The 230,686-nt window shown below is 71.9% G+C and carries 210 protein-coding genes, 1 tRNA gene and 8 pseudogenes (1 of these 219 cut by a window edge); 144 read left to right on the top strand and 75 right to left on the bottom strand.

The genetic code is table 11. From position 1 onward, the window contains the following. Both NYF13_RS11475 and NYF13_RS11480 read left to right on the top strand, forming a co-directional pair. Positions 1-171, top strand: the 3' portion of a protein-coding gene (locus NYF13_RS11475; RefSeq protein WP_315656198.1) for a hypothetical protein. 228 nt of this gene lie to the left of the window's left edge; the window shows 171 of its 399 coding nt (coding positions 229-399); its start codon lies off the left edge, out of view; the stop codon is at positions 169-171. Then, positions 164-964 carry a hypothetical protein gene (locus NYF13_RS11480; RefSeq protein ID WP_315656200.1) on the top strand — a complete coding sequence of 267 codons (801 nt, stop codon included), beginning with the start codon at positions 164-166 and terminating at the stop codon, positions 962-964. The genes NYF13_RS11475 and NYF13_RS11480 overlap by 8 nt, the downstream gene beginning before the upstream one ends. A gap of 2 nt (positions 965-966) precedes the next feature. Here the strand turns inward: NYF13_RS11480 and NYF13_RS11485 are convergent, their stop codons facing one another. Next, on the bottom strand, positions 967-1,728 hold the full coding sequence (locus NYF13_RS11485) for a site-2 protease family protein (protein WP_315657310.1): 762 nt from the start codon (positions 1,726-1,728) through the stop codon (positions 967-969). A gap of 293 nt (positions 1,729-2,021) precedes the next feature. On the opposite strand from NYF13_RS11485, the gene NYF13_RS11490 reads away from it, so the two are divergent. Both NYF13_RS11490 and NYF13_RS11495 read left to right on the top strand, forming a co-directional pair. Continuing rightward, positions 2,022-2,279, top strand: a complete 258-nt coding sequence (locus NYF13_RS11490) for a WhiB family transcriptional regulator (RefSeq protein ID WP_315657311.1) — start codon at positions 2,022-2,024, stop codon at positions 2,277-2,279. Between the two features lie 426 nt (positions 2,280-2,705). Then, positions 2,706-6,050, top strand: coding sequence for a glycosyltransferase family 2 protein (locus tag NYF13_RS11495; RefSeq protein ID WP_315656201.1), 3,345 nt, complete (start codon positions 2,706-2,708; stop codon positions 6,048-6,050). Positions 6,051-6,064: 14 nt separating this feature from the next. Here NYF13_RS11495 and NYF13_RS11500 read toward each other — a convergent pair whose 3' ends face one another. Next, positions 6,065-6,529, bottom strand: a complete 465-nt coding sequence (locus NYF13_RS11500) for a metallopeptidase family protein (RefSeq protein ID WP_315656202.1) — start codon at positions 6,527-6,529, stop codon at positions 6,065-6,067. A 79-nt stretch (positions 6,530-6,608) separates the two neighbouring features. Here NYF13_RS11500 and NYF13_RS11505 point away from each other — a divergent pair, with 79 nt between their 5' ends. The 8 genes from NYF13_RS11505 (at position 6,609) to NYF13_RS11540 (ending at position 14,809) form a co-directional block, all read left to right on the top strand. Continuing rightward, on the top strand, positions 6,609-6,962 hold the full coding sequence (locus NYF13_RS11505; RefSeq protein ID WP_315656203.1) for a DUF3499 domain-containing protein: 354 nt from the start codon (positions 6,609-6,611) through the stop codon (positions 6,960-6,962). A 74-nt stretch (positions 6,963-7,036) separates the two neighbouring features. Continuing rightward, positions 7,037-8,392: a phosphomannomutase/phosphoglucomutase gene (locus NYF13_RS11510; protein ID WP_315656204.1), complete on the top strand. Its 1,356-nt coding sequence runs from the start codon at positions 7,037-7,039 to the stop codon at positions 8,390-8,392. Between the two features lie 53 nt (positions 8,393-8,445). Further along, positions 8,446-8,694, top strand: a complete 249-nt coding sequence (locus tag NYF13_RS11515; RefSeq protein ID WP_315656205.1) for a Trm112 family protein — start codon at positions 8,446-8,448, stop codon at positions 8,692-8,694. Then, positions 8,678-9,781 carry an SIS domain-containing protein gene (locus tag NYF13_RS11520; protein WP_315656206.1) on the top strand — a complete coding sequence of 368 codons (1,104 nt, stop codon included), beginning with the start codon at positions 8,678-8,680 and terminating at the stop codon, positions 9,779-9,781. Before NYF13_RS11515 ends, NYF13_RS11520 begins: the two co-directional genes overlap by 17 nt. An 87-nt stretch (positions 9,782-9,868) precedes the next feature. Next, positions 9,869-11,101, top strand: a complete 1,233-nt coding sequence (gene manA / locus NYF13_RS11525; protein ID WP_315657312.1) for a mannose-6-phosphate isomerase, class I — start codon at positions 9,869-9,871, stop codon at positions 11,099-11,101. Between the two features lie 125 nt (positions 11,102-11,226). Then, on the top strand, positions 11,227-12,141 hold the full coding sequence (locus NYF13_RS11530) for a cation diffusion facilitator family transporter (protein WP_315656207.1): 915 nt from the start codon (positions 11,227-11,229) through the stop codon (positions 12,139-12,141). Between the two features lie 77 nt (positions 12,142-12,218). Further along, on the top strand, positions 12,219-13,775 hold the full coding sequence (locus NYF13_RS11535; RefSeq protein WP_315656209.1) for an amino acid permease: 1,557 nt from the start codon (positions 12,219-12,221) through the stop codon (positions 13,773-13,775). Positions 13,776-14,110: 335 nt separating this feature from the next. After that, a complete protein-coding gene (locus tag NYF13_RS11540; RefSeq protein ID WP_315656211.1) occupies positions 14,111-14,809 on the top strand; it encodes an LPXTG cell wall anchor domain-containing protein in 699 nt (232 codons plus the stop codon). Between the two features lie 79 nt (positions 14,810-14,888). Here NYF13_RS11540 and NYF13_RS11545 read toward each other — a convergent pair whose 3' ends face one another. Then, a complete protein-coding gene (locus NYF13_RS11545; RefSeq protein WP_315656212.1) occupies positions 14,889-17,159 on the bottom strand; it encodes a hypothetical protein in 2,271 nt (756 codons plus the stop codon). Between the two features lie 98 nt (positions 17,160-17,257). Here NYF13_RS11545 and ahcY point away from each other — a divergent pair, with 98 nt between their 5' ends. Further along, positions 17,258-18,730, top strand: a complete 1,473-nt coding sequence (gene ahcY / locus NYF13_RS11550; RefSeq protein WP_315656214.1) for an adenosylhomocysteinase — start codon at positions 17,258-17,260, stop codon at positions 18,728-18,730. Positions 18,731-18,843: 113 nt separating this feature from the next. On the opposite strand, the gene NYF13_RS11555 is transcribed toward ahcY, so the two are convergent. Then, positions 18,844-19,836 (bottom strand): hypothetical protein, encoded by a 993-nt coding sequence (locus NYF13_RS11555; protein ID WP_315656215.1) that lies wholly within the window; start codon positions 19,834-19,836, stop codon positions 18,844-18,846. A 368-nt stretch (positions 19,837-20,204) separates the two neighbouring features. Between NYF13_RS11555 and NYF13_RS11560 the strand changes: the two genes are divergently transcribed. Next, complete coding sequence (locus tag NYF13_RS11560) at positions 20,205-20,594, top strand: hypothetical protein (protein ID WP_315656216.1); 390 nt, start codon at positions 20,205-20,207, stop codon at positions 20,592-20,594. 79 nt (positions 20,595-20,673) lie between these two features. Further along, entirely contained in the window at positions 20,674-21,315 is a 642-nt protein-coding gene (locus NYF13_RS11565) for a dTMP kinase (protein ID WP_315656218.1), read from the top strand. Between the two features lie 204 nt (positions 21,316-21,519). On the opposite strand, the gene NYF13_RS11570 is transcribed toward NYF13_RS11565, so the two are convergent. Beyond that, positions 21,520-22,314, bottom strand: a complete 795-nt coding sequence (locus NYF13_RS11570; RefSeq protein WP_315656219.1) for an IclR family transcriptional regulator — start codon at positions 22,312-22,314, stop codon at positions 21,520-21,522. Between the two features lie 222 nt (positions 22,315-22,536). Between NYF13_RS11570 and mtrA the strand changes: the two genes are divergently transcribed. The 6 genes from mtrA to secA all read left to right on the top strand — a co-directional run bounded on the left by mtrA (position 22,537) and on the right by secA (position 32,491). Next, positions 22,537-23,214: an MtrAB system response regulator MtrA gene (mtrA, locus tag NYF13_RS11575; protein WP_005150760.1), complete on the top strand. Its 678-nt coding sequence runs from the start codon at positions 22,537-22,539 to the stop codon at positions 23,212-23,214. Positions 23,215-23,221: 7 nt separating this feature from the next. Beyond that, on the top strand, positions 23,222-25,009 hold the full coding sequence (gene mtrB / locus NYF13_RS11580) for an MtrAB system histidine kinase MtrB (protein ID WP_315656229.1): 1,788 nt from the start codon (positions 23,222-23,224) through the stop codon (positions 25,007-25,009). Beyond that, complete coding sequence (locus NYF13_RS11585; RefSeq protein ID WP_315656230.1) at positions 25,006-26,754, top strand: LpqB family beta-propeller domain-containing protein; 1,749 nt, start codon at positions 25,006-25,008, stop codon at positions 26,752-26,754. The genes mtrB and NYF13_RS11585 overlap by 4 nt, the downstream gene beginning before the upstream one ends. A 1,015-nt stretch (positions 26,755-27,769) precedes the next feature. After that, positions 27,770-28,072, top strand: a complete 303-nt coding sequence (locus NYF13_RS11590; protein WP_396286976.1) for a ComF family protein — start codon at positions 27,770-27,772, stop codon at positions 28,070-28,072. A 540-nt stretch (positions 28,073-28,612) separates the two neighbouring features. Further along, positions 28,613-29,302, top strand: a complete 690-nt coding sequence (gene hpf / locus NYF13_RS11595) for a ribosome hibernation-promoting factor, HPF/YfiA family (RefSeq protein WP_315656231.1) — start codon at positions 28,613-28,615, stop codon at positions 29,300-29,302. Positions 29,303-29,539: 237 nt separating this feature from the next. Beyond that, positions 29,540-32,491 carry a preprotein translocase subunit SecA gene (gene secA / locus NYF13_RS11600; RefSeq protein ID WP_315656233.1) on the top strand — a complete coding sequence of 984 codons (2,952 nt, stop codon included), beginning with the start codon at positions 29,540-29,542 and terminating at the stop codon, positions 32,489-32,491. A 537-nt stretch (positions 32,492-33,028) separates the two neighbouring features. Here the strand turns inward: secA and NYF13_RS11605 are convergent. Then, a complete protein-coding gene (locus tag NYF13_RS11605; protein WP_315656235.1) occupies positions 33,029-33,526 on the bottom strand; it encodes an Rv3235 family protein in 498 nt (165 codons plus the stop codon). Between the two features lie 210 nt (positions 33,527-33,736). Between NYF13_RS11605 and NYF13_RS11610 the strand changes: the two genes are divergently transcribed. Then, entirely contained in the window at positions 33,737-34,120 is a 384-nt protein-coding gene (locus NYF13_RS11610) for an HAD-IA family hydrolase (protein WP_315656236.1), read from the top strand. Here the strand turns inward: NYF13_RS11610 and NYF13_RS11615 are convergent. Further along, a complete protein-coding gene (locus tag NYF13_RS11615) occupies positions 34,113-34,913 on the bottom strand; it encodes a TrmH family RNA methyltransferase (RefSeq protein WP_396286979.1) in 801 nt (266 codons plus the stop codon). The genes NYF13_RS11610 and NYF13_RS11615 overlap by 8 nt on opposite strands. On the opposite strand from NYF13_RS11615, the gene NYF13_RS11620 reads away from it, so the two are divergent. Together NYF13_RS11620 and NYF13_RS11625 are read left to right on the top strand one after the other, a co-directional pair. Continuing rightward, positions 34,912-36,318, top strand: a complete 1,407-nt coding sequence (locus NYF13_RS11620) for a wax ester/triacylglycerol synthase family O-acyltransferase (RefSeq protein WP_315656238.1) — start codon at positions 34,912-34,914, stop codon at positions 36,316-36,318. The two genes, NYF13_RS11615 and NYF13_RS11620, sit on opposite strands and share 2 nt — an antisense overlap. After that, on the top strand, positions 36,315-36,806 hold the full coding sequence (locus tag NYF13_RS11625; protein ID WP_315656239.1) for a DUF6912 family protein: 492 nt from the start codon (positions 36,315-36,317) through the stop codon (positions 36,804-36,806). Before NYF13_RS11620 ends, NYF13_RS11625 begins: the two co-directional genes overlap by 4 nt. Positions 36,807-36,866: 60 nt before the next feature. Here the strand turns inward: NYF13_RS11625 and NYF13_RS11630 are convergent, their stop codons facing one another. Beyond that, positions 36,867-37,640 (bottom strand): hypothetical protein, encoded by a 774-nt coding sequence (locus tag NYF13_RS11630; RefSeq protein ID WP_315656241.1) that lies wholly within the window; start codon positions 37,638-37,640, stop codon positions 36,867-36,869. Positions 37,641-37,787: 147 nt separating this feature from the next. Continuing rightward, on the bottom strand, positions 37,788-38,801 hold the full coding sequence (rsgA, locus tag NYF13_RS11635) for a ribosome small subunit-dependent GTPase A (protein WP_315656243.1): 1,014 nt from the start codon (positions 38,799-38,801) through the stop codon (positions 37,788-37,790). A 115-nt stretch (positions 38,802-38,916) separates the two neighbouring features. Between rsgA and NYF13_RS11640 the strand changes: the two genes are divergently transcribed. Further along, positions 38,917-39,678 carry an SOS response-associated peptidase gene (locus NYF13_RS11640; RefSeq protein ID WP_315656245.1) on the top strand — a complete coding sequence of 254 codons (762 nt, stop codon included), beginning with the start codon at positions 38,917-38,919 and terminating at the stop codon, positions 39,676-39,678. Next, positions 39,675-40,283, top strand: a complete 609-nt coding sequence (locus NYF13_RS11645; protein ID WP_315656247.1) for an alpha/beta family hydrolase — start codon at positions 39,675-39,677, stop codon at positions 40,281-40,283. Before NYF13_RS11640 ends, NYF13_RS11645 begins: the two co-directional genes overlap by 4 nt. Positions 40,284-40,341: 58 nt before the next feature. On the opposite strand, the gene ybaK is transcribed toward NYF13_RS11645, so the two are convergent. Beyond that, entirely contained in the window at positions 40,342-40,818 is a 477-nt protein-coding gene (gene ybaK / locus NYF13_RS11650) for a Cys-tRNA(Pro) deacylase (RefSeq protein WP_315656249.1), read from the bottom strand. 200 nt (positions 40,819-41,018) lie between these two features. Here ybaK and NYF13_RS11655 point away from each other — a divergent pair, with 200 nt between their 5' ends. Both NYF13_RS11655 and rsrA read left to right on the top strand, forming a co-directional pair. Further along, positions 41,019-41,645 carry a sigma-70 family RNA polymerase sigma factor gene (locus NYF13_RS11655; RefSeq protein ID WP_315656251.1) on the top strand — a complete coding sequence of 209 codons (627 nt, stop codon included), beginning with the start codon at positions 41,019-41,021 and terminating at the stop codon, positions 41,643-41,645. Beyond that, entirely contained in the window at positions 41,642-41,989 is a 348-nt protein-coding gene (gene rsrA, locus NYF13_RS11660) for a mycothiol system anti-sigma-R factor (RefSeq protein ID WP_315656252.1), read from the top strand. Before NYF13_RS11655 ends, rsrA begins: the two co-directional genes overlap by 4 nt. 70 nt (positions 41,990-42,059) lie before the next feature. Here rsrA and NYF13_RS36685 read toward each other — a convergent pair whose 3' ends face one another. Continuing rightward, positions 42,060-42,134 (bottom strand): 50S ribosomal protein bL37, encoded by a 75-nt coding sequence (locus NYF13_RS36685; RefSeq protein WP_098515123.1) that lies wholly within the window; start codon positions 42,132-42,134, stop codon positions 42,060-42,062. Positions 42,135-42,356: 222 nt separating this feature from the next. Between NYF13_RS36685 and NYF13_RS11665 the strand changes: the two genes are divergently transcribed. After that, positions 42,357-43,877 (top strand): histidine kinase N-terminal domain-containing protein, encoded by a 1,521-nt coding sequence (locus NYF13_RS11665; protein WP_315656253.1) that lies wholly within the window; start codon positions 42,357-42,359, stop codon positions 43,875-43,877. A gap of 420 nt (positions 43,878-44,297) precedes the next feature. Here NYF13_RS11665 and NYF13_RS11670 read toward each other — a convergent pair whose 3' ends face one another. Together NYF13_RS11670 and NYF13_RS11675 are read right to left on the bottom strand one after the other, a co-directional pair. Beyond that, a complete protein-coding gene (locus NYF13_RS11670; RefSeq protein WP_091612873.1) occupies positions 44,298-44,552 on the bottom strand; it encodes a WhiB family transcriptional regulator in 255 nt (84 codons plus the stop codon). A 272-nt stretch (positions 44,553-44,824) separates the two neighbouring features. Further along, positions 44,825-45,751, bottom strand: a complete 927-nt coding sequence (locus NYF13_RS11675; protein WP_315656255.1) for a diacylglycerol kinase family protein — start codon at positions 45,749-45,751, stop codon at positions 44,825-44,827. Positions 45,752-46,179: 428 nt separating this feature from the next. Here NYF13_RS11675 and NYF13_RS11680 point away from each other — a divergent pair, with 428 nt between their 5' ends. Then, a complete protein-coding gene (locus tag NYF13_RS11680) occupies positions 46,180-46,662 on the top strand; it encodes a hypothetical protein (RefSeq protein ID WP_315656257.1) in 483 nt (160 codons plus the stop codon). 2 nt (positions 46,663-46,664) lie between these two features. On the opposite strand, the gene NYF13_RS11685 is transcribed toward NYF13_RS11680, so the two are convergent. Both NYF13_RS11685 and NYF13_RS11690 read right to left on the bottom strand, forming a co-directional pair. After that, the gene (locus NYF13_RS11685) at positions 46,665-47,147 is read right to left on the bottom strand and encodes a GNAT family N-acetyltransferase (protein ID WP_315656259.1); all 483 of its coding nucleotides are present in this window, start codon (positions 47,145-47,147) and stop codon (positions 46,665-46,667) included. A 4-nt stretch (positions 47,148-47,151) separates the two neighbouring features. Then, positions 47,152-47,742 (bottom strand): acid phosphatase, encoded by a 591-nt coding sequence (locus tag NYF13_RS11690; protein ID WP_315656261.1) that lies wholly within the window; start codon positions 47,740-47,742, stop codon positions 47,152-47,154. Between the two features lie 87 nt (positions 47,743-47,829). On the opposite strand from NYF13_RS11690, the gene NYF13_RS11695 reads away from it, so the two are divergent. Next, on the top strand, positions 47,830-48,303 hold the full coding sequence (locus NYF13_RS11695) for a hotdog fold domain-containing protein (protein ID WP_315656262.1): 474 nt from the start codon (positions 47,830-47,832) through the stop codon (positions 48,301-48,303). Here the strand turns inward: NYF13_RS11695 and NYF13_RS11700 are convergent. After that, positions 48,300-48,848 carry a TetR/AcrR family transcriptional regulator C-terminal domain-containing protein gene (locus tag NYF13_RS11700; RefSeq protein WP_315656263.1) on the bottom strand — a complete coding sequence of 183 codons (549 nt, stop codon included), beginning with the start codon at positions 48,846-48,848 and terminating at the stop codon, positions 48,300-48,302. The two genes, NYF13_RS11695 and NYF13_RS11700, sit on opposite strands and share 4 nt — an antisense overlap. Positions 48,849-48,938: 90 nt before the next feature. On the opposite strand from NYF13_RS11700, the gene NYF13_RS11705 reads away from it, so the two are divergent. Both NYF13_RS11705 and NYF13_RS11710 read left to right on the top strand, forming a co-directional pair. Further along, positions 48,939-50,093, top strand: a complete 1,155-nt coding sequence (locus tag NYF13_RS11705; RefSeq protein ID WP_315656264.1) for an FAD-dependent monooxygenase — start codon at positions 48,939-48,941, stop codon at positions 50,091-50,093. 151 nt (positions 50,094-50,244) lie between these two features. Beyond that, complete coding sequence (locus tag NYF13_RS11710) at positions 50,245-51,864, top strand: GMC oxidoreductase (protein ID WP_315656265.1); 1,620 nt, start codon at positions 50,245-50,247, stop codon at positions 51,862-51,864. A 2-nt stretch (positions 51,865-51,866) separates the two neighbouring features. On the opposite strand, the gene NYF13_RS11715 is transcribed toward NYF13_RS11710, so the two are convergent. Then, complete coding sequence (locus tag NYF13_RS11715) at positions 51,867-52,475, bottom strand: dTDP-4-dehydrorhamnose 3,5-epimerase (RefSeq protein ID WP_315656267.1); 609 nt, start codon at positions 52,473-52,475, stop codon at positions 51,867-51,869. Between the two features lie 459 nt (positions 52,476-52,934). Here NYF13_RS11715 and NYF13_RS11720 point away from each other — a divergent pair, with 459 nt between their 5' ends. After that, the gene (locus tag NYF13_RS11720; RefSeq protein WP_315656269.1) at positions 52,935-54,116 is read left to right on the top strand and encodes an NADP-dependent malic enzyme; all 1,182 of its coding nucleotides are present in this window, start codon (positions 52,935-52,937) and stop codon (positions 54,114-54,116) included. A 252-nt stretch (positions 54,117-54,368) separates the two neighbouring features. On the opposite strand, the gene NYF13_RS11725 is transcribed toward NYF13_RS11720, so the two are convergent. Next, a complete protein-coding gene (locus tag NYF13_RS11725) occupies positions 54,369-55,793 on the bottom strand; it encodes a bis-aminopropyl spermidine synthase family protein (protein WP_315656270.1) in 1,425 nt (474 codons plus the stop codon). A gap of 94 nt (positions 55,794-55,887) precedes the next feature. On the opposite strand from NYF13_RS11725, the gene NYF13_RS11730 reads away from it, so the two are divergent. Genes NYF13_RS11730 through NYF13_RS11745 form a run of 4 tightly spaced genes read left to right on the top strand, consistent with a single transcriptional unit; the run spans position 55,888 to position 59,271 of the window. Then, entirely contained in the window at positions 55,888-56,976 is a 1,089-nt protein-coding gene (locus NYF13_RS11730; RefSeq protein WP_315656271.1) for an ATP-binding cassette domain-containing protein, read from the top strand. Further along, the gene (locus tag NYF13_RS11735; RefSeq protein ID WP_315657313.1) at positions 56,973-57,668 is read left to right on the top strand and encodes an ABC transporter permease; all 696 of its coding nucleotides are present in this window, start codon (positions 56,973-56,975) and stop codon (positions 57,666-57,668) included. Before NYF13_RS11730 ends, NYF13_RS11735 begins: the two co-directional genes overlap by 4 nt. Next, positions 57,665-58,369 carry an ABC transporter permease gene (locus tag NYF13_RS11740; protein ID WP_315656273.1) on the top strand — a complete coding sequence of 235 codons (705 nt, stop codon included), beginning with the start codon at positions 57,665-57,667 and terminating at the stop codon, positions 58,367-58,369. The genes NYF13_RS11735 and NYF13_RS11740 overlap by 4 nt, the downstream gene beginning before the upstream one ends. Then, positions 58,366-59,271 carry an ABC transporter substrate-binding protein gene (locus tag NYF13_RS11745; RefSeq protein ID WP_396286990.1) on the top strand — a complete coding sequence of 302 codons (906 nt, stop codon included), beginning with the start codon at positions 58,366-58,368 and terminating at the stop codon, positions 59,269-59,271. Before NYF13_RS11740 ends, NYF13_RS11745 begins: the two co-directional genes overlap by 4 nt. A 3-nt stretch (positions 59,272-59,274) precedes the next feature. Here the strand turns inward: NYF13_RS11745 and NYF13_RS11750 are convergent, their stop codons facing one another. Then, positions 59,275-59,919, bottom strand: a complete 645-nt coding sequence (locus NYF13_RS11750) for a TetR/AcrR family transcriptional regulator C-terminal domain-containing protein (RefSeq protein ID WP_315656274.1) — start codon at positions 59,917-59,919, stop codon at positions 59,275-59,277. A 68-nt stretch (positions 59,920-59,987) separates the two neighbouring features. On the opposite strand from NYF13_RS11750, the gene NYF13_RS11755 reads away from it, so the two are divergent. Next, positions 59,988-61,472, top strand: a complete 1,485-nt coding sequence (locus tag NYF13_RS11755; RefSeq protein WP_315656275.1) for an FAD-dependent monooxygenase — start codon at positions 59,988-59,990, stop codon at positions 61,470-61,472. Here the strand turns inward: NYF13_RS11755 and NYF13_RS11760 are convergent. Next, positions 61,445-61,966, bottom strand: coding sequence for an N-acetyltransferase (locus NYF13_RS11760; RefSeq protein WP_315656276.1), 522 nt, complete (start codon positions 61,964-61,966; stop codon positions 61,445-61,447). The genes NYF13_RS11755 and NYF13_RS11760 overlap by 28 nt on opposite strands. Positions 61,967-62,104: 138 nt before the next feature. Beyond that, on the bottom strand, positions 62,105-65,848 hold the full coding sequence (locus NYF13_RS11765) for a multifunctional oxoglutarate decarboxylase/oxoglutarate dehydrogenase thiamine pyrophosphate-binding subunit/dihydrolipoyllysine-residue succinyltransferase subunit (protein WP_315656277.1): 3,744 nt from the start codon (positions 65,846-65,848) through the stop codon (positions 62,105-62,107). A 302-nt stretch (positions 65,849-66,150) separates the two neighbouring features. Between NYF13_RS11765 and NYF13_RS11770 the strand changes: the two genes are divergently transcribed. Then, entirely contained in the window at positions 66,151-66,447 is a 297-nt protein-coding gene (locus NYF13_RS11770) for a hypothetical protein (RefSeq protein ID WP_315656278.1), read from the top strand. A gap of 23 nt (positions 66,448-66,470) precedes the next feature. On the opposite strand, the gene NYF13_RS11775 is transcribed toward NYF13_RS11770, so the two are convergent. Then, complete coding sequence (locus tag NYF13_RS11775) at positions 66,471-70,229, bottom strand: ABC transporter ATP-binding protein (protein ID WP_315656279.1); 3,759 nt, start codon at positions 70,227-70,229, stop codon at positions 66,471-66,473. Positions 70,230-70,942: 713 nt separating this feature from the next. Between NYF13_RS11775 and NYF13_RS11780 the strand changes: the two are divergent. Beyond that, positions 70,943-71,959: pseudogene (locus NYF13_RS11780) on the top strand (acyltransferase family protein); the annotation flags it as partial. A gap of 158 nt (positions 71,960-72,117) precedes the next feature. Here the strand turns inward: NYF13_RS11780 and ald are convergent. After that, positions 72,118-73,233, bottom strand: a complete 1,116-nt coding sequence (ald, locus tag NYF13_RS11785; protein ID WP_315657316.1) for an alanine dehydrogenase — start codon at positions 73,231-73,233, stop codon at positions 72,118-72,120. Positions 73,234-73,512: 279 nt separating this feature from the next. Here ald and NYF13_RS11790 point away from each other — a divergent pair, with 279 nt between their 5' ends. Then, complete coding sequence (locus tag NYF13_RS11790; RefSeq protein ID WP_315656280.1) at positions 73,513-74,454, top strand: zinc-binding dehydrogenase; 942 nt, start codon at positions 73,513-73,515, stop codon at positions 74,452-74,454. Between the two features lie 15 nt (positions 74,455-74,469). On the opposite strand, the gene NYF13_RS11795 is transcribed toward NYF13_RS11790, so the two are convergent. Further along, positions 74,470-75,435 carry a hypothetical protein gene (locus NYF13_RS11795; protein ID WP_315656282.1) on the bottom strand — a complete coding sequence of 322 codons (966 nt, stop codon included), beginning with the start codon at positions 75,433-75,435 and terminating at the stop codon, positions 74,470-74,472. A gap of 68 nt (positions 75,436-75,503) precedes the next feature. Between NYF13_RS11795 and NYF13_RS11800 the strand changes: the two genes are divergently transcribed. Further along, the gene (locus tag NYF13_RS11800; RefSeq protein WP_315656283.1) at positions 75,504-76,052 is read left to right on the top strand and encodes a PadR family transcriptional regulator; all 549 of its coding nucleotides are present in this window, start codon (positions 75,504-75,506) and stop codon (positions 76,050-76,052) included. Between the two features lie 7 nt (positions 76,053-76,059). On the opposite strand, the gene NYF13_RS11805 is transcribed toward NYF13_RS11800, so the two are convergent. Beyond that, a complete protein-coding gene (locus NYF13_RS11805) occupies positions 76,060-77,628 on the bottom strand; it encodes a helix-turn-helix domain-containing protein (RefSeq protein ID WP_315656284.1) in 1,569 nt (522 codons plus the stop codon). A 55-nt stretch (positions 77,629-77,683) separates the two neighbouring features. Here NYF13_RS11805 and NYF13_RS11810 point away from each other — a divergent pair, with 55 nt between their 5' ends. The 4 genes from NYF13_RS11810 (at position 77,684) to NYF13_RS11825 (ending at position 81,561) form a co-directional block, all read left to right on the top strand. Next, entirely contained in the window at positions 77,684-78,439 is a 756-nt protein-coding gene (locus tag NYF13_RS11810; protein WP_315656286.1) for a class I SAM-dependent methyltransferase, read from the top strand. Between the two features lie 152 nt (positions 78,440-78,591). Continuing rightward, positions 78,592-79,899, top strand: coding sequence for a bifunctional o-acetylhomoserine/o-acetylserine sulfhydrylase (locus tag NYF13_RS11815; protein ID WP_315656288.1), 1,308 nt, complete (start codon positions 78,592-78,594; stop codon positions 79,897-79,899). Next, positions 79,896-81,029, top strand: coding sequence for a homoserine O-acetyltransferase (locus tag NYF13_RS11820; protein WP_315656289.1), 1,134 nt, complete (start codon positions 79,896-79,898; stop codon positions 81,027-81,029). The genes NYF13_RS11815 and NYF13_RS11820 overlap by 4 nt, the downstream gene beginning before the upstream one ends. 64 nt (positions 81,030-81,093) lie before the next feature. Next, entirely contained in the window at positions 81,094-81,561 is a 468-nt protein-coding gene (locus tag NYF13_RS11825) for a hypothetical protein (RefSeq protein ID WP_315656290.1), read from the top strand. 12 nt (positions 81,562-81,573) lie between these two features. Here the strand turns inward: NYF13_RS11825 and NYF13_RS11830 are convergent, their stop codons facing one another. Both NYF13_RS11830 and NYF13_RS11835 read right to left on the bottom strand, forming a co-directional pair. Further along, positions 81,574-82,071, bottom strand: a complete 498-nt coding sequence (locus NYF13_RS11830; protein ID WP_315656291.1) for a hypothetical protein — start codon at positions 82,069-82,071, stop codon at positions 81,574-81,576. A gap of 53 nt (positions 82,072-82,124) precedes the next feature. Beyond that, the gene (locus NYF13_RS11835; protein WP_315656292.1) at positions 82,125-82,715 is read right to left on the bottom strand and encodes a TetR/AcrR family transcriptional regulator; all 591 of its coding nucleotides are present in this window, start codon (positions 82,713-82,715) and stop codon (positions 82,125-82,127) included. Between the two features lie 196 nt (positions 82,716-82,911). On the opposite strand from NYF13_RS11835, the gene NYF13_RS11840 reads away from it, so the two are divergent. From NYF13_RS11840 to NYF13_RS11870, 7 genes and pseudogenes are all read left to right on the top strand, one after another. Then, on the top strand, positions 82,912-83,682 hold the full coding sequence (locus tag NYF13_RS11840; RefSeq protein ID WP_315656293.1) for an SGNH/GDSL hydrolase family protein: 771 nt from the start codon (positions 82,912-82,914) through the stop codon (positions 83,680-83,682). 163 nt (positions 83,683-83,845) lie between these two features. Then, positions 83,846-85,459 carry a carboxyl transferase domain-containing protein gene (locus tag NYF13_RS11845; protein WP_315656295.1) on the top strand — a complete coding sequence of 538 codons (1,614 nt, stop codon included), beginning with the start codon at positions 83,846-83,848 and terminating at the stop codon, positions 85,457-85,459. Between the two features lie 5 nt (positions 85,460-85,464). Then, a complete protein-coding gene (locus tag NYF13_RS11850) occupies positions 85,465-87,465 on the top strand; it encodes an acetyl-CoA carboxylase biotin carboxylase subunit (protein ID WP_315656296.1) in 2,001 nt (666 codons plus the stop codon). After that, positions 87,462-88,616: an acyl-CoA dehydrogenase family protein gene (locus NYF13_RS11855; protein WP_315656297.1), complete on the top strand. Its 1,155-nt coding sequence runs from the start codon at positions 87,462-87,464 to the stop codon at positions 88,614-88,616. The genes NYF13_RS11850 and NYF13_RS11855 overlap by 4 nt, the downstream gene beginning before the upstream one ends. A gap of 129 nt (positions 88,617-88,745) precedes the next feature. Further along, positions 88,746-88,994: pseudogene (locus NYF13_RS11860) on the top strand (GNAT family N-acetyltransferase); the annotation flags it as partial. 141 nt (positions 88,995-89,135) lie between these two features. After that, complete coding sequence (locus NYF13_RS11865) at positions 89,136-89,993, top strand: SDR family oxidoreductase (protein WP_315656298.1); 858 nt, start codon at positions 89,136-89,138, stop codon at positions 89,991-89,993. A gap of 117 nt (positions 89,994-90,110) precedes the next feature. After that, positions 90,111-91,178: an alpha/beta fold hydrolase gene (locus NYF13_RS11870; protein WP_315656299.1), complete on the top strand. Its 1,068-nt coding sequence runs from the start codon at positions 90,111-90,113 to the stop codon at positions 91,176-91,178. Between the two features lie 93 nt (positions 91,179-91,271). On the opposite strand, the gene NYF13_RS11875 is transcribed toward NYF13_RS11870, so the two are convergent. Further along, entirely contained in the window at positions 91,272-92,480 is a 1,209-nt protein-coding gene (locus NYF13_RS11875; RefSeq protein WP_315656300.1) for an acyl-CoA dehydrogenase family protein, read from the bottom strand. A gap of 21 nt (positions 92,481-92,501) precedes the next feature. After that, positions 92,502-93,797, bottom strand: a complete 1,296-nt coding sequence (locus NYF13_RS11880) for an acyl-CoA dehydrogenase family protein (protein WP_315657317.1) — start codon at positions 93,795-93,797, stop codon at positions 92,502-92,504. 257 nt (positions 93,798-94,054) lie between these two features. On the opposite strand from NYF13_RS11880, the gene NYF13_RS11885 reads away from it, so the two are divergent. Beyond that, positions 94,055-94,891, top strand: a complete 837-nt coding sequence (locus NYF13_RS11885; protein WP_315656301.1) for a helix-turn-helix transcriptional regulator — start codon at positions 94,055-94,057, stop codon at positions 94,889-94,891. Positions 94,892-94,917: 26 nt separating this feature from the next. Here NYF13_RS11885 and NYF13_RS11890 read toward each other — a convergent pair whose 3' ends face one another. Continuing rightward, on the bottom strand, positions 94,918-96,108 hold the full coding sequence (locus NYF13_RS11890; RefSeq protein ID WP_315656303.1) for a helix-turn-helix domain-containing protein: 1,191 nt from the start codon (positions 96,106-96,108) through the stop codon (positions 94,918-94,920). A gap of 173 nt (positions 96,109-96,281) precedes the next feature. On the opposite strand from NYF13_RS11890, the gene NYF13_RS11895 reads away from it, so the two are divergent. The 7 genes from NYF13_RS11895 to NYF13_RS11925 all read left to right on the top strand — a co-directional run bounded on the left by NYF13_RS11895 (position 96,282) and on the right by NYF13_RS11925 (position 103,145). Then, entirely contained in the window at positions 96,282-97,493 is a 1,212-nt protein-coding gene (locus tag NYF13_RS11895) for an acetyl-CoA C-acetyltransferase (RefSeq protein WP_315656305.1), read from the top strand. A gap of 8 nt (positions 97,494-97,501) precedes the next feature. Further along, complete coding sequence (locus tag NYF13_RS11900; protein ID WP_315656307.1) at positions 97,502-99,712, top strand: 3-hydroxyacyl-CoA dehydrogenase NAD-binding domain-containing protein; 2,211 nt, start codon at positions 97,502-97,504, stop codon at positions 99,710-99,712. Positions 99,713-99,852: 140 nt separating this feature from the next. After that, positions 99,853-100,041 (top strand): hypothetical protein, encoded by a 189-nt coding sequence (locus NYF13_RS11905; protein ID WP_315656309.1) that lies wholly within the window; start codon positions 99,853-99,855, stop codon positions 100,039-100,041. Positions 100,042-100,130: 89 nt separating this feature from the next. Continuing rightward, positions 100,131-100,652: a hypothetical protein gene (locus NYF13_RS11910; protein ID WP_315656311.1), complete on the top strand. Its 522-nt coding sequence runs from the start codon at positions 100,131-100,133 to the stop codon at positions 100,650-100,652. Next, a complete protein-coding gene (locus NYF13_RS11915; protein WP_315656312.1) occupies positions 100,649-100,864 on the top strand; it encodes a hypothetical protein in 216 nt (71 codons plus the stop codon). Before NYF13_RS11910 ends, NYF13_RS11915 begins: the two co-directional genes overlap by 4 nt. A 207-nt stretch (positions 100,865-101,071) precedes the next feature. Further along, positions 101,072-101,578: a DUF3761 domain-containing protein gene (locus NYF13_RS11920; protein WP_315656313.1), complete on the top strand. Its 507-nt coding sequence runs from the start codon at positions 101,072-101,074 to the stop codon at positions 101,576-101,578. 145 nt (positions 101,579-101,723) lie between these two features. Continuing rightward, positions 101,724-103,145 carry an MFS transporter gene (locus NYF13_RS11925; protein WP_396287001.1) on the top strand — a complete coding sequence of 474 codons (1,422 nt, stop codon included), beginning with the start codon at positions 101,724-101,726 and terminating at the stop codon, positions 103,143-103,145. Between the two features lie 21 nt (positions 103,146-103,166). Here NYF13_RS11925 and NYF13_RS11930 read toward each other — a convergent pair whose 3' ends face one another. The 3 genes and pseudogenes from NYF13_RS11930 to NYF13_RS11940 form a co-directional block, all read right to left on the bottom strand. Further along, the gene (locus tag NYF13_RS11930) at positions 103,167-104,720 is read right to left on the bottom strand and encodes an acetolactate synthase large subunit (protein WP_315656315.1); all 1,554 of its coding nucleotides are present in this window, start codon (positions 104,718-104,720) and stop codon (positions 103,167-103,169) included. A 103-nt stretch (positions 104,721-104,823) separates the two neighbouring features. After that, positions 104,824-105,167: pseudogene (locus tag NYF13_RS11935) on the bottom strand (DUF3830 family protein); the annotation flags it as partial. Positions 105,168-105,224: 57 nt separating this feature from the next. Then, positions 105,225-105,488: pseudogene (locus NYF13_RS11940) on the bottom strand (aminotransferase class III-fold pyridoxal phosphate-dependent enzyme); the annotation flags it as partial. Positions 105,489-105,701: 213 nt separating this feature from the next. Here NYF13_RS11940 and NYF13_RS11945 point away from each other — a divergent pair. Continuing rightward, positions 105,702-106,055, top strand: a pseudogene (locus tag NYF13_RS11945) (isocitrate/isopropylmalate family dehydrogenase); the annotation flags it as partial. A gap of 191 nt (positions 106,056-106,246) precedes the next feature. After that, entirely contained in the window at positions 106,247-106,684 is a 438-nt protein-coding gene (locus NYF13_RS11950) for a DUF4262 domain-containing protein (RefSeq protein WP_315656317.1), read from the top strand. Positions 106,685-106,829: 145 nt separating this feature from the next. On the opposite strand, the pseudogene NYF13_RS11955 reads toward NYF13_RS11950, so the two are convergent. Then, positions 106,830-107,384 (bottom strand): annotated as a pseudogene (locus NYF13_RS11955) (Asp/Glu/hydantoin racemase); the annotation flags it as partial. 412 nt (positions 107,385-107,796) lie between these two features. On the opposite strand from NYF13_RS11955, the gene NYF13_RS11960 reads away from it, so the two are divergent. Further along, the gene (locus NYF13_RS11960; RefSeq protein ID WP_315656319.1) at positions 107,797-108,267 is read left to right on the top strand and encodes a MaoC family dehydratase; all 471 of its coding nucleotides are present in this window, start codon (positions 107,797-107,799) and stop codon (positions 108,265-108,267) included. Here the strand turns inward: NYF13_RS11960 and NYF13_RS11965 are convergent. Together NYF13_RS11965 and NYF13_RS11970 are read right to left on the bottom strand one after the other, a co-directional pair. Further along, entirely contained in the window at positions 108,239-109,471 is a 1,233-nt protein-coding gene (locus tag NYF13_RS11965; protein WP_315656321.1) for an MFS transporter, read from the bottom strand. The two genes, NYF13_RS11960 and NYF13_RS11965, sit on opposite strands and share 29 nt — an antisense overlap. Before the next feature lie 354 nt (positions 109,472-109,825). Further along, entirely contained in the window at positions 109,826-111,196 is a 1,371-nt protein-coding gene (locus NYF13_RS11970; RefSeq protein ID WP_315656322.1) for a wax ester/triacylglycerol synthase family O-acyltransferase, read from the bottom strand. 963 nt (positions 111,197-112,159) lie between these two features. Here NYF13_RS11970 and NYF13_RS11975 point away from each other — a divergent pair. Both NYF13_RS11975 and NYF13_RS11980 read left to right on the top strand, forming a co-directional pair. Then, positions 112,160-113,791: a thiamine pyrophosphate-binding protein gene (locus NYF13_RS11975; protein ID WP_315656323.1), complete on the top strand. Its 1,632-nt coding sequence runs from the start codon at positions 112,160-112,162 to the stop codon at positions 113,789-113,791. 440 nt (positions 113,792-114,231) lie between these two features. Then, the gene (locus tag NYF13_RS11980) at positions 114,232-115,017 is read left to right on the top strand and encodes an SDR family oxidoreductase (protein ID WP_315656324.1); all 786 of its coding nucleotides are present in this window, start codon (positions 114,232-114,234) and stop codon (positions 115,015-115,017) included. Between the two features lie 163 nt (positions 115,018-115,180). Here the strand turns inward: NYF13_RS11980 and NYF13_RS11985 are convergent, their stop codons facing one another. Beyond that, positions 115,181-117,166: an NPCBM/NEW2 domain-containing protein gene (locus tag NYF13_RS11985; RefSeq protein ID WP_315656325.1), complete on the bottom strand. Its 1,986-nt coding sequence runs from the start codon at positions 117,164-117,166 to the stop codon at positions 115,181-115,183. Positions 117,167-117,311: 145 nt separating this feature from the next. On the opposite strand from NYF13_RS11985, the gene NYF13_RS11990 reads away from it, so the two are divergent. Together NYF13_RS11990 and NYF13_RS11995 are read left to right on the top strand one after the other, a co-directional pair. Beyond that, a complete protein-coding gene (locus NYF13_RS11990; RefSeq protein ID WP_315656327.1) occupies positions 117,312-118,496 on the top strand; it encodes a CoA transferase in 1,185 nt (394 codons plus the stop codon). Between the two features lie 28 nt (positions 118,497-118,524). Further along, positions 118,525-119,793 carry an aspartate aminotransferase family protein gene (locus tag NYF13_RS11995; RefSeq protein WP_315656329.1) on the top strand — a complete coding sequence of 423 codons (1,269 nt, stop codon included), beginning with the start codon at positions 118,525-118,527 and terminating at the stop codon, positions 119,791-119,793. Positions 119,794-120,863: 1,070 nt separating this feature from the next. On the opposite strand, the gene NYF13_RS12000 is transcribed toward NYF13_RS11995, so the two are convergent. The 5 genes from NYF13_RS12000 to NYF13_RS12020 form a co-directional block, all read right to left on the bottom strand. Then, positions 120,864-121,286, bottom strand: a complete 423-nt coding sequence (locus tag NYF13_RS12000) for a VOC family protein (RefSeq protein ID WP_315656330.1) — start codon at positions 121,284-121,286, stop codon at positions 120,864-120,866. Further along, positions 121,265-121,462, bottom strand: a complete 198-nt coding sequence (locus tag NYF13_RS12005) for a hypothetical protein (protein WP_315656332.1) — start codon at positions 121,460-121,462, stop codon at positions 121,265-121,267. Before NYF13_RS12005 ends, NYF13_RS12000 begins: the two co-directional genes overlap by 22 nt. A gap of 143 nt (positions 121,463-121,605) precedes the next feature. Continuing rightward, the gene (locus tag NYF13_RS12010) at positions 121,606-122,106 is read right to left on the bottom strand and encodes a GNAT family N-acetyltransferase (protein WP_315656333.1); all 501 of its coding nucleotides are present in this window, start codon (positions 122,104-122,106) and stop codon (positions 121,606-121,608) included. A 9-nt stretch (positions 122,107-122,115) separates the two neighbouring features. Further along, the gene (locus tag NYF13_RS12015) at positions 122,116-123,708 is read right to left on the bottom strand and encodes a PH domain-containing protein (protein ID WP_315656334.1); all 1,593 of its coding nucleotides are present in this window, start codon (positions 123,706-123,708) and stop codon (positions 122,116-122,118) included. Next, complete coding sequence (locus NYF13_RS12020) at positions 123,705-124,217, bottom strand: PH domain-containing protein (protein ID WP_315656335.1); 513 nt, start codon at positions 124,215-124,217, stop codon at positions 123,705-123,707. The genes NYF13_RS12015 and NYF13_RS12020 overlap by 4 nt, the downstream gene beginning before the upstream one ends. A gap of 210 nt (positions 124,218-124,427) precedes the next feature. Here NYF13_RS12020 and NYF13_RS12025 point away from each other — a divergent pair, with 210 nt between their 5' ends. From NYF13_RS12025 to NYF13_RS12045, 5 genes are all read left to right on the top strand, one after another. Next, complete coding sequence (locus NYF13_RS12025; protein ID WP_315656336.1) at positions 124,428-125,351, top strand: PAC2 family protein; 924 nt, start codon at positions 124,428-124,430, stop codon at positions 125,349-125,351. Between the two features lie 113 nt (positions 125,352-125,464). Beyond that, a complete protein-coding gene (locus tag NYF13_RS12030; protein WP_315656338.1) occupies positions 125,465-126,436 on the top strand; it encodes a magnesium transporter CorA family protein in 972 nt (323 codons plus the stop codon). Positions 126,437-126,527: 91 nt separating this feature from the next. Continuing rightward, positions 126,528-126,722 carry a hypothetical protein gene (locus NYF13_RS12035; RefSeq protein WP_315657356.1) on the top strand — a complete coding sequence of 65 codons (195 nt, stop codon included), beginning with the start codon at positions 126,528-126,530 and terminating at the stop codon, positions 126,720-126,722. 93 nt (positions 126,723-126,815) lie between these two features. Further along, positions 126,816-127,430 (top strand): DUF47 family protein, encoded by a 615-nt coding sequence (locus tag NYF13_RS12040; protein ID WP_315656340.1) that lies wholly within the window; start codon positions 126,816-126,818, stop codon positions 127,428-127,430. Further along, a complete protein-coding gene (locus tag NYF13_RS12045) occupies positions 127,430-128,425 on the top strand; it encodes an inorganic phosphate transporter (protein WP_315656341.1) in 996 nt (331 codons plus the stop codon). Before NYF13_RS12040 ends, NYF13_RS12045 begins: the two co-directional genes overlap by 1 nt. Before the next feature lie 42 nt (positions 128,426-128,467). Here the strand turns inward: NYF13_RS12045 and NYF13_RS12050 are convergent, their stop codons facing one another. Continuing rightward, positions 128,468-129,034 carry a hypothetical protein gene (locus tag NYF13_RS12050; protein WP_315656342.1) on the bottom strand — a complete coding sequence of 189 codons (567 nt, stop codon included), beginning with the start codon at positions 129,032-129,034 and terminating at the stop codon, positions 128,468-128,470. A 207-nt stretch (positions 129,035-129,241) separates the two neighbouring features. Between NYF13_RS12050 and NYF13_RS12055 the strand changes: the two genes are divergently transcribed. Beyond that, positions 129,242-129,712, top strand: a complete 471-nt coding sequence (locus NYF13_RS12055) for a hypothetical protein (protein ID WP_315656343.1) — start codon at positions 129,242-129,244, stop codon at positions 129,710-129,712. Between the two features lie 181 nt (positions 129,713-129,893). Here the strand turns inward: NYF13_RS12055 and NYF13_RS12060 are convergent, their stop codons facing one another. Continuing rightward, positions 129,894-131,285 carry an AMP-binding protein gene (locus NYF13_RS12060; RefSeq protein WP_315656345.1) on the bottom strand — a complete coding sequence of 464 codons (1,392 nt, stop codon included), beginning with the start codon at positions 131,283-131,285 and terminating at the stop codon, positions 129,894-129,896. A gap of 191 nt (positions 131,286-131,476) precedes the next feature. Here NYF13_RS12060 and NYF13_RS12065 point away from each other — a divergent pair, with 191 nt between their 5' ends. Next, positions 131,477-132,565: a glycoside hydrolase family 3 N-terminal domain-containing protein gene (locus tag NYF13_RS12065; RefSeq protein WP_315656346.1), complete on the top strand. Its 1,089-nt coding sequence runs from the start codon at positions 131,477-131,479 to the stop codon at positions 132,563-132,565. 167 nt (positions 132,566-132,732) lie between these two features. Here the strand turns inward: NYF13_RS12065 and NYF13_RS12070 are convergent, their stop codons facing one another. Further along, positions 132,733-133,065: a hypothetical protein gene (locus NYF13_RS12070; RefSeq protein ID WP_315656348.1), complete on the bottom strand. Its 333-nt coding sequence runs from the start codon at positions 133,063-133,065 to the stop codon at positions 132,733-132,735. A gap of 325 nt (positions 133,066-133,390) precedes the next feature. On the opposite strand from NYF13_RS12070, the gene NYF13_RS12075 reads away from it, so the two are divergent. Continuing rightward, on the top strand, positions 133,391-134,095 hold the full coding sequence (locus NYF13_RS12075) for a hypothetical protein (protein WP_315656349.1): 705 nt from the start codon (positions 133,391-133,393) through the stop codon (positions 134,093-134,095). Positions 134,096-135,770: 1,675 nt separating this feature from the next. On the opposite strand, the gene NYF13_RS12080 is transcribed toward NYF13_RS12075, so the two are convergent. The 3 genes from NYF13_RS12080 to NYF13_RS12090 form a co-directional block, all read right to left on the bottom strand. Further along, on the bottom strand, positions 135,771-136,154 hold the full coding sequence (locus NYF13_RS12080; RefSeq protein ID WP_315656350.1) for a hypothetical protein: 384 nt from the start codon (positions 136,152-136,154) through the stop codon (positions 135,771-135,773). A 732-nt stretch (positions 136,155-136,886) separates the two neighbouring features. After that, on the bottom strand, positions 136,887-139,343 hold the full coding sequence (locus NYF13_RS12085) for an FtsX-like permease family protein (protein WP_315656351.1): 2,457 nt from the start codon (positions 139,341-139,343) through the stop codon (positions 136,887-136,889). Further along, positions 139,343-140,086 (bottom strand): ABC transporter ATP-binding protein, encoded by a 744-nt coding sequence (locus NYF13_RS12090; RefSeq protein WP_315656352.1) that lies wholly within the window; start codon positions 140,084-140,086, stop codon positions 139,343-139,345. The genes NYF13_RS12085 and NYF13_RS12090 overlap by 1 nt, the downstream gene beginning before the upstream one ends. 120 nt (positions 140,087-140,206) lie before the next feature. Between NYF13_RS12090 and NYF13_RS12095 the strand changes: the two genes are divergently transcribed. Further along, positions 140,207-141,358, top strand: coding sequence for a histidine kinase (locus NYF13_RS12095; RefSeq protein WP_315656354.1), 1,152 nt, complete (start codon positions 140,207-140,209; stop codon positions 141,356-141,358). A 6-nt stretch (positions 141,359-141,364) separates the two neighbouring features. Next, on the top strand, positions 141,365-142,024 hold the full coding sequence (locus NYF13_RS12100) for a response regulator transcription factor (RefSeq protein ID WP_315656356.1): 660 nt from the start codon (positions 141,365-141,367) through the stop codon (positions 142,022-142,024). Positions 142,025-142,304: 280 nt separating this feature from the next. Here NYF13_RS12100 and NYF13_RS12105 read toward each other — a convergent pair. Both NYF13_RS12105 and NYF13_RS12110 read right to left on the bottom strand, forming a co-directional pair. Beyond that, a pseudogene (locus tag NYF13_RS12105) lies at positions 142,305-142,472 on the bottom strand (IS701 family transposase); the annotation flags it as partial. Between the two features lie 230 nt (positions 142,473-142,702). Beyond that, a complete protein-coding gene (locus NYF13_RS12110) occupies positions 142,703-144,256 on the bottom strand; it encodes an alpha/beta hydrolase (RefSeq protein ID WP_315656358.1) in 1,554 nt (517 codons plus the stop codon). A gap of 282 nt (positions 144,257-144,538) precedes the next feature. Here NYF13_RS12110 and NYF13_RS12115 point away from each other — a divergent pair, with 282 nt between their 5' ends. Beyond that, on the top strand, positions 144,539-144,916 hold the full coding sequence (locus NYF13_RS12115) for a hypothetical protein (protein WP_315656359.1): 378 nt from the start codon (positions 144,539-144,541) through the stop codon (positions 144,914-144,916). Between the two features lie 48 nt (positions 144,917-144,964). On the opposite strand, the gene NYF13_RS12120 is transcribed toward NYF13_RS12115, so the two are convergent. Further along, positions 144,965-146,905, bottom strand: coding sequence for an Hsp70 family protein (locus NYF13_RS12120; RefSeq protein ID WP_315656360.1), 1,941 nt, complete (start codon positions 146,903-146,905; stop codon positions 144,965-144,967). A gap of 128 nt (positions 146,906-147,033) precedes the next feature. Between NYF13_RS12120 and NYF13_RS12125 the strand changes: the two genes are divergently transcribed. After that, positions 147,034-147,978 carry an ATP-binding protein gene (locus NYF13_RS12125; protein ID WP_315656361.1) on the top strand — a complete coding sequence of 315 codons (945 nt, stop codon included), beginning with the start codon at positions 147,034-147,036 and terminating at the stop codon, positions 147,976-147,978. Here NYF13_RS12125 and NYF13_RS12130 read toward each other — a convergent pair. From NYF13_RS12130 to NYF13_RS12140, 3 genes are all read right to left on the bottom strand, one after another. Next, on the bottom strand, positions 147,956-149,749 hold the full coding sequence (locus NYF13_RS12130; RefSeq protein ID WP_315656362.1) for a hypothetical protein: 1,794 nt from the start codon (positions 149,747-149,749) through the stop codon (positions 147,956-147,958). The two genes, NYF13_RS12125 and NYF13_RS12130, sit on opposite strands and share 23 nt — an antisense overlap. Before the next feature lie 5 nt (positions 149,750-149,754). Then, the gene (locus tag NYF13_RS12135; protein ID WP_315656363.1) at positions 149,755-150,423 is read right to left on the bottom strand and encodes a response regulator transcription factor; all 669 of its coding nucleotides are present in this window, start codon (positions 150,421-150,423) and stop codon (positions 149,755-149,757) included. Between the two features lie 211 nt (positions 150,424-150,634). Then, positions 150,635-151,003, bottom strand: coding sequence for a hypothetical protein (locus tag NYF13_RS12140; protein WP_315656364.1), 369 nt, complete (start codon positions 151,001-151,003; stop codon positions 150,635-150,637). Between the two features lie 373 nt (positions 151,004-151,376). On the opposite strand from NYF13_RS12140, the gene NYF13_RS12145 reads away from it, so the two are divergent. The 3 genes from NYF13_RS12145 to NYF13_RS12155 are packed head-to-tail and all read left to right on the top strand — an operon-like array spanning position 151,377 to position 152,417. After that, positions 151,377-151,877, top strand: a complete 501-nt coding sequence (locus NYF13_RS12145) for a sigma-70 family RNA polymerase sigma factor (protein ID WP_315656365.1) — start codon at positions 151,377-151,379, stop codon at positions 151,875-151,877. Positions 151,878-151,904: 27 nt separating this feature from the next. Continuing rightward, on the top strand, positions 151,905-152,144 hold the full coding sequence (locus NYF13_RS12150) for a hypothetical protein (RefSeq protein WP_315656366.1): 240 nt from the start codon (positions 151,905-151,907) through the stop codon (positions 152,142-152,144). 39 nt (positions 152,145-152,183) lie between these two features. Continuing rightward, positions 152,184-152,417: a hypothetical protein gene (locus NYF13_RS12155; protein WP_396287014.1), complete on the top strand. Its 234-nt coding sequence runs from the start codon at positions 152,184-152,186 to the stop codon at positions 152,415-152,417. 930 nt (positions 152,418-153,347) lie between these two features. Here NYF13_RS12155 and NYF13_RS12160 read toward each other — a convergent pair. Further along, a tRNA-Arg gene (locus NYF13_RS12160) sits at positions 153,348-153,420 on the bottom strand. Positions 153,421-153,554: 134 nt separating this feature from the next. Here NYF13_RS12160 and NYF13_RS12165 point away from each other — a divergent pair. Continuing rightward, on the top strand, positions 153,555-154,676 hold the full coding sequence (locus tag NYF13_RS12165; RefSeq protein WP_315656367.1) for an epoxide hydrolase: 1,122 nt from the start codon (positions 153,555-153,557) through the stop codon (positions 154,674-154,676). Between the two features lie 171 nt (positions 154,677-154,847). Beyond that, on the top strand, positions 154,848-155,768 hold the full coding sequence (locus tag NYF13_RS12170; RefSeq protein ID WP_315656368.1) for a cation diffusion facilitator family transporter: 921 nt from the start codon (positions 154,848-154,850) through the stop codon (positions 155,766-155,768). Between the two features lie 61 nt (positions 155,769-155,829). Here NYF13_RS12170 and NYF13_RS12175 read toward each other — a convergent pair whose 3' ends face one another. Both NYF13_RS12175 and NYF13_RS12180 read right to left on the bottom strand, forming a co-directional pair. After that, positions 155,830-156,537 carry a DUF305 domain-containing protein gene (locus NYF13_RS12175; RefSeq protein ID WP_315657321.1) on the bottom strand — a complete coding sequence of 236 codons (708 nt, stop codon included), beginning with the start codon at positions 156,535-156,537 and terminating at the stop codon, positions 155,830-155,832. Positions 156,538-156,550: 13 nt separating this feature from the next. Further along, a complete protein-coding gene (locus tag NYF13_RS12180) occupies positions 156,551-157,402 on the bottom strand; it encodes a DUF3105 domain-containing protein (RefSeq protein WP_315656370.1) in 852 nt (283 codons plus the stop codon). Between the two features lie 182 nt (positions 157,403-157,584). Here NYF13_RS12180 and argS point away from each other — a divergent pair, with 182 nt between their 5' ends. From argS to NYF13_RS12290, 22 genes are all read left to right on the top strand, one after another. After that, positions 157,585-159,264, top strand: a complete 1,680-nt coding sequence (argS, locus tag NYF13_RS12185; RefSeq protein ID WP_315656372.1) for an arginine--tRNA ligase — start codon at positions 157,585-157,587, stop codon at positions 159,262-159,264. Positions 159,265-159,267: 3 nt separating this feature from the next. After that, positions 159,268-160,695 (top strand): diaminopimelate decarboxylase, encoded by a 1,428-nt coding sequence (gene lysA, locus NYF13_RS12190; protein WP_315656373.1) that lies wholly within the window; start codon positions 159,268-159,270, stop codon positions 160,693-160,695. 48 nt (positions 160,696-160,743) lie between these two features. Further along, positions 160,744-162,054, top strand: coding sequence for a homoserine dehydrogenase (locus NYF13_RS12195; protein ID WP_315657322.1), 1,311 nt, complete (start codon positions 160,744-160,746; stop codon positions 162,052-162,054). A 168-nt stretch (positions 162,055-162,222) separates the two neighbouring features. Continuing rightward, positions 162,223-163,281 carry a threonine synthase gene (thrC, locus tag NYF13_RS12200; RefSeq protein WP_315656374.1) on the top strand — a complete coding sequence of 353 codons (1,059 nt, stop codon included), beginning with the start codon at positions 162,223-162,225 and terminating at the stop codon, positions 163,279-163,281. Beyond that, the gene (thrB, locus tag NYF13_RS12205; RefSeq protein WP_315656376.1) at positions 163,278-164,177 is read left to right on the top strand and encodes a homoserine kinase; all 900 of its coding nucleotides are present in this window, start codon (positions 163,278-163,280) and stop codon (positions 164,175-164,177) included. The genes thrC and thrB overlap by 4 nt, the downstream gene beginning before the upstream one ends. A 416-nt stretch (positions 164,178-164,593) precedes the next feature. After that, the gene (gene rho / locus NYF13_RS12210; RefSeq protein ID WP_315656378.1) at positions 164,594-166,690 is read left to right on the top strand and encodes a transcription termination factor Rho; all 2,097 of its coding nucleotides are present in this window, start codon (positions 164,594-164,596) and stop codon (positions 166,688-166,690) included. Between the two features lie 187 nt (positions 166,691-166,877). Continuing rightward, entirely contained in the window at positions 166,878-167,102 is a 225-nt protein-coding gene (rpmE, locus tag NYF13_RS12215; protein WP_315656380.1) for a 50S ribosomal protein L31, read from the top strand. 87 nt (positions 167,103-167,189) lie between these two features. Beyond that, the gene (gene prfA / locus NYF13_RS12220; RefSeq protein ID WP_315656381.1) at positions 167,190-168,260 is read left to right on the top strand and encodes a peptide chain release factor 1; all 1,071 of its coding nucleotides are present in this window, start codon (positions 167,190-167,192) and stop codon (positions 168,258-168,260) included. Between the two features lie 239 nt (positions 168,261-168,499). Next, entirely contained in the window at positions 168,500-169,366 is an 867-nt protein-coding gene (gene prmC, locus NYF13_RS12225; RefSeq protein ID WP_315656383.1) for a peptide chain release factor N(5)-glutamine methyltransferase, read from the top strand. Positions 169,367-169,595: 229 nt separating this feature from the next. Continuing rightward, positions 169,596-171,596 carry a M6 family metalloprotease domain-containing protein gene (locus NYF13_RS12230; RefSeq protein WP_315656385.1) on the top strand — a complete coding sequence of 667 codons (2,001 nt, stop codon included), beginning with the start codon at positions 169,596-169,598 and terminating at the stop codon, positions 171,594-171,596. A gap of 59 nt (positions 171,597-171,655) precedes the next feature. Next, a complete protein-coding gene (locus NYF13_RS12235) occupies positions 171,656-172,306 on the top strand; it encodes an L-threonylcarbamoyladenylate synthase (RefSeq protein ID WP_315656386.1) in 651 nt (216 codons plus the stop codon). Positions 172,307-172,436: 130 nt separating this feature from the next. Then, positions 172,437-173,594 carry an MraY family glycosyltransferase gene (locus NYF13_RS12240; RefSeq protein WP_315656387.1) on the top strand — a complete coding sequence of 386 codons (1,158 nt, stop codon included), beginning with the start codon at positions 172,437-172,439 and terminating at the stop codon, positions 173,592-173,594. Between the two features lie 72 nt (positions 173,595-173,666). Further along, the gene (locus tag NYF13_RS12245; protein ID WP_315656388.1) at positions 173,667-174,119 is read left to right on the top strand and encodes a hypothetical protein; all 453 of its coding nucleotides are present in this window, start codon (positions 173,667-173,669) and stop codon (positions 174,117-174,119) included. A 384-nt stretch (positions 174,120-174,503) separates the two neighbouring features. Beyond that, on the top strand, positions 174,504-175,289 hold the full coding sequence (gene atpB, locus NYF13_RS12250) for a F0F1 ATP synthase subunit A (RefSeq protein WP_315656390.1): 786 nt from the start codon (positions 174,504-174,506) through the stop codon (positions 175,287-175,289). 57 nt (positions 175,290-175,346) lie between these two features. Next, entirely contained in the window at positions 175,347-175,601 is a 255-nt protein-coding gene (locus tag NYF13_RS12255) for an ATP F0F1 synthase subunit C (protein WP_315656391.1), read from the top strand. Between the two features lie 29 nt (positions 175,602-175,630). Next, positions 175,631-176,188, top strand: a complete 558-nt coding sequence (locus tag NYF13_RS12260; RefSeq protein ID WP_315656392.1) for a F0F1 ATP synthase subunit B — start codon at positions 175,631-175,633, stop codon at positions 176,186-176,188. Between the two features lie 6 nt (positions 176,189-176,194). Continuing rightward, a complete protein-coding gene (locus NYF13_RS12265; RefSeq protein WP_315656394.1) occupies positions 176,195-177,022 on the top strand; it encodes a F0F1 ATP synthase subunit delta in 828 nt (275 codons plus the stop codon). A 68-nt stretch (positions 177,023-177,090) separates the two neighbouring features. After that, positions 177,091-178,731, top strand: coding sequence for a F0F1 ATP synthase subunit alpha (gene atpA / locus NYF13_RS12270; RefSeq protein WP_315656395.1), 1,641 nt, complete (start codon positions 177,091-177,093; stop codon positions 178,729-178,731). An 11-nt stretch (positions 178,732-178,742) separates the two neighbouring features. After that, the gene (locus NYF13_RS12275) at positions 178,743-179,675 is read left to right on the top strand and encodes a F0F1 ATP synthase subunit gamma (RefSeq protein ID WP_315656396.1); all 933 of its coding nucleotides are present in this window, start codon (positions 178,743-178,745) and stop codon (positions 179,673-179,675) included. Beyond that, on the top strand, positions 179,675-181,102 hold the full coding sequence (atpD, locus tag NYF13_RS12280) for a F0F1 ATP synthase subunit beta (protein ID WP_315656398.1): 1,428 nt from the start codon (positions 179,675-179,677) through the stop codon (positions 181,100-181,102). The genes NYF13_RS12275 and atpD overlap by 1 nt, the downstream gene beginning before the upstream one ends. Before the next feature lie 114 nt (positions 181,103-181,216). Further along, entirely contained in the window at positions 181,217-181,582 is a 366-nt protein-coding gene (locus NYF13_RS12285; protein WP_315656400.1) for a F0F1 ATP synthase subunit epsilon, read from the top strand. A gap of 25 nt (positions 181,583-181,607) precedes the next feature. After that, complete coding sequence (locus tag NYF13_RS12290) at positions 181,608-182,042, top strand: DUF2550 domain-containing protein (protein ID WP_315656401.1); 435 nt, start codon at positions 181,608-181,610, stop codon at positions 182,040-182,042. 73 nt (positions 182,043-182,115) lie between these two features. Here NYF13_RS12290 and NYF13_RS12295 read toward each other — a convergent pair whose 3' ends face one another. Then, positions 182,116-182,682 carry a cob(I)yrinic acid a,c-diamide adenosyltransferase gene (locus NYF13_RS12295; protein ID WP_315656402.1) on the bottom strand — a complete coding sequence of 189 codons (567 nt, stop codon included), beginning with the start codon at positions 182,680-182,682 and terminating at the stop codon, positions 182,116-182,118. A gap of 61 nt (positions 182,683-182,743) precedes the next feature. Here NYF13_RS12295 and murA point away from each other — a divergent pair, with 61 nt between their 5' ends. The 3 genes and pseudogenes from murA to NYF13_RS12310 all read left to right on the top strand — a co-directional run bounded on the left by murA (position 182,744) and on the right by NYF13_RS12310 (position 185,311). Then, complete coding sequence (gene murA / locus NYF13_RS12300) at positions 182,744-184,018, top strand: UDP-N-acetylglucosamine 1-carboxyvinyltransferase (RefSeq protein ID WP_315656403.1); 1,275 nt, start codon at positions 182,744-182,746, stop codon at positions 184,016-184,018. 128 nt (positions 184,019-184,146) lie between these two features. Beyond that, positions 184,147-184,584 (top strand): annotated as a pseudogene (locus tag NYF13_RS12305) (nuclear transport factor 2 family protein); the annotation flags it as partial. Next, entirely contained in the window at positions 184,577-185,311 is a 735-nt protein-coding gene (locus NYF13_RS12310; protein WP_315656404.1) for an ergot alkaloid biosynthesis protein, read from the top strand. The pseudogene NYF13_RS12305 and the gene NYF13_RS12310, both read left to right, overlap by 8 nt. A gap of 215 nt (positions 185,312-185,526) precedes the next feature. Here the strand turns inward: NYF13_RS12310 and NYF13_RS12315 are convergent, their stop codons facing one another. Continuing rightward, positions 185,527-186,153 carry a LysE family translocator gene (locus NYF13_RS12315; protein ID WP_315656405.1) on the bottom strand — a complete coding sequence of 209 codons (627 nt, stop codon included), beginning with the start codon at positions 186,151-186,153 and terminating at the stop codon, positions 185,527-185,529. Positions 186,154-186,375: 222 nt separating this feature from the next. On the opposite strand from NYF13_RS12315, the gene NYF13_RS12320 reads away from it, so the two are divergent. Next, complete coding sequence (locus NYF13_RS12320; RefSeq protein ID WP_315656406.1) at positions 186,376-188,397, top strand: protein meaA; 2,022 nt, start codon at positions 186,376-186,378, stop codon at positions 188,395-188,397. Here NYF13_RS12320 and NYF13_RS12325 read toward each other — a convergent pair. After that, the gene (locus NYF13_RS12325) at positions 188,394-188,945 is read right to left on the bottom strand and encodes a cysteine hydrolase family protein (RefSeq protein ID WP_315656407.1); all 552 of its coding nucleotides are present in this window, start codon (positions 188,943-188,945) and stop codon (positions 188,394-188,396) included. The two genes, NYF13_RS12320 and NYF13_RS12325, sit on opposite strands and share 4 nt — an antisense overlap. 70 nt (positions 188,946-189,015) lie before the next feature. Between NYF13_RS12325 and NYF13_RS12330 the strand changes: the two genes are divergently transcribed. Beyond that, the gene (locus NYF13_RS12330; RefSeq protein WP_315657324.1) at positions 189,016-189,963 is read left to right on the top strand and encodes a helix-turn-helix domain-containing protein; all 948 of its coding nucleotides are present in this window, start codon (positions 189,016-189,018) and stop codon (positions 189,961-189,963) included. Positions 189,964-189,986: 23 nt separating this feature from the next. Beyond that, positions 189,987-190,760 carry an enoyl-CoA hydratase-related protein gene (locus NYF13_RS12335; RefSeq protein WP_315656409.1) on the top strand — a complete coding sequence of 258 codons (774 nt, stop codon included), beginning with the start codon at positions 189,987-189,989 and terminating at the stop codon, positions 190,758-190,760. Between the two features lie 75 nt (positions 190,761-190,835). Here NYF13_RS12335 and NYF13_RS12340 read toward each other — a convergent pair whose 3' ends face one another. Then, positions 190,836-191,375 (bottom strand): NUDIX hydrolase, encoded by a 540-nt coding sequence (locus tag NYF13_RS12340; protein ID WP_315656411.1) that lies wholly within the window; start codon positions 191,373-191,375, stop codon positions 190,836-190,838. A gap of 37 nt (positions 191,376-191,412) precedes the next feature. Here NYF13_RS12340 and nucS point away from each other — a divergent pair, with 37 nt between their 5' ends. From nucS to NYF13_RS12380, 8 genes are all read left to right on the top strand, one after another. Continuing rightward, entirely contained in the window at positions 191,413-192,072 is a 660-nt protein-coding gene (gene nucS / locus NYF13_RS12345) for an endonuclease NucS (RefSeq protein WP_315656412.1), read from the top strand. Between the two features lie 228 nt (positions 192,073-192,300). After that, the gene (locus tag NYF13_RS12350) at positions 192,301-193,998 is read left to right on the top strand and encodes a sodium:solute symporter family protein (RefSeq protein WP_315656413.1); all 1,698 of its coding nucleotides are present in this window, start codon (positions 192,301-192,303) and stop codon (positions 193,996-193,998) included. Between the two features lie 9 nt (positions 193,999-194,007). After that, positions 194,008-194,298 (top strand): hypothetical protein, encoded by a 291-nt coding sequence (locus NYF13_RS12355; RefSeq protein WP_315656414.1) that lies wholly within the window; start codon positions 194,008-194,010, stop codon positions 194,296-194,298. Positions 194,299-194,345: 47 nt separating this feature from the next. Further along, entirely contained in the window at positions 194,346-195,341 is a 996-nt protein-coding gene (locus tag NYF13_RS12360; RefSeq protein WP_315656415.1) for a hypothetical protein, read from the top strand. 71 nt (positions 195,342-195,412) lie between these two features. Then, the gene (gene dhaK, locus NYF13_RS12365) at positions 195,413-196,414 is read left to right on the top strand and encodes a dihydroxyacetone kinase subunit DhaK (protein ID WP_315656416.1); all 1,002 of its coding nucleotides are present in this window, start codon (positions 195,413-195,415) and stop codon (positions 196,412-196,414) included. Beyond that, a complete protein-coding gene (gene dhaL / locus NYF13_RS12370) occupies positions 196,414-197,046 on the top strand; it encodes a dihydroxyacetone kinase subunit DhaL (RefSeq protein WP_315656418.1) in 633 nt (210 codons plus the stop codon). Before dhaK ends, dhaL begins: the two co-directional genes overlap by 1 nt. Continuing rightward, positions 197,043-197,720: a dihydroxyacetone kinase phosphoryl donor subunit DhaM gene (gene dhaM / locus NYF13_RS12375; protein WP_315656419.1), complete on the top strand. Its 678-nt coding sequence runs from the start codon at positions 197,043-197,045 to the stop codon at positions 197,718-197,720. Before dhaL ends, dhaM begins: the two co-directional genes overlap by 4 nt. Positions 197,721-197,813: 93 nt before the next feature. Beyond that, a complete protein-coding gene (locus NYF13_RS12380) occupies positions 197,814-199,586 on the top strand; it encodes a 3-hydroxybutyryl-CoA dehydrogenase (protein ID WP_315656420.1) in 1,773 nt (590 codons plus the stop codon). Here NYF13_RS12380 and NYF13_RS12385 read toward each other — a convergent pair. Together NYF13_RS12385 and NYF13_RS12390 are read right to left on the bottom strand one after the other, a co-directional pair. Further along, positions 199,580-200,161, bottom strand: a complete 582-nt coding sequence (locus tag NYF13_RS12385) for a short chain dehydrogenase (RefSeq protein ID WP_315656421.1) — start codon at positions 200,159-200,161, stop codon at positions 199,580-199,582. The genes NYF13_RS12380 and NYF13_RS12385 overlap by 7 nt on opposite strands. 318 nt (positions 200,162-200,479) lie before the next feature. After that, positions 200,480-200,953, bottom strand: coding sequence for an Lrp/AsnC family transcriptional regulator (locus NYF13_RS12390; RefSeq protein WP_315656423.1), 474 nt, complete (start codon positions 200,951-200,953; stop codon positions 200,480-200,482). Positions 200,954-201,012: 59 nt separating this feature from the next. Here NYF13_RS12390 and NYF13_RS12395 point away from each other — a divergent pair, with 59 nt between their 5' ends. After that, positions 201,013-202,125 (top strand): PLP-dependent transferase, encoded by a 1,113-nt coding sequence (locus NYF13_RS12395; RefSeq protein WP_315656425.1) that lies wholly within the window; start codon positions 201,013-201,015, stop codon positions 202,123-202,125. A gap of 27 nt (positions 202,126-202,152) precedes the next feature. On the opposite strand, the gene NYF13_RS12400 is transcribed toward NYF13_RS12395, so the two are convergent. After that, a complete protein-coding gene (locus tag NYF13_RS12400) occupies positions 202,153-202,356 on the bottom strand; it encodes a zinc ribbon domain-containing protein (RefSeq protein ID WP_315656426.1) in 204 nt (67 codons plus the stop codon). A gap of 271 nt (positions 202,357-202,627) precedes the next feature. On the opposite strand from NYF13_RS12400, the gene NYF13_RS12405 reads away from it, so the two are divergent. Both NYF13_RS12405 and NYF13_RS12410 read left to right on the top strand, forming a co-directional pair. Beyond that, positions 202,628-203,752: an alkaline phosphatase family protein gene (locus NYF13_RS12405; protein ID WP_315656427.1), complete on the top strand. Its 1,125-nt coding sequence runs from the start codon at positions 202,628-202,630 to the stop codon at positions 203,750-203,752. 260 nt (positions 203,753-204,012) lie between these two features. Continuing rightward, positions 204,013-204,318 (top strand): hypothetical protein, encoded by a 306-nt coding sequence (locus tag NYF13_RS12410; RefSeq protein WP_315656428.1) that lies wholly within the window; start codon positions 204,013-204,015, stop codon positions 204,316-204,318. Between the two features lie 834 nt (positions 204,319-205,152). Here the strand turns inward: NYF13_RS12410 and NYF13_RS12415 are convergent. Continuing rightward, positions 205,153-205,653, bottom strand: a complete 501-nt coding sequence (locus NYF13_RS12415; RefSeq protein WP_315656429.1) for a GNAT family N-acetyltransferase — start codon at positions 205,651-205,653, stop codon at positions 205,153-205,155. A 39-nt stretch (positions 205,654-205,692) separates the two neighbouring features. Here NYF13_RS12415 and NYF13_RS12420 point away from each other — a divergent pair, with 39 nt between their 5' ends. After that, positions 205,693-206,436 (top strand): alpha/beta hydrolase, encoded by a 744-nt coding sequence (locus NYF13_RS12420; protein WP_315656431.1) that lies wholly within the window; start codon positions 205,693-205,695, stop codon positions 206,434-206,436. A 7-nt stretch (positions 206,437-206,443) separates the two neighbouring features. Here NYF13_RS12420 and NYF13_RS12425 read toward each other — a convergent pair whose 3' ends face one another. Further along, positions 206,444-207,274: a phosphotransferase gene (locus NYF13_RS12425; RefSeq protein WP_315656432.1), complete on the bottom strand. Its 831-nt coding sequence runs from the start codon at positions 207,272-207,274 to the stop codon at positions 206,444-206,446. Positions 207,275-207,410: 136 nt separating this feature from the next. Here NYF13_RS12425 and ctaD point away from each other — a divergent pair, with 136 nt between their 5' ends. The 4 genes from ctaD (at position 207,411) to NYF13_RS12445 (ending at position 211,821) form a co-directional block, all read left to right on the top strand. Next, positions 207,411-209,183: a cytochrome c oxidase subunit I gene (gene ctaD, locus NYF13_RS12430; protein ID WP_315656433.1), complete on the top strand. Its 1,773-nt coding sequence runs from the start codon at positions 207,411-207,413 to the stop codon at positions 209,181-209,183. A 129-nt stretch (positions 209,184-209,312) separates the two neighbouring features. Further along, entirely contained in the window at positions 209,313-210,542 is a 1,230-nt protein-coding gene (serB, locus tag NYF13_RS12435) for a phosphoserine phosphatase SerB (protein ID WP_315656434.1), read from the top strand. After that, entirely contained in the window at positions 210,539-211,303 is a 765-nt protein-coding gene (locus tag NYF13_RS12440) for an aminoacyl-tRNA hydrolase (RefSeq protein WP_315656435.1), read from the top strand. The genes serB and NYF13_RS12440 overlap by 4 nt, the downstream gene beginning before the upstream one ends. Positions 211,304-211,416: 113 nt before the next feature. Beyond that, complete coding sequence (locus tag NYF13_RS12445; RefSeq protein ID WP_315656437.1) at positions 211,417-211,821, top strand: OsmC family protein; 405 nt, start codon at positions 211,417-211,419, stop codon at positions 211,819-211,821. A gap of 104 nt (positions 211,822-211,925) precedes the next feature. On the opposite strand, the gene NYF13_RS12450 is transcribed toward NYF13_RS12445, so the two are convergent. The 5 genes from NYF13_RS12450 to NYF13_RS12470 form a co-directional block, all read right to left on the bottom strand. Then, complete coding sequence (locus tag NYF13_RS12450; protein ID WP_315656438.1) at positions 211,926-212,258, bottom strand: hypothetical protein; 333 nt, start codon at positions 212,256-212,258, stop codon at positions 211,926-211,928. Positions 212,259-212,317: 59 nt separating this feature from the next. Further along, on the bottom strand, positions 212,318-214,369 hold the full coding sequence (locus NYF13_RS12455; RefSeq protein WP_315656440.1) for an ATP-dependent DNA helicase: 2,052 nt from the start codon (positions 214,367-214,369) through the stop codon (positions 212,318-212,320). Between the two features lie 81 nt (positions 214,370-214,450). Beyond that, entirely contained in the window at positions 214,451-215,041 is a 591-nt protein-coding gene (locus tag NYF13_RS12460) for a biotin transporter BioY (protein WP_315656441.1), read from the bottom strand. Between the two features lie 150 nt (positions 215,042-215,191). Next, positions 215,192-215,770 carry an isochorismatase family protein gene (locus NYF13_RS12465; RefSeq protein ID WP_315656443.1) on the bottom strand — a complete coding sequence of 193 codons (579 nt, stop codon included), beginning with the start codon at positions 215,768-215,770 and terminating at the stop codon, positions 215,192-215,194. Positions 215,771-215,780: 10 nt separating this feature from the next. After that, positions 215,781-217,085, bottom strand: a complete 1,305-nt coding sequence (locus tag NYF13_RS12470) for a nicotinate phosphoribosyltransferase (protein ID WP_315656444.1) — start codon at positions 217,083-217,085, stop codon at positions 215,781-215,783. Between the two features lie 74 nt (positions 217,086-217,159). Here NYF13_RS12470 and clpS point away from each other — a divergent pair, with 74 nt between their 5' ends. The 14 genes from clpS (at position 217,160) to NYF13_RS12540 (ending at position 227,771) form a co-directional block, all read left to right on the top strand. Then, positions 217,160-217,459 (top strand): ATP-dependent Clp protease adapter ClpS, encoded by a 300-nt coding sequence (clpS, locus tag NYF13_RS12475; protein WP_315656446.1) that lies wholly within the window; start codon positions 217,160-217,162, stop codon positions 217,457-217,459. After that, the gene (locus NYF13_RS12480; protein ID WP_315656447.1) at positions 217,456-218,013 is read left to right on the top strand and encodes a DUF2017 domain-containing protein; all 558 of its coding nucleotides are present in this window, start codon (positions 217,456-217,458) and stop codon (positions 218,011-218,013) included. The genes clpS and NYF13_RS12480 overlap by 4 nt, the downstream gene beginning before the upstream one ends. Then, positions 218,010-219,005, top strand: a complete 996-nt coding sequence (locus NYF13_RS12485) for a P1 family peptidase (RefSeq protein ID WP_315656448.1) — start codon at positions 218,010-218,012, stop codon at positions 219,003-219,005. Before NYF13_RS12480 ends, NYF13_RS12485 begins: the two co-directional genes overlap by 4 nt. 60 nt (positions 219,006-219,065) lie before the next feature. Then, positions 219,066-219,473, top strand: coding sequence for a M67 family metallopeptidase (locus tag NYF13_RS12490; RefSeq protein WP_315656449.1), 408 nt, complete (start codon positions 219,066-219,068; stop codon positions 219,471-219,473). 66 nt (positions 219,474-219,539) lie between these two features. Further along, on the top strand, positions 219,540-219,818 hold the full coding sequence (locus NYF13_RS12495; RefSeq protein WP_091611350.1) for a MoaD/ThiS family protein: 279 nt from the start codon (positions 219,540-219,542) through the stop codon (positions 219,816-219,818). Positions 219,819-219,821: 3 nt separating this feature from the next. Then, positions 219,822-220,772: a cysteine synthase gene (locus tag NYF13_RS12500; RefSeq protein WP_315656452.1), complete on the top strand. Its 951-nt coding sequence runs from the start codon at positions 219,822-219,824 to the stop codon at positions 220,770-220,772. Continuing rightward, positions 220,769-221,530, top strand: a complete 762-nt coding sequence (locus NYF13_RS12505; RefSeq protein ID WP_315656454.1) for an aspartate/glutamate racemase family protein — start codon at positions 220,769-220,771, stop codon at positions 221,528-221,530. Before NYF13_RS12500 ends, NYF13_RS12505 begins: the two co-directional genes overlap by 4 nt. Before the next feature lie 21 nt (positions 221,531-221,551). Continuing rightward, positions 221,552-222,217 carry a rhomboid family intramembrane serine protease gene (locus NYF13_RS12510; RefSeq protein WP_396287283.1) on the top strand — a complete coding sequence of 222 codons (666 nt, stop codon included), beginning with the start codon at positions 221,552-221,554 and terminating at the stop codon, positions 222,215-222,217. Further along, on the top strand, positions 222,214-223,014 hold the full coding sequence (gene murI / locus NYF13_RS12515) for a glutamate racemase (RefSeq protein WP_315656455.1): 801 nt from the start codon (positions 222,214-222,216) through the stop codon (positions 223,012-223,014). The genes NYF13_RS12510 and murI overlap by 4 nt, the downstream gene beginning before the upstream one ends. A gap of 29 nt (positions 223,015-223,043) precedes the next feature. Continuing rightward, positions 223,044-223,811, top strand: a complete 768-nt coding sequence (locus tag NYF13_RS12520) for an MBL fold metallo-hydrolase (protein ID WP_315656456.1) — start codon at positions 223,044-223,046, stop codon at positions 223,809-223,811. Positions 223,812-223,849: 38 nt separating this feature from the next. Beyond that, positions 223,850-224,626, top strand: coding sequence for a ribonuclease PH (gene rph / locus NYF13_RS12525; RefSeq protein ID WP_315656457.1), 777 nt, complete (start codon positions 223,850-223,852; stop codon positions 224,624-224,626). Next, entirely contained in the window at positions 224,623-225,231 is a 609-nt protein-coding gene (gene rdgB, locus NYF13_RS12530) for an RdgB/HAM1 family non-canonical purine NTP pyrophosphatase (protein ID WP_315656458.1), read from the top strand. Before rph ends, rdgB begins: the two co-directional genes overlap by 4 nt. Positions 225,232-225,319: 88 nt before the next feature. Then, positions 225,320-226,018 carry a response regulator transcription factor gene (locus tag NYF13_RS12535; protein ID WP_315656459.1) on the top strand — a complete coding sequence of 233 codons (699 nt, stop codon included), beginning with the start codon at positions 225,320-225,322 and terminating at the stop codon, positions 226,016-226,018. After that, on the top strand, positions 226,008-227,771 hold the full coding sequence (locus NYF13_RS12540) for a HAMP domain-containing sensor histidine kinase (RefSeq protein WP_315656460.1): 1,764 nt from the start codon (positions 226,008-226,010) through the stop codon (positions 227,769-227,771). Before NYF13_RS12535 ends, NYF13_RS12540 begins: the two co-directional genes overlap by 11 nt. A gap of 168 nt (positions 227,772-227,939) precedes the next feature. Here the strand turns inward: NYF13_RS12540 and bcp are convergent, their stop codons facing one another. The 4 genes from bcp to NYF13_RS12560 all read right to left on the bottom strand — a co-directional run bounded on the left by bcp (position 227,940) and on the right by NYF13_RS12560 (position 230,409). Then, positions 227,940-228,416: a thioredoxin-dependent thiol peroxidase gene (gene bcp / locus NYF13_RS12545; RefSeq protein WP_315656461.1), complete on the bottom strand. Its 477-nt coding sequence runs from the start codon at positions 228,414-228,416 to the stop codon at positions 227,940-227,942. A gap of 40 nt (positions 228,417-228,456) precedes the next feature. Next, positions 228,457-228,990: a hypothetical protein gene (locus tag NYF13_RS12550; RefSeq protein ID WP_315656463.1), complete on the bottom strand. Its 534-nt coding sequence runs from the start codon at positions 228,988-228,990 to the stop codon at positions 228,457-228,459. 208 nt (positions 228,991-229,198) lie between these two features. Further along, on the bottom strand, positions 229,199-229,381 hold the full coding sequence (locus tag NYF13_RS12555) for a hypothetical protein (RefSeq protein ID WP_315656464.1): 183 nt from the start codon (positions 229,379-229,381) through the stop codon (positions 229,199-229,201). A gap of 167 nt (positions 229,382-229,548) precedes the next feature. Further along, positions 229,549-230,409, bottom strand: a complete 861-nt coding sequence (locus NYF13_RS12560) for an LLM class flavin-dependent oxidoreductase (RefSeq protein WP_315656465.1) — start codon at positions 230,407-230,409, stop codon at positions 229,549-229,551. Positions 230,410-230,686: the final 277 nt, after the last annotated feature.

Genomic DNA, 230,686 nt, shown 5'->3' on the forward strand with positions numbered 1-230,686 from the left:
TGGGTGGTCACGGTGCTCGGCGTCGGGCTGTTCGGCCCGGGGGGCGACCTGGTGCTGGTGCAGGACTGGCGCGCGCTGCTGCTGCTCGGTGCCGGCGCGCTGCCGGCGGCGATGGTGCTCGGCGGCGGCCTCGGCCGCGCCACCGCGGACCGGGCGGTGGCCCGTGGCTGACCCGATCTCCGACCGTCAGCTCGTCGCCGTGCTGCGCCCGTTCGTCCGGGCGTCGGCGCCGATGCTGGACGCGCTGCGCGAGTCCGACCCGTTCGGCCTCCAGGCCCGCGCCCGCGCGGCCGGGCACGACGAAGAGTTCGGCGACGCGGGCTTCAAGAAGAAGGTGCTCGACGCGTTGACGTCGGTGAAGGTGCCCGGCACGGCCGCGTGGGCGGGGATGGACATCGACCAGCGCGCGGCCTGGTGGGTCAACCGCGTCGGCCGGTTCACCTCGGTGCTCACCTCGATCCCCGGCCTCGGCGGCGCGCTCGCCGACCGGCTCCCGGTGCAGGACACGCTCGGCGCCGCGTCCCAGGGGCTGGTGCTGTGCGCGATCGCGGGGGAGTACGGCGTGACCGACGTGGGCAGCCGGGTCCGGCTGATCGCCGCGGTGCTCTTCGAGCGCGAGCTCGACCCGGCGCTGGCCGACGGCAAGCACGCCGCGCACGACGAGTCCTCAGAGGACAGTGAGGCGCAGAAGCTCACCGAGGAGCTGTCGGACTCCCAGCGCAAGCACGGCCGCGTGACGGTGAAGGCCGTCGCCGGCACGCTCTGGCGGCTCGGGCGCTCGCTCTGGGGCATCACCGGGGAACTGGAGAAGCGCCCGCGCGGCCGCTTCTACCACCGCGCCCTCGGCCTGCTGCCGGTCGTCGGCGCGGCCGGGGACTACCTCGGCGAGCGCCACGGGCTCAAGCAGGTGTGGAAGCGCGCGCACGCGTGGCTGATGGCCAACTCGCGCTGGGCCGCTCCCTGAGTTCAGTGCTGCCAGAAGAAGAAGGCGTACTCGCCGATCCCGCTGGCCGTCTCACTGCCGCCGAGCACGCCGAAGATCACGTTGGCCACGTGCCTGAGCAGGTTCGACACCGCCCGGAAGCCGAACAGCAGCGCGAACAGCACCAGCGGCGCCCACGGCCGCACCCGCGCGCCGAACGCCCGGGCCTGCGGTGAGAGGTAGGGCTCGATCGCGCCCCAGCCGTCCAGTCCCGGGATCGGCAGGATGTTGATCAGGAACGTCATCACCTGCAGCAGCGCGAGGTAGGACAGCCCGTAGAACAGGCCGTGGGCCATCGGCACCAGCGCGACCACCAGGCAGAGCGCGGCGCCGACGCCGAGGTTGCTCAGCGGGCCGGCCAGCGAGACCCACATCGAGGTGGCCCGCGTGCGCAGCGCGCCCCGGTTGATCCACACCGCGCCGCCCGGCAGCGGGATGCCGCCGATCAGCAGGAAGATCAGCGGCAGCAGGATCGACAGCACCGGGTCGGTGTACTTGCGGACGTCGAGGTCGAGGTAGCCCTTCTCGGCGATGCTGCCGTCGCCGCCGCGGTAGGCGACGATGGCGTGGCCGAACTCGTGCAGGGTCAGCGAGGCGATCCAGCCCGCCGCCACCAGCAGCACCACCCCGGCGATGAACATCGGGTCCTTGCTCCCGAGCAAGGACGAGGAATCGCCGTAGGCGGCCAGGAAGCCGCCGAGGATGGCCACGGCGAGGATGCCGAGGAAGACCGGGCTCGGGCGCACTGCTGATCTCTGCACCCCACCAGTCTTCCGTATGCCCGGTGTGAAGTCTCCGGCGTGTCCCCTTGCGCAGCGGGCGAGAGGTATCCCCCGAACTCGCTACTCCGCTTGACCTGACCGCACTACACAGGTGTAATCACAGAGATGTCATTCGCCGTCGAGAGGGGACGGCGGGTGTCGTTTCACCACCGCCAGCCTGGGGAGTGCGTAGGAGCGAGGAGGCGGACGTGCGGTTGGAAGCGGACAACAAGGAGTGGGGGCACGTCGTGGGTTGGGGAGAGAACCCGGAGCAGCAACTGGGCGATCTCACCGACCTCTTCGATGCCGGGGAACAGGAGCAGGACTGGCAGGAGCGCGCCCTGTGCGCGCAGACCGACCCGGAGGCGTTCTTCCCGGAGAAGGGCGGCTCCACCCGGGAAGCCAAACGGATCTGCCTGGGCTGCGAGGTCAAGGACGAGTGCCTGGAGTACGCCCTCGCGCACGACGAGCGCTTCGGCATCTGGGGTGGTCTGTCCGAGCGGGAACGGCGAAAGCTGAAGAAGCGCATCATCTGAAGGGGAGCCGCGGCGAGGGGTGGAGTGGGGTTCACCGAGGGCGTGAACCGGCTCGCCGCGGCGGGGTCTTCCGGGAGCCGATGGGCAGGCCCGCTCCCCGCACCGCGCGGGCGCCCGGCCTCGTGAGGTCTGAGGGCGGCTCGCGGTCGGAATTCCTTGTTTTCACCGGTTTCCTGGGCTTGGTGTGCCGGGTCGCCGGTGTGAGCCATCGTCAGTGTGACCAAGTCGAGGTTTGATCGGCGGTGTCACGGGGTAAGCCGGTGCGGTCGGCCAGGCTTGGCGGTGGGGTCGGCGGACGAAACCGGGCTCACCTCGTGGGTCCGGTCTGCGTTGTGTCGTGGGTCCTGTGCCGTGGGTTCGGCTCCGGGCGGTGGGGTGAGGCCGTAGGGTGGCCGCACCCGTCCGCCCCCTGCCCAGGAGTGGTTGTTGACCCGCACCGTCGCTCCGTCCGCCGTGCGGACCCAGCCCGTTCTGGCCATTGTGGTCTGTCACAACGGGGAACAATGGCTGCCGCTGGCCCTTTCTTCCTTGCGCCGCAGCACCATCCGGCCGCGGCACGTGCTCGCGGTCGACACCGGTTCGACCGATCGGACCGCCCGGCTGCTGGCCGAGGCGGCCGACCCCCACGGCGTTGCGACGGGGCCCGACTCGCCGCCGGTGCTCTCCGGGGTGATCACACTATCGAGTGAAGTCGGCTTCGCTGCGGCGGTCGCGGCCGCGGTCGCGCACGCCGTCGAACGCTGGGGCGACCCCGGCGCGTGGCTGTGGATCCTGCACGACGACTGCGCGCCCGAGCCCGACTGCCTGGAAGAGCTGCTGCGGGCCGCGGAGGACGCCCCCTCGGCGAAGGTGCTCGGCCCGCTCGGGCTCGACTGGGCCGACCCGCGCCTGGTGGTCGAGGCCGGGCTGTCCACCGACGCGTCCGGGCACCGCCAGCAGATGGCCGCGGCCGACGGCGGGCCGAGCGAGGTGCTCGCCGTGCCCAGCGCGGGATCGTTGGTGCGCCGGGAACTCTGGGCGGACCTCGGCGGCTTCGACGAGGGTTTCCCGCTGCTGCGCGAGGATCTCGACTTCGGCTGGCGCGCCAACGCCGCCGGCGCGCTCGTGCTGTCCGTGCCCGACGCGCGGCTGCGCCACGCCCGCGCCCTCACCACCGGGCAGCGCGCACCCGACGCGGTGCCCTCCTCGCTCGCCGCGCTGAACCGCGCCCACGGTCTGCGGGTGTTCCTGGTCAACTGCTCGCCGTTCTCGTTCTGGCTCGGGCTCGTCCGGCTGCCGATCCTGCTGGTGCTGCGCGCCCTGGTGTTCTTCGTGCTGCGCCGGACCACGGAGGCCGGCGCGGAGCTGTCCGCCCTCGCCTACCTCGGCCGGGGCCGCGGAAACCTGCGGGGGGCGCGGGCGCGACGACGGGAGACCCCGCGCCCCGGCACCGTGCGCGGACTCTTCACCGGACGCCTCACCCGGCTGCGCAACGCCGTGCGCACCGGCGTGGTCGGGCTCGTGCGCAAGGGCTTGGAGAGCGAACTGGCGCTCGGCACGGTCCCCGAGGGCGTGCGGCAGGATTCGGCGTGGATCCCGCCCGAGGCCCTGGCCGCGTCCGCCGGCCGCCCGGTCGGGCCGGACGCGCTGCCCGCCGGCGCGCTGCGCGGGCTGAGCGCCCGTGGGTCCGGGCTTCGGCGGCCGGGCACCGTCGTCGCGGTCGCGGTGCCGGAAGCGCCACCGCGGGCGGAGGCGCCGGACACCGAAGACGGCACCGAGCCGGCGGAAGACGCCGAGCGGCCGTCACCGGTGCCGCGCCCGGCCCCGCCCGCGCCGGAGCCGGAACTGGTCTTCGTGGAGGTGAACCGGAAGCGGGTGCTGGCCGCGACCGTGTTCGCGCCGCCGTTCGTCCTCGCCGTGGTGCTGACCGGGCTCGCGCTGGTGGTCAACGCCGGACGGCTCGGGCTCGACCTGTCCGGGGGCGCGCTGCTGCCGGTCGGCGGACTGGGCGAGATCTGGTCGGCCTACCTCTCGCCGTGGCACGCGATCGCCGGCGGCACGGGCGCGCCGGCGCCGGCCACGCTGCCGGTGCTGGGCACCATCGGCGCCGTCTTCGCACCGATCGGCGGACCCGCCGCGCTGGTCGCGATCCTGCTCATCGGCGACCTCCCGCTGGCCGGGCTGAGCGCGTACGCGGCCACGCGCAAGCTCCCCGTGCGCCGATGGGTGCGCGCGGTCGTCGCGGCGACGTACGCGCTGCTGCCCGCGGCCACCGCGTCCGTCGCACAGGGCCGGCTCGACGTGGTCGTGGTGCACCTGGTGCTGCCGCTGGTGGTCGCCGGGATCGCCCGCCTGCTGACGCGGCCGGGCACGCGGTGGCTGCACGTCTCGGCGCTCTCGGCGTTCGGCGTCGCGCTGCTCGGGGCGTTCTCACCGCTCGCGCACGCACTGGCCCTGGCCGGTCTGCTGATCGGCTTCGTCGTGCTGCCCGCCCCGACCGGGCTCGCGCGGCGGGTGGCGTCGGTCGGCATCGTGGTGATCCTGCCGCTGGTCCTGCTGCTGCCGTGGCCGACGGTGCTGCTGAAGCACCCGGAACTGCTGCTGCACGGGCTCGGCGGACCGGCCGCGCCCGCCTCCGGCACCGACCTGGCCGGGCCCACCCCGGGCGGGCCGGGCGCCTGGCCGATCGGTGTCGCGGTGCTGGCGGCGACGGTCGTCGCGCTGGTCGTCCGCCCGACCCGGCAGGCGGCCGGCGGACTCGCGCTCGCCGTGCTGGGCGTGGTCGGCCTGGTGCTCGTGCGGCAGGTCGCGGTGACTCCGTTGCCGGGCGGCGCGGCTTCGACCGGGTACACCGGCGTGCCGCTGCTGCTGGTCGGCGCCGGTCTGCTGTGGGCGGTGCTCGCCACCTGGCAGCGTGGCGGCTCCTCGGGCGTGCCCGCGCCCTGGCTGCCGAAAGCGGCCGCGATCGCCGGCGTCGTGGTGCTGGCCGCGCTGGCCGCGGGCGCCGTGGCGACCGGACACCAGGGTCCGCTGACCGCGCGGCCGAGGGCCCAGCTCGCGCCCGAGGTGGCGGCCGGGCTCGCCGCCTCCGGCCGCGCGGTGCTGGACCTGAGCCGGCCGGGGCAGCCGCCCCGCCAGACCGGCGGACGGCTGGCCCGGCTCGGCGACGACGAGCTCGCGCCCACGCCCGGCACCCCGGACCGGCTCGCCGGCTGGCGCCGCGACCTCGGCCAGGGTGACGCGAACGCGGTGAAGCGCGTCTTCGCCGCCGCCGCGGCCTCCGGTGTGCAGTACGTGGTGCTCCCGCGCGGTGCGGACCCGCGGGCGTTCGCCGCCACGGCGGCCGGACTGGTGGCCCCCGCCGCCCCGACGTCCGACGGCTGTCCGGTGCTCGAGCTGCTGCCCCGCTCCGGCGGGGTCGAGCTGATCTCCCCGGAGCTGGCCCGGCAGGCGGTCACGGGCGGGGACGCGCCGGGCGTGTCCTCCGGGGTCTCGCCGGTGGACGCCCGGCTGCCGGACGTCCACGTCCGCGTCTCGGACGGGCCGACCGGCCGCCTGCTGGTGCTCGCGGCCGAGCAGGAGCCGGGCTGGCAGGCGACGGTGAACGGCCGGGCGGTGCCGATCGTGCCCGCCTGGGGCCATCAGGTGGCGGTGTCCGTCCCGCCTTCGCCCTCGGAGGTCTCGGTGAGCTTCCCGGGCACGGAGCGGGGGTTGCTGCTGCTGGTGCAGCTGGCGGCGGTGCTGTTCACCGCGTTGACGGCGGTGCCGCCCCGGCGCCGTCGGGAGGGCTGAGGCGCCCGGTACCGCTAGTCGCCTTCGATGACGTCCGGTTCGACGCCCAGGTAGCCCGCGACCTGCTCCACCAGCACGTCGTGCACCAGGTCGGCCAGCTCGCCGGGGTCCTTGGCCCGGGCTTCGAGCGGGCGGCGGTAGAGCACGATCCGGGCCCGGGTCGGCAGTCCGGCCCGGTCGACCCCGGCCGGGACCAGGCGGGACAGGGGCACGGCGCCGTCGTGCAGGACGCCGTCGACCGGTGCGCGGCTGTCCGCGTCGACCTCCGGCACGTCGTCGACCGCCACGTCCAGCGTGGTCAGCTCGTGGCGCCAGCGGGCCTCGATCGGCTCCAGGGCGTCGAGCACCAGTGCGTCGAACCGTTCCGCCCGGCTGGCGGCGGCGGGCAGGGACGCCGGGTAGAGCGTTCCGCGCAGGCCCCGGCCGTGCCGGTCCCTGCGCAGACGCCGCCGCTGTCGGTAGTCACGAGCCGTCGCCACCGGGCAAGTCTAGGCGGTCCGGGACCGCACGCGCGTGTCGCCGGTACCCCCTTGCCACGACGCGCTATCGTTGTCGATCGTGCGGAGCGTACGGAAATGTTCGCGAACGGGTTGCCCCGAACCCGCTGTCGCCACGCTCACGTACGCCTACAGCGATTCGACCGCCGTCGTCGGCCCCCTCGCCACCGCTTCCGAGCCGCACTCCTACGACCTCTGCGAAGCGCACGCGCTGCGGCTGACCGTGCCGAAGGGCTGGGAGGTCGTGCGCCACGAAGGCACCTTCGCCGCCCCCGACCCCTCCAACGACGAGCTGACGGCGCTGGCCGAGGCCGTCCGCGAGGCCGGCCGCTCCGACCGGCCGGCCGCCCCGCCCGAGCCCGAGGGCCCCTCCGGCCGGCGCGGCCATCTCCGCGTGCTCCCCGGGCGCGCCTGAACCAGGCTCGCGCCGGTAGGCTTTCCGCGCGGCGCGTCCGGCGCCGGGATCGAGACTATCGGCGGGGAGACGGCGTGCCAGACCTTTCGGGCATCGTGAAGGCCTACGACATTCGCGGCGTGGTCGGCGAGCAGCTCGACCCAGCCCTGGTGCGCGACTTCGGGGCCGCGTTCGCCGTTCTGATCAAGCCCGAGGCCCCGGCCGTGGTGATCGGCCACGACATGCGCGACTCTTCGCCGGAGCTGTCCGCCGCGTTCGCCGACGGGGTGACCTCGCAGGGCATCGACGTGGTCTCGATCGGCCTGGCCAGCACCGACCAGCTCTACTTCGCCTCCGGCTCGCTCAACCTGCCGGGCGCCATGTTCACCGCGAGCCACAACCCGGCGAAGTACAACGGCATCAAGATGTGCCGCGCCGGTGCCGCCCCGGTCGGCCAGGACACCGGGCTGGCCGAGATCCGCGACACCGTCGAGCAGGGCGTGCCCTCGTTCGAGGGCCAGCGCGGCTCGGTCACCGAGCGGGACGTGCTCGCGGACTACGCCGCCTACCTGCGCAACCTGGTCGACCTGTCCGGTTCGCGGCCGCTGAAGATCGTGGTCGACGCCGGCAACGGCATGGGCGGGCACACCGTGCCGACGGTCTTCGCCGGGCTGCCGATCGAGGTCGTCCCGATGTACTTCGAGCTCGACGGCACCTTCCCCAACCACGAGGCCAACCCGCTCGACCCGGCCAACATCGTCGACCTGCAGGCCAAGGTCCGCGAGGTCGGCGCCGACGCGGGGGTGGCCTTCGACGGCGACGCCGACCGCTGCTTCGTGGTCGACGAGCGCGGCGAGCCGGTCTCGCCCAGCGCGATCACGGCGCTGGTGGCCGTGCGCGAGCTGGCCAAGGACCCGGGCGGCACGGTCATCCACAACCTGATCACCTCGAAGGGCGTGCCGGAGATCGTCGCCGAGCACGGCGGCAAGCCGGTGCGCACGCGCGTCGGCCACTCGTTCATCAAGGCCGAGATGGCGCGGACCGGTGCGATCTTCGGCGGCGAGCACTCCGCGCACTACTACTTCCGCGACTTCTGGCGCGCCGACACCGGCATGCTGGCCGCGCTGCACGTGCTGGCCGCGCTGGGCGAGCAGGACGGCCCGCTGTCCGCGCTCACCCAGGACTTCTCCCGCTACGCCGCGTCCGGCGAGATCAACTCGACGGTCACCGACCAGGTCGCGCGGATGATGGCGGTCAAGGACGCGTACGCGGGCAAGTCCGGCGTCGAGATCGACGAGCTGGACGGGCTGAGCGTGCAACTGCCGGGCGGCGCGTGGTTCAACCTGCGCCCGTCCAACACCGAGCCGCTGCTGCGGCTCAACGTGGAGGCCGCCGACCGCGCCGCGGTCGAGGCGCTGACCGACGACGTGCTGTCCATTGTCCGGGCCTGAACCGGCCGGGGCAACGCCCGTCACCACCCACCCACGCGTGGTATGGAGGAGCTATGGCCATCACGCTTGACGCCCAGCTGCTGGAGATCCTCGCCTGCCCGTCGCCGGACCACGCGCCCCTGCGTCCCGGCACGCCGGCCGACGCGGAGGCCGAAGCGCTGACCTGCACCGAGTGCGGCCGGGTGTACCCGGTCCGCGACGGGATCCCCGTCCTGCTGCTCGACGAAGCGGTGCTCGACGGAGCGGCCGGTCCGGCCGGTGCCACGGGAGACCCGGATGACAGCCATGCCGACAGTGCTTGACGATTCCCTGCTCGACGATCCCCAGCGGCTGGCCGAGGCCGACAGCTCGGGTCTGCTGCGGGCCGCCGCGCTGGCGGGCGCGCAGGTTCGGGCCGCCGCCGAGGCCGCGGCCGAGGCCGGGCTGAGCGACCGGCTCGACCTCGGACGGCCGCGTTCGGTCGTGCTGATCGACCGGCCCGGGGTCAGCCGGACGCTGACCCGCCTGCTGGCGGCGCTGCTGGCGCCCTCGTGCCCGGTTCCGGTCGTGGTGGCCGAGACCGTGCCGTCGTGGATCGGCGCGCTCGACGTGGTCTTCGCGCACACCGACGACGCGGGCGACCGCGAGCTGGCCGCCTCGCTGGAGCGGGCGGCCCGGTTCGGTGCGTCCGTGGTGCTGTCCGCGCCGCCGGACGGCCCGGTCGCCGCGGCGGTCGCGGGCAAGGGCCTGGTGCTCGCCCCGCGGGTGCCGGTGCCGCCCGAGCTGGCGTTCCCGCGCGGGCTCGCCGCGGGCCTGCTGACCGCGAACGCGCTCGGCCTGCTGGTGGCCGACGTCCAGTCGCTGGCCGACCAGCTCGACCTCGAGGCCGGGAAGGACTACCTGGCCCGGGACTCGTTCGAGAACCCGGCCAAGGCGCTGGCCCTGCGGGTCGCCGACCGGGTGCCGCTGCTGTGGGGGCTGGATCCGGTGGCGGTCGCCGTCGGGGAGCACGCGGCGCACGCGTTCGCGGCCCACGCGGCGATGGTGTGCGACGTGGCCGACTACCGGCAGGCGCTCGCCCGGCCGGCCCTGCGCATCCGGGCCCAGTCGGGCCGGGCCGAGCAGGACATCTTCGCCGACCCCGCCGATCCCGCCACCGCACCCGACGCGGCCGCGACCAGGGTGCTGCTACTGGCGGTGCGCAGCGGCCACGCCGCCGAGGCGGCGCGGTTCGAGGCTGCGGAACTGCTGCCCGGGGTGGACGTGCTGGCCCCGGCCGAGGAGTTCGAGTCGGACGAGATCGTCCGCGCGGCCGTGCTGGCGCTGAGGTGTGAGCTGGCCGCGGTTTACCTCGGACTCGCCGCGGGCAGAATCGGTGGCGCCGGGCGGTACGAGCCGGCCACGGCGTAACGGCGGCGCGGAAGTGCGGGTGCGGCGGGGCCGGCACCGCACGACATCGGCTTCGGCCGAGGGGAAGGGTTGGGAGTTGAGGTGACCGTGGAGCTGTTGCGCAACGCCGTGCGGCCGTACGCCTGGGGATCGCGGACCGCGATCCCGGAGCTGCTGGGCCGTCCGGTGCCGGCGCCACACCCCGAGGCCGAGCTGTGGATGGGGGCCCACCCGGGCGACCCGTCGCACGTGATCGGCCCGGACGGCATCGAGCGGAGCCTGCTGGAACTGGTCGACGCCGACCCGATCGGCCAGCTCGGCGAACTCTGCGCCCGGCGCTGGGGCGGCCGGCTGCCGTTCCTGCTGAAGATCCTCGCGGCGGAGGAGCCGCTGTCGATGCAAGCACACCCTTCGGCCGCGCAGGCCGCCGAAGGGCACGCGCGCGAGGAGCGGCTCGGCATCCCGCGTGACGCCCCGAACCGCAACTACCCGGACCCGACGGCGAAGCCGGAGCTGGTCTGCGCGCTCACGGAGTTCCACGCCCTGGCCGGGTTCCGCGACCCGGACCGGACCGTGAAGCTGCTGAAGGCGATCGAGACGCCGGGGCTGGGGAAGTACACCGGACTGCTCGAAGCGCAGCCGGACCCGTCCGGGCTGCGCGCGCTGTTCACCACGTGGATCACGCTGCCGCAGCCCTCGCTGGACGGGCTGCTGCCGGAGGTGCTCGACGCGTGCGTCCGGCACGTCAAGGACCACGGCGAGTTCGCGGTGGAGTGCCGCACGATCCTGGAGCTGGGCGAGGCGCACCCGCGTGACGCGGGCGTGCTGGCCGCGCTGCTGCTGAACCGCCTGACCCTGCGCGCGGGCGAGGCGATCTACCTGCCGGCCGGCAACCTGCACCTCTACCTCAGCGGCACCGCGGTCGAGATCCTGGCCAACTCGGACAACATCCTGCGCTGCGGTCTCACCCCGAAGCACGTGGACGTGCCCGAGCTGCTGCGCGTGGTCGACTTCGCCTGCGGCGAAATGCCGGTGCAGCACGGCGAGTGCGCGGGCCGCCGCATGGCGGTCTACCACACCGACGCCCCGGAGTTCGAGCTCTCGCGCGTGGACTGGCCCGCCGGGGACGCGGAGGCGATCGAGGTCGACTCCGCCGGTCCGCAGATCCTGCTCTGCACCGCCGGGGCGCTGCTGGTGACCGCCGACGACGGGGAGCGGATCGAACTCCGCCGCGGCCAGTCGGTCTGGCTGCCGGCCGCCGACCCGGCGGTCGAGGTGCGGCCTTCGGAGGGGACCCCGGCCCAGCTGTTCCGCGCCACCGCGGGGACCTGCGCGCAGTAGCGGCGCGGGTCCAGGCGGGCCGATCGGGCCCGGCGGGTTCCCCCGTCCGCCGACGCCGCGGTGAGTCGGTCCTCTAGGCTCCGATCGGGCATTTCGGGAGCCGGAGCACGTAGGGGAGCAGACTGGTGTCAGCTGGTGGCGGTACGAAGGCGATCGTCGCGGCGCTCGCGGCCAACGCGGGGATCGCGGTGGCCAAGTTCGCCGGGTTCCTGGTGACCGGTTCCTCGTCGATGCTGGCGGAGTCGGTGCACTCGCTGGCCGACACGTCGAACCAGGGACTGCTGCTGCTCGGGCAGAAGACCTCCCAGCGGCGGGCCACGCGCGAGCACCCGTTCGGCTTCGGGCGGGAGCGGTACTTCTACTCGTTCATCGTCGCGTTGATGCTGTTCACCCTCGGCTCGGCGTTCGCGCTCTACGAGGGCATCCACAAGGTGATCGAGCCGGAGCCGCTGGACGCGCCGATCGTCGCCGTGCTCATCCTCGTGGTGGCGATCGCGCTGGAGGGCTACAGCTTCCTCACCGCGGTCGGTGAGTCGCGCAAGATCAAGGGCGGCGCGAGCTGGTGGCGGTTCATCCGCCAGGCCAAGGAGCCGGAGCTGCCGGTGGTGCTGCTGGAGGACAGCGGGGCGCTGATCGGCCTGGTGTTCGCGCTGCTGGGGGTCGGGCTCTCGGTGCTGACCGGCGACCCGGTGTGGGACGGCATCGGCACCGTGCTGATCGGTGTGCTGCTCGGCATCATCGCGGTCATCCTGATCGTGGAGATGAAGAGCCTGCTGATCGGCGAAGGCGCCACCGACACCGACCTCGCGACCATCGTCGACGAGCTGTCCGCGGGCAAGGTCGAGCGGGTCATCCACATCCGCACCCAGTACCTCGGCCCGGACGAACTGCTGGTGGCGGCCAAGCTGGCGCTGGTGCCCGGCCTCGACACCGCGCAGGTCGCCGAGGCCATCGACGACGCCGAGGCCCGCGTGCGCGCCAAGCTGCCCGTCGCTTCGCTGATCTACCTGGAACCGGACCTCGACCGCGCATTGGCGTAACTCCGTCGCGCCGGGCACCGGGTTTACGCGATAGGGTGACTCCCCCGATTCATGCAGGTAACCGCAGGAGGTCAACGTTGCCCGGGACGGGTTTGTGGCGCACGAAGTCCATCGAGCAGTCGATGGCGGACACCGACGAACCGGATACGAAGCTCCGGAGGAATCTCAGCGCCTGGGACCTGACCGTGTTCGGCGTCGCGGTGGTCATCGGTGCAGGCATCTTCACGCTCACCGCGCGCACCGCGGGGGACTACGCGGGGCCGTCGGTCTCGCTCGCGTTCGTCTTCGCCGCGATCGCCTGCGCGCTCGCCGCGCTCTGCTACGCGGAGTTCGCCTCCACCGTTCCGGTCGCGGGGAGCGCGTACACCTTCTCCTACGCCACGTTCGGCGAGTTCGTCGCGTGGATCATCGGCTGGGACCTGATCCTGGAGCTCGCCGTCGGCGCGGCCGCGGTGGCCAAGGGCTGGTCGGTCTACCTCGAAACGGTGCTCGCCTACTTCTTCGGCCCGGGCGCCAAGACCTCGTTCGACCTGGGCTGGGTGACCGTCGACTGGGGCGCGTTCGTGCTCGTCGCCGTGCTGACCACGCTGCTGGTCATCGGAACGAAGCTGTCCTCGCGGTTCTCCATGGTGATCACCGGGGTCAAGGTCGCCGTGGTGCTGTTCGTGATCGTCCTCGGCCTCTTCTACGTCAAGGCCGCGAACTACACGCCGTTCGTCCCGCCGGGCCAGAGCGCTTCGGCCTCCTCCGAGACCGGCGTCGACCAGTCGCTGTTCTCCCTCGTCGCGGGAGGCGGCAGCAGTTCGTTCGGCGTGTTCGGCCTGCTGGCCGGCGCCTCGCTGGTGTTCTTCGCGTTCATCGGCTTCGACATCGTGGCCACCACTGCCGAGGAGACGCGCGACCCGCAGAAGTCCGTGCCCCGCGGCATCTTCGGCTCACTGGCGATCGTGACGGTCCTGTACGTGGCGGTCTCGCTGGTGGTGGTCGGCATGGTGTCCTACAAGGACCTGGCCACCTCGGCCGGCGACGGCAGCCACAAGACCCTCGCCACGGCGTTCTCCGCCAACGGCGTCGACTGGGCCGCCAACATCATCTCCTTCGGCGCGCTGGCCGGCCTCACCACCGTGGTCATGGTGCTGATGCTCGGCCAGGTCCGGATCATCTTCGCGATGTCGCGCGACGGCCTGATGCCGCGCTCGATGGCCAAGACAGGCAGCACCGGCACGCCCAAGCGGGCGACGCTGGTGGTCGGCGGCCTGGTCGCCCTGGCCGCCACCTTCTTCCCGGCCGACAAGCTGGAGGAGATGGTCAACGTCGGCACGCTGTTCGCGTTCATCCTGGTCTCGGCGGGCGTGATGGTGCTGCGCCGGACGCGCCCGGACCTGCCGCGGGCGTTCCGGGTGCCGTGGATGCCGGTGATCCCGGTGCTGGCCATCCTGGCCTGCCTGTGGCTGATGCTGAACCTGACCGTGCTGACCTGGCTGCGGTTCATCGTCTGGATGGTCGTGGGTGTGGTGATCTACTTCGCCTACAGCCGGCGGCATTCGCTCGTGGGCCGGCGCCAGGCCGAGGGCGAGCCGTCTCCGCCCCGGTCCGCCGGTGCGGCCGAAGGGACCCCGGCGTCGGAAGACTGACCGAACCACCCTCGTCACGGCCCGTCGTCCCTGGGGGACGACGGGCCGTCTCGCATCCCGACCGGCTAGTTCACCGGGGGCCGCCGAGGTTGCCCGCGGTGGCCGATCAGGGACCTAAGCGCAGATGTGTCACAGATGCATAACCGACGGGTCTCGCTTTGGATCGCTTCTCGAACGCTGGGTGACCGTTTGACCCATTTGCGATACCTTCCGGCGTTGTCTCCCTCTGATGGGTTAATCACTCCGGTGTAATTCACGCGGTGAGTGGCAGGGGAATCCACGGAGGGTGCACTGATCTTGCTCGACGTCCCCCGTTCGGTACAGGAGAGTTCTTCATGCGCACCACGACCAGACGCCCGATCCGCGCCGGCCTGACGATCGCCGCCGTGGCCGGGCTCGCCCTGCTCGGCTCGGCCACGTCCGCCCTCGCCTGCACCTCGGGCGACGGCCGCGCGAACCCGACCCCGGGCACCGACGTCACCCGGTGCTCCGACCTGCGCGGCATCAGCGGCAAGACCCTCGACCAGGGTGAGTTCACCTTCACCGGCGGGGCCAAGAGCAAGTCGGTCAGCATCACCGCGGTCAAGGAGGGCGTGACGGTCGAGGCGATCGTCGTCGTCGGCGGCGACGACGGCCACGCGGTGTACGTGCCGGGCAAGAAGGGCCTGGGCCACGACGTGCCCTGGAACGACCTGATCGCGCCGTTCAGCTTCGACCACAGCCAGCCGAAGGTCGACCACTGGTTCGCCTGCGGCACCAAGACGGTGACCGAGCCGACGAAGACGACCGAGCCGGCCAAGCCGTCCCAGACGCCCACCTCGGCCCCGTCCTCCAGCCCGGCCGAGACCACGGCGCCGGCCAGCTCCAGCAGCGTCGCGGCGGTCGTGCCGGCCGGCAACGAGAGCGGCACCGGCGGCGGGCTGGCCAACACCGGTTTCGACAACATGTGGCTGGTCTGGACCGGCGGCCTGCTGCTCGTCGTCGGTGGCGGCCTGCTGGTGCTGCTGAAGCTGCGCCGTCGCGGTACCAACTGATCCGAAGCCCGCGCAACGAAGGGACCCCCGGTCCGAGCGGGGGTCCCTTCTTCGTCGCCGCCCGAGCCGCCCGAGCAGGTCAGCGCGGACGCGGCAGATCGCCGAACAGCGAGCCCTGTTCACCGAACCGGGAAGAGCGCGTGCTGGGCCGGCCGAGACCCGCGGCCATCGCGACGGCGTGATCCCACTCGGCGTCGGCGACGTAGTCGGTGTGCTTGAGCACGCCCGGTGCCCAGCGGTTGCGCCCGTCCGGGCCGCGCAGGGGGTCGGGCAGCCAGTGGTCACCCCCCAGCACGAGCACGCCGGACGGCTCCGCGGTCGCTTCGAGCGGGCCCGAACCGCCGCCGGCCAGATAGCCGTCGCCGATCAGGTGGCGGCCGGAAACCTTGTGCCGCCAGGTGGTCACCCCGCCGCCGAAGATGTCCGTGCCCCGGCACAGCGCGCGCCAGCGGCCGTCGAGGTCGCCGAACAGCCCGGCCAGCGACTCCTGTGGCAGCACCGCGGGGAACGCCCGCTGGTAGCCCCACTGCAGCGGCGAGCCCGCGGTGAGCAGCCCGACGCGTTCGCGCTCGTCCTCGGGCAGCTCCGCCACCAGCCGGGCGGCCGTGAACACGGTGAGCAGGCTGCCGAGGTTCTGCCCGGCCAGCACCACCCGCGTCCCCGGTTCCGCCAGGTGCTCCTTGACCCGTTCGACCAGCTCCGGCACGACCTTCAATGCGTAACACGGCGGCACGGTCGGATGGGCGGCCCGCGGCCAGAACGAGACGAGGTCCGACAGCGCACCCAGATGACGGCTGCGTTGCGGCGTCCGCGCGGCGGAGTAGACGACGCGCACCAGACCTGCGGCGAGGCCGCCGAGCGCGAACACGCCGACGGCCGCGACCGGGGTGAACCAGCCCGGTCGTGTCTGGAAACCGAAGCGCACCACGAGCAGTGCCGCGGCGCCGGCGGACAGGGCCAGCGCCACGATCAGCACCAGGTGGTGCAGGTGCCGCCGCTCCCAGGCCGAGCGCGCCCAGGCCCGCGCCGCGTCGGTCTCCTGCTCGCGGTCGTGCTCCATCAGCCCGACGATCGCCGGGATGCCGCGGCGGCGACGGCGCAGCGGCACCGCGATCGCGTAACCGGCCACCCCCAGCACCACGATCAGCGCGAGCCCGGCGCCCCAGAGCACCGTGATCAGGTCGTAGGTCGGGGGCAGCCGCAGCCCGCCGGTGCCGAGCAGGCGCCGGACGGCGACCGCCAGCCCCGCGCCGAAGCCGCCGCCCAGCAGCCCGGCCAGCGCCAGCACCGGCGCCGCGGCCCAGCCGCCGAGCCACGGGCGCAGCCGGTGCGGCCGGTCCTTCCACAGCGAACGGGCCCGCAGCGCGGCCGGCCCCAGCGCGAGCGCGAACAGCACCGTGAGCACGAGCAGGGCGCCGCCGAGGCCCTCGACGGTGGCATCGGTGCCCGGGAGACCGCCGCGCTCGGGCAGCGGCGCGGCCAGTACCGCGGCGGCGATGGCCAGCGAGGTGGCGAAGGCGATCAGCCCGCGTCGCGTGATCCGCCCGGGGTCCATCCCGACCGCGGCGCCGACGACCACGACGAGCACCAGGGCCAGCCCGCAGATCCACGCGATCGCCCGCCCGGTCCCGGACGGCATCCGGAACGGCCCGCCGAGCAGCAGCAGCGAGACGCACGCGAGCGCCGCGACGGTGTGCGTCGCGGACAGCCCCGGCGCCTCCGGGTCCGCGCGCAGCTGCATCGGCGACGGGTGCTGGTGCTCCTCGGGGGCCCGCACCCGCCAGTTCGCCGACGAGATCCGGTGCAGGACGAAGATCACCACGAGCAGCGGCACCCCGCCGACGGCCAGCCGGGCCGCCGAACCCCGCAGCGCCGAGGGCACCCAGGGCAGGCAGCCGGAGCCCGGGGCCAGGCACTGCGTCGCGAACAGGTCGAGCGCGGTCGCCGCGATCTGGCCGAGCAGCAGCATGGTCAGCAGCACGGACGCCACCCGCAGCAGCCCCCGGCAGAGCCCGCCGAGCCGGCGCGCGCGCCCGTCCGGCGGCAGCATCCAGAACGCGACGTTGGCCAGTGAGAACGGGAAGAGCAGCGCCCAGGTGGCCTTCGCCGCACTACCGGAAGTCATCCGGCTCCACAGGTATCCTTCGAGCGTGCGCGGGATGGACCGGCCCAGGGCGGGCACCACCGGTCCCGGGGCCGGGCGTCGGAGCCGGTCGGCCGGTCGGACCACCCGGCCGATCCCGTCACCCGCCACGTCCACCGTCGAGACCGAGTCGAGCAGCAGTTCGCCGCCGGTGCCCGCCAGTCCGGCCACCCTCAGCTCGACGATGCGGGTGTCGGGTCCGGGCATGGGGGCGGGCACGGTAAGGGTCTCCTCATCCGATCGAGTGGGCGTCGAGCCGACAACGGTACTGTTCAGCTGCCATCAATCCTTGGAGGAACCGCACTATGACCCCCGAAAGCGTTGCCAAGCGGCACGACACCCGGGGCGGCATCGAGTTCGCCGTCGCCGACCTCGAAGCCGCCGAGTTCGGGCGCAAGGAGATCCGCCTGGCCGAGCACGAGATGCCGGGCCTGATGGCGTTCCGCCGGGAGTACGCCGAGGTCTACCCGCTGCGGGGCGCGCGGATCTCCGGATCGTTGCACATGACCGTCCAGACCGCGGTGCTGATCGAGACGCTGGTCGCGCTCGGGGCCGAGGTCCGCTGGGCCTCCTGCAACATCTTCTCCACCCAGGACCACGCGGCCGCCGCCGTGGTCGTCGGCCCGCACGGCACCGCCGAGGAGCCCCAGGGCGTGCCGGTGTTCGCCTGGAAGGGCGAGTCGCTGGAGGAGTACTGGTGGTGCACCGAGAAGATGCTCACCTGGGACGGCGATGGCCCCAACATGATCCTCGACGACGGCGGTGACGCCACCATGCTCGTGCACAAGGGCACGGAGTTCGAGAAGGCCGGCGCCGTGCCGGCCACCGACGAGGCCGACCCCGACGAGTGGAAGGTCTTCCTGGAGGTGCTGCGCGCCTCCACCGCGGCCGACGACGCCAAGTGGACCACGATCGGCCAGGGGATCCGCGGCGTCACCGAGGAGACCACCACCGGCGTGCTGCGGCTCTACCAGCTCGCCGCCGCGGGTGAGCTGCTGTTCCCGGCGATCAACGTCAACGACGCGGTGACCAAGTCGAAGTTCGACAACCGCTACGGCATCCGCCACTCCCTGGTCGACGGCATCAACCGCGGCACCGACGTGCTGATCGGCGGCAAGGTGGCCGTGGTCTGCGGCTACGGCGACGTCGGCAAGGGTGCCGCGGAGTCGCTGCGCGGCCAGGGCGCGCGGGTGATCATCACCGAGATCGACCCGATCTGCGCGCTGCAGGCGGCGATGGACGGCTACCAGGTCAAGCGCCTGGAGAACGTGCTCGGCGAGGCCGACATCGTGATCACCACCACCGGCAACAAGGACGTGGTGATGGTCGAGCACATGGCGCAGATGAAGCACCAGGCGATCCTGGGCAACATCGGCCACTTCGACAACGAGCTGGACATGGCGGGACTGCAGCGCTACCCGGGCATCCGCCGCGTGAACATCAAGCCGCAGGTCGACGAGTGGGTGTTCCCGAACGGCAACACGATCATCGTGCTGTCCGAGGGCCGCCTGCTGAACCTGGGCAACGCGACCGGCCACCCGTCGTTCGTGATGTCGAACAGCTTCTCCAACCAGGTCATCGCCCAGGTCGAGCTCTTCACCAAGCACGAGGAGTACGACAAGGAGGTCTTCCGCCTCCCGAAGAAGCTGGACGAGAAGGTGGCCCGCATCCACCTCGACGCCCTCGGCGGCGAGCTGACCAAGCTGAGCAAGGAGCAGGCGGAGTACATCGACGTGGACGTGGAAGGCCCGTTCAAGTCGGAGCACTACCGGTACTGAGTTCCCGCCGGTTCAGCCGGTGAAGGGCCGCCCCGGACGAGGTCCGGGGCGGCCGGCGGCCTCGACCTCAGCTGCCCGCGCCCCTCATCCGGGCGATTCGCGAACGGGTGGCCTCAGTTCCACTCCACCGCGATCCCGGCCAGACCCGGTCCGGGATCGCGGAAGTAGCCGCTGGTCACGCCGCCGGTGTCGCAGGGCAGTTCCTCGGTCTCGACCGGGATGGCGTCGTCGCGGGCGCGGATCTGGCGGGTGCAGCGGGCGGGCAGGGCGGCCTCCGCGAACTGCATCTGCAGCAGGTAGCTGGGGCACTGGTCGCGCAGCATGCGGTAGTAGCCGGGGCAGACCGCGCCCGAGTCGTCACGCATCTCGAAGCAGAAGACGTGGACGTCGCCCTCGCCGAGCTTGCGGTCGAAGAGCAGTTCGGTCGCCATGATCTCGCCGCCGGGGTGGCGCCGGATGCGGCCGACCCGGCAGCCCTCCGCCGTGAGCATCTGGACGTCCTCGATGCGGCAGCCCGGGTCGCCGCTGTACACGGTCACGTAGCGGTCCGGGCCGTGCCGGCGGGCGCGCACGACCAGGCGCGTCCGGATGCTCACCTGCCGCCGCTGGGCGTCGAGGGTGATCAGGTCGTGCACCGAGAGCAGTTCGAGGTCGGTGTTCGAATGGCTGGCCGAGGGCAGCACGCCCAGCTCGGTGAGCAGCTTGTCGACGATCGAGCCGACGTCGCCCGAGCGCAGGTCGTAGAACGACACCGCGGCCTGGTGCCCGCGCGGGCGGGCCGAGCGCGGCCCGATCAGCACCACGAGCGAGTCGGCGGGGAGCTGCAGCACCGATTCCAGCGCGCGGACGGCCGGCAGCGCCTTGGGCACCTCGGGCTGGCGCAGCCCCCGCTGCCAGTAACTCAGCGTCGACTGTCCTATTTGCACACCGCGGAGGCCGAGGTGGGCCCGCAACCGGGCCAGCGAGAGGCCGCGGTGGCTGATGGCCAGCCGCAGCACCTGGTGGAACTCACCGGTCCGCAACGCCTCGGCCAGCTCGACCGGCAGGTCGTTCGCACCTCGCCGGGCCGGTTCGATGATCAGTGGACCTTCCCTGTCTTGTATCACCGCTTGTCCCTTCACCCGACCAGTGTCCTTGCCGGTCGTGAACACCGCGGAACGTTCACGTTATCAGCGCACGGTAGTCAGTCCGACCCCCGTTTGGGGTGGTTGGCCACGGAAGGGTGGCCGTTCCGCGTTCCATCAGCACCCCGGAACGCCCTGATCACCGGAAGAGCACCTTGCTCTCGGTCACGGCACTGTTCACCGTGGTGACGACCAATGGCCGAGCTGATGACTCGTGGCGAAAGGGGTCCGTTGCGGTGATGTCGACACGGGTTCGATTCGCCGGCGCTGCCCGGGGCAGACCACGGCCTGATGTGGTCCGCGATCATGATCACCCCGGCCACCCCCGGACGTCCACCGGGGGTGGTGTCGTGAGCCGCCGCGTCCTGGTGCTCGTGGTGCTCGCGGGCTTGGCGCTGCTCACGACGGCACCGGGGGCGAGCGCGGCGCCGCCCGCCGGAGCCGGCAACGCCGACCGCGCCGCCGCCGTGGGACCCGTGCTCTCGTCCGGCCTGCTGCAACTTCCGCGCGCGGCGCCCGTCAGCTACCAGCTTTCGGCCTCCGGCGACTCCGACCGGCTGGCCGGCCCTTCGCGGGCCGGCAGCTACATCCTGGTGAACACCGTGCTGCCCCGCGACGGCGACAGCAGCGGTCAGCCACCGAGTCACGACGACGCCTGGGTCCCCCTGGTCATCCTCGTCGGGCTGCTGCTGATGAGCGGCGCCGGCTACCTGCTGCACGCGCGCCGGGAGGCCGCCTAGACGGACCGGCCGGCCCGGCGGTGCCGTCCCTCCCGCCGGGCCGCCGGTCGACCACCCCCGCTCGGTTAGGCTGGGCGGCGTGGGGCGACTGGTCGTGATCGAAGGTCTGGACGGTGCGGGCAAGCGCACCCTGGCGGACGGGCTCACCGCGGCCCTGGGCGAGCACGGGGCGAGCGTCGCGGCTCTCGCTTTCCCGCGGTACGGCCGCAGCATCCACGCCGACCTCGTGCGTGAGGCCCTGCATCGCGGTCACGGAGACCTCGCCGATTCGGTGTACGGCATGGCCATGCTCTACGCGCTGGACCGCAGCGCCGCCGCCGACGAGATCCGCGCGTTGCAGGCGGCGCACGACGTGGTGCTGCTGGACCGCTACGTCGCTTCGAACGCCGCGTACGCCGCCGCGCGGCTGCGGCAGTCCGTGAACGGCGAAGTGGTGCAGTGGGTGTGGGACCTGGAGATCGGCCGTTTCGCGCTGCCGCGCCCGGACGCGCACCTGCTGTTGCGCGTGGCCCCCGAAGTCGCCGCCGAACGAGCGGTCCGCCGCGCCGCCACGGAGACCGACCGCGCCCGCGACGCCTTCGAGTCCGACGATGCCCTCCAGCAACGCTGCTCCGCCGTCTACGACGAGCTGGCCGCCTCCGGCTGGCTTGCGCCCTGGCAGGTCCTCGACGGCGTCGCCGGGGTGGACCTGCCGACGCTGGCGAAGTCGCTGCTCGCCTAGGTACTTGCTCGCCTAGGTGCTCCGGCCTTTGCGCCAAAGGCGTCCCGCAGCCGAGGTCCGAGTCGGTGTTCGGTTCGCCCACAGTGGACAGTCGCAGCGCCGCCACCGGTACGGCGACGGCCGGGACCTCGTGGGCCCCAGTCGTCAGGCCGCGCGAGGACGAGGTTTCCGCATCGGCCCCAGGTACCCCGTGCGCTGGTGCGGTCAGCTCGCGAAGTAGCCCAGTTGGGCGGAAAGTCCTTGCGCCGCTTCGGACATCGGCTGGACGATCTGGCGGATGCGCTGCTGGGAAAGCCGGTAGGACGGCCCCGAAGCGCTCATCGCCGCCACCACCTCGCCGCCGGGGCCGTGGATCGGCACCGCGACCGCGTGCAGGCCGAGCTCGAACTCCTCGAAGCAGGCCGCGTAACCGTCCTCGGCGATCCGCTCCAGCTCGTGTTCCAGCTCCTCGGCGTCCACCGTGGTGCGCGGGGTGTAGGGCTCCAGTTCGTGGCCCAGCAGCCGCTCGCGGTCCCGGTCGGCCATGTGGGCCAGCAGGACCTTGCCGCTGGAGGTCGCGTGCAGCGGGGTCCGCTGGCCGGTCCAGTTCTGCGTGGTGACGGCGGCCGCGCCGCGGGCCTGGCTGATGTTGATGGCCACCCCGTCGTCGGCGATGGCGATGTTCACCGTCTCGCCGAGCTCCTCCGCGAGTGATTGGCAGGTCCGCCGGCCGAGCTTCGCGAGGTCCATCCGGGCGGTGGCCGCACCGGCCAGCCGGACGACGCCGAAGCCGATCGCGTACTTGCCGCGCTCGCCCAGCTGCTCGACCAGGCTGTGCGATTCGAGGACGCTGAGCAGGCGGGAGGCGGTCGACTTGTGCACCCCGAGCTCGCCGGCGATCTCGGTGATCCCCGCCTCGCCGTTGCGGGCCAGCAGCTCCAGCACGCTGATCGCGCGGTCCACCGACTGAACCTGGCTCACCTGGCTTCCCGTTGCGTTGCCCGATTCCTGGTTCCGCATGGCGCAACACTAACCGTTGATCGTCGATCTGTTCGGCTGAGCGGCCTAATCCTTGACGAGGGGCGGTGTCACCACCGAAGACGGCTGCTACGTCATTTCTCGGCCCGGAACCGGCCCGCACGCGTCCGGATGGAGCAACCGGGCCCGTCGATCTTGATCTTTCTGGTGGTCAAACGCGCGGGTCGTGCCCGGAGCCCGGTGGACTAGTGCGAACATGTGCTCATGAAGGCACGTGTCTTGGTGGTCGACGACGACCCCGCGCTCGCGGAGATGCTCACCATCGTGCTCCGCGGTGAGGGGTTCGACACCGCGGTGGTCGCGGACGGTTCGAGGGCCCTGCCGGCGCTGCGGGAGCTCAAGCCGGACCTCGTCCTGCTCGACCTCATGCTGCCGGGGATGAACGGCATCGACGTCTGCAAGGCGATCCGCGCCGAGTCCGGGGTGCCGATCGTCATGCTGACCGCCAAGAGCGACACCGTGGACATCGTGCTGGGCCTCGAGTCCGGCGCCGACGACTACGTGGTCAAGCCGTTCAAGCCGAAGGAGCTGGTCGCCCGGGTCCGCGCCCGGATGCGCCGCACCGAGGCCGAGCCGGCCGAGTCCCTGACCATCGGCGACCTGGCCATCGACGTGCCCGGCCACGAGGTCACCCGCGAGGGCAAGGCCATCCCGCTCACCCCGCTGGAGTTCGACCTGCTGGTGGCGCTGGCCCGCAAGCCGCGCCAGGTGTTCACCCGCGAGGTGCTGCTGGAGCAGGTCTGGGGCTACCGGCACGCGGCCGACACCCGGCTGGTCAACGTGCACGTCCAGCGGCTGCGGTCGAAGGTGGAGAAGGACCCGGAGCACCCCGAGGTGGTGTTGACGGTGCGCGGCGTCGGTTACAAGGCCGGCCCGCCGTGATCGGGCGATGACGGCGGAGACCGCCACCGAACCACCGGAACCGGACGCCCCGCGCGCCCCGGAGGCGGGACGGCTGGGTGCTTCCGCCCGCGCCGCGGTCCGCCTCGTCCGGCGGGTCGTGGCTTCGGCGCGCCGCCGGGCGGTGGCGTTCAACGACCTGTGGCGCCACTCGCTGCAGTTCCGCGTCACGATCTCCACGCTCGCGTTGTCCTCGGCCGTGGTGTTCGTGCTGGGCATGGTGCTGCAGAACCAGATCACCGAGCGGCTGCTGGACACCAAGCGGCACGCGGCGGTCGAGCAGACCCAGGCGCTGGCCGACACGGCCGCGCGGGAGCTGGTCGGCGTCGGCGGCGAGGGGGCCGACGCGCTGCACACGCGGCTGGAGAACGCGCTCAAGAAGATCTCCACCACCTCCGCCTCGCCCGCGGGCTCGACGGCGGGCACGTTCGAGCCGGTGCTGGCCAGCGTCCGGGCGGACCAGGGCGACAAGGACCCGATCTACGTCGGTCCGTTCAACTCCGTGCCGGTGGGGCTGCGCCAGTTCGTGGAGGGCAACCACCTGGCCCGGCTGGAGCACACCGTGGTCACGCCCGGCGGGCGCACCACGTACCTGATCGTCGGCACCCCGCTCAACTCGGTGGCCAGCCCGTTGCAGCTGTACCTGCTGTTCCCGCTGACCAGTGAGCAGAACACCGTCTCCACCGTGCAGAACACCCTGCTGGTCGGCGGGCTGGTGCTGCTGCTCCTGCTGGCCGGCATCACCAACCTGGTGGTCCGGCAGGTGGTGCGGCCGGTCCGCGAAGCCGCGGCGGCGGCCGAGCAGTTCGCCGGCGGCGACCTCGACCAGCGGCTGGCCGCGGTCGGCGAGGACGACCTGGCGAAGCTCGCCGTGTCGTACAACGGCATGGCCGCGAGCATCCAGCGCCAGATCCGCCAGCTCGAGGAGTTCGGCGGCCTGCAGCGCCGCTTCACCTCCGACGTCTCGCACGAACTGCGCACGCCGCTGACCACCGTCCGGATGGCCGCCGACGTGCTGCACGCCTCGCGCGAGCAGTTCCCGGCCGGCCTTGCCCGCTCCACGGAACTGCTGGTGGACGAGCTGGACCGGTTCGAGGCACTGCTCGGCGACCTGCTGGAGATCAGCCGGCTGGACGCCGGGGTGGAGGAGCTTTCGGCCGAGCTGATCGACGTCCGGCCGATCGCCGCCCGCGCGGTGGAGCAGGTCCGCGTGATCGCGGGCACGGCGGGCAGCGCGGTCGAGCTGGTGCTGCCCGAGCAGGACGCCTCGGCCGAGGTCGACGCCCGGCGCGTGGAGCGCATCCTGCGCAACCTGCTGGCCAACGCCGTCGACCACAGCGAAGGGAAACCGGTGGTGCTGACGGTCGGCGTGAACGAGACGGCGGTGGCCATCACCGTCCGGGACCACGGCGTCGGCCTGCGCGGTGGCGAGGCCGACCTGGTGTTCAACCGGTTCTGGCGGGCCGACCCGTCCCGCAACCGGCGCACCGGGGGCACCGGGCTCGGCCTGGCCATCAGCCAGGAGGACGCGCGGCTGCACGGCGGCGAGCTCGAGGCTTGGGGCGAGCCCGGCGAGGGCGCCTGCTTCCGGCTGCTGCTGCCGCGGCGGCAGGACGTGCCGGTCGTGGCCGCCGAGAGCCCGCTCCCGCTGCCGCCGCTGGACCACACGCCGGCAGCGCCCGTGCTGCCCGTGCTGCCTGCCGCACTGGAGGTCCAGCCCGCGCCCGGCGCCATCCTGGCCGACCGCGACGAAGACCGCGAGGAGGTCGGCCGGTGAAGCGCGTCCTGCTCGCCCTGCTGTGCCTGCTGGTGCTGGCCGGCTGCGCGAACGTCCCGCTCGAGTCCCAGCCGGTGGCCGTCTCCGACGACCGCCCGGCGCCGCAGGGCAACGACGTGCCGGAGCCGGAGAAGGGCATCGACGCGCTGACCGTGGTGCGCGATTTCGTGCGTGCCAGCGGCGATCCGAGGTCGAGCAACGCGGCCGCCCGCGCCTACCTCGACGAGCAGCAGCGCGGTGCCTGGCGGCCCGGCCGCGCGATCACCATCATCGACAACATCTTCGGGACCAATTTCGACGTCCAGACCGCCCCGCCGTCCACCGGCGCGTCGCCGGACCCGAACGTGCGCGAGGTGGTGCTGCGCGGTTCCGTGCTCGGCACGATGACCGCGGACAGCGCGTTCATCCCCGGCTCCGGCCCGATCGAGCAGAAGGTCGAGGTCCGCAGGCAGGCGGACGGGCAGTGGCGGATCTCCACCCCGCCGCCGGTCCTGCTGGTGACCGACGACGACTTCGGTGCCAACTACAACCGCGTCCCGGTGTTCTTCTACGCGCCGGACCCGGAGACGTTCGTGCCCGACCTGCGCTACGTCCCGGCCAAGCCCCAGTCGGGACTGCCGGGCCTGGTGATGGACCTGATCCTGGCCGGTCCTTCGGCCGGGCTGGCCGGTGCGGTGAAGAACCTGATCGGCGACCAGGTCACGCTGGAGACGAACGTCCAGAACAACGACGACGGCTCGCTGATGGTCCAGCTCAGCGGGCTCAGCGGGGCCAGCCCGGAGACCCGGACGCTGATCGCGGCGCAGATCGTCCTGTCGATGCAGACGGTCATGTCCACGCGCATCCGCCTGCTCACCGACGGCACGCCGCTGGTGAAGGACCACGAGTACTGGCGAAGCAGCGATGTGCCCGCGTACGGCGCCGCCACTTCGCCCAGCTCGGGCCTGACCGGGCTGATGACGGCCGGGGGCCGCGTGCGTTCGCTGGGGGACGGCACGCCCGTTCCCGGCCCGGCGGGCAACGGCCTGTACAACGTGGTCAGTGCCGCCCAGTCCATCGACGGCGAACGCCTGGCGGTGGTGGACCGCGACGGCGATCAGGTGCGCCTGCGCATCGGCGACCTCGGCCACGAACTGCCGCTGGCCGGTCTCACCGGCGGCGAACTGAGCCGCCCGACCTGGCGCCCGGCCGCCAACGGCGCGGGTCCATCGGGCGAGGTGTGGACGGTGGTGGACCGCTCGACGGTCGCCCGCATGGTCCTCGATCCGAGCGGCCGCTGGCTCCGCCAGAGCGTGAACGCGAACGACGTGCTGGCCCTGGGCCAGATCGACGGCCTCCGCCTCTCCCGCGACGGCGCCCGCGTGGCCGCGATCGTCAACGGCCAGCTGGTCATCGCGGCCGTGGTCCGCAACGGCGACACGGTGACCCTGCGCGAACCGCGGGTCCTCCAGCCCGGGGTGCTCTCGGCCGTGGTGGACGTCGACTGGGGCTCGAGCGCGGACTCCCTGGTGGTCGCCACTTCCTCGGCGTCGCAGCCGGTCCAGCGCGTCTCGGTGGACGGGCGGCGGATGGACGCGTTCAACAGCTCGAACCTGAGCGCCCCGGTCCGCGCCGTCACCTCCGCGCCGAGCCGCCCGATCGTCGTCGCGGACGCGGGCGGTCTGTGGAACGCGACGGAACTGGGTGAGGTCTGGCGGCCCCAGCCGCACTCGATGCCGGACGCGGAGCCGTTCTACCCGGGCTGAGGGGCTGGGCCGGCCGGTGGTCCCGGCGCCGGGGTTCCGGAAACTGTCGGTGCCCGGGTGCACACTGCGAGTCATGGTCTTCGACTTGCTGGTCCCGGCCCGCTGCGCCGGTTGTGGTGTCCGCGGTGCCCCGTGCTGCGCGGTGTGTTCGCGGGTGTGGGGGTCACTCACGGAGGTGGTCCGCACCCCACTGTCGGGTCTTGTCCCGGCGTACTCGCTGGCCCGGCACGAGGGAGCGGCCCGGCGGATCCTGATCGCGTACAAGGAACGAGGGCGAAGGGACCTGGCCCCGCTGCTCGGCCGGGTGCTCGCGAGGGCACTGCGGTCTCTGCTGGTCGGCCTTCGGCCCGATCCTGACCTCGGCCTCGCCGCCGCCCACCACCCTCGGCCTGGAACCCGCGCCGCCCCCGGCCGCAACCTCGGCTTCGACTCCGGTCTCGAGTCCGGCCTGAGCCCGCGTCTCATCCCCGGCTCCGGCCGGGGCCTGACCCCAGGCTTCGCCCCGCGCCCCGGCCCGCCCTCTACCTCGGTCCCGCCAACCCCAGCTTTCGACCCAAGTCCTGGTTCAGGCCCGAACCCGGGCTTCACCCGCAGCTCCGGCCTGGATTCGAGCCCGGGCCTCGATTCGAACTCTGGTCCGGGCCGTAGCGCCTGCTCTGAGCTGGGTGCGAACCTGAGCTTCGCCGCCAGCTCTGGTCCGGGCCCAGACCGGAGCTTCACCCGCAGCTCCGGCTCCGGCCTGGGCTTCACCTCGCACTCCGGTTTGGGCCCGAGCCCAGGCTTTACCTCGCACTCCGGTTTGGGTCCATGCCCGCGCTTCATCTCCGATTCCGGCCTAGGACCAACTCCAGGTTCCGCCCGGCGTCCCGGCCCGCCCTCGTCCTCCACCTCGGTCCCGCTGGCCCCATCGATTCCCCCGTTCCCACCCACTTCCCCGGAACCCCCGCCATCCCCGCTGTGCCTGGTTCCCGCTCCGAGCCGCCGGTCCGCGTCCCGGGTCCGAGGTGGACCCCACATGCACCGGCTCGCCGAAGCCGCCGCTCGGGAGCTGGCCGCGGCGGGCATCGAGGTGTTCGTGGCTCCCGCGCTCGAACTCGAGGGCAGCCGCGACGCCGTGGGGCTGAACCGGGCCGAGCGCGCCGCCAATCTGGCCGGTCGGCTGCGGTTCGTGCCGGACGGGCGGCCGCCGCCGGGGTGCCGGGTGGTGGTGCTCGACGACGTCCTCACCACCGGGGCCACGGCGGCGGCCTGCGTGCTCGCGATGAGGAGTTCGGGCGCCGAGGTTTCGGCCGTGCTCACCCTGTTGGCCGCCGGGTGACCGGGGGTCACCTACACGAGTGATGTCAAGCGGGAACGCGAGGCGGCCCCGGGCCGTTGTCGGGGCATGAGGGTCGGTCGGGAAATCACTCCGGCAGCCGGGCACTCCACCGGGGTGGCGGCTGCGGCGGAGCGAGTTGTCACCCTCGGCTTCCGAGGTCCCGTGCCGTTGCGCCGTCCGCGTGAAATCGAGCGACGCGCGCTCGGCCGTCCGGTGCGGGATTTCGCCCTCGGCGCGGGGGCTTCACTGCGGGCCGTGACGGGTTCTCGCCCGGGGACATCCCCCGGCTCGGGGGCTGTTGTTGGCGGCGTGATGAAGCTAACGTGCACCGCTATCAGTAATTCCCGCAGGCAGGGAGGTATGCAGCCCATGTCCCTGGCGCCGGAGGCCCGCTGAGTCCGCGCTCGCGCATCCGCCACGAGACGTCGTGACCGGTTCGCGAGTTCTGCTCGGCCCGCCGGATCCGGGCTCTGTCCCCGCAGTACCGGCGCCGTGTGAACAACCACAGCTCGCAGTCATTCTCAGCGAGGGAGGTCGTGTATGGACATCGTCGTCAAGGGCCGCAACGTGGAGGTGCCCGAGCACTATCGGGCACTCGTCAGCGAGAAGCTGGCCCGGCTCGAGCGCTACGACAAGAAGGTCATCCGTTACGAGGTCGAGCTCTTCCACGAGCCCAACCGCCGGCAGGCCAAGAGCTGCCAGCGCGTCGAGATCACCGGAAAGGGCCGAGGCCCCGCCGTACGCGCCGAAGCGTGCGCAGCGGACTTCTACGGAGCACTCGACTCCGCCGTCACCAAGCTGGAGAACCGGCTGAGGCGGACCCACGACCGGCGGCGCGTGCACTACGGACGCAGCCGCCCGGAGTCGGTCGCCGAGGCGACCTCCGTGGCGATGGCCGGCGGATCCGACGCCGTCGCCCGTCCTGCCGCCGGTACGGCGGTGCTGGACGCCCCCGGGAGCGAAGGGGCCGAGCCCCTGGCGAACGGCTTCGCGGGCACCGGGGAGATCCCCCAGCAGGCGCGCTGGGAAGACGAGGAACTGGGCTACCAGCCCGGCCGCGTCGTCCGCGAAAAGGAGCACGACGCGGACCCGATGACGGTGGACCAGGCTCTCTACGAGATGGAGCTGGTCGGCCACGACTTCTACCTGTTCAACGACTCCGAGGCCGGCCGGCCGAGTGTCGTCTACCGGCGAAAGGGCTTCGACTACGGCGTGATCCGGCTCGGCTGAGCCCGGTCCGGACCCCGGTCCCGGATGGCCCGCACGCGCTCGCGTGTGGGCCATCCGCACGCCGAAGGTAGGGTGTCACCGGGCCTTTCGATGTCCTTCGACGAGCATGTGCGTGCACGGACGGCGCCGTGTTCCCTACGATGGGTCAGACGACGGCGACGCACTCGGGCGCCGCCGTGCCCAGATTGCCCGGGACCGGCTCGGGTGCGATCGAGATCAGCTAGTGAGGTCGACCGGATGGTGCTGAACCGCCTGCTCCGCGCGGGCGAGGGCAAGATGGTGAAACGGCTGCGCAACATCGCCGATCACATCAACACTCTCGAAGACGACGTGACAGATCTGTCGGACGCCGAGCTGCGGGCCAAGACCGAGGAGTTCCGCGAACGCAACAGCAAGGGCGAGTCGCTCGACGAGCTGCTGCCCGAAGCGTTCGCCGTGGCCCGGGAGGCCGCGAAGCGGGTGCTCGCCCAGCGGCCCTTCGACGTCCAGCTGATGGGTGCCGCCGCGCTGCACCTCGGCCAGGTCGCCGAGATGAAGACCGGTGAGGGCAAGACGCTGACCTGCGTGCTGGCCGCCTACCTGAACGCGATCTCGGGCGAGGGCGTGCACGTCGTCACGACCAACGACTACCTGGCCAAGCGCGACTCCGAGTGGATGGGCCGGATCCACCGCTTCCTGGGCCTCGAGGTCGGCGTGATCCTGGCCGAGCAGACGCCGCAGGAGCGGCACCGGATGTACCAGGCCGACATCACCTACGGCACGAACAACGAGTTCGGCTTCGACTACCTGCGCGACAACATGACCTGGTCGCTGGAGGAGTGCGTGCAGCGCGGGCACAACTTCGCGATCGTGGACGAGGTCGACTCGATCCTGATCGACGAGGCCCGCACGCCGCTGATCATCTCGGGCCCGGCGGACCAGTCCTCGCGGTGGTACATGGAGTTCGCCCGGCTGGCGCCGCTGATGCAGGGCATCGACACCACCACCATGGGCACGCGCGAGCGGACCGAAAAGGCCACCCTGATCAACTCGAAGTACCACTACGAGGTGGACGTCCGCAAGCGCACGGTGGCCGTCACCGAGACCGGCGTGCGGTTCGTCGAGGACCAGCTGGGCATCGAGAACCTGTACGAGGCCGCGAACACGCCGCTGGTCGGCTACCTGAACAACGCGCTCAAGGTGCAGGAGCTCTACCACAAGGACAAGGACTACATCGTCCGCGACGGCGAGGTCATGATCGTCGACGAGTTCACCGGGCGCATCCTGGTGGGCCGCCGGTACAACGAGGGCATGCACCAGGCGATCGAGGCCAAGGAGAAGGTCGAGATCAAGGCCGAGAACCAGACGCTGGCCACGATCACGCTGCAGAACTACTTCCGGCTGTACTCGAAGCTCTCGGGCATGACCGGTACGGCCGAGACCGAGGCCGCGGAGTTCCACCAGACCTACAAGCTGGGTGTGGTGCCGATCCCGACCAACCGGCCGATGGTCCGCGACGACCGCGCCGACCTGATCTACAAGACCGAGCAGGCCAAGTTCGAGGCCGTGGCCGAGGACATCGCCGAGCGCTACGAGAACGGCCAGCCGGTGCTGGTCGGCACCACCAGCGTCGAGAAGTCCGAGCACCTGTCCAAGCTGCTGCTGAAGCTGCAGGTCCCGCACGAGGTGCTGAACGCCAAGCACCACGACCGGGAGGCGCTGATCGTCGCCCGGGCCGGGCAGAAGGGCGCGGTCACGGTGGCCACCAACATGGCCGGCCGTGGTACCGACATCGTGCTGGGCGGCAACCCGGACATCATCGCCGACCAGAAGCTGCGCGAGCGCGGCCTGGACCCGGTGGAGAACTCCGAGGAGTACGAGGCCGAGTGGCCGAAGGTGCTCGAGGAGATCAAGGAAGCCGCCAAGGACGAGGCCGAGGCGGTCCGCGAGGCCGGTGGCCTGTACGTGCTGGGCACCGAGCGGCACGAGTCGCGCCGGATCGACAACCAGCTGCGCGGTCGCGCCGGGCGGCAGGGCGACCCGGGCGAGTCGCGGTTCTACCTCTCGCTCGGCGACGACCTGATGCGCCGGTTCAACGCCGTGATGGTGGAGCGCGTGATGACCACGATGCGGCTGCCGGACGAGGTGCCGATCGAGCACAAGATGGTCTCCAAGGCGATCCGGAGCGCGCAGACCCAGGTCGAGCAGCTCAACATGGAGACGCGCAAGAACGTCCTCAAGTACGACGAGGTGATGAACGAGCAGCGCAAGGTGATCTACGCCGAGCGCCACCGCGTGCTCGAGGGCGAGGACCTGCGCGAGCAGATCGAGCACATGCTGGTCGACGTCGTGAACGCCTACGTCGACGGCGCCACCTCCTCGGGGTACGCCGAGGACTGGGACCACGAGCAGTTGTGGACCGCGCTCAAGACGCTCTACCCGGTCGCGCTGAACTGGGACGAGCTGGTGGAGTCCGAAGGCGACCTGGACGCCGACGGTCTGCGCCAGGCCCTGGTCGAGGACGCGCACAACGCCTACGACCGGCGCGAGTCGGAGATCGACGAGCTGGTCGGCGAAGAGGGCGCGATGCGCCGCCTTGAGCGCCAGGTGATGCTGACCGTGCTCGACCGCAAGTGGCGGGAGCACCTCTACGAGATGGACTACCTCAAGGAGGGCATCGGCATGCGGGCGCTCGCGCAGCGCGACCCGCTGATCGAGTACCAGCGCGAGGGCTTCGACATGTTCCGCGCGATGCTCGACTCGCTGAAGGAGGAGGCCGTCGGCTTCCTGTTCAACCTGCAGGTCGAGCGGGCCGAGCCGGCGCCCGCGCCGGACAGCGCCGCCTCGCTGCCCGGCGGGGTCACCTCGGCCACGGCCGCGGCCGCCGGTTCCTTCGGCAACGGCAGTGGCAACGGTAACGGCAGCGGTAACGGTGACGGTCAGGCCGACGGCCGGCACGCCCGTCCGACCCCGCCCCAGCAGCCGGCCACCGACACCGAGTCGGTGCCGTCCGCTCTGCGGGGCAAGGGAATCGGCGGCGGTGTCCAATCCGGGCTGACGATGTCGGGCCCGGCCGAGGGCGGCGGCGTCGAGTCCCATTCGGACAGTGTCGAGAGCGACGACGACGCGGCGGGCGGCAACACCCGCCGCGAGCGCCGGGCCGCCGAGCGCGCTCAGGCGAAGAAGGGCAAGAAGGGTCCGCGCCGCTGATCCTGGAAAACCGCTGAACCTTGACACCGCGGACCGTCCGAATCGGACGGTCCGCGGTTTCGTATCGGCTGGTGGGCCAGCCGGTGACCGCCGAAACGGGGCGGGAGTTCGCGAAGCGGTTCGCGCCCAAGCAGGACCCGTGCCCGCGGTAAGGCCGGTGGCTTGGGCGTTCGGTCGTCACCCGGCTGGAAGGTCGGAGCGTCCGGCGCGGACTCACGCGCCGGATCCCGTCATCGCGGGTTCCCCGTCCTGGAACCCGATGACCACCCGGCGCAGCCTGGCGGCCCCGCCGGTTTCGACCAGCCGACCGGATTGTCGGGACATCGGTCCTGATCCTCGGAGTCCCGAAGGGCCCGGGTGCGCAGCGAGTGGCCCGGTCGCTTCCGGCCCCCGGCTGCGGCCACCTCGGCCATCGGCTCCGGTGATGGTCGCTCACCGGTGCTGAGCTGGGATTTCGCCCGCTCGGCAACGGCCGAGCGGCCGCGTTCGGTGACGGCGGAACGCTCGCAACCGGACCCGGCCGCGACGGCCGAGCCCTCAGGCGACCAGCCGTCGCGGTGGACCGGCCTGGATCGCCCGCGCCGGTCCGGTCCGGGGGGCCAGCAGGTGGAACCGGGTGCACACCCATCCCGGCCGGGTGCGCTGGAAGCGCGCCGCCAGCGCGAGGACCCGGGGGCCGCTGCGGATGGTGGCGCAGGCTTCGACCGCGGTGTCGGTCGGGTGGCAGACGTGCAGGGGACCGATGCGGTGGCGGGTGCCCAGCAGCCGGGAGTGGGCGATCAAGCGGGCGAACAGGCCCGGGTCGACCAGCTGCTCGATCTGGCCGGCCGGGCGACGGCCGCCGAGGACCTCCAGGATGGTGTTCAGGCGTTGGGTCAGGTGGTGCTCGGACGGCGGGGCCAGCAAGCTCGTGAGCAGCCGGTCCGACGGGGGCAGGTCGCGCACCGGCGGGCCCTCGCGCCGGTTTCGGGCCGGGCGGGGTCTCGGCGTCGGCTCGAACGGCGCGAGAGTGCTGATGCGGTGGTCGATCGTCATGTGTTCCTCCCCGAAACTCGGACGATTCGTCACCGGTAGTGGCTCGTGGAGCCGGAAAACGGGACAAACCTTGCCCGATCCGGGGAAAACCGTCCAAGCGCTCCCGCCGGTCCACCACCCGTGCTAAGGCCGGAGCGAGGTGACCGGATTCGACCCGGAACGGGGTGCGTGAGGCCTGCGTCGACCGGCCCGGGCGCTAAGGTGGGACGGGTGCTCAAAGGCCTGCTGGTCGATTACGCGGGGGTGCTGACCGACCCCGAAGCGCACCTGCTCTACGACTATCTCCGCGAAGCCCGGGCCCGCGGCACGCGCACCGCGCTCGTGTCCAACGCGGCCGGAGCCGGGGCCTCGATGAAGGCCGAGCTCGCCGGCTATTTCGACGCCCTCGTCTTCTCCGGTGAAGTCGGTGTCGCCAAACCGGATCGCGAGATCTACCTCATCGCCGCCGAGCGGATCGGGCTGGCCGCCGCGAGTTGTGTCTTCGTGGACGACGCCGCGCGCAATGTCCGAGGCGCCGCCGAAGCCGGGCTGGTCGGTGTCCACCACGTCACCGTGGCCGCGACCCTCGGCGAGCTCACCGCCCTGTTCAGTTGACGGCGCGCCGCACCAGTTCGAACGACAGCACCGCGGCCGCCGCTGAGACGTTCAGCGATTCGACGTCCCCGGGCATCGGGATGGACAGCCACTCGGTCACCAGCTCGGCGACCTCTTGACCGACGCCCGCGGTCTCGGCGCCCAGGACGAAGGCCGCGCGCTGGGGCAGCTCGGCGTTGTACACCGTCGTCTTCGCGGATGCGCCCAGCGCGTACACGCTGTACCCCGCTTCGGTCAGCAGCTCGGCCGCCTCGCGCGCGCTGCCGCAACGCAGCACCGGCGCGCGGAACGCGACACCCGCGGAAGCCTTGACCACCAGCGGGTCCAGCGCGGCGACCCCCCGGCGCGGCACGACCACGCCCTCCAGCCCGGCGGCGGTGGCCGTGCGCAGGATCATCCCGACGTTCGCCGGGGTGGTGATGCCGTCCAGCAGCAGCACCCGGGCCGGCGGACGGCGGTCCGCCAGGGCCGCGGCCAGCGAGCGCATCCGCGGGGCGACCACGTCGGCCAGCACCCCCTGGTCCTGCTTGCCGTTGCCGGCCAGCACCTTCACCCGGTGCGCGCTGGCCCGCTGGACCGGCACGCCGGCCGCCTTCGCCGCCCGCTGGATCTCCGTGGCCCCCGGCCCGCGCGCGGTGTCGGCGAGGATCACCTTGTCGACTTCGAGACCGGTGTCCGCCAGCGCCTCCAGCACCGGCTTGCGCCCGTACACGGTCAGGAACCGGTCTTTCGGCGAAACCGCCTCGTCATCACCCACGCGGGCCAGTCTCGCACTGTGTAAGGATCGGCCCATGCCCGACCGCCTGTCCGCGCTGGACGCCTCCTTCCTGTACGTCGAGGACCACGCGACCCCGATGCACGTCGGCAGCGTGGCGATCTTCGACCGGCCGCGCACCGGGTTCGACCACGGGCAGGTGCTGGACCTGATCGGCGCGCGGCTGGCCTTCCTGCCGCGGTACCGCCAGCGGGTGCTGACCGTGCCCGGTCACCTCGCCCGCCCGGTCTGGGTGGACGACACCGACTTCGACCTGAACTACCACGTCCGGCGCTCCGCGCTGCCCCAGCCGGGCACCGACGACCAGTTGTTCGACCTGGTCGCGCGCCTGGTGTCACGGCGGCTGGCGCCCGAGCGGCCGCTGTGGGAGGCGTACTTCGTCGAAGGGCTCTCCGGTGACCGCGTGGCCCTGGTGACCAAGACCCACCAGTCCGTTGTGGACGGCATCGGCACGATCGACCTCGGCCAGCTCATCCTGGACCCCCGCCCGGCGCCGCCCGAGCCGTTCGAGGACACCTGGACGCCGCGGCGCGAGCCGAGCCGGGCGCAACTGGTGCTCGACGCCGTCACCGAGACCGTGCAACGCCCGACCGAGCTGGTGGAGAACGTGCGCTCGGCCGCGGACGACGCCTTCGCGACCGTGGGCAAGGTGACCGAGGCCCTCGGCGGCGTCGCGGCGACGCTGCGCACAGTGGTCAGCCCGGCGCCGTCCGGGCCGCTGAACGTGCGGGTGTCGGGCAGCCGGCTGTTCTCCGTGGTGCGCACGCGGCTGGAGGACTTCCGCGAGGTTCGCGCCGAGCACGGCGGCACGGTGAACGACGTGGTGCTGGCCGCCATCACCGGAGCGCTGCGCGGCTGGCTGCTCTCGCGGGGCTCCCACCTGACGCCGACGGCCACCGTCCGCGCGCTGGTGCCGATGGCCGTCCGCGACGAGGAGACGGCCGAGTTCTCCACCCCGGCCCTGGTCGGGAACCAGGTGGCCGCGTTCCTGGTCGACCTGCCGGTGGGCGAGCCCAACGCCGTGCTGCGGCTGCAGCACATCGGGCACGCGATGACCGAGCACCTGGAATCGGGGCGCTCGGTGGCCGCGCGCGGGCTGCTGAAGGTCGGCGGGTTCGCCCCGGCCACGCTGCACTCGCTCGGCGCGCGGGCGGCCGGATCCCTCTCGGGGCGCATCTTCAACGTGATGGTCACCAATTCGCCGGGGCCGCAGGTGCCGATGTACGCGGGGGAGGCGAGACTGGTGGAGATGTTCCCCGTGATGCCGCTGATGCGCACCCAGGCGCTGGCGATCGGGGTCACCTCCTACCACGGCGGTGTCTACTTCGGACTCAACGGTGACCGCAAGGCCGTGTTCGACGTCGGGCTGCTGGGCGGCATGATCGAAGAAGCGCTGGAAGAACTGAAGGGTGCGCACTGGTGAGGGTTTATCTCCCCGCGACGATCGCGATGCTCCGCGAGCTCGAAGCGAACGGCGAGTTCCGCGCCCGCAGCGGCACGGCGTTCGCGTTGACGCCCGCCCTGCGCGAGGCCTACGTCAGCGGCTCCGACGAGGAGCTCGAGTACGCCGCCCTGCTGGACGCGGCGCGAGCCTCGATCCGCCTGATCGCGGCCGAGGAGAAGGCGGAGCCGCGACGCGTGGTGGTGTCGGCCGACGTCGACAACGTGACGCTGCGCTCGGACCTGGACGCGCCCGTGGTCCGGCTCGACGGGCCGGTGCCGCTTTCGCAGATCGCCGCCATCCACGTGGACGCGCCGGAGGCCGCCGAGTCCGTCGCCGCGGCCGCCGACGTGATCGACGCCGCCGACCTGGGCGACGAGGACGCCGAGTTCGCCCTCGGCGACGCCGAGGACCACGAGCTGGCCTGGTACGCGCCGCAAGAGCTGCCGTTCTTCCTCGAGCTGCTTTGAGCCGGCCCGAGTTTTCTTCGACGACGCCAGGGCGGCGCCGGGAGGGGTGACGCGGGCCGGTCACCCGGCGGTGAACGCCCCCACCTGGTCGGCCGCGGGCGCCTGGACGGCCACCGGCGTGCCCCAGGCGCTGTACCGCGCGGTGATCCGGGCGCCGGGGGAGTCCTTGAGGATCGGCCTCAGGTCCAGCACCAGCTGCAGTGGCCGGTGCGCGGAGTCGAGCCACAGTTCGAGCGGGACTTTCGTGCCGGGCGCGATCGCGCCCGGCGGCAGCCCGGCGGGCCGTTGAGAACCGAGTTTCGCCAGGTCGACGTCCACGCGGTAGTGCTCGGCCCCGGTGCCGTCGAGCTCGGTCCGCTCGGCGGTGGCGAGCGTGCCCGCCGTCCGGACCTGGTCGAGGGTGTGCGCCGGGTCGTTCTGCTCGGCCAGCTGGGCGAGACTGCCGCCGAGCACCTGGGAGAACGGGTCGCTGCCGTCGGGGGAGACCCGCACCCACGGCTTCCCTCCGGTGACCTGGTCGCGGGCGCTGTCCGGGACCTTGGCGTACAGCTGCCCGGCGACCAGCCGCAGCTCCATCGGTTCGCCGACGTAGTCGGTGGTCATCTCCAGCGAGGTCCCGCCCGCGGCGAACTTCGCCTGCCCCTGCCCGTGCGACACGAGAGTCCCCGCCGCGACGTCGGTGCTGAACTTCGCGGACCCGCCGGCCACGGTGGCGGCGGATGCGGCGTCGGCGAGCGCGCGGGCGTCGGGCAGCAGCGGGTCCGAGCTGCCGGAGCACGCGCCGGTGAGGGCCGCGACGAGCACGGCACCGAGGGCCAAGGCCGTCCTGCGCATCCGGAAACCCCGTCCTGACCGGCGGAAGAAGCCCCTACGAAAGCACAGCGGCCCGCCGCTACCCGTTCGGGGGAATCACTGCTACCGGGAGTGGTCCAGCGACCCCGCCGCCGGACCGGGCGCAGCCAGGTCGCACCGGGTCGAGCCTCACGCTTCGAGCGTGCCCGCGCGGGAGGTCAGCAGCCGCCGCAACGAGGCCAGCCGGTCGGCGCCCGCCCGGCCCTCCTGCACGACGTCGTCCAGAGCGCAGTCCGGGTCCTCCGGCGGGCCGAGGTGGCCGCAGTGGGCCGGGCACTCCTCGGCCGCCTCCGCGAACTCCTCGAACGCCATCACGATGTCGTCCCCGGTCACGTGGGCCAGGCCGAACGAGCGGATGCCCGGGGTGTCGACCACCCAGCCGCCGCCGGGCAGGGGCAGCGGCAGCGCGACGGCGGCGACGGAGGTGTGCCGGCCCTTGCCGACCGCGCTCACGTCACCGGTGGCCAGCAGGGCGTTCGGGACCAGGCGGTTGACCAGGGTGGACTTGCCGACCCCGGAATGGCCGACCAGGGCCGTCACCCGGCCTTCGAGGCGTTCGATCAGACCTTCCGGCTCCTCGTCGTGCCGGGTGACGATGGCGGGCACGTCGAGGCCCGCGTACCCGGACAGCAGCTCGTCCGGGCGGGCCAGATCGGCCTTGGTCAGGCACAGCACGGGCTCCACCCCGCCCGCGTAGCAGGCGACCAGGCAGCGGTCGATGAATCCCGGGCGCGGCGGCGGGTCGGCCAGCGCGGTCACGATGAGCAGCTGTGCGGCGTTCGCGACCACCACCCGCTCGTACGGGTCGGTGTCGTCGGCCGTGCGGCGCAGGACGCTCGTGCGCTCGTCGACGCGGATGATGCGGGCCAGCGTGTCCGGTTTGCCGGAGACGTCGCCGACCACGCCCACCATGTCGCCGACCACCACGGAGACGCGGCCCATCTCGCGGGCGCGCATGGCCGTCACGAGCCGATCCGGATCCGCGTCGATCGCGCAGGTCCAGCGGCCCCGGTCCTTGCCGACCACCATGGCGGTGACCGCGTCGGCGTGCTCGGGGCGGCGCTTGCTGCGCGGTCTGGTGCCCTTGCCGGGACGGACCCGCACGTCGGATTCGTCCAGCCTGCTCCAGTCGCCTCGCGCCAAACCGCCCACGTCCTTCCGCCTCATCCGGCCTGGTCGAATGATCCCATGCCGCTCGCGCCGGCCCCGGTTCGCGTGCGACGATGGATTACTGGGACCGGGTGCGGAGGAGGTTGGCATGTGCGGCCGTTACGCCGCCACGAAGGACCCGGCGGTGCTGATCGAGGAGTTCGCCGCGGTCGACCTGACCGGGGACCGGGCGCGGGCGGACCACAACGTCGCCCCGACCAAGAACGTGGTCACCGTGGTGCAGCGCCACCCCCGGGACGCCGAGGGCCAGGTGCTCGAGGACGAGCCGGCCGAGCGCTCGTTGCGGATCATGCGGTGGGGCCTGGTGCCGTTCTGGGCGAAGGACCCCTCGGCCGGTTCGCGGATGATCAACACCCGCTCCGAGACCGCGCGGGAGAAGCCCGCGTTCAAGCGAGCGCTGGCGTCCCGGCGCTGCCTGGTGCCGGCCGACGGCTGGTTCGAGTGGCGGCGCACGGGCCAGGAGAAGGAGCCGTTCTACATGACCGACCCCGCGGGCGCGTCGATCGCGTTCGGCGGGATCTGGGAGAGCTGGCGGCCGAAGGACGACGCCGCGGCCGAACCGCTGATCACCTTCTCGATCATCACCACCGACGCCGCCGGGCAGCTCACCGACGTGCACCACCGGATGCCGCTGATCGTGCCGTCCGGGCACTGGGCGGACTGGCTCGACCCGGACCGCGAGGACGTCGACGGGCTGATGGTGCCGACACCTCCGTCCATTGTGGAGTCCCTGGAGCTGAGGCCGGTCTCGAGCCTGGTCAACAACGTCCGCAACAACGGGCCCGAGCTGCTGGAGCGGGCCGAGGCCGGGGCCCAGCCGCTGGACGACGGACTGTTCGAGTTGTCGTGACCACTGTGGACATCGGCACCGAGCACGGCCCGGCGCGGGCCGAGCTGCACTGCGCCAAGGACGGGGCCGCGGTGCTGGTGCTCGGCCACGGTGCCGGCGGGGGCATCGACGCGAAGGACCTGGTCGTGGTGGCGCGTGCGGCGAAGGACGCGGGCGTGCACGTCGCGCTCGTGGAGCAGCCCTACCGCGTCGCGGGCCGCCGCGCCCCCGCGCCGGCTAAGCAACTGGACACGGCGTGGCTCACGGTGGCCGACGAGCTGTCCGCCCGGTTCGACGGGCTGCCGCTGGTGTTCGGCGGCCGCTCCTCGGGGGCGCGGGTGGCCTGCCGGACGGCGTCCGCGGGCCAGGCCGTGGCGGTGCTGTGCCTGGCCTTCCCGGAGCACCCGCCGGGCCGGCCGGAGAAGACCCGCCAGCCGGAGCTGGACGCGGTGGAGGTGCCGGCCCTGGTCATCCAGGGCGAGCGGGACCCGTTCGGGCGACCCGAGCCCGGCCCCCACCACGAGGTGCAGCTCGTCCCCGGTGACCACAACCTCACCGCCGACCTGGACGCGGTGGCCCGCGCGGCGGCCGAATGGCTGGAACGGGTGCTGCGCCCGCACCTCTGACCGCGAACCCGCCAGCGGTGGCACCGGCTTTCGGCGCCGCGGGGGAACCCCGGCCGGGTCAGGCCGCGATCCCGGCCAGCACCGCGCCGGTCAGGCGGACCAGGTCGGCCGGGGCGAGTTCGACCTCCAGGCCGCGGCGCCCGGCCGAGCAGTACACGGTCGGGAAGGCCGAGGCGGACTCGTCGATCACCACCGGGAGCCGGCTGCGGTGCCCCAGCGGGGAGATCCCGCCCAGCACGTAGCCGGTCGCCCGCTGGGCGGCGGTCGGATCGGCCATCCTGGCCTTCTTGCCCCCGGCGGCGGCGGCCAGCGCCTTCAGGTCGAGCTGGCCGGTGACCGGCACCACGCCCACCGCCAGCTTCCCGTCGACTTCGGCCACCAGGGTCTTGAACACCCGGGCGGGCTCCAGGCCCAGCGCCTCGACCGCCTCCAGGCCGAACGAATCGGCCCGCGGGTCGTGCTCGTACGCGTGCAGCACGTGCGCCACTTCCTGCTTCGTGAGCAGCGCCGTGGCCGGAGTTCCCTTGCCCGCCATGGGCGTCGAGTCTAGGAGGACCCGGGAATGCGCCGCCGCCGAGCTCTGTTGTAGCCGAGGTGAACAGCACGCTCGCCACCACTCGCCCCGCCCGGCGCCGGCCCGGGAACCCGGGGGGTTCAGGCTTTTGGGAACCCCGCGTAAACTCGACGTCGCCGTATGCGCACCCGCGCATCGACGCTGATCGGGAAGGGAACGGTTTGCCGAGCACCCCCAACTCCGCGCCGGAGACGGCGACCGACGAGCTGGAGCTGGCCGAACGCTTCGAGCGGGACGCCATGCCCCTGCTCGACCAGCTGTACTCCGCCGCGATGCGGATGACCCGCAACCCGGCCGACGCCGAGGACCTGGTCCAGGAGACCTACTTGAAGGCCTACGCCGCGTTCGCGTCGTTCAAGGCCGGCACCAACCTGAAGGCGTGGATGTACCGCATCCTCACCAACACCTACATCAACGGCTACCGCAAGCGGCAGCGGCAGCCGCTGCAGCAGCCCACCGAGGAGATCTCCGACTGGCAGATCGCCAAGGCGGAGGGCCACACCTCGGTCGGTCTGCGTTCGGCCGAAGTCGAAGCCATGGACAACCTCCCCGACGTCGACGTCAAGGCCGCGCTGCAGAAGCTGCCCGAGGAGTTCCGGCTGGCCGTGTACCTGGCCGACGTCGAGGGCTTCGCGTACAAGGAGATCGCCGAGATCATGGACACGCCGATCGGCACCGTGATGTCCCGCCTGCACCGCGGCCGCGCCCAGCTGCGCGACCTGCTCGCCGACGTGGCGCGTGAGCGCGGCTTCATCCGCGGTGGCCGCGAGGAGGTGGGTAAGCGATGAGCACGGGTGACAGCTCGAAGGACGCCGGCCACGCCAAAGACACCAAGGACAAGGTCCGGTGCGAAGAGGCGCTTTCCGAGATCTTCCTGCTCCTGGACAAGGAGTGCAGCCCCGCTCGGGACGCCGAGCTCCGGCGCCACATCGACGACTGCCCGCCGTGTCTCGAGGAGTACGGGATCGACGAGCAGCTCAAGCACCTGCTGGCCCGCAAGTGCGGCGGTGACCTGGCCCCGGCCGAGCTGAAGAGCCGGCTGCGCGCTTCGATCCGCCAGACCGTGGCCACCCGCGGCGGGGTGACCGTGGAGCGTACCGAGGTCACCATCGAGCAGCGGATCGGCGAGTAAGCCCTCCCCGGCACGACGACGGCCCCCGCACCAGTGGTGCGGGGGCCGTGTCGCGTCCGTACGCCGTGAATCAGGCGTTGGGCTTCTTGCCGTGGTTCGCGCCGTTCTTCTTGCGGTCGCGACGCTTGCGGGCGCGCTTCGACATGCTTCACTCCTCGTGCTTGCGCTGGATGGCCCGGGTGCGGGGTGCGGGCACACCTGCCGGGCTCGGGTCAACCGCTCCAGTGTGTCATGCGTGCCCGGGCTCACCCTCGGCACCCGTGCTGATCGGCCGGGGCTCTGGTTGGATGACCGGGGAGGAGGTGGTCGGACATGGCTGGTGAGGCCACGCTGGGGACCGGGCCCGAGAGGACGGTCCGGTAACGCCGTGTCGACCCTTTCCGACCTGCTCGCCGAGAACACCGGACTGACCGGTGAGGCCGCCGACCACCTGCAGACCGTCGTCGCGGAGTGGCAGCTGCTGGCCGATCTCTCGTTCGCCGACTTCCTGCTCTGGGTGCCGGTGGCCAAGGACCTGCAGCCCGAGGGCGGCGACTTCGTCTGCGTCGCGCACGCACGACCGACCACGGCGCCGACCGCGCACCCCGAGGACGTCGTCGGCACCCGGTTCACCGTCGCGGAGCACCCCCAGCTGGCCAAGGCCGTGCGCGAAGTGCGGATCTGCCGCGAGGAGGACCCGCACTGGTACCGCGACCTGCCGATGCGCCGCGAGGCCGTGCCGGTGAGCTTCCGGGGCGAGGTGGTCGGCGTGATGAGCCGCGAGACGAACCTCGCCGCGCCGCGGGTGCCGAGCCCGCTGGAGATCGCGTACCTGGGCAGCGCGGGCGACCTGTGCCGGATGATCGTGGACGGCACCTTCCCGCCGAACAACGGCAACCAGACCGACACCCACACCAGCCCGCGGGTGGGTGACGGGCTGATCCGGCTCGACCCGACCGGCACCGTGGTGTTCGCCAGCCCCAACGGCCTGTCCGCCTACCACCGGATGGGCCACGAGTCCGATCTGGTGGGCCAGCGGCTGGCGCCGTTGACGCGCTCGCTGATCCGCGACCCGTTCGACGCCACCGAGGTCTCCCACCGCATCATCGAAGCCCTCGACGGCAAGCCCTCGCCCCGCACGGAGGCCGACTCCCGCCGCGGCGCCGTGGTGCTGTTCCGCGCCCTGCCGCTGCGCCCGGCTGGCCAGGCGGGCGGGGCGCTGGTGCTGGTGCGCGACGTCACCGAGGTCAAGCGCCGCGACCGCGCGCTGCTGTCGAAGGACGCGACCATTCGCGAGATCCACCACCGGGTGAAGAACAACCTCCAGACCGTCGCGGCCCTGCTTCGCTTGCAGTCGCGCCGCACCTCCAGTGAGGAGGCGCGGCTGGCCCTCGGTGAATCCGTGCGCCGGGTTTCGTCGATCGCGATGGTGCACGAGGCACTGTCCATCTCCGTGGACGAGCGGGTGGACCTGGACAAGCTGCTCGACAACGTGCTGCCGATGGTCGGCGAGGTGGCCACGGCGGAGTCGCAGGTCGGGCTGACCCGGAAGGGCTCGTTCGGCATCGTGATCGCGGAGATCGCGACCCCGCTGGTGATGGTGCTGGCGGAGCTGGTGCAGAACGCCATCGAGCACGCCTTCCCGCAGGGCCGCCCGGGCCGGGTGGAGCTGGTGGTGGAGCGCTCGGCCCGCCGGCTCGACGTGGTGATCCGCGACAACGGCCGCGGCCTGCCCGCGGGCTTCTCCCTGGAACGCAGCGACGGGCTCGGCCTGCAGATCGTGCGGACCCTGGTCGAGTCGGAACTGCGGGGGTCCCTCTCGTTGCGCAAGGTCAGCACGGACGAGGCCGGGGCCCGGGCGACCGGCACCGAGGCGGCGCTGCGCATCCCGCTTTCCCGGCGGCTCTGAGTCCCCCGAGGCGCTGCTCGGCTCAGGCGCTGGGTGACTGAGGCGCTGGGTGGCCAAGACGCTGGCCGGCCGGGTGGCCCAGGCGGTGGTTGGCTTCGGCTCCGAGTTGTCCGGAATCGGTGCTGCGCAATGTTTCCGAGGTGGTTGTCGCCCTCATGCCCCGCGGTGTCCGAAAGGGACCGGCGCACCGTCCGAACCGGACTGGGGCTGACCGGCCCCGGACACGTTGAAGGGCCGGTACCCGCCTGAGCGGACCCGGCCCTGTCAACGTTTCGGGATGAGGTGGCGCGACACCCGCTTCAGGGTGATTTCACCTCAATTGTTAAGCTGGGACCGGATGGGTATCGCTCCTGCCGGCGTGGCGTGCAGCTGCCGAACGGCGGGAGTTCCGGTTCCTGGTGGTGCGTGCTGAGCCGAGGCTCAGGCGTTGGTACGCGTGCCGATGTGCGTACGGCGGCGCTTGAGCGCGCGTCGCTCGTCTTCGCTCATACCGCCCCACACGCCGGCGTCCTGACCGCTGGCCAGAGCCCAAGCGAGGCAGTCGGATGCGACGGTGCAGCGGTGGCACACGGCCTTCGCCTCGGAGACCTGAAGGAGAGCGGGTCCGCTGGTTCCCACCGGGAAGAACAGTTCGGGGTCCTCGTCTCGGCAGGCCGCGTCGTGGCGCCAGTCCATGTTCGTGAGCTCCTTTTAGTGACGCGGAAGCCGCGCCACAGTCGTTAATGGCGGTCGTTTTTTTGGGTGCTTGTGAATGCTTTCACGAAGCACCGCGTTCGACAAGGGTTTCCCGAAGATCGGTGAGTCAGCTCACCCGGCCGGGCGACGCCTCTGACCTGCGGTTTCTGTCCGAAACGGACCTGTTGGCGGAAGGCCGGTGCGGTGAGTGGAGCTTCTGCGTCGATGAGCGGCAACCGGCACTTTGCTTCGGGCGATCAGTCCGCCGGTTGTCACACGATCACGGAGAGTGCGCCGGGCACGCTGTGGAACTCCACCCGCGTGCGCTGGCCGACGAGGTCGCCGTCCACCTGGAAGTTCACCGGCTCAACTGCGTCGATGCGGATCAGCGGCACGTCGTCGTGCCGGACCAGGTGCCGTCCGCGCTGGTTGCTCTTGGTGAGCAAAGCTTGGCGTGCGTGCTTGAACACGGTCGGCAACGACAGACCGTTCAACGCGAACAGGCCCAGTCCGGTCTCGAACGAGCAATCCGCGTTCAGGTGGACCGGGCGCTCACCCAGATAGGTCCACGGATCGGTGTTGGACACGAAAGCGGTCTCGACCACCACCGGCTCCTCGCCCGGGATCCGCACGGTGAGCTCCGGGCGGCCCAGCGGCGGCCGGATGTAGGAGCGCACCGCGGCCCGGAGGTAGAGCCCGGCGCTGGCCTCCTTGCCCCGGCGCTTGGCGACGCGGCCGACCACGTCGGCGTCCCAGCCGAGGCCGGCGTTGAAGGTGAACCAGTGGCCGTCGGCGAGCCCGAGCCCGACCTTGCGGCCCCGGCCGGACTCCAGCGCGCTCAGCAACTGGTGGGTCGCCTCCACCGGGTCCGCGGCGAGGCCGAGGGCGCGCGCGAAGACGTTCGCCGAACCGCCGGGCACCACACCCAGCGCCGGGGTGGGCCCGATCCGGGCGGGATCACCGCCGGCGTCGGCGAGCAGGCCGTTGACGACCTCGTTGACCGTGCCGTCGCCGCCGTGGGCCACGACCAGGTCGATGCCGTCCCGGGCGGCCGAGCGCGCCACGGCCATCGCGTGGCCGCGGTAGTCGGTCTCGACCACGTCGAGCTTGACCTGGCTGGCCAGCGCGTGGGCCAGCACGTCGCGGCCACCGGCGGTGGTCGAGGTGGCCTGGGGGTTCACGACGAGGATCGCGCGCACCACCGCAGGGTAGGTGACCCGTGGCCGCCGCGAGAACCGCCGACGTCACATGGTGACGCGAAGCTCAGCCCTTCGGCGGCATCCTCGCCCGGGTCCGCCCGGCCCGACGACCCGGCACCGGATGACGCTGTGGCGGGCGGTCCTCCTCTGCGAACGGCGGCTCTCGCTCGTCGTGACAAGTGCACCCGGGCCGACCGCCCGCTCATCGACGACGGTTCGATTTTCACGTTCCCGGCGCCCCGCGAAAACGGCCGACCGGGTGGCATACCATCGAAACTGCTCACGCACCGTCACTCGTGCAGGTGGGGCCCGCTGTGCTCTCGCAAAGCACCGCCCGGCCCGCGCGAGCCGGCGCATTCGGCCGCGTCCGTTCAGCCCAGTCCGCCGCGGCCCCGCCCGCTTCACCCCAGCGTCTGGAAGGCCTCGCCGTGTCGCTCACCGAGAAGCCGCCGCCCGTTCCGGCCGAGGTCCGGCTGGCGGGGGTGCTCACCGCCGTGCCCGGGCTCGGACTGCTGGTGCTCGGGATCGTGCTGCTCGTGCGCGGGCTGCAGGCGCCCCCGCAGGCGGGCAACAACATCTGGGCCGAGTTCGCCACCTACGTGGTGCTGTCGCTGGCCTTCCTGGCCGCGTCCACCGGGCTGGTGCTGGGCCGGACCTGGGCCCGGTCACCGGGGGTGGTCGTCGCGCTGCTGCTGGTGGGGGTCGGCTGGTACGTGCTGGGCCCGTCCGGCCGTCCGGTCTGGGGGGTGCCGATCGCCGGGTTCGGCGTGGCGGCGCTGGTGCTGCTGTTCCGCCGGCCGGCGCGCGCCTGGGCCCTGGGGCAGCACGCGGGGGAGACCGAGGAGGAGGCCGCCGAGCGCGGCGGACTGGCCGGCCGCCGCGCGGAGCGGGAGAAGCACGAAGAGGACTGAGGTCAGGCGTCCGCGGCGAGCTTCGCCAGCGGGCCGTCGGTGAGCCGGTAGACGCTCCACTCGTCCTGCGGCGAGGCGCCGAGGGCCCGGTAGAACCCGACCGCCGGGTTCCAGTTCAGCACCGACCACTCCAGCCGCTGGTAGCCGTGGTCGGCGCATTCGGCGGCCAGCGTCGCGAGCAGGGCCTTGCCCAGTCCGGACCCGCGCAGACCCTCCCGGACGTAGAGGTCCTCGAGGTAGATGCCGTGGGTGCCGCGCCAGGTGGAGAAGTTCAGGAACCACAGGGTGAATCCGGCGATGGCGCCGTCCACCTCGCCGACGTGCCCGAACAGCGCGGGCGCTTCGCCGAACAACGCATCGTGGAGCTGCGGCGCGGTCAGGTGGCAGGAGTGGGGCTCGCGCTCGTACTCGGCCAGCGCGTGGACCAGCTCCACCACGGTTTCGACGTCCTCGGGTCGGATCCGGCGGATCCGCGGTTCGGCCACGGTCTCAGCCTTCCAGCGCCGGCAGCAGGTTCAGGTGCTCGACCTGGGGTTCGCCGCGCTCGTCGCCGAGCACCGCGATCCCGGCCGGGTCGAGTCCGAAGTGGACACCGGACGGTGCGGGCAGGCCGACCCAGCGGGCCACCAGCACCCGGCTGAAGTGCCCGTGCCCGACCAGCACCACGTCGCCGTGCTCGACCTCGCGGCGGGCGCGGTCGAGCACCTGGTCCGCCCGCGCGCCCACCTCCCCGGCGCTCTCGCCGCCGGGGCTCGCGTGGGTCCACACGGTCCAGCCGGGGTCGGTCTCGCGGATCTGCGGGGTGGTGATGCCCTCGTAGTCGCCGTAGTCCCACTCGGCCAGGTCTTCGGTGAACTCGTCGACGCGCAGCCCGGCGAGCTCGGCCGTCCGCCTGGCGCGGTCGCGGGGGCTGGAGAGCACGAGCCGCGGCCCGCCCAGCAGCGTGCGCAGGGTGCCGCCGGCCGCGCGGGCCTGTTCCTCACCCGCCGCGGTGAGCGGGATGTCGGTGCGTCCGGTGTGCCGTCCGTCGGCCGACCATTCGGTCTGACCGTGACGGAGGAGGAAGAGCCGATGTGCCACGGGGCCGAATATAGCCCGGTCCGGGTTTGCGGGCCGGGTGTGCGATGAGTATACCTACTCAGGAGTAGGTTATCCCGGGAGGTCTTGATGGGCTCGAGTCCGACGTACGCGATGTGGCGCCGGCTGGCGGGCAAACCCGGTGGCCGGCCGCTGTTTTCCGCCGCGATGTGCCTCCGGGTGCCCTACTTCGCCACGGTGCTCCCGTCGGTCCGGGAACTGCGTCCGGGCCACTGTTCGGTGACCGCGCCGAAGTGGTGGGGTGTCCACAACCACATTCGCACCTTCCACGCGATCGCCGCCTGCAACCTCGCGGAGATCGCCATGGGCATGCTCGCCGAGGCCACCGTGCCCTCGACGCACCGCTGGCTGCCGAAGGGGATGGAGGTCGAGTACCGGGCCAAGGCCGAGACCGGGCTGCGGGCGGTCGCCGAACTCCCGCAACTCCCGGAATTCGGCGAGGACGGCTTCGAACTGCCCGTGCCGGTGACGATCGCCGACGCCCGCGGCCGCACTGTGGCGACCGCCACCATCACCATCTGGGTGACGCCGAAGAAGTCCTAGGCCGCCCGGGCGCGGATGCCGGCGACGATCAGGTCGAGGCCGGCCTCGAAGGCGCGGTCGCGCCGGGCGCGCTGGGCCGGTGGCTGGGGGAAGCCGTCGCGGGACTGCTCCTCCATGGTGAAACCGTTGGCGTAGGCGAAAAGCGTGTCGACGGCGGTCTGCGCCGCCGCCTGGCTGAGACCGGCGGGGCGGAGGCTCTCGGTGGCCTGGTTCCAGCCCTCTTCGGCCACTGCGGAGCCGGGCGTCAGGTAGGTGATCAGCAGGCGGGCGCCGTCGCGATGGGTGAGCATCGCGGCGCGGGCGCTCGTGGCCATCCAGCGCAGCAGCCCGTCCCAGCCGCCGTCGGACGGGGGCGGGGCCTGCTCGGTGGCCAGCAGGGCCGCGACCATCGCGTCGAGCAGGGCGCGCTTGCTCTCGAAGTGGCGGTACAGGGCGCCGGGCCGGACCTCGAGCCGCTCGGCCAGGCGCCGCACGGTCAAGGCGTCGAGGCCCACCTCGTCCAGCAGATCGAGCGCGGCTTGCAGCACTTCATCACGACGGGACACCGCGACAGCTTGCCAGGACCGGTCTCACCCAGTTACCGTGAACTTAGTTCACGTGAACTTAGTTCACATCGACTGTGGGGAGACGACGACATGAAGGTGCTGGTGATCGGGGCGGGGCTCGGCGGTCTGGCGCTGGCCCGGCGGCTGGTGCGGGCGGGGATCGAGGTCGGGGTGCGGGAGCGCGATTCCGCGGTCGAAACCCGCTTCCAGGGCTACCGGATCGGCCTGGGCCCGGACGCGGAGCGGGCGTTGCGTGGCTGCCTGCCCGAGCGGCTGTCCCCGCTGCTGGACGCGATCGGCGGCGACCTGGCGGGCCCGGGGCGGGCGGTGGACACCCGGCTCACCCTGCTCGGCGAGGTGCCGCGGCAGGACGAGGGCACGCTGTTCGACCGGCACGTCCTGCGGCACCTGCTGCTGGCGGGCATGGGCGAGCACATCGCGTTCGGCCGGAAGCTCGACGGCTACGAGGAATTGCCGGACGGGCGCGTGCGGGTGCGTTACGGAGACGGTTCGGAGGAGCTCGCGGACGTCGTGGTCGGCGCGGACGGAATGGGCTCCACCGTGCGCCGCCGGCTGGTCCCGTCGGTGCGGGTCCGGGTGATGGACCGGGTCGGGGCGATCGGCCGGACGCCGCTGACCCCGCGGTTCGCCGGGCTGGTGCCGGGCTGGAGCACCGTGGTCAACGCGCCGCGGCAGCAGCTGTTCCTCGGCAAGATGCCGTTCCGCCGCCCGCCCGCCGAGGCCGCCGCCGAGCTCGCCCCGGACGTCGTGCTGCCCGGCACCCGCAGCTACCTGCGCTGGGTGATGATGATCCCGGCCGAATTCGCCGGGAACGTCGCGGAGTTGGAGGCCGACCCGGTCGCCGCGCTGGCGGTGCTGCGCGGGCTGGTCGAGGACTGGCACCCGGACCTGCGGGCCCTGTTCGAGGATGCCGACCTCGCCAACAGCGGGATCGCCGCCCTGCGCGCGGGTGATCCGGTCCGGCCCTGGCCCACCCGGCCGGTCACGCTCCTCGGCGACGCGGCCCACCCGGCCCCGCCCGGCGGCCTCGGCGCGAACCTGGCCTTCCTGGACGCGGAACTCCTGGGCCGCAAGCTGACCGAGGTCCGCGACGGCGCCGACCTGCTGACGGCGCTGGCCGCCTACGAGGCACGGATGTGCGGATACGCGGCGGAAGCCCTCGGGTACGCGAAAGAGACATTCAAGTCTTTCGACGAGCTGCGGCGCAACGCCCCGGCCGTTTAGCCCGATCGCTTTTCCCGCGCGGTGGCGGGAGGCCATCCGAGCGCCGGGGAATTGGCCCGCACGGGTGAAAATTAACACCGTTTACCGCACCACGGCGAATAGTCCGGGGTTCAGGGTTGTCAGCGTCGGAGACCGGCGACACGATGCAGGCATGCCAGCCCTGAACCGTCGCCGATTCCTCGGCCTCGCCGCGCTGAACACCGCCGCGGCCTTCGGACTGACCGGCATTTCCGCCGCCACCGCCCGGGGTGCGACCACGGTCCCGCTGCCGGAGCACTCGCCCGCGATCGTGATCGGGACCGGGTACGGCGCCGCCGCCACGGCGTTGCGGCTCGGTCAGGCCGGGGTGCCCACGCTGATGCTCGAAATGGGACAGTTGTGGAACGAGCCCGGACCGGACGGCCGGGTCTTCTGCCCGATGCTCGAACCCGACCGGCGCTCGATGTGGTTCAAGAACCGCACGCAGGCGCCGCTGGCCTCGTTCCTCTGGCTCGACCTGGCCAACCGCGACATCGATCCGTACGCCGGGGTGCTCGACCGGGTGAACTTCGGGGACATGTCGGTGTACCTCGGCCGCGGCGTCGGTGGCGGTTCGCTGGTCAACGGCGCCATGGCGGTGACGCCGAAGCGCTCGTACTTCGAGGAGATCCTGCCGCGCGTCGACGCGGACGAGATGTACGGCAAGTACTTCCCGCGGGCCAACCGCGAGCTCGGGACGAACCGGATCGACCCGCGGTGGTTCGAGACCTGCGAGTCCTACCAGTTCGCCCGCGTCTCCCGGAAGGCCGCGCGGAACGCCGGTTTCGACACCACGTTCGTGCCCAGCGTGTACGACTTCGAGTACCTCGAACGGGAAGAGGCCGGGACCGTCCCGCGGTCCGCGCTCGCCTCCGAGGTGATCTACGGCAACAACCACGGCAAGCGCTCGCTCGACCAGACTTACCTCGCCGCCGCGCTCGGCACCGGGCACGTGACGATCCAGACGATGCACGAGGTGCGCGAGATCATCCACCAGCCCGACGGCACGTACACGCTGGCGGTGCGGGAGATCGACGTGTTCGGCACGGTGCTTTCCACCAAGCACGTCAGCACGAAGTACCTGTTCCTCGGCGCCGGCAGCCTCGGCTCCACCGAACTGCTGCTGCGCGCCCGCGAGACCGGCCGGCTGCCCGGGCTGCCCGACGCCGTCGGCCAGGGCTGGGGCACCAACGGCAACGTGATGCTGGGCCGGGCCAACCACGTCTGGGACACCACCGGCAGCCTGCAGTCCGGCATGCCCGCGCTGGGCATCGACCACTGGAACGACCCGGTGCACCCGGTCTTCGCGGAGATCGCGCCGGTGCCGGCCGGGCTCGAAACCTGGGTCAGCCTGTACCTGGCGATCACGAAGAACCCCGAACGCGGGCACTTCACCTACGACCCGGCGACGGATTCGGCCCGGCTGCAGTGGACCGCCGCGCAGGGCCGGCCCTCGATCGACGCGGCCGAGGCGCTGTTCGACAAGATCAACTCGGCGAACGCGACGATCTACCGCCACGACCTGTTCGGCGACACCCGCCCGTTCGAGAACCGCTTCACCTACCACCCGCTCGGCGGAGTGGTGCTGGGCCGGGCGACCGACGACTACGGCCGGGTGAAGGGCTACCGGAACCTGTACGTGACCGACGGCTCGCTGATCCCGGGCAGCACCGGGGTGAACCCGTTCGTGACGATCACCGCGCTGGCTGAGCGCAACATCGAGCGGGTGCTGGCCGAGGACGTCACGCGCTAGGCTCAGCGGTGGGCCGAGCGCAGTTTCTCGTAGTAGGCCGTGCAATCGTCGTAGGAGGGCAGAAGGCCCCGCGCTCGGGCTTCGGCCAGCGTCGGCGCGCTGCGGTCCTTTTCGGACACGATGGGCGTGACGTCCGCGGGCCACGGCAGGGCGAGCGCCGGGTCGAGCGGGCTGATCCCGTGCTCGCCCGAGGGGTTGTACGGCTCCGAGCACAGGTAGGCCATCGCCGTGTCGTCCTCGAGCGCGATGAAGGCGTGCCCCAGACCTTCGGCGACGTACACGGCGCGGAAGTCGACCGCGTCGAGCAGCACGGAGTCCCACTGGCCGAAGGTGGGTGAGCCGGTGCGCAGGTCCACGATCACGTCGAGCAGGGCGCCGGCCGGGCAGTAGACGTACTTGGCCTGCCCGGGCGGGGTGTCGGCGAAGTGCACGCCGCGGATGGTGCCGCGCCGGGAAACGCTGTGGTTCACCTGGGCCATCCGCAACGGGTGGCCCACGCTGCCCAGCAGGGCCTCCTCCTGGAACGGGGCCGCGAACAGGCCGCGCTCATCGGGAAACGCGCTCGGGGTGTACGCGTAGGCGTCCGGAACCTTCAGCGGGCGGAATTGCATGAGATCACCATATCGAGTGGCCGAGGGGGTGAAGGTCCGGGCGGGGGGCACCGACGGAAATCGACTGAATCGGTTCCGTGGCGCGCGGCGCCGCTTACGAAACCGGACAGACGTCTTGGGAATAGGGGTTTCCACCCGGAAAAACGCGGAATCTGTGACATGAACCGCACCGAGGGGTCACCGGGCCCGGGGCGCCTGTCATAGTTGGGGCACCGCAGCGTCCGCGGCCATCGCCACACCCCACGGATCCGATGGCCGCCGTGACGCCTCGCCGACAGGCCGGCGCTACCGCGCTGGGCTGCCGTACGGAGGACAAGTTCCACGGGTGCCGGGTGCGCCTTCGCCCGCCACCGGTGGTCCCCCGCTCGCAGTCCCAGGAGTGTCCCAGTGACCCAGACCCGACCCGTGAGTTCCGTCGTTGCCCCAGGACGGATGCCGGAACCGACGACAGGAACCCCGATGAGCGACCAGGCCACCACCGCGCTGCCGGTGACCGACGCCGAGATCTTCGCCGGGCACGTCGGCGGCAAGCTCGCCGTCGCGGCCACCCGGCCGATCGCCGACCCGCGTGACCTCTCGATCGCCTACACCCCCGGCGTGGCCAAGGTGAGCCGGGCGATCGCCGAGGACGCGGCCCGGGCCCAGCAGTACACCTGGGCCGGCCGGCTGGTCGTGGTGGTCAGCGACGGCACCGCGGTGCTCGGTCTGGGCGACATCGGCGCGAGCGCCTCGCTGCCGGTGATGGAGGGCAAGTCGGTCCTGTTCAAGACCTTCGGCGGCCTCGACTCGATCCCGCTGGTGCTCGACACCACCGACGTCGACGAGATCGTCGAGACGCTGGTCCGGCTGCGCCCGTCGTTCGGCGCGGTGAACCTGGAGGACGTCTCGGCGCCCCGCTGCTTCGAGCTGGAGGACAAGCTCAAGGAGGCGCTCGACTGCCCGGTCATGCACGACGACCAGCACGGCACCGCGATCGTCACGCTGGCCGCGCTGCGCGGGGCGAACCTGGTGCTCGACCGCGCCATCTCGGGTGAGCGCGTGGTCATCTCGGGGGCGGGCGCGGCCGGGGTGGCCTGCGCCAAGATCCTGCTGGCGGCCGGCGTCGCCGACGTCACGGTGCTCGACTCGCGCGGCATCATCCACGCCGGGCGCGAAGGGCTGAACCCGGTCAAGGAGCAGCTGGCGCAGATCACGAACCGCTCCGGGCTGCGCGGCGGCATCACCGAGGCGCTGCGCGGGGCCGACGTGTTCCTCGGCCTGTCCTGCGCGACCATCGACCCGGAGCTGCTGGCCACCATGGCGGCCGACCCGATCGTCTTCGCACTGTCCAATCCGGACCCGGAGGTGCACCCGGCCGACGCCGCGCGGTACGCGCCGATCGTCGCCACCGGCCGCAGCGACTTCCCCAACCAGATCAACAACGTGCTGGCCTTCCCCGGGGTGTTCCGCGGCGCGCTGGACGCCGGAGCGCGGGCGATCACGGAGAACATGAAGCTGGCGGCGGCCGACGCGATCGTGGCGGTGGCCTCGGACGACCTCGGCCCCGACCGGATCGTGCCGAGCCCGCTCGACCCCCGGGTCGCCCCCGAGGTGGCGGCCGCGGTGGCCAAGGCCGCGACGGCCGACGGCGTGACGGGCTGACCGGTTCGCCGCCCGGGCGGTGGGCCGCGGGCCGCCTCGCCCACTGCTTCGGCGGTGGTGGGCCGCCCGCGCTGATTGCGCTGTCCGGCGCCACCGCTCAGCGATGACCGGCCGGTGGCCAGCGGTCTTGCCTGCCGTCCGGCGGCGCCGGGCGCGGACGGACCTCCGCCGCCGTCCGGAGAACGCTGCTGGCCCGGGTCGCCCGGGTGCCTTCGTCGGCGAGGTGACCGCTTGAGCGATCCGGCCGCGGTCTCAGGAGCCCAGCAGTTCCGGCAGCCGGTGCCGGGGCACGTCGACCAGGCGCAGGTCGGCCAGGCCGGGCGGGACGTCGAGGGAGACGTTGGCCAGGCGGGCGTGGGCTCGGGAGAGGATTTCGTCCGGGTGGTCGGCCAGGTCGGCGACCACCACGGCGTGGCGGTTGTCCGGGGTGCTGCGCAGGAAGCGCAGCCGGTACTTCGGGCCGATCAGTCCGGACAGCGCCGCCTGCGAAACCGCGTCGGCCAGGTCCGGGTGGTTGTTCGGGACCAGCAGGGCCAGGCGGCGGGCGTTGGTGCCGAGCAGGGTGCGCAGCAGCCACGGGCCGGGGTCGGCGGACAGGTCCATGGCCACCGCGTCGCCCTCCGGGCCCGAGGTCGACCAGCCGACCGGGCGGGTCTCCAGGGCCAGGCCGCCGGCCGCGGCGATCTCGTGCAGGGCCGACAGCAGCGCGGGTTTGGTCCCGGCCGATTCCACCGACTGCGGGCCGTGGGTGTAGATCGCCGGATTTCCCTTGCCCGCCCGGGATTTCTTGGCTTTCGCGGTCGGCTGGCAGACGTAGAGGTCGGCCGCGCTGCCGATGGCCTGAGCGCCGAAGTAGCGGTTGAAGTCCGGCAGGATGGCCTCGAACGTCAGCCCGAGCAGGGACAGCGAGCGCTGCACCTGCGCGCCCAGCGCCGGGTGCCGCGGGCTGTACCCGTAGGCGAGCAGGATCCGGCCCTCGCTCGGCTCGCGCAGCGCCTGCACCGCCCGCGCGGCGAACAGGCCCATGCCGTCGGGGGTGTACGGCGGATCGCTGAACACCAGGTCGGCCCGGCCGGCCAGGGCGGGCGGCAGGCCCACGCGCAGGTCGGTGTGCGCGGTGGCGATGGTCCCGGCGCCGGTTTCGTCCAGATAGGACAGAACCCGCTCGTCGAGGTCCACGACGGACAGCTCCGCCTCGGGGCACAGCGCGCGGACGGCGAGCGAGGTCAGGTCGTGGTCGCCGAGGAACAGCAGGCGCGCGTGGCGCAGGTCGTACCGCTCGTCGAGCCACAGCGCCCGGCGCAGGACCGTCTCCGGGGTCGCCTGCACGTGGTCGAGCGCGGCCAGCGGCGGGGGCACGGCGGCGATCCGCGCGGTCAGCTCCGCGAGCAGCTCACCGTGCGCGGCCACGGCGTCGTCGAGCGGGTCGGGCCGGCGTGGCAGCACGTAGTCCGCGTACGCCGCCAGCGCGGACGGCGCGATCCGGACACCGGCACTGGAACGCTCCAAATCGGCCTCCATCGCCGCCAGCACGTCCTCCACGCTGCGCCGGGGCGCGGCCGCCAGCCGCACCAGCTCGGCCAGCTCGTGCGGACCGGCGCGCAGCAGGTCGATCACCTCATACAGCGGGCGGACGCCGACTCCGTGGGCGGCGAGGACGTCGTCGAGAGCGCTCACGGCCGCGAGCCTAACCGGCCACAGTCCGGGACAGACTGCCAAGGCCGCTCGATTGGGCTAACGTCGATCCCGGATCTGACGTGGGGAGAAGTCTGTGACAATCGAATTCCGGGACGTGACCAAGCGGTATCCGGATGGCACGGTGGCCGTCGACGGCCTCTCCCTGACCGTCGAGGACGGCACCATCACGGTGTTCGTCGGCCCGTCCGGCTGCGGCAAGACCACGTCGCTGCGCATGATCAACCGCATGGTGGAGCCGACCTCCGGGGCCGTGCTGCTCGACGGCAAGGACGTCGCCGACGGTGATCCGGCGCTGCTGCGCCGCGGCATCGGCTACGTCATCCAGCACGCCGGCCTCTTCCCCCACCGGACGGTGCTGGACAACATCGCCACCGTGCCGCTGCTGTCCGGCTGGGACAAGCGCAAGGCCCGGACCCGCGCGGGCGAGCTGCTGGAGACCGTCGGCCTGCCCGCCGAGCTGGGCCGGCGGTACCCGGCGCAGCTCTCCGGCGGCCAGCAGCAGCGGGTCGGCGTCGCCCGGGCGCTCGCGGCGGACTCGCCGGTGCTGCTGATGGACGAGCCGTTCTCCGCGGTCGACCCGATCGTCCGGGAGGACCTGCAGGACGAGCTGCTGCGGTTGCAGTCGCAGCTGGGCAAGACGATCGTGTTCGTCACCCACGACATCGACGAGGCCGTGCGGCTCGGCGACAAGGTGGCGGTGATGCGCGTCGGCGGCGAGCTCGCCCAGTACGGCAGCCCGTCGGAGGTGCTGCGGCACCCGGTGGACGACTTCGTCGCCTCGTTCGTCGGCAAGGACCGGGGCTACCGGGGGCTGTCCTTCCTCTCCGCCAACGGGGTCGAGGTCACCGAGATCGAGCTGGTCGAACTGGGCGGCCGGATCACCGGTCCGAGCACCGGCTGGCAGCTCGTGGTGAACGCCGGGAAGCAGCCGCGGGGCTGGCTGCCTCCAGGCTCCACTGTGGACGGTGCGCTGACCGAGGACGACCTGGTCGCCGGCGGCTCACTGTACGTGCGGGGCACGCCCATCCGCGGCGCGCTGGACGCCGCGCTCTCCTCCCCGGCCAGCCTCGGCGTGGTCGTCGACGAGGAGCACCGCGTGGTCGGCACGGTGGTGGCCCGGCAGGTGCTCGAAGTGATCGAGGCCACCCCGAAGGCGTCCTGATGGACTTCTTCGGCGAACTGGGCCGGTACCTGGGCAGCGCCAACAACCGCGGCGAGATCCTCGGGGACCTCGGCGAGCACGTCTACCTGGCGCTGGTCCCGCTGGTGATCGGCATCGTGGCCGCCGTTCTGCTCGGCTGGGCCGGGCACCGCTGGCGGCCGGTGCGCAGTGTGCTGCTGGTGGTGTCGAACCTGCTGTACACCATTCCGTCGCTGGCGCTGTTCGTGGTGATCCCGGGCATCATCGGCTCGAAGATCCTGGACAGCGTCAACGTCATCGTCGCGCTGACCGTGTACACCACGGCCCTGCTGGTGCGCCCGGTGCTCGACGCGCTCGACGCCGTGCCGCCGCACATCATCGCCGCGGCCACGGCCATCGGCTACCGCGCCCCGCGCCGGTTCCTCGGCGTGGAGCTGCCGCTTTCGGTGCCGGTGCTGGCCGCCGGGGTCCGGGTGGCCGCGGTGAGCAACATCAGCCTGGTCAGCGTCGGCGCGCTGATCGGCACCGGCGGCCTCGGCGTGCTGTTCACCGACGGCTTCCAGCGCACCTACTTCTCGCCGATCGTCGCCGGCATCGTGCTCACGCTGCTGCTGGCGCTGGTCGTCGACCTCCTGCTGGTCGGCCTGCGCAACCTGCTCACGCCCTGGGAACGGGCGGGCAAAGCGCCTGCTGTGGAGGTGACGGCCGGATGATCGGCGACGTCTTCGGCTGGTTCACCACCGCCGCGAACTGGCAGGGCCCGGACGGCATCGGCGCCCAACTGCTGGCCCACCTCGGCTACGTGCTGCTGGCGCTGGTGATCGCGCTGGTCATCGCCCTGCCGCTGGGCCTGTACGTGGGCCACACCGGGCGCGGCTCGGTCATCCTGGTCGGCGGGAGCAACGCGGTCCGCGCGCTGCCGACGCTGGGCCTGGTGACCTTCCTGTTCCTGCTGTTCACCGACAGCAAGCTGGCGGCGGTGATCGGGCTGGTGGTGCTGGCGATCCCGCCGGTGCTCGCCGGTACCTACGCCGGGCTCCTGGCGGCCGAGCACGACGTGGTCGACGCCGCCGAGGGCATCGGCATGACCGGCTGGCAGCGGTTGTGGCAGGTCGAGCTGCCGATCGCGCTGCCGCTGGTGCTGGGCGGGATCCGCAACGCCGTGATGCAGCTCATCGCGACAGCCGCCGTCGCCGCGTACGTCGGGCTCGGCGGTCTCGGCCGGTTCCTGCTCGACGGGCTGGCGATCCTCGACTACACCGAAGTGGTGGCAGGCGCGATCCTCACCGCGCTGCTGGCCATCGTGTTGGACCTGGTGCTCGCCGCGGTGCAGCACGCGCTGGTCCCGAAGGGGGTCCGGCTCGCCGCCCAGGCGACGTCCGGCCGGGCCGCCGCAGCCGGAGGTGTGGCGTGAAGCGTCGTCTGGTCGTGCTCACGGCGGTCGTCGCCCTGGTGGCGACGGGCTGCGGCAACCCGCTGGCCGGCGGGGGCGAGGGCGGCAACAACGGCGCCATCATCATCGGCGCGTCCGACGTCGGGGAAAGCCTGCTGCTCGCCCAGATCTACGCGGGCGCGCTGCGCAACGCGGGCGCGGAGAACGTCACCGTGCGCCCGCCGGTCGGCAGCCGCGAGGTCGTGGTCAAGGCGCTGCAGGACAAATCGCTCTCGGTGGTGCCGGACTACAGCGGGAACCTGCTGCGGTACTTCGACAAGGACACGCAGGCCACGACCTCGCAGGACGTCTACGCCCAGCTCAAGCGGAAGCTGCCCGCCGGGTTCGAGGTGCTGGACCAGGCCCCGGCCGAGGACAAGGACCTGCTCGTGGTCGGCCGGGACCTGGCCGATTCCGGCATCAGGACCTTCTCCGAGCTGGGCCCGCGCTGCGGCGAACTGGTGATGGGCGGACCGGGCCAGTGGCCCAGCCGGTGGAAGGACCGGATCAAGCAGCTCTACGGGTGCACGTTCAAGGAGATCCGCACGACCGACACCGGCGGCCCGGTCACGGTGGCCGCGCTGAAGTCGGGGGAGGTGCAGGTGGCGGATCTGTTCAGCACCTCGTCCACGATCAAGTCCAACGGCTTCGTCCCGCTCGAGGACGACAAGCACATGTTCCCGGCGCAGAACATCGTGCCGATGGTGGCGAAGGGGACGCTGGCCCCGGACGAGGTGGCGGCGCTCAACCGCGTCTCGGCCGCGCTGACCACGGACGAGCTGATCGAGCTGAACGTCCAGTTCACCGACCAGAAGCGCAATCCGCTCGACATCGCGGACGACTTCCTGGCCCGCAACCACCTGAAAGCGGCCACGCCGGGCTGAAGTTCAGGCGCTCAGGTAGCGGGTCCGCAGACCGGCGAGGATCACCTGCAGCCCGTCCTCGAACCCCTCGTCGGTGCGGACTTCGAACAACTGGCCGGCCGCCTGCGCGGTGAGCGGAAATCGTTGGGCGTCAACGGCTTCCCCCAATTCGTCGGCGTGGTACGGGTTGTGGTCGACGTACGCGGCGCCGGTGCGCGCCTGCTCTTCGATGGTGAAGCCGACCGCGTAGTGGTAGAGCACCGGGAAGCCGCGCGCCGCGTCGCGAACTGAGAATCCGGCGTCGACCATCGTGCCCAGGGTCAGTTCGAGCGAGCGGGGCAGCTCGGATTCGGCGATGTAGGTGCCGGCGAACACGCGAGCGCCGTCCCGGTAGCTCAGCATCGTCCGGCGGGTGGCCCGGATGCGCCCGGCGACCCAGTCCGCCCAGTCCTCGCCCGCCCGCGGCGCCTCCAGCCCGTCGTTGAGCTCGGCGAACATCAGTGCGGCCATCGCGTCGAGCAGTTGCTGCTTGTTCTTCAGGTGCCAGTACAGCGCCGCGGCCTGGACGCCGAGCTCCTTGGCCAGCAGGCGCATGGTCAGCCCGTCGAGGCCCACGTCGTTGAGCAGGCCGAGCGCGGTCCTGGCGATCACTTCACCGTTCAGCTTCACCTTGACAGCTTAACATCGTTAGAGGCAACCTTAACATCGTTCATTGAACAACGTTAAGGAGAGTCGCCATGGAAACCACGAGCGTGCTGATCGCCGGCGGCGGGCCGACCGGGCTGATGCTGGCCTGCGAGCTGCGCCTGGCCGGGATCGACGTGCTGGTCGTCGACCGGCTGGCGGCGCGCGGCCGCGAATCGCGCGCCGGGGGTATGCACCCGCGCACCCTGGAACTGCTCGACCAGCGCGGGATGCTCGCGCCCTTCCAAGCCTTGGGCACCCCGATCCAGGGCGGGCACTTCGCCGGCATCCCGGTGGACTTCAGCCGGTTCGACACCCGGTTCCCGTACACGCTGATGCTGCTCCAGTCGAAGGTCGAGCGGCTGCTCGAAGCGCGGCTGGCCGAACTGGGCGGGCAGGTGCGGTGGTCGTCCGAGATCACCCGCTTCGACTCCGGCGAAGGCGGCATCACCGTGGAGCTCGACGGCTCGCGGAAGATCCGCGCCGACTACCTGGTCGGCTGCGACGGTGGCCGCGGCGCGGTGCGCAAGCTCGCCGGCATCGGCTTCGACGGGACCGAGGCGACGATGTCCTCCCTGCTCGGCGACGTCGAGCTGGCCGAGCCACCGGCCGAGCCGTTCCACCAGAAGCGCGCCGAGCTGGGCCACTTCTCGGTGCTGGAGTTCGAGCCCGGCTGGTACCGGGTGATCGTCTCGGAGTACGGCCGGGTGCTCGACCGGCACGCGGAGGTCGACGTCGAGGAGCTGCGCGCGACCCTGATCCGGGTCGCCGGTACCGACTTCGGCCTGCACCGCCCGCGCTGGATCTCGCACTTCGGCAACGCCGCCCGGCTCGCCGAACGGTACCGGGCCGGCCGGGTCCTGCTCGCCGGGGACGCCGCGCACATCCACGCCCCGGCCGGTGGGCAGGGCATGAACACCGGCATCCAGGACGCGGTCAACCTCGGCTGGAAGCTCGCGCTGGTCGTCTCCGGACGCGCCCCGCAGAGCCTGCTCGACAGCTACGAGGCCGAACGCCGCCCGGTCGCCGACCGCGTGCTGCGCAACACCCGCGCGCAGACGCTGCTCTCCGGCTCCGGCCCGCACATCGAGGCGGTGCGCGAGACCGTCGCCGCGCTGATCGCGACCGAGGCCGGCAACGACACCATCGGGACCATGGTCTCGGCCCTCGACCTGCGTTACCCGGCCGGTGAAGGCCACCCGCTGCTCGGCCGGCGCGTCCCGGACCTCGACCTCAAGACCGCCGACGGTCCGGTGCGCCTGTACGAGCTGCTGCACCGCGGCCGTCCGGTCCTGCTCGACTTCGGCGCCGGGGCGGGGCGGCCCGAGGGCTGGGCCGACCGGGTCGACCACGTCGAAGCCGTTCGCGCGGTCGACCGCTGGGCCGTGCCCGGGGTCGGCGAGATCCCGGTCGCCGCAGCGCTGCTGGTCCGGCCCGACGGTTGCGTCGTGTGGCTGCCGGAGGCCGGCGTAGCGCTGCGCACCGCGTTGACCACCTGGTTCGGCCCGGCTCAGAGCCGGTCGAACGCCGGGGAGTAGCGGAACGGGCCGCGGACCGAAGGGTGGTGGGCAGTGAGCGTTCGGGCCTGGAAGTGCGGCGCCCAGTCCGGCACCGGCGGGGTGATGCCGAGCGTGGACGCCAGGACGAAACCGAAGCGGGAGTAGTAGTCCGGGGCGCCGAGCAGCACCACGGCGGCGAAGCCCAGTGCGTCGGCCGCGGCCAGGGTCGCGTGGACCAGGGCCGAGCCGACGCCGCCGCGCTGGAACTCCGGTAGCACCCCCAACGGGCCGAAGCCCACGGTGGACGCCTGGTCTTCGCCGAGCCGGCCGGGGCTGCAGCACGCGTGGCCGACCACCACACCGTCGCGCTCGGCGACCAGCGACAGGGCCGGGATCAGGTCGGCGTCGGCGCGCAGTTCGTCGACCAGCCGGGCTTCCGCGACCTCGCCGCCGCCCGCCGGATCGTGGAACGCGGCGGAGTGCACCGCGTGGATTGCTTCGGCATCGGTGTCGGTGGCCCGGCGAAGGATCATGGTCCGGAGTCTGCCGGACACCGGGCCGAGAGCGAAACCGGTTTCCCGCGGGTGGGTGTTCCCTATGGATCGACAGCCGGGAAAGCGGAAGGCCACCACGGGAAATCCCGCGGTGGCCTTCCGAGGTTCACCCGGTGCTCAGTCGAACGCCTTGGAGATCAGGGCCTTCTGCTCGACCTCGTGCACCTTCGACGAACCGGCCGAGGGCGCGGCCATCGGACGGCGCGAGACGACCTGCAGGCCCGCGAGCGCCTCCGGGAACTTCCGGGGCAGGTTCAGCCCGAAGAACGGCCACGCCCCCTGGTTCTCCGGCTCCTCCTGGACCCAGGCGACCTGCGACGCGTTGGTGTAGCGCTCCAGCGCGGCGAGCAGCTTCCGCTTGGGCAGCGGGTAGTACTGCTCGATCCGGACGATGGCGACGTCGTCGGCCTCGCGCTTGGTGCGCTCGGCGACCAGCTCCCAGTACAGCTTGCCCGAGGTCAGCAGCACCTTGCGGACCTTGTCCGGGTCCTGGGTGGTGTCGTCGATGACGGACATGAAGCGGCTCTGCCCGGTGAAGTCCTCCACCGAAGAGGTCGCGGCCTTGTTGCGCAGCATCGACTTCGGCGTGAACACGACCAGCGGGCGCTGGATGCCGTCGAGGGCGTGCCGGCGCAGCAGGTGGAAGTAGTTCGCCGGGGTGGACGGCACCGAGACCGTCATCGAGCCCTCCGCGCACAGCGAGAGGAACCGCTCGATGCGGCCCGAGGTGTGGTCCGGCCCCTGGCCTTCCTGGCCGTGCGGCAGCAGCAGCACGACATCCGAGCGCTGGCCCCACTTCGCCTCGCCGGACGAGATGTACTCGTCGATCACGGTCTGCGCACCGTTGACGAAGTCACCGAACTGCGCTTCCCACATGACCAGTGCCTCGGCGTTCGCCACCGAGTAGCCGTACTCGAAGCCGACGGCCGCGTACTCCGACAAGGCCGAGTCGTAGATCATCACGCGGCCCTGGTCCTCGGCCAGGTGCTGCAGCGGCGAGTACTCCTGGCCGGTTTTGCGGTCGATGTACACCGAGTGCCGCTGGGTGAACGTGCCGCGGCGCGAGTCCTGGCCGGACAGCCGCACCAGGCGGCCCTCCAGCGCCAGCGAGCCGAACGCGAGCAGCTCGCCGAAGGCCCAGTCCGCGTCGCCCTCGCGCGACATCTTGTGGCGCCGCTCCATCACCGGCTTGACCCGCGGGTGCGGGGTGAAACCCTCGGGGGTGTAGAGGAAGGCATCGCCGATCTTCTCCACGACCTCCTGGGAGACCGCGGTGGTGACCTTGGCGGGCACCTGCTGCTCCTCCTCGACCGAGGGGCTGGCCTTCGCCGGGTGCTTCTCCAGCTCGCGCACCTCGTTGAAGACGTGCTCGAGCTGGCTGGAGAAGTCGCGCAGCGCGGCCTCGGCCTCGTCGACGGAGATGTCGCCGCGCCCGATCAGCGACTCGGTGTAGGTCTTGCGCACCGAGCGCTTGGTGTCGATGATGTCGTACATCGCCGGCTGCGTCATCGACGGGTCGTCGCCCTCGTTGTGGCCGCGGCGGCGGTAGCAGATCAGGTCGATCACCACGTCCTTGTGGAACGCCTGGCGGTACTCCACCGCCAGCTTGGCCACCCAGTGGGCGGCCTCGGGGTCGTCGCCGTTGACGTGGAAGATCGGCGAGCCGATCATCTTCGCGACGTCGGTGGCGTACTGCGAGGAGCGGGAGTGCTCGGGCGCGGTGGTGAACCCGACCTGGTTGTTGACGATCACGTGCACGGTGCCGCCGGTGCGGTAGCCGCGCAGCAGCGCCAGGTTCAGCGTCTCCGCGACCACGCCCTGGCCCGCGAAGGCGGCGTCGCCGTGCATCAGCACCGGCAGGACCGAGTAGCCCCCGGTGACGCTGTCGCCCTTGTCGAGCAGGTCCTGCTTCGCGCGGACGATGCCCTCGAGCACCGGGTCGACGGTCTCCAGGTGCGACGGGTTCGCGGTCAGCGACACCTTGGTCTCACCGTCGCCGAACATGCGGAAGTACTTGCCCTCGGCGCCGAGGTGGTACTTCACGTCGCCGGAACCGTGCGCCTGGCCCGGGTCGAGGTTGCCCTCGAACTCCTGGAAGATCTGCGAGATCGGCTTGCCGACGATGTTGGCCAGCACGTTCAGCCGGCCGCGGTGCGGCATGCCGATGACCACCTCGTCGAGCTCGTGCTCGGCCGCCTTGTCCAGCAGCGTGTCGAGCAGCGGGATCGCCGTCTCGCCGCCTTCGAGCGAGAACCGCTTCTGGCCGACGTACTTGGTCTGCAGGAAGGTCTCGAACGCCTCGGCGGCGTTGAGCTTCGAGAGCACGTACTTCTGCACGGCGGGGTCCGGCTTCTCGTGCGGGACCTCCACGCGCTCCTGGATCCAGCGCCGCTCCTCGGGGTCGAGGATGTGCGTGTACTCGATGCCGACGGTGCGGCAGTAGGAGTTGCGCAGCACGCCGAGGATGTCTCGCAGCTTCATCCGCTCCTGGCCGGAGAAGCCGCCGACCGGGAACTCGCGCTCCAGGTCCCACAGGGTGAGGCCGTGGCTGAGCACGTCGAGGTCGGCGTGGCTGCGCTGGCGGTAGTTCAGCGGGTCGGTGTCGGCCATCAGGTGGCCGCGCATGCGGAAGGCGTCGATCAGCTCGATCACGCGCGCGGTCTTGTCGACCGGGCCGTCCGGGATGTCGGCGACCCAGCGGATCGGCTCGTAGGGCAGGCGCAGGGAGGTGAAGACGTCGTCGTAGAAGCCGTCCTCGCCGAGCAGCAGCTGGTGGATGCGCTTGAGGAACTCGCCCGACTCCGCACCCTGGATGATGCGGTGGTCGTAGGTCGAGGTCAGCGTCATGATCTTGCTGATGCCCAGGTCGACCAGGGTCTTTTCGCTGGTGCCCTCGAACGCCGCCGGGTACTGCATGGCGCCGACGCCGATGATCGCGCCCTGGCCCGCCTGCAGCCGCGGCACCGAGTGGTTGGTGCCGATGCCGCCGGGGTTGGTCAGCGAGATCGTGGTGCCGGCGAAGTCGTCGGCGGTCAGCTTGTTGTTGCGGGCCTTCTTGACGATGTCCTCGTAGGCCTGCCAGAACTGCAGGAACGTCATGTTCTCGGTGCCCTTCACCGAGGCCACGACGAGCGTGCGGGCGTTGTCCTTGCCCTTCATGTCGATGGCGAGCCCGAAGTTCACGTGCTCCGGCGTGATCGCGAACGGCTTGCCGTCGATCAGCTGGTAGTGCCGGTTCATGTTCGGGTAGTCCTTCAGCGCCCGCACCATGGCGTAGCCGATGAGGTGCGTGAAGGAGATCTTGCCGCCGCGGGTGCGCTTGAGGTGGTTGTTGATGACGATGCGGTTGTCCGCCATCAGCTTCGCCGGTACGGCGCGCACGCTGGTCGCGGTGGGCACGGACAGCGACGCGTCCATGTTCTTCGCGATCGCGGCCGCGGCGCCGCGCAACTGCTTGGACTCCGGCTCCTCCTTCGCGGCCGGCGCCGGGGCAGCGTCCTTCGCGGCGGGCTTGGCGGCCGGCTTCGCGGCGGCCGGCGTGCTCTTCGCCGCGGCGGGGGCCTTGGCCGGTGCGGGCGCCTTGGCCGGGGTGGAGGTCTGCTGCGCGGCTGAAGCCGCGTTCTGGACCGCCTTGGCCGAAGGCGCGGTGACGTGGCCGTTCCCGCTGGTCGCGGGCTGCGCCTCGGCACTCTGCCGGGCCGTGTCGGCCTTCGCCTGGGCCGTCTGCGTCGGCTTGAAATCCGCGAAGAAGTCGTGCCAGGCGGCATCGACTGAGGATGGGTCCGCGAGGAACTGGTCGTACATTTCCTCGACCAGCCACTCATTGGGGCCGAACTGTGACGCAGGACTGCTGCTGGACACGGCTTGGGCTCGCCTCTATCCGTCTCGATCTTGTCTGTGCTAATGCGCCTACCAGGCTAACCCCCTCCGTGACGGACGTGTGATGGAACTGCCCTGTGTGAGGCGTGGCGCACTAAGGGATCGATCACTGACTCGATCAAGATCGATGTTCGGGGACGGCTTCTGGTACGGGTCGGCACCGGGTTTTCGGGCACCGTTGCGGCCGGGTTCGCCGGGTTGCCGACGCGCGTTCACCGCCTTGAGCTGCACTGATCCGTTCGGGCGCGGCTGCGTGGTCCCGCGTGGTGCTGCGTGGTGCTGTGGTGCAGAGCAGGGGGTGCGGCGCGATGTGGCTGGTGGAGTGTCCGTCGTTCTGGGACCAGGGGCTGATCCGCCCCCTGGTCGTGGCGGGCGGCCGGGTCGTTCTGCGGTGCGATTCGTGTGCCGCCGTGTGGCACACCCCGGCGGACATCGAGGCGTTCGAACACGTCGAGCCGGGCGAGCCGGACTGGTCGATCGGCGCCGGCGCCCACGTCCGCCCCGGCACGTTCCGCTGGGCCGGACCCGCGGACGTCTCCTCGGCCGGCTGGGGCGCACTGGCTTGGCGGGAGCTGCCCTGATCACCCGGGCCGTCGCGGAGAGGTCAGCCCAGCGACCAGAGCTTGGCGTAGTGCCCGTCCGCGGTCAGGAGCTCCTCGTGGGTGCCCTGTTCGATGATGCGGCCGTGGTCGAGGACCACGATGCGGTCGGCCCGGGCCGCGGTGGCCAGGCGGTGGGCGACGACGAAGGTGGTGCGGCGGCGGGCCAGGTGCTCGGTCGCGCGCAGGACCGCGGCTTCCGTCGACGGGTCCAGGGCGGCGGTGGCCTCGTCCAGGAGCAGGACGTCCGGGTCGACCAGCTCGGCCCGGGCCAGTGCGACCAGCTGCCGCTGACCGGCCGACAGGGAGCGGCCTCGTTCGCCCACGGGTTGCCGGAAGCCGGCCGGCAGGGCGGCCACCCCGTCGAGGGCGCCGACCGAGCGAACCGCCGACTCGACCTCCGCGTCGGTGGCTTCGGGGCGGCCGTAACGGACGTTGTCGGCGACCGTGCCGGAGAACAGGTGCGCCTCCTGCGGCACCACCCCCATCCGCGACCGCAGGCTGGGCAGGTCGTATTCGCGGACGTCGGTGCCGTCGATCCGCACCACGCCGCCGGTCACGTCGTAGTAGCGCGCGACCAGCTTCACCGCCGTGGACTTGCCCGCGCCGGTCTCGCCGACCAGCGCGACGGTCTCGCCCGCGGCCACGTCCAGCGAGAAGTGCTCCAGGGCGGGCCGCTCGGCACCGGCGTAGGAGAAGCCGACGTCCTTGAAGCCCACCTCGCCGGTCAGCCGCTCCGGCAGCCCGACCGGGTGCTCGGCCGGCGGCACCGACGTCGGCGTGCGCAGCAGGTCGCCGATCCGGCTCAGCCCGACCCGCGCCTGCTGGTAGCCGTCGAAGACCGAGGAGAGCTGCTGGATGGGGGAGAAGAACTGCTGCAGGTACAGCAGGAACCCCAGCAGCACCCCGGCCTCCAGCGTCCCGGCCGCCACCCGGTGCGCGCCCGCCACCAGCACGGTGGTGGTGGCCAGGTCCGACAGCAGCGAGACCAGCGGGAAGTACGTGGCGATGTAGCGCTGCGCCCGCAGCCGCGAGCGCCGGTAGGCCTCGCTGCGCGCGGCGAACGCCTCGGCCGAACGCGCCTCGCGCGTGTAAGCCTGGGCGACCCGCATACCGCTCACGTTCTCCTGCAGATCGGCGTTGACCACGCTGATCTTCTCGCGCGCCTCGCTGTACGCGCGCGAAGCGACCCGCCGGAACACCAGCGTCGCGACGAGCAGCACCGGCAGCATCGCCAACGCGTACAGGGCCAGCGAAACGTCCGTGACCAGCAGCGCGACCGTGATGCCGACCAGCGTCAGCGCGCTCACCACGGCGGTGGCCAATCCGGTCTGCAGGAAGGTGGACAGCGCATCGACGTCCGTGGTCATCCGCGTCATGATCTTCCCGGACAGCTCGCGCTCGTAGTAGTCGAGCCCGAGCCGCTGCAGGTGGGCGTAGCTGCGGACGCGCAGCGAGTACAGCACCGTCTCCCCGACGCGCGCGGTGAGCCGCGTCTGGCCGCGCACCACCACCCAGTCGGCCGCGACCACAACGACGCCGATCGCCGACATCAGCCACACCACGCTCTGAACCCCTGGCAGCACCCCGTGGTCGACCCCGCGCTGGTACAACGCGGGCAGCGCCAGTGAAGCCAGCGCGTCGGCCGCCACCAGCGCGATCACCGCGGCCAGCGGCCAGCGCACCGGCCGCAGCAGCCGGCCGAGCCGGAACCCGGGGTCGGCCGCGGTGACGTCCACATCGGACAGTCTCGGCCGGTCCGTGGCGGGTGGCAGCCGGCGCACGCCCGCCAGCAGCTCCGGCGTCGGCGGCACGTCCGGCCCGTCGCCGGCGAACCCGGAGCCGCCGCCGGACGGCCCGCCGCGCTGCCGGGCCGCCGCGGCGAGCTCGTCGACCTCGTCCTGGTTCTCGTCCCGCGGCCACAGCGCCGGCGTGATCCCGGTTTCGTCGCGGCCGAGGTTCCGGTGGCGCCGCGGCTGCTCGGCGTCGTCCTCCGGCCCGGACACCAGCTCCCGGAACAGCGGGCAGCGCGCCTGCAGCTCCACCTCCGTGCCGACGTCGACCACCCGGCCCCGGTCGAGCACCGCGATCCGGTCGGCCAGTTGCAGCGTGGAGCGGCGGTGCGCCACCAGCAGGGTGGTGCGCGTGGCCGTGATCGAGCGCAGGGTGTGGTGGATGGCGGCCTCGGTGACGGTGTCGATCGCCGAGGTCGCGTCGTCCAGGATCAGCACCCGCGGGTCGGTCATCAGCGCCCGGGCCAGGCCGAGGCGCTGGCGCTGGCCGCCGGACAGGGTGAGGCCGCGCTCGCCGACCTCGGTCTGGTAGCCGTTGGGCAGCGCGCGGATGAACCCGTCGGCCTCCGCCGCGCGCGCCGCGGCGAAGACCTCTTCGTCGCTTGCGTCCGGGCGCCCGTAGGCGATGTTGTCGCGCACCGACGAGGAGAACAGGAACGCCTCTTCGAAGACCACGCCGATCGACTGCCGCAGCTCCTTCAACGCCACGTCGCGCACGTCGACGCCGCCGATCCGGACCGCGCCCGAATGCGTGTCGTAGAACCGGGGCAGCAGCAGCGAAACCGTGGACTTGCCGGAGCCCGCCGTGCCCACCAGCGCGAGGGTCTCGCCCGGCCGCGCGGTGAGCGAAAGGCCGTCCAGCACCGGCTCGTGGCGCGTGTAGCCGAACCGGACGTCTTCCAGCTCGACGCCGAGCGCGCCCTCGGGCACCGGGCGCGGGTCCGGCCGCTCGGTGACGTCCGGCTGCGCGTCGATCAGCTCGTACACCCGCTCGGCCCCCGCCCGGGTCAGCTGCGCCTGGACCACCAGCCCGGAGAGCATCCGCGCCGGCCCGATCAGCGCGGCGAGGTAGGTGGCGAAGGCGAGGAAGGTGCCGAGGCTGATCTCACCCCGCAACGCCAGCAGACCGCCGACCGCGAGCACCGCGACCTGCCCGGCCGCGGGCAGGGCCGAGGTGGTGGCCGTGGGCAGCGCGGACAGCCGGGCCGCGCGCAGCCGCTCGGCGAACAGCCGGCTCGCCGTGCGCTCGAGCCGCGAGACCTCGCGCGCCTCCTGGCCGAACCCCTTCACCACCCGCACGCCGGTGACGGTCTCCTCCACCCGCTGCGCCACATCGGCCGCGCGCTGCTGCGCCGACCAGGTCGCCGGGAAGAGCCGCTTGCGGCTCAGCGCCACCACGATGCCGACCGCCGGCGCGACCACCAGCGCGATCAGCGTCAGCAGCGGCGACATCCACAGCATCGCGCCGAGGGCGAGCACCGCGAAGATCACCGAACCCGCCGACAGCGGTACCTGCATCAGCAGCCCGGTGACCAGTTGCAGGTCGGAGATCGCGCGGGAGACCACCTGGCCGGTGCGCAACGCGTCCTGCTTGCCGCCGTCGAGCCGCGCCAGCGCGCGGAACACCCGGTTGCGCAGATCGTGCTGCACGTCCAGGGCAAGGCGGCCGCCGATGTACCGGCGCAGGAAGGCCGAGCCGAACGCGATCACCTGCAGCGCCACCAGCGCCACCGCGATCCCGGCGATCCGGCCGGTCTGGCCCGCGACCGCGTCGTCCACCGCCGAGCGCACGAGCAGCGGGCTGGCCGCCTGGACGCCGACGCTGAGGATCGCCGCCGTCATGGCCAGCACGACCACGCCGCGGTGCTCCCAGCAGGCGGCGGACAACCGGCGCACCCAGCCTTCGGGCCGGGGCGGGGTGGTCTCAGCAGTCGGACGGTCTTGACGCGGGCGCGTCGGCGTGGTGGTCACATAGCAAACCTAGGGAGGGGGACCGACAATTTATTCCCGGCGGCCGCTCGGGGGCGGTGCGACGTCGGTGCCCGGTCCGGCCGAAGGCGGCGAACACCACGGTCCGGCCGGAGAGGAGTGCGCAGAGGGGTGACTGCCGGGACCACCGGGAAACGCTTCCCGGAGCGCCGGGGCGGCTCGCCGGCCGCCGGGGCGACCCCGCTGGCATCGAGGCCGGGTTCCCGGCGGCATCGGACGCGACGTTCGTCACTCCGGGATCCCGGCCGACCCGGCAGTAGAGGGTCCTGACGACGCCTTTAACGATTCCGAGGGGCCCGACGCACCGCATCCGGACCTGCTCCGAGGGGAGGCAGGGGCCCTACTTGACCACCCCGGAGAGCGGAGTCGGGAGTTATTACCTAAACTCGTCAGTGGCGGCCCGCTCCCAGTGACCCCCAGGCTGGTTGAGCGGGTCGCCCCTTCGTGCCTCCCCCCGTTCGCTGTCTCCCCCTGTTCGCGTCGACGCGCTCCCCTCGGGAGAAGGGGCGAGTGCCGGCCCCGGGGCCCCTGCAGTGCGGTCGGTGACTGCTCCGGCTCCGGTGAGTGGCCTCGGTGCCGGCGGGTTGCACTGTTGTGTCTGATGTGGACAGAGGGGCCGGGCACCTGAAGCGGGCTTCAGGTGCTTTCAGCTCTGGTTCAGGGTCTGCGGGCGGCGGATCAATACAGTGCGCGGCATGGGCCTCGAAGTGCGTCGGAGCTGGTGGCAGCCGTTGAGCCACGAGGAGTACCGGGCGTCTTCGTGGTTCCCGGGGCTGGCGGGGGTGCGGGCGCTGGCGGCGTTGTCGGTGGTGTTCTTCCACTACGGGGGACCGGTCACCGAACGGCTGCAGGGGTGGATCGCGGTTCAGCTGTTCTTCGTGCTGTCGGGGTTCCTGATCACGACGCTGTCGCTGCGGGAGGAGGACCGCGCGGGGCGGATCTCGCTGCGGAACTTCTTCCTCCGGCGGTTCTTCCGGATCATGCCGGTGTACTTCCTGCTGCTCGCGCTGACCACGGTGGGGGTGGCGGTCGCGGGGGTGTACCGGAGCAGCCGCCTCGCCGACGCGATGCCGTACTACCTGACGTTCTCCAACGAGCTGGTCGACTACAACACGCCGTACCCGACGTCGTGGTCGCTGGGCGTGGAGGAGAAGTTCTACCTGGTGTGGCCGGTGCTGCTGGTGCTGACCTCGTTCGCGAAGAGCGGGAAGGCGGCGCTGCGGCTGCTGATCGGGTTCGGCGCGGTGGCCGCGGTGCTGGTGTTCACGCTGCCGCTGGCACCATCGGCGCACTGGGCGAGCCTCACCGCGCACTACTGCTCACTGGTCATCGGGTGCCTGCTCGGGCTGGCGATGCACCACCCGCGCGGCTTCGCGCTGGTGCGGGAGCTGACCCGGCCGGTGGTGGCGCTGGTGGTCGCCGCGGGCTTCTGCGTGCTGCAGCTCTCCATCGGGCCGCTGCGCGACCGGCTGGGCGAGCAGTGGCAGTTCGTCATCCCCAGCTACGCGGCCGGGTCGGCGCTGCTGCTGGTCGCGGTGGTCTCGGCCGGACCGGTCCGGCGGTTGCTGGCCAGCCGGCCGCTGACCTTCGTCGGGGATCGGTCGTACGCGCTGTACCTGAGCCAGACCGCTGCGGCGGGAGTGACCGGGTTGCTGCTGCCTTCCGGCCTGCTCAAGGCCATCGCCACTTCGGCCGTCGCGCTGTTCTTCGCCTGCCTGCTGCGTCGCTGGGTCGAGCGGCCGGCGATCTCGTTCGGCCGCAAGCTGGTGGCCCGACGCGGACAGGCCCCGGGCGCCCCCCCGCGGCCCGGGCCCGGCCGGGTGGGTCGCCGTTGCGGCGACCGGGGCCTGTCCGGGTGGGCTGAAGCACGTCAGGCGAGGACGGTCTCCAGCGAAGCGTGCGGGAGCGAGTGCGCGAGGGCGACCGGCTCGTTGGTCAGCAGGCCGTTGTGGGTGTTGAGGCCCTTCGCGAGGCTCGCGTCGGCGGCCAGTGCCGCCTTCCAGCCGTGGTCGGCGAGCTGGACGGCGTACGGGAGGGTGACGTTGGTCAGCCCGTAGGTCGAGGTCCGCGGCACCGCGCCCGGCATGTTCGCTACGCAGTAGAACACCGATTCGTGCACCTGGTAGGTCGGCTCGTCGTGGGTGGTCGGGCGGGAGTCGGCGAAGCAACCGCCCTGGTCGATCGCGATGTCGACCAGCACGCTGCCGGGCTTCATCCGGCTGACGAGCTCGTTCGACACCAGCTTCGGCGCCTTCGCGCCCGGCACCAGCACCGCGCCGATGACCAAGTCGGCCGCCAGCACCGACTCCTCGACCGAAAGCCGGTTCGAGGTGACCGTGCGGATCCGGCCGCCGAAGTCGTTGTCGATCTGGCGGAGGCGGTCGACGTTGGTGTCCAGGATCTCGACGTCCGAGCCCAGGCCCAGCGCCACCCGCGCGGCGTTCAGGCCGGCCACGCCGCCGCCGATCACCACGACCCGAGCCGGGTGCACGCCGGGGATGCCGCCGGGCAGCACGCCGCGGCCACCGCTGGGCTTCATCAGGGAGAACGCGCCGACCTGCGGGGCCAGCCGGCCCGCGACCTCGGACATCGGGGCGAGCAGCGGCAGCGCGCGGTTGGGCGTCTGCACCGTCTCGTAGGCGATCGCGGTGGTGCCGGCGGCCAGCAGCGCGTCGGTCAGCGGGCGGTCGGCGGCGATGTGCAGGTAGGTGAACAGCACCTGGTCGCGCCGCAGCCGCGAGTACTCCTCGGCGATCGGCTCCTTGACCTTCAGCACCAGCTCGCCCTCGGACCAGGTGTCCTCGGCGGTGCCGAGGATCTTCGCGCCGGCCGTGACGTACTCCTCGTCGCTGATCGAGGAGCCCACGCCCGCGCCGGTCTCGACGAAGACGTCGTGACCCCGCCCGACCAGCTCGTGCACCCCGGCCGGGGTCAGCGCGACCCGGTACTCGTGCCTCTTGATCTCACGGGGAACGGCGATGCGCACGGCGGCCTCCTGGCGGCGGTTCGGTTCGAGGTGCTGCCACTCACGGTGATGCACCCAGACGGCGGTGTCATCGTGCCTTCGCGACAGTCTTGGGGCGGTTTCGTGGTTCGGGCAGCACAATCGGCTGCGGTGGCGGGAACGCGGTTCGACCGCGGTGAGCCGAAGATCGACGTCCGCCGCTGACCTCGGTTCGGCCGGATCCCTTGACCTGGAGCGCGGTCGAGGTTGTTGGCTGTTGCCGGTCGGTCGGGGGACGGGTCCCGGCGGGGAAGGGCGTTCATGCGGGCGGTGTGGTTGACCGAGTTCGGCGGCCCTGGCGTGCTGGTCGCGGGGGAGGCGCCGGACCCGGTGGCGGGGCCGGGACAGGTGCTGGTGGAGGTGGCCTTCTCGAACGTGACGTTCGTGGAGACCCAGTTCCGGGCGTCCGGCTCCGGACCGTTCGTCCCGGTGCTGCCGATGATCCCCGGGAACGGCGTCGGCGGGGTGATCAGCCGCGTGGGCGAGGGGGCCGGGCTCGGGCTGGTGGGCAAGCGGGTGGTGACCTCGACCGGCGGGTCCGGCGGTTACGCGCAGCGGGTGGCGGTCGACGCGTCGCTGGTGTTCCCGGTGCCGGACGCGCTCGGCCTGGACGTCGCGGTCGCGCTGCTCGCCGACGGCCGGACGGCGACCGGGCTGGTGCACGCGGTGTCCGTCGCGCCGGGTGAGCGGGTGCTGGTCGAAGCGGCGGCCGGCGGGGTCGGCAGCCTGCTGGTGCAGCTGGCCAGGAGCGCGGGCGCCGAGGTGGTCGCCGCGGCGGGCGGGGCGCGGAAGGTCGCCCGGGCCCGCGAACTCGGCGCGGACCTCGCGGTGGACTACACCGAGCCGGGCTGGACCGAGAAGGCCGGCGAGGTCGACGTGGTCTTCGACGGCGTCGGCGGCGCGATCGGTACTGCGGCGTTCTCGTTGCTGCGCCCGGGCGGCCGGATGGCGAGGTACGGCCGGTCGAGCGGCACCTGGGCCGAAGTGCCCGAAGCGGACGCCCGTGCCCGTGACATCACCCTGATCGGCTCGCTCGGCGACGCGGCCGCTCTGCGTGGCTTCACGGAGTCGGCTCTCGCCTCGGCCGCCGCGGGCGGGCTCACCCCGGTGATCGGCCAGCGCTTCCCGCTTTCGGCCGCCGCCGAGGCCCATGCGGCGATCGAGGCGCGGGAGACGTTCGGCAAGACCCTTCTGGTGCCATGACCGGAGTGAAAGACTTCAGCTACCGGGTGTGAAAGCCTTGTCGTGCCGAGCTTGTTGGGCAATGAGGCGTCGGATTTCCGCGTACGCCGGCTTGGGCGTGTAGTCCTCGCGAAGCAGCCCGAAGCCGGTTCGCCAGTTGCCATCGGTGCGGCCGTCGCGGAGGCCGAAGAACTCGTAGACACTCACCTCGCCGGTGTCGAGGATGGCGCGCGCGACCGTCGACAGCACGCGGGCCTGCTTGTCCTCGTCCCGGTCTTCACCGGTGGGCCAGCCGGTTTCGGTGACGTGGATGGGGGTCTTCTCGGGTACGCCCAGTTCGGCGGTGACCGAGCGCAGGCGGTCGACGAGGAACCGCGCGCCCGCGCCCAGCCGGTCTTCGGGGATGGGGTGGAAGACGTCCGGGAACAGGTCGAGGCCGAGGTAGTCGAGTCGGCCGGCGTTGTCCGGGCCGATCGCGGTGAGCAGTTGCGCCCAGAAGCCGGGATCGGCCGGACCGGCCGCGTTCACGCCGACGTGGACCTGCGCCCCGTGCCGGGTTCGCTCGTCGAGCGCCGCCGCCACTCCCGCGGCCAGCGCTTCGAGGCAGCCGGGACTGCCGCCGTCCTGCGGGGCCGGCGCATTCGGCTCCTCACCCACCTGGACCTTCCCCCCGCCCCAGGCCGCCACGTCGCGGACCGACCGGCGGACGAACCCGGCGAACCCGGCCGGGTCCGGGACGGCGCTCTGGTAGCAAGCCACCAAGTCGATCAGCCGTCCTGGACCGGCGTACCGGCCCGGGTCGGCCGGGGTGCGGCGGGCCCCCGGGTGTGGCGTTACTCCGGGTCCGAAGTGCCGGTAGCAGCGGAGGTAGAACGACTCCGCGTCCCCTTGAAGGGTCCGCAGGGCGTCCTCCATTCGCCGTGGATCCTCAGGGTGGCACTCCATCGGGGTCAGGTCCACCAGATCACCTTGGACGACTCCTGGCCAGATGCCGAAGATCATCTTTTCTCCTTCATAGCCGTATACGGCTACTCTAACCGTATACGGCTATGGAGCGGTAGAATCATTCCGTGCCCACCGACGCGCTCGCCAATCCGCTCGTGTTGCCGATCCTCGGCCTCCTGGTCGAACGGCCCCGACACGCCTACTCGGTCTTCGACGAGCTCCGCACCCGGTATGCCTTCCTGCGGGTGCGGAACGCCACCGTCTACACCCTCGTGAACACGCTGGAAGACACCGGCTGGATCGCCCCGGCGGCGGCCGGTGGCGATCGTCAGGAGTACGCGCTGACCGAAGCCGGCGCGCAGGCCCTCGCCGATCGCGTGGACCACGACGTCCGCGCCACGGACCTGGCCAATCCGGCCGCGTTCATGACCGCCCTCGCCTACCTGGGAATCCTGGCCCCGGACCAGGCCGAGGCGGCCCTGGCGGCGCGTTGCGAGCGGATCCGCGAGGAAGTGGACTACCTGGACCTGGCCCTCGGCCGCGCCGGGGTCTCCGAGCTGCACATGATCGAGGCGCACTACTACCGCGACCGGCTCCGGCAGGACGGGCAATGGCTGGAGAACACCATCCTCAGGATCCGGTCCGGCGCCCTGGCCTGGCCCGGGAACCGCTGAGCGGGGCTCAGCTCCACCGCAGCGCCACCAGTTGCACGGTCAGCGCCAGCCGGACGTCCGGGTCGTCCAGGTCCAAGGAGACCAGGGCGAGCAGACGCTTCATCCGGTAGCGCAAGGTGTTCGGGTGGATCCGCAGCTCCCGCGCCGCCGCACGAGGATCGCCGGGGTGGCGAAGCCAGGCGTAGAGCGTGTCGACGTAGCCGGCCTGGTTCTTCTCGTCGTGAACGCGAAGCACGCCGAGCGGGCCCAGCTCCGCCACCTTCGACGCGGCTGCCCCCGTCGCGCCGCGGTGCAGGGCCAGCGCCGTCCACTGCTGGTCGTAGGCGACCACGCGGCCTTCCACGATTCCCGCGCGCAGCAGGCCGAGGGCCTCGTCGGCCTGGGCGCGGGACGTCGGCAGCGCCGTGACGTCGCCGGGGGCGCCGGCAGCCGCCCGGGGGACGCCGCCGCGCCGTGACGCGGGCTGGCCGGCGATCGCGTCGCGCAGCTCGGCCCAGCCGCCGGGGCCGGGCGCGTCCGGGACCACCGCGTACAGCAGCCCGCCCAGCTCGGTCGCCACCGGCCGACGCCCGACGCCCTGCGAGATCCGTTCCAGTAGGGCCAGCCGCAAGCCTTCGGCGTCCCGCCCGTCGCCCCCGGTGACCTCGATGACGACCACGCGATGTGGTTCGTCGGACAGGTCCAGCTCGCCGACCGCGCGTCGGGGACCCGTCCGTCCTTCGAGGACGGCGCGCAGCAATTCGGCGGAAGCGCGGCGCTGGGTGTCCGTGTGCGCGCGACGCCGAAGCAGGTGAAGCGCGACAACGGGTGCGGCATCGGCGAAGGCGGCTGCGCGTTCCTCCGAGACGGGTCCGGCGACCACCGCCCACATCGAACCCAGCAGCTCCCCGCCCATCCGGATGGGCACGATCAGCCGCGGCAGCGTGCCGTCACGCTGGGCCGGCACGAAGATCGTCTGGCGCCCTCGGGAAAGCTCGCGGAAGACGCCGCGGGAGCGGAAGCGCGCGAGCACGTCGTCGGGGATCCGCCGGCCCATGATCGTGGCGACGCGCGCCGGGTCGGTGAGGTCCTGGCGCGCGGAGTAGGCGAGCACCCGGGAGTTGGTGTCCTCGATGGTCACCGGGGCGTCCACCACGGACGCCACCGCGTCGGCCAGCCGGAACAGGTCACCGGACCCGGGGTCACCGCCCTCCTCCAGCGACTCGGACTCGTCGCCGAGCGCGTCCAGCACCGTGCGCAGCAGCCAGACGAGCTGGGCCCACGAGGTCGCCGCGTGCACCTGGACCAGCGCGATCCCGGCGGCCTTGGCCGCCCGCTTGACCGGGGGCCGGGCCGCGAGCGGCGGTTTCAGCAGCACCGCCGCCGCGCCCTGGCCCGCGCTGAGCCGCACCAGCTCCGCCGCGTCGGCCGTCTCCGCCGTGGCCACGCCCAGCACCAGGTCGCCCGCCGCTACCCCGGTGGAGGTGCCGGGCTCGGCGATCACGACGTCGCCGACCGCCGGGCCGTCCTCGGGCAGCTGCAACGCGTGCAGCAGCGTCGGCCCCACCCGGTCGACGACACTGCGCACGGAGACCACGGGGTACATCTTCGCCGAGCCGCCGCCGGCGCGCGAAGCGGTAGCCTCGGCGTCCGTGCGGGAGCGACTGAGGAGGACGTTCGGCGAGGACGCGGCCCGGTACGACCGGGCCCGCCCGGGCTACCCGGCGGCGGTGTTCGAGGACTTCGGCGCGGGCACCCGGGTGCTGGAGATCGGCTGCGGGACCGGGCAGGCGACGGTCGCGCTGGCCGAGCGCGGCTGTGCGGTCACCGCGGTCGAGCTGAGCGCGGACCTGGCCGCCGTGGCCTCGGCCAAGCTGGCCGGTTTCCCCGCGGTCACCGTGGAAACCGGGGATTTCGAGCAGCGCCCGCGCCCGCCCGAGCCGTTCGACGTGGTGCTCGCCGCGACGGCCTTCCACTGGCTCGACCCGCGGACCCGGATGGCCAAGGCCGCGGACGCCCTGCGCGCGGGCGGCACGCTCGCCCTGATCACGACCCACCACGTGGCGGGCGGCAGCGAGCGGTTCTTCGCCGACGTCCAGCGCTGGTACGAACGCTTCGACCCCGCCACCCCGCCCGGCCTGCGCCTGTCCGCGGCCGCGGACGTGCCCACCACCTTCGACGAGTCCGGCCGCTTCGCCCCGCCGCGCTTTCGCCGCTGGGAGTGGGAGCAGGAGTACACGACCGCGGAGTACACCGACCTGCTGATGACCTACTCCAACCACCGCGCGCTGCCGCCGGAGCGCCGCGAAGGTCTCCTCGCCGCGATCACGAGCCTGATCGACGACGAGCACGGCGGCCGGATCACCAAGCGCTACCTGACCGAGCTGGCGACGGCCGTCCGCGCCTGAGGGCCGGCCGGAGGCTTCGATCGGGTGCTCCACGAGGACGGGCACTCCGACCGGCACCGGTTCCTCCCATCCCGTGGGAGCTCTTGGGTGGGCCGTTCGGGGGAGCTAGCTTCGTCCGCGGAGCCGATCCAGTGAGCCGCAAGGAGAATTCGATGCCGGAAGACACCTCGGCCTGGTCCTTCGAGACCAAGCAGATCCACGCGGGCGCGGCGCCGGATCCCACGACCGGGGCCCGCGCGACGCCGATCTACCAGACGACGTCGTACGTCTTCCGGGACAGCCAGCACGGGGCCGACCTGTTCAGCCTGGCCGAGCCGGGCAACATCTACACCCGCATCATGAACCCGACGCAGGACGTGCTGGAGCAGCGGCTCGCCGCCCTCGAAGGCGGCGTGGCCGCGCTCGCGTTCGCTTCCGGCTCCGCCGCCACCACCGCGGCCATCCTCAACCTGGCCAACGCCGGCGACCACTTCGTCTCCAGCCCTTCGCTCTACGGCGGCACCTACAACCTGTTCCACTACACGCTGCCGAAGCTCGGCGTCGAGGTCACCTTCATCGAGGACCAGGACGACCTCGAGCAGTGGCGCGCCGCGGTCCGGCCCAACACCAAGCTGTTCTTCGCCGAGACGCTGGCGAACCCGGGCGGCAACGTGCTCGACGTCCGCGGGGTCGCCGACACCGCGCACGCGGCGGGCGTGCCGCTGGTCGTGGACAACACCGTGCTCACGCCGTACCTGCTGCGCCCGATCGAGCAGGGCGCGGACGTGGTCGTGCACTCGGCCACCAAGTACCTGGGCGGCCACGGCACCACCGTCGCCGGGGTGCTCGTCGACGGCGGCACCTTCGACTTCGGCCGGGACCCGGCCCGGTTCCCGGGCTTCAACGAGGCCGATCCGAGCTACCACGGTCTCAAGTACTGGGAAGCGCTCGGCCCCGGCGCCTACGCGGCCAAGGCGCGCGTGCAGATCCTGCGCGACACCGGCGCGGCCATCGCGCCGTTGAACAGTTTCCTGATCCTGCAGGGCATCGAGACGCTGTCGCTGCGGATCGAGCGGCACGTGGCGAACGCGCAGGCGCTGGCCGAATGGCTGGAGCAGCGCGACGAGGTCGAGAAGGTCTACTACGCCGGGCTGCCGTCGAGCCCGTTCCACGCCGCCGCGCAGAAGTACCTGCCGCGCGGCGCGGGCGCGGTGCTGTCGTTCGACCTGCGCGGCGGCGTGGAGGCGGGCCGCCGGTTCGTGGACGGCACGGAACTGCACAGCCAGCTGGTGAACATCGGTGACGTGCGCAGCCTGATCGTGCACCCCGCGTCGACCACGCACAGCCAGCTGAGCCCCGAGGAGCAGCGGGCCAGCGGCGTCACGCCGGGCCTGGTGCGGCTGTCGGTGGGACTCGAAGGTCTCGAAGACCTGAAGGCCGACCTCGAGGCGGGGTTCCGGGCCGCCAAGGCGGCGCAGTGACCGGTTCCGGCGCCGGCCGCCCGCCCGCCACCGGAGCGTGGCGGGCGGGGGACCCACCCGGAAGGCGGCAGTTCTTCACCGGCCCCGGCGCGCTCGCGCTGGAGGCCGGTGGCTCGCTGCCGTCCTACACCCTCGCCTACGAGACGTGGGGGGAGCTGAACTCCGACGGCTCCAACGCCGTCCTCGTGGAGCACGCCCTGACCGGCGACAGCCACGCGGCCGGCCCCGCGGAGCCCGGTCATCCCAGCGCCGGCTGGTGGGACGGGCTGATCGGGCCCGGCAAGGCGTTCGACACCGAGGAGCTGTTCGTGGTGGTCCCGAACGTGCTCGGCGGCTGCCAGGGCTCGACCGGCCCGTCTTCGCCCGCGGACGACGGACGGCCGTACGGCAGCCGCTTCCCCGTGGTCACGGCGCGGGACCAGGTCCGCGCCGAGGCAGCGCTCGCGGACGCGCTCGGGGTCTACCGCTGGGCCGCCGTGGCGGGCGGGTCGATGGGCGGGATGCGGGCGCTCGAATGGGCGGTCACCACCCCCGGCCGGGTGGATTCGGTGCTGGTGCTGGCGTCGGCGGCGCGGGCTTCGGCCGAGCAGATCGCCTGGGCCGCCCCGCAACTGCACGCCATCCGCGCGGACCCGGGCTGGCACGGCGGCGACTACTACGACCAGCCCGACGGTGCGGGCCCGCACCGCGGCCTCGGCGTCGCCCGCCGGATCGCGCACGTGACCTACCGCAGCGAGCCCGAGCTGGCCCAGCGGTTCGGCCGCCGCCCCCAGGACGGGGAGGACCCGTGGCGGGGCGGCCGGTTCGCGGTGGAGTCCTATTTGGACCACCACGCGGACAAGCTCGCCGAGCGCTTCGACGCGGGCTCCTACGTGGTGCTGACCGAGTCCATGAACACCCACGACGTCGGTCGCGGCCGCGGGGGTCTCGGGGCGGCGCTGGCCCGGGTCACCGCCCGGACCGTGGTCGCCGGGGTGGACAGCGACCGGCTCTACCCGCTGTACCAGTCCGCGGAGATCGCGGGCGCGGTCGGCGGCGAAACCGCGGTGGTCACCTCGCCGCACGGCCACGACTCCTTCCTGATCGAGAGCGGGCAGATCGGCACGCTGGTGAAATCGCTGCTGGGCTGAGCGAGCCCGCCCCCGATGCGCCGATCGGCCCCGGACCCGGCCGTGATCCTTGTAGCCTCGGCCCATGCCGAAGTGGGTGAAGGTCTGCGCCTGGGCGGCCGTGGCCGCGGCGTTGCCGACCGTGCTGTGGCGGGCGGTCGTCGGGTTCGGCCTCCCCCTGGGAACCCCGCAGTCCTGGCGGGCCTTCCAGCACATCCCCGGCTCGGGCACCGCCTACGTGCTCACCCTGTCCGCGATCCAGCTCCTGGCCGCGCTGGCCACGCTGCGGCTGGCCCGGCCGGAGGGCGACCGGCTGCCGTGGGGCCGGCGCTTGCCCCGGTGGGGGGTCGCGGCCATCGCCTTCGGCGGCGCGGCCGTGCTGTTCGTCCTCTGCGCCCTCTCCGCGGTGAACTTCGGCCGGGTGGACCCGTTCGCGGGCCGGGCCTGGGACGGCTGGCGGGCCCTCTGCCTCGGCTGCTACCTCTGCGCCCCGCTGTGGCCGGTGTTCCTCCTGGTGACGACCGTGGGGTACCTGAGGCACCGACCCGGCTAGGGGCGCGCCGGTTCAGCCCTCGACGGCGTCGGAGATCCAGTCCGCCACCGGCAGGTCCCGCTCCAGGCATTCGACCGACAGCCGGATGGTCCAGCGCAGGGCCTGCAGGACCAGGCTGTCGACCTCGTTCGGGGCGGCGTTGGCCAGTGCGATCTCCACCTGCTCCTGCGCGGCGGCGGTGTTGCCGTGGACTTCGGCGAGCAGGGTGCGGACGGCGGTGCGCACCGGCGGGTCGGCCTGGTCGATGGAGACCTCTTCGCCGTCCTCGTCGAAGACCTGGACCTTCACCGGGGCCGTCCCGCCGTCACCGAGCGTGGACACCATGGTGCTGCATTCGCCGAACAGCAGCAGCATCAGCGCCTTGGTTTCGTCCGAGCGCTCCTTCGGCTCTTCGGAAGAGGGCGTGACTTCGTCGAGCGCTTCGGCGTCCTCGCCGATGCTGATGGCGACGAGCGCGCGTTGCGCTTTTTCGACGAGCCGCCGTTCGTCCTCGCTCCGGTCCGGGGTCACCCACCCATCAAACACCAGCACCGGCATTCGCGGGATACCCCGAATCCGGCGGATCAGCCGGCCGCCGAAAGCGCGCCCAGCGCGAGCCGGCAGAGCAGGTCGGCCAGTTCGCCGTCACCGAGATGGCGGTTGTACGGCGTCGAATTGATCAAGCCGAACACGGCGTGTGCGGCCGAGCGGGCCTGTCGTTCCTCCAGGCCGGGCACGGCGTCACGGATGGCTCCCACCCAGACCTCGACGTACTGGCGTTGCAGGGCCCGAACCTGCTTGCGGTCACTGTCGGTGAGGTTGGCCAGGTTCCGCTCCTGGACCGTGATCAGCGCCGGGTGGTCGAGCGCGAAGTCCACGTGGAACCGCACCAGCGCGGCCAGCAGCTCCCCGGACGGGCCGCCGACGGCCGCGCGCCGGGTGCCGCCGTCGAGCAGGTAGTGGCTGATCGAGTTCAGCATCTCGCCGAGAATGGCGTCCTTGCTGCGGAAGTGCCGGTACAGCGCGGGGCCGGAGATGCCCACCGCGGCGCCGATGTCGTCGATGCCCACCCCGTGGAAGCCGTGGTGGGCGAACAGCTCGGCCGCGGCGGTCATGATCTGTTCCCGCCTGTTCGCCTTCTCGCCCGTGACGAGGGGGGTGGGGTTCGCCGGCATCCGGCCATAGTAGGGCCGCCGGTTAGCGAGCGCTAACCTCCGGTTCCGCTCATCGCTTGGGCCAACCGGCCGTACCGGCACTTCTAGGGGTTTGCGGTGGGGAAACCACCTGGTATTGCTTTACCTCGTTGAGCCGTCACGACAGGAGTGACCCATGGCTGTTGCCACCCGTCCCACCACTCGAAACATGCAACGGATGTGCGCGGCCCTGGGGGTCGCCCTGCTCGCTTGCCTCGGTCTGACCGGAGCCGCCCAAGCGGCCCCGGCCAGCTACACGGCCCTCGGCGACTCCTACTCCTCGGGAGTCGGCGCCGGGAGCTACGGCAGCTCCGGCAGCTGCAAGCGCAGCGCCAACGCCTACGGCCAGCTGTGGGCGAACGCCCACAGCGGCACCACGTTCACCTTCCTCGCCTGCTCCGGGGCGAAGACCTCGGACGTGCTGACCCAGATCGGCTCGATGCCGTCGAGCGCCACCCTGGTGACGCTGACCGTCGGGGGCAACGACGCCGGTTTCTCCGACGTGATCACCACCTGCACCCTCAACGGGGACCAGGACTGCGTCGACCGGGTGAACACCGCGAAGACCTACGCCAAGAACACCCTGCCCGCCCTGCTGGACAAGGTCTACGCGGCGGTCAAGGCGAAGGCGCCCGGCGCCAAGCTCGTGGTGCTGTCCTACCCGCGCTTCTACACCGTGCCCGGCTCGTGCAGCGTGGGCCTGAGCGACACCAAGCGGTCCGCGATCAACTCCGGCGCGGACACCCTGGCCGGGGTGATCTCGGCCCGGGCCTCGGCCGCCGGCGCCCAGTTCGTGGACGTCCGGCCCGCGTTCGACGGGCACAACATCTGCTCCTCGGCCAGTGACTACCTGCACAGCCTGACCTTCCCGGTGGACGAGTCCTACCACCCGACGGCGGCCGGGCAGCGCGGCGGCTACTACGCCCCGCTGACCTCCGCGATCGGCTGACCCCCGCCCCACCCCCGGCTCGTGGGTGGTCAGGGCGGCCGACGCCGTCCTGACCACCCACGAGCCTTTTCGCGCGTCACCGGGGGCTCCGCTGGACACTCCGGTTAGCGGTCGCTAACATCCGCAGGGAAGTTAACGACCGCTAACCTCGTGACGGGGAGTCATGGACACGCCGGTACTGAGCAGCTCCGCGGATCCGCGCAGTGATCCGTTCGCCCGCAGCGTCACCTCGCACGGCGAGCTGGTGGAGGACTTGCGCGAGCGGCTGGCCGCCGCCCGTCTCGGCGGGCCGGAGAAATCGCGCGCGCGGCACGTCGAGCGGGGCAAGCTGCTGCCGCGCGACCGCGTCGACACCCTGCTGGACCCGGGCTCGCCGTTCCTGGAGCTGTCCCCGCTGGCGGCGAACGGGCTCTACGACGACGAGGCCCCGGCCGCCGGGGTGATCACCGGGATCGGGCGGGTGTCCGGCCGCGAGTGCGTGATCGTGGCCAACGACGCCACCGTCAAGGGCGGCACCTACTACCCGCTCACGGTGAAGAAGCACCTGCGCGCCCAGGAAGTGGCGCTGCACAACAACCTGCCCTGCATCTACCTGGTCGACTCGGGTGGCGCGTTCCTGCCGCGCCAGGACGACGTGTTCCCCGACCGGGAGCACTTCGGCCGCATCTTCTACAACCAGGCCACCATGTCCGCCCGCGGCATCCCGCAGATCGCCGCCGTGCTCGGCTCGTGCACCGCGGGCGGCGCCTACGTGCCCGCCATGAGCGACGAGGCGGTGATCGTGCGCAACCAGGGGACGATCTTCCTCGGCGGCCCGCCGCTGGTGAAGGCCGCGACCGGCGAGGTGGTCACGGCCGAGGAACTGGGCGGCGGCGACGTGCACTCGCGCCAGTCCGGCGTCACCGACCACCTGGCCGACGACGACGCGCACGCGCTGCGCATCGTCCGCTCCATCGTCTCCACCCTCGGCCCGCGCTCGCCGCGGCCGTGGGACGTGCGGCCGGTCGAGGAGCCGGCCGTCGACCCGCGTGAGCTCTACGGCGTGGTGCCGGCCGATCCGCGCACGCCGTACGACGTCCGCGAGGTGATCGCCCGGATCACCGACGGCAGCCGGTTCGCGGAGTTCAAGAAGGAGTACGGCTCGACGCTGGTCACCGGTTTCGCGCACGTCCACGGCCACCCGGTCGGCATCGTCGCGAACAACGGCGTGCTGTTCGCCGAGTCGGCGATGAAGGGCGCGCACTTCATCGAGCTGTGCGACCGGCGGTCGATCCCGCTGCTGTTCCTGCAGAACATCACCGGCTTCATGGTCGGCCGGGCCTACGAGGCGGGCGGCATCGCCAAGCACGGCGCCAAGATGGTCACCGCCGTGGCCTGCGCCCGGGTGCCGAAGTTCACCGTGGTGATCGGCGGCTCGTTCGGCGCCGGCAACTACTCGATGTGCGGCCGGGCCTACTCGCCCCGGTTCCTGTGGATGTGGCCCAACGCGCGGATCTCCGTGATGGGCGGGGAGCAGGCCGCCTCGGTGCTCTCGACGGTCCGCCGCGACGCGATCGAGGGCCGCGGCGGCGAGTGGTCGGCCGAGGACGAAGAGGCGTTCAAGGACCCGATCCGCGAGCAGTACGAGGCCCAGGGCAGCCCGTACTACTCCACCGCGCGGTTGTGGGACGACGGGGTGATCGACCCGGCGGACACCCGCACGGTGCTCGGGCTCGCGCTGTCGGCCGCGGCCAACGCGCCCCTGCCCGAGGTCAACTACGGCGTCTTCCGGATGTGATGAGCGTGTTCAGCACTGTTTTGGTGGCCAACCGCGGCGAGATCGCGGTGCGCGTGATCCGTTCGCTGCGCGCGCTCGGCGTCCGCTCCGTCGCGGTGTACAGCGACGCGGACGCGGACGCGAAGCACGTGCGTGAGGCGGACACCGCGGTCCGCATCGGCCCGGCCGAGGCGGCGAAGAGCTATTTGTCGATACCGGCGATCGTGCGGGCGGCGCGGGACACCGGCGCGCAGGCCGTGCACCCCGGTTACGGCTTCCTGGCCGAGAACGCCGGGTTCGCCCGCGCTTGCGAGGAGGCCGGGCTGGTTTTCATCGGGCCGCCGCCGAGCGCGATCGACGCGATGGGCGACAAGATCCGGGCCAAGGCCACGGTGTCCGCGGCCGGGGTCCCGGTGGTGCCCGGATCGTCCGATGTGGACATACCCGAGGGCGGTTTCGCCCAGGCCGCCGCCGAGGTCGGCTACCCACTGCTGCTCAAGCCCTCGGCCGGCGGCGGGGGCAAGGGCATGCGGCTGGTGCACGGGGAGTCCGAATTGGACGCCGCGATCGAGTCCGCGCGGCGTGAGGCCAAGGGCTCCTTCGGCGACGACACGTTGCTGATGGAGCGGTTCGTGACCACCCCGAGGCACATCGAGATCCAGGTGCTGGCCGACGCGCACGGGACCGTGCTGCACCTCGGCGAGCGCGAGTGCAGCCTGCAGCGGCGGCACCAGAAGATCATCGAAGAGGCTCCGTCGGTGCTGCTCGACGAGGCCCGGCGCGCGAAGATGGGCTCGGCCGCGGCCGAAGCCGCGCGCTCGGTGGGCTACGTCGGAGCCGGCACCGTCGAGTTCATCCTGTCGGCGCACGACCCGGACGAGTTCTTCTTCATGGAGATGAACACCCGGCTGCAGGTCGAGCACCCGGTCACGGAGCTGGTCACCGGGCTGGACCTGGTCGCGTGGCAGGTGCGGATCGCCGCGGGCGAACCGCTGACGCTGCGGCAGGAGGACGTCCGCCTGACCGGGCACGCCGTCGAAGCCCGGGTGTACGCCGAGGACCCGGCCCGCGGGTTCATCCCGACCGGCGGCACGGTGCTGGCCGTCCACGAGCCCTCCGGCGAGGGCGTGCGCGTCGACTCGTGGATGACCGAGGGGGCCGTGGTCGGCTCGAACTACGACCCGATGCTGGCCAAGGTCATCGCCTACGGCCCGGACCGCGCGTCCGCGCTGCACAAGCTGGACCTCGCCCTGGCCGACACCGCGCTGCTGGGCCTGGGCACGAACGTGGCGTTCCTGCGCGGGCTGCTGGCCGACGAGGACGTGCGCGCCGGCCGGCTCGACACTGAGCTGGTGGACCGGCGCCTCGACGATCTGGTTTCGGCCGAGGTCCCGGCGGAGTTCTTCGTGGCCGCGGCGCTGGACCGCCTGCTCGCGCTGCACCCGGTGGGGTCCACTGTGGACCCTTGGGACGTACCGAGCGGCTGGCGCCTCGGGTCCGCGGCCGGGGTGACCTTCCGGCTGCGATCCTCCGGCGCTCAGGCCGTGGTCCGCGTCGAGGGCCCGCCGGCGGACGCCACGGTGTGGGTGGACGACGGTGAGCCGGTGCGGGTTTCGGCCCGGCTCACCGGTGGGGCCCCGGAACCCGGGGTCCTGGAAGTCCGCGGGGCCACCGGGATTCGCCGTTACCGGCGGGCCTCGGGTCCGGATCGGACGGTCTGGCTGGCCTCGGCGGGCCGCAGCTTCGCGTTCGCTGACCAAGAAGTGCGGCTTTCGTCGCGGGGCGAGGCCGCGGGGGCCGGACCGGTCACCAGCCCGATGCCGGGCACCGTGCTCGTGGTGAAGGTCGCCGCCGGTGATGTGGTCAGCGCGGGCACGCCGTTGCTGGTGGTCGAGGCGATGAAGATGGAGCACACCGTGACCGCGCCGGTCGACGGCGTGGTGAGTGCACTGCCCGTCCGCGTCGGCCAGCAGGTCGCACTGGACGAGACGCTGGCCGTGATCGGCCCGAACGAGGAGAAGCAGTGATCGACTTCCGCCTGGACGAAGAGTACGAGTCCCTCCGCAAGACGGTCGAGGACTTCGCGCACGCGGAGGTCGCGCCGGTGATCGGGCCGATGTACGAGAAGGAGGAGTTCCCGTACGAGATCGTGGCCAAGATGGGCGGCATGGGCCTGTTCGGCCTGCCGTTCGCCGAGGAGTTCGGCGGGATGGGCGGTGACTACTTCGCGCTCTGCCTGGCGCTGGAGGAGCTGGCCCGGGTCGATTCCTCGGTGGCCATCACCCTCGAAGCGGGCGTCTCGCTCGGCGCGATGCCGATCTACCGCTTCGGCACGCCGGAGCAGAAGGAGACCTGGCTGCCGGCCCTGTGCTCGGGCGAGGCGCTGGGCGGATTCGGCCTGACCGAACCGGGTGGCGGCTCGGACGCCGGGGCCACCCGCACCCGCGCCAAGCTCGACGGCGAGGACTGGGTGATCAACGGCAGCAAGGCGTTCATCACCAACTCCGGCACCGACATCACCCGGCTGGTCACCGTCACCGCGGTCACCGACGTGATGGAGAACGGGCGCAAGGAGATCTCCGCGATCATCGTGCCGTCGGGGACCCCGGGCTTCGCCGTGGCGCGCAAGTACTCGAAGGTCGGCTGGAACTGCTCGGACACCCACGAACTGTCCTTTTCGGACGTCCGGGTCCCGGCGGAGAACCTGGTCGGCACCCGGGGCCGGGGGTACGCGCAGTTCTTGTCCATCCTGGACGAAGGCCGGGTGGCGATCGCGGCGGTGAGCGTGGGCCTGGCGCAGGGCTGCGTGGACGAGTGCCTGAAGTACGCCAAGGACCGGGTCGCCTTCGGCCACCGCATCGGTGAGTACCAGGCCATCCAGTTCAAGATCGCGGACATGGAGGTCCGTGCGCACACCGCGCGCCTGGCGTACTACCAGGCGGCGTCGAAGATGTTGCGGGGCGAGCCGTTCAAGAAGGAAGCCTCGATCGCGAAGCTGGTGGCTTCCAACGCGGCGATGGACAACGCCCGGGACGCGACGCAGATCTTCGGCGGGTACGGGTTCATGAACGAGTTCCCGGTGGGGCGGTTCTACCGGGACGCGAAGATCCTGGAAATCGGCGAGGGGACGAGCGAGGTTCAGCGGATGCTGATCGCGCGGCATCTCGGAGTGGCTTGAGCCGGTAACCGGGGCCGGGTACGACGGGCCTGATTGCCGGTGAACGGCTCGTCGTTCCTCGCCTTGCTGTAGAACGTCTCGCATGGGGTTCTACCGGGTCCGAGCAGGTGCGGCCGAGCGGGTGCGGCGGAGCGGGAACTGTACATCCGGCTGTTGATCACGTCGCGGAAGTTCGGCGGTCTCGGCGTCGGCGCCCGGCTGCTCGAGTACGCCCGTGACGAGGCGAAACGACGCGGCATCGGCCTGCTCCGCGTCGACTGCTGGGCCGGTGGCGACGGCGAGCTCCAGCGCTACTACGAGGGCCGGGGCTTCACCTCGACGGTCCGCTTCGACGTGGAGGGGTGGGTCGGGCAGGTGTTCGAGCAGCGCGTGGATTGAGTCGGGCCGGTGGTCCCGGACGCTCGGACGGGACGTCGTGGGCGCGAGAAGCGCCCGGCCGGCGGCTGGCGCGGTCGACGTGGCCGGGGCACCATGTTGACATAACGACAACAGGTCCCGACGACGCCGAAGGAGCCCGCCATGGCCAGGCCGCCGCGCGCACTCACCGGAAAGGTCGTCGTCATCACCGGAGGGGCCCGGGGCATCGGCGCCAGTACCGCGTCGGCGCTCAGCCGGCTCGGGGCGCGGGTGGTGATCGGCGATCTCGACCAGGTCCGGGCCGAGCGGACGGCAGCCGGGCTCGGCGCGGAAGCGCTACCGCTCGACGTCACCGACACCGCGGCGTTCACCCGGTTCCTCGACGAGGTCGAGGACCGGGCCGGGCCGATCGACGTGCTGATCAACAACGCCGGCATCATGCCGCTCGCGCCGCTGGCCGAGGAGGACGACGCGGCCACGCGACGGATGCTGGAGATCAACCTGCACGCGGTCGTCCACGGCACCCGGGAAGCCGTGAGGCGGATGCGGCCACGGGGGACCGGGCACATCGTGAACCTCGCGTCGATGGCCGGTAAGTCCGGATTCCCCGGTGCGGCCACCTATTGCGCGACCAAGCACGCCGTGGTCGGGCTGTCCGAATCGGTGCACCTGGAGCTGCGCGGGACCGGCGTCCGGGTCTCCTGCGTGATGCCCGCGGTGGTGCGCACGGAGCTGGCTTCGGGGCTGGGCGAGGCCCGGTTCATCAAGTCCGTCGGGCCCGAGGACGTGGCCGCGGCGATCGTGGACGCGCTGCGGCGGCCGAAGTTCGACGTGTTCGTCCCGAAGTCCCTGGACTTCACCGGCCGGTTCACGCGGCTGCTCCCGCGCGCGTTCGGCGAATGGTTCGTCCGTGCCCTCGGAGGTGACCGGCTGCTGGCCTCGGCCGCCCACGCCCCGGAACGCGTGGAGTACGAGCGGCGGGCCGCGAACAGCGCGCCCGCGGCCGATCCGGGCCGGTGACGGCCCGGCACTGTCCGAAGTGGACGTGCTTGCCGGGTGCTTGCAACTGTGGCCGGTTGAAGCCGCGCCGCCCGGCACGGCAAGATTGGCCCGGACCCGAGCCCCAGGAGGAACGAGATGGCTGCACCGTCCGCACGGCTGGCCGCCGCGGCTTCGAACGTGGTGGGCAAGGTGCTGCGGGGTGGTGTCGCCGACCTCCGCCCGATGCCGCGGGTGCTCATCGACCAGGGGCCCCACCGGTCGGTCTACCGGATGACCCACGGCGGCTCCGAGGTCTCCGGCCCGCCGGTCCTGCTGGTGCCCCCGCTGGCCGCGCCCGCGCTGTGCTTCGACCTGCGCCGGGGCTGCAGCCTGATCGAGCACCTGGTGCAGGACGGCCGGCGGACGTACCTGGTCGACTACGGCAACGTCGCGTTCGCCGACCGGCGCCTCGGCATCGAGCACTGGATCGACGAGGTGCTGCCGCGCGCGATCCGCAAGGTGAGCGAGGACGCGGGCGGCCAGGGCGTGCACCTGGTTTCCTGGTCACTGGGCGGGATCTTCGCCATGCTGGTCACCGCCGACCAGCCGGCCCTGCCGGTCGAGTCGATCACCGCGATCGGCTCCCCGGTGGACTTCACCGCCATCCCGATCGTCGCGCCGTTCCGCCCGCTGGTGGACCTCACCGGCGGCCACCTGCTCACCCCGATCTACCGCGCGTTCGGCGGCGCACCGTCCTATTTGGTCACCCGGGTGTTCCGCGCGACCGGCATCAGCAAGGAGATCACCAAACCGCTGGCGATCCTGAAGAACCTGGACGACCGCGACTACCTGGCGCAGATCGAGGCCGTGGACCACTTCATGGACAACATGTACGCCTATCCCGGGCGCACGTTCGGCCAGCTTTACCACCGGCTGTTCCGCACGAACGACCTCGCCGAGGGCACCGTGGACCTCAACGGCCGGGTGCTCAGCCTGTCCGACGTGAAGGCCCCGATGCTGGTCGTCGCGGGTGAGAACGACACGATCGCCCCGCGCGCTTCGGTGGAGCGCGTGGTGCAACTGCTGGACAACGCGCCGGAGGTCCGGTTCAGGACCGCCCCCGGCGGGCACCTGGGCGTGCTCACCGGGCGCCGGGCGCGCGGCACCACGTGGGAATACCTGGACGAGTTCCTGAACGACCGGATCGCGTCCGCGGCCGGCTAGCTTTCCGGGGCATGATTTGGCCGAGAGACGAAAACCGCCCGGCCGCCGAGCCCTGATGGGCCAGCGTCCGGGCGGCTTTTCTTCGCGTCACGATTACTTGAGCTGAGCCGAGGACTTCCCGAGGATCCGGCGGGCCACGATGAGCTGCTGGATCTGCTGCGTGCCTTCGAAGATGTCCAGGATCTTCGCGTCCCGGGCCCACTTCTCCAGCAAGGACTCCTCCGTGTAGCCGAACACCCCGGCCAGCTCAACGCACTTCAGCGTGATCTCCACGACCGACCGACCGGCCTTGGCCTTCGCCATCGAGGCCTGCAGGGAGTTCGGCCGGCGGTTGTCGGCCATCCACGCGGATTCGAGGGTCAGCAGGTACGCCGACTCGTAGTCGGCCTCCAGCTGGATGAACGTCGCGGCCGCCGCGGGCTGGGTGCCGGAGGGGCGGTCGTAGTCGATCTTCACGCCCGCGGACTCCAGGATCGAGCGCGTCTCGTCCAGGGCCGCGCGGGCCAGGCCGACCGCCATCGCCGCGACCAGGGGGCGGGTGTTGTCGAAGGTCTGCATGACGCCCGCGAAGCCCTTCGCGGTGTCGATTTCCGGGGTGCCCAGGAGGTTTTCGCGCGGGACCCGGCAGTTTTCGAAGCGCAGCACCGCCGTGTCGGACGCGCGGATGCCCAGCTTGTGCTCCACGCGCACGACTTCGAAGCCCGGCGTGCCCTTCTCCACCACGAACGACTTGATCGCGGCGCGGCCCTTCGACTTGTCCAAAGTGGCCCAGACGACCACGGCGTCGGAGCGCTGGCCGGAGGTGACGAAGATCTTCTCGCCGTTGAGGATGTAGTCCTCACCGTCCTCGACCGCCGTGGTGGTGATCGCGGCGGAGTCCGAGCCGCAGTCCGGTTCGGTGATGGCCATCGCGGCCCACAGGCCGGAGAAGCGCTCCAGTTGCTCGTCGGTGGCCACCGAGCCGATGGCCGCGTTGCCGAGACCCTGGCGCGGCATCGAAAGCAGCAGGCCGACGTCGCCCCAGCACATCTCGATCGTGCCGAGGACCACGTTCAGGTTGGCGCCGTTGCGGTTGCCCTTCTTCTCGTCCTGGCCCGAACGGCGGACACCGGCCGCGCCCGCCCCGCCCTCGCCGGAGGAGTTGAGGCCGTCGAGCAGGGCCGCGAACATGTCCAGCTCGGCCGGGTAGGTGTGCTCGGCGCGGTCGTACTTGCGCGAGATCGGCCGGAACACCTCGGCCGCGGCCTGGTACGCCTGGTTGATCAGCGGGCCGGCCTTCTTGGGGGCTTCAAGGTTGATCATGACTGCCTTTCGGGAGAAGTCCTAGAGAAGGACGGCGCCTTCCATGACGCCGATCGCGCGCAGGTCGCGGTACCAGCGCTCCACCGGGTGCTCCTTGACGAAGCCGTGCCCGCCGAGCAGCTGCACCCCCGCGTTGCCGATCTGCATTCCCTTGTCCACGGCCAGTTTCCGGGCCAGCGCGGCCTCACGCGCGTACGGGCGGCCCTGCTCGGCCCGCGCGGCCGCTCGCAGGGTCACCAGGCGCAGGCCCTCCAGCTCGATCGCGATGTCCGCCACCGAGAACGCCACGGCCTGGCGGTGGCTGATCGGCTCGCCGAACGCCGTGCGCTCGTTCACGTACGGCACCACGTAGTCGAGCACGGCCTTCGCCGTCCCGGCCGCGAGCGCCGCCCAGCCCAGCCGCGACAGCCGGACGACCTCGGTGAAGACGTCCGCGTCGGCCCCGCCCAGCAGCGCGCCCGCGGGCAGCGCGACCCGGTCCAGGTGCAGCTTCCCGGTCGCGGCGCCGCGCAGCCCCATGGCCGGCTCGGACTCGACCGACACCCCCGCGTTCGACGATTCCACGAGGAACAGCGCCGGTCCGCGACCTTCCAGGTCGGCCGAAACGATGAACAGCTCGGCTTGGGTGGCGCGGGGCACGAGCGACTTCACGCCGTCGAGCTGGTAGCCCTTGGGCGTGCGCTTCGCCTTGGTGGCGGGCTTGAACGGGTCGAACAGCGGCGCGCGCTCCTGCAGCGCCAGCGCCGCGGCGGGCACCTGCTCGCCGGTGAACGCGGGCAGGTAGTCGGCCTGCTGCTGCTCGTCACCCCAGGCCACCAGCGCGGTGCTGACGGCCGACGGCGCGAGCACGGCCACGGCCAGCCCCAGGTCACCGTGCGCGAGAGCCTCGGCGACCAGCGCGTTCGTGACCACCGAGCGCTCGGTGCCGACGCCGCCGAGCTCTTCGGGGATGCCGAGCAGGCTGATGCCCAGCTCGGCCGCCCGCGTCAGCAGGCCCTCGGGGGCTTCGAGCTTGGCGTCGGCGTCCGCGGCGGAGGGCCGAAGCTGCTCGGCGGCGAACTCGGTCACCGTCTCGACGATGAGCTGCTGGTCTTCGCTCGGGGTCAGATCGAACTGACCCGCGCCCGAGCCGGGGGCCAGCCGGGCGGGCCGGCCCAGCCGCCGCGCCGAGGTGAACGACCGCGTGGCCGCCCCGGCGGCCCGGAACCCGGTCCGGGTCCCCGCCTTGACCAGGTTCTGCACCGGCTCGCGCAGACCGGCCCGGCCGATCAGCCTGCTCCCGGCGAGCCGGGTCAGCGCGGCCAGGCCGATGCCCATCGCGTCTCGTTTCCTTGGCGCTGCCATGTGGCCTCTCCCTCGCGTTACCTACTCACGAGTAGGTTAACCCGAGAAGCCCGGATGCGCCAGTGCGGTCGTGCGCGGCGGCCTCTCGGTGCGCCGGTCGCGGGGTCATCGGCGCGTCGGTTTCCCGACGCCGTTCCCCGAGGGCGAATCGGGCCCGTCGCGGCCGGTGGTGCCCAGCCGGGGACCGCCGATCCCTGGCTGGGCCCGGGGCGGGCGCCGATAATGACGGGATGGACCGTCCCGGAATGGCCGACTTCCTGCGCCGGCGGCGTGAGGCACTACAGCCCGCCGACGTCGGCCTGCCCAAGGGCCCGCGGCGGCGCACCAGCGGGCTGCGCCGCGAGGAGGTGGCGGCGCTGTCCGGGATGTCGGCCGACTACTACACCCGCTTGGAGCAGCGGCGCGGGCCGCAGCCGTCGGAACCGATGCTGGCCGCGATCGCTCGCGGGCTGCGGCTCTCGGCCGACGAACGCGACCACCTGTTCCGCTTGGCCGGCCACGGCACGCCGACCCGGGTGGCGCGCTCGGGCCACGTGAGCCCGGCGTTGCTGCGAGTGCTCGACCGGCTCGAGGACACCCCGGCGATGGTGCTGTCCGACCTCGGCGAAACGCTCGCGCAGAACCGTCTCGCGGCCGCCCTGCTCGGGGACCACAGCGGGTACGAAGGGCTGGCTCGCAGCTCGATCTACCGATGGTTCACCCATCCGGCCGAGCGCGCGATCTACCCCGGCGGCTACCACGACCAGTACGCGCGCGAAATCGTCGCGAACCTCCGCGCGGCAGCCTCCCGCAACGGCCGCGACGCCCGCGTCGCCGAGCTGGTGCGGGAGCTTTCGGCGCGCAGCGTCGAGTTCGCCCGGCTGTGGGAACGGCACGAGGTCGGCCTGAAACCCGCGCGGCGCAAGGTGATCGTCCATCCGGAGCTGGGCGGCATCGAGCTGGACTGCCAGTTCCTCTTCACCGACGACCTCGCCCAGGCCCTGCTGGTCTTCACCGCCACGCCCGGTACCGAGGACTACGACCGGCTGGCGCTGCTGGGGGTGATCGGCCAGCTGGCGGGGCGCTGACCCGGCGGCCGGCCGCGATCAGCGGCTCAGTCCAGCCCCAGCACGGCGTGCAGCAGCGTGGTCAGCTCGGCCTGCAGGTGGGGCCGCCCGGAGACGCGGCGGGTGCGGCTGAGGTCGTTGGCCACGGTCAGGGCCGCGTGGACGCGGACCTTCGCTTCGCGCGCCGGCAGGCCGGGGTGGACGGCGGTGAGCAGGGTGAGCCACTGGGCGACGTAATCGCGCTGGATGCGCAGCAGGTCGGCCTTGTCCCGATCCGGCATGGTGACGCGGTCGGCGGTGAAGGAGACCAGCAGCTCCGGCGTGTGCAGCAGGGTGTGGACGTAGGACGCGGCCAGGCGGCGCAGGCCGGTTTCCTCGTCCAGGGCTCGGAGGGCCTGCTCGGCGGCCAGCGCGAGGCGGTCGGCGGCGCGGTGGCCGATGGCGACCATCAGCGCGGCCTTGCTCGGGAAGTGGCGGTAGACGCTCGGGCCGGCGATCCCCGCCGCCGCGCCGATGTCCTCCATGCTGACCGCGTGGAAGCCGCGTTCGGCGAACAGGGCCGTGGCCGCGGCCAGCACCTGCTCCCGGCGCGACGGGGTGCCGAGCCCCGCGACCGGCGCGGGCGGCGGCGCGGCGGCGTCGGGGAGTGTGGTTCGCAACACTGCCGTCGCCAGTTCCACCAGCAGCCCGATGAACCGTTTCCGGGCCACGGTGGTGTGGTGCACGGACACACTGCCGAACACCGACAGCGCGGCCCAGCACAGCAGCTCGGCCTCCTCGCCCGCCAGCTCGGGCCGGGTGGTGAGCACCGCCTTCGTCCACGCGTCGAGCACCGCGCCGGAGCGGCGGCGGATCTCCCGGCGCTCCTCGCGCGCCAGGTGCGGGCCCTCCCAGCGCCACAACGCGGCGATCTCCCGGCGCTCCACGGCCTGCGTGGCCAGGCCCGTGAGCAGGGCTCGGAGCTGCTCGGCGACCGGTTCGGACGGCACCGAGTCCGTCAGCGCCCCGGCCGTGACCGCCTCCATGTCGTCGATCCCGCCGAGCACGACGTAGGCCAGGATCGCCTGCTTGTCGCTGAAGTGCCGGTACAGCGCGGGCCCGGTGACCCCCGCGGCGGCGGCGATGTCGTTGATCCCCACCCCGTGGAACCCGCGGGCGCGAAACAGCCCGGCGGCGACCGCGGCGAGCTGGGCCTTGCGGTCGCGCGGCCGGGGCGGACGAGCGGGTCGAGTGCTCATGGTGAACCGACCATAGCGTGAAACAGAACACGGGCAACCCGTTGACACCATCAGGTTCTCCGGGTTTATGTTAATGGTCATTAGCACTACTGGCGAGTATGATCGGCGGTGCCGGTACCGTCGGCCGATCCATCGAAGTGTCCATCCAGACGCCCTGCGCGGAGGAGTGTTCAGTGAGTAGCGAGGCCTACATCTACGAGGCGATTCGCACGCCTCGGGGCAAGAACAAGGGCGGTGCGCTGCACGGCACCAAGCCGGTCGACCTGGTGGCCGGCCTGATCGAAGAGCTCAAGGTCCGCCACCCGAACCTCGACCCCGCCGCCATCGACGACATCGTGCTCGGCGTCGTGTCCCCGGTGGGCGAGCAGGGCGCCGACATCGCGCGCACGGCCGCGCTGGTCTCCGGACTGCCCGAGACGGTCGCGGGCGTGCAGCTCAACCGGTTCTGCGCGTCCGGTCTGGAGGCCACCAACACCGCGGCGCAGAAGGTGCGCTCGGGCTGGGACGAGCTGATCATCGCCGGCGGCGTCGAGTCGATGTCGCGGGTGCCGATGGGCTCCGACGGCGGCGCGCTGTTCATGGACCCGGCCACCTCCTACGACCAGTACATCGTGCCGCAGGGCATCGGCGCCGACCTGATCGCGACCATGGAGGGCTTCTCCCGCGAGGACGTCGACCGCTTCGCCGTGCGTTCGCAGGAGAAGGCCGAGGCGGCCTGGTCCGGCGGCTACTTCGCCAAGTCCGTGGTACCGGTCAAGGACATCAACGGCGTCACCATCCTCGACCACGACGAGCACCGCCGCCCGGGCAGCACCGTCGAGGGCCTGGGCAAGCTCAAGCCCGCCTTCACCACGATCGGCGACGTGGGCGGGTTCGACGCCGTGGCGCTGCAGAAGTACCACCAGGTCGAGCGGATCGAGCACGTCCACACCGGCGGCAACTCCTCCGGCATCGTCGACGGCGCCGCGCTGGTGCTCGTCGGCAGCGAAGCGGTGGGCAAGACCTTCGGGCTGACGCCGCGGGCACGCATCGTCGCCACCGCGTCGATCGGCTCCGAGCCGACGATCATGCTCACCGGCCCCACCCCGGCCACCGAGAAGGTGCTCAAGACCGCGGGCCTGACCCCGGACGACATCGACCTGTGGGAGCTGAACGAGGCGTTCGCCTCCGTGGTCCTCAAGTGGATGAAGGACCTGCACCTGCCCGAGGAGAAGGTCAACGTCAACGGCGGCGCGATCGCCATGGGCCACCCGCTCGGCGCCACCGGCGCGATGCTGGTCGGCACCGTGGTCGACGAGCTGGAACGCCGCCAGGCGCGCCGCGCGCTGGTGACCCTGTGCATCGGCGGCGGCATGGGCGTCGCGACCATCATCGAGCGGGTGTGAGGACCACAATGGCTGAGAGCAGGACCATCCGCTGGGACCAGGACTCCGACGGCATCGTCACGCTGACCCTGGACGACCCCAACCAGTCGGCGAACACGATGAACGCCGACTTCCGCGAGTCGCTCGGCGTCATCGTCGACCGGCTCGAGGCCGAGAAGGACGACATCACCGGTGTGGTCCTGACTTCGGCGAAGAAGACCTTCTTCGCCGGAGGGGACCTGAACGACCTGATCCGGGCCAAGCCGGAGAACGCGGCCGAGCTCACCGAGTCCAGCGCGCAGATGAAGGGCCGGATGCGCCGCATCGAGCAGCTGGGCAAGCCGGTGGTGGCGGCCATCAACGGCGCCGCGCTCGGCGGCGGACTGGAGATCGCGCTCGCGACGCACCACCGCATCGCGGCCGACGCCAAGGGCAGCCAGATCGGCCTGCCCGAGGTCACCCTGGGCCTGCTGCCCGGCGGTGGCGGCGTGGTCCGCACCGTGCGGCTGCTGGGCATCCAGAGCGCGCTGCTGAACGTGCTGCTGCAGGGCACGCGGCACAAGCCGCGCAAGGCGCTGGAGCTGGGCCTGGTGCACGAGGTGGTGGACACCGTCGAGGAGCTGGTGCCCGCGGCCAAGGCGTGGATCAAGGCGAACCCCGAGGGCGGCGTGCAGCCGTGGGACGTCAAGGGCTACAAGATCCCGGGCGGCACCCCGTCGAACCCGAGCTTCGCGGCGAACCTGCCCGCGTTCCCGGCGAACCTGCGCAAGCAGCTCAAGGGCGCGCCGATGCCGGCCCCGCGCGCGATCCTGTCCGCCGCGATCGAGGGCGCCCAGGTCGACTTCGACACCGCGATCACGGTGGAGACGCGCTACTTCGTGCACCTGGCCACCGGTCAGGTCGCGAAGAACATGACCAAGGCGTTCTTCTTCGACCTGCAGGCGATCAACTCGGGCGGCTCGCGCCCGGTGCCGGAGGCCGCCTCCGCGGGAGGAAGCGCGTCGGCGGGCGTCTTCGAGAAGTACACGGCCAAGAAGGTCGGCGTGCTCGGCGCCGGGATGATGGGCGCCGCGATCGCCTACGTCTCGGCGAAGGCCGGGATCGACGTCGTGCTCAAGGACGTCAGCCAGGAAGCCGCGGACAAGGGCAAGGGCTACGCGGCCAAGATCGAGGAGAAGGCCCTCTCGCGCGGCAAGACCACGCAGGAGAGGTCCGACGCGCTGCTGGCCCGGATCAAGCCGACCGCCGAAGCGGCCGACTTCGCCGGCGTCGACTTCGTGATCGAGGCCGTGTTCGAGAGCGTCGAGCTCAAGCACAAGGTGTTCGGCGAGATCGAGGGCGTCGTGAACGCCGACGCGGTGCTGGGCTCCAACACCTCCACCCTGCCGATCACCACGCTGGCCGAGGGCGTGCGGCGGAGCGAGGACTTCATCGGGATCCACTTCTTCTCGCCGGTGGACAAGATGCCGCTGGTCGAGATCATCTGCGGGGAGAAGACCTCGCCGGCCACGCTGGCCAAGGTCTTCGACTACACCCAGCAGATCAAGAAGACCCCGATCGTCGTCAACGACAGCCGCGGCTTCTTCACCTCGCGCGTGATCGGCACCTTCATCAACGAGGCCGTGGCCGCGCTGGGCGAGGGGGTCGAGCCGGCCACCATCGAGCAGGCGGGCTCGCAGGCCGGCTACCCGGCCCCGCCGTTGCAGCTGATGGACGAGCTGACCCTCACCCTCCCGCGCAAGATCCGCAAGGAAACCCGCGAGGCGATCGAGGCCGCGGGCGGCCAGTGGGAGGCGCACGCCTCCGAGGCCGTGATCGACCGCATGCTGGACGAGTACGACCGCAAGGGCCGCTCCACCGGCGCGGGCTTCTACGAGTACGACGAGAACGGCAAGCGCACCGGCCTCTGGCCCGGTCTGCGCGACGCGTTCAAGTCGGGCACCGCCGAGGTCCCGTTCGAAGACCTCAAGGAGCGCATGCTCTTCGCCGAATCGCTCGAGACGGTGAAGTGCTTCGACGAGGGCGTGCTGAAGACCGTGGCGGACGCCAACATCGGCTCCATCTTCGGCATCGGCTTCCCGGCCTGGACCGGCGGGGTCATCCAGTACATCAACGGCTACCCGGGCGGCCTGCAGGGCTTCGTCGACCGGTCCCGCGAACTGGCCGCCCGCTACGGCGACCACTTCACGCCGCCAGAATCGCTGGTGGCCAAGGCGGCCAAGGGCGAGATCTACGAATAACCGGTTTCCGAAGGTGAAAGGGCCACCTCGCGGGTTTCCGCGGGGTGGCCCTTTCGCTGTGCACTAGGGCCGGTCCTGGTTCTGCGAGCGGAATTTCCCCGTTCGGCCCAACTGCCACTGCGAAAAGGCCACGTTTTCCGGTGGAACGGCGAAAAGCGGGACCCCGCCCCGTCCCGGCGTGGGAGTGGTACGCCTACCTGCCGCTCGACCGGCGCGAGGCGACCGACACCGAAAACGTCGCGACCACCGCCGGCGTCGAGGCCGTGCGAAACCTCCTGTGGGACGCGCGCAACCAGCTCCTGCGCAGCCCGCGCTCCCGCGGCACCTGACTGTGCACCCTGGTTGTCTAGTTGATGGGGGGAGAAGCCGGCCGGGCCCGATCCGGAGCCGGAGCGGACGGCTGCAGGAGAACGGCCTGGTGGTGCGGTTCCGCTCGGCCATCGAGAACGTCGGCCAGGAGCTGGTGCTGCAGGACGACGCGTGGCGGATCCCGTTGCTGGCGCTGCGATTGCTGACCATGGCCACGTTCCGGCTCGCGGTGCCCGGGCGGGTGCCGGGGCTGTCCGGGCGGTACCGCTGGTTCCTGCGCCAGCCGCACCTGGCGCCGGAGATGCCGGGCCGCTTAGCGCGGTTCGCGCTGCGGCTGACCGACGGCGAGTGGCAGCGGGAGTCACCCGAGTTCGTCGGGCGGCTGCTGGTCAACGCGTTCCTCGAAGACCTCCGCCGCAGCTACCGGCTGCGCCCGGCGCAGTTCTGGCGCCGTCGCCGGATGACCTACCCGGTCTTTCTGCTCGACCACGCGAGCACCGTGAACGGCGGCCACCGGCTGCTGAAGCCGATCAACGACGTGTGCAACCAGACCGGGATGTTCGACCCGCTGCTCGTGGTCGCCACCAGCCACGCTGCAGCCCAAGCGCCGCGCGTCCGACGCGGTGGATGAGGATCGGCGTTCCGCTGACGGTGCTCGTGCTGGTGGCCGTGGGTGTCACCGGGACCATCGACTACGGCGGCGACATCAGCTGGAACGTGCCGGAGACCAAGCCGGTCGCGGTGCTGCGCGTCGAAGGCGGCGAGGTGGTCAGGACCCTGCAGGGCTTCTGCGGGCTGGCCGTGGGCCACACCTCCGGCCCGTGGTGCCCGGCGGACGGCTGAGCCGCGGTCTGCGGGTCGGGCCCTGTGACCGGCGCCTGCGATCACCCCGCGTCGTGCGGGAGCCTTCGGCCTCTGCGGTGTCGAATCGCTTCCCGGTGGCCGAATAACGGAAATGCCCGGCTTTTGTTTATTCGTCAACCGGTGTAACAGTTTCCGGAATTCCCCCGACAATGCGGCACGAAGTTCGTTTCGAACAGGGAGGCCGCGATGCTGCGAAAGCTGGGAATGGTGCTGGCCGCCGGGGCGCTGGTCGCCGGGTGCGGGGTGGGCACGGTGCCCGCCAAGAACTCCGGCGGGTTCAGCCCGGTCGTCACCACCTCGTCTTCGCCGGCTTATGCCACGCCGGCCCCGTCCGAAGTCTCGGTTCCGATCACGTCCGCTTCATCCGTCGCACCGGTCGTCGCACCGGCCGGGACGACGGAGGTGGCGATTCCGGAGGCCCCGGCGATCAAGAAAGCGCCGGTCACCCACGCTCCGGTCACCCACGCTCCGGCGGCCCAGGCGCCGGCCACGCACGCCCCGGCCCCGGCGACCCACGCTCCGGCTGCCGAATGCGGCGGCGACTACTACGTCAACTCCAGCGGCAACTGCGTGCACCGCCCCTCGTCGAACCCGGCCGGGGCGACGGCCCTGTGCAAGGACGGCAGCTACAGCTACAGCCAGCACCGCTCCGGCACCTGCTCCGGCCACGGCGGCGTCAAGAACTGGCTCTGAGACCCACCGGCCCGGCCCGGCTGCTCCGTTCGGATCAGTCCGCTAAGTCGGTTCGATCACGAAGCGACGGGAATGTCGGTGCTGCCGGGTACCGTGCGTTCCGGTATCGCGTTCGGATGTCGCGTTCGATTGGGAGGGCTCGGGCTTGAAGTCCACGGGAGGCAGTCGGGCGATCGTGGTCGTGCTGGCGTCGTGCGGGCTGGTCGCCTCGTTCATGCAGACGCTGGTGGTGCCGCTGATCCCGGCGTTCCCCAAGCTGCTGAACGCGGCGCCGGCCGACGCGTCGTGGGTGGTCACCGTGACGCTGCTGGCCGGCGCGGTGATCACCCCGGTGAGCGGAAGGCTGGGCGATCTCTACGGAAAGCGGCGGGTGCTGCTGGCGAGCCTGGCCGTGCTGGTGGCCGGCTCGGTGCTTTCGGCGCTGACCAGCTCGCTCGCGCTGATGGTGGCCGGACGCGGGTTGCAGGGCTGCGCCATGGGCGTGATCCCGCTGGGCATCAGCATCATGCGCGACGAGCTGCCGTCCGAGCGGGTCGGCGCCGCGATTTCCCTGATGAGCGCGACCCTCGGCGTCGGCGGCGCGATCGGCCTGCCCCTGGCGGCGGTGATCGCCCAGCACGCCGACTGGCACGTGCTGTTCTGGGGCTCCGCCGCGCTCGGGCTGGTGTGCGCGCTGCTGATCACGCGGTACGTGCCGGAGTCGCCGCTGCGCACGCCCGCGCCGTTCGACTACTTCGGTGCGCTCGGCCTCGTGGCCGGGCTGACCGGCCTGCTGCTCCCGATCGTGAAGGGCGCGGCCTGGGGCTGGGGCAGCCCGCGCACGCTCGGCTTCGCCGCCGCGGCCGTGGTCGTGCTGCTCGGCTGGGGCTGGTACCAGCTGCGCCGCCGCGAACCGCTGGTCGACCTGCGAGTGTCCGCGCGGCGGCCGGTGCTGTTCACCAACCTGGCCTCGATCATGGTCGGGTTCTCCATGTACGCCATGGCTTTGTCGTTCCCGCAGCTGCTGCAGGCGCCCGCGTCCACCGGGTACGGCCTCGGCCGGACGATGGTCGAGGCCGGTCTGTGCCTGGCGCCGAACGGGCTGGTGATGATGCTGCTGTCCCCGGTCTCGGCGCGGCTGACCAACCGCTACGGCCCCCGGACCACGCTGATCACCGGCGCCGTGGTGATCGCGCTGGGCTACGTCTTCGCCATCGTGCTGATGGACAACGCGCTGGAGATCATCGCGGCGTCGGTGATCATCGGCGCGGGGGTGGGCATCGCCTACGCGGCCATGCCCGCGCTGATCATGGGCTCGGTGCCGGTCACGGAAACCGCTTCGGCGAACGGCCTGAACTCCCTGATGCGCTCGGTCGGCACGTCCACCTCCAGCGCGGTGATGGCCACCATGCTCGCGCAGCTGACCATCACCGCGGGCGGGCTGACCTGGCCGTCGCTCACCGGCTTCCGCGCGACGTTCGCGGTCGCCGCCCTCGCCGCGGTGGTCGGGCTGGTGTTCACCACCCTGGTCCCCCGCGCGGTCAAACGCGCTCCGGTGCCCGAGCTCGTGAGCGTTCGAAACGGGTAGAACCGTCCTGGACCCACGAGGTCAGACCAGGGGAGGAACCGCGGCGTCGATCAGGTGCGGCCCGGGCTCGGCCAGCGCCCGGGTGAACTGCTCGGCCAGCTCCTCGGCCGTGCTCGCCCGCGTCGCCGGCACCCCCAGCCCTTCGGCGATCTTCGCGAAGTCCAGGTCCGGGCGGCTCAGGTCGAGCAGGTCGTTGGCCTTCGGCCCGCCCGCGGCGGCGCCGACCCGCTGCAACTCGATCCTCAGGATCGCGTACGCGTGGTTGTTCAGGATCACCGTGGTGACGTTCAGGTTCTCGCGCGCCTGCGTCCACAGCGCCGAAATCGTGTACAGCGCGCTGCCGTCCGATTGCAGGTTCACCACCGGGCGGTCCGGCGCGGCGACCGCGGCCCCGGTCGCCACCGGGATGCCGCAACCGATCGCGCCGCCGGTCAGGGTGAGCACGTCGTGGCGCGGCGCTCCGGCCGTGGCCGCCGGGATCAGCAGACCGGAGGTGTTGGCCTCGTCCACGATGATCGCGCGCTCGGGCAGCAGCGCGCCGATCACGTCGGCCCAGTTCTGTGCGGTCAGCGGACCGGTCGGCCGCGCCGGGCGCGAGGGTGCCTGCAGCACCGGCGCGGTGTCCGGCGCGACGAGCGCGGCGACCTGTTTCAGCGCGCCCGTGACGTGGCGGCCCAGCTCGGCCAGCACGTGCACCTGGGCGCCTTCCGGCACCAGGTTGCTCGGCCGGCCCGGGTAGGCGAAGAACGACACCGGCGACCTCGCCCCGGCCACGATCAGGTGCTTCACCCCGTCGAGCTGGTGGGTGACCTGCTCGGCCAGGTATCCGAGCCGGTCGACCGAGGGCAGCCCGGCGCCGCGCTCCAGCCGGGCGGGGAACGTCTCCGCGAACGCTTTCGCCCCCGTCGCCGCCGCGATCCGGCTGGTGGCCAGGAGCCCGGGCTCACGACAGGCGTCACCGCCGATGAGCAGCGCGGTGGACTCGCCGCCGCGCAGGACCTCGGCGACCTTCTCGATCGTGGTCGCGTCGACGGCCTGCGGCGCGCGCGGCGGGATCGGCGCGCAGGTCTTGCCGCCTTCGCCCCAGGAAGCGTCCGCGGGCAGGATGAGGGTCGCGACGCGGCCGGGCGCGTCCTGCGCCGCGGCGACGGCCGCCGCCCCGTCCGCGCCGACGTCCGAAGCGAGCTCGGACCGGCGGACCCAGCCCTCCAGCGAGCCGGCGATCGCGTCGATGTCGGACTCCAGCGGGGCGTCGTACTTCTTGTGGTACGTCGCGTGGTCACCGACGATGTTGACGACCGGCGTGTGCGCGCGCCGGGCGTTGTGCAGGTTCGCCAGTCCGTTGCCCAGCCCCGGGCCGAGGTGCAGCAGCGTCGCGGCCGGCTTCTCCGCCATCCGCGCGTACCCGTCCGCCGCGCCGGTCACGGCCCCTTCGAACAGCCCGAGCACCCCTCGCATCTCGGGCACGCTGTCGAGCGCGGCCACGAAGTGCATCTCCGAGGTGCCGGGGTTCGAGAAGCACACCTCCACCCCGGCGTCGGCCAGCGTGCGGATCAGGGACTGGGCGCCGTTCATGGTGCTCGCTCTCTGCTCGAAGCCCGACTCGCCCCGGCGCGGCAACTCGATCTTCGCCGGGTCCTGGAGTCCAAGGTAGTCCCGGGTGCCGCTTTGCTCTCGCTCAGCAGCCTGACAGGTGATCAACGATGCTCACCATGAAGTACCGCCGTTCCTGCGCCGCCTCCCCCCTCTCGGCCAAGCCCCCCTCGATGGTGGCGAGCACGTTGCCGGGCACCCAGTCGGCGTCACCGTTGATTAGGAGGTTACTGCGGCCGTCGGAGATTGGCAGGTCGGTGATGCCCTGATCGCTGTACGCCTCGTTGCCGTACGCGGGGTTGCCCATCTCTCACGCCGCGAATCCGAAGTAGACCACGTCGCCGAGAATCGGCGTGACTGTCGGTTTTCGCGGCCCGACTTGGGCTCCGCGAAAGGCGATACGAGCGCGTAGACCTTGTTGCGCGCGTAGGGACATCGAAGTAGTCGTGGCCCTAAAAACCTGCCGGTGCGGCCGAAACCGGTCTACACCTCGTCCAGGACCAGCAGAATCCCGTGTCGGTCGGCGCGTTCACGCAGACTGGCAAAGAACTCGGTGCTGCCGGGCACCTAACCGACCTCACCGAGCACCGGCTCGACGTGCACCCCGGCCATCAGCGGCGAGATGCCAACGCCGAACCGGGTGTCGCAGATGGTCATCGGCGCGGCGGCCACGGTGCGGCCATATAAGCCGCCCTGAAACACGATCGCGTTCGGCCGCCGGGTGGACTGTCGGGCCAGGCGGCGCCGTGCTGAGCCAGGTCGCGGACGCCACCGCCGAGGACGGTCTCGCGGCGTTGGACGCGGCCACGGCGCAGGCGAGCTGCCGCGACCACGGCAAGATCCTGCGCCGGGTCTACGGCAAACTGAGCGAGTGCCGCGACGAACTCGCTCTGCCCATAACCCTGGAAAGGGCCGAGGCGCCGGTGAGATCACCGACGCCGCCGAGTTCCTCCGCTGGTTCTCCAGCTCGCCGTGGTGGTCGGGTCGAACCTGCTCGGCGACGTCCTGACCGATCTGGCCGCCGCCGTGACCGGCGGACTGGGTTTGGTCGCTTCGGCCAACATCAACCCATCGGGTGAGTACCCCTCGATGTTCGAGGCGGTCCACGGAAGTGCCCCGGACATCGCCGGGCCGGGAATCGCCAACCCGGTGGCGCAGATCCCGGCCGCTCGAATACCTAAGTTAAACCGTTGCTGCACAAACGATCCGCATGGTCGCGGACGGGGACCTGACCGTCGGCACCGAGCTCACCCCCGATCTCGGCGGTACAGCTACCACAACCGGCTCGGCACGGCGGTGACCGAAGCCCTCCGCTGATTTTTGTCGGTGCCCCGCGCTTGAATCCTTTCGTCCCGATGGAACCCCACTGGGACGAGGGGAGGAGAGCCGAGATGTGCTGGTTGTGCGGGAGTGGTCGGTCGGAGAGCGCCGGGCCCGAACACCTGAAACCCCAACTCCGTCCGGGAAACCCGGTCCGGCGAGAACTTCGTCCGCCTCCGGACTCGTCCGTGGCCGAGTACCTGAACGGGGTCCTCGGCCGGATCGACGAGACCGGCTGGATCGTCCAGACCGTGCTCGCCGAGGGTCTGCGGCCACCCTGGGCCTACACCGCCGGCCTGTCCGGCCACGGGCGGCCGGAGCTGGTCGTCACCGGTCTGGACCCGGGGTTGTCGGCGCTCGTGCTGGACGCCGTGGCCGCCGAATCGCTGACAACCGGCCCACCTAGCCCCGGCGAAGTGCTTCAGCTCCGTGGCGGTCCGCCGATGGAGGTCGTGGCGCTGGACGAGCCTTCCGCCCACCTCTCGCTGGCGATCACCCTGTACGGCCCCGATGTGCGCGCGCTCCAGCTCGTCCACGCGGACGAGTCCGGCGCCTATCCCTGGTCACTGTCCTATCGGGACGGTCGCGGGGGCCAGCCCGTGCTGGGGGTGCGCGGCGATGGCTGAGCACCGCCGGGTGCCGTGGCCCCGGGGTGCGGCCGGGTTCGCGAGCCAGGTAGTCGTCCTCGGCCGCGTGGTCGGGGCAGATGAAGCCGATCGTGGGCACACATCGTCCGGGGTCCGCAGATTGTCGACAACGCTTGCGGATGGTTCAGGCGACTTCGCGCAGCCACCGGCGCCGGATGGGCAGGCCTATCCGGCGCAGGCAGGCCCACATAGTCAGCTGGTTCGCGGTCGGTGCCGGTTTGTCGAGCGGCTCGGTCCGGTCGAGCGTCGGCGGGTTGGTGCAGCTGACACAGATCACCCCGGCGTCGCCGTGGTCGGCAGCCAGCATGCGCTCGGCGATGAGGCGGTAGTCGACCTTCCAAAGGCCGCCGTCCAGCCCGAGGTGGTCGCTCGACAAGGTGTGCACACTCAGCTCCGCCAGGAGGTCGTGCAGCTTCCCGGTGAGGCCGGCGTCGCAGGGCGTCAGAACCGAGATGTCGCGCAGGCCGAGCTGCTGCAGCACCTCGGCGAGCACGCCGGAGGTAGTCACGGCGTCGGGCGCGCTCACGTCGCAGATCGCTTTGGTCAGGGAGCGTTCGGATCCGGTGCCGTTCACGAAGCTGCCGGAACTGCAGAGCTAGGCCACCACCCAAGGTTTGACTTGCAGCACTTCCCGCGTTGCGGCGGCAAGGCGCCGGCTGTCGCTGACCAGTTGCGCCATCGGTGGGAGCGGGCTGGAATCTTTGCCTTAGCTGTTGTCGTTTATCCGTTGCTGTGCTGGCGAAATCGACTGGCCACCGCCGCGGCGGTGAAAGCTGCCCCGAATCTGGCGCTGCCGAACTTGAGGGCGGTGCAGCTTCAAGAAAATCCGCGTCGTCGGTCACCGGCCATCCCGCCGCCGGTGACCGTGCCCCGCTGACGCCCGGCGGCTCGACTCGCTGCCGGATTCCGGCTCGGGCCGAGGCTTGCCGTAGCGTGAAACGGGCGGCCGCAGCTCGGGAAGTCCACTTGTGGCGTGACGATAGGACATATCCCCGCGTGATCGGCGGCAAGTGCGGATCCTCGCCGAAAGGCTGGCCAGAACTGCTAACACTTTTCTGCGAAGCGCCAGGTTGGTGTGGCAGGCTGCTTTCATGACGGAGTTCACGACGCCGATCGATGACCGCTGGTTCGAGGATTACCCGCTCGGGGCGGTGTACGAGTTCGGCGAGGCCGTGGTGACCGAGGCGGAGATCCTCGAGTTTGCCCGGCGGTTCGATCCGCAGAGCTTCCACACCGACCCGGTCGCGGCGAAGAACGGGCCCTTCGGCGGGCTGATCGCCAGTGGGTGGCACACCTCCAGCCTGATGATGCGGATGTTCGCCGACCACTACCTGTCCTCGGTCGCGAGCCTCGGCAGCCCCGGCGTCGACGAGCTGCGCTGGCCGCGGCCGGTCCGGCCGGGGGACGAGCTGCGGATGCGGGCGACCGTCACGCAGGCGCGGCTCTCGAAGTCGAAGCCGGACCGCGGCCTGGTCCGCACGCGGATGGAGGTCTTCGACGCCGAAGGCGAGCTGAAACTCACCGCCAGCGCGGTCAACTTCTTGCGAGTACGCCCGAGCTGACTGGCTCCTTCCGCACCAGTCCGCGGATCTGCCGGCTGCCCAGCGCGAGCAGGGTCGACACCACGATCAGCGCACCGCAGGTCAGCAACACCGGTTCGCGGCCGAACACCTCGACCAGCGGGCCCGCCGCGATTTGCCCGACGGGCATCGCGACGATCGAGCCCACCATGTCGTAGGAGTACACGCGTGCAAGCTTGTCTTCCGGCACGTTTTCCTGCAGCGACACGTCCCACACCACGCTGAACTGCTCCATCGCCACACCCGCCAGCAGCATCGCCACCAGCAGCGGGACGAGCACGGGCCACAGGCCGAGGCTCAGCACCGGCAGTGCCTCCAGCGTCACCAGCACCACCCCGGCGAACAGCGCCCGGCGCGGCCGCCAGTGCGCGGCGATCAGGCCGCCGACGAGCGCGCCCGCGGTGGACATCGCGAGCGCCAGCCCCCAACCGGAACGGCCGAAAGTCTCGTCCGCGACCACCGGGCCGATCACCATGAGGGTGCCGAGACCCGCGGCGTTGACGAAGGCGAACTGCACCACCACGATCCACACCCACGAGCGTGAGCGGAACTCGTGCCAGCCGGCGATCAGGTCCGCGATCGGGTGGCTGATCTCGGCCCGCGCGCCGCGGGGCAGCAGGATTCCGCGGTAGGCCACCGCGGCGGCGAAGAACAGTAGCGCGTTCACCGCCACCGCCCAGCCGGAACCCGCGACCGCGACCATCACCCCCGCAGCGCCCGCTCCGGCGATGCGGCCGGTGTTGGACAGCAGCCGCAGCAGCGCGTTGGCCTGGTTGAGCAGCGTACGAGGCACGGTCTGCGAGGTGATGGCCGCCGCGGCGGGCAGCGAGATCGCGGACACCGCGCCGTTGACCACGCTCAGCCCCACCAGCAGCGGGACCGACGCGAATCCACAAAGGACACTGACCGCGAGCATCCCCTGCGTGACCCCGGCCGCGACCTCCGTGCCCTGCATGATCACCGATCGGGGCAGCCGGTCGGCGAGCACCCCGCCGAGCAGCAGCAGGGCCAGGTTCGCGATCGAGCGGGCGCCGACGACCAGGCCGAGGTCGGCCGCCGAGTCGGTGAGGTCCAGCACCGCGAAGGCGAGCGCGACAGGGGCCACGGAGTTGGCGAAGGTGGCGAGCGTCCGGCCGGTCACGAGCGCGCGGAAACCCCGGTGCCGTAGCGGCTCTACGAGGCTCATCGAAGTCTCACCGGGCCGAGTATCCGATTAGCGGCGGCGATGCGTCAACCTGATATCCGGTGGACGGGACCGGTCCCCGGCGGGTACTACGGCGGGGCTGTGTTGTGCTGAACGCATGCGTACGACGATTCCGAGCCGCGGAGGTCATGCCGGTTTCGAGGATCGTCCTCGGCACCTAGAAGCTCGGCGGCACGGCCCCGGTCGACCTCACCCCAGAGGAATTGACCGGGATCAACCGCGTCACCGCCGACGCGATCCAGGTCGGCGGCGCCAGCCGGGAGCGCATTGACTGAACCGACGCCAGCGCGGGGAGGCGGTGCGGGCTACGGCCGCTGACGGAAACGGCGAGACCGCTCACTTCAGTCCGGTCGCCCCCTCCAGCTCGGCCAGCGCGGTGTCGAGGTGGGTCAGGATCCGCTGCAGGTGGGGCACGCTCCGTCGGCATCCGGTGATGCCGAAGTCCAGGTTGCCGCCGTTGCTGGTCAGCGTGATGTTGAGGGCTTGGCCGTCCAGCAGCACCGAGGCCGGGTAGATCCCGTCCAGGGTGGCGCCGTTCCAGTACATCTGCTTGCGCGGTCCGGGCACGTTGGAGATCACCAGGTTGAACGGCGGGCGGGTGTTGTTGACGATCCCGGGCAGGGGCGAGACGCCCAGCTGGGCCACGTTGATCCCGGAAAGCAGCAGGGTTTGCAGCGGGGTCAGCTCCGAGAACAGCTTCTTGCCGTTGCGCATGGACGTGTGCACTGCGGCCAGCCGCAGCGCGGGATCGGTGAGATCGGTGCCGAGATTGCACAGAAGCGCCCCAATGCTGTTGCCCGCAGCCTCGCCGGCGTCAGCCTTACGGCGCAACGAGACGGGCACCATCGCGATCAGCGGTGCGTCCGGCAGGGCGCTCTGTTCGATCAGGTAGTCACGCAGGGCGCCGGAGCACATGGCCAGCACGACGTCGTTGCGCGAGACACCGGCCGCCATCGCGATCGCCTTGACCCGGTCCAGCGACCAGGACTGCGCGGCGAACCGCCGGGCTCCGCCGATCGGCACGTTCAGCATGGTCTTCGGGGCCTGCATCGGCAAGGTCAAGGTGTGTTCGCGGAAGGCTTCGCGCGCGACCTTCGCCGCGGCCGGCGCCATCCCGGCGACCTGCCCGAACGTCTTGCCCGCGGTCTCCAGGAACGAGGCCGGTGCCTTGTCCCGGCGTGGTTTTTCCGTTTGGCGGGTGCCCCACGGCGGTGGGCAGTTGAGGTCGTTCGGATCGTCGGAAAGGGTGCCCTGGAGGTGACGCAGCGCGGAGACGCCGTCCATCAGCGCGTGGTGGACCTTGGTGTAGACGGCGAACCGCCCGTCCTGCAGCCCCTCGATGAGGTGGGTCTCCCAGAGCGGCCGGTGGCGATCGAGCAGGGTGCTGTGCCAGCGGGAGGTGAGCTCCAGCAGTTCGCGGATGCGGCCGGGCTGGGGCAGTGCGGAATGCCGGAAGTGGTAGTCGAGCTCCAGCTTCACGTCGTTGGACCAGGCGACGTGACCGAGGGTGTTCACCGGACGGCTCGGCCGCCGCCGGAAGACGCTGCGCATGGTGTCCGAATCGAGCATGCTGCGCCGCAGATCCCGCAGATAGTGGTCGCCCGCGTCCTCGGGCTTGCGGAACAGCTGGAGGCCGCCGACATGCATCGGGTGCTCGCGGGTCTCGACCATGAGGAACATCGAGTCGGTCACAGGCATCAACGGCATTCGGCCCACCTTCCGCTTCCACGCCCCCGGGGCTCCATCGCGCCCGGAGCCCGAAGTCTACGCACGATTCCCCCGGTTGCTACCGGCCTTCCTCCGGCGATTATTACCCTCCCGACCCCACCTGAAACCGCCGAGACCGATCTTGTCCACAGCCCTCTCCCGATGTGGACAACTCGGCCTCCACCGCCCCGAGCCCCCCGTTCCGAACGGCGGGCGACGGTAAGCTGGGCATGGGACGCCCCCTGAGGAGGGCGGGGGTGTGGCCGGGGTCTGGGCCGGGGTCTGGGCGTCGTGTCGGGCATCGAGATCTGCGCGATGTTGCAGGGGTCGGGGCGAGGTCGATCGTGCTCACGATGACGAGTGAGGTGGGTTTGGTCTGCCCGGTCCGCCGTCGGTGTTCTGGCGGGCGAAACCGCCGTCGTCACACACTGCGTGAACCTGGTCTGTTGCCTGGACGCGTTAGTGCCGAGATTCGGTTTCCGGAGACGGGGGTCGGTTCGGCTGGGGGTGTGGGTGGTGCTGATCTGCAAAGAGGCGCCGGGTGCTTGGGGGAGATCTGGTTGAGGTGGGCCGGAGAGCTTGGTCGTGACAGAGCGCTGACGGGGAGGTGCTGGTCGTCGAGGTGGGGAGTATCGGGCAGGCGCCGCGGTGGTGGTCCGGCTGCCTAGGACGGATGGGAGAGCCAGCTGGGCGGCGGGTTGGGCTGGGCCCGTGAACGGACACCATCGGCTGAAGTCCGTCGGCCGGATCGGCGTGGTCTCGGCCTGAGCCGCGGACGGTCCACGCAGGGCGGACCGGACTGGCCACCGCCTGCCGCGCCGGACAGCCGGACGGCCGATGCATCCGGTCCCGCCGAGTCGGTCGTCGGCTCGCGTGTGTGGCCGAGGTGAACTTCTGACGATGACAACCGGTGTCCGGTGACGTCTGTGCGGCGCGGTGGGGCGGGCGGATACGATCGCGGCCGTGGCAGGACGGACTGGGGCTCAGCATCTGGGCGACGCGCTGAAGGCTCTCGGGACCGACGTCGTCTTCGGGCTGCCCGGGGTGCACAACCTGCCGTTGTGGGAGGCGCTGGCGGAGATCGGCATCCGGATCGTCAACGTGCGGCACGAGCAGACCGCCGGGTACGCCGCGGACGGTTACGCCCGGGCCACGGGGAAGCTCGGCGTCGCGCTGGTGACGACCGGGCCGGGGGCGGCGAACACGCTCGGGGCGATCGGGGAGGCGATGGCTTCGGCCGCGCCGGTGCTCGTGGTGGCGACCGACATCCCCTCCACGCTCAAGCGACCCGGGGTCGTGCGCGGGGTGCTGCACGAGACCTCCGACCAGCAAGCCATGTTCGCGCCCGTCACCAAGGCCGGGTTCACCGTGCACCGCGCCGACCAGATCGGCACCACCGTGCACCGGGCGGCGCGGCTGGCGCTGCAACCGCAGACCGGCCCCGTCTACCTCGGCATTCCCGCGGACTACCTGAGGGAGGGGTCCGAGTCGCGCGAGCCGCCCCCGCCGCCCGCGGAACGGGTGCTGGACCTGCCCGACCTCGCCCGCGCCGCGGCGATGCTGTCGGGCGCGCGGAGGCCGGTGATCTGGGCCGGGGGCGGGGCGCTGCGGTCCGAAGCGGGCGAGGCGATCGGGAAGCTGGCCGAGCGGCTGGCCGCGCCGGTGCTCACCACGTTCGCCGCGCGCGGGCTGCTGCCGCTGGACCATCCTTGCCTGGCCCCGAATCCGGTGCACTCGCCCGAGGTCGGCGAGCTGTGGGACGAGGCCGACGTGGTGCTCGCCATCGGCACCGACTTCGACGGGCTGATGACCCAGAACTGGCTCATGCCGCAGCCGCCGAAGCTGATCGCGGTGAACGTCGACGCCGCGGACGCCGCCAAGAACTACCGGCCGGACATCACCCTGGTCGGCGACGCCCGCCGGGTGGTCGAGTCGCTGCGCCCGGAGCGCCGCCCCGGGCTGCTCGAACTGACCGCGCGCCTCGGCGTGATCGGCCGCCGCGTGCGCCAGCGCATCCGCGACGAGGACCCGCAGGCGGCCGACTTCCTGTCCACTTTGGAGGAAGTGCTCCCGGCCGACGCGGTGCTGGTCTCCGACATGTGCGTCGCCGGCTACTGGGTCGGCGGGTTCCACCGCGTGCGGGGCCCGCGCAAGCTCGCTTACCCGATGGGCTGGGGCACCCTCGGCTACGGCTTCCCGTCCTCGCTCGGCGCCGCCGCCGCGGAGACCGGCCGGGTGATCTGCGTGACCGGCGACGGCGGTTTCCTCTACGCCGTCGGCGAGCTGGCCACGCTGGCCGAGCAACAGCTGCCGGTGACGGTGGTGGTCGTCGACGACGGCGGTTACGGCATGCTCCGCTACGACCAGGAGCAGGAGGGCCTGCCGCACCGGGGCGTCGACTGGGACAGCCCGGACTTCGTCGGACTGGCCCGCGCGTTCGGCGTGCACGCCGACCGGGTGGCCGGCTTCGGCCGCGCGTTCCGGCGGCTGCTGAGCGAATTCATCGAGTCCGGCGAGCCGAACGTGCTGGTGGTGCGCGCGAAGCTCAAGCCGCCGCTCAACACCTCGCCGCGGTGGTACCGCAAGCACCGCTGACCGGCTGGCGTCGACCTCGGCATCGGACTGGACGAGACTTCGTGGTCCGCCTCGGCCGGGAGCTGGACTGGCGGGGTATCGTCCTCGCCCCGCTGGTAGGGCACGAGCGCTCATTGCGCGTGGACTCCGGCGGAACCGGCTGGCGGATCACGGTGAGCGCGAGGCGGAATTGCCTGGGACGTCGATCGCCTGAGCCAGATGGTGTCCGGTGTGGACGGTGGAGGGTCCGGTGCCGTCAGGGATGGTCGGGAGTCGGGACCTGCCGTAGGAGAGCCGCGCGCTGCACCGGCGAGCGCCGGAGGACGGTTCGACGACGTCGCGGCCGGGTACGGTGTGGTGGTCCGCTACACCGGTGCGCCGGACGCGCCGATGCGGCTGCCTGGGGACCACGGACTCGACGCGGCCGGGACACCCGCAGCAGAGAGCGAGGACTGGACGTCATGGGTCGGTTGGCCGGCAAGGTCGCGGTGGTTTTCGGCGGGGCGCGGGGGATCGGGCTCGCCACGGTGCGGGAGTTCGCCGCCGAGGGCGCGAAGGTGTTCGCCAGTGACATCCGTGAGCCCGAGTCGCCGGTCGAGGGCGTGGAGTTCTCGCTGGCCGACGCCACGGACGAGGAGCAGGTCGCGAACTTCGTGGCCGGCGCGCTGGCGGTGGCCGGGCGGATCGACGTGCTGGTCAACAACGTCGGCATCCACCTGGCGAAGCCACTGGCCGAGACCACGCTGGAGGAGTTCGACCACATCTTCGCGCTGAACGTGCGCGCGGCCTTCCTCGGCACCCGCGCGGTGCTGCCGCACATGATCGAGCAGCGCGCGGGCAGCATCGTGACGACGTCTTCGAACGGCGGCATGATGGGCCGCCCGGCCGATCCGGTCTACAACGCCACGAAGCACGCCCTGGTCGGCCTGATGAAGTCGATCGCGGTGGCGCACGCGCACCAGGGCATCCGCGCGAACACCGTCAACCCGGGTGCCATCGACACCGACATGCTGCGCTCCACCCTGGCCTCGCCGGACGACTTCGAGGCCAAGCAGCACCAGCTCGTGGCCAGCACCCCGGCCGCCCGCGTCGGAGAGGCATGGGAGGTGGCGAAGGCCATCGTCTTCCTGGCCGGCGACGAGTCCCGCTTCATCAGCGGCGCGGTGCTCCCGGTGGACGGCGCCAAGGCCGCCGGCGCGATGCCGTCGAACCGCTACAGCCTGGATTTCGACCTCGGGGTCCGCTGAGGTCGCTGACCGGCCCCGCGGTGCGGACGGTGAGCTGGCGACGAGAGCGGGACGTGCTCCGGCCAGTCGTCCAAGCTCAGCCCGCCGACCACCTAGACGGCCCGGAAGCCGGACGGCCCGCCCGGGTCACCCCGGACGGGCCGTGCGGTCAGGCCGGAGCTCGTCAGCAAGAGACCGCCGCGTCGGCCCAGTCGGCGTGGTCGGAGTCGTTGCCGTCGCCGCCGTCGGTGATCACGAGGTCGAGCGCCTTGACCCCCTTGAGCGGCACGTTCACCGACTGCGCCGGGGCGCCGGGCCGGAGGACGCCGGTCGAGGCCAGGGTCTTGCCGTCACCGCGGACCTCGAAGGTGACGCTGCCCGCGGCCAGCTCGTCGTCCAGGCCGACGATCGAGCTGAACGACGTGCACCCGCCACCCAGGTAGACGCGGACCAGCGAAGGCGCGTGCGCCCCGAGGCCGTCCGGGTAGACCTGGCCGTCGATGGTGATCGGGTGACCGTCACCGGCCTGGTTCTCGCCGTTGCTGGTGCCGCGCTCGACCGGGCCCCAGCCGTTTTCCGAGAGCACGAACGGTGCCTTCGACATCGGCGTCACCCCCGAAGGCAGCGGGGTGACGACCGGTCCGCTCGCGTCGGCGGTCAGCGTCCGGGCGCCCCAGGCGGTGAAGTACGAGGCCCTCGCGGACATCGAGACCTGGTCGCCAGTGGGCTTGACCGGCAGCACTTCCACCGACCGCGACCAGGTTCGGCCCGGGAGCACGGCCGGCACGAACACCTCGCCGCGCCCGTCGATCCGCCAGCCGGCCGGCGCGGTCAGCTTCACCCGGGCCGCGACGACCGGGGTGCTGCCGTCGTTGCTCAGGCTCAGCTTCGCGGTGAACGGCCGGCCGGCCGGGAAGTACTGGCCCGGGTCGAGCGACAGCGTGGTGGCGGGGGCGGCGTTCGGGGCCTTGGCCGGCCAGACGCGGAACACCGCGGAGCCGTGGCTGGGCACCTGGGCCCGGAGCGGGCCGGTGCTCTCGGTGTTGGCGCCGGTCCACAGGTCGCGGACGCGGAAGTCGCGGCCGGAAAGGCCGAGCTCGGCGGCGCTGCTGGTCATCGTGGCCGAGCCCAGCCCGCGGTTGAACAGCACCACGGCGGCCGAGCCGTCGGACATCGGCTTGGCCCAGACCTCGGTGTCCCCGTCGTCGCGGACCTTGTGCCCCTGAGTCCCCGCGAAGTCCTGGTCCAGGGCGACGATCTCCTTGTTCTCCAGGATCTTCCGGGTCGCCTCCGGCATGGTGCGGATGTCGTTGCCCGCCAGCAGCGGCGCGTTCATCAGCGACCAGAGCGCGAAGTGCGAGCGGTACTCGGCGTCGGTCATGCCGCCGTTGCCGACCTCGAGCATGTCCGGGTCGTTCCAGCCGCCGGGGCCGGAGTACTTCTCCAGCCCGACCTGCTGGTCGAGGATGCCGGTCATGCTCGACCAGTTGTCGCTGATGTCCCCGGTGGTGCGCCACAGCTGCGCCCCGGCGCCCTTGCCCCACAGCCACGGCTGGTTCTCGCCCCACTCGCACAGCGCGTAGAGCATCGGGCGGCCGGTCTTCTTGATCGCCTCGCCCATCTTCGTGTAGCGCTCGATGGCCGGGCGGCCCTGGTTGTTGCAGTTGTCGTACTTGAGGTAGTCGACGCCCCAGCCGGCGAAGGTCTGCGCGTCGACGTCCTCGTGGTCGAGGCCGCCGGGCATGGTCGCCGCGCAGGTCATCGTGCCCGCGCTGGTGTAGATGCCGAGCTTCAGGCCCTTGCTGTGCACGTAGTCGGCGAGGGCCTTGATGCCGTGCGGGAAGCGCTGGTGGTTGGGCTCGAACTTCCCCTCGGCGTTGCGGTCGTGCTCGGCCCAGCAGTCGTCGATGTTGACGTACTGGTAGCCGGCGTCCTTCAGACCGGAGCTGACGATGGCGTCCGCGGTCTCACGGATCAGCTCCTCGTTGATGTTGCAACCGAACTTGTTCCAGCTGTTCCAGCCCATCGGCGGCCGGGCGCCGGCGGATTGCTGGGCGGTGAAGGGGGCCGGGGCGGCGGACGGGGCGGCCACGGCGTCGGGGGCGGTCAGAGCGGTGGTCAAGCCCGCGGCCAGCGTGGTGGCGGCCATGAGACCCACAAAACGACGCATAGATTCCTCCATGAGTGCGCAACTCTGCACAAACTCAACCAACAATCAACATCAGTGAGCACGTGCCCGTCAAGCGGCCGTTGGTAGGGAATCCGGGTGCCGCCGGGTAGAAAGGAGACCAGGCCCCGACCGCGAGGAGACGTCCATGCCCGAGGTCCGTCCGCTCGACGGGATCAAGGTCCTCGACCTGTCCCGCATCCTCGCCGGGCCGTACTGCACGCAGTACCTCGGCGAGATGGGCGCGGACGTGGTCAAGGTCGAGCCGCCGGGGCACGGGGACGACACCCGGCTGTGGGGGCCGCCGTTCGTCGGTGAGGACGGCGCGGCCGAAACGGTGTACTTCCTCGCCGCCAACCGGAACAAACGGGGGATCGTGCTCGACCTCAAGAGCGAGCGCGGCCGCGAAGCCGTCCGGCGGCTGGTGGCCGGCGCCGACGTGCTGGTGGAGAACTTCCGCCCGGGCACGCTGGAGAAGTGGGGACTGTCCTACGCCGAGCTGGCGGAGCTGAACCCGCGGCTGATCCACGTGTCGATCACCGGGTTCGGCCAGACCGGCCCGTACCGCGACCGGCCCGGCTACGACCTGGTCGCCCAGGCCATGGGCGGGGTGATGGGGCTGACCGGCGAACCGGACGGCGCCCCGGCGAAGGTGGGCCTGCCGGTCGCCGACCTCAACGCGGGCACCTGGGCCATCATCGCCGTGCTGATGGCGCTGCAGGCCCGGCACACCACCGGGCGCGGCCAGTACTTGGACGTCTCGCTGCTCGACGCCCAGCTCGCCTGGCACGTCTACGCCGCCGGCGCGCACTTCTACGACGCCCCGCGCCCGCGCCGGATGGGCTCGGCGCACCCCAGCATCGTCCCGTACCAGGCCTACCCCGTGTCCGACGGCTGGCTGATCGTCGCGATCGGCAGCGAGAAGCTGTGGCGGGTGCTGTGCCGGGTGCTGGGACTCGACATCGCCGAGGACCCGAAGTTCGCCACGAACGCCGCGCGCGCCGCCCACCGCGACGAGCTGAACACCCGGCTGGGCGAGGTCCTGGGGACGCGTACCGTCGAGGACTGGATGAAGACGTTCGACGCGGTGAGCATCCCGGCCGCGCCGATCAAGGACATCGACGACGTGTACGCCGATCCGTGGGCGGCCGAGCGGGACCAGGTGGTGCGGCTGCCGCACCCGACCGTCGGGACCTACTTCGGCAACGGGTTCCCGATCAAGGCGTCGGAGACCCGGCCGCGGCCGACGTCCGCGCCGCCGACGCTGGGCCAGCACACCGCCGAGGTGCTGGCCGAGCTGGGTTATTCCGCGGCGGAGATCGCGGAGTTCTGACGTGGCCCCGATTTCGAGGAGGAACGAGATGGCCGGACAACCGCACAACCCGCTGTGGCACCCGTTCGCGGACATGGGCGCCGTGGACGGTGACCGCATGATCATCACCCGCGGCCAGGGTTCGTACGTCTGGGACGACGCGGACCGCCGGTACTTCGACGCGACCGCTTCCCTGTGGTACGCCAACTTCGGCCACGGACGGCCGGAGATCACCCGCGCCGTGACGGCTCAGCTGGAAAAGCTCGACTCGTACAACCTCTTCGGCGACTACGCGAACGAGCCGGCGCTGGAGCTGGCGGCGCGGCTGTCCGAGCTGGCGCCCACCCCCGGGTCCAAGGTGTTCCTCGGCTCCGGTGGCGGCGACGTGGTGGACACGGCGGTGAAGATCGCCCGCGCCTACTTCGCGAACACCGGGCGGCCGTCGAAGACCCACGTGATCGGCCGGGTGCAGGGCTACCACGGAACCCACGGTTTCGGCACGGCGGTCGGCGGGATCGCGGTGAACGCGCAGAACTTCGGGCCGCTGCTGGAGGGCTTCTCCCACATCCCGTACGACAGCCCGGCGGCGCTGGAGGCCGAGATCGACCGGCTCGGTGCCGACCAGGTGGCCGCGTTCTTCTGCGAGCCGGTGATCGGGGCGGGCGGCGTGCTGCTCCCGCCGGAGGGCTACATCGAGGAGGTCGCGGCGATCTGCCGCCGCCACGACGTGCTGTTCGTGGCGGACTGCGTGATCGCCGCGTTCGGCCGGCTGGGCACCTGGTTCGGCATCGACCGCTGGGCCGTGCGGCCGGACCTGATCACCACGGCCAAGGGCATCACCGGCGGTACGGTGCCGCTGGCCGCGCTGCTGGTCGCCCCGCACGTCGCGGAGCCGTTCTTCACCGGTGAGCCGGGCGCCCCGATCCTGCGCCACGGCCCGACCTACTCGGGCCACCCGGTCGCCTGCGCCGCCGCGCTCGCCACCCTGGACATCTACGAGCGCGACCACCTGATCCCCCGCGGCCGGGAGCTGGAGAAGCCACTGGCCGACGCCCTCTCCGGCGCCGCCGAGCACCGCCTGGTCGCCGAGGTCCGCGCCGGGCTGGGCTTCCTCGCCGCGGTCGAGCTGACCCCGGAAACCCTCACCGCCGACCCGTCCGCCCCGGCCCGCCTCCAACGCCTGATCCGCGACGACGGAGTCCTGGTCCGCACCGTGGCCAAGGGCATCGTGATGTCCCCGCCGTTGATCGCCGAGGAGGCGGAACTGGACCTGCTGGCGGCCGCGATCCCGAAGGCGCTGGACCGGCTCGGACAGTGAGTGCCGGGCCTGGTCGCACTCGTCGGATCGGCTGGTTTCACCTGGCCGCGGACCGGACGGCAACCCTGGTTCGAATGGGGTGAGGTGTGGCGGGAAGTGCGGAGCCCTGACTCGGGTGAGGGTGGTGTGCGGCGGCGGTCCGCGCGGAAGCCCCGGTTTGGGCGGGGTGATCGGCTGACCTTGCGTGCCGCTGAAGCCTCGGCCCGGCCGGGGTGACGTCCGCGCGGGTGAGTCTCGCGGAAGTCCCGGCCGGGGCAGGTGGTGTGTGGCGGTGGCGCTGGTGAATGTTCCGGCCGGGGTAGGGCGGGGTGACGTGCGCGCGAGGGTAAGCCTTGCGGCGGTCTCGGCCCGGGTGATGCGCGGCGACGGGCCTCGCGGAAGTTACGGCCGGGGTTGGCGCGGGGTGACGCTCGCGGTAGTGAGTTTCGTGGAGGTCTCGGCCGGGCTGGGCTGACGCGCGGCGGGGCTTGTGGAAGTCCTGGCCGGGGTGAGGCGAGGTGACGTACGCAACGGTGAGCCTCGCGGAGGTCTCGGCCGGGGTGGGGTGATGCGCGGTGGTGAGCCTTGTGGAGGTCTTAGCCGGGGTGGGGTGACGCGCGGCGGTGGGGCTTGTGAAAGTCCCCGGCCCGGGTGGGCGGGGCAACGCATGCGGTGGTGAGCCTCGCGGAGATCCTGGCCGAGGTGGGGTGGCGGGGCTGTGGAAGTCCTGGCCTGGGTGAGGCGAGTTGACGTACGCAGCGGTGAGCCTTGCGGAGGTCTCGGCCGGGATGGGGTGACGCGCGGTGGTGAGCCTTGCGGAGGTCTCGGCCGGGATGGGGTGACGCGCACGGCGGTGAGCCGTGCGGAGGTTTCGGCCCGGATGGGGTGACGCGCGGCGGTGAGCTTCGCGGAAGCCCCGGCCCGGGTGGGCGAGGTGCCGCAAAGCGGTGGGCCTGGTCGTCGCACTCCGCTCGGCGGGGTCGAAGTCGGGCGGCTGGCTCGACCTCGGTGCCGCGCCGCCGGTTTCCGGGGAGGGGAGATCGTTTCGCGCGCCGCCCGAGAGGCTCAGCCGCGGGCACCCGCCTGCCCGCTCAGCTCAAGCAGAACTCGTTCCCCTCCGGGTCCGCCGCGGTGATCCAGCTCCGCGGACCCTGCCGTCCCCGGTGGAGCAAGGTGGCGCCGCGGGCGGTGAGCCGTTCGAACTCGGCCTCGATCCGGTCCGGGCCCACCCGGAGGTCGAGGTGCAGCCGGTTCTTGGCGGTCTTCGCTTCGGGGACCAGCTGGAACAGCAGGCGCCGCCCGGAATCGGGGTGGACGATGGCGGCGCCGGTGCGCCAGACGAGGACACCGTGGTGGGTTGCGGTGTACTCGTCCTTCGCATAGCCGTTGTCCACCATTTCGCGGATGAACGCCTCGTTGGAGGGCTCGACGTTCCAGCCGAGGGCGCCGGCCCACCAGTCGGCGAGGGTGTGCGGGTCGGCCGCGTCGACGGTTACCTGGAAGTCATACGCCATACCGGGACGTTAACGACCGACCCCGACATTTTCGGCAGCCCGCTCTCGCCCGGAACCACGGTGAAGTTCCACTTGTCGATGCCGCCACCCATGATCTCGGCGTACCGGCGGGCCCCGTCGGCGTTCGCGAAGCGGACCTGCTGGCCGTTGGTGAGGTGGGTGATCTTGACCGCCACGCTGTCTCCTCTGAGTCGGAGCCGACCCGCGGAGCTTCCCCCTCCGGGGCCGGCTCGATCAGTAGAACACGTGTTCGAACGAGCTGGCAAATCGGGTCCCCCGCGTGGGCGACCGAAGTCGCCTGAGTGGGTAAAACCGCAGGTCAGCGGTTGCGGATCAGGGCCGCGCGCGGCCATTCGTCGAGACCGCGCGCCACCTCCGCGGCGCGGATATCCCGCAGCTCAGGACCCTGTTCCGCGGGCTCCAGGACCCGGAATCCGAGCCGCTCGTAGTAGGGCCCGTTCCACGGCACCCCGGTGTAGGTGGTGAGCGTCAGCGCCGGCCGCCCGAGCCGCGCGGCCCACCCGCCCGCCGTCTCGATCAGCTCGCGGCCCAGCCCGCGGCGGGCGTGGTCCGGCCGCACCGAAACCTGCTCGATGTGCCCGAGGCCGTCCACCACCTCCGCGATCAGGTAAGCGAGCACCGCCCCGTCCTCCTCGGTGACCCAGCACCGCCCGTCCTCGGCGAACGAGGCCAGTTCCGCCACCGAGAGCGGTTCGTCTTCGGCGACCCGGGCCATGCCGAGATCGCGGAAGACCGCGCCCGCCCGGCGCTCGACCTCGCGGAGCACGGGCAGGTCCTCGGGGCGGGCGAGCCGGATCACGCGTCCAACCTAGGCGGCCTCGCCGCTTTCGGGAAACTGGTTTCCACCAACGGGTTCAGCGATCAGGAAGGGGCTCAGCAGCCCCGGCACGGCCCGGTCGGCGAGCGCCAGCCCGTCGCTCTCGCCGACGTCCACCACGTGGTAGTGCCCCCGGCCCGCGGCGATCGGCGCGATCACCGTGATCAGCCCGGCCCGCCGCTGGAACAGCGAGCGCAGCACGACCAGCCCGGTCAGCCCGTCGCGGCGGACGATCTCCGTGGTGCGGGCCAGCGATCCCGAACGCGTGACCAGGTACGGCCCGGCCAGCGCGTGGCCCAGCGTCCGGTAGCGGTCCCAGCCCACGAGCACCGCGAACGGCAGCAGCGCCAGCGCCGCCTGCCACGGCCACGAAGGCAGGAGATCGATCCACGCCGCCAGGAACAGGGCGGCGGCCGGCAGCAGCACCCCGGTCACGGCGCGGATCATCCGCCGCGTCAGCGCCCGGCGCGGGTGCCGCACGAGCGGGACGGCCGCGAAGTCCTCACCCAGCACGTCGGCCACCACCTCGTGCACCCGCCCGATCGGGGCCGGCGGCAGGAGCAGGCCGCCGCCCTTGTCCGCGCCCTTGCCTTCGCGCAGCCCGGCGGCCACGGCGACGCACTTCGCGCCGCCCACCGCCCGCAACGGCAGGGGCTCCTCCACCTCGACGCCGCGCAGCCGCTCCTCCTCGATCGAGACCGACCGCGTGGTGACCAGCCCCCGCCGGATGTGCAGGGTGCCGCCGACCTCGCGGGTGAGCCGGAAGTTCCAGAACGACAGCACGTAACCGCCGACCGAGAGCACCGAGACCACCACCAGCAGCCCGGCCGCCGCGGACAGCACGATCAGCCAGGCCGGGGCGGTGGCGAACCGCTCGGCCAGCTCGCGCAGCGGGCCGTAGCGCACCGGGTCCAGGTGCAGCTCGTGCACGAAGTGGTACAGCGTGCCGACGATCGCGCCGACCACGGCGAGGCCGGACAGGGTGAACGGCGCGTACCGCACCCAGCGCTTGTCGACGGCGGCCACCAGGCGTTCCGGCGGCTCGGCGGCGTCGTCCGCGTCGTCGGCCAGGCTCGGATCCACGGGTTTCCGGTGCAGCAGAAGGGTTCTCAGCCGCTGGGCCTCCGCGCCGCCGACCGCGTCGAACACCAGCTCGTCCCGGCCCGGTCCCGGCCCGTGCGAGTGCCGCCCGGTGCCGATCCGCACGGCGGCGAGGGAGAACAGCCGGTGCTTCGGCTCGGACACCACGTCCACGGTGCGGATCCGGTCGCGCGGCACGGCGCGCTGTTTGCGCAGCAGCAGACCGGTGTGCCACTCGACCTGCGTCGCGGTGACGCGGTAACGCGAAGTGAGGCAGTGCGAGATGCCGGCGAGCACGCTCACGGCGGTCACGGCGAGCCCGGCCCACTGCCAGTGGTTGCCGTGCCCGAGCAGCAGCGCGCCGATCAGCAGGGGCAGCGACTTCACCCCGTCCAGCACCGGGCGGATGAGCAGCATGCGGCGGTCGAGCCGGTGCCACGGGGCTTCGGCGGTGCCCTCGGCCGACGCCGGCGGGCTGCTCTCCTCGGCGGTCAGTCCGCTCATGTCGCGTCACCGGGGGAGGCCTGGGTGGTGCGGGTCAGCTCGTCGGCCAGCTCGACCGCGCGCCCGTGCTCGAGCCCTTCGATGTGCAGCGCCCCCGCGGCCGACGCCGTGGTCACCTTGAGCTCGGCCAGCCCGAAGAGCTGCTCGATCGGCCCGCGCTCGATGTCCACGGTCTGGATCCGCGAGATCGGCGCGATCCGCCATTCCTGCTTCACCCAGCCGGATTGCGTGTACACCGCTTCGCCGGTGACCTCCCAGCGGTGCACGCGGTAGCGCCACTGCGGCATCACGACCAGGTGCAGCGCGCCGAGCCCGCAGGAGATCACCAGCGTCACCGACAGCCAGGACGGCGGATCGTCGTCGACCGCCACGACCACCGCCTGTACCCCGATCACCACGGTCCAGGCGATCGCCGCCGAGGCGGCCCAGTAGGCGATGGCCTTGCGGCTCACCCGGTGGGCCGGTGGGCGCAGGCGCAAGCGCAGGGTGGGGGTGCTCTCCGCAGTCACCTGCCCAGCGTGCCCGAACCCCCCGGGGTCTGCCCAGCGTGCCCGGTTGCGGGTCGAGCCGGTCTCGACGAGGGTCGCGATGCCCCGATCCGGGGGTGCGGTGAGTGCGTCGCGTTACTATTTCGGCCACCCGGGTGGGATGGATTCGCGGTCGGGCCGCGTTGTACTTCGACACGTCCGGGTAAGACAGCGAGCAGCAGGAGGATTCCGGTGGGGTTCGATCCCGAGGAACTGTACGAGGTGGATTCGGACGTCCCCGACCTTTCCGGAGCCGTGCTCCTGCACTTCTTCGAAGGTTTCATGGACGCCGGCTCGACCGGCCGGCTGGTCACCGACCACCTGACCAGCGAGGTCGAGGGCCGCGTCATCGCGCGCTTCGACGTCGACCGGCTCATCGACTACCGCTCCCGCCGCCCGCCGATGACCTACGCGGTGGACCACTGGGAGGACTACGAGGCGCCCGAGCTGGTCGTCCGGCTGATGCACGACACCGACGACACCCCGTTCCTGCTGCTCACCGGGCCGGAGCCGGACCACGACTGGGAGCGTTTCACCACCGCGGTCAAGCAGCTGGTGGAACGCTGGGGCGTGCGCCTGACCGTCGGCTACCACGGCATCCCGATGGGCACCCCGCACACGCGTCCGCTGGGCGTCACGACCCACGCGACGCGCGGTGAGCTGGTGGGCGACCACCAGCCGCTGCCCAACCGCATGCAGGTGCCGGGCAGTGTCGCGGCGCTGATCGAGTACCGCCTGGGCGAGCTGGGTCACGACGCGATGGGCTTCGCCGCGCACGTGCCGCACTACCTGGCCCAGTCGGCCTACCCGTCGGCGGCGATGAAGGTGCTGGAAGCGATCGGCGGCGCGACCGGGCTCAGCCTGCCCGACGGTGAGCTGCGCACGGCGGCCGACGTGGCCACCGCGGAGATCGACCGCCAGGTCTCGGAGTCCGACGAGGTCGCCGACGTGGTCCGCGCGCTGGAACGCCAGTACGACACGTTCGTCGAGGCTTCCGCGCACGACAGCCTGCTGGCGGAGTCCAAGGAGCACATGCCCACCGCCGAGGAGCTGGGCTCGGAGTTCGAGCGCTTCCTGGCCGAGCAGCAGGGCGGCAGCGACGCCACGGACCGGTAGGTCTGCGGCGGCCGGACCGGCCGATCGGGCCGGCGAAGGCGCGGGTGTGGCCGCCGTCCCCGCCGGGTACGTTCAGCGGAACTGGATTTCCCCCGGCGGAAGGCGGAACGGGCGTGGCGCACACGCGGGTCTACCGTGACGGCGTGCTGGCCGAGCGGGGCTTCCCGGTCGAGCGCGTTTCGGACTACCTGCAGGACCCTGCGGCCACGGTGTGGCTCGACTTCTGCGAGCCGACCGAGGCCGATCTCGCCGCGATCCGCGAGGAGCTGGGCCTGCACGCGCTGGCCGTCGAGGACGCCGTGCACGAGCACCAGCGGCCGAAGCTCGACCGGTACGAGACCCACGCGTTCCTGACCGCGTACTCGGCGCGGTTCGATCCCGGGACCGGCGAGGTCACCCGCAGCGAGCTGGCCGCGTTCGTCACCCCGCACGCGCTGGTCACCGTGCGCAAGGACGACGGCTTCGACATCGACGCCGTCACCGACCGCTGGGACGCTTCGCCCGACCTGGCCAAGTCCGGTATCTCCTTCCTGCTGCACGGGCTGCTGGACTACGTCGTGGACGGGCACTTCGAGTGCGTGCAGGCGCTCGACGACCAGATCGAGGCGCTGGAGGACCTGGTTTTCGACGAGCGGCCCGACCAGCGGGAGCTGCAACGGCGCTCGTTCCGGCTCCGCAAGAGCCTCACCGCGCTGCGCCGGATCGTGCTGCCGATGCGCGAGGTGGTCAACGCGCTGATGCGCCGCGACCAGCACCTGGTCGACGACGAGATGATGCCGTACTTCCAGGACGTCTACGACCACGTGCTGCGCGCGTCGGAGTGGACGGAATCGTTGCGCGACCTGGTCGCGACCGTGCGCGAGACCCAGCTGAACCTGCAGGGCAACCGGATGAACCTGATCATGAAGAAGGTCACGAGCTGGGCCGCGATCATCGCGGTGCCCACGGCGGTGACCGGGTTCTACGGGCAGAACGTGCCCTACCCGGGCTTCCAGACGACCGCCGGGTTCTGGGTGTCCACAGTGGTCATCGTGCTGCTTTCGGTCGGTTTGTACGCTTCGTTCAAGCGGCGCGACTGGCTCTGAGACGGGCCGGGTTTCGGTTTCGGCGGCCCCGGGTAGGCGGGGAGGGACTTCCCGGCGCCGACGCCGGACGCCCGGCCGAGAGGAGACGCTCGTGCGAGAGCTCACCACCCCGCTGCCAGCCGCCCCGGAACTGCTCGAACCGGAAGACGCCGGTCGTCGGGAAGCGATTCGCCGCAAGGCGGCGCTCGCGGTGGCCGCCCGGGCGGACGACGCGCAGGACTGCGCCCGGCTGCTGGAAATGCTGGGGCTGCGCACCCCCGGGGAAGGCCGCAGCGAGGTCGCCTGATCCCCGGGCCGCCGTCACCCTTTCGGCCCTATATGTTCATCCCGTGTCCACCCGGGTGCCCGGGTGGGGCGGGCTGAACGAGAGGACGGACGGATGCGGCTGACTCCCCGCTCGACGGAGTTCTTCGACCTGATCACCGAAGCGGCCGGGAACCTCGTCACGGCGACGGCGCTGCTGCGCGAATTCGTCGCCGCGCCGCCGGTGGAACGGGAGGCCATCGCCCAGCGGATCCACGCGGTGGAGAACCTCGGCGACGACCTCACCCACCAGGTGATGGTGCAGCTCAACAAGTCGTTCATCACCCCGTTCGACCGGGAGGACATCCAGGCTCTGGCCGCGCGCATCGACGACGTGCTCGACGCCATCGACGCCGCCGCGGACCTGGCCGTGCTCTACCGGGTCGACGAGCTGCCGCCCGGGGTCGAAGCCCAGGTCAAGGTCCTCGAACGGGCGGCCGGGCTGACGGCCCGGTCGATGCCCGGACTGGCCAAGGTCGGCGAGCTGGAGCCGTTCTGGGTCGAGATCAACGACCTGGAGAACGAGGCCGACCGCATCTACCGCCGCCTGCTCGCGGACCTGTTCCAGCCCGGCGCCGACGCGCTGACCGTGCTGAAGACCAAGGAAGTCGTGGAGCAGCTCGAAGAGGCGGCCGACGCCTTCGAGCACATCGCCGACGTCGTGCAGACCATCGCGGTCAAGGAGTCCTGATGACCGGCCCGGCCGCTCTGGTCGCCGTCATCGTCCTCACCGTCTTCTTCGACTACACCAACGGTTTCCACGACGCCGCGAACGCGATCGCTAGCGCTGTTTCGACCCGCGCGCTCGGCATCCGGCCCGCGCTCGCGCTGGCCGCGGTGATGAACCTGGCCGGCGCGCTGCTGAGCACGGGCATCGCCGCCACGGTCGCCAAGGGCATCATCGACGTCCCGGCCGACGGCTCCGCGCTCACCGTGGTGTTCGCCGCGCTGGTCGGCGCCATCACCTGGAACCTGGTGACCTGGTACTTCGGGCTGCCGTCCTCGTCTTCGCACTCGCTGGTGGGCGGGATGGTGGGCGCCGCGCTGGCGGCGGCGGGCACGGTGCACTGGGCGGGCATCGCCGAGAAGGTGCTGATCCCGATGATCGTCTCGCCGCTGCTCGGGCTGGGGCTGGGCTACCTGGTGATGGTCGGGGTGCTGTGGCTGCTGCGCCGGGCGAATTCGCACCGCGTCGGCCGCAACTTCCGCCGGCTGCAGGTGGTCTCCGCGGCCGGCCTGGCGCTGGGCCACGGCCTGCAGGACGCGCAGAAGGGCATGGGCATCATCGTGCTCGCGCTGGTCGCGGCGGGGGCCCAATCCTCCTTCGCGGTGCCGCTGTGGGTGACGCTGCTGTGCGCGGCCGCGTTGTCGCTGGGCACCTACTCGGGCGGGATGCGGATCATGCGCACGCTCGGCCGCCGCGTCTTCCCGCTCGACCCGCCGCACGGCTTCGTCGCGGAATCCGTGGCCTCCTCCGTGCTGTACCTGACGGCATTCGTGGTGAAGGCCCCGATCTCCACCACCCACGTGATCACCGCGGCGATCATGGGGGTCGGCGCCACGCGGCGGGTGTCGGCCGTGCGCTGGGGCGTCGCGCGCGACATCGTGCTGGGCTGGGTGCTGACCTTCCCGGCCGCCGCCGCGGTGGCGGCCGCGGCCTGCCTGCTGATCCGGGCGGTCACGTAGTCCGTCCCGGATCAGGCCCGGGCCGTCCGGACCACCCGGTCGTCAGCGCCCGGACCAGGGCGCTTCGACGAAACCCGCGGCCGCCGCGGCCCACAGGGCCAGTGCGCCGCCGAAGCCGGGCACGCCGAGCCAAGCCCAGGTCTGCCCGGTGCCTCCGAGGACCACGGCGAGCGCGGCCAGCAGGCCCAGGGCCGCGCCGAGCCCGAGGTAGCGGCGGGAGCCGAAGATCCGCGCGAACGGCAGGAAGTGCAGCCCGAGGCACAACAGCACCCAGGCCGGGACCGCGGCGGGCCGGTGGACGACCGAGCCGAGCACCCGCGAGCCCGCGACGACGACGGCCACCAGGAGCAGCACGACCACGCCGTACCGCCGGCCGGACGGGCCCCGGCCCGGCGAGCCGTCGGCCCGAGCGGCCGCGGACCGGCCGAGCACCACCGCCCAGGCGGCGAACGCGAGCACGATCACCGCGTCCAGCCCGCGCAGGACGTCGGTGGCGTCGGGGATGGTCGTGGCGCCCGCGAACCACCAGGCCGCGCCGAACAGGACGCCGAGGGACGAGCCGGCCAGGCGCGCGACGGGATCGTCCCTGGTGAGCGGTTCGTCCGACATGGTGCCCCCGGGTGCGGAAGATCTGTCCCGAACCTACTGCAGGAAACGCCGGGCGGGGGTGTCCGGGCCGACCCCGGAGCACACATCGTGACCGCTAGCCTGCACAGAGGTGAACGCGCCGGGGTACCCGAGGTATCGGCCGCGCCGCCGCAGGTCCTACTCATGAGGGTCGGCTGGGCGAGGTCCCGGCCGCAGGGGGAGGGTGCAGTGAAGGAACTGGACGACGCGGCGGCCGAGGGCGAAGACTACCTCACCCGCCAGCAGCGAGCGCTGGCCGAAGCGGTGGTCGCGGGCGCCGGCGAACGCAGCTTCCGGCTGGCCGCGCACCTCGCCGCGGAGGGTGGCGTGCGGCGGTCCGACATCCTGGCGGCGACCGCGCTCTTCCTGGCCTACCGGGCCTTCCGGGACGGCAAGGCCGAGCTGGTGCCGGGTTTCCTGACCCGGCTGCGGGAGCAGGACCGCGACAGCGTCAAGCTGGTCCGGCACCTGGTGCGGCTGGAGGCCGCCCGGGCGAAGGGCTGGCTGCCCCGGGCCCAGTACGAAGAGCTGCTTTCCTACGCCTGGCGGGAGAAGCGCTTCGACCTCGTGCTGCGTGCGGGCCGGATCGAGCCGCGGGCCGTCGAACCCGTCGGCGGCTGGGCCGCGCTGGAGCGCGAGCACTGTCCGCTGCTCACCTGAGTCCTCCGCGGTCGGAGTCCGGCCGGTTCGCGCTCCAGCCGAACCACCCCGGCTCACGGGGGGTGGGATCCCACGCAGCGGTGCACTCCTCCACCGGCGGGGCCAGTCGGTGAGCGCTGGGTTCGCACCTCTTCCGGCCGGCGGGGACGCCGCCCACGCCTCGATCCGCCTCGGCGTCCGGTCAGGCGATACCGCGTTCGTGACCGGCCCAGAACGGCGCCCGCAGGGACCGTTTGTCGACCTTGCCCACGGCGGTGAGCGGCAGCTCGGTGGTGAAGTCCACTTCGGACGGCACGAAGTGCTCCCCGCCCAGCTCGGCCCGCACGTGCTCGCGCAGGTCGCCGGGAGCGAGCGGGCCGTTCACGACCACCACGGCGTGCACCCGCTCGCCCTCGCCCCCGGGACCGGGCACGCCGAACACCGCTGCCGCGCGGACCTGGGGGTGAGCCAGCAGCGCGTGCTCCACCGTGGTCGACGCGACCTTCGTGCCGTGCTCGCCGGTCACGATCACGTCGCCGGCCCGGTCGGTCAGGTAGAGGTAGCCTTCCTCGTCGAACCGGCCGAGGTCGCCGGTGGGCAGCCAGCCGGCCCCGATCGGCGGATGGTCCTGGTAGCCGTCCATCATGGACAGTCCGCGGACCAGGACCTGACCGTCCTCGATCCGGGCTTCCATCCCGGGCACGATCCGGCCGACGGAACCGAGCCGTTCGGGCCGCCCGATCAGCTCGGCGGCGGAGATGGCGGCGATCATCGGGGCCTCGGTCAGCCCGTACCCCTGCCCGACCACGGGGCCGAAGACCTCCAGCGCCTCGGCCAGGCGTCGTGGCGAAAGCGGCGCGGCACCCAGCGAGAGGGATCGCACACTGCTGAGGTCGGTGGTCGCCAGCGCCGGGCTGTCCAGCACGGCGCCGAGCCTCGGCGGCGTCAGCGAAAGCGAGGTGACGCCGTGCCCGGCGATGTCGGAGAGCAGTCGTTCTGCATCGAAAGTGTTGCGCAGCACCACGGTGTGCCCGCAGAGGATGGCGCCGAGCACCGCCGCGTTGCCGGTCATGTGGGTCAGGGGCGCGGTGACCAGGATCCGGCCCGGACCGGATGGGTCCGGGGCGAAGATCTGCGCCATGCCGTCGTAGATGCCGCTGTGCCGGATCAGCTTGGGCGCGCCGGTGGTGCCGCCGCTGGGGAAGACCGTGGTGACCCCGGCCGGTAGCGAGTCCGGAGTGGACGGTCGCGCGGCCGCCAGCCGGTCGAGGTGCTCGTCGGTGAGCAGTTCGGCGCCGGTGGAGGCGAGGACCGCGGCCCGCGCCGGACGGCTCGAAGACGCGGCCACCAGCAGCACCTCGGCGCCCCGCAGTTGCGCGGCGAGCTGGGCCAGCACGGTCTCCGGCCGGTTTCGGGCATCGATCGCGATCATCGGGCCGGAACCGCCGAAACCGTCCAGCCCGCCGTACAGCCGTAGCAGGATGTCGTGCGCCTCGCGGTAGGTCGTCACCCCGTTTTCGTGGTGGAACAGCACGGCCGGGCCGCCCTGGTCGAGCGCGGCCAGGACCCGGGTCAGGAAGAAGCTCGGTGCCACCGCCGTAGCGTAACCGGCCTGGTGGTCCGGCCACGGGGACCGTCGCGGCCGACGCGGTATCGATTGTCCATTAAGGACTCGTCAACCGGCGCATTCCGGACATCGCGCCGCGTTCGGCCGGAAAGTTTCCCTCAGGCGGTCCGAGGGGTTACCGTGGACCAACCTGGAGGGAGCCGAACACCATGAGTCTCGTGACGCCCAGAAGGTCCATGCTCGTCCTGGCCGCCGTGGCCGCGCTGGCCGGCACCGCGGCCGCCGCCCCCGGCCCGGCCGGGCTCACCTCGCGGCAGCTCGCCGGCCAGCGGGTGATCTACTCCTACCCCGGTCTCACCCCGCCGGACGCGCTGCTGCAGCGCATCCGTGCCGGTGAGGCGGCGGGGGTCATCTTCTTCGGTGAGAACGTCCAGAGCAGCCAGCAGATCGCGGGCGTCGTGCAGCAACTGCGCGACGCGTCCGCGCAGAGCCCGGTGCACCAGCCGCTGCTGCTGATGACCGACCAGGAGGGCGGCAAGGTCCGGCGGCTGCCGGGCGAGCCCGTGCTGTCGGAGAAGCAGGTGGGCCGGTCCGCGGATCCCGAGGCGGCGGCGAAGGCGGCGGGCACCGGCGCGGGGGAGAACCTCCGGGGGGCCGGGATGAACGTGAACCTGTCGCCGGTGCTCGACGTCTACCGGCAGGAGGGCAACTTCATCGACGAGTTCGGCCGCTCCTACAGCGACGATCCGGCCACCGCGGCCGAGTTGGGGCGCGATTTCATCACCGCGCAGCAGGCCGCGGGCGTCGCCGCCACCGCGAAGCACTTCCCGGGTCTCGGCGCGGTTCCGGCCGGGCAGAACACCGACGTGGGACCGGTGACGGTGAACGTGCCGCTCTCGCAACTGCGCGCCCAGGACGAGGCCCCGTACCCGGCGGCGGTGGGCGCCGGGGTGAACCTGGCGATGCTGTCGTGGGCGGTGTACCCGGCACTGGACCCGAGCCGTCCGGCCGGTCTCTCGCCGACGGTCGTGCAGCAGGAACTGCGGCAGCGCAACCACTTCTGCGGGGTGACGATCACCGACGCGCTGGAGGCCGGCTCGCTGCAGGCGTACGGGAGCACCGGGAACCGCGCGGCTCTGGCGGCGAAGGCGGGGATGGACCTGATCCTCGCATCCGCCCGTGACGTCCAGCAGGGAGACGACGCGGCCGACTCGCTGGCTGCGGGATTGACCGGCGGGAGCCTCCCGCGCGCGGACTTCACCGCCGCCGTCGACCGGATTTCCTCGCTACGGAGCCATTTGCCCTGAGCCTCGCAAAAATTGTCGGTGGTTCGGGGTAGGAAGGATGGGTGCCTACCAACGACGCCCGCACCGGGCCCTCCTCCGATTCCGAAGGCCACGCCGACCCTCCCCGGCTGATGCGTGGCCTTCGGCTGTCCGGAGTTCGAGGCCCGGGATCCTCCGCTCGCTTCGCCTCATCCGGAAGCTTCGGCCCAGCCAGGTCCATCGGCCGGCTTCTCCGCGATACGGTCGTGAAAGCTTTGGTACTGCAACGCTTTCTCGGGGTCGTGCACCAGGTTGCCCAGCGCGTCCGGAATCTCGGCCTCCGGCTCGGCGATCGCCGCCCCGGTCGCGCGCCGTTCCGCGGACGGCCGGTCGACGCCCGCGGTGCTGGCCGTCGGCCCGTGCTTGAGCAGGCGCGGCAACTCCAGTGCGTAGCTGGGCTTGAGTCCGTCGATCCCGCGTCCGGGGTCGAGCCTCGCTGTCACAATCGCCTGACCTGCGGTTTGGCCGATCTCGGTGATCAAGGTTACGTGGAGGTTTACCTATCCTCCGTTCGGGTAATTTTGTCGGGTAATAGGGGAGTCTCGATCGGAGGTGGGAATGCGGAACGATCGGGGGTTCTCTCGTCGTGCGGTGTTCACGACGGTGTTTGCCGGACTGGCCCTGAGTGCGTGCGGTGCCCCGCCTCGGGACGCCCGATCGCAGACCGAGCCGACATCTCCACCCCCCTCTCCGTCGTCTCCGCCTCCGCCGAAAACCTCGCCGTCACCGTCGCCTCAGCCCAACCCCCTGGCGACTGGCCTGCTCGTCGGCTTCTGCGGCGCACCCAGGGCGAAAGCGCTCGGCGAAATGACTGGCGACCTGTCCGCGGCCGGTCGAAAGCTGATGGACCAGATCGGAACCTTCCCGCAGACCCGTCCGGTGACCCCTGTCGTCGAGCTGATCGCCACTGCCTCGCACCGCACGCCGGGGCCCGACGGGATGTTCCGCACCCGTGCGTCGGACGACACCGTGCGCGAGTATCTGGACGAGGCGCGCGCGTTGAAAGGCGTGCTGCTGCTGAACATCCAGCCCGGCCGCGCGGACTTCCTGCCGGAGGTGCAGGCGTACGAGCACTGGCTGACCGAGCCGGACGTCGGTGTCGCGCTCGACCCGGAGTGGGCGGTGGAGCCGGGCGTCGTGCCGGGGGAGAAGTTCGGCCACACCACGGGCACCGAACTGGACGGCGTCGCCGCGTACCTGGGTGAGTTGGCGCAGAGCCACCACCTGCCGGACAAGATCATGGCCTACCACCAGGTCGCCGCGTCGGTGGTGACCGACGAAGCGTCGCTGAAGGCGCACCCGGGGGTGTCGGCGGTGAAGATCGTCGACGGGATCGGCAGCGCCGGCGCGAAGAAGGCCACCTGGACCAAGCTGATGGCGGACAAGCCGGAGCACGTCCAGGCGGGCTTCAAGCTGTTCTTCGAAGAGGACACCCGCCACGGCGCCGCGCTGATGACCCCCACCGAGGTCCTCTCCCTCACCCCGACCCCGGCCTACGTCGTCTACGAATAACCCCTCCCCGGCCGGGTGTCACTCACGCGTGTGCTGCTCTGGCTGATCATGCCCGCACCGGGCATCCTTGCGGCGACCGCACAACGACGGGAGCCGCCCGATGACACCCTGGTGGGCCGCGGCGACAGCCGCCGTCGTTCTCGTGCTGGCCGCACTCGCCGCTTTGGTTTTCGTACGCGCCCGCCGAGCCTCCCGAGCCCGCGCCGCCGCCGTATCGGACTGGCGAGCCCGCGCCGCCGCTGCCTCCACCTCCGCCGTCTCCGGCCCGGTGTCCACAACCCGTGCCGCCTCCGGCCCGACCTCGCCCGCTACCCACGGCCCGGTGTCGCCGCCCCACGCCGACTCCGGCGCCGTATCACCTACCGGTGCGGCTTTCAACCCGGCCTCGCCCGCCGCCTCCCATTCAGATCCGCCTTCCGGCGCCACTTCCGGTCGAGATCGGCCTGTCCAAGAAAGTTCCAGAGCCTCTTCGCGCGCCGCCTCCGACCCGGGGGTCTCCGCCCGCAAGACCCCCGTCCGGACTTCGCCTGCCATGAATTCCCACGCACCTACTGGCGCCGATCCCAGCCGGGAGTCGCCCGGCAACGCTGCCTCCCACTCGCCGACCCACGCCGCCTCCGACGAGCCTTCCCGCGCCCCTTCCACCTCCCGCTCCGGCTCCCGTCGCCGCGCCCTTTCCCCACCCCGGTCAGGCTCGCGCTCTCACGCTGAGACCGGTCACGACACCGACACCCCTACGGACGATCCCTTCGCCCGCTATCCGTCGGCCCTTCAACGTCCCGTCCCGAACCCCGCCACCCGCGGCACCGCGCCCAGAAACCGCCCGAGTCAGACCCCGTTCCTCGTCCCACCCCCAGACCACCCCGCCTCACCTCACCGGGGCGGCACATCAAGCCCCGCCGACCCGCACCAGCCTGACCGGAACGCCACCCCCAGGCCCACCCACTCCAACCAGCCCCACCCGAACGACACGCCGAGGACGACGAGCGTCGACCACCCCCGCGCACCCGAACAGAACGTCGACCCGTCGTGGCCGACCAGCGCCGATCGCCCGCGTGCATCTGAGCAAGAAGTCGTGCCGCCGAAGTCAACCGGTGAGCCCCGCCCCCGCCAGCCGGACGTCGCGCCATCCTGGCCGACCGGTGTGGACCGCCTGCACCCATCTCGGCCGGACGTCGCGCCGTCCTGGGCAACCGGCGTGGATCGCCAGCATCCACCTCAGCCGGACGCTGGGCCGCTCTGGCCAACCGGTGTGGACCGCCCGCAACCACCTCAGTCAGACGCCGGGTCGTCCTGGCCGACCAGCCTGCACCCATCTCAGCCGGATGTCGGGGTGTCATGGCCAAGTGACGAGGACCGTTCCCACCTCCCTCCGCCAGATGCCCGGTGGTCAGACCCGGCCAGCACGGATCGCCCGCCTCGTCGGGGCGTAACGCCCCAATCATCCAGCGCCAACAGTCCGCACCCATCCCGGCAGGACAGCGCACCATCACTCACCCGGAACCTGGCGTCAGATCCGGTGCGGCCAGCGAGCCCGCACCATCCCACCCCGCCGGAGCTGTTCGAGTCGCCCGGCGCGACTCCGACCCAACCGATCCGTCTGCCGGACCATCGCCGCGTCGGCCCAGCCCAACCCCGCCGAAACCCTGACACCACGACGTGGCCCGATGCCGGTCTACCGCAGCCCCGAGCCTTCCCGGCCCGCCGCACGCCCGGTGTCGCGAGCTTCAGCCCGATGCCCTCCCACCGGCCCCGGACCGGTCGCCCCCACGCGGCCGAGCCGGACCGCATATTGCCGTCCCCGTCTCCCGACTCCGCAGAGCCGGATCGCCAGCTCAATCGCTCCGCTGAGCCCGACCGCTCGCGTCCAGACCAGCTCCGCCAACCCGCAGAGTCGGATCGCGCGCCGTTGAACCAGCGTCGTCGCCCCGGCGAGCCAGACCACCTTCACCACCCCGTCGAGCCAGCGGACCAGCACTCGTCCGAGCCGGACCACCGCCCGATGGAGCGGTCTCCCCACCCCGAAGATCAGCGTCGAGACCCGACTGATCAACAGCATTCCGCCGAACCTCAGGACCCGTCACCCGGCACGCCCACCCCAGGCCGTCGCGCGTTGAGGCGCAAGCTCGTCAGCCCGCCCGCGCGCCGGCGATGGAGAAGGTCGGCTCCCCCTACCGAAGAAGAACCAGGCTCCCGCTGACGGGACGCCCAGGTCTGTAGATCCGCTGACCACCACCGCCGAGTCCCACGGCTCGGAACATCCGCTCGCGTCACACGATTGAGGACATCGCCGTGCGGGTATCCAGAAATCAGCCCGCCGCTGCGGTTCCTCCCCCACCGTCGGCGTCGCGGGCTCGGCCGGGTCTGCTTAATGCGGGCCCGGCCTCGATATTTCGGGTATGGACAAGACATTCCCTTGGTTTTCTGAAGCTGATCAAGATCGAGCGTCTGGGCTGGGTCGCTTTCGCGCTCGGCTCGAAAGTCCGCGGGCAGCCCCAGACCCTGGGCGAGCTGCTGGCCCACGCGGACAAGCAGAACCTTGCAACCCGCTACGGCGGAGTGCCTCGTTCTCGGCGCGGGCTGTCTGCTGGCCGAGTACCCACGGTCGATCATCTGCGGACATCTTCGGGTACAGCACCAACGGCCCGTACCGCGACAAGAACGGCTGTGAACGGCCTGCCTGCTGATGCGGCCCCAGCCCGAGGACCCGGCAAGCCGCCGCCACGATCACGGTGGAGCGCTCGGACAGCGCCCCGGGCCGGCGTCCAACGACCGGCCCGGGGCACCGCGCCTACTCCGTGTCCGCGTGGATCGCGGTCAGGATCGGCGTCCGCGCGGCCGACCGGGCCGGCCACAGGGAGGCGAGCACCCCGATCGCCAGCGTCACCAGTACGAACACCGCCAGCCGCGGCCACGGCACCACCAGCGTCAGCCCCGGCTGGCTCAGCACGCCCATCGCCCCGAGGGCGCCGCCCGTGACCAGGCCGATGCCCGCGCCGAGCATCGCGGTGAGCACCGATTCCCACCGCAGCACCGAGCCGACCTGCTTGCGGCCGAGGCCGACCGCGCGCAGCAGGCCGATCTCGCGGACGCGCTCCAGGGTGGACATCGTCATGGTGTTCACCACGCCGAGGGCGCCGATCAGCACCGAAACGCTCAGCAGCGCGTACAGGATGTTCAGGAACGCCGCCGCCGAGTCCGAAGCCGCGGCGGCGGCTTCGGACCTCGTCTGGACCGTCAGCACCGGGTTGGCGAGCGTTCGCTGGATCTGCCCGCGCAGCACCACCTGGTCCTGGCCCGGGGCGGCCCGCACCAGAATGCGCTGCGGCGCCGCGGACACCAGCCGCGCCGGGATCAGCGAGCTCTGGAGCGAGGACGACGGCGCGTCGTAGATCGCCACGACCGGCAGGGACACCGGCTGATCGGCCGAACTACGCGCCTGCAGCGAGCCGGACACCTCGGAGCCCACCGCCAGGTCGTACCTCCGGGCCGTCTCCGTCGAGACCGCGATGCCGCCGGCCAGGTGGTCGAGCGAGCCCTTGGTGACGGTCAGCGGAAGGAAGCCCTGGACACTCGACGGGTCCACCGCCGTCGCGCTGAGGAACCGGCGCTGCCCGAGCTCGATCGACGCCGGGATCATCGGGCTGACCGCCTGCACCCCGGGCAGCTTCGCCACCTCGGCGGTGGTCTCGGAGCTGAGGTCGGCGAACGGGATCGCGGTGATCTGGATGTCGGCTTTGGTGTCGGTCTCGGCCTCCTTCGCGTGCTTCGCCGCGACGGAGGCGATCATCACCGTGATCGCGGCGCAGACGGACAGGCCGATCATCAGTGTCGCGGCCGTGGCGGCGGTCCGGCGCGGGTTGCGGCGCGTGTTCTCCACGGCCAGCGTGCCGCGGATCCCGGACAGCCGGGTCAACGGCCTGCGCAGCAGCCCGGTCAGGCCGAGGGCCAGCCACGGCGTCAGCACGATCAGCCCGATCATCAGCAGCGGCGCGCCCAGGTACATCAGGTCCTGCGACCGGATTCCGGCCGCGGTGGTCAGCGCGCCGAGCCCGGTGATCGCCACCCCGACGAAGGTGCGGCGCCGCAACGACTTCGCCGATGGCGGCAGCCCGGACCGCAGCGCGGCGATCGGCGGGACGGCGGCCGCTCGCCGGGCCGGGACGTAGGCGGCGACCAGCGTCACCCCGACCCCGACCCCCAGCGCGGCGGCCACCGCGCCGCCGCTGAACACCCGCAGCGGCACGCCGGGACCGTTGATCACGGAGAACCCGCGGTCGAGCACCACGGCCACGCCGATCCCCAGCAGGTAGCCGAGCACCGTGGCGATGAGGCCGAGTACCCCGGCCTCGGCGAGCACTCCCCGGAGCACGTACCGCCGGGACGCGCCGACCGCCCGCAGCAGCGCGTTCTCCCGGGCGCGGGCCGCCGACAGCATGGTGAACGTGTTCGACACCAGGAACACCGCGACGAACAGCGCCACGGCCGCGAACAGCAGCAGGATCTTGGTGAGCTTGTCGTCGCCGCGGACGGAATCGAGCGAGGACCCGGTCTCGGTGTCGAACGTCGGCGGCGGCAGCGCGGCCCGCACGCGCGCGGCGAGCTCATCCTGGCTGACGCCGGGCGTGGCCACCAGGTCCACCGCCGTGTAGCTGCCCGGCGCCGGGCCGAACTGTGCGCGGGCGGTGGTGAGGTCGAACGCCACGAGCGTGCCGCCCCCGGCGAGCCGGGCATCTTCGGCGGCGAACAGCCCGGTGACCTCCACCTGGTGCACCTTGCCGTCGACGATCACCGGCACCTGGTCGCCGACCCGGTAACCCGTGCGCTCGGCGGTGAACCGGTCGAGCACGACCTGGCCCGGGCCGGCGGGCGCCCGGCCGGTGCTCAGCGGGTACCGGGCCGGGTCGTAGCTGACCCCGCCGGCGCGCTCGGGCGGCCCGGTGAGCTGCCCGTCCTTGCCGACCAGGAAGGCGTACCCGTCGGCGGTCGGCCGGATCTGCGCGACGCCGGGAATGGCGTGCAGCGGCCCGACGACGTCGTCGCCGAACGGGGTGTCGATCGTCGAGGGCCGGACCTCGACCGCGACGTCGGCCCGTGCGTGGGCCTGGGCCCGGCTGACCGAGGACCGGACCGCGTCGCCGTAGAGCAGCGAGCCGACGACGAACGCGACGCCGAGCACCACCCCGAGCGTGGGCAGCAGGAACCGCGCCCGGTGCGCGAGGATCGAGCGGAACGCGCGACGGAGCATCAGCGCACCTCCTGCGGTTCGAAGCGGCGCATCCGGTCCAGCACGCGGCCGGCCGTCGGCTGCGGCATCTCGTCGACCAGCCGTCCGTCGGCCAGGAAGAGGACCCGGTCGGCGTAACCGGCGGCGATCGGGTCGTGGGTGACCATGAGCACGGTCTGCCCCCATTCGCGGGCGCTGCGCCGCAGCAGGCCGAGGATCTGCGCGCCGGAGCGGGAGTCCAGGTTGCCCGTGGGCTCGTCGGCGACGGCGAGCGCCGGCCGGGTGATCAGCGCCCGCGCGCACGCGACCCGTTGCTGCTGACCGCCGGAGAGCTGCGCGGGCCGGTGGCCGAGCCGGGCGGCCAGCCCGGTGGCCGCGATGACCCGGTCGGTCCAGTCCGGCTCCGGCTTCCGGCCGGACAGCGACAACGGCAGGAGGATGTTCTCCCAGGCGCTCAGCGTCGGCAGCAGGTTGAAGGACTGGAAGACGAAGCCGATCTGCTCGCGGCGCACGCGGGTGAGCTTCTCGTCGTCCAGCGAACCCAGGTCGGCCCCGCCGAGGCGCACCCGGCCCGTGGTCGGCCGGTCGAGCCCGGCCAGGCAGTGCATGAAGGTCGACTTGCCCGAGCCCGAAGGGCCCATGACCGCGGTGAACTCGCCGCGGCCGAAGGCGGCGGTGACCCCGGCCAGCGCCACCACGGCCGCCCCGCCCTCGCCGTGGACCTTGCCGAGCTGTTCGACCTCGGCCACCGTTCGTTCGTTCATGGCGGCCATGCTCGCGCGGGTGCCCGCCCCGGCGGTTCAACCGGACTGACGAGTGGACCCGGGGCCACTCCGCCAAAGGGATGAGGCCCGGAACCGGGCACCTGTCCTACCGTGGCCGTCATGCTGGTCCTGATCGGAAGAACCTCCTGGGCGCAACGCCTCCTGCTCGGGCTGGGCGTGCTGGCCGCCGGGGTCGTGGGGCTCGAAAGCCTGAGCGCGGAGACCGTGGCGACCGGAGCCGGGCTGCTGATCTGCGGACTGCTTTCGCTGGTCGTGCTGGCGATGCCCACCGTGCGGGCCACGGTGGTGGCGGAGCTGGCGGTCGTCTCGCTCGCCTTCACCGCGCTGTGCCAGGTCCTGCCCGACGGGCTCGACAACACCTTCGGCCTGGTGGAGACGGTCGCGCTGGTCCTGCTGACCGTGCGGTCGGTGATCGACCTGCGCCCGGGCCGCTCGGTGCTGGTGGTGCCGCTGCTGTACCTCGCGATCGTGCTCACGCCCACCCGCTGCTACGACCTGGGGCGCCCGTACCTCGAGTACGCCGTGCTGGTGCTCGGCTTCGGCCTGCTGCTGGCGATCCTGCTCGGGATGTACCTGCGCCTGCACGACCAGCGCCGGATCGACGCCGCCGAGCTGGCCAGGCAGGCGCAACGGCTCGCCTACGCCCGGGACCTGCACGACTTCGTCGCCCACCACGTGACCGCGATCGTCGCCCAGACCCAGGCGGTCCGGTTCACCTCCGGCGCCGGGCAGCGGCCCGGCCCCGAGGTGTTCGACGAGCTGCTGGCCGGCATCGAGCGGTCCGGCGCGCAGGCGCTGGCGTCGATGCGGGGGATGATCTCCGTGCTGCGCAACGACGAACCGGCGCCGGCCCGCACGACGCTGGGCGAGGCGGTCGCCGAGCCGGTCGGGCACTTCGCCGGCCCGCCGGTCACCACCGACCTCGACGACGACCTCGCCACCACCCGGCTGGCCCCGCCCGTGCTCGACGCGGTGCACCACGTCGTGCAGGAGTCGCTCACCAACGTCCTGCGCCACGCGGGCGGGGCCACCGCGGTCGGGGTGCGGGTGCGCACCCGGCCGGACGCGCGGCTGGAGGTCGTGGTGACCGACGACGGAACGTCCACATCGGACACCTCCGGCAGCGGATTCGGCCTGATCGGGCTGGGCGAGCGGGTCGAGGTGGCCGGCGGCACGCTCACGGCGGGGCCCGCGGACGGTGGCTGGCGCGTGAGGGCGCTCCTGCCGCTGACGCCGGCTCTGCCATCATGACCGGCCATGAGCATCCGCGTGCTGATCGCCGACGATCAGGAGATGATGCGCTCGGCGTTCCGGATGATCCTGGACTCCCAGCCCGACCTGGAGGTCGTCGCCGCGGTCGGGAACGGCCGCGCCGCGGTGGACGAGGCCCGGCGGCTGCGCCCGGAGGTGTGCCTGCTCGACATCCGGATGCCCGAGCTCGACGGCCTGGAGGCGACCCGGCTGCTGGCCGGCCCGGGCGCGGCGCACCCGCTCAACGTGCTGATCGCCACCACGTTCGACCTGGACGAGTACGTGTACCGGGCGCTGCGCAACGGGGCGTGCGGGTTCCTGCTCAAGGACATGTCTCCGGCGCTGCTGGTCGAGGCCGTCCGCGCGGCCGCGGCCGGGGCGACCCTGATCGCCCCGACGGTGACCACGCGGCTGTTGTCGCACTTCGCCCTGGACCGCTCCGACCCGACGACCCCGGACACCACGCCGGACGAGCCGCTGACCGCGCGAGAGCTCGACGTGGTCCGGCAGGTCGCGCGAGGCCGCACGAACGGTGAGATCGCGGCGGAGCTGTACGTGACCCAGGCGACGGTCAAGACGCACCTGGCCAACGTGCAGCGCAAGCTGAGCGTGCGGAACCGGGTGGAGATCGCCGCCTGGGCCTGGCGGACCGGGCTGTGCGCTTAGGGATCGGTCCAGAACGAGAGGTGACGGGTCGGCTTTGCCGAGGAGTTTCCGTGATCACGGTGTGCGAGAGGAAGTTCTGACCGACGAAGCGTGGGCCTCGCTGATCCGCCTACGGATCCGCGCCGATATCGACCAAGCCGTCCTCTTCTCGGTTCAGGGCGACAACGGCGGTTAGGTGAGTGGGTAGCCGCGTTGTTTGCAGGCGGGCTTGGTGTTGTCGTCGGCGCCGGAACCGGGATCAGTCCCAGATGTGGTCGGCGGTGTCGGTGACACGCAGGACGAGGGTGATGTGGGCATACCACGCCCGCCACGACCGGATCTGGTAGGGATCGAGTCCGGCTTCGTTCTCGGCCTGCTGGAAGCACTCCTCGATCCGCCAGCGAGTCCCGGCGATCCAGGCCAGGTCCAGCAGCGTTGCTCTGCGAGGTCCGTAGCAGACGTAGTAGGCAGCCCGCGATCCGCTCATGCACCCGGTCCAGCTACCCCATCACCACATCGACCACCACAACGGAGATCCACCACAGCACCACCAACTGCCGTTGCAGTACCAGTCCGTGATCCGCCACCGCAAGCTCTCGCCGGACCGATTTCGGCGCGGCCGGTGCCGGGTCCGAGCCGCAGTCACGGTGATCCGAGATCGGGCGTCCGGGATCACGTGACCGCGGCTCGGCCGCGGGGTCACGGCCGGGGCAGGCCCACGCCGCGCACGCTCTGGTCGGCTGGGACGGTCCCGTCCACCAGGAAGTCCTCCACGAGCCGGTCGACGGCCGGATTGCCGCTGCGGACGTAGATGTCGTGGTCGCCCTCGTCGGTCACCGTGATCATCCGGGAGTTCCGGAACTGGGCGTGCGCCCGGCGGGCGCCTTCGATCGGCGTGGCCGGGTCGTGTTCGGACTGGACGATCAGCACCGGCGGCACCCCCTGGCCGTTCATCACCGGCAGCGAACGGGTCGGGCCCTGGTGGAAGGCGCACATCTGGAACCGCATCCAGGTCCCGGCGAACAGCGGCGCCCCGTGCTCGGCGAGGTAGCCGGTCCGGTCGATCACCGACTGGCGGTCGCCGGTCCAGGGGCCGTCGTTGCACAGGACCGCGAACAGCGTGGCGCTGGAGATGACGTCGTTCTCGTCGTCCGCGGCGGCGGCCACCCCCGCGGCCCCGTGGCGATCGGCCGGAGCCGCGCCCTGGGACGAGCTCAGGATCAGGGACAGGATCTCGGCCAGCGCGGGAAAGGCCGCTTTGTGCTTGAGGTTGCTCACGACGAGGTCGTCGAGAACGGCCGGGCCGACCGAGGTCCCGCCGAGGTCGACCGGTTTGCGGCCCAGCGCGGACCGCAGGTCTTCATAGCTCTTGCGCGCCGCTTCGCCGGTGGTGCCGAAGTGGTACTTGCCGTCGTAGCTCGCCATCCAGGGCAGGAAGTCCTGCCGCCAGCGGCGCTCGAAACCGTAGGGCTGGAGGCTGAACGACTGCTGCCAGCTCGCGGTGAACACGGTGGTCGAGTCGAGCACGAACCGGCCGGTCCGGTCGGGGAACAGCTGAGCGTAGTGCGCGCCGAGCCAGGTACCGGCCGAATACCCGACCCAGTTGATCTTCGGCCGGTCGAGCAGGATGCGCAGCAGGTCCAGGTCCTTCACGTTCTGGAACGTGTCGACCAGCGAGCCCAGCTCCCCGGAGTTGCGCTGGCAGGCTTGCTCGTAGTCGCGGACCGCGTCCGCGATCCGGCCCCGCACGGCCGGGTCCCGGGCGTCGAGATCGGCGCCGGCGGCCGTGGTGCCGCAGCTGATGCTCGTGCTCCGGCCCGTGCCGCGGGTGTCCATGCCGATGATTTCCTGGTGCGCGCGCACCCGGCTCTGGTTGCGCAGGACCGCGGGCAGCGGCCGGCCGGGGACCCCGGGACCGCCGGGGTTGGTGAACAGCGACGCGGTCGTCTCCCCGGTGGACCGCAGCCGGCTGGCCGCGATGGTCAGGTCCGCCCCCTGTCCGGGGTGGTCCCAGTCGCGGGGCGTCCGGAACGTCGCGCACTCGAGCTCGCCGGTGCCCTCGGGCCGGGGCGAGGGGAGTTCGGCGTCCGCGCAGAGGTGCCAGTCCAGCGTCTGCTGGGTGTACCGCGACGGGACAGCGGTGGAGTTCAGCGGCTCCGAGCCGGATGCGGGGTCCGCCGAAGCCGGCAGCCCGGCACTCACCAGCGAGCCGATCACGATCGGGAGCACCACGGCAAATCGGGTTGTCTTCATCTACCCCTCTTTCGCAAAGGACGCTTTTTCTCGCCCAGAAGACCATCGGGGAAGCGGGAAGACCCCTGTCATCTGTCATATCGGCCGGACCGGCACGATTCACCCCGGCCGATGTCCGTTTCGGGGGCCATCCCCACCGTCGGTGAGGGGGAGGGCCCTCGGAGGCGTTCGGGTTGTCGTCCCGGGGCGAAGGGACAGCCCCGATGACGCTGGGGCTGGTGAACGGAAAACTGTGCGCCAAGGGTCAGGTAGTTTTCGCTGTGATAAGGAACGTGATTGCTGATGTCGGTCAAGCGTGGTTTCACCGCCCGGGCGGTCGCGGTGGTCGCCGGGGCCGCGATCGGCGGGGCCGCGATGATGGGGTCCGCCGGAGTCGCGAACGCCGCCCAGCTCGAATACCTTTCGGTGTGCAACCAGGGGAACGGGAGCTTCACCGCGCAGGCCAGGGCGGGGGGCAAGAGCACCTTCGTGGCGACCCGCGGCAATTGCACGCGAATGCTGGTCGAGGACAACAGCCGGTTCACCGTCACCGTCATCAACTCCGGTGGCCAGCGCCGTGACGTGTTCACCGGCCGGACCTTCAGCAAGCAGGTCGGGCCGACCAAGGTCTCGGTCCGGGGCAGTTTCGCCAATGCGACCGTCGGGGTGTCGGTGGGGTAGCGATCGGCCGCGGTTCGCCGGAAAAGCCGAAGTGGCCGCTCGTCCCCTTCAGCCGTGCGGGTCGAGCTCAGCGCAGGAGATGACCCCGTTGTCGTCGGCGGCGTCCTTCTGCCAGCGCACGTTGTCGAACGTGGCGTCGAACTCCCCGTCGGCATACAACGCGAAGGGCGCGTCGGTGCGCTTGACGTCCAGCCCGTTTTCCATGAAGCAGGCCAACGGGATCTTCACCGTCGTACGCCGTCCGGCGGGCATCTGCTTGAACAGGTCCCCGGCCGCCAGCACCGACCGGCACGAGGGATAGCCGCAGAACGCGGAGAGCAGCACCCGGTTGCGGGGGGCGCTGTTCACCACGATGTCGAACGTGAGCACCCCCCTGCTGTCCACATAGGAGCTGAGATCCTGCGCGCGCTCGGGGGTCCGCAGGGAGAACCGGGACGGCACGGTTCCGTCCCAGTGCACGCGCAGGCCACCGTCGGCGGGCGTGGCGGTGATCCCCTTGCTCCGGTTGCCGTCCGGCTTCAGCCGGACGTCGGCCAGGGGCTGGACCGGGCCGATGAACCCGGTGAACGGGGCCACCGCACCGTTGCCGTAGATCGGCAGGGTTTCCGCGGAGGCGACCGGCCCGGTGGGGGTGGGTGCGTCGTAGACGCCGGTCTCCAGGTCGCCGCCGGGGATGGAGGACTCCGAGTTCATCCGGCCGAGCAGGAACAACGTCGTGCCGAGGGCGAGCACGACGACGATCGCCGCCGCCACGGCCGGTATCGGCCACGGCGACCGGCGCGGGGCCGGCGGCCGATCGGGCTCCGATGACCGGTCCGGCGCCGGTGGCCGGGTCCCGGGTCCCGGTTCCGGCCACCCCGGGCTCGGGTCCGGTGGCGGCCGGTGCGGTCGCGGGACCGTTCGGGACGGGGAGGGTTGCGCCGGAGCCGCCGGGCGGGCGGCGGCGACGGCCGCGCCGAGCGCCACGGTGAACTTGGGGTGCAGCGTGACCCGCACCGGCCGGTCGAACTCCTGCGCCACGAGCTGGGCGATGAGCGGGATGCGGGACGAGCCACCGGCCAGCAGCACCGCGGACAGGTCTTCGGGCCGCAGCCCGGCGGAGGCGACCGTGCGGCGCAGCGCCTCGGTCGTCAACCGGATCGACGGCCGGATCATCTCGTTGAACTCGACCCGGGTGATCGTCAGCTCGCGGGGCCCGGAGGGCAGCGGCACCGTGAGCCGCACGTCCGGTTCGACCGACAGCTCCTCCTTGGCCCGCACGCACCTGGCGCGGATTTCGGCCAGCGCGGACGCCTGGCCGGGCCTAGCCGGATCGAGGCCGGTGACCGCGCCGCCGAGCCGTCGGTCGACGTGCGCGACCAGCGTTTCGTCGAAGTCGGCGCCGCCCAGGTGCTCGATGCCGCCCGGGGTGCCGAGGATCTGCGTGCCGGCCCCCCGCACCCGCAGGATCGTGGTGTCGAAGGTGCCGCCGCCGAGGTCGTAGACGGCGACCACCTCTCCGTCGCCGAGCCGGCTTTCGCCCGAGTAGTGCGTCGCCGCCGCTTCCGGTTCGGTGATCAACCGGTAGTCGGCCACGTCGGCCAGGCGCATGACCTCGGTGAAGTGCTCCCGCCGGTACGGGCCCCAGATGGCCGGGCAGGTCACCACCACCGAGGCCGGCGGGCCTCCCGCGAAACCGGCCACCTCGCCCAGCACCGCACGCAGTTGTGCAGCCATCAGGGCGGCCGCGGAGTGCGCGGAGCCACCGAGCACCAACGGGGTCGGATCGCCGAGGCGACGCTTGAAGTTGCGGGCCAGCCGCGCCGGATCATCGGCGGCGGCCAGTGCCCGGGCGCCGGTCAGCATCCTGGTGTCGTCCGTCTGGTAAGCGACCGAAGCAGCGAGCAGGTCCGGGCCGAGGGGCACCACCCGGGCGTCCGCCCCGCCCGGGCCGGCGACGGCGGCGGCAGCGAACGAGGTCCCCAGATCGATGCCCGCTGCGTACCACATCAAGCCCTGTTCCCTCTGCGATCGGTTGTTCGTCCGCGGACCCCGAGCGCGGCGTACGGCCGGCCGAGCTTAGCGCCCGTGTGCGACCGAGGAGGGTCCGGTGATCACGAACAAGTAACCTCTCCGCGGTGCGGGCGCGAGAGAAGCGGGCGATCCACCGAGTCGCGGACTACCTGGCCGAAGCCGGGGCGGCGCCGCACCCCGCGATCCTGGCCGAGCTGATCGGCACCGGCCTCGGCGCGGCCGGGTGCGAGCTGAGCATCGGGACCGAACGGCACCGGTGGGGACGCGACGCGGGTAGCTGGTGGCAGCGGCCGGTGGCCCACGGCGGTGAGCGGCACGGTGCGCTCGCCGTCTCACCGGCTTCGCTGGGCCCGTTGCCGCGCCTGGTCGCGGTGCTCGGCGCGCCACTGGCCCTGGTGGACCTGGTCACCGCCGTTGACCGGGCGCGCCGGGCCGCTGACGCCGCCGCCGGCGAGCTGATCGATGAGCGGTGGCGGGCCATCGTGGAGCTCGAACAGGAACGCCGCGCACTCGAACGCGACCTGCACGACGGCGCCCAGCACCAGCTCGTCGCCCTGCGGCTGGCGCTCGCGCTGGCCGGCGCCACGGACGACCCGGCGTGGCGGGTCGCCCTGCTGGATCGGGTGGACACGGCGCACCGGGTGATCCGCGACACCGCCGCCGGGATCCTGCCGCTCGCGCTGGCCGCGGACGGCCTCGCCGCCGGGCTCGCCGCCGAGTTCTCCGGCCTCGACGACGTCGTGCTGCACCTGGCGGACCTGCGCCGCCGGTACTCCCCGGCCGTCGAGTCGACGGTCTACTTCACGTGCCTGGAGGCGGTGAACAACGCGCACAAGCACGCGCCGGGCGCACGCATCGGCGTCACCGTGCGAGACACCGGGAGCGGGGTGGAGTTCGTCGTCACCGACACCGGTGCCGGTTTCACCGATCGCTCGCCCCACTCCGGGCTGCACAACCTGGCCGCGCGGGCGAGCGCGGTGGGGGGAGTGGTCACCGTGCGCTCCGCGCCGGGCCGCGGGACCACCGTCACGGGTCTCCTCCCGGGCTGAGCAGTTCCTCGGCGGTGCGGATCAGCACCTCGCACGCCGCGCGGTCGCGTCCGCCGGTCGCGGGTTGTTCGGCGCGCGAACGCCACCACCAGTGCGCCTGCTCAGCGGCCGCGCGCACCTGGTGCTCTCCGGCGTCCGAGGCCAGGCCGAGACGGCTGCACGGATCCGGGCCCAGCGCTCCGAGCAACCGGGTGGCCGCCGCAAAGACCTCGGGCGCGGCGCCGCGCAGCAGGGGTGAGCCGCGGCGCTGAAGCTCGTCGAGCAGGTCCAGCTCGGCCAGGGCATGGGTCTCGACGCCGAATCGTTCGAACGACCAGCGCAGGGGGTGGCCCTCGGGCAGCCGGGGCACCAGCTCCCGCGCGGTCACCAGCGCCCGGCGAGTGGCGATGACCGGTCCCCAGTTCACGAGCTTGCCGACCAGCTCCGTCGGGTCCGCCGACTCGCTCAGCTCCACGCGTTGCCGGCCCTGGCGCAAGGCGTCGCGGAACTCGGGCGGCGGCGAGCCGGGACACAGCACCGCGTCCACGGAGCCACGAGGGCCCTCGTCGGCGAGGAACTCCCGAGCCAGTGCCGCGTCAGCCGGCGGATCGACGTCGAGCACCGTCACCGCGAGCACGCCCGCACGGGCCAGACCGGGCTTCGCCGCACCGGCGGCGTCGATGACCGCGAGCCTCGGCGGCTGGGCCAGCCGCACCGCGACCGCGTCCCAGAGCGGCCGGTCGGGGCCATCAGCGGTGGCCCGCCGGCCTTCCTGCACCAGCTCCCAGACGCGGGTGTAGGCGAAGTTCCCCTCGTACCGGGGCAGCGGCCGCTCGGTGTGGCCGGGTTCCAGCCGCTCCGCGACTCGCACCTCCACTTCGGCGTGGCCGTCGCGCACTTCGCACCGCATCGTCCCGCCGAACAGGACGACGCGCTCGGCGTCGTGTTCGAGTGCGTCGCGGAGCCACTCGGTGCTCCACTGGGTCGCGGTGGCGATCCGGGCGCGCAAAGCGTTGTCCCGGCGCAGCTCGACGGTCACCACATCGGCGCCGCCCCTGGCGCCCGCCACGACGTTCAGCACGGCGGCGACGGCGTGGTAGAGCCCGGATTCGAGCTGCCACTCGACGCGACGGCCCAGGTCGCCGCGGAACCGCACGGGCCGGGGCAACGTGGCCGCCAGCTCCTCCAGCGCGGCCCTCGGCCCCCGGTCGGGCAGCAGCGCCGGGTACACCCCGCGAGCCACCCCGCGGAAGTTCTCCAGCAGTTCGTCCAGCGCGTCGTTCACCCGGGCCAGCTCGCGGTCCAGGGGCGGGTCGGACGCGGCGACCAGGCGGGTGCGCACCTCGTCGAGATCGCGCAGCGTGGTCGCGGTGATGGCCCGGACCAGCCGTCGCCGCTCCAGCTCGCGGACCCGGACCAGCCGCGCCCGCGCCGTCCGCACCCCGACGCGCAACGCCGCCGCCCGCGCCTCGGCTTCATCCCGTTCGCCGCGCAACCGCCCCGTCCGCACCGCGATCGCCAGCCAGCTCGCGGTTTCCCATAGCGCCGCCCGCTCCCGGTCCCCCCACCGACGCGGACCGGCGACGTGCAACGACCCGCCTCCGGCGACGGGTTCGCGCGCCACTTCACCGGGGTAGTCACCGGCCCGCGGCCACTTCGTGACGACGCGGCCGTCCTGGCGGTGGGTGACCTGACCGTCGACCGCGAGGGCGAGTTCGCGCACCAGCGCCTCGGCGAGCCGGCCGGGTGGCACGCTCGCTGCGAGCTCGTGCGGGGCCTTGCCTGCGGACACGGCGGTCAACCCCCGTCGATCCGGGCGGAGCGCAGGTAGGCGAGCACCGCGAGGACGCGGCGGTGGTGCACGGTCGCGTCACCGGGAAGGCCGAGCTTGGTGAAGATCGACGCGGTGTGCTTCTCGACCACCTTGGTCGAGACGAACAGCTCCTGGGCGATGCCGTTGTTGGCGCGGCCCTCCGCCATCAGGCGGAGCACCTCGAGCTCGCGATCGCTCAGCGCGGCGAGCGGGCTGTTCGTGCGATCGCCCGGGATCTCGACGAGCCGTTTGGCCAGAACGGGCTCGAGGACTATCTCGCCCTCGGCGATCCGCTGCAGCGTGTCGGCGAGCACTTGCACACTGGCGATGCGGTCCTTGAGCCGGTACCCGATGCGCTCGGTGCCGATCTCCAGCACCCGCGTCAGGTAGTGCGTCTCGGCGTAGTGCGAGAGCAGCAGCAGCCCGATTTCCGGGTGGACGGCCCGGATCCGTTCGGCGACGGTGAGACCGCCGTCGGGTTCGGGGGGCATCCGGATGTCGAGGATGGCCAGGTCGACCGGCTCGGTGGCGACGACGGCGAGCAGCTCGGTACCGCTGCCGACCTGGCCGACGACCTGGTGGCCGGCCGCGGTGAGCAGCAGCACGAGACCTTCACGGAACAGTGCGCCGTCTTCGGCGATGGCTACCCGCACAGCATCCTCCTGACCCGCACCCGCACCGTGCCGCGCGTGCCGGCCTCAGCGTAGGCAACGGGCCGGAGCGGGCAGACCGGTGCTGGTCCGGCCCGCTCGAAGTCACCGACCGGCCCCGTCCCGAGCTGCCCCGCCGCATCCCTTGCGTACACCCGCGCCGGGCACGAGCCCCGAAGGGTCCCGCACCCGGCGCGGGCGGGGAAACCGGATCTCAGAAGCGGATGTCCGGCCCCTTGACGGTGCTGACGTCCAGACCGGTGCGCGGGTCGTACGACGTGGCGGCGATGAACTTGCCGCCGGGGGAGACGAAGAACCGGACCGGTTCCGGGCTCTTCCCGGTCAGCGAGACCGTCTCGCAGTGACCGCGCGGGACGACCGCGGTGCTGAGACCTCCGCGGCCCGGGAACGTCGCGTAGGAGTCGTAACCGCCCCTGGAGCAGAGGACGAACTCTCCCGGGCTGCTGTCGCCCCCGGGGATGTCGGCCGCCGCGCTGCCGGCCACCGCGGCACCGAGCGCGGTACCCACGACCATGGTCAGCACGGCCCCGCGCCCGGCGAACCGGGCAATGGTGTTCTTCATGCGGAACTCCTCATCTCGATCCTGAATCGGCCGGTGATTTCCCCGGGATCACCCATCGGCGGCGATCCCGGCGCCCGGGCCGGGGGGGAACCCGGATCGCGTCCGATCCCCCGGAGACCGGTGCGGGCTCGTGTTCGTCACCGCCCTGCCAGCTACACGGCATCCGGGTCCGCCGGGGTTCATCGGCCTGGGGAGAGGCCGGGCCCTGGTCCGGCCTCGGCCCGGTTCGAGGGACAGCCCTACCCGGGGACCGGGGGCGGCCCCCGCGGAATTCGCGGGCCAGTACCCCGCGCCGGAGGGACAGTACCGGCGACTTCCCGGCCCCGGGCGGCGATGCTCATCCAGGACAGCGCATCGACCACGGAGGAACGAGATGCCCACGCTGGACGACATCGTCCGAGTCCACGGTCCTGCCTTGCGCTCCTACGCCACCGGCCTGACCGGTGATCGGTACCTGGCCGAGGATGTCGTCCAGGAGACGTGGCTGCGGGCGTGGCGCCACCTCGACCGCCTCGCCGAGGACCGTGGGCCGGTGCGCGCGTGGCTCATCCGGGTGGCTCACAACGTCGCCGTCGACCTGCACCGCCGCCGGCGGGCGCGCCCGCTCGAGATCGAGTTTCCCGCGTCGGGCTTGGAAGCGGTGGCCACGGTGTCCAGCCCAGTCGAAGAAGTCGAGGAGCGGATCGTCGTGGGCGCCGCCCTCGGAAGCCTTTCGGCCTCGCACTCCGACACCCTGATGGCGGTCTACTTCGCCGATCGCACCGCCGGCTCGGCCGCGGCGGCGCTCGGAATTCCGGTGGGCACGGTCAAGAGCAGGCTGCACCACGCCCTGCGCACCCTGCGCGCCCCCGGTTCCCCGCTTCAACCGGCGTGATCGAACCCTCGAGAAAAAGGATCGAGAATGAAGAGTCTTCGCCCGCTGACGGCTGCCTGTCTCACCAGTATCGCTCTCGCGGTCACTTCAGCCGCTTTCCCGGCGCTCGCCGACGCCAGCCCTCGGCACTACACGTCGTACGGAGCGTGCCTCACCGCCGGCAACAAGCTGGCCCAGCAGGCCAAGGTGCACAACTTCGCCTGTGTCGCCGAGCCGAACAAGGGCCCGCACCCGCACACCATCTGGGACTTGGTCATCTATTCCTGAGCGGAACAAGAATTCAATTTCGGAGAAGGAGATAATGTGGTGAAACGAATGGTGATCGCCGTACTGGCCGGGCTGAGCGTGCTGACCGCCGCCGCGGCCCCCGCGTCCGCGTCCGCGTCGGGCTTCGTGTACACGGGAATGTGGTACAAGACCAAATCCGCCTGCGAGAAAGCCTGGCAGAAGGGCCAGGGCGGCCCGCTCAACCCGAGCCTGCCCCACCAGTGCCGGTACAACAAGGTCGGCGTCTACGAACTCTGGGCCTACCAGCTGTGAATGCCTGAACGCAGCCGGACGGGCCGGTGAAGCCGCGGTTCGGGAGGGACCGGCTTCACCGGCCCCGGCGGAAATGCGCGGGGCCTCGCCTCACCAGCGCGAAACCTGGCCCGGGGGCGCCGCGAAGGCACCCCGCGCACGAGACCGCCGCCCTGACTGGTGCAAGCACACACACTGCTGCGAACCACCGGTGAGACTCCCGGAGCGGAGCGCATCTCGAAGCAATCTCCGGCCTGATGCATTCCGCCGCGCTCCGGCCGGAGGAGGCACGAACCTCCGCAGGGAGCAGTTGGCGCTGCCGCCGCAGCAATGCGATGCGGGAAGTGGCTCTGCCTCGAAGGATCAAGGCCCTACATCGACGCCCGGTGGACGGACACGGGCACGGTGGGGGAGGACCGGCCGCTCAAGTCGCGGTCCGCAGGGGAGGTGTGGCCGGTGCCGGGCGTGCCGGAACTGACTGCCATCCTGTGGCGACACGTCGAACGATTCGGCTACGGCTCGGATAGACGCCTGTTCGTCGGTGAGCGCGGAGGACCAGTCTCGAAGGTCCACCTACACCGAGGTATTCCGTGCGGCGCGTGAGGCGACGTTCACGCCCTACGTCCTGCGGGGCCCTTTGGTTGCCAGTGCGGCACGCCGCAGTGAGCACGTGGCTTGCTGCCGGGGTGCCGGCGGCAACGGTCACGCAATGGGCGGGTCAGTCGATTGCGGTCCTGCTGGAGGTCTACGCCAGCTTCCTCGACGGCGGTGAGCAAGCTGCGCCTCGCCAGGTGGAGACGGCTCTGGGCTCGGTCTTGTGAGGGTTTGGCCGCACATTGGCCGCTGGCGCCCGGATTCCGCCGCCGTCGGCTGTAGTCCGCCGGGTAAGACACGAATCGGCCCCCACTGCGTTTCCGCTGGTGGGGGCCGATTTCGCGTGTTCAAAGCCTGTGCCCTCGGCAGGATTCGAACCTGCGACACCTGCCTCCGGAGGGCAGTGCTCTATCCCCTGAGCTACGAGGGCTGACCGCCGCTTGACGCGACGGGGGAAGCTTAGCGCACACCCCTGGGGTCGCCGACAACCGGGCGGGTCTCACCACGTGATCACGCTCGCCGGCGCTGCTAACGTCGGACGGGCCGAGGGAAGGGAGCCCCACTGTGGCCGCCGAGCCGTTCGAGGTCAGGATCACCGAAGCCGAGATCGCGGATCTGCGGGAGCGGTTGCGGCGGACGCGGTGGCCGGAGGCGGAGCCGGTGGACGACTGGTCACAGGGGTTGCCGCTGGCCTACGCGCAGGAGTTGTGCCGAAGCTGGGCCGAGGACTACGACTTCGGCTTCGCCGCGCGGGTGAACGCCTTCCCGCAGTACCGCGACACCGTCGACGGGCTCGGGATCCACTTCCTGCACGTCCGTTCGCCGGAGCCGGGGGCGTTCCCCCTGGTGCTCACGCACGGGTGGCCGGGTTCGGTGCTCGAGTTCCTGGAGGTCCTCGGGCCGTTGACCGACCCGCGGGCGCACGGCGGGGATCCGGCCGACGCGTTCCACGTGGTCGCGCCCTCGTTGCCGGGATACGGGTGGAGCGACAAGCCCACGGAGACCGGGTGGGGCGTCGATCGCATCGCCCGGGCGTGGGACGCGCTGATGGTTTCGCTGGGCTACGAGCGTTACGGCGCGCAGGGCGGGGACTGGGGTTCGGCGGTGTCCGGTGCGCTGGGCGAGGTCGCGCCCGAGCGGGTCGCCGCCGTGCACGTCAACATGGGGGCCGCCCCGCAGGGCACCTTCGACGACCCGACGCCCGCCGAGCTGGCCAACCTCGAGGCCGCGAAGGAGTTCCAGCGCACCGGCCGGGGGTATTCCGGCCAGCAGTCGACCCGGCCGCAGACGCTCGGCTACGGGCTGACCGACTCCCCGGCCGGGCAGGCCGCCTGGATCGCCGAGAAGTTCTGGGCCTGGACCGACAACGACGGCCACCCCGAAGGCGCGGTGTCACGGCAGAAGATCCTGGACGCGATCTCGGTGTACTGGTTCACCGCCTCGGCCACCTCGTCGGCGCGGCTGTACTGGGAGAGCTTCGGAGGCTTCCGGAACAAGGTCACGGCGCCGTCCGGGCTCTCGGTCTACCCGCGTGAGATCTCCCGCCCGTCGCGGCGGGAGGCCGAGCTGCGGTTCACCGACCTGCGCTGGTTCGAGGAGCTGCCGCGCGGTGGCCACTTCGCCGCCCTGGAGCAGCCGGAGTCGCTGGTCGAGCAGGTTCGCGGGTTCTTCCGCCTCTTCCGCTGAGCCGGTCCAGCCCCCGGAAGGGCCACGTCCGGGGGCTGGTCCCGATCGCCTTTCCCTCGCTAAGGTGAACTTAGGCTAGCCTGTATTGCACATATGCGCATGTGACTATATATTTTCCCTGGGACCACGCTGGAGCACGGTCTTGCCGGGCACCGATCAGGGAGGCGAAGCATGGGGCACGGACACGGGCACGGACAGGCGGTCGCGCCGGGCAGCGCCTCCGGGCGGTACGTGCGCGCGCTGGTGATCGCCCTGGCCATCGGCGCCGGGTTCATGGTGCTGGAGTTCGTGGTCGGTTTCGCCACCGGCTCGCTCGCGCTGATCTCCGACGCCGCGCACATGTTCACCGACGTGCTGGGCGTCGGCATGGCGCTCACCGCGATCGTCCTGGCCCGGCGCAGCGGCCCGACGCCCAGCCGCACCTTCGGGATGTACCGCGCCGAGGTCCTCGCCGCCCTGGCCAACGCCGTGCTGCTGTTCGGCGTCGCCGGCTACGTGCTGGTGGAGGCCTTCGGCCGGATCAGCGACCCACCGGCCGTGGCCGGGCTGCCGGTGCTGCTGGCCGCGGCGGCCGGGCTGGTCGCGAACATCGTGTCGTTCCTGCTGCTGCGCTCGGGCGCCAAGGAGAGCCTGAACGTCCGCGGCGCCTACCTCGAGGTGATCGCGGACCTGATCGGCTCGGTGGGCGTGCTGCTCAGCGGGGCCATCACCCTGACCACGGGCTGGCGCTACGCCGACCCGATCATCGGCGTCGCGATCGGGCTGTTCGTGCTGCCGCGCACCTGGACGCTGGCCCGGCGCGCGCTGCGCATCCTCTTCCAGCACGCCCCGACCGGAGTCGACGTCGGCGAGATCAGCACCGAGCTGGCCGCGCTGCCGGGGGTCGAGGACGTGCACGACCTGCACGTCTGGACCCTCACCTCCGGCATGGAGGTGGCCTCGGCCCACCTGACCCTCAAGGGCGAGGCCGAGCAGTCCGCCGTGCTGACCGAGGCGCAGGACCTGCTCTCGGCGCGGTATTCGATCAGGCACGCCACGCTGCAGGTCGAGGCGCCGCACTGCGCGCGAAGGTGTCAGGAGCTGTCCTGGTAGAACGCCCAAGGAGCGGGGCCGCCCGAGTGAATCCGGGCGGCCCCGCTCCTGGGGCGGGTGGTCAGGGCGCGGGCAGCGGCTGAGCGCCCCGGGCCTGCAACATCAGCTTCATCTGGTCCATCTCGGCGCCCTGCGAGGCCAGCATGCTGACCGTGAGCTGCTTGAGCGCCGGCAGGTTCGAGTGGGCCTGCGCGTACTCCGCCATCGCCGTGCCGCCCTGGTGGTGGCGCAGCATGAGCTGGAGGAAATCGACGTCCAGCGCCCGGCCGGAGAGCGTGCGCAGCTTGGCCAGCTCCGCATCGGTGGCCATGCCGGGCATCGGGGCGCCGCCGGCCGGGGCGCTGGTCGGCATGGCCATGCCGGCGTGGCCCATCGGCTCGCTCATCCAGGTCATGTACGCGCCGGTGGTCTGCTCGGGCTGGTCCCACAGCATGAGCCAGCCCTTCATCCGGCCGACCTGGTCGGTCTGCGTGCTCTCGATGTCGAACGCGAGCTGCTTCACCTCGGGATCGGTGGTGTGGTCCCGCGCCCAGTTCGCCATCGTGACCGCCTGGAGGTGGTGCACCGACATGTCCTGCGCGAAACCGACCTCGACCGAGCCCGCGCCCGGGGCCGAGGCCGACGGGCCGCCGTCGGTGAGCCGGGTGGCGAACATGCCGATGGCCGCGCCGATCAGCAGCACCGCGAGCAGCGCTCCGCCGATCACCACCCAGCGCGACCAGTTCGGCCGTTCGCCGGTTTCCGGTTCGAGGCCGGTTTCGGCGCTCACGTCGGCGCTCACGTCACTGTCCGGCCGGCGGGGCCGAGGGCGCGCCCGAGCCCGGCACGGTACCGGCGTCACCCTGGGCGCCGGTGCTGCCCTTGTAGTCCATCGGCTTTGCGTCCGGGCCCGGCTTGCTCGGGTCGAACGGCGGCGGGTTGGACGGGTCGAACTGGCCGGGGCCGAGCGCGTCGCAGGACGCGCCGATCTCGGGGTAGACCCCGTTCGGGTTGGTCCGCAGCGCGGCGATGAACTGGTCGATCCGCGGGTCGTCGGCCTTGGCCAGCTTGAGCTGGTGGCCCCAGGACTGGAGCGAGATCGGCTGGTCCAGACCCGGGTACGGCGACATCATCGTGTAGGGCTTGCCCTTGACCCGCGCCGAGAGCAGGGCCAGCTGGTCCCCGGTCACCTGCTGCGGGTTGTAGGCGATCCACACGGTGCCGTGCTCCAGGCTGTGCACCATGTTCTCGCTGCGCACCGCGTTCGGGTAGACGACGCCGTTGCAGGCGGCCCAGAAGCCGTCGTGCGGACCGCCGAAGGGCGGCGAGTGGTCGTAGGCCACGCGCTCGGTCGGCAGGATGTGCACCGAGCCGGCGTAGGTGCCGGTGACGACGCCCGGGATCTTCTTGGACGGGTCCGGGTTGCCCGCGGTCGGCGCGAACGCGGCCGCGGCCTCGTCCCGCGACTTCTGCTCGCGCTGCGGCTCGGACTTGGCCAGGTAGTAGGTGATCACCGAAGCCAGGAGGGCCACCACCACGACGACACCGATGATGGTGCCCCACGGTGTGCCCTTCTTGGCGACGACCGAACGGCCCTTGGCCGCTTTGACCGCCCCGCCGGGCGTCCCCTTCTTCCTGGTTGTCCCGTTCGCCATGGTTCCCGCGATCTCCTCGTGAGGGATTGGAGGGATCCGGACGGACCCAGCCCCAGGCCAGTGTAGAGAACTGGCGTCTGATCACCGTGAACACCTCGTGCGATCACCGTGGGTGTGACCGCGCTCCCGGCACCGCCCGGCCGCCGTGGGCGTCCGACCTGGGCACACCTAGAATTCAGCGGGTGACTCCCGCCGCTCTCGCCGACCTGGTCCGCCGCTCCGCCGTGGAGGTGCTCGAAGCACGGGGCCTCGACGCCGCCGTGCTGCCGGAGCAGGTGACCATCGAACGCCCGCGCAATCCCGAGCACGGCGACTACGCGACCAACCTCGCCCTGCAGGTGGCCAAGAAGGCGGGCCTGAAGCCGCGCGAGTTCGCCGAGGCGCTGGCCGAGGTCGTCGCGGCCGCCGACGGGGTCGACGCCGCCGAAGTCGCGGGCCCCGGCTTCCTCAACTTCCGGCTCGCGGCCGGGGCCCAGGGCGAGGTCGTCCGCCAGGTGCTCGCCGCGGGTGACGGCTACGGCCGCGGCGACGCGCTGGCCGGGCGCGTGATCAACCTCGAGTTCGTCTCGGCCAACCCGACCGGGCCGATCCACCTCGGCGGCACCCGCTGGGCCGCGGTCGGCGACGCGCTGGGCCGGGTGCTGTCCGCGCAGGGCGCCCAGGTCACGCGGGAGTACTACTTCAACGACGCCGGAGCGCAGATCGACCGGTTCGTGCGCTCCCTGATCGCCGCGGCCAAGGGGGAGCCGGCCCCGGAGGACGGGTACGCGGGCGGGTACATCACCGACATCGCGGCCGAGGTGATCAAGGCCGAGCCGAGCGCGCTGTCGCTGCCCGAAGCCGAGCGGCACGAGGCCTTCCGCCGGATCGGCATCGAGCTGATGTTCACCGAGATCAAGCAGAGCCTGCACGAGTTCGGCACCGACTTCGACGTCTACTTCCACGAGAACTCGCTGCACGCCTCCGGCGCCGTCGACGCCGCGGTGCAACAGCTCAAGGACTCCGGCAACCTCTACTTCGACGCGGGCGCCTGGTGGCTGCGCTCCAGCGAGTACGGCGACGACAAGGACCGGGTGGTCATCAAGACCGACGGCCGCCCGGCCTACATCGCCGGCGACCTCGCCTACTTCAAGGACAAGCGCAACCGCGGCGCCGACCTGTGCATCTACATGCTCGGCGCGGACCACCACGGCTACATCGCCCGGCTCAAGGCGGCGGCCGCGGCCTTCGGCGACGACCCGGCCAGCGTCGAGGTGCTGATCGGCCAGATGGTGAACCTGGTCAGCGACGGCAAGCCGGTGCGGATGTCCAAGCGCGCGGGCACCGTGATCACCATGGAGGACCTGGTCGAGGCGGTCGGGGTCGACCCGGCGCGCTACGAGCTGATCCGCTACTCCGTGGACTCCTCCCTGGACGTCGACCTGGACCTGCTGCGCAAGCACTCCAACGACAACCCGGTCTACTACGTGCAGTACGCCCACGCCCGGCTGCGCTCGATGCAGCGCTCGGCGGCCGACCTCGGTCTGAAGCCGGAGGCGATCGTCGCGGACGTCGACGGTGTCCAATTCGGACTGCTGACCCTGCCGGTCGAAGGCGACCTGGTGCGCACCATCGGCGAATACCCCGCCATGGTGCGCCGCGCCGCGGAGATGCGTGAGCCCCACCGGGTCGCGCGTTACCTCGAAGAGCTGGCCGGCGCGCTGCACAAGTTCTACGCCGTGCGCGAGGCGCGGGTGCTGCCGCAGGGCGACGAGGAGGCCACCCCTCTGACCTACGCCCGTCTCGCGCTGTGCGAGGCCGCTCGCCAGGTGCTGGCGAACGGACTGTCCCTGCTCGGTGTCTCCGCTCCGGAACGGATGTAACCCATGGCGCACCCCGCGGGCCCCCGCCACGCCGACGTCCACCCCCATGCCGACGCCTCCGGGTTCCCGCCCGCGAATGCCGTCGAGCTCGACCTGCTTCCCGCGAAAGTGTGGCCGCGCAACACTTTCCGCGCCGCCGACGGGGTGGTGCGGATCGCCGGGGTCGACGTGCGCGAGCTGGCCGAGACCTACGGCACGCCGTTGTTCGTGGTCGACGAGGCGGACTTCAAGTCCCGCTGCGCCGACTACGCCGAGGCGTTCGACGACCCGGCGCTGGTGCACTACGCGTCGAAGGCCTTCCTCTCCATCGAGATCGCCCGCTGGGTGGCCGAGCAGGGGCTGAGCCTGGACGTCTGCAGCGGCGGCGAGCTGGCCGTCGCGCAGCGCGCCGAGTTCCCGCCCGAGCGGATCACCTTCCACGGCAACAACAAGTCGGTGGCCGAGCTGGAATACGCGGTGGAGGCCGGGGTCGGCACCGTGGTGGTCGACTCCTACTTCGAGATCGCCCGGCTGGCCGAGGTGGCTGCGCGGCGCGAGGTCGTGCAGCCGGTGCTGGTGCGGGTCACGGTGGGCGTCGAGGCGCACACGCACGAGTTCATCGCCACCGCGCACGAGGACCAGAAGTTCGGCTTTTCCCTGGCCTCGGGCGACGCCGCCGAGGCCGTCCGCCGGGTGCTGAACGCCCCTTCGCTGAAGCTGACCGGGTTGCACAGCCACATCGGTTCGCAGATCTTCGACGCCGACGGCTTCGAGGTCGCCGCCCGCCGCGTGGTCGGGCTGCTCGCCGAACTGGCCAAGGAGCACGGCCGGGAGCTGCTCGACCAGCTCGACCTGGTCGACCTCGGCGGCGGTTTCGGCATCGCCTACACCGAAAAGGACAACCCGCCGCCGCCCGCGCAGATGATCACGCAGATCCGCGAGATCGTGCGCAAGGAATGCGCGTACGCGGACCTGCCGGTGCCGCGCATCGCGGGGGAGCCGGGCCGCGCCATCGCCGGACCGGGCACGATCACGCTGTACGAGGTCGGCACCATCAAGGACGTCGCGCTCGGCGACGAGACCGCCCGCCGCTACGTGAGCGTCGATGGCGGGATGAGCGACAACATCCGCACCGCCCTGTACGACGCGGTGTACGACTGCCGCGTGGTCTCGCGCTCGGCCGACGGCAACGACCCCGCGGCCGCCACCCTGTCCCGAGTGGTGGGAAAGCACTGTGAGTCCGGCGACGTCGTGGTCCGGGACTGCTGGCTGCCCGACACACTGGCCCCCGGCGACCTGCTGGCCGTCGCGGCGACCGGTGCTTACTGCTACTCCATGGCGAGCGGCTACAACCGGCAGCCGCGGCCGGCCGTGGTGGCCGTGCGCAACGGCGGCGCCCGGGTCCTGCTGCGGCGGGAGACGACGGACGACATGCTGCGCCTGGAGGTCTGACAAGTGCCCACCGAGTCTTCTGGGGCCACCGGCTCCCCGCCGCCGGCACTGTCGGCTTCGGACGGTCGCGCGATCAGGGTCGCCCTGCTCGGCTGCGGCACGGTCGGCCGTGAGGTGGCCCGGCTGCTGGTCGAGCAGGCCGACGAACTGGCGGCGCGCGCCGGGGCGAGGGTGGAGCTGGCCGGTATCGCCGTGCGCCGCCCGGGCAAGCACCCGGAGCTGCCCCGCGAACTGCTCACCGACGACGCGGCGGGCCTGGCCGCCCGGGCCGACGTGGACGTGGTGGTCGAGCTGGTCGGCGGGGTCGAGCCGGTCCGCGACTGGCTGCTGAGCGCGCTGCGCGCGGGCAAGTCCGTGGTCACGGCCAACAAGGCGCTGCTGGCCGAGTACTCGGCCGACCTGTTCGAAGCGGCCGACGCCGCCGGGGCCGACCTCTACTTCGAGGCCGCCGTGGCCGGCGCCATCCCGCTGCTGCGGCCGCTGCGCGAATCGCTGGCCGGGGACCGCATCACCCGGGTGATGGGCATCGTCAACGGCACCACCAACTACATCCTGTCCGCAATGGACTCCACCGGCGCGGGTTACGCCGAGACGCTCGACGAGGCCGGGCGCCTCGGATACGCCGAGGCCGACCCGACCGCGGACGTCGACGGGTACGACGCCGCGTCGAAGGCCGCGATCCTGGCGTCGCTGGCCTTCCACACCCGGGTCACCGCTTCGGACGTGCACCGCGAGGGCATCGCCGACGTCACGGCGGCCGACCTGGTCGCCGCGCGGGTGCTGGGTCGTACGGTGAAGCTGCTGGCCATCTGCGAGCGGGTGAAGGCCGACGACGGCGCCGAGTCCGTGTCCGCCCGGGTGCACCCGGTGATGATCCCGCGCAGCCACCAGCTGGCCGGGGTGGGCGGCGCGTTCAACGCCGTCTACGTGGAGGCCGACGCGGCGGGGCAGCTGATGTTCTACGGCCAGGGCGCGGGCGGCGCGCCCACCGCGAGCGCCGTGCTCGGCGACCTGATGGCGGTGGCCCGCAACCGGGTCGCGGGTGGCCGCGGCCCGCGCGAGTCCGCGCACGCCGCGCTGCCGGTGCGCCCCATGGGCCAGACGCCCACGCGCTACCACGTGAGCCTCGACGTCGCCGACCGCGCGGGCGTGCTCGCGCAGGTGGCGCAGGCCTTCGCGGGCCACGGCGTGAGCATCGCCGCGGTGCGCCAGCGCGACGCGAACGACACGGCCAGCCTGGTCGTGGTCACCCACCTGGCCCCGGACTCGGCGTTGCAGTCCACTGTGGACGAGATCGCCAAGCTCGACGTGGTGCACGAAGTCGTCAGCGTGATGCGCGTGGAAGGCGAAGACCAATGAGCGCAGCTTGCAAGCGAATCATCGTGGTTCAGGTCGGCGCCTCCTTGGTGTGCAGGGTGCAACTCCGAATCGAGGCGGCGGCATGAGCGCAGCTGGCAAGCGAATCATCGCTGTTCAGGTCGGCGCCTCCTTGGTGCGCAGGGTGAAATTCCGAATCGAGGCGGCGGCATGAGCGCATGGCCCGGGATCATCGAGGCGTACCGCGACCGCATTCCGGTGCCGGACGGGGCGAAGGTGGTGACGCTGGGCGAAGGCGACACACCGCTGCTGCCGGCTCCGCACCTGTCCGAGCTCACCGGGGCCGAGGTGCACCTCAAGGTGGAGGGCGCGAACCCGACCGGCTCGTTCAAGGACCGCGGGATGACCGTGGCCATCACGCACGCGCTGGCCAGCGGGCTCAAGGCGGTGATCTGCGCGTCCACCGGCAACACCTCGGCCTCGGCCGCCGCGTACGCCGCACGCGCCGGGCTCACCTGCGCGGTGCTGGTGCCCCAGGGCAAGATCGCGATGGGCAAACTGGCTCAGGCCGTGCTGCACGGCGCGCGCATCCTGCAGGTCGACGGCAACTTCGACGACTGCCTGGAGCTGGCCCGCAAGACCTCGGCCGACTACCCGGTGACGCTGGTGAACTCGGTGAACCCGGTGCGCATCGCCGGGCAGAAGACGGCCGCGTTCGAGATCTGCGACGTGCTCGGCCGCGCGCCGGACGTCCACTGCCTGCCGGTCGGCAACGCCGGCAACATCACCGCGTACTGGCGCGGGTATTCGGAGTACGCCGAAGACGGTGTGGTGAAGAACACGCCGCGGATGTTCGGTTTCCAGGCCGCGGGCGCGGCCCCGCTCGTGCACGGGGCGCCGGTCACCGCACCGGACACGATCGCCACCGCGATCCGCATCGGCAGCCCGGCTTCCTGGGCCGGCGCGGTGATGGCCAAGGAGTCCTCCGGCGGGCTGTTCGAGGCGGTCACCGACGAGAAGATCCTCGAGGCCTACCGCCTGCTCGCGAGCCGGGAGGGCGTGTTCGTCGAACCGGCTTCGGCCACCAGCGTCGCGGGCCTGCTGGCCACCGCCGCGGACGGCCGGCTGCCGAAGGGCGCCACCGTCGTCTGCACGGTGACCGGGCACGGGCTCAAGGACCCGGCCACCGCGCTGGAGGGCAACGTCGAGGTCGAGCCGCTGGCGGTGGACCCCTCGGCGGTGGCCACCGCGCTGGACCTGCGGCCGTGACCGGGCCCGAGACCGGCGCCGGCTTCCGGGTGCGGGTCCCGGCGTCCACGGCCAACCTCGGCCCCGGCTTCGACGCGCTCGGCCTGGCGCTGGCCCGCCACGACGTGGTCGAACTGCAGGTGACCGACGGCGGTCTCGAGGTCGAGGTGGTCGACGCGGGGGCCGGCGGGGTCGCCGACGTGCCGACCGACGAGACGCACCTGGTGGTGCGGGCGGTCCGCCGGGCCTGCGCGCACCTCGGCGTCCGGCCGCCGGGGCTGCACCTGCGCTGCTTCAACGCCATCCCGCACGCGCGGGGGCTCGGCTCCTCGGCCGCCGCGGTGGTTTCCGGGGTGGCGCTGGGCTACGCGCTGGCCGGTGCCGCGCTCGACGACGAGGCCCTCCAGCTGGCGGCCGGGTTCGAGGGCCACGCCGACAACGCGGCCGCCAGCCTGCTGGGCGGACTGGTGGTGGCCTGGTCCGAGCACGGCCGGTTCCACGCCGAGCGGGTGACGCCGGACCCGGCGATCCGGCCGGTGGTGGCCGTGCCCGCGGCGAAGTCCTCCACCGACGCCGCCCGCGGGCTGCTTCCCGCGCAGGTCCCGCACGCGGACGCGGCCCACAGCGCCGGCCGGGCCGCGCTCTCGGTGCTGGCCCTGACTACCCGGCCCGAGCTGCTGCTCGCGGCCACGGAGGATCGGCTGCACCAGGAGTACCGGGCGAGCGCGTACCCGGCCAGCGCCGAGCTGGTGCGCACGCTCCGTGCCCACGGAATCGCCGCGGCCATCTCCGGGGCCGGGCCGACCGTGCTGGCGCTGACCACCACGGGAGTTTTGCCGCCGGAAGCCGGGATCGCCGGGTTCGACGTCACCGAGCTGGGCGTGGACCTCACCGGAGTGCAGGTTGCGGCTCGGTAAAGCCCCGGTCACGGGGCAGGGGGCAGCCGCGCCACGCGGGGGGTGGTTGTTGCACCCGGGTGTGCGTCGGTCTACCCTCGGGGGCGTTCGATCACCGTGCGTTTCCGCACCCGGTGCCGGTCCTGTCCACTCCTCGGGAGTCTCCGGATCGCATCCTTCGTCGATCCGCCGATCCGCACCGCACGAACAGCGGGAAAGCGGAGGACGCAGGCGGGTTTCCGGTTTCGGCGGTGCCGAGTTCCGCCTCCTCCGTTTGGGGGAGGCAAACACCCCTGTGCTGGCGGCGCTCTCGCTGTGTCTCGCACGGCTAGGCGCGACTCGTCCGCATCGGAAGCAAATGCCGTTTCGCGATCAGACGCGATCGGCGGCAGTCCGCTGATCCACCTGGAGGCGTGGATCGGTCAGGAAGGACATGTGTGAGCAACACCGATCTGTTGAGCGGCGACGTGGAGACCCCCGCCGCGGCCGCTGAGAGCAATGGGGCCGCGGCCGCTCCGAAGCGCCGCACCGGGGGCCTGTCCGGAATGGTCATCGCCGAGCTCCGCCAGCTGGCGGGCGAACTGGGCGTGGGCGAAACCACCGGGATGCGCAAGGGTGACCTGATCGCGGCCATCCGCGAGCGCCAGGGCAAGACCAAGAAGCGTTCCGCCGGTACGGCGGAGACGCTCCCGCTCGAAGGTGTCGGCGACGCTCCCGAAACCGCCAAGGCCCCGAGGCCGGCCAAGGCCGAGGAGTCGGCTCGCGTCGCGAAGAAGCGCGAAGAAACCCCGGCCGAGGCGCCGAGGGTGGAGCGCAACGGATCGGCCCCGGTGGCCGAGGCGCCGCAGGGCTCCGCTCCCGTGGACCCGGCCCCGGCCGAGCCGCGGGCCGCGCAGCCGGAGCGTCAGGACGGCGAAGGGCAGCCGCAGGAGGAAGGCGGCCGTGGCCGCCGCCGCCGTGGCTCCAACCGCGCCGCGGGCGCCCCCGACGGCCAGCGCGGTGACCGCGACGGCGGCAACCAGCAGCGGGGCGACCGCTCGGACCGCTCCGACCGCTCCGAGCGGGACGGCGGGAACCAGCGCGGCGACCGGGACAACCGCGACAACCAGCGCGGCGACCGCGGTGACCGGGACGGCGGCAACCGCGACAACCAGCGTGGCGACCGCGACAACCAGCGCGGCAACCGGGACAACCGGGGCGGCCAGGACAACCGCCAGCGCAACAACCAGCAGGACGGCGGCAACCGCGGCCAGCAGGACAACCGCCAGCAGCCCGGGGACGACGACGAGGAAGGCGGCCGTCGCGGCCGTCGCTTCCGCGACCGCCGCCGCCGCGGCACCGGGGGCGGCCAGCGCGAAGGCGGCTCGCCGGACACCGAGATCCGCGAGGACGACGTCCTGCTGCCCGTCGCGGGCATCCTGGACGTGCTGGACAACTACGCGTTCGTCCGCACCTCGGGGTACCTCGCCGGGCCGAACGACGTGTACGTCTCGCTTTCGCTGGTCCGCAAATACGGCCTGCGCCGCGGGGACGCCATCACCGGCGTCGTGCGCCAGCCGCGCGACGGCGAGCAGCAGCGGCAGAAGTTCAACCCGCTGGTGCGCGTCGATTCGATCAACGGGCTGGACCCGGACGAGTCCAAGCGCCGCCCGGACTTCACCAAGCTGACGCCGCTCTACCCGAACGAGCGGCTGCGCCTGGAGACCGAGTCGCACAAGCTGACCACCCGCGTGATCGACCTGATCATGCCGGTCGGCAAGGGGCAGCGCGCCCTGATCGTGTCGCCGCCCAAGGCCGGTAAGACCACGATCATGCAGGACATCGCCAACGCGATCGCGACGAACAACCCCGAGTGCCACCTGATGGTCGTGCTCGTGGACGAGCGTCCGGAAGAGGTCACCGACATGCAGCGGTCGGTGAAGGGCGAGGTCATCGCCTCCACCTTCGACCGCCCGCCGTCCGACCACACCTCCGTCGCGGAGCTCTCGATCGAGCGGGCCAAGCGGCTCGTCGAGATGGGCCACGACGTGGTCGTGCTGCTCGACTCGATCACCCGCCTGGGCCGGGCCTACAACCTGGCGGCCCCGGCGTCCGGCCGGATCCTGTCCGGTGGTGTCGACTCGACCGCGCTGTACCCGCCGAAGCGGTTCCTGGGCGCGGCGCGCAACATCGAGAACGGCGGTTCGCTCACCATCTTCGCCACGGCGATGGTGGAGACCGGCTCCACGATGGACACGGTGATCTTCGAGGAGTTCAAGGGCACCGGCAACGCCGAGCTCAAGCTGGACCGGAAGATCTCCGAGCGCCGGGTGTTCCCGGCGGTCGACGTCAACCCGTCCGGTACCCGCAAGGAGGACCTGCTCCTCTCGCCGGACGAGCTCGCGGTCACGCACAAGCTGCACCGGGTGCTGCACGCGCTCGACTCCCAGCAGGCCATCGACCTGCTGATCTCGCGGCTGCGCAAGACGAAGACCAACATCGAGTTCCTCATGCAGGTCTCGAAGACGGCCCTCGGCTCGAACGACGACGACTGAGCTCGTCCCGCGCGCGAAAGAGCGGCCCGCCCCGGTGCACTCCGGGGCGGGCCGCTTTCGTCCCGGAATAGCAGGTCGCACGGGTGTGTTGAAGCCACTGTCAGCCCGTCTGGCAGAATGACCCGCTGAAGTCCGGCACCGGTTCACCCCGATATCCGGGGACCCGGGGCCAACGAGAGAGGACACCATGAAGAGCGGTATTCACCCCGATTACGTGACCACCCAGGTCACCTGCAACTGCGGGAACAGCTTCAGCACCCGCAGCACCAAGGACTCGGGCGAGATCCACGTCGAGATCTGTTCGAACTGCCACCCGTTCTACACCGGCAAGCAGAAGATCATGGACACCGGTGGCCGGGTCGCGCGGTTCGAGAAGCGCTACGGCAAGCGGCAGAAGACCGAAGCCAAGTAGCTCGACCAACGGCGCCCACCCGCACGCTCGGGTGGGCGCCGTTCTTCTGTCCGTTGTCAGCTCGCCGAGGCCGGGAAAGAGGCACACGTGGATTCGACGTCGCTCAAGGGGCTGCTCGAAGAGCACGCCCGGCTGGAGGAGCAGCTGGCGGATCCGGCCGTGCACACCGACCAGGCCCGGGCGCGCAAGCTCGGCCGCCGCTACGCCGAGCTGGGTCCGGTCGTGCGCGCGGTGCGCGAGCTCGACGAGGCCCGCGAAGACCTGACCGCCGCCCGTGAGCTGGCCGCGGAGGACGCCACCTTCGCCGAAGAGGCCACCGAGCTGGCCGCGAAGATCCCGGACCTCGAGTCCCGGCTGACCGAGCTGCTCCTGCCGCGCGACCCGTACGACGGCTCCGACGTGGTCATGGAGATCAAGTCCGGCGAAGGGGGCGAGGAGTCGGCGCTGTTCGCCGGCGACCTGCTGCGGATGTACCTGCGCTACGCCGAGCGGCACGGCTGGAAGGCCGAGGTGCTCGACTCCACCGACTCGGACCTCGGCGGCTACAAGGACGTCACCCTGTCGATCAAGAGCAAGACGGCCGAGGTCGACGGCGTGTGGTCCCGGCTGAAGTTCGAGGGCGGCGTGCACCGCGTGCAGCGCGTGCCGGCCACCGAATCGCAGGGGCGCATCCACACCTCGGCCTCCGGGGTGCTGATCTACCCCGAGCCCGAAGAGGTCGAGGTCGAGATCGACCCGAACGAACTGCGCATCGACGTCTTCCGCTCCTCGGGCCCCGGCGGTCAGAGCGTGAACACGACCGACTCGGCCGTGCGGATCACCCACCTGCCGACCGGCATCGTGGTGTCCTGCCAGAACGAGAAGTCGCAGATCCAGAACCGGGCCCGCGCCCTGCAGGTGCTGCAGGCCCGGCTGCAGGCCATCGCCGAGGAGGAGGCCGCGGCGAAGGCCTCCGACGCCCGGCGTTCGCAGGTTCGCACGGTCGACCGCTCGGAGCGCGTGCGCACGTACAACTTCCCGGAGAACCGCATCTCCGACCACCGGGTCAACTACAAGGCCTACAACCTCGACCAGGTCCTCGACGGCGAGCTGACCGGCGTGCTCGACGCACTGGCCACCGCCGACCGCGAGGAGCGGCTGGCTTCGCAGTCCGGCTGAGGACGCCGGTGGCGTCACCACCGAGTGCCGCCGCTGTCCGCTCGGCGCCGGTGGTGCGAGTGGCGTCGAAGGTCTTCGCCGGCTGCTGCCGCCGGGGAAGATGCCGGTGGAGCTGACCGTAGGCGACCGGCCGCTCACCGGCGGGGCGCCCCGGCCGGGTGCGACCGCCTTCCGGTCCGGTGTCGATACCCTGGGATTTCCCCCTGCTGTGTCAGGCTCGACGACGTGAAGGACGACCAGTGAATCGGCAGCCGCTGCGCCTGGCCATCATGGAGGCGACCCGGATCCTCACCGAGGCCGGTGTCCAGTCCCCCCGGTCGGACGCGGACCTCATCGCCGCGCACGTGCTCGGCGTCGAACGGGGCCGGCTGCCGATGGTGCCGCTGGTCGACCCGCCGGTGATCGAGGCGATCGGCCAGCTCGTCGCGCAGCGGGCCAAGCGGATCCCGCTGCAGTACCTGACCGGCTGGGCGGCGCTGGGCAACATCACGGTGAACGTCGGCGCGGGGGTGTTCGTCCCGCGCCCGGAGACCGAGCTGCTGCTGGAGTGGGGGCTCAAGTTCCTGCAGGGCCGCCAGTACCCGGTGGTGGTGGACCTGTGCACGGGCTCCGCCGCGCTGGCGCTGGCGCTGGCCCACGAACGCCCGGACGCCGTGGTCTACGCGGTGGACGTGGACGCGCAGGCGCTGGCCTGGGCCCGCCACAACGCCGACGTCCACTCCGACGCCGGCAACACCCCGATCCGCCTGTACTCCGGCGACATCACCGACCCGACCATGTTCGCCGAGCTGGACGGGCTCGTCGACCTGGTGCTGTGCAACCCGCCGTACGTGCCCGAGGGCACCTACGTGCCCCCGGAGGTCGCCGAGCACGACCCGGCCCGCGCGGTGTTCGCCGAGGAGAGCGGCCTGGCCGTCATCCGCCACGCCGTGGCCGCCGGGGCCCGCCTGCTCCGCCCGGGCGGCGGCCTGGCCATCGAGCACGACGACACCCACGGTTCGGCCGCCCCGGCCCTGGTCCGCGCCCGCCGCGTGCTGACCGGGGTCGAGGACCACAACGACTACTCCGGCCGCGCCCGCTTCGTCACGGCGCGCCGCCTGGGCTGAGCGTCGGGTCCCCTGATCGGCCGCGGCGCGCCCGGTCGCGGCTGCGGTCCGGCCGGACCCGGCGAGGCCGCCGCTGTTCCTCCCCTTCCGGGGCCGATAGCGGTTTCGCTCCCGATGCCCGACTTTCGTCGTGAGGCAGCGGGGTGGACTTCGCCCGCCGCCCCGACCGGCGGCCCTACGGTCGGTCCCGTGCCGTCCTCCCCGCGGCGGCCGGCTGGGAGGAGCGCGGATGAAATCCGCCGGGAACCGACGCAGGCGAACCAGCACCGGACGGGTGCCGGCGGTGCTCGTAGCCGCGGCCCTGCTGCCCGCACTGGCCGCGGGCACCGCGGCGGCCGACCCGCTCACCCGGGGCTGGCCCGCGCCCCTCGACGCCGCGCGGTGGGCCGACCAGAGCAGCATGACCTGGGGCGACTACCGCCAGGTCCCCGGCACGAACTGGGCCGACCCGGCCCTGAAGCCGACCCAGCGCACGTTCAAGGGTGCCGTGGTCCTCACCGACTACCCGGACCAGGACTTCGTGGTGACCAAAGCGCCGCACTCGACCGTGTTCGGCAACCCCGGCCCGAGCGCCCACGACGTGCCGCGAGCGGACGTCGCGAAGTATTACCAAGACTTCCTGAACAAGCCGGAGGCGCTCAACCACGGGCACACCATCAACGAGTACTGGATGGAGGACTCGGGCGGGCGCCTCGGCGTCGACCTGACCGCGTTCGGCCCGTACCGGATGCCCGGCCAGTCCTTCGAGTACGGCATGGAGTTCCAGTCCGGGGCCTGCCCGAAGGGCGCGGACTGCGACCGGAACCTGCGCACGGACGCCGCGGCCGCCTGGCGCGCCGACGTCGGTGCCGTGGCCGACCGGTTCGACTTCGTCTTCTTCCTCTCCGCGGGCCAGGACGAGAGCTCGACCTGGCAGGAGTTCGGCGAGATGAAGTTCGGCGACCGGGAGTCGGTGCCGGACGAGTTCGGCCCGCCCGGCGACGAGAGCCTGCCCAACTGGGCCGGCACCCGGTACGTGCCGTGGACCTCGTGGGCCTCGGCCGCGAGCATCTGGCCCAACGCGCAGAACGGCTCCTCGACCCAGGCCGAGAGCTCCGGCCAGGCGGTCTACGCGCACGAGTTCAGCCACATCCTCGGCATCGGCGACAACTACAACAACCCGTTCGGCGACCCGCCCCAGCGCAGTTACACCGGACCGTGGGAGATGCTTTCGCGCGGCAGCTTCAACGGACCCGGCGGACCGCACACCCGCTGGCAGATCCCGGCCACCGCGGGCGGCTCGATGGGCGCGCACCACATGCTGCGCAACAAGCTGAAGCTCGGCATCACCGACCCCGCCCGGGTGCTGCGGCTCGACCGCGACCGGCTGGCCGAGACCGGGCCGGTCACCGCCCGGGTCACCGCGCGTGAAGCGGCGCCGCGGCCCGGCGCGTACGCGGGCATCACCATCGCGATGCCCGGCGGCGACAGGTCGCCGAAGTGCGACGGCGCCACCGACCCGCTGTGCGACGGCGGCGGTTACGACAACTACACCGTCGAGGTGGTCGACCGGATGGGCTCGGACTCCTTCGCGCCCGACTCCGGCGTGCTGCTGGCCAAGACCAAGAACCGCGACGCCGCGCCGTTCGAGTGGATCGTCGACGCCAACCCGCGGGACATCGGCCTCACCGACTACGTGAAGCCGGACGGCACGCCGGCGAAGGTCACCGTGGGCGACTACCGGCAACTCGACGACGCCGCGTTCAAGGCGGGCACCGGCGCTTCCGGCGGGTACGAGTACACCGACCGGGCGAACCGGCTGCACTTCCTGGTCACCGACGTCGAACGCGATGGCCGCGGCATCCTTTCCTACACCGTCACGGTGGCCTCGCTCGACGGCTCGGGACCGCAGGACCGCGGCGCGGTCCTGCGGCCCGGCCCGCCCGCGTTCACCGAAGGCGGGCTCGCGACCTGCGAATCCCGCCTGGTCAACACCGGTTCGGCACGGGGGGCGAAGGCCCCGTACGACTCCGACACCTACCGGCTGAGCGCCGGCACCGACGCGAAGGGCTGGGAGGTCCGGCTGCCCAACGAGCTCGCCACGGCGAAGTTCGGCCAGGCCGCGCCCGTGCGGGCGTACGCGAAGCGGTCGGCGGGCGCCGCGTACACCGCGCTGGTCCGGCTCACCGCGACCTCGATCGCCGACCCCTCGCGCACGAGCACCACCACCTGCGTCGCGATCGGCTTCTGAGCCGCCGGTCCCCGGCACCTGACCGCCGGATTCGGGGGCCGGGGGCTAGGCTTCGCGGCATGAGCACGGTTTACGACTGCAGCAAGCGTGAGCCCCGGGCCGAGGGGCTGGCCGCCGCGGCCGCCTCAGTGCGGTCCAGCCGGCTGGTCGTCCTGCCCACCGACACCGTCTACGGGATCGGCGCGGACGCCTTCGACGCGGGCGCGGTGCAGGCGCTGCTGCGGGCCAAGAACCGCGGACCGGACATGCCGGTCGGCGTGCTGGTCGGATCCTGGTCCACTGTGGACGGACTTGTGCTGGGGGTGCCGCCGCAGGCCCGGGCGCTGATCGAGGCGTTCTGGCCGGGCGACCTGTCCATCGTGCTGCCGCACGCGCCGAGCCTGCAGTGGAACCTCGGGCAGTCGCGCGGCACGGTGATGCTGCGGATGCCGCTGCACCCGGTCGCGCTGGAGCTGCTGCGCGACGTCGGCCCGATGGCCGTGTCGAGCGCGAACGTCTCCGGCCGCCCGCCCGCGGCCACCGCGACCGAGGCCCAGGACCAGCTCGGCGACTCCGTCTCGGTCTACCTCGACGGCGGCTCCAGCGGCGAGCCGGTGGCCTCCTCGATCGTCGACCTGACCGGCGACACCCCGGTGATCCTGCGCGAGGGCGCGGTCACCCGGGCCGCGATCGCCGAGGTGATGGGCATCGGCGTCGAGACGCTCGCCTGAGCCGGGGGAGTGTCCACAGTGGTCTCTCCGGGGCACCGCGGCGATCCGGTGACAGTCGTCCGCAACGCCGTCCCCCGGTCGCGGTAGCGTGACGCGGTGACTCGGACCCCCCGGCAGGCGTGACGCGGTCATGCCCCCTGTGCAAGGACTTCTCCCGATCCGGGAGTACCTCCTCGTCGCGCTGACCGCGACGGCTGCGACGTTCCTGCTCACCGGCGTCGTCCGCCGCGTCGCGATCCGCATCGGCGCGATCGCCAACCCGCGCGCCCGCGACGTCCACGTGACGCCGATCCCGCGCATGGGCGGGGTCGGGATCTACCTCGGGGTCGCCGCGGCGATGGGGCTGGCCCACCAGCTGCCCGCGCTCAGCCACGGCTTCGACGTCTCGCTCGACTCGGTCGGCGTGCTGCTCGCGGCCGGCGTCATCTCGCTCATCGGCGCGCTGGACGACCGGTTCGAGCTGGACGCCTGGACGAAGCTGGCCGGCCAGGTGATGTGCGCCGGGATCCTGGTCATCTTCGGCGTGCAGTGGGTGTCGTTCTGGGTGCCGTGGGGCGGTCAGGGCGATTCGTTCGGCTCGGTGCTGGTGCTGGACAAGAACCAGGGCGCGCTGCTGACCGTGCTGATGGTCGTGGTGATGGTCAACGCGATGAACTTCGTGGACGGGCTCGACGGGCTCGCGGGCGGGCTCGGTTTCATCGCCGCGTCGGCCACCTGCGTGTTCTCGCTGAGCCTGCTCGACAGCGCGGGCGGTGACGTCGGCTCGTACCCCCCGGCGCTGATCGCGGCCACGCTCGCCGGGGCCTGCCTGGGCTTCCTGCCGTACAACTTCCAGCCGGCCAAGATCTTCATGGGCGATTCGGGCTCGATGATGATCGGGCTGGTGCTGGCCGGCGCGACGACCTCGGCCAGCGGCCGGGTCAGCTACACCCACTTCAGCGCCTCGGACGCGCTGGCGCTGCTCTCGCCCCTGGTCGTGGTCATCGCGGTGCTGTTCGTGCCCCTGCTGGACCTGATCATGGCCGTCATCCGCCGCACCCGCCGCGGGGAGAGCCCGTTCGCGGCGGACAAGATGCACCTGCACCACCGGCTGCTGGAGATCGGCCACTCCCAGCGCCGCGCGGTGCTGCTGATCTACCTGTGGGCCGGGATCCTGGCCTTCGGCGCGGTTTCGGTGACCCTGTTCGACGGCCCGGTGAAGTTCTGGGTGATCGGGCTGGCGCTGGCCGCGGCCGTGCTGGTGTCGGTGGTCCCGCGGCTGCGCGCCCGCCACCGCCCGGGCCTTTAGCGCCCGGGCCCGCACCGGCCCGGAGAACCGCCACCGCTACACTGGTGGGTCGAACCGAGCAGGGAGCCAGTTGTGAGCGACGCCGAGACCACCGCGCAGGAGAACCCGCACGCCGCACCGGTGCGCAAGGCCGCACTGGCGATGACCCGGGCGTCCCTGCTGGCGACCCCGCCGTTCGTGCTGGCCTGCATCGTGCTGTTCAGCGTCCTCAACGGACTGCCCGGGTTCCTCGGCTCGCTGGTCGGCGGAGTGCTGGCGATGCTCGCCTCGCTGTCCACGCTGGGCATGATGCGGTTCAGCGCGGGCCAGGACCCGATGTTCGTCATGGTGGTCGCGCTCGGCGGGTACGTCGTCAAGGTCATCGTCCTGTTCGGCGCGCTCACCCTGCTCAAGGGCGTGACCGCGCTGCACCCGATGTCGCTGGGCATCACCATGATCGTGGCCATCCTGGTCGCGGCCGCCGCGGAGTTCGCCGCCTTCCGCCGCACCAACCTGCCGGCGATCGTCGTTTCGCCGGCGGGCTGACCGCGTTCGGCGACCGGTTCGGGACGGGGGTCCCCGCCTGGGCGGGACCTAGGTCCTCGGCCGTTCGGCTGGTTAGGAGTACGCCCGTACGGCGCTCATTGACCTGCTGGTATGGTCCGCGTCATGGGTGGCGGCCTCGGCCGCGCACTCCCGACGACGAACCGCGATCAGCAGTGTGGCGACCGATGGTTACGCCTTCCGCTGCAGGTCCGAAGTAGACCGCAGGGCAGTGTTCACGCGAGACATCCCCGAGTGCAGACCGGCTTCGGCGCACCGTGGGTAAGCCGCCTCCGGCGTCCCGGCGCGTGTCGGGTACGTTAAGTCCAGATCGTGACGATTCCCCCGGCGGAGTGAACGCCGGCCGGGAGAACCGGGAGGAGCCCAGTGGGCGCGCTGGTACTGACCGAGGGTGCGAACTTCGCACCTCCGGGTGCGGAAAGCTTCGAGTTGCCGCCGTTGTTCGGCTTCGTCACCAAGCCGATGCTCCTGGTCGTGCTCTCGGTGATCATCATTGCGACGTACTTCCTGCTGGCGACCCGCAAGCTCAAGGTCGTGCCGAGCAAGGGGCAGTACGTCGCCGAGTCCATCTACGACTTCAGCCGGAACAACATCGCGCGTGAGCAGATCGGCTCGCGGGACTTCAAGCGCTTCGTGCCGATGATCTTCGCGTTGTTCACCTTCATCCTGATGAACAACCTGTACGGCATCATCCCGTTCCTGCAGTTCCCGACCATGGCGCGGTTCGGTTTCCCGGTCGCGCTGTCGGTGCTCGTGGTGTACCCGGTCTACCACTACGTGGGGATCAAGCGGCACGGCCTCGGCGGGTACTTCAAGAAGGAACTCGCCCCGGCCGGGGTGCCGCGCCTGGTGCTGCCGCTGTTCTCGGTGATCGAGTTCGCGGAGAAGTTCTTCCTCAACCCGCTCACGCTCGCCATCCGAGTGTTCGCCGCCATGTTCGCGGGCCACCTCATCCTGGCGGTGTTCACCCTCGGCGGAACCTTCCTGCTGACCGAGACCTCGAGCTTCGCGCTGAAGCCGGTCTCGCTGATCGCCTGGATCTTCGCCATCGGGCTGACCTTCCTGGAGGCCTTCATCCAGGTGCTGCAGGCCTACATCTTCGCCCTGCTGTCCGCGGGGTACATCGGCGCCGCGCTCGCCGCGGAGCACTGAGAAAAACACAAGCCCCGATCCGCGTGAGTACGCGGACCGAAGTGAAGGGAAACGCACGTGAGCAACATCCTTCTGGCCCAGGAAGCCGCGCAGACCGTGAGCATCAACAAGGGTCTCGCCGCGATCGGCTACGGCCTGGGTGCGATCGGCCCGGGCATCGGCGTGGGCCTGATCTTCGCCGCGGTGATCAACGGCACCGCCCGGCAGCCGGAGGCGCAGAGCAAGCTCCAGGGCATCGGTTACGCGACCTTCGTGCTCACCGAGGTGCTCGCCCTGATCGGTATCGTCATCTACTTCATCGCCTCCTCCTGAGTCGTCTGCTTCTCGCCTAAGGAGACGTTGTGCTGAAGACCGAAATGGTGCTGGCCGAGGCCAGCAACCCGATCATCCCGGATCTCTCGGAGCTGATCCTCGGTATCGTCGCCTTCCTGATCCTGCTGTTCATCCTCAAGAAGTACGTGGTCCCTCGGTTCGAGACCGCATACGAGGAGCGGGCGCAGAAGATCGAAGGCGGTATCGAGAAGGCCGAGAAGGCCCAGGCCGAGGCCGAACGGGCGCTGGCGCAGTACAAGGCGCAGCTGGCCGAAGCCCGGTCCGAGGCCGCGAAGATCCGTGACGACGCGCGGCTCGAAGCCGAGCAGATCAAGGCGGAGCTGCGGGCCGAGGCCGAGTCCGAGTCCCAGCGGATCGTCGCCCAGGGGCAGGCCCAGTTGCAGGCCCAGAAGGCCCAGATCATCGCCGAGCTGCGGGCCGACATGGGCCGCAACGCGGTCGAGCTGGCCAGCCGCATCGTCGGCGAGTCGCTCGAGGACGAGGCGCGTCGCCGGGGCACCGTCGACCGCTTCCTGCAGGAGCTCGAGACCGCCGGCGACGGTGCTCAAATCGGAGCGGGGAAGTAGACCAGGATGACGCTGCATGCTGCGAGCCGTGAAGCGCTCGACCTCGCCGAGAACCGTCTCGGCGAGGTGCTGGCCGGTGCCGACGCCACCGTGTCGACCTCGGTCGGCGACGAGCTGCTCTCGGTCGTCGACCTCCTCGACCGCGAGATCGGCCTGCGCCGGGCCGTCGGCGACGCCTCGGTCGAGCCGCAGGCCCGCCAGGGCCTCGTCCGTCGCCTGTTCGACGGGAAGCTGAGCGAGCCGGCGTTGAAGGTGCTCGACACCGTGGCGGGTAGCCGCTGGTCCAGCCCGCGTCAGCTGACCGACGGGCTCGAGTCGGTGGGCCGCTCCGCGCTGCTCACCGCGGCCGAGCAGACCGGGACCGTCGACACCGTCGAATCCCAGCTCTTCCAGGTGGCGCGCATCGTCGCCGGCTCCCCGGAGCTGGAGGCCGCGCTCTCCGACCTGGCCGGTCCCGCCGAAGCCAAGCGGGCCCTGGTCCGGGGGCTGTTCGCGGACCGGGTCGACGTGGTCACCGAGACCCTGGTCGAGCAGGTCGTCCGCCGGGCCAAGGGGCGCGGGGTCGGCATCGGGCTCGACCGGCTGGTCAAGCTGGCCGCGGAACGGCGTCAGCGCTCCGTGGCCTACGTGACCAGCGCGAACGCCCTCACCGGGGAGCAGCAGGCCCAGCTCGGGTCGAAGCTCGACGGGATCTACGGCCGGTCCATGGCCCTGCACGTCGAGGTGGACCCCCGGCTCGGCGGCGGGCTCGTCGTCCGCGTCGGCGACGAGGTCATCGACGGCAGCACGGCCGGACAGCTCGCCGCGCTGCGCGGCCGGCTGAGCCGGGCCTGACCGGCCTACCCGGGCCGGCCCAACAGACTTTGCACACTGGACAGAACAGAAGCGAGAGCGGGAACGAAATGGCGGAGCTGACGATCTCCTCGGACGAGATCGCCCACGCGATCGAGAACTACGTCTCGAGTTACGCCCCTTCCGTTGAAAGGGAAGAGGTCGGCGTCGTCGTCGACGCCGGTGACGGTATCGCCCACGTCGAGGGCCTGCCCTCGGCCATGGCCAACGAGCTGCTCGAGTTCCCGGGCGGCGTGCTCGGTGTGGCGCTGAACCTCGACGCGCGTTCGATCGGTGTCGCGATCCTGGGTGACTTCGAGAGCATCGAAGAGGGCCAGCAGGTCAAGCGGACCGGGCAGGTGCTGTCCGTGCCGGTCGGCGACGGCTACCTGGGCCGGGTCGTGGACCCGCTGGGCCAGGCCATCGACGGGCTGGGCGAGATCGAGACCACGGGCCGCCGCCCGCTGGAGCTCAAGGCCGCCTCCGTGGTCGAGCGCCAGCCGGTGTCCGAGCCGCTGCAGACCGGTATCACCGCGATCGACGCGATGACCCCGATCGGCCGCGGCCAGCGCCAGCTCATCATCGGCGACCGCAAGACCGGCAAGACGGCGGTCGCGGTCGACACGATCATCAACCAGAAGGCCAACTGGGAGACCGGCGACCCGAAGAAGCAGGTTCGCTGCATCTACGTCGCGGTCGGCCAGAAGGGCTCCACGATCGCCGCGGTGAAGAAGTCCCTCGAGGACGCGGGCGCGATGGAGTACACCACCATCGTCGCGGCCCCGGCCTCGGACTCCGCCGGCTTCAAGTGGATCGCCCCCTACACCGGCTCGGCCATCGGCCAGCACTGGATGTACGAGGGCCAGCACGTCCTGATCGTGTTCGACGACCTGACCAAGCAGGCCGACGCCTACCGGGCGATCTCGCTGCTGCTGCGCCGCCCGCCGGGCCGCGAAGCCTTCCCCGGCGACGTCTTCTACTTGCACTCCCGCCTGCTCGAGCGGTGCGCCAAGCTCTCGGACGAGCTGGGGGCCGGCTCGCTGACCGGACTGCCGATCATCGAGACCAAGGCCAACGACGTGTCGGCCTACATCCCGACGAACGTCATCTCGATCACCGACGGCCAGTGCTTCTTCCAGTCGGACCTGTTCAACGCCGGCCAGCGCCCGGCCATCGACGTGGGCATCTCGGTGTCCCGCGTGGGTGGTGCCGCGCAGGTCAAGGCGATGAAGGACGTTTCGGGCTCGCTCCGGATCGACCTGTCGCAGTACCGCGAGCTGGAGTCCTTCGCCGCCTTCGCCTCCGACCTCGACGACGCCTCCAAGGCGCAGCTCGAGCGCGGTGCGCGCCTGTACGAGGTGCTCAAGCAGCCGCAGTACTCGCCGGTCCCGGTCGAGGAGCAGGTCGCCACGGTGTTCCTGGGCACGAACGGGCACTTCGACTCGGTCCCGACCGAGGACGTCCGCCGGTTCAGCCACGAGTTCCTCGACTCGGCCCGCCGCAAGCACGGCGAAATCCTCGGCTCGGTCCGCGACACGGGCAAGTTCTCGCCCGAGGCCCGCGAGAGCCTGGTCGAAGCGGTGAACGAGTTCAAGAAGGAGTTCACCACCTCCGAGGGCAAGAACCTGGCCGAGGCGGACGCCGAGGCCATGGACGCCGACCAGGTCGGGCAGGAGACCGTGAAGGTCAACAAGCCCGCGCCGAAGAAGTGAGCTGGTAGCTCATGGCCGCACAGCTGCGGGAACTGAGGTCGCGGATCAAGGCGACCAAATCGATCGGCAAGATCACCAAGGCGATGGAGCTCATCGCCACCGCGCGCATCACCAAGGCGCGGGCGAAGGTCGCCGCCTCCCGGCCGTACGCCGACGAGATCACCAAGGTGCTCTCGGCGCTGGCCGGTGCGGCGGCCAACCTCGACCACCCGCTGCTGGTCGAGCGCCCGAACCCGAAGCGCGCCGCGGTCCTGGTCGTCACCAGCGACAAGGGCCAGTGCGGTGGGTACAACACCAACGTGCTCAAGGCGACCGAGGAACTGCTCAAGCTCCTGCGTGAGGAGGGCAAGCAGCCCGAGGTCTACGTGACCGGCAACAAGGGACTGAACTACTACCGGTTCCGCGGCCGCGAGGTCACCGAGAGCTGGACGGGCTTCTCCGACCAGCCGGGGTACGCCGACGCGGTCCAGGCCGCCGAGACGCTGGTGGCCTCGTTCCTCGCCGGCACCGACGACGCCACCGGCAACGCCGACGGCATCGAAGGGGTCGACGAGATCCACGTCGTCTACACCGAGTTCGTCTCGATGCTGACGCAGCGCCCGGTGGCCAAGCGGGTCGCCCCGCTGGAGGTCGAGTACAGCGACGAAGAAGCGCAGCCCGGGTTGCTCCCGAGCTACGAGTTCGAGCCTAGTGCCGACCGCCTGCTGTCCGCGCTGCTGCCGAAGTACATCAACACCCGCCTCTACTCGGCGCTGCTGGAATCGGCCGCGTCCGAGCTGGCGGCCCGGCGCACCGCGATGAAGGCCGCGTCGGACAACGCGAACGACCTGGTGGGCAACCTGACGCGGGAGATGAACCAGGCCCGCCAGGCCCAGATCACCCAGGAGATCTCCGAAATCGTCGGTGGCGCGAACGCGCTCACCGCAGCAGGAAGTGATGATTGATGACCAGTACTGAAGCCCCGCGCGCCAAGGGGCGCATCGTGTCGGTGACCGGTCCGGTCGTCGACGTCGAGTTCCCGCGCGGTTCCGTGCCCGACCAGTTCAACGCGCTCAAGGTCGAGATCGAGTTCGAGCAGCTGCGCAAGACGGTCACCCTCGAGGTCGCGAGCCACCTCGGCGACAACCTCGTGCGCACCATTTCGCTCCAGCCGCAGGACGGCCTCGTCCGCGGCGCCGAGGTCACCGACACCGGCAAGCCGATCACCGTCCCGGTGGGCGACAAGGTCAAGGGCCACGTCTACAACGCGCTCGGCGAGTGCCTGGACGAGCCCGGCTACGGCGACGACCTCGAGCGCTGGGGCATCCACCGCAACCCGCCCTCCTTCGACCAGCTCGAAGGCAAGACGGAGATGCTGGAGACCGGCCTGAAGGTGGTCGACCTGCTCACCCCGTACGTCCAGGGTGGCAAGATCGGCCTGTTCGGCGGGGCCGGCGTGGGCAAGACGGTGCTGATCAAGGAGATGATCACCCGTGTCGCCCGCAACTTCGGTGGCACCTCGGTGTTCGCCGGGGTCGGCGAGCGCACCCGTGAGGGCAACGACCTCTTCCTGGAGATGAGCGAGGACGGCGTCATCAACGACACCGCCCTCGTGTTCGGCCAGATGGACGAGCCGCCGGGCACGCGCATGCGCGTCGCGCTCTCCGCGCTGACCATGGCGGAGTACTTCCGCGACGTCCAGAACCAGGACGTGCTGCTGTTCATCGACAACATCTTCCGGTTCACCCAGGCCGGCTCGGAGGTCTCGACCCTGCTGGGCCGGATGCCTTCGGCCGTGGGCTACCAGCCGACGCTGGCCGACGAGATGGGCCAGCTGCAGGAGCGGATCACCTCGACCCGGGGCCGGTCGATCACCTCGATGCAGGCGATCTACGTGCCCGCGGACGACTACACCGACCCGGCCCCGGCCGCGACGTTCGCCCACCTGGACGCCACCACGGAGCTCTCGCGTGGGGTGTTCCAGAAGGGCATCTTCCCGGCGGTGGACCCGCTGGCGTCGACCTCGACGATCCTCGACCCGGCCATCGTCGGTGAGGACCACTACCGGGTCGCCTCCGAGGTCATCCGGATCCTGCAGAAGTACAAGGAGCTGCAGGACATCATCGCGATCCTCGGGATGGACGAGCTCTCGGAAGAGGACAAGCTCACCGTGCAGCGCGCCCGCCGGATCGAGCGCTTCCTCTCCCAGAACATGCTGGTCGCGGAGGCGTTCACGCAGATCCCGGGCTCGACGGTGCCGCTGTCGGAGACCATCGAGTCGTTCGACCGCATCGCCAAGGGCGACTTCGACCACTACCCGGAGCAGGCGTTCCTGGGCATCGGTGGCCTCGAAGACCTCGAGAAGAAGTACAAGGAAATCACCAAGAAGTGACTCCTCGGGGACGGCGGGGCTGTGTCCATTGTGGACTTCAGCCCCCGCCGTTCTCGTAACCGGAGCCTGACCTACTACACTCGGTGGTGACACCGGCGAGCGAAGGAGTGCTACGTGGCTGAGATGTCCGTGGAGCTGGTGGCCGTGGAGCGCCGGCTCTGGTCGGGTACCGCCACCTTCGTGGTGGCCCAGACCACCGAGGGCGAGATCGGCATCATGCCCGGCCACGAGCCGGTGCTGGGCCAGCTCGTCGAAGGTGGGGTGGTGAAGGTGACCACCACCGACGGCGAGGTGCTCACCGCGGCCGTGCACGGCGGGTTCCTCTCGGTGACCGGCAGCGGGGTGAGCGTGCTCGCCGAAAGCGCCGAGCTTTCCGACGAGATCGACGTCGAAGCCGCCAAGGCGGCCCTGACCGGAGACGACGAGACGGAGCGGGCGAGGGCTTCGGCCCAGTTGCGCGCGGCCGGTCAACCGGTCTGATCGAGCGACGGGCAGGAGCCGGGCCGTGAAGATCGCCATCGTGGTGCTGGGTCTCCTGGCCGTGCTCGCGGTGGTGGTCGTCTGGTACGGCCAGCGCTGGATCCGGATGCGCCGCGGCGGTGGCGTCAGCGTCGCCCTGCGGTGGCGCCCGGACGCGGCCCGTTCGAGCTGGCACCTCGGCCTCGGCCGCTACGAGGGGGACGAGTTCGTCTGGTACCGGGTGTGGAGCCTGCGCTCCGGCCCGGACCGGGTCTTCCAGCGGGCGAGCATGCAGATCGCCGACCGCCGGGACCCCTCGGGCACGGAGGCCTACGCGGTGCCCGAGGGTGCGACCGTCCTGCGCTGTGAGTCGCCCACGCAGGAGGCGATCGAGATCGCCATGGGGCCGGGCGCGTTGACCGGGTTCCTGTCCTGGCTCGAATCGGCCCCGCCGGGGCGAAGGCTGCCCCGGGCGTCCTGAAGGCTCGCCCCGGGTGCCGGGCGTCCTCGTTCCGCCCGGGCTCGGAGTTTTACGGGCTCGGAATTTTAGGGAATCAGCCGCCCGGCTGCCACAACACGTCACCCTCGGGGTTGGCCAGCCGGGCCAGGATGAACAGCAGGTCGGAGAGCCGGTTCAGGTACTTCGCCGCGATCGGGTTCGTGGTGGACGGCTCGGCCTCGATCAGGGCCCACGCCGCCCGTTCCGCGCGGCGGGTGACCGTGCGGGCCTGGTGCAGGTGGGCCGCGCCGGGGGTGCCGCCCGGGAGGATGAACGAGGTGAGCTTCGGCAGCCGCTCGTTGAACTCGTCGCACCAGCCTTCCAGCCGCGCCAGGTAGGCCTCGGTGATGCGCAGCGGCTCGTACGGCGGGTCGTCCTGGATCGGCAGGCACAGGTCCGCGCCCACGTCGAACAGGTCGTTCTGCACCCGCCGCAGCACGGTGGCCAGTTCCTCGGTGAGCCCGCCGACCGCGACGGCCAGCCCGATCACCGAGTTGGCCTCGTCGGTCTCCGCGTACGCGCCCAGGCGCGGCGAAGTCTTGGGCACCCGGGAGCCGTCGCCCAGCGCGGTGCTGCCGCTGTCGCCGACCTTCGTGTAGACGCGATTGATGCGAACCACCATGAGGGGGACTCTACCGGCCCCGCGTAAGGCAAAACTGGACCGGAGGGCATGATTGGCGGCCATGAGCGAGCACTTCGACGTGCACGGCGGGGCACGGCTGGTCGGCGAGGTCGACGTGGTCGGAGCCAAGAACAGCGTGCTGAAGCTGATGGCGGCGGCCCTGCTGGCCGAGGGCACGACCACCATCACCAACTGCCCGCAGATCCTGGACGTCCCGCTGATGGGTGATGTCCTGCGCAGCGTGGGCTGCGAGGTGGTGATCGAGGGCGACACGGCGACCATCACCACCCCGGCCGAGTTGTCGCACCGCGCGGACTCGCCGGCCATGGGCAAGCTGCGGGCCTCGGTCTGCGTGCTCGGTCCGCTGGTCGGGCGGCTGAAGCAGGCCGTGGTCGCGCTGCCCGGCGGTGACGCGATCGGCTCGCGGCCGCTGGACATGCACCAGAACGGCCTGCGCAAGCTGGGCGCCACCAGCACCATCGAGCACGGCTGCGTGGTGGCCCGGGCGGAGACGCTGGTCGGCGCGCAGATCTGGCTGGACTTCCCGAGCGTCGGCGCGACCGAGAACATCCTGATGGCCGCGGTGCTGGCCGAGGGCACCACGGTGATCGACAACGCCGCGCGCGAGCCGGAGATCATCAACATCTGCGAGATGCTGGTCGAGATGGGGGCCAAGATCGAGGGGGCCGGCACGTCGACGCTCACGGTGCACGGCGTCGAGCAGCTCCAGCCGACCCGGCACCGGGTGATCGGCGACCGGATCGTGGGGGCGACCTGGGCGTTCGCCGCCGCCATGACCCGGGGCGACCTGACCGTGCGCGGGGTCAACCCGCACCACCTGGACCTGGTGCTGGACAAGCTGCGCCTGGGCGGTGCGGACGTGACCACGTTCGACGAGAAGGGCTTCCGGATCGTCCAGCCCGAGCGCCCGAAGGCGGTCGACTGGGTGACCTTGCCCTACCCCGGCTTCGCCACCGACCTGCAGCCGTTCGCGGTCGCGCTCTCCGCGGTGTCCGAGGGCACCTCGATGATCACGGAGAACGTCTACGAGGCCCGGTTCCGCTTCATCGAGGAGATGATCCGCCTCTCCGGCGACGCCCGCACGGACGGCCACCACGCGGTCGTCCGCGGGGTCGAGCGCCTTTCCAGCGCCCCGGTCTGGGCCTCCGACATCCGCGCCGGCGCGGGCCTGGTCCTGGCCGGCCTCTGCGCGGACGGGGTCACCGAGGTCTGGGACGTCTTCCACATCGACCGCGGTTATCCGCACTTCGTCGAGAACCTGAACCGCCTGGGCGCCCGCATCGACCGCGTGGCCGGCGAGCCGGAACGCGCCTAGCCGGGCCTCGGGCCCAGATCGGACGTAGGCGCTCCGCCGCAGCGCCTGCCTTTCGCTAGTGGACACTCCCGCCTCCTCTCGCGTACCGTTTTCGTCGGGACGGTTCAGTATCGTCCCGACGGAGACGGGAGGAAGTCATGCACCTCGTGGATCGTGCCCTGGAGCGGTTGCTCGCCCACGACATGGCCGGGTTCGCGGACCTGTGGGCCGAGGACGGGGTGCTGGAGTTCCCGTTCGCCTCGCCCGGGTACCCGCGCCGGCTGGAGGGCCGCGCGGCGATCGCCGAATACCTGCGGGGCTACCCGGACCTGCTGGACATCCGTGAGATCATCGCGAAGACCCGGCACGAGACGACCGACCCCGAGGTTTCCGTGGTCGAGTTCGAGGTGGCCGGGGTGGTGGTCGCGAGCGGGAAGCCCTACCAGCTCGGTTACGTCGCGGTCCTGACCGTCCGTGACGGCCAAATCCGCCACTACCGCGACTACTGGAGCCCGCTCGCCGCGGCCGAGGCCCTGGGCGGCGCCGACCGGCTGCTCACCGCGTTCGCCGGGGGCCGGGATGCCTGAGGTGCTGGTGCTCGGCTCGACCGGGACCACCGGCGGGCGGGTGCTCCGGCAGTTGCGCCGGCTCGGGATCCCGGCCCGGGCCGCGACCCGGCGGCCGACGCGCCCCGGGCAGGTCCGGTTCGACTGGGCCGACCGCGCGACCCACGCCGAGGCGCTCGACAGGGTCACCGCCGTCTACCTGGTCGCCCCGATCGGGGTGGCCGAACCGCGGCCGCTGGTCGAGCCGTTCCTCACGGCCGCGCCGGCCGCCCGGGTGGTGCTGCTCAGCTCGTCGGCGGTGGACGACACCACACCCGGTCTCGGCGAACTGCACGGACTGGTGCGGCGGCCGCCGGGCTGGGCGATCCTGCGGCCGTCGTGGTTCATGCAGAACTTCACCGGTGAGCACGTGCTGGCCCAGCAGGCGCGAAGGGGCGAGATCGTGACGGCGACCGGGGAGGCTCGCGTCGGGTTCGTGGACGCCACCGACATCGCCGCGGTCGCCGTCCACGCGCTGACCGACGCCGAACCGCACAGCACCGAACACGTGCTCACCGGACCCGCGGCCTCAGCTACGCCGAAGCCGCGGCGATCGTGGCGGAACGGCTCGGCCATCCCGTCACCCACCGCGCGGTCAGCCCGGCCGAACTCGCGGCGCGGCACACCGAAGCCGGCCTCCCCGCGGAGTTCGCGCAAGTGCTGGCGGCGATGGACGACGACATCCGGGAGGGCTCCGAGGACCGCGTGACCGGCACCGTCGAGCGCGTGACCGGCCGTCCGGCCCGCGACTTCCGCACCTTCGCGAACGAAGAGCTCGGCTAGCGTCCGGGCGCGGACGGCGCGGTGGCCGAATGCGCGGCGGAAGGTGCCCACGGTTGGTGAAGCCCACCCGGAAAGCCCTGCGGCCCAACGGTTCCTCGCTCGGCAGCAGTTCACCGGGCCCGCTCCAGGCGGCCGTGGTGCTCAGCCCTCCAACGCCAGCGCGGCGCCGAAGCCGATCAGCACGGTCCCGGTGACGGCGTCGAGGGTGCGGCGCACCCGGCGCCGGTCCAGCCAGCCGCGGACCCGGTGCACGAACAGGAGCAGCAGCACCTGCCACACCACGCCGACGGCGGCCACGGTGTAGGCCAGCAGCAGCGCGTCGCCGGTGGTGGTGACGCCCGGCACCAGGAACTGGGGCAGCACCGAGAGGTACAGCACCAGCACCTTCGGGTTGGTGAGGTTGGACAGGAAGCCCTCGCGCCAGCGGTGGAACGGCGTCTGCCGCCGACGCCGGGCGTCGAGCCAGACCTGGTGGTCGCCACGCCAGGCGCCGCGCAGGGCCTGGAAGCCGAGGTAACCCAAGTAGGCCACGCCCAGCCACCTCACGGTCTCGAACACCGGCCGCGAGCCGGTGATCACCGCGCCCAGCCCGAGCGCGGCGGCGCTGCCCTGCAGGAAGTTCGCCACGGCGATGCCGGAGCAAGCCCAAGCGCCACCGCGGGCGCCGCCGGACAGCGCGTTCTTCAGCACCACCATGCTGTCCGGTCCCGGCGCGGCGGCGAGCAGCATCATCATGGCGAGGAACCCGCCGTACACACCCCACGTCATGACCGGCACGGTAACCGCGGCCGGGGCTGCAGGGCCAGGGCCGCATCGGGCTGGTGGCCGGTTTTCCAGGACGGCCGTCCTGAACACCGGTTCGCGCGGGGTCCGGAGGCGTTCGAACGGCGCGAACCCCGCAGGAAACCGGCACCCGTACGTGTTCGATCGCACTGCCCGGCGGATGTTACTGGTGGGTACAATCGGCGGACCCGATGCCGGAGGTGGCCCGTGCCGTACCCATCCGACCACGAGCGCGATCGGCCCTGGGTGATGCGCACTTACGCCGGGCACTCCTCGGCCTCCGCGTCCAACGAGCTGTACCGCCGCAACCTCGCGAAGGGGCAGACCGGCCTCTCGGTCGCCTTCGACCTGCCCACGCAGACCGGCTACGACCCCGACCACGTGCTCGCGCGCGGTGAGGTCGGCAAGGTCGGCGTCCCGGTCTCGAACATCGGTGACATGCGGCGCCTGTTCGACGGTATCCCGCTGGCCGAGGCCAACACCTCGATGACCATCAACGCGCCCGCGATGTGGCTGCTCGCGTTGTACGTCTCGGTCGCGCGCGAGCAGGCCGAAGCCGAAGGCCGCGACGTGGACGAGGTGCTCGCGAAGCTCACCGGCACCACGCAGAACGACATCATCAAGGAGTACCTGTCCCGCGGCACCTACATCTTCCCGCCCGGGCCGAGCCTGCGGCTGATCACCGACATGATCGCGTGGACCGTCCGCCACGTGCCCAAGTGGAACCCGATCAACATCTGCAGCTACCACCTCCAGGAAGCCGGCGCGACGCCGACGCAGGAAGTCGCGTACGCGCTGTGCACCGCCATCGCCGTGCTCGACGCCGTACGCGACTCCGGTCAGGTGGAGCCGTCCGACATGGCGGCGGTCGTCGCGCGGATCTCGTTCTTCGTCAACGCCGGTGTGCGGTTCGTCGAAGAGATGTGCAAGATGCGCGCGTTCACCGCGCTGTGGGACGAGCTGACACGGGACCGCTACGGCGTCGAGGATCCGAAGGCGCGGCGGCTGCGCTACGGCGTGCAGGTGAACTCGCTGGGGCTGACCGAGGCGCAGCCGGAGAACAACGTCCAGCGGATCGTGCTGGAGATGCTGGCCGTCGCGCTTTCGCGCGGTTCGCGGGCGCGGGCGATCCAGCTCCCGGCCTGGAACGAGGCGCTGGGCCTGCCGCGGCCGTGGGACCAGCAGTGGGCGCTGCGGATGCAGCAGGTGCTCGCGTTCGAGACCGATCTGCTGGAGTACGAAGACCTCTTCGACGGCTCGCACGTGGTCCAGGCCAAAGTGGACGAGATCATGGCCGGTGCCCGCGAGGAGATCGCGCGGGTGCAGGACCTCGGCGGCGCGGTCGCGGCCGTCGAAAGCGGGTACATGAAGTCGCAGCTGGTCACCTCGCTCGCCGACTACCGGCGCGGGATGGAGAACGGCGAGCGGGTGCTGGTGGGCGTGAACAAGTTCGACACCAGCGAGCCTTCGCCGTTGCAGGCCGAGGGGCTCAAAGCGATCGAGACGATCGACCCGGCCGTCGAGAAGGCTGCGGTGTCGGCCATCGAGAGCTGGCGGGCGCACCGCGAGCAAGACGCCGTCGACGCTTCTTTGGCGGCGCTGAAGGCGAAAGCCGCGACCTCGGGCAATCTGTTCGAGGCCACTGTGGACTGTGCCCGCGCCGGCGTGACCACCGGCGAGTGGTCCGGCGCCCTGCGCGAGGTGTTCGGCGAATACCGCGCGCCGACGGGCGTTTCCGCCGCCCCGGCGGCCGGGACGGGTGATCCGGAGCTGGAGCGCGTGCGCGCCCGGATCCGGGCCACCGAGGCGGAACTGGGCGAGCGGCTGCGGATCCTGGTCGGCAAACCCGGTCTGGACGGGCACTCCAACGGCGCCGAGCAGGTCGCCGTCCGGGCCCGCGACGCCGGGTTCGAGGTGGTCTACCAGGGCATCCGGCTGACCCCGGACCAGATCGTCGCGGCCGCGGTGCAGGAGGGCGTGCACGTGGTCGGGCTGTCGGTGCTGTCCGGCTCGCACCTGGAGGTCGTGCCGCTGGTGGTCGACGGGTTGCGGGCCGCGGGCGCCGCCGACATCCCGGTGATCGTCGGCGGCATCATCCCGCCGGACGACGCCGCGCTGCTCACCGGGCGCGGCATCGCCCGCGTGTTCACGCCGAAGGACTACGAGCTGACCGGGATCATGGCGGGCATCGTCGACCTGGTCCGCGAGCGGCACGGCCTGGCCGGCTAGTCCAGTCCGGTCAGGATGTCCTTCGTTGACCTGACCGTGGCGAACTGGCCGGCCAGGTTCGCCGCGGTCACGCGGTAGAGCTCGTCGGCGGTCACCACGTCGCCGTCCAGGCCCGGCAGGTCGAAGGTGTAGGTGGCATCGAGGGCGAAGGTGACGTCGTAGCCGAGGTTGCCCCCCATGCGGGCGGTGGTCTCGCAGCAGAAGTTGGTCTGGATGCCGGCGAGCACGAAGCCGGTGATGCCGCGGGTCCTGAGCCAGGCGTCGAGGTCGACGTCGCCGATGAAGGCCGAGTTCACCTTCTTGCCGAACACCAGGTCGGGGCGGGCGCCGTCGAGTTCGGGCTTGAAGTCGTGCCCGGGCTGGCCCGGGCGCAGCGGCGAGCCCGGCTCCACCGAGTCGTGGTGCACCAGGACCACGGGCAGCCGGCGCTCCTGCCACGCCTCGAGCAGCGCCTTCAGGTTCGCCTCGGCGCCGGGGTTGTTGCGCGGGCCCCAGAAGCCCGGCTCGTCGAACCCTCGCTGGACATCGATCAGGATGAGTGCGGTCATACGGAGATCCTGGCGCCCGGCCGGTCTCGCGGGCAGTGGCAGAAGGCGCGCGATGCGATACTTTTCCGCCATGCGCACGATCGGGGTGCTGCTCCTGCCGGGCAGCCGGATGTTCGACCTCGCCGTGATCGCCGAGGTGTGGGCCCAGGACCGCACCGGCAGCGGGATCGGCCCGTTCTCCGTGCGGCTGTGCGCGGCGGGGCGCGGACGCACGCCGGTCTCGCCGTTCGGCGAGGTCGCGGCCACGCACGGGCTGGCCGGGCTGGACGGCTGCGACCTCGTGCTCGCGCCCGGCCGCAGCGATCCGGGAGCGGACGTGCCGGCCTCGGCCCGGGCGGCGTTGCGCCGGGCGCACCGGGCGGGCGCGACCGTGGCCGGGCTGTGTTCCGGCGCGTTCACGCTGGCCGCGGCCGGTCTGCTGGACGGCCGCCCGGCGACCACGCACTGGCGTGACCTGGACGCGCTGGCCGCCGCCGTGCCGTCCGCCGAGGTGCAGGGCGACGTGCTGTACACGGAGTCCGGCCGGGTGCTCACCTCGGCGGGCGTGGTCGGCGGCCTCGACCTGTGCCTGTACCTGGTCCGCCGCGACCACGGCGCGGAGGTCGCGGCCCGCCTGGCCCGGCGGCTGGTGATGCCGCCCGCGCGGGCGGGCGGGCAGCGGCAGTACGTCGAGAACCCGGCGCCGGCCCCGGCCTCCCGGCCCGGTCTTTCGTCCACTATGGACTGGGCCCTGGCCCGGCTGGGGGAGGACATCGGCGTGGACGATCTGGTGGCGCACGCCGGGATGAGCCCGCGCACGTTCCACCGCGATTTCGCCGCGGCCACCGGGGTGACGCCCGGGCGCTGGCTGCGCGGGCAGCGCGTCCGCTACGCGCAGCGGCTGCTGGAGACCACGGAGCTGCCGGTGGAGCGGGTCGCGCAGCGGTCCGGGCTCGGCACGGCCGCGAACCTGCGGCGCCGCCTGCGCGCGGAGGTCGGCGTGGCCCCGGACTCCTACCGGCGCACGTTCCGTTCCTGAGGCCGCGGGGTTACGGTCGGGGCATGGGCGAGTACGAGCACATCCTCGTGGACGAGGACGGCGACACGATCACCGTCACCATGAACCGGGCGGCCCGGCGCAATTCGCTGTCCGCCGACCACCTGCGCGAACTGCTCGCGGCCTTCCGCGCGGCGGGCGAGACCGGCGCGACGGGCATCGTGCTCGCCGGCGCCGGTCCGGTGTTCTCCGCGGGCCACGACTTCGGCGACGTCGCCTCCCGCGACCTGATGGGCGTGCGCGCGCTGCTGACGCTGTGCACCGACCTGATGCAGACGATGCAGTCGGTCCCGCAGGTGGTGATCGCGCGGGTGCACGGACTGGCGACCGCGGCGGGCTGCCAGCTCGTGGCCTCGTGCGACCTGGCCGTCGCCGCGGCGTCCGCGGGCTTCGCCCTCCCGGGCGGCAAGGGCGGCTGGTTCTGCCACACCCCCGCCGTCCCGGTCGCCCGCTCGATCGGCCGCAAGCGCCTGATGGAGCTGGCCCTCACCGGCGACGTCGTGGACGCGGCCACCGCCCTCGACTGGGGCCTGGTCAACCGCGTCGCGCCGGACGAGGCCCTGGACGACGCGGTGGCGGAACTGCTCGCCCGCGCCACCCGGGGCAGCCGCGCCGGCAAGGCCATGGGCAAGGCGACCCTGTACGCCCAGCTCGACCGCCCGGAAGCCGACGCCTACGCCTTGGCGGTCGAGGTGATGGCTTCGGCGTCGCAGCTGCCCGGCGCGCGGGAGGGAATGGCGGCCTTCCTGGAGAAGCGCGCCGCGCGGTGGCCGGACTGAACGGGGCGGAACCCGTCCGGGGCCCGGCTGGTCGTGGCGCTCACCCCGCCCTCGATCCGCTCGGGCACTCCCGGGTCAGCGCCGCTCGTGCAACAGCAGAAGCGCGTAAGCCGCGATGCTCTGCGCGTCCATGATCCCGCCGGTGGCGATCATCTTCTCCACCTCGTCCCGGGCGAACCACGCCGTGGTCATGTCCTGCTCCTCCGGCTCCCGCTCCGGCTCGCCCTCGGTCAGGTCGGTGGCGAGGTAGACGTGGCCGCGCTGGCTGGTCAGCCCGGGGGCGACCTCCAGGAGGCCGATCTCGGTGATCGTGCCCGCGCGCAGCCCGGTCTCCTCGCGCAGTTCGCGCCGGGCCAGCTCGGCCGGGGGCACCTCGGCGAGATCGGGGGCGGTGCCCTGCGGGAACTCCCAGCGCCGCGCCCCCACCGGGTAGCGGAACTGCCCGACCAGGTGCACCCGGTCGCCGTCCAGGGGGATGATCAGCGCGTAAGTCGGTTTGTCGATCACGCCGTAGATGCCCGCGCTGCCGTCGGGGCGGCGGATGGCGTCCTCCCGCACCGTCATCCAGTTGTTCCGGTACACCTCGCGGGTCGCGACACGCTGAATGGGGTCCACTCGCCCAGTATCGCCGAGGCTGCCCTACCCTCGGCGGGTGCGTCTCGTGATCGCTCGCTGCCAGGTCGACTACGCCGGCCGTCTGACCGCCCACCTGCCGATGGCCACCCGGCTGCTGCTCGTCAAGTCCGACGGCTCCGTGTCCGTCCACTCGGACGACCGCGCCTACAAGCCGCTGAACTGGATGAGCCCGCCCTGCTGGCTGATCGCCGACGGCAAGCTGTGGATCGTCGAGAACAAGCAGGGCGAGAAGCTGGTGATCTCGATCGAGGAGATCTACCACGACTACGCCCAGGAGTTGGGCGCCGAACCGGGGTTGCAGAAGGACGGCGTGGAGGCCCACCTCCAGGAACTGCTGGCCGAGCACATCAAGACCCTCGGCGACGGCTACACCCTGGTGCGCCGCGAGTTCCCCACCGCCATCGGCCCGGTCGACATCATGGCCCGCGACTCCGACGGCGGCAGCGTCGCCGTCGAGATCAAGCGCCGCGGCGAAATCGACGGCGTGGAACAGCTGACCCGCTACCTCGAACTGCTCAACCGCGACCCGCGGCTGGCCCCGGTGCAGGGCGTGTTCGCCGCGCAGATCATCAAGCCCCAGGCCCGCACCCTGGCCGAGGACCGCGGCATCCGCTGCCTGACCCTCGACTACGACGCGCTGCGCGGCATCGAGTCCGACGAGTTCCGGCTGTTCTGAGCCGGGCCGGCGGATTCCGGCCCCCGGCCCGCGCCGCCGGTGATCCGCCTGAGCCCCCGTGCGCCCCCGCTCCGGAGCCTCTTTTGCCCCTCTTGCCCCGTGCTGGGCGGGCCTTCCGGGCTAAAACCGCCACGTCGTGGTGCCGAGCCTGAATCCATGCAGTACTGTCCCGCCTGGCAGGAACGTGGTGGTTCCTGTGGGAAATTGTTTGATTCGGAGGTGGGTCGGGTGCACGTCCTTGCCGACGCGAACCTGCGACTCGACGCTAGTGCAATCGACTACATCGAGTTGGCGTTCTATTTCGTGCTGGTGCTCGGCATCGGCTATCTGGCCAGAAGGCAGGTGTCGAGCAGTCTCGACTTCTTCCTCTCCGGACGATCGCTACCGGCCTGGGTGACCGGGCTGGCGTTCATCTCGGCGAACCTCGGCGCGGTCGAGGTGATGGGCATGTCGGCCAACGGCGCCCAGTACGGACTGCCGACCGTGCACTACTTCTGGATCGGCGCCATCCCGGCGATGCTGTTCCTCGGTCTGGTCATGATGCCGTTCTACTACGGCTCCAAGGTGCGCAGCGTCCCGGAGTTCATGCGCCGCCGGTTCGGCAACGTCGCGCACCTGGTCAACGGCATCAGCTTCGCCGCCGCGCAGATCCTGATCGCCGGGGCGAACCTGTTCCTGCTGGCCAGCGTGGTGAAGCTGCTGCTGGGCTGGGACCTGTGGATCTCGATCGTCGTCGCGGCGGTGATCGTGCTCTCCTACACCGCGCTCGGCGGGCTGTCCGCGGCGATCTACAACGAGGTGCTCCAGTTCTTCGTGATCGTCGTGGCGCTGCTGCCGCTGACCATCGTCGGCCTGGTGAAGGTCGGCGGCTGGCAGGGCCTGGTCGACAAGGTCACCGGCAGCCCGGGCGGCACGGCACAGCTGCACTCCTGGCCCGGTGACAACCTGACCGGCTTCGGCAACAACTTCCTTTCGGTGCTGGGCATCATCTTCGGCCTCGGCTTCGTGCTGTCCTTCGGCTACTGGACCACGAACTTCGTCGAGGTCCAGCGGGCCATGGCTTCGAAGAGCATGTCGGCCGCGCGGCGCACGCCGATCATCGGCGCGTTCCCGAAGATGCTCGTCCCGTTCATCGTGATCATCCCCGGCATGATCGCCGCGGTCACCGTGCCGGAGTACCTGCACGACAAGGGGATCCTGCTCCAGGGCGGCGACGCGCCGAGCGGCGTCACGTTCAACAACGCCCTGCTGCTGCTGATGCGCGACCTGCTGCCCAACGGCATGCTCGGCATCGCCATCGCCGGTCTGCTCGCCTCGTTCATGGCCGGCATGGCGGCCAACCTGAGCGCGTTCAACTCGGTCTTCACCTACGACATCTGGCAGTCGTACGTGAAGAAGGACAAGCCGGACGGCTACTACCTGCGGCTCGGGCGCATCGTCACCGCGGCCGGCACGATCCTGGCCATCGGCACCGCGTTCATCGCGTCGAACTCGGGCAACATCCTGAGCTACCTGCAGGACCTGTTCTCCTTCTTCAACGCGCCGCTGTTCGCCACCTTCATCCTCGGCATGTTCTGGAAGCGGATGACGGCCAGCGCGGGCTGGATCGGGCTGGTGGCGGGCACGGTGTCCGCGATCCTGATCTGGGGCCTGTCGAAGGCCGGGATCATCGGCCTGACCGGGCAGGGCATCAGCTTCGTGGCCGCCGGTACCGCCTTCGTGGTGGACATCGTGATCAGCGTCGGCGTCTCGCTGGTCACCCGGCCCAAGCCGGACAGCGAGCTGGTCGGCCTGGTCTACTCGCTGACCCCGCGCAAGTCACTGAAGCACGACGACACCGGCGAGAACTCGGGCTGGTACCGCAAGCCCGCCCTGCTGGCCGGCATCGTGTTCGTCCTGACCGTCGCCCTCAACGTCATCTTCTAGGAGGTCGGAATGACTGACCAGTCCTCGCGGCCGCGCAAGGCGGGCGCCTTCGACATCCGGTTGATCATCGCGTTGCTGACCGGCGTGTACGGCGTGGTGCTGACGGTGATGGGCGCGGCCTTCACCTCCCAGGCGGACCTGGACAAGGCCGCCGGGGTGAACATCAACCTGTGGGCCGGTATCGGCCTGCTCGTGGTCACGGCGATCTTCGTGGCCTGGGCGCTGGTGCGCCCGGTCGTGGTCCCGCCGGAGGCGCAGCCGGCCGAGAACATCGCCGAGCCACCGGCGCCGGTCGAATAACCGGGTTGTCCGGACAGGCCGCGCCGGTGGCGGCTACCGTGCTCCGCGTGGTGCACGAGCGCCGGCGCGGCCGGTTCCCGAAGCTGTCCGCGCTGGTCGCGGCGGGAGTCCTGACGGTGTCCGCCTGCGGCGGCCCGGACCTGGGCAAGGAGAACTTCGCCCGCACGACGGTCCCCGCGGCGAGCGGGGACTCTTCGGCTTCTTCGGGGCCGATCACCGACCCGGCGGTCGCGGCCGCCGCGCTGCGCCCGGTGCTGCCCTGCCAGTTCGTGGACCGGGCATCGCTGGCGGCGCTCGGCACGCCCGACGGTGACCCGGTGCCGTCCACCGTCCGGTTCGACGACTGCCGGGCCAAGGTGAAGGACCCGGGTGGCAAGGAGATCTCGGTCGACGTCCAGCTCGGCGGCCTGGTCAGCTTCGCCTCCTCGAAGGGCAACGGCCAGGTCGGCGGTCTGCCGCAGGTCGAGAACACCGGCAGCGACGACTCCTGCACCCTCAGCGCGCTCACCTCGCGTGATCCCGATCTCGGCCTCTCCCTGGCCATCGACTACCAGGGCGGCGACCCGTGCCGGGCCGGTCGCACGCTGCTCGCGGCGGCCGTGCAGAAGCTGCACTCCGCCCCGCAGAAGTACGCCGAAGCCCAGGGCTCCCTGATCGACGCCGACCCGTGCGCGGTGCTGTCCGAGGACGCGGTGGGCACCGTGGTCAAGGGGGCCAAGGCCCACGCGGTTTCGCTGCACAGCTGCACCTGGGGCACCGGGGCGAGCGTGACCGTGTTGTTCTACCCCGCCGGCCCGCCGCTGGAGGGCGACGGCTGGCTCAAGGCCGACGTGGGCACCCCGAACCAGGCGTTCCGGAAGCTGGACCCGTCGGGCCGCTCCGACTGCCAGGTGCAGTGGCAGCACCGGCCCTGGCTGGACGACCGCGTCGAGGTGGCCCAGCTTCGGTACACGAACTACGACGCCCGGCCGGACCAGGACGACCCGTGCGGCAAGGCGGTCGGGCTGGCCCGGCAGCTCGCGCCGAAGCTGCCGCGGCCCTGAGCCTTGGCGGTGGACGGTCGCGGGCGGCTAGGTTGGGGGCGCACTCACCGCCGACGTGCCGGAGGCCCGCCTTGAAGAAGATCATCAACGATCCGGCCGATGTGGTCGCCGAATCGCTGCGCGGCCTGGCGGTCGCCCACGCGGACATCCTGCGGGTGCGCGGCAACCCGGCCCTGGTGGTCCGGGCCGCCGCGCCGGCGCCGCGCAAGGTCGCGGTGATCTCCGGCGGCGGGTCCGGGCACGAGCCGCTGCACGGCGGGTTCGTCGGCCGCGGCATGCTCGACGCCGCCGTGCCGGGCCCGGTCTTCACCTCGCCGACGCCGGACGCGGTGCAGGCCGCCCTCGCCGCGACCACCGGGCCCGCCGGGGCGTTGCTGATCGTCAAGAACTACACCGGTGACGTGCTGAACTTCGAGACCGCCGCCGAACTGGCCGCGGCCGAGGACCTCGACGTGCGCAGCGTGGTGATCGACGACGACGTCGCGGTCAAGGATTCGACCTTCACCGCCGGGCGACGCGGGGTCGGCGGCACGGTGCTGCTGGAGAAGATCGCCGGCGCGGCGGCCGAGCGCGGTGACTCGCTGGACGCGGTGGAAGCGGTGGCCCGCAAGGTGATCGGGCAGGTGCGCTCGATCGGCGTGGCGCTGACCGCGCCGACCGTGCCGCACGGGGGCGAGCCCAGTTTCGAGCTCGGCCCGGACGAGGTCGAGTTCGGCATCGGCATCCACGGCGAGCCCGGCCGCGAGCGCATCCCGCTGGAGCCGGCCGACGCGCTGGTGGCCCGGCTGGTCGAGGCCGTCGTCTCGGACCTGCCGTACCAGCCGGGGGACCGGGTGCTGCTGTTCACCAACTCGATGGGCGCCACCCCGCTGGTGGAGCTGTACCTCGCGCACGGGATCGCCGAGCGGCTGCTGGCCGAGCGTGGGATCGTGGTGGAACGCAGGCTCGTCGGCCCGTACATCACCAGTCTCGAGATGCAGGGGATGAGCCTGACCCTGCTGAAACTGGACGACGAGCTGACCGAGCTGTGGGACGCGCCCGTGTGGACGCCCGCGCTGCGGTGGGGGATCTGATGGGCTGTTCTGCGGAAGGAGCCGCCGTGGCGCTGCGGGCCGCGGCCGAGGTCGTCGCCGAGCACCGCACCGAGCTGATCGAGCTCGACCGGGCGATCGGGGACGGCGATCACGGCGAGAACCTCAGCCGGGGCTTCACCGCGATCGTTTCGGCCTTGGAGACCGAGGTGCCCCCCACCCCGGGAGCCGTGGCGAAGCTGGCCGCCACCACGTTGATCTCGAAGGTCGGCGGGGCGGCGGGGCCCTTGTACGGCACGGTTTTCCTCCGTGCGTCGATGAAGCTGGGCGACGCCGCGGAGATCGACGTGCCGCTGCTGCTCGAAGCGCTGCGGGCCGCGCTGGAGGGGGTTCAGGCGCGCGGTAAGGCGGTCGTCGGCGACGCGACGATGGTGGACGCGCTGGTCCCCGCCGTCGCGGCCGCCGAAGCCGCCGCGGATGCTCCGGACGCGACCGTCGCCGGCGTGCTCGCGGCCGCCGCCGGCGCGGCCGACCGGGGAGCTGAGTCCACAGTGGACCTGGTTCCGCGCAAGGGCCGGGCGTCCTACCTGGGCGAGCGCGCCGTCGGGCACCTGGATCCGGGCGCCCGGTCCACGGCGCTGCTGCTGCGCGCGTTCGCGGGGGCGGCCCGGTGACCGTCGGAATCGTGCTCGTGTCGCACAGCGCGAAGCTGGCCGAGGGGCTGGCCGAGCTGGCGGGGCAGATGGCGCCGGACGTCCGCATCCGCCCGGCCGGCGGGCTCGCCGGCGACGGCGGGATCGGCACCGACTACGACGAGGTGGTCGCGGCCGTCCAGCGGGCCGACTCCGGCGACGGGGTGGTGCTGCTCTACGACCTGGGCAGCGCGCAGATGACCGCCGAGCTGGCGGTGGAATCGCTGGCCGACCCGGCCTCGGCCGTGGTGGTCGACGCGCCGCTGGTGGAGGGCGCGGTGGCGGCGGCGGTGGCCGCGCAGGGCGGCGCGGACCGCCGAGCCGTGGGCGAGGCCGCGGCGAGCGCCGGTCTGGCGCCCGACCTGCTGGCGGTCGACTCCGCGGCCGACGGTGTGGAGGAGAAGGCGTTGACGCTGGTCAACGACGTCGGGCTGCACGCCCGCCCGGCCGCGGTGCTGGTGCGCAGCCTGGCCGGGCTGGAGGCCGAGGTCTCCGTGCGGCTGGGTGAGCGGGAGGCGGACGGGCACAGCGTGCTCGCGTTGATGTCGCTGGGCGCGCGCCAGGGCGACCGGATCGTGGTCCGGGCGTACGGACCGCAGGCGGGCGAGGCCCTGGCGAAGGTGACCGCGCTGGTGGAGACGAACTTCGGCGAGTGATCCGGGTCGGTCTGACTCGATCCGGAAGTGCTTTTGCCGGGCACCCGTGTCACAGTGAGCCATACTACCCGCGAGTAACCTCCGGAGGGCTCGATGGCACGGGACATCTCGAAGGTCGGCGTCGTCGGCCTGGGCACGATGGGTGCCGGCATCGCGGAGGTGCTGGCGCGCAGCGGGATCGACGTCATCGCCGTGGAACTGGACGACGCCGGGGTCGCGCGAGGCGAGGAGCGCCTGCGCCACTCCACCGGGCGGGCGCTGGCCGGCGGCAAGCTCGACCGAGCCGGCCGCGACGCGCTGCTGGCGCGCATCCGCTGCTCGACCTCGCTGGCCGCACTGTCCGAAGTGGACTTGGTGATCGAGGCGATCCCGGAGGCCCTGGCGGCCAAGGCCGAGGTCTTCTCCCGGCTCGATGAGGTGACGCGGCCGGACACGGTCTTCGCGTCGAACACCTCCTCGCTGTCGATCACCGAGATCGGCGTGCGCACGGCGCGGCCGGGCAAGGTCGTGGGGCTGCACTTCTTCAACCCGGCCCCGGTGCTCGAACTGGTCGAGGTGGTGCGCACGGTGGTCACGGAGCCGGCGGTGGTGACCGACGTGGTCGCGTTCGCCGAACGGCTCGGCAAGGTGCCGGTGGTGATGGGCGACCGCGCCGGGTTCATCGCGAACGCGCTGCTGTTCGGCTACCTCAACCACGCGGTGCGGATGTACGAGCAGCGGTACGCCACCCGCGAGGACCTGGACGCGGCGATGCGGTTCGGTTGTGGCTACCCGATGGGTCCGCTCGCGCTGCTGGACCTGATCGGGCTGGACACGGCGTACGAAATCCTCGACACGATGTACCACCAGTCGCGCAACCGGCTGCACGCGCCGGCGCCGTTGCTGAAGCAGCTGATCACCGCCGGGCGGCTGGGCCGCAAGACCGGCCGGGGCTTCTACCCCTACGAAGCGCCGGGCTCGCCGGCCGTGGTCGCGGACGGGCTCATCCCGGCGTCCACAGTGGAATCACCGCCGCCGCGAGCGGTGCGCGAGGTGGGGGTGGTCGGCACCGGGACGATGGCCACGGGCATCGCCGAAGTGTTCGCCAAGCACGGGTTCGGCGTGGTGCTGCGGGCCCGGAGCCGGGCCAAGGCCGTGGCGGCCGTGGCGAAGGTCGAAAAGTCGCTGGGCAGGTCCGTGGCGCGGGGTCGTCTGTCCGAAGAGGACGCGGCCGCCGCGCTGGCCCGGATCGTGCCCGTCACCGATTTCGAGGCGCTGGCCGAAGTGGACCTGGTGGTGGAAGCGGTGGCCGAGGAACCGGCCGTGAAGCAGGCGGTCTTCGCCGCCTTGGACGAGGTGGTGCGGCCGGGCGCGATCCTGGCCACGACCACCTCCTCGCTGCCGGTGATCGGGTGCGCGGCCGCGACCGCACGCCCCGGTGACGTGCTGGGCCTGCACTTCTTCAATCCCGCACCGGCGATGAAACTGGTCGAAGTGGTCTCGACGATCGCGACCGCGCCGGACGTCGTCGCGACCGCCACCGCCGTCTGCGCCGCGGTGGGCAAACACCCGGTGCGCTGCGGGGACCGGGCGGGTTTCATCGTCAACGCGCTGCTGTTCCCCTACCTCAACGACGCGGTGAAGATGCTGGAGGCGCACTACGCGTCGGCCGAGGACATCGACACCGCGATGAAGGTCGGCTGCGGACTGCCGATGGGGCCGTTCGAACTGCTCGACGTGGTCGGCCTGGACGTCTCGCTGGCGATCGAGCGGACGTTGTTCGACGAGTTCCGCGAGGAGGGCTTCGCGCCAGCGCCACTGCTGGAACACCTGGTGACGGCGGGACGGCTGGGCCGCAAGACGGGCCAGGGATTCAAGGACTACTGAGGGGTGACCGTGGTTCCCCGCGCGGTGCCCTCGACGAGTCCGGCGTAGACCGCCGCGACTCGGGCGACGGGGGTGCCGCCGCTGCCGTCCTTGCCCATGGCTTCGAGTGTTTCGCTGACCCAGCCGGGGCTGACGGCGTTGATCCGTAGCCCGCGAGTCAGGTCGGCGGCGGCCGAGCGGACGAATCCGGCGAGGCCCGCGTTGACCAGCGCGCCGAGGCTGCTATGGGGGAACGGCTCGGTGAACGTGCCCCCGGTGAGGGTGATCGAGCCGCCGTCGTTGAGCTTGTCGGCGGCCCGCCGCGCGAGCGCGACTTGGCCCAGCAGCTTGCCGTGGAGGTCTTCGAGGACCTGGCTCTCGGTGAGTTCGGCCAGCGGCCGGAGGGGGACGTTCGCGGCGCAGCAGACCACGGCGTCGGCGGGGTTCTCGAACAGCGCGTCGAGTGATGCCGGGTCGGTGAGGTCGGCTTTGGTTTCGCCGCCTCGGGATACCGGCACCAGTTCGTGCCGCGGGGTGAGGGCGGCCGCCACGGCCTGGCCGATCAGCCCGGACGCGCCTAGCAGGATGATCTTCACCGGTCTGACGCTACCTGTTTTGCCGGTTTCCCGGCGATTGGTTTTTATCATCCATCATTTTTTGTTGTTGTATAAGAAAAAATCTGCGCCGTGGGGTGGTTGTGCGCCAGAATTGTCGGTGGTGCTGCTTAGGCTGCCGGCATGGATCTGCGCGACCGAACCAAGAGGACGAACACCCGGCGGCTATTGCCGGGCCGGCCGATGCTGTGCGGTGGCCGGCGTGACTGAGACCGGCCTGATTGCGGCCGAGTCGGCCGCCGCCGGATCGACTGCCCCGGGCTCGCGACCAGGTCGGCTGAGCCCGGGCGCGGCTGATGCTCAGACCGGGGGCAGCAGCGGCCCGCCGCTCCAGTGCTGGAAGACCAGGTTCGTGTGCACCCGGGCCACCTCGTCGCGGGCGGTCAGCTCGTCCAGGACCAGGCGTTGCAGTCCGGCGGCGGAGTCGGTGGCCACGTGGGCGAGGAAGTCGTCCGGTCCGGTCAGGTGGTAGACCGCGCGGACCTCCGGCAGGGCCAGCAGGTGCTCGACGAACGGGTCCACCAGCGGCCGTCGGTGCGGGCGGACCTGGACGAACAGGAACGCCTCCAGCGGACGGCCCAGCTTCGCCGCGTCCACCGACGCGTGCTGGCCGGTGATCACCCCGGACTCGCGCAGCCGGGCCACGCGGTCGAGGCAGGTGGACGGCGCCAGCCCGACCTCGGCGGCCAGGTCCTTGTTGGAGATCCGGGCATCGTTCTGCAGCAGCCGCAGGATTTCGAGATCAACCGGACTCAGTTCGACAGATCCAGTCATGGCCGAATGATATCCGAAGCACTTGTTTCGAGACCGGTTTTCGTCCGAACCTGTGTCCCATGACTTCTTCGTTGCGCACCCGGGCCGTCCACGCCGGGCGGGATGATCTGACCGATCTCGGCCTGCACGCCGCCCCGCTCGACTTCTCCACGACCTATCCCTCGCGGGACAGCGCGGACGAGGCTCGCCGGATCGACGAGTTCACCGCGGGCGGGAACGTCACCGGCATCTACGGGCGGATCGGCAACCCGACCGTGGAGCGGTTCGAACAGGCGCTGGCCGAGCTGGAGGGCTTCGAGCACGGGGTGGCCTTCGCCAGCGGCATGGCGGCGATCTCCGCCTGCCTGCTTTCCGCGGTCACCCAGGGAAAGCGGCACGTCGTCGGGGTTCGCCCGCTGTACGGCTCCACCGACCACCTGCTCACCTCGGGCCTGCTCGGCACGGAGGTCACCTGGGTCGCGCCTAGGGAGCTGGCGGGGGCGATCCGGCCGGACACCGGGCTGGTGTTCGTCGAGACGCCCGCGAACCCGACCCTGACCGAGCTGGACATCGAGGCTCTCGCCTCGGCGTGCGGCGAAGTCCCGCTGCTCGTCGACAACACCTTCGCGACGCCCGTGCTCCAGCGCCCAGGACGGCTCGGCGCCCGCATCGTGCTCCACAGCGCGACGAAGTTCCTCGGTGGTCACGGTGACGTCATGGGCGGTGTCGTAGCCTGCGACGCCGAAGAAGCGGCCCGCCTACGCCAAATCCGCTTCGCGACGGGCGCTGTCCTGCACCCCCTCGCGGGCTACCTCCTGCTTCGCGGTCTGTCGACGCTTCCTCTGCGCGTTACGGCGGCCTCGGCCACGGCGGCCATCCTGGCCGAGCGGCTCGCCGCGCACCCGGCCGTCCACGCCGTGCACTACCCGAAACTGGGCGGTCCGCTGGTGGCGTTCGAAGTGGCCGGGGACCCGCACGCGCTGATCGGCGCCGTCCGCCTGATCACCCCGGCGGTGAGCCTCGGCAGCGTGGACACGCTGATCCAGCACCCCGCCTCGCTGACCCACCGCGTCGTCCCCGCGGACGACCGCGAGGAGGCGGGCATCACCGACCGGCTGATCCGCCTGTCCATCGGCCTGGAAGCGGTCGAGGACCTGTGGCACGACCTGGACCAGGCGCTCAAGGCCGGCTGAGGACCGGCGCTCGGTGGCGGCCGGTGCTCAACCGCAGCAGCCGCCCCCGCAGCAGCCGCCACCCGGGGAAGCAGGCGCGGCCGCCGCCCCGGTGAGCGCCACTGTGGTCAGCAGCTTCACCGTGTCCGTGTGCCCCTCGGGGCAGGGCGCCGGGGCGGCGGATTCGCTCATCGGCCGGTGCAGCTCGAAGGTCCCGGTGCAGTCGCGGCAGCGGTAGGCGTAGGTGGGCATGGCGGGAATTATCGCTGCCGGGGCCGCGTGGGGGAAGGACGGCCCGGGGCAGGGGACGCCCGGACCGTGGCGGCGGCGCCCGGCTCGGTTCTCGGGCCGGGCCGGGCCGGGCCGGGCCGGGTTGGGTTGGGCCCGGCCGGGTTGGGCCGGGCCGGGTTGGGTTGGGCCGGGTTGGGGTGGGCTCGGCCGGAACCGCGGTGCCGACCGGGTGCCGCCACCCGGCGAGGGATGACGATGGTCGGATCGGGTCGGCCGGTGGGAGGCTGGGGGAGTGGATGTTCCCCCGCTCGCGGATTTCCCGCACCTCGGCCAGGTTGTCCCGGCGTTGCTCGGCTCGCTCGGAGTGCCGGGGGAGGTGAACGCCCTTTCGCTGCCCGACGCGAGCAGCGCGTGCGTGCTGCTCGTCGACGGGCTCGGCTGGCAACTGCTGGCCGAGCACGCTGCCGACGCGCCGGTGCTCACCGAACTCGCGAAGCGACCACTGCGCGTGGGATTCCCTTCGACGACCGCGGCGGGTGTCGCGGCGATCGGGACCGGCCTGGCGTCGGGGGAGCACGGCATGGTCGGGTACACCTTCGAGGTGCCGGGGGCGGGGGTGCTGAACGCGCTGCGCTGGCGTTCCCACACCGACGGCGGCGATCTGCGCGGCGCTCTGCCGCCGCGTGAGGTGCAGCCGCTGCCGACGACCTTCGAACGCGCGGCCGCGGCCGGGGTCGACGCGGTGGTGGTGTCGTCGGCGCAGTTCGCGGACACGGCCCTGACCCGGGCCACCCAGGACGGCGCGCGTTACGCCGGCGTGCACGCGCTGGGCGATCTGGCCGCGCGAACGCTGGACGTGCTGTCGTCGCGCTCGTTCTGCTACGCCTACCACAGCGAGCTGGACCTGCTGGGCCACCTGTACGGTCCCGGCTCGGCGCCCTGGCGCCTGCAGCTGCGGCAGGTCGACCGGCTGGTGGAGTCCCTTGTGGACGGACTGCCGCCCGGTGCGCTGCTGGCGGTGGTGGCCGACCACGGCATGGTGACCGTCGAGGAGAAGCTGGACCTGGACGACACCCCCGAACTGCTGGCCGGTGTCCGTGCCTTCGGCGGCGAAGTGCGCGCCCGCCACGTCTACACCGAGCCCGGCGCGGAGGCCGACGTCCTGGCGGCCTGGCGCACCGTGCTCGGCGACCGGGCCTGGGTCCTGCCCCGCGACGAGGCCATCACCCGCGGCTGGTTCGGCCACCGGGTGAGCGACCGGGTCCGTCCCCGGATCGGCGACGTCGTGGCCGCGGCCACCGGAACCTTCGGCCTGGTCCGCGAGCTGGCCGAAGCCGTGGAGTCCTCGCTGATCGGCCAGCACGGTTCCCTGACGGAGGCCGAGCAACTGGTCCCGCTGGCCCTGGTCCAGGGCTGACCGCGCGAGTTCGCCGTGCCAACGCGACATGCCGCAGGACCGCAACGCGCCGTGCCGCAGGACTGCAACGCGCCGTGCCGCAGGACTGCAACGCGCCATGCCGCAGGACCGGCCGCGCCGGAAACCGTTTGCCGCCGATGCGCGCGGCTTCCGCTGCGGTGGCACCTCCGCCAGGGGTTCTCGGGAGCCGGGGCGGGATGCTCGCGGGTGGGGTGAGACTCCTGTGCGGTCGTGTCCGGCCGCCGGTTACCGTTTTCGGTGTGCCTCGACGCAACCGTCCTGGGCGTGACCGGGACGGTCGCGCCGCTCGTCCCGAACCCGGTGCCACCAGTGGGTGGGCGCACACCGAGTCCGGTCAGGACGGGGACTGGCTGGTCCGGACCGTGCCCGGGTCCCACGCCACCAAGACCTACCGCTGCCCCGGCTGCGACCACGAGATCCGCTCCGGCACCCCGCACCTGGTGGTCTGGCCCGCGGACGAAACCGGCTCCGTCGCCGACCGGCGACACTGGCACCGCCCCTGCTGGGACGCCCGCGGCCGCCGCCGGCCGACCCGCCGCTGGTGACCGGCCCGCCCCTCCCCGCCACCGAGGTCCCCCCACCCGCGACCGCCACCCGCGGCCGAAGCCACCCCGAGCCGGCCACGGAAGGAGCCGCGCCCGGCGGCGTCGCGTCGAAACGGTCCGGTGGTGCCCCGGCGGGTCAGACCGAAGCCGCCCGGCCATGCCCGGCCAAGTCGCGCCGAAGCGGTCCAGCCATGTCGGGGTGGGTCGGGTCGTCCAACCATGACCGGTCGAGTCGCGCCGAGGTGGCCCAGACATGTCGGGGTGGGTCGGGCCGAAGTCATCCAACCGCGCCCGAGCGAAAAGCGCCGAAGCGGTCCAGCCAGGTCCGAGCAGGTCGCGCCGAAACCGTCCAGCCGTGCCCGGTCGAGTCGCGCGGAAACCGTCCAGCCGTGCCCGGTCGAGTCGCGCGGAAACCGTCCAGCCGTGCCCGGTCGAGTCGCGCGGAAACCGTCCAGCCGTGCCCGGTCGAGTCGCGCGGAAACCGTCCAGCCGTGCCCGGTCGAGTCGCGCGGAAACCGTCCAGCCGTGCCCGGTCGAGTCGCGCGGAAACCGTCCAGCCGTGCCCGGTCGAGTCGCGCGGAAACCGTCCAGCCGTGCCCGGTCGAGTCGCGCGGAAACCGTCCAGCCGTGCCCGGTCGAGTCGCGCGGAAACCGTCCAGCCGTGCCCGAGCAGATCAAACCGAAGCCGCCCGGACATGCCCCGGACGAGTCGCGCCGAAGCCGTCCGACTGGGCCCGTACGAGTCGCGCCGAAACCGTCCGGCCAGGTTCGAGCCCGGCGGTTTCCGAACTCCCGACGCCCGCGCCGGTCACCCCGAGCAGCAACCCCGTCCCGTCACCTCCGGTAGTGCCGCACCACCGCCCCATCCCCTTCCTCCGTCTCCTCGTACCGGGTGAACCCCAGCCGCTCGACCACCCGCAGGGACGGCTGGTTGACCACGTTCACCGAGATCAGCACCGGTGTCGGGGCCAGTTCTCGTTCCGCCCAGTCCACCGACGCGCTCGCGGCCTCCACCGCGTAGCCCCTGCCCCAGGCCGACGGGTGGAAGCGGTAGCCCAGGTTCAGCACCTTCCCGCCGTCGAAGTCGCGCGAGCGGACCCCCGAGAGGCCCAGCAGGGCCGGGGACTCGGGGCCGAACACGGCCAGGTAGCCGTAACCGTGGTCGCGCCAGTGCTCCAGCCAGGTGTCGAACCTGTGCTCCGCGGCCGGGCCGTCCGGCGGGTTCACGCGGTAGCGGTTGGTTCTCGGGTCGGTTTCGATGGCCACCATCTCCGGCCGGTCCGCCTCACGAAAAGGGCGGAGCAGCAGTCGCTCGGTCTTGATCTCCGTCAGCACGTGCCGAAGGTAGCCCGGAGGTCCGACAAAATGGGCCGCATGACCGAACTGCCCCTGCTCCTGCTGCACGCCTTCCCGCTCGACGCCCGGATGTGGGACCCGGTGCGCGCGCCGCTCGCCGAACGCGTCCGGCTCATCACCCCCGACCAGCGCGGGCTCGGTCGCAGCCCGCTGCCCGGGAACGGCCGCGAGCCGAGCCTGGACGACGCCGCCCGGGACGTCGTCGCGCTGCTCGACCGGCTGGAGCTGGACCGGGTGGTCCTCGGGGGCTGCTCGATGGGCGGCTACCTGACCATGGCGGTGCTGCGCCTCGCTCCGGAACGCGTCGGGGGGCTCGTGCTCATCGACACCAAGGCGACCGCCGACCCGCCCGAGACCGCCCGCGCCCGGCTGGACGTCGCGGAACGGGCCGAGGCCGAAGGTGTCACCGGGTGGCTGGCCGAGGCCAGTCTGCCCACCCTGCTGGCGGACACCGCCGCGACCGGCGTGGTCGAGCGGGTGCGCGGGCTGATCGACGAGCAGCCGCCCGCTGGGGTCGCCTGGGCGGCGCGTGCCCTCCGCGCCCGGCCGGACTCGGTCGAGACCCTGCGCGCGGCCGAGGTCCCAGCGCTGGTCATCGTCGGTGAGCGGGACGCCATCACCCCGCTCGAAGCCGCCGGCACCATGGTCGGCGCCCTGCCCGACGCCACTCTCGCCGTGCTCCCCGGCGTCGGCCACCTGACGCCGCTGGAGGATCCCGCGGGCGTGGTGGAAGCGATCCTGGGCTGGTACCCGTTCGGCTGAAAACCGCTCAGCCGAAGTACCCGGCCAGCGCCGCGCGGGCCTCGCCGAGGCGGTGCGGGAACCGCTTCGCGATCAGGAACCGCCAGCCCACGGCGAAAAGCTCGCGCAGCCGCAGATAACCCGCGATGGCGGTTTCGTCGGCTTCGGCCGGATACGCGGCGAGCAGCTCCGGCCCGCCCTGCTCCAGCAGGATCGCCAGGTCCCACGCGAGCGGTCCGCGCCAGGTGTCCTCGAAGTCGAGCCAGCACGGACCGTCCGCGGTGGCGACGACGTTGCCCGGGTGCGCGTCCCCGTGCAGCGCCTGCACGGGAGCGGCCGGCAGCCCCGCTTCGATCCGGGCGGCTTCCGCGCGGATCCGGTCCGCCGCCCCGTCCATGGCGTCGCCGTGGAGCCGGAGCATCGTCTCCAGCTCGGCCAGCGGGCCCCGGACGGGCAGTTCGCCGGAAAAGTCGCGCAGTACCGAATGGACCCGGGCCAGGGAGCCCGCCAGCTCGCCCGGGCTGTGCCGATGGTCCGGATCGTGCGGCGTCCAGTGCCAGAGCGTGACCGGCAGGCCCTCGGCGAAGTGCGGGCCGGCCGGGGGATCCGTGGTGGGTGAGACGACGCGCACACCACGATCGGTGAGGAAGGCGGACAGGGCCACGTCGCGCTCCAGCCAGTCCGTCGCGTCCGGCCGCAGGAGCAGCGTGGTCCCGGGCACCCTGGCCACCACCCGACCCATTCTCACCAGCACGTTCGACCGCTCGTGCAGCACCTGCGTGGAGCTGGCCGGCCACCCCAGCCGGCGGGCCACCGCGGTCGCCGCCGCCACCGCCGAGACCGTGTGGGGGTCGGTCATGCGGTGATCTGACCAGCCGGTGCGCGCGACTGTCGGTAGCGAGGGCTACGATCCCCTTTATCCGCCGGATCGGTCCGTTCGGCCCGGCGGTGTCCCGGATGTTGACCACCACAAGGTTTCAGTGTTGGAGGCAGGAGTGACGGCCGTAGCCCCCAAGCCGATCGCCACGCGCCCGTACCCCGCGCGCGAGTCGGTTAAGGGTTCGTACCTGCTGCGGTTGTTCCGCACGACGGACCACAAGCAGATCGGCATCATGTACCTGGTCACGTCGTTCGCCTTCTTCATGGCGGGCGGCGCGATGGCGATGCTCATCCGCACCGAGCTGGCCCGACCGGGCCAGCAGTTCCTGTCGCAGGAGCAGTACAACCAGCTGTTCACCATGCACGGCACGATCATGCTGCTGCTGTACGCGACGCCGATCCTCTTCGGCTTCGCGAACTTCGTGCTGCCGCTGCAGATCGGCTCACCGGACGTGGCGTTCCCGCGGCTGAACGCGTTCTCCTACTGGCTGTACCTCTTCGGTGGCCTGATCGTCCTCTCCGGCTTCCTGACCCCGGGTGGCGCCGCCGACTTCGGCTGGTTCGCCTACACCCCGCTGTCGGACGCGATCCACTCCCCGGGCGTCGGCGCGGACCTGTGGATCTCCGGTCTGGTCGTGTCCGGTCTGGGCACCATCCTCGGCGGGGTCAACATGGTCACCACGGTGATCTGCCTGCGCGCCCCGGGCATGACCATGTTCCGGATGCCGATCTTCACCTGGAACATCCTGGTCACCAGCATCCTGATCCTGCTGGCCTTCCCGATCCTGACCGCGGCCCTGATGGGCCTGCTGGCCGATCGGCACCTGGGCGCGCACGTCTTCGACCCGGCCAACGGCGGCGTGATCCTCTGGCAGCACTTGTTCTGGTTCTTCGGCCATCCCGAGGTCTACATCGTCGCCCTGCCCTTCTTCGGGATCGTGTCGGAGATCTTCCCGGTGTTCAGCCGGAAGCCGATCTTCGGCTACAAGGGCCTGGTCTTCGCCACGCTGGCGATCGCCGCCCTGTCCGTGGCCGTGTGGGCGCACCACATGTACGCCACCGGCGCGGTCCTGCTGCCGTTCTTCTCGTTCATGACGTTCCTGATCGCCGTCCCGACCGGCGTCAAGTTCTTCAACTGGATCGGCACCATGTGGAAGGGCCAGCTGTCCTTCGAGACGCCGATGATCTTCTCGATGGGCTTCATCGTCACGTTCCTGTTCGGCGGTCTGACCGGCATCCTGCTGGCCGCGCCGGCGATCGACTTCCACGTGTCGGACAGCTACTTCGTGGTGGCGCACTTCCACTACGTGCTCTACGGCACCATCGTGTTCGCGACCTTCGCCGGGATCTACTTCTGGTTCCCGAAGATCACTGGCCGGATGATGGACGAGAAGCTCGGCAAGTGGCACTTCTGGACCACGTTCATCGGCTTCCACGGCACCTTCCTGGTCCAGCACTGGCTGGGCGCGGAGGGCATGCCCCGCCGGTACGCGGACTACCTGGCCAGCGACGGGTTCACCACGCTGAACACGATCTCCACGATCGGCGCGTACATCCTGGGCGCCTCGACGCTGCCGTTCATCTGGAACGTGTTCAAGAGCTACCGCTACGGCGAGATCGTCACGGTCGACGACCCGTGGGGCTACGGCAACTCACTGGAGTGGGCCACCTCCTGCCCGCCGCCGCGGCACAACTTCACCGAGCTGCCCCGGATCCGGTCCGAGCGGCCCGCCTTCGAGCTGCACTACCCGCACATGATCGAGCGGCTGCACGCGGAGGGTGAGATCGGCTTCTTCGGCAAGCCGCGCCACGGCGGCGCCCCTTCGCAGAAGCTGGTCGACGCGCTGATCCCGGGCAATCACGACAGGGACAATTCGGGCGAGCAGTAACGCTCGTCGGTGTGAAGAGGCGCGTGCCCGGCTGAGGTGAAGCCGGGCACGCGCCCTTCTTGCGTCCCGGCCCGGCAGTCCAGACCTGAGCGTTGCCCGTCCGAACGGCCGAACGAGGGATAGAGCCCAGTGACCCAGACGCCCGTCCTGATCACCACGACCGGTCCCGACCAGCCCGGTGTCTCCTCCGTGCTGTTCGCCGTGCTCACGCGGCACGACGTCGACGTGCTCGACGTCGAGCAGGTGGTCATCCGCGGGCAGCTCGTGCTCGGTGTGCTGGCCGGCGTGTACCGCGACCCGGAGGGCCTGCAGGAGTCCGTGGAGCAGGCCATGGCCAGCGTCGGCATGCAGGTCGACGTGCGGATCGGGGATGCGATCGGGGCGGACCCGTTCGCGCTCGGCCGCCGCGGTTCCTCGCACGTCCTGGTGATGATGGGCCGCCCGGTGACGGCGCGGGCGTTCTCCGAGGTGGCGCGCCGGCTCGCGGGCATGGGCGCGAACATCGATTCGATCCGCAGCGTCGCCGACTACCCGGTGACCGGGCTGGAGCTCTACGTCTCGGTCGGTCAGGACACGGCGGAGGCTGACGCCGAACTGCGCTCGGTGGTTGCGGACGCGGCCTCCCAGGTGGCCATCGACGTCGCCGTGGAGCGCGCGGGCATCACCCGCCGGGCCAAGCGGCTGGTGGTCTTCGACGTCGATTCGACCCTGGTGCAGGGCGAGGTGATCGAGATGCTCGGCGCCCACGCCGGGGTCGAGCCGGAGATCCGCCAGATCACCGAGGCCGCCATGCGCGGCGAGCTGAACTTCGCCGAATCGCTGGAACGGCGCGTGTCCCTGCTGGCCGGGCTGCCCGCGACGGTGCTCGACGAGGTCGCGGCCTCGCTGGAGCTGATGCCCGGCGCGCGCACCACGGTCCGCACGCTCAAGCGCATGGGCTTCCGCTGCGGCGTCGTCTCGGGCGGGTTCACGCAGATCATCGACCACCTGGTGGATGACCTCGGGCTGGACTTCGCGGCGGCGAACGAGCTGGAGGTCGTCGACGGCCAGCTCACCGGCCGCGTGGTCGGCGAGGTGGTCGACCGCGCGGGCAAGGCGACGGCGCTGCGCCGGTTCGCCGGCGAGTACGGCATCCCGCTGGGCCAGTGCGTCGCGGTCGGCGACGGGGCCAACGACATCGACATGCTCTCCGCGGCCGGGATGGGCGTGGCGTTCAACGCCAAGCCGGCGCTGCGCGAGGTCGCGGACACCGCGCTCTCGCACCCGTACCTGGACGCCGTGCTGTTCGTCCTCGGCGTCACGCGCGCCGAGGTCGAGGCCGCCGACGCGGCCGACGGGCTGGAACCGGCCCGGCCGTGAACCACCTCCTGGCGCCCTTGGGCCACCGTTACGCCGAGTGGCTGGCACTGCCCGCCGAGGCCACCTCCGACACCTCCGAGGAACAGCCGGACCAGGTCCGGGCGATGCCGGTGATCCTGCGCATCGAGCGGGCCGAGCCGCCCGGCCGGACCCCGCTGCTGGAGGCGGCGGCCGCGGCCGCGCTGGCGGTGTGCCTGGACGAGCGCGCCGGACCGGGCGGTGAGTGGGCCGAGCCGATGCAGGCCTGGCTGGACAACCGCATCCGCAAGGTCGCGCGCCGGGCGCGAGGCGCGCACTGGCGGGCGGTGCAGGCGTTGCCGGGCGTCACGGTCGAGGTCGACGGCGCCGAGGCCCGCGCGCTGGTGCCCGGGCTGGTGGCCGAGACGCCGAAGGAGGTGTCGCGGCTACAGATCTCGGGCAGCGAGCTGCCGCCCGACACCCCGCCACCGGCGCCGGAGGACGTGCCGCTGCTGCTGCTCAACCCCGAGGTGCCGATGACCGTGGGCAAGGCCTCCGCCCAGGTCGGTCACGCCACGATGATCCTGGCTTCGCTGCTCGGCGACGCCGAGCTGGCCGAGTGGGCGCAGCGGGGTTACCGGGTGGCGGTCCGCACGCCTTCGCCCGCCCGCTGGAAGGAGCTGTGCCCGGTGGACGATCCGGCCGCGGGCTGGCGCGACCAGCGCGTGGTCGCGGTCCGGGACGCCGGGTTCACCGAGGTCGAGCCGGGCACGATCACGGTGCTGGCGGTCCAGCTCCACTGAGCCCCGGCTGAAACGGCGCGGGTGGCGGGTCCAGCCGGTGGGAGGCGGAACACCGTCGCCCGTCCCGGGGTTGTCCCGGGGCAGGTTCTTGGCATCGAAACGAGGAGCAGGACGTGACCCTGGAAGTGCAGCGCGAAGGTGAGCACAGCTTCGTCGGGCGCAACGAGCGCGGGGCCCAGGTGCGGCTGGGCCGCACCGGCGCCGAGGGTGCGTTCTCCCCGGCCGAACTGCTGCAGATCGCCGTGGCCGGGTGCTCGGCCGTCACCGCTGAAGAGCTGATCACCCGGCGGGTGGGGGCGGACTCGGAGTTCCGGGTGGCCGTGTCCGCCGACCGGCGGGAGGGCGCGTCCGAGCTGGACGCGGTGCACGTGGCCTTCGATCTCGACGTGTCCGGGCTCGAACCGGGTCAGCGGGAAGCGCTGGCCGGCGCGGTCGACCGGGCGATCGAGCGGTTGTGCACGGTGAGCCGGACGGTGAAGAAGGGCATCCCGGTCACCGAAGAGTTCCCGACCACCTGAGCCCGCCCGAACGACCCCCGCGCCGCCTTCGGACCACGCTGAGCCGCCGGGTCCCGCTGCGGCGGGCCGGGCGGGGCGGAAGCCGACTCAGCTCGGGCGGACGTTCAGCTCTGCCAGACGACGTAGGCCTGGTCGGCGTCGGTGGTCATGGCCTCGACGAACTTGTCGTTGTCGAAGCCGGGCAGGGACTGCAACCGCTCGATCAGCGCGTCGGCGGCCGGGTCGCCACTGGGCACGGCCGTGCCCTTGCCGTCGTGGCCGACGAGCATGAAGAAGACGTCCTCGTTCCAGGGGCCGTCCGGGATCACCCTGACCATCACGGACGAGAGGTCCGACCACGTCACGGCTTCTTCGCTGCCGTCGGCGAGAACGCGCCGCACCCCGGTGTCGTCGACACTGACGGTCCGGGAGCGTGCGCTGGACGAATCCTGGGTCAACCGGTGCTCCCCTGTCGTGTTCGTTCTGCTCACCGTACCCGCTGCGCTTGTGCCCGCCGTCACGCGGGCGCGGCAGCGTCCAGCCGTTTCAACGCGTCCCGCGCCACCTGCGAATCCGTGGTGGGCCAGAACGGCGGCAGCGAGGCGCGCAGGAAACCGCCGTAGCGCGCGGTGGCCAGCCGCGAGTCGAGCACGGCCACCACGCCGCGGTCGGAGACCGAGCGGTGCAGCCGCCCGGTGCCCTGGGCCAGCAGCAGGGCCGCGTGGGTGGCCGCCACCGTGAGGAAACCGTTGCCGCCCCGGGCTTCCACCGCGCGCTGGCGGGCCGAGGACACCGGGTCGTCCGGGCGCGGGAACGGGATCCGGTCCACCACCACGAGTTGCAGCGACGGGCCGGGCACGTCCACGCCCTGCCACAGGGTCAGGGTGCCGAACAAGCAGGTGCGCGGGTCGTCGGCGAACTTGCGCACCAGCAGCGAGGTGGCGTCGTCGCCCTGGCAGAGGATCGGGTGGTCCAGCCGCTCCCGCATGGCCTCCGCGGCCTGCTTGGCCGCGCGCATCGAGGAGAACAGCCCGAGCGTGCGCCCGCCCGCCGCCTCGACCAGCGCCGCCAGCTCGTCCATTGTGGACTCCGCCAGCCCGTCGCGGCCCGGCGGCGGCAGGTGCTTGGCCAGGTACAGGATCCCGTTGCGCCGGTGGTCGAACGGCGAGCCCACGTCCAGGCCGGTCCACCGGGGGCCCTTGTCCCCGTCGGACGGGGCCGCCTTGTCCGTGGCCGCGCCCGGCGCCTTCTCCACCCGGGCGCCGCCCGGGGGCAGGCCCCACTGGCGCGCCATCGTGTCGAACGTGCCCCCGAGGGTCAGCGTGGCCGAGGTCAGCACCGTGGTGCTGAGGTTGAACACCCGCTCGCGCAGCAGCCCGGCCACGCCCAGCGGCGCCACCTTCAACGCCGGTGGCCGCGGGTTCGCGGAGTACTTGTCGCCGGTCAGCCAGACCACGTCCCGCTGGTGCGCCTGGTCTTCGTCGAACGCCTCCAGCAGGCGCACCGCGGTGTCGTGCACCTCCTCCAGCAGCGTGCGGGCCAGTTTGCGCGCGGTCGCCCCTTCGACGTCCTCTTTGCGGTCGGACCCCAGCGCGGTGAGGCAGGCCTTCGCCGCGTCGCGGACGGCCGGCACGGCGCCCTGGAGCGCCTGCGGCAGCGTGTCGATCCGGCCCGCGGGCAGGTCGTCGGTGATCAGGGCCAGCCCGTCGCCCGCCTCCAGCAGCCGGTCGGCCACGTCCGCGTCGATCAGCCGCCCGCAGCGGCGCGCGGCGGCGGCGATCATGGCGCTGGTCAGCTCGCCGGTGGCGACCGAGGTGACCCGGTCGACCAGGTCGTGCGCCTCGTCGATGATCACCAGGTCGTGCTCGGGCAGCACCTGGTAGCCCTGCAGCGCGTCGATGGCCAGCAGCGCGTGGTTGGTCACCACCACGTCGGCGCGGCCCGCCTCCGCCCGCGCGCGCTCGGCGAAGCAGTCCGTGCCGATCGGGCAGCGCGCGGCGCCGAGGCATTCCCTGGCGGTGACCGAAACCTGGCGCCAGGCCTGGTCGCCGACCCCGGGCACGAGCTCGTCGCGGTCGCCGGTTTCGGTGTCGGAGGACCATTCGCGCAGCCGCGTGACCTCCTTGCCCAGCCTCGACACCGCGAACGGGTCGAACAGCTGCGCGTCCTCCGGCTCCTCGGGCGCGCCCGTGTCGAGCCGGTGCAGGCAGAGGTAGTTGCGGCGGCCCTTGAGGATGGCGAAGGTCGGCTCCCGCCCGAGCGGCTTCTTGAGCGCTTTGGCCAGCCGCGGCAGATCGCGGTCGACGAGCTGGCGCTGCAGCGCGATGGTGGCCGTGGAGACCACGACCGTGGCCTCCTTCTCGACCGCGTGGCGGATCGCGGGCACCAGGTAGGCCAGCGACTTCCCGGTGCCGGTGCCGGCCTGCACGGCCAGGTGCTCACCGGTGCGGATGGCGCGGCCGACCGCGTCGGCCATCTCGACCTGGCCGGGGCGTTCGGCTCCGCCCACCGACTCGACCGCGTGGGTCAGGAGTTCGAGGACGCCGGGGAAGTCTGTTCGGACGGGCACAGCGAGACACGATAGCCGCCGGGCCCGACAGGATTCCGCGTTCCGGTGCGAACGGCCCGTTCGCACCGGAACGCCGGTGGCTCAGTCCTCCCGGTGGAGCCGGGACACCGCGGCCCACGCCAGCGGCAGCACGCCCGCCGCGACGAGCGTCTTCAGCGCGTCGCCGATCAGGAACGGCGTCACGCCCTTGTCGAACGCGGTCGCCAGGTCGTACCCGGTGGCGGCCATCAGCCACGGCACACCGAAGGCGTAGATCACCAGGTTGCCGGCCACCATGGTCCCCACCACGCGCAGCGGCGTGCGGTCGCCGCCGCGGCGGGCGAGCGCGCCCACGAGAGCCCCGGCGAAGACGAAGCCGACGATGTAACCGGCCGAGGCGCCGGACAGGCCCGAGGTGGCGCCCTGGAACCACGGCACGCCGACCGCACCGACGAGCAGGTACACCAGCATCGAGGCGGCGCCGCGGCGCATACCGAGCGACGCGCCCACGAGCAGCGCGGCGAAGGTCTGGCCGGTCATCGGCACCGGGCTGCCGGGAACCGGGATGACCAGCTGCGCGGCGGCGCCGGTGAGCAGCGCGCCTCCGGCGACCAGCGACAGGTCGCGCACGAGGGTGCCGGGCACCAGGTCGGCCAGCACCTGGCGGTGGCCGGTGAGGGACAGCGAGGACACGGGACCTCCCACAACGAGAACGGACGTCCGAGGAGGTTAACGCCCGGGTGTTCGCGGTGACCCCACAAGTTGCGTTCCTCACCACCCCACCCGTCCGGGTGGTGCAGGGGGTTGCGGCCTCCGGCGGGGCGGGGCGCCGCGGGGGCTGCCTCAGGCGGTCGGCTGCACCACGGCCCGGCCGGAGTGGGCGACGCCGGCCTCGTCGAAGTCCTTGAGCGCCGCGTCCACGTTGGGCCGGGCGACGCCGACGGTCAGGTCCAGCAGCACGCGCACGCCGAAGCCCGCCTCGGCGGCGTCGAGCGCCGTGGCCCGCACGCAGAAGTCGGTGGCGATGCCGACCACGTCGACGTCGGTGACCTCGTGCTCGCGCAGCCACTCTTCGAGCGTCTTGCCGTCCCTGGACTTGCCCTCGAAGCCCGAGTACGCCGCGGCGTACTCGCCCTTGGAGAAGACCGCCTCGATCGGCGCCACGTCGAGCGACGGGTGGAACGAGGCACCCGGCGTGCCCGCGACGCAGTGGACCGGCCAGCTGGTGGCGAAGTCGGGAGTGTCGCTGAAGTGGTCGCCGGGGTCGATGTGGTGGTCGCGGGTGGCGACGACGTGGCTGTAGCCGCCCTCGGCCGCCCGGGCCGAGATCGCCTCCGCGGCGGCGGCCCCGCCGGGCAGGCCGAGCGAACCCCCCTCGCAGAAGTCGTTCTGCACATCCACCACGATCAGGGCGGTTCCCATGCTCGGCTCCCTACAGAAACGTCGTCGGTATCGCCGGTTCGCCGTGCGAGAGCTTCAGGCCCTCCCACGGCAGGCTGACCTGCGCCCGCCGCAGCCGGGCGCGGGCGTCGTCCAGCGTGGGCAGATCATCCACCGTGCGGCCGCCGCGGACCAGGGGGATCTGCAGTTCGCGGTCGTGCTCGCCGGGTTCGGGGCGCCCGGCGGCGGCCGTCCAAACGACCTCCTCCATCGCTGTGCCGGTGCCGCGGTGGCGGCGCAGCGCGGACTTGCGGCCACCGCGGGACTCCTTGTGCGCGCTGCGCTTGGCCACCGGCCGGCCGTCGACCTCGACCAGCTTGTAGACCATGCCGGCGGTGGGTGCGCCCGAACCGGTGACCACGGAGGTCCCGACGCCGTAGGCGTCCACGGGCTCCGCGCGCAGCGCCGCGATGGCGTGCTCGTCGAGGTCGCCGGAGACCACGATCCGGGTGTCCCTGGCGCCGAGGGAGTCGAGCTGGTCGCGGGCCTTGCGGGCGAGCGGGCCGACGTCGCCGGAGTCGATCCGGATCGCGCCCAGCTCCGGCCCGGCCACGCGCACGGCCGTCTCGATGCCCGCGGTGATGTCGTAGGTGTCCACCAGCAGGGTGGTGTCCGCGCCCATCTTGTCGACCTGGGCGCGGAACGCCTGCTCCTCGCTGTCGTGCAGCAGCATGAAGGCGTGCGCGACGGTGCCTCGGGTGGGGATCCCGTAGCGGCGGCCGGCCTCGAGGTTCGACGTGGTGGCGAAGCCGGCCAGGTAGGCGGCGCGCGCGGCGGCGACCGCGGCGTACTCGTGCGTGCGGCGGCCCCCCATCTCGATGATCGGCCGTCCGTGCGCGGCCCCGGCCATCCGCGCGGCGGCCGAGGCGATCGCGCTGTCGTGGTTGAGGATCGAGAGCGCCAGGGTCTCCAGCACCACCGCCTCGCCGAAGCCGCCGGTGACGGTCAGCAGCGGCGAACCGGGGAAGTACAGCTCCCCCTCGGGATAACCGTCGATGTCGCCGGAGAACTCGTAGTCGGCGAGCCAGGAGATCGTCGCGTCGTCCACCACGGCGGTCTGCTCCAGCTGCGTGAGCTCGGCGTCGGTGAACCGGAAGTCCGCGATCGCTTCGAGCACGCGCGCGGTCCCGGCCACGACGCCGTAGCGGCGGCCGTCCGGCAGGCGCCGGGCGAAGACCTCGAAGACACACGGCCGATCGGCCGTTCCGTCGGCGAGCGCGCTGCTCAGCATGGTCAGCTCGTAGTGGTCGGTGAGCAGCGCCGTGCTGGCGCTGGTGACCGGCTCGGGTGAACCCATGGGGTCAGCCTATTCACCCACACGGCCGGACCTGGCGCGGCGTACCCGGTGCACCCCGTGACACCATGGAGTGCATGTCCACGCCTGTCGCATCCGAACAGACGCAGGTTGATCCACTCGGGGTCGAGTCCGCCGAGGAGGACCAGCCGTGGCGCGCGGTCGTGTGGAACGACCCGGTCAACTTGATGTCGTACGTGACTTACGTGCTCCAGAAGCTCTTCGGCTACAGCCGCGACCACGCCACGAAGCTGATGCTCGACGTGCACCACAAGGGCAAGGCCATCGTGTCGTCGGGCTCCAAGGAGAAGGTGGAGGTCGACGTGGCGAAGCTGCACGCGGCCGGCCTGTGGGCGACCATGGAGCAGCCTTCATGAAGCCGTGGCGCCGCAAGGGCGAGTCGATCCTGGCCGCCTTCGAGCAGCAGGAGGCCGCCGTGCTGCGCGGGCTGGTCAGCCAGCTCGAGGACATGCTCACCGCCCGCGCCGAGGAGGCGCCGCAGGACGAGCTGGCCGAGCTCACCGGCATCCGCACCGGGCCCTCGGAATCGCCGGACGACCCGGTGCTCTCCCGGCTGCTGCCCGACTTCCACAAGCTCGACCCGGACAACCCCACGCGCGAGGAGCTCGACTCCGCCGCCGCGATGCGCTCGCTGCACGAGCCGGAGCTGCTGGAGGCCAAGGTCGGCGTGGCGAAGATCGTGCTGGACACGCTGCCCCGCGACGGCGGCAACGTGCGGCTGAGCTTCGAGCAGGCCGACGCCTGGCTGGGCGCGCTCAACGACGTGCGCCTGGCGCTGGGCACCGCCCTCGACGTCACCGAGGACATGCCGGACGAGCTGCCCGAAGACGATCCGCGCGCCCCGCACCTCGGCGTCTACCACTGGCTGACCTGGGTGCAGGAAACGCTGATCCAGGCGCTCACGGCGTGACCGGGCTGACCGACGTGCCCGGCGTGCTGGTGGGCCACCACCAGCGGCTCGGCGGGGGCTGGGCCTCGGGCACCACGGTGGTGCTGGTGCCCGGCGGCGCGACCGGCGCGGTCGACCAGCGCGGCGGCGCCCCCGGCACCCGCGAGACGAACTTGCTGGAGCCGGAGAACCTGGTCCAGCGCGTGAACGCGGTGTGCCTGTCCGGCGGGAGCGCGTACGGGCTGGCGGCGGCCGACGGGGCGATGCGCTGGCTCGGCGAGCGGAACCTGGGCTTCCCGGTCGGCCGGGCCCCGCACGAGGTGGTGCCGATCGTGCCCGCGGCGGTGCTGTTCGACCTGCCCCGCAGCGAATGGGGCAACCGGCCGGACGCGTCCTTCGGTTACGCCGCCTGTGAAGCCGCTGACCCGGGCGCGGTCGCGCAGGGGACGGTGGGGGCCGGGACGGGCGCGGTCGTCGGCTCGCTCAAGGGCGGGATCGGGACCGCGAGCGAGGTCGTGGCCGGGTTCACCGTGGGCGCGCTGGCCGCGGTGAACGCGTCCGGCGAGGCGGTGGACTTCGCCACCGGCCGCGCCTTCGCGGCCGACCACGAGGTGGACGGCGAGTTCGGCGTGCGCTGGCCGGATCGGCCCGGTTCGGTGCTACCGGCCCGGACCGGCCTGAACACCACTATCGGCGTGGTCGCCTGCGACGCGGCTCTGTCCAAGGCCGAGGCCCGGCGGCTGGCCGTGGCCGCGCAGGACGGGCTGGCCCGGGCCGTCCGCCCGGCGCACACGATGTTCGACGGCGACACGGTCTTCGCGCTGGCCACCGGGGCTCGGCCGCTGCCGGTCGAGCCGGGCTCGTTCGCCGACGGCCGGCGCGCGGAGGCCCTGGACGCGCTGTGCTCGGCCGCCGCCCGGGTGTTCGCCCGGGCGATGGTGCACGGGCTGCTGTCCGCCACCGCGGCCGGCGGGGCGGTGGCCTACCGCGACGTCTGGCCCGGGGCGGTCTGAGCCTCCGAGCTGCGACTCTCACCATCTGGACAGGGTGCGTCCACCACCTAAGATGTGGTGGTGCTCCGGATCCGCCGTGAACTCGTCGACGAGATCGTCGCCCACGCCCGCCGTGACCACCCCGACGAGGCGTGCGGGGTGGTCGCCGGGCCGGAGGGCGGCGACTCCCCCGAACGGTTCATCCCCATGCTGAACGCGGCCCGGTCGCCGACGTTCTACGAGTTCGACTCGGGCGACCTGCTCCGGCTCTACCGCGAGATGGACGCGAACGACGAGGTGCCGGTGGTCATCTACCACTCGCACACCGCGACGGAGGCCTACCCGTCGCGCACCGACGCGAACATCGCCGCCGAGCCGGGGGCGCACTACGTGCTCGTGTCCACCCGGGACCCCGATGCGCCCGAGTTCCGCTCTTACCGGATCGTGGACGCCGAGATCACCGAGGAGCCGGTCGAGATCCTCGGCTGAGCTCCCGGAATAAAGGGCGGCGTCCCGCGCGTCAGCCTGATGAGAACCCACCGGAGGTAGAAACCCATGGCCGTGACCGTGTCCATCCCGACCATCCTGCGCACGCACACCGGCGGCGAGAAGTCCGTCGAGGCGGCGGGCAAGACCGTCCTCGAGGTGATCGACGACGTCGAGTCGCGCCACGCCGGGCTCAAGGCGCGCCTGGTCAAGGAGGAGAAGCTGCACCGCTTCATCAACGTCTACGTCAACGACGAGGACGTGCGCTTCGCCGGGGGCCTCGAAGCCGAGGTCAAGGACGGCGACACGCTGACGATCCTGCCCGCCGTGGCCGGCGGCGCACGCTGACCCATGGCCCGCTACGAGTCGCTCCTGGACGCCCTCGGCGGCACCCCGCTGGTCGGGCTGCCCCGGCTCTCCCCGGCGCACGACGTGCGGCTGTGGGCGAAGCTCGAGGACCGCAACCCGACCGGTTCGATCAAGGACCGCCCCGCGCTGGCGATGATCGAAGCCGCCGAGCGGGAGGGGCGGCTGCGGCGCGGCTCCACCATCCTGGAGCCGACTTCGGGCAACACCGGCATCTCGCTGGCCATGGCGGCCAAGCTCAAGGGCTACGGGCTGGTCTGCGTGATGCCGGAGAACACCTCGACCGAACGCAAGCAGCTGCTGCAGGCGTACGGCGCGAGGATCGTGTTCTCCCCGGCCGCGGGCGGCTCCAACGAGGCCGTCCGCCGCGCGAAGGAGCTGGCGGAGCAGAACCCGGACTGGGTGATGCTCTACCAGTACGGCAACCCGGCGAACGCGGACGCGCACTACCGCGGCACCGGCCCGGAGCTGCTGAAGGACCTGCCGACGGTGACCCACTTCGTCGGCGGCCTCGGCACGACCGGGACGCTCGTGGGCGTCGGGCGCTACCTGCACGAGGCGAAGCCGGACGTGCAGATCATCGCGGCCGAACCGCGGTACGGCGAACTGGTGTACGGCCTGCGCAACCTCGACGAGGGGTTCGTGCCGGAGCTGTACGACGCCAGCGTGCTGAACGGCCGTTACTCCGTCGGCGCGTACGACGCGCTTCGGCGCACTCGTGAGCTGCTGGAGCACGAAGGCATCTTCGCGGGCATCTCGACGGGCGCGGTGCTGCACGCGGCGCTCGCCGTCGCGGAGAAGGCCGCGGCGAAGAGCGAGCCGGCCGACGTCGCGTTCGTCGTGGCCGACGCGGGCTGGAAGTACCTCTCGACCGGCGCGTACTCCGGCTCGCTCGACGAGGCCGCGGCCCGGCTGGACGGGCAGCTCTGGGCGTGAAGGTCGTCGGCCTGCTGGGCGGGATGAGCTGGGAGTCCTCGGCCGAGTACTACCGCCTGCTCAACGAGCGGGTGAAGGCCGCGCTCGGCGGTTTCCACTCCGCGCGGGTGGTGCTGTATTCGGTCGACTTCGCCGAGATCGAGGCCATGCAGGCCGAGGACCGCTGGGACGACGCGGGCGCCCTGCTGGGCGAAGCCGCGCGGTCGCTGGAGGCGGCGGGCGCCGACGTGGTGGTGCTCTGCACGAACACGATGCACCAGGTCGCGGACCGGATCGTCGACGGGCTCGGCCTTCCGCTGCTGCACCTGGCCGACACCACGGCCTCGGCCGTGCGCGCCGCGGGACTGCGCCGGACCGGGCTGCTGGGCACCGCGTTCACCATGAGCCGGCCGTTCTACCGCGAACGCCTGGCCGCGCACGGGCTGGAGGTGCTGGTGCCCTCGCCGGCGGACCAGGAGCTGGTGCACCGGGTGATCTACGAGGAGCTGGTGCGGGGAGTGGTGCGCGCCGAGTCCCGCGAGGCCTACCGCGGGGTGATCCGGCGGCTGGCCGAGGCCGGGGCCGAGGGTGTGATCTACGGCTGCACGGAGATCGAGCTGCTCGTGGACGCCACGGACAGCCCGGTGCCGTGCTTCCCCACCACCCGGCTGCACGCGGAGGCGGCGGCCGACTGGGCGCTGGGCTCGGCGCCGCTGCCCGCGCCACCGGGCCGAGATCGGGGATTTCACCCGAGGCACGACGCCCGGGGTGCGCCGTAGCCTGGACCGGTGAGCACCCCACTGCCCCCGTCACCAGCGCTGCCCGGGCCGTCCGGGGACCGGCCCCCGGACGTGGCGAAGCGGATCCTGCCGCCGAACCCCCGGGCGGCGGCGATCGTGGCGCTGTCGTTCACCCTGGTCCTGTACCTGGTGGAGCTGGCCGACGTGATCCTCCCGGGCGACCTCGACCACGGCGGGATCTTGTCGCGGCGGCTGTCCGGGCTCGACGGGGTCCTGTGGGCGCCGCTGCTGCACGCCGGCTGGTCGCACCTGTTCTCGAACACCGTGCCGGTGCTGGTGTTCTCCTTCCTGGCCATGGCGGCCGGCATCGGGCGCTGGGTGGTGGTCACGGCCATCGTCTGGCTGGTCTCCGGGGCCGGTGTGTGGCTGGTCGGCCCGGCGGGCACCTACACCGTGGGCGCGTCCGGGCTGGCCTTCGGCTGGCTCGCGTACCTGCTGGTGCGCGGCCTCTTCAACCGCTCGGCCGGGCAGATCCTGGTCGCCGTGGTGCTGCTCGGCATCTGGAGCGGAATGCTCTGGGGCCTGCTGCCCGGCACCACCGGCATCTCCTGGCAGGGCCACCTGTTCGGCGCGCTGGCCGGCGTCCTCGCAGCCTGGCTGACCTCGCGTGGTGACCGGAGAGCCCGGGCGGCCAAGCTCGTGCCCGGAGGTAGCCTCGGAGCGTGATCTCCCCGAGCTCGCCCATCGGTGTTTTCGACTCCGGCGTCGGCGGTCTCACCGTCGCCCGCTCGATCCTGGAGCTGTTGCCTTCGGAGCAGTTGCGTTACGTCGGCGACACCGCGCACAACCCGTACGGGCCGCTGCCCATCGCCACGGCGCGCGAGTACGCGTTGGCCGCGCTCGACAAGCTCGTCGACGGTGGCGTGAAGGCTCTCGTGATCGCTTGCAACACCGCCTCGGCCGCATGCCTGCGAGACGCGCGGGAGCGTTACGACGTTCCTGTGGTCGAGGTGGTGCTGCCCGCAGCCCGGCGCGCCGTGGTCGCGACGCACTCGAAGCGCGTCGGGGTCATCGGCACGGAGGGGACGATTCGCTCGCGAGCGTACGAAGACGCCTTCGCCGCTGCGCCCGAGGTGAAGCTCACCAGCGTCGCCTGCCCGCGCTTCGTCGACTTCGTCGAGCGCGGCATCACCTCGGGACGCCAGGTGCTCGGCCTCGCGCAGGGCTACCTCGAACCGCTGCTGGACGCCGAGGTGGACACGGTGGTGCTCGGCTGCACGCACTACCCGCTGCTGTCCGGGGTACTGCAGATCGTGCTGGGCCAGGAGGTCACGCTCGTGTCCAGCGCGGAGGAGACGGCCAAGGACCTGTTCCGCGTGCTGACCGAGCAGGACCTGCTGGCCGAGCGCGAGACCCCTCCGCGGCACGAGTTCCTGGCCACCGGCTCGCCGGAGCCGTTCACGCGGCTCGCCCAGCGGTTCATGGGCTTCGCCCCGGGTGTCCTCGCTCCCACCAGCGCGTAGAACGGACCCGGGAAGCTTAGGGTGTCGGGGTGCGACTGACGATCCTCGGCTGCTCGGGCAGTGTTCCCGGGCCGAACACCGCGGCCTCCGGCTACCTGCTGGAGGCGGAGGGGTTCCAGCTCGGGCTCGAACTCGGCAACGGGGCGTTCGCCCAGCTCCAGACCGTGCTGGACCCGTTCGAGCTGGACGCGCTCCTGCTGTCGCACCTGCATTCCGACCACTGCGCGGACGTCAACGCGCTCACCGTGCTCCGCCGCTACCACCCCGCGCCGCCGTATCCGGGCCGGCCTCGGAAGTTGCCGCTGTACGCGCCGCCAGACGCGCCTTCGCGCCTCGCCCACGCGTACGCCGCCGACGCGGACGAGAGGGCGGGCGCCGACCTTTCGGACGTCTACGAGTTCCATACGCTGCGCGAGGAACGGAGGTGGATCGGCCCGTTCGAGGTCACCGCCGTCGCCGTGCACCACCCGACCCCGGCGTTCGGCCTGCGCATCTCCTACGGCGGCCGGATCCTGGCCTACACCGGCGACACCGGCCCGTGCCGCGCGCTGGGCGAGCTGGCCGACGGCGCCGACGTGCTGCTGTCGGAGGCTTCCTGGACCGATGCGGCGGACCGGCCCGAGGGGGTCCACCTCTCCGGGAAGCAGGCGGGCGAGCTGGCCAAGGACGCCGGTGTCGGGCGGCTGCTGCTCACCCACATCGCCCCGTGGACCGACCGCGGCGCGGTGCTCGCCGAGGCCGTGGCGGTGTTCCCGGACTCCGGCGCCGTGGCGCAGGGCGAGGTCTACGACATCTGAGCGGCGAACGGTCGGGGCCAGGTCCTAGAGTGCACCCCGTGTCGAGAAAAGATGGCAGGAACGACGACCAGCTCCGCGACGTCAAGATCACCCGCGGCTTCCAGAAGTGGCCCGCCGGTTCGGTGCTGATCGAGTTCGGCAACACCCGCGTGCTGTGTGCCGCGAGCGTCACCGAGGGCGTGCCGCGCTGGCGGTCGGGCTCCGGGCTGGGCTGGGTCACCGCGGAGTACGCCATGCTCCCGTCGGCGACCAACACCCGCGGCGACCGTGAATCGGTCAAGGGCCGCATCGGCGGTCGCACCCACGAGATCTCCCGGCTGATCGGCCGCTCGCTGCGCGCGTGCATCGACCTCGCGGCGCTGGGGGAGAACACGATCGTGATCGACTGCGACGTGATCCAGGCCGACGGCGGCACCCGCACGGCCGCGGTGACCGGCGGCTACGTCGCGCTCGCCGACGCCATCACCTGGCTCGGCGCGGCGAACCGGCTCAACGACCCGCAGCCGCTGTCCGCCTCGGTCGCCGCGATCAGCGTCGGCGTGGTGGACGGCCGCGTGCGCCTTGACCTGCCCTACGAGGAGGACTCGCGCGCGGAGGTCGACATGAACGTGGTGGCCACCGACGCCGGCACGATGATCGAGGTGCAGGGCACCGGCGAGGGCGCCACCTTCGCCCGGTCCACTTTGGACCGGATGCTGGACCTGGCGCTGGCCGGCTGCGCGGACCTCACCCGGATGCAGAACGAGGCGCTGGCCCGGCCGTACCCGGGCGAGCTGCCCGAGCCGCGCCCGGACCGCAAGAAGGGCTCGAAGTGACCCGGCTGCTGCTGGCCAGCCGCAACCCGAAGAAGCTCGGCGAGCTGCGGCGGATCCTGGAGGCCGAGGGGATTTCGGGCATCGAGGTCGTCGGGCTGGACGAGGTCGAGGAGTTCCCCGAGGCCCCGGAGACCGCGCCGGACTTCGAGGGCAACGCCGTGGCCAAGGCCCGCGACGCCGTGGCCGCCACCGGCCTGCCCGCGATCGCCGACGACTCGGGCCTGGCCGTGGACGCGCTGAACGGTATGCCGGGGGTGCTCTCGGCCCGCTGGTCCGGGCGGCACGGCGACGACGAGGCCAATCTGGACCTGGTGCTCGGCCAGCTCACCGACACCCCCGACGAACGCCGGGGCGCCGCCTTCGTGTGCGCTGCCGCGCTGGTCCTGCCGGGTGGGGCGGAGACGGTGGTCCGCGGCGAGTGGCGCGGCACGCTGATCCGGGAACGCCGTGGTACCAACGGTTTCGGCTACGACCCGATCTTCGTCCCCGACGGCGGGGAGCGCACCTCGGCCGAGCTGCCGCCGGCGGAGAAGGACGCGTCTTCGCACCGCGGCCGGGCCCTGCGCGCCCTGATCCCGGGCCTGCGCGAGCTCGCCGGCTCCTGACCACCCGTCCCGATGGGCGCCGGGCGCGCTCATCGGGGCCGGCCCGGCGCCGTTCGCCCGGGGGCGCCGTGATCCATATGCTCGCTGCATGTGTGCAGACATCGTGCTGGCGGAGGACGACCCGAAGCAAGCGGAGCTCGTCCGCCGCTACCTCGAGCGGGAGCGCCACTCGGTGGTGGTCGTGCCCGACGGCCGCGAGGCACTGGAGCTGGTCCGCCGCCGGCGGCCGGACCTGCTGGTGCTCGACGTGATGCTGCCCGGGCTGGACGGGCTCGAGGTGTGCCGGATCCTGCGCGCGGAGTCCGACGTGCCCGTGCTGATGCTCACCGCCCGGTCCACAGAGGACGATCTGCTGCGCGGCCTCGACCTCGGCGCCGACGACTACATGACCAAGCCGTACAGCCCCCGTGAGCTGATGGCCCGCGTGCGGACCCTGCTGCGCCGCACCCAGTCCGCGGAGCGCGAGGCCGGGCCGATGCGCGTCGGCGCGCTGGCGGTGGACGTCGGGCGGCACGAGGTGCGGGTGCACGGGAACCCGGTGGACACCACGCCGGGTGAGTTCCGGCTGCTCGAGGTGATGGCCGCGCACCCGGACCAGGTGTTCACCCGCGGGCAGCTGCTGGAGCACCTGCACGGCTTCGACCGGTTCATCACCCAGCGCGCGATCGACGTGCACGTGATGAACCTGCGCAAGAAGATCGAGGTGGCGCCGCGCAAGCCGACGCGGCTGCTGACCGTCTACGGGGTCGGCTACAAGCTGACGGCGGGGCCGCCCGATGCGCCGTAGCCTGCTGATCCGCTGGATCGCGGTTTCGGCGCTGGTCGCCCTGTGCGCGATCGCGGCCACCGCGCTGCTGGCCGCGAAGACCACCACCGGGGCGATCCAGCAGGAGCAGGGCCAGGTCTTCGCCGACGACGGCAGCATCTACCAGGGACTGCTCTCCTACGCCGCCGCCCACCCGGACTGGACCGGGGCGGGCCCGGTCGTGCGCAAGTACGCCGAGGCCACCGGCCGCCGGGTCGTGCTGACCACCCCGCAGGGCAAGGTGATCGCCGGCTCGGACGCGGAGCCGCGGCGGCTGCCCGCGCAGCCGTCGGTGGTGATCGACCCGCTGTCGGTCGACCCGGGCCTCGGCGTCCCTTCGACGCCGGACCGGATCGACCCCAGCGCCGTCGGGCCGTACGCGCTGACGGCGGACGAGCGCGAGGACCTGCTGAACCTCGCGAGCAAGGTGCAGTCGTGCATGGAGTACTACTCCGGACTGGCCGACATCGAGGTCGGCCCGGGCGGGCACCCGCGGGTGGTGGCGCCGGAGTCCTACGCGCTGACCCGCTGCGGCGGGATCGGCCTGGAGCAGCCGGTCAAGACCGAGCAGATCGCGCTGGAAAAGCTGAACAGCCTGGTCAGCGCCTGCTTCGGGCGGACTGACCCGTCTTCTCCGGCCGTCGGGGTCCCACCGATGACCTGGACCTTCGACGGCCCGGTCTCCACCGCCACCGACCCGGCCACCCGCAGCTGCGTGACCTCGGCCCGGCGCGAGCAGCTGACGCCGTACGTCGCGCCGGCCGCGTGGCTCTACATCACGGAGAAGGGCAGCGACCAGCCGCCGAGCGGGTTCACGCTGTCCTCGGAGAACCGGGTGCGGCTGATCGCGCTGGCCGGCGGGATCCTGCTGCTGACCATCGTGGTCACCGGCCTCGCCTCGATCCGGCTGATCCGGCCGCTGCACGCGCTCACCGGCGCGGCCCAGCGGATGAAGGCGGGCGAGACCGGGGCCCGGGTACGGGTGCGGGGCAAGGACGAGATCGCGCGGCTGGCCGTGGCGTTCAACGAGATGTCCGAGACGCGGGAGCGGCTGGAGACCGCGCGCAAGGCGATGGTCAGCGACATCGCGCACGAACTGCGCACCCCGTTGAGCACCATCCGCGGCTGGCTGGAGGCCACGCAGGACGGCATCAGCCGGCTCGACCAGGAGCTGGCCGCGTCCCTGCTGGAGGAGGCGCTGCACCTGCAGCACATCGTCGACGACCTGCAGGACCTGGCCCTCGCCGACGCCGGCTCGCTGCGGGTGCACCCGGAGCCGATCGACGCGAACGTGATCCTGACCCAGCTGGCCGCGGCGCACGCCCCGCGCGCCGAAGCGTCCGGCGTCCGGCTGACCGTCACGCCGATGGACGAGCCCGAGCTGACCGCGGACCCGGTGCGATTGCGCCAGTCCCTGGACAACCTCGTGTCCAACGCCGTGCGGCACACCCCCCGAGACGGCGCGGTCACCGTCACCGGTCGCCGCGAGGGCGGTGACGTCGTGTTCGAGGTGACCGACACCGGCGTCGGCATCACCTCCGAAGACCTGCCGCACGTGTTCGACCGGTTCTGGCGGGCGGACCGCTCCCGCGCTCGCGGCTCCGGTGGCAGCGGGCTGGGCCTGGCCATCGTCCGCAACCTGGCCGAAGCGCACGGTGGCGCGGTGGCGGTGGCCAGCACCCCGGGCCACGGCTCGACCTTCACGCTCCGCCTCCCCTCGGAAGGCCCGGCCTAGCCGCGGGGGGCGCGACCAGGTGCAGCGCGGGCAGCCCACGGCCCGATGGCCGGGCGAAGCAGCCAGCGACAGCAGCAGGCCCGAAGCCTTGGCATCAGCACGTTGTCGGCCCTGCTCGGCCTCTGGCCGTGTGGTCGCCGAGGGAGTCCGGCGCACACCGGTGCCGGGTCAGGCGGCCAGGCCGAGGTCCTTGATCAGCTTCGCCACGTGGCCGGTGGCCCGGACGTTGTAGAGCGCCTTCACGATCTTGCCCTCGGTGTCCACGATGAACGTCGAGCGGATGACCCCCTGCACCACGCGGCCGTAGTTCTTCTTCTCGCCGAACGCGCCCCAGGCGGTGAGCACCGTCTTGTCCGGGTCGGACAGCAGCGGGAAGGTCAGCTCCTCGGCCCCGGTGAACTTGGCCAGCTTCTCCGGCTTGTCCGGGGAGATCCCCAGCACCTGGTAGCCGGCGTTGTTCAGCTCGGCCAGGTTGTCCCGGAAGTCGCAGGCCTGCTTCGTGCAGCCCGGGGTGCCGGCGGCCGGGTAGAAGTAGACGACCACGGCCTGGCCGCGGAAGTCGCTCAACGAGACTTCCTGGCCCGTGCTGTCGGGCAGGGTGAAGTCGGGGGCGGCGTCGCCGGGGGAGAGTCGCTGCTCGGTCATGACGGCAGCGTACTGGGCCGGATGCCGCGGCGACCGGGCCTCAGGCGGCGCCGCCGTAGGTGACCGCGCCGGGCTCGGCGGCGCTGGGCCGCAGCAGCACCTTGAGCTGGGTGGTCTGCTCGGGCACGGCGAACGCGAGGGTCATCCGCGCGGTGCGGCCGGATTGCAGGTCCTTGCCCGCGTCGAAGATCCCGTTCAGGCCCTGGGTGGCGTCCACCACCTGCTTGGCCGGGCGGCCGGAGATGCTGGCCGTGACCGCGAGGCCGGACAGCTTGTAGGCGTCGGCGCCGTTGTTCGTCACCTCGATGTCGAACGAGGCGGCGCGCTGGCTGCGGGGGTAGGCGGCGGCACTCGGCTTGAACGACTGCGGGGCCGAGACCGAGATGGTGATCCCGCTGGCGAACCGGTGCTCGGTGCCGAACTGCGACTCGGTCGCGGACTGGGCGGCCGCGGCCTTCGCCGGCGCGCCCGCGCCGAGTGCCGCCGCGCCCTCCCGAGCGTCGACCCCGCAGGCCGCCACCCCGAACAGCAGGCAAGCGGACAGCAACAGCTTCGGGGTGCGCGCGAGCGCCATCGTGGGGTACTCCAGTCGGGGTGCGGGCCGGGGCCGTTCGGCCTAGCTGCCGAAGCGGACCCGCTCCACTGTGGCCGCACATGCACCTGCGCGCGCACGAAGACGCGCACCTGGTGTCGACCCGTGGCCGATCCGTGACCGAAAGCGCACGCCGGGTGACAGTTGTCACCGAAACGCCACTCGCTCGGCGGGGCTCAAACGGCGGGGTTCAGACGGCAAAGGCGAACAGCAGGATGAAGACCGCCACGCCCGCGCCCCAGGCGACCATCAGCCAGCCGAAGTCGCGCACCGGGTCGACCGCGCGGCTCTCCTCGCCCGGGATGTAGACGCCGCGGCTTTCGAACCAGTCGGTCAACTGGTTGAGCCAGCTCATCGGACTGCGCTTCGCCACGGCCCGCCTCCCGGTCCCTCGGTCCTGCGGCCAGCCTAACGGGCCCGGCGCCCCCAAGAGCTGGTGATGCCGAGGCGGAACCGAGTCAGGTGCGGCGCAACGCCGGATCTCGCTCGACCTCGGCGGTGATGAACTCCAAGCAGCGGTCCTGGACCGAACGAGGACGGCTAGAGCACGGGCGGTCCCTGTTCGATCCGGCGCTGGATCGGTTCGAGGCGGTAGAGGTCTTCACGGGTCTGGAGCCGGCGCTCGTCCCACCAGGTGGCGCCCGCGTCGGCGAGCGGGCCGAGCAGGTCGCGCGCCCGGGCCCGGTCGCCGGGGCTGGCCCCGCCGACCACCACCTCGAACGGCCCGGGCTCGCGGTGCTCGTGGACGTACTCGACCAGCTCCCGCACCTGCTCGGCCGGCGGCGCCTCCCCGTGCCTGGCGTCGGCGAACAGCGGCACGACCCCGTCCCAGCGCGCGGCCCGCCGCATCGGCCGCCGCCGCGGCCAGTACCCGGCGATCCACACCGGCGGCCGGGGCCGTTGCACGGTCGCGGGCAGCAGCGTGACGTCGTCGACCCGGTAGTGCGGTCCCCGGTGGTCGACCCGCTCGCCGGACCAGTACCGCTCCAGCAGCCCGAGCCCTTCGTCCAGCCGCTCGGCCAGCACCACCGGGTCGGTCGTGTCGCCGAAGCTGCCGAACTCGTCGTCGATGGGCCCGCCGAGCCCCGCGCCGAAGATCACCCGCCCGCCGCTGACGGAGTCCAGCGTGGCCACCTGCCGCGCCAGCTGCTCGGGCCGCCGCCGCGCCACCGGGGTGACCAGCGGGCCCAGCCGGATCCGCGAGGTGGCCAGGGCCGCGGCGGTCAGCAGCATCCAGGGGTCGCCGAACGCCTGCCCCCGGCGCTCGGCCTTGTCGTGCACCACGTGGTCCCAGAGGAACAACCCGTCCCAGCCCGCCTCCTCCGCGGCCACGGCCACCTTCGCGACGGTCCTGGCGTCGGCGAAGTCGCCGAAGTTGGGAATGTTGATCGAGAAGCGCATGCGCCCGATCGTGCTCGGCCGGAGAGGGCGGGGCAACCGGTGCCGGTGCCGGAGTGGTCGGGGTATCGCTGAACAGCCACAACCGTATGGAGTATCCGGGATGGTGGGCGTAGGCATCGAGCGCAGGCAGGGTGGTGGTGTTCAGGGCCCGCGTACGCCAGGTCAGGAAGGTGGCGGCGCTAATTCCCAGATCCCGCGCGCAGGCGCTCAGGCTCACGTCGCGTGAGTCGCGCACCCGGTTCAGCTCTCCCATGATCGCGTCGAGCTGGGATAGGGC

The sequence above is a fragment of the Amycolatopsis sp. PS_44_ISF1 genome, assembly GCF_032335455.1.
Lineage (GTDB): Bacteria > Actinomycetota > Actinomycetes > Mycobacteriales > Pseudonocardiaceae > Amycolatopsis.

Coding starts and splice junctions, on each gene's coding strand:
- NYF13_RS12095 (WP_315656354.1), top strand. CDS start 140,207: ATGCTGGTCCTGATCGGAAGAACCTCCTGGGCGCAACGCCTCCTGCTC.
- NYF13_RS11995 (WP_315656329.1), top strand. CDS start 118,525: ATGGCCGGACAACCGCACAACCCGCTGTGGCACCCGTTCGCGGACATG.
- NYF13_RS12240 (WP_315656387.1), top strand. CDS start 172,437: ATGCCCCCTGTGCAAGGACTTCTCCCGATCCGGGAGTACCTCCTCGTC.
- NYF13_RS11920 (WP_315656313.1), top strand. CDS start 101,072: ATGCTGCGAAAGCTGGGAATGGTGCTGGCCGCCGGGGCGCTGGTCGCC.
- NYF13_RS12550 (WP_315656463.1), bottom strand. CDS start 228,990: ATGGCGCTCGCGCGCACCCCGAAGCTGTTGCTGTCCGCTTGCCTGCTG.
- NYF13_RS12080 (WP_315656350.1), bottom strand. CDS start 136,154: ATGCTGTTGATCAGTCGGGTCTCGACGCTGATCTTCGGGGTGGGGAGA.
- NYF13_RS11880 (WP_315657317.1), bottom strand. CDS start 93,797: ATGGGCATCGGCCTGGCCGCGCTGACCCGGCTCGCCGGGAGCAGGCTG.
- NYF13_RS12470 (WP_315656444.1), bottom strand. CDS start 217,085: ATGGGTTCACCCGAGCCGGTCACCAGCGCCAGCACGGCGCTGCTCACC.
- NYF13_RS12265 (WP_315656394.1), top strand. CDS start 176,195: ATGACGCTGCATGCTGCGAGCCGTGAAGCGCTCGACCTCGCCGAGAAC.
- atpD (WP_315656398.1), top strand. CDS start 179,675: ATGACCAGTACTGAAGCCCCGCGCGCCAAGGGGCGCATCGTGTCGGTG.
- NYF13_RS12145 (WP_315656365.1), top strand. CDS start 151,377: ATGCCCACGCTGGACGACATCGTCCGAGTCCACGGTCCTGCCTTGCGC.
- NYF13_RS12380 (WP_315656420.1), top strand. CDS start 197,814: ATGGCACGGGACATCTCGAAGGTCGGCGTCGTCGGCCTGGGCACGATG.
- NYF13_RS12045 (WP_315656341.1), top strand. CDS start 127,430: ATGACCGGCCCGGCCGCTCTGGTCGCCGTCATCGTCCTCACCGTCTTC.
- mtrB (WP_315656229.1), top strand. CDS start 23,222: ATGACGGCGGAGACCGCCACCGAACCACCGGAACCGGACGCCCCGCGC.
- NYF13_RS12335 (WP_315656409.1), top strand. CDS start 189,987: ATGGGCGAGTACGAGCACATCCTCGTGGACGAGGACGGCGACACGATC.
- NYF13_RS12310 (WP_315656404.1), top strand. CDS start 184,577: ATGCCTGAGGTGCTGGTGCTCGGCTCGACCGGGACCACCGGCGGGCGG.
- NYF13_RS11865 (WP_315656298.1), top strand. CDS start 89,136: ATGGCCAGGCCGCCGCGCGCACTCACCGGAAAGGTCGTCGTCATCACC.
- NYF13_RS11515 (WP_315656205.1), top strand. CDS start 8,446: ATGGCCATCACGCTTGACGCCCAGCTGCTGGAGATCCTCGCCTGCCCG.
- dhaL (WP_315656418.1), top strand. CDS start 196,414: ATGGGCTGTTCTGCGGAAGGAGCCGCCGTGGCGCTGCGGGCCGCGGCC.
- NYF13_RS11960 (WP_315656319.1), top strand. CDS start 107,797: ATGACGGAGTTCACGACGCCGATCGATGACCGCTGGTTCGAGGATTAC.
- atpA (WP_315656395.1), top strand. CDS start 177,091: ATGGCGGAGCTGACGATCTCCTCGGACGAGATCGCCCACGCGATCGAG.
- rsrA (WP_315656252.1), top strand. CDS start 41,642: ATGAGCACGGGTGACAGCTCGAAGGACGCCGGCCACGCCAAAGACACC.
- mtrA (WP_005150760.1), top strand. CDS start 22,537: ATGAAGGCACGTGTCTTGGTGGTCGACGACGACCCCGCGCTCGCGGAG.
- hpf (WP_315656231.1), top strand. CDS start 28,613: ATGGACATCGTCGTCAAGGGCCGCAACGTGGAGGTGCCCGAGCACTAT.
- NYF13_RS11620 (WP_315656238.1), top strand. CDS start 34,912: ATGCCCGACCGCCTGTCCGCGCTGGACGCCTCCTTCCTGTACGTCGAG.
- NYF13_RS11890 (WP_315656303.1), bottom strand. CDS start 96,108: ATGAGCACTCGACCCGCTCGTCCGCCCCGGCCGCGCGACCGCAAGGCC.
- ybaK (WP_315656249.1), bottom strand. CDS start 40,818: ATGGCGGGCAAGGGAACTCCGGCCACGGCGCTGCTCACGAAGCAGGAA.
- NYF13_RS11710 (WP_315656265.1), top strand. CDS start 50,245: ATGCCAGCCCTGAACCGTCGCCGATTCCTCGGCCTCGCCGCGCTGAAC.
- NYF13_RS12295 (WP_315656402.1), bottom strand. CDS start 182,682: ATGGTGGTTCGCATCAATCGCGTCTACACGAAGGTCGGCGACAGCGGC.
- NYF13_RS11715 (WP_315656267.1), bottom strand. CDS start 52,475: ATGCAATTCCGCCCGCTGAAGGTTCCGGACGCCTACGCGTACACCCCG.
- NYF13_RS11740 (WP_315656273.1), top strand. CDS start 57,665: ATGATCGGCGACGTCTTCGGCTGGTTCACCACCGCCGCGAACTGGCAG.
- NYF13_RS11545 (WP_315656212.1), bottom strand. CDS start 17,159: ATGCCCGGACCCGACACCCGCATCGTCGAGCTGAGGGTGGCCGGACTG.
- NYF13_RS12495 (WP_091611350.1), top strand. CDS start 219,540: ATGGCCGTGACCGTGTCCATCCCGACCATCCTGCGCACGCACACCGGC.
- NYF13_RS11720 (WP_315656269.1), top strand. CDS start 52,935: ATGAGCGACCAGGCCACCACCGCGCTGCCGGTGACCGACGCCGAGATC.
- NYF13_RS11790 (WP_315656280.1), top strand. CDS start 73,513: ATGCGGGCGGTGTGGTTGACCGAGTTCGGCGGCCCTGGCGTGCTGGTC.
- NYF13_RS11605 (WP_315656235.1), bottom strand. CDS start 33,526: ATGACGATCGACCACCGCATCAGCACTCTCGCGCCGTTCGAGCCGACG.
- NYF13_RS11840 (WP_315656293.1), top strand. CDS start 82,912: ATGTGCGCGGCCCTGGGGGTCGCCCTGCTCGCTTGCCTCGGTCTGACC.
- NYF13_RS11570 (WP_315656219.1), bottom strand. CDS start 22,314: ATGCGGAACCAGGAATCGGGCAACGCAACGGGAAGCCAGGTGAGCCAG.
- NYF13_RS11670 (WP_091612873.1), bottom strand. CDS start 44,552: ATGGACTGGCGCCACGACGCGGCCTGCCGAGACGAGGACCCCGAACTG.
- NYF13_RS11930 (WP_315656315.1), bottom strand. CDS start 104,720: ATGAACGGCGCCCAGTCCCTGATCCGCACGCTGGCCGACGCCGGGGTG.
- rpmE (WP_315656380.1), top strand. CDS start 166,878: ATGAAGAGCGGTATTCACCCCGATTACGTGACCACCCAGGTCACCTGC.
- NYF13_RS12100 (WP_315656356.1), top strand. CDS start 141,365: ATGAGCATCCGCGTGCTGATCGCCGACGATCAGGAGATGATGCGCTCG.
- NYF13_RS12560 (WP_315656465.1), bottom strand. CDS start 230,409: ATGCGCTTCTCGATCAACATTCCCAACTTCGGCGACTTCGCCGACGCC.
- NYF13_RS11705 (WP_315656264.1), top strand. CDS start 48,939: ATGAAGGTGCTGGTGATCGGGGCGGGGCTCGGCGGTCTGGCGCTGGCC.
- NYF13_RS11985 (WP_315656325.1), bottom strand. CDS start 117,166: ATGCGTCGTTTTGTGGGTCTCATGGCCGCCACCACGCTGGCCGCGGGC.
- NYF13_RS11885 (WP_315656301.1), top strand. CDS start 94,055: ATGGACCGTCCCGGAATGGCCGACTTCCTGCGCCGGCGGCGTGAGGCA.
- NYF13_RS11870 (WP_315656299.1), top strand. CDS start 90,111: ATGGCTGCACCGTCCGCACGGCTGGCCGCCGCGGCTTCGAACGTGGTG.
- NYF13_RS11630 (WP_315656241.1), bottom strand. CDS start 37,640: ATGCGCAGGACGGCCTTGGCCCTCGGTGCCGTGCTCGTCGCGGCCCTC.
- NYF13_RS11825 (WP_315656290.1), top strand. CDS start 81,094: ATGCCGAAGTGGGTGAAGGTCTGCGCCTGGGCGGCCGTGGCCGCGGCG.
- NYF13_RS11520 (WP_315656206.1), top strand. CDS start 8,678: ATGCCGACAGTGCTTGACGATTCCCTGCTCGACGATCCCCAGCGGCTG.
- NYF13_RS12230 (WP_315656385.1), top strand. CDS start 169,596: ATGAAATCCGCCGGGAACCGACGCAGGCGAACCAGCACCGGACGGGTG.
- secA (WP_315656233.1), top strand. CDS start 29,540: ATGGTGCTGAACCGCCTGCTCCGCGCGGGCGAGGGCAAGATGGTGAAA.
- NYF13_RS12150 (WP_315656366.1), top strand. CDS start 151,905: ATGAAGAGTCTTCGCCCGCTGACGGCTGCCTGTCTCACCAGTATCGCT.
- NYF13_RS11845 (WP_315656295.1), top strand. CDS start 83,846: ATGGACACGCCGGTACTGAGCAGCTCCGCGGATCCGCGCAGTGATCCG.
- NYF13_RS12425 (WP_315656432.1), bottom strand. CDS start 207,274: ATGACCGACCCCCACACGGTCTCGGCGGTGGCGGCGGCGACCGCGGTG.
- NYF13_RS12000 (WP_315656330.1), bottom strand. CDS start 121,286: ATGGCGTATGACTTCCAGGTAACCGTCGACGCGGCCGACCCGCACACC.
- NYF13_RS11755 (WP_315656275.1), top strand. CDS start 59,988: ATGGAAACCACGAGCGTGCTGATCGCCGGCGGCGGGCCGACCGGGCTG.
- NYF13_RS12040 (WP_315656340.1), top strand. CDS start 126,816: ATGCGGCTGACTCCCCGCTCGACGGAGTTCTTCGACCTGATCACCGAA.
- clpS (WP_315656446.1), top strand. CDS start 217,160: ATGTCCACGCCTGTCGCATCCGAACAGACGCAGGTTGATCCACTCGGG.
- NYF13_RS12050 (WP_315656342.1), bottom strand. CDS start 129,034: ATGTCGGACGAACCGCTCACCAGGGACGATCCCGTCGCGCGCCTGGCC.
- NYF13_RS11795 (WP_315656282.1), bottom strand. CDS start 75,435: ATGATCTTCGGCATCTGGCCAGGAGTCGTCCAAGGTGATCTGGTGGAC.
- NYF13_RS12085 (WP_315656351.1), bottom strand. CDS start 139,343: ATGCTCCGTCGCGCGTTCCGCTCGATCCTCGCGCACCGGGCGCGGTTC.
- murA (WP_315656403.1), top strand. CDS start 182,744: ATGAGCGAGCACTTCGACGTGCACGGCGGGGCACGGCTGGTCGGCGAG.
- NYF13_RS11540 (WP_315656211.1), top strand. CDS start 14,111: ATGCGCACCACGACCAGACGCCCGATCCGCGCCGGCCTGACGATCGCC.
- NYF13_RS12140 (WP_315656364.1), bottom strand. CDS start 151,003: ATGAAGAACACCATTGCCCGGTTCGCCGGGCGCGGGGCCGTGCTGACC.
- NYF13_RS12535 (WP_315656459.1), top strand. CDS start 225,320: ATGTGTGCAGACATCGTGCTGGCGGAGGACGACCCGAAGCAAGCGGAG.
- NYF13_RS11990 (WP_315656327.1), top strand. CDS start 117,312: ATGCCCGAGGTCCGTCCGCTCGACGGGATCAAGGTCCTCGACCTGTCC.
- NYF13_RS11760 (WP_315656276.1), bottom strand. CDS start 61,966: ATGATCCTTCGCCGGGCCACCGACACCGATGCCGAAGCAATCCACGCG.
- NYF13_RS12170 (WP_315656368.1), top strand. CDS start 154,848: ATGGGGCACGGACACGGGCACGGACAGGCGGTCGCGCCGGGCAGCGCC.
- NYF13_RS12090 (WP_315656352.1), bottom strand. CDS start 140,086: ATGAACGAACGAACGGTGGCCGAGGTCGAACAGCTCGGCAAGGTCCAC.
- NYF13_RS12235 (WP_315656386.1), top strand. CDS start 171,656: ATGAGCACGGTTTACGACTGCAGCAAGCGTGAGCCCCGGGCCGAGGGG.
- NYF13_RS12275 (WP_315656396.1), top strand. CDS start 178,743: ATGGCCGCACAGCTGCGGGAACTGAGGTCGCGGATCAAGGCGACCAAA.
- NYF13_RS11835 (WP_315656292.1), bottom strand. CDS start 82,715: ATGCCGGCGAACCCCACCCCCCTCGTCACGGGCGAGAAGGCGAACAGG.
- NYF13_RS11970 (WP_315656322.1), bottom strand. CDS start 111,196: ATGCCGTTGATGCCTGTGACCGACTCGATGTTCCTCATGGTCGAGACC.
- NYF13_RS11965 (WP_315656321.1), bottom strand. CDS start 109,471: ATGAGCCTCGTAGAGCCGCTACGGCACCGGGGTTTCCGCGCGCTCGTG.
- NYF13_RS11590 (WP_396286976.1), top strand. CDS start 27,770: ATGCACCGGCTCGCCGAAGCCGCCGCTCGGGAGCTGGCCGCGGCGGGC.
- NYF13_RS11980 (WP_315656324.1), top strand. CDS start 114,232: ATGGGTCGGTTGGCCGGCAAGGTCGCGGTGGTTTTCGGCGGGGCGCGG.
- NYF13_RS12110 (WP_315656358.1), bottom strand. CDS start 144,256: ATGAAGACAACCCGATTTGCCGTGGTGCTCCCGATCGTGATCGGCTCG.
- NYF13_RS12355 (WP_315656414.1), top strand. CDS start 194,008: ATGACTGACCAGTCCTCGCGGCCGCGCAAGGCGGGCGCCTTCGACATC.
- bcp (WP_315656461.1), bottom strand. CDS start 228,416: ATGACCGAGCAGCGACTCTCCCCCGGCGACGCCGCCCCCGACTTCACC.
- NYF13_RS11900 (WP_315656307.1), top strand. CDS start 97,502: ATGGCTGAGAGCAGGACCATCCGCTGGGACCAGGACTCCGACGGCATC.
- ahcY (WP_315656214.1), top strand. CDS start 17,258: ATGACCCCCGAAAGCGTTGCCAAGCGGCACGACACCCGGGGCGGCATC.
- NYF13_RS11875 (WP_315656300.1), bottom strand. CDS start 92,480: ATGATCAACCTTGAAGCCCCCAAGAAGGCCGGCCCGCTGATCAACCAG.
- NYF13_RS12330 (WP_315657324.1), top strand. CDS start 189,016: ATGCGCACGATCGGGGTGCTGCTCCTGCCGGGCAGCCGGATGTTCGAC.
- NYF13_RS12120 (WP_315656360.1), bottom strand. CDS start 146,905: ATGTGGTACGCAGCGGGCATCGATCTGGGGACCTCGTTCGCTGCCGCC.
- NYF13_RS12395 (WP_315656425.1), top strand. CDS start 201,013: ATGACTTCTTCGTTGCGCACCCGGGCCGTCCACGCCGGGCGGGATGAT.
- NYF13_RS12115 (WP_315656359.1), top strand. CDS start 144,539: ATGTCGGTCAAGCGTGGTTTCACCGCCCGGGCGGTCGCGGTGGTCGCC.
- NYF13_RS12540 (WP_315656460.1), top strand. CDS start 226,008: ATGCGCCGTAGCCTGCTGATCCGCTGGATCGCGGTTTCGGCGCTGGTC.
- NYF13_RS12420 (WP_315656431.1), top strand. CDS start 205,693: ATGACCGAACTGCCCCTGCTCCTGCTGCACGCCTTCCCGCTCGACGCC.
- NYF13_RS12500 (WP_315656452.1), top strand. CDS start 219,822: ATGGCCCGCTACGAGTCGCTCCTGGACGCCCTCGGCGGCACCCCGCTG.
- NYF13_RS12075 (WP_315656349.1), top strand. CDS start 133,391: ATGACTGGCGACCTGTCCGCGGCCGGTCGAAAGCTGATGGACCAGATC.
- NYF13_RS12325 (WP_315656407.1), bottom strand. CDS start 188,945: ATGACCGCACTCATCCTGATCGATGTCCAGCGAGGGTTCGACGAGCCG.
- NYF13_RS12015 (WP_315656334.1), bottom strand. CDS start 123,708: ATGAGCGGACTGACCGCCGAGGAGAGCAGCCCGCCGGCGTCGGCCGAG.
- NYF13_RS11615 (WP_396286979.1), bottom strand. CDS start 34,913: ATGGGCCGATCCTTACACAGTGCGAGACTGGCCCGCGTGGGTGATGAC.
- NYF13_RS11915 (WP_315656312.1), top strand. CDS start 100,649: ATGAGGATCGGCGTTCCGCTGACGGTGCTCGTGCTGGTGGCCGTGGGT.
- lysA (WP_315656373.1), top strand. CDS start 159,268: ATGGCGCACCCCGCGGGCCCCCGCCACGCCGACGTCCACCCCCATGCC.
- thrC (WP_315656374.1), top strand. CDS start 162,223: ATGAGCGCATGGCCCGGGATCATCGAGGCGTACCGCGACCGCATTCCG.
- NYF13_RS12390 (WP_315656423.1), bottom strand. CDS start 200,953: ATGACTGGATCTGTCGAACTGAGTCCGGTTGATCTCGAAATCCTGCGG.
- NYF13_RS11640 (WP_315656245.1), top strand. CDS start 38,917: ATGTGCGGCCGTTACGCCGCCACGAAGGACCCGGCGGTGCTGATCGAG.
- NYF13_RS12465 (WP_315656443.1), bottom strand. CDS start 215,770: ATGGGAACCGCCCTGATCGTGGTGGATGTGCAGAACGACTTCTGCGAG.
- NYF13_RS12480 (WP_315656447.1), top strand. CDS start 217,456: ATGAAGCCGTGGCGCCGCAAGGGCGAGTCGATCCTGGCCGCCTTCGAG.
- NYF13_RS12400 (WP_315656426.1), bottom strand. CDS start 202,356: ATGCCCACCTACGCCTACCGCTGCCGCGACTGCACCGGGACCTTCGAG.
- NYF13_RS12315 (WP_315656405.1), bottom strand. CDS start 186,153: ATGACGTGGGGTGTGTACGGCGGGTTCCTCGCCATGATGATGCTGCTC.
- NYF13_RS11695 (WP_315656262.1), top strand. CDS start 47,830: ATGGGCTCGAGTCCGACGTACGCGATGTGGCGCCGGCTGGCGGGCAAA.
- NYF13_RS12180 (WP_315656370.1), bottom strand. CDS start 157,402: ATGGCGAACGGGACAACCAGGAAGAAGGGGACGCCCGGCGGGGCGGTC.
- NYF13_RS11815 (WP_315656288.1), top strand. CDS start 78,592: ATGCCGGAAGACACCTCGGCCTGGTCCTTCGAGACCAAGCAGATCCAC.